Raw genomic sequence first — 222,129 nt, forward strand, 5'->3', positions numbered from 1 at the left:
GCATTCGGTGGACGAGGGCGTGCGTGCCGATTCCTCGCTGGAGAAGCTCGGCGCCCTCAAAACGCTGACAGAGGGCGGCGTGATCACGGCCGGCAATGCCAGCCAGATATGCGACGGCGCCTCGGCGGTTCTTGTTGTCAGCGAACGCGCGCTCAAGGCGCACGGCCTCGTTCCATTGGCGCGTATCCATGCCATGACGGTGACTGGGGGCGATCCCGTAATCATGCTGGAAGAACCCATCGCCGCGACACAGAAATTGCTGGAACGCGCGGGAATGGCGATAGGCGATATCGACCTTTATGAAGTGAATGAGGCCTTTGCGCCGGTGCCTCTGGCCTGGCTGGAGGTTTTGGGGGGAGATGCAGAGCGCCTCAACGTGCATGGTGGCTCTATCGCTCTGGGTCACCCTCTCGGCTCATCGGGAACGAAACTGATGGCGACGCTGGTTCACGCGCTACGGCGTCACGGCAAGCGATATGGTCTGCAGACGATGTGCGAGGCGGGCGGCATTGCCAATGCGATGATCGTCGAAGCCCTTTGACGAACCGTCAGGATCTACGCAGCCCGGCGCTGCGCTACTTCGGTGACCGGGGAGGGCCCTCTCACTCGATCGACGTGTCGAGCTCTACCCCGAGCAAGGCAATGGATGTCGTCCGGTCGATCTTGTCGGAAAACTGTGCGGCTTTCTTGCCCATTTCGGCCATGATCTGCTCGGGGCTGTCAGCCTCGATTTCGGTCACGCTGATATAGGGCTTGTCGATCCGGTTCTGCCAGACGGTCTTGAACCTGCGGACGGAGACCGTTCCGTCAACGCTTTCAAGGTCTGGCTTGTGTTCCTGATTGTACCAGCGGTTGTATTCGGCTTCGTCACCTTCGCCCGTGGTGGGGCCATTGAGTGCGATCAATAAATAACGTGGCATGTGATTCTCCCAATACAAGCTTAGGGTCTGGGCCCTCGACGTCTAGGGGGCTTTCGATGCCGATGCCTCATTTTACCAGTTTGAGCGCCCGGCAGCGTGCAGTTGGAGTTGACGCGCCATGTGATCTTGCCCAGTTTCCCGGAAGATCCGATCCGTGGAGCTGCATCTCGAATATGTTACAGATCATTCCCCTTTCGGGAATTGGTGAAATCGTTCCGGGTGACGATCTGGGGGCAGTCCTGACCGGGTCGCTCGTACAGATGGGCGTTTCGCTCAAGGCTGACGACATCATTGTGGTTACCCAGAAAATCGTGTCGAAGTCCGAAGGTCGGTTCGTCGATATGGCCGAAATCGAGCCGGGTAGCGCTGCGCTGAAACTTGCCGCGCTGGTGCGCAAGGATCCGCGGCTTGTGGAATTGGTCCTTCGCGAGTCCAGCGAGATCGTTCGTGCGGTTCCCAATGTACTGATCACGCGCCACAGGCTGGGGCTGGTAATGGCGAATGCAGGGATCGACCGTTCCAACCTGGGGGGAAATGCTCGTGAGCGCGTGCTTTTGCTGCCTGTCGATCCCGACGCTTCGGCGCAGCGCATTGCCGAAGCTCTGGAACAAGACGGGGTGCGCCCTGCCGTGGTGATATCGGACAGCTTCGGACGCCCCTGGCGGCTCGGTGTCGTCAGCGTGGGGATCGGTGCGGCCGGACTGCCTTCGCTGATCGACCGGCGCGGGGAAATGGACCGCGACGGACGCGCTCTGGAAGTCACGCAGGTCGCCTTGGCCGACATTGTCGCGACGGCTGCCAGCCTATGTACGGGTGAGGGTGCCGAGGGCATCCCGGCGGTGCTCGTGCGCGGTTATTCGATGAAGGACATCGCGCGTCCGGCAGCCGATCTGGTCCGGCCGGTCGCCGAGGATCTGTTCCGGTGAAAGTTGTCGCGCTTACAGGCGGCGTGGGAGGCGCCAAGCTTGTTCTGGGTCTGCAGCAAATCCTGCCCGCGCCCGACCTTACCGCTATCGTCAATACCGCCGATGATTTCCGCCACCTGGGCCTGCATGTCTCGCCTGACATCGATACGCTTCTCTATACCCTGTCGGGCAAGGCAAATCGGGAGCAAGGGTGGGGACGCGAGGGCGAAAGCTGGGCGTTCATGGAAGCGCTGCGCGAACTGGGCGGCGAGGACTGGTTCCAGATGGGCGACATGGACCTTGCGCTGCACGTGCTGCGAACCATGCGGTTGGCGCAGGGCGATACGCTGAGCGCGATTACCGCCGAATTCGCGCGGCGATGGGGCGTCGATGTTGCGCTTCTGCCGATGAGCGATGATCCCGTCGCTACGTGGCTGCACACCGAAGAAGGAAAGCTGGAGTTTCAGCGCTATTTCGTCGAACGACGCTGTGAGCCCGACGTGTCGCGGATTGAATTTCAGGGAGCAGCACGGGCATTGCCGGGGCCTGGCGTAATCGAAGCAATCGGGCGAGCAGATGTTATCCTCATCGCGCCCTCCAACCCCTATCTCAGCATCGATCCGATCCTTGCTGTGCCGGGCATCCGGCAGGCGCTGATCGATGGAACTGGCCCAGTCGTCTCCGTATCGCCCATCATCGGCGGCCAGGCCGTCAAGGGGCCGACATCGAAGCTGATGGCCGGGTTGGGTGTGCCTGTAAACAACGAGAGTATTGCTGCGCACTACGCTGGGTTGATTGATGCCCTGCTGGTGGACAGCGGCGACGACCTTCTTGCCTCGCTACCGAGCATGCGCACCCCGACGCTGATGCGTACGACGGAGGATCGCGCGCGGGTGGCCGAAGCTGCGCTGACATTGGCCAGAGGTGTTGCGGGCAAGTGAGCTGGACCGCGATTCTTCCTTTGAAACAGGGTGGCGACCGCAAGTCACGGCTGGCGCCCCGGCTGTCCATTGCCGCGCGGGCCGAGTTGAGTGATGCGATGGCTGCGCATGTGATCGCCTGTCTTCGGTCCGCACCATCGATCTCGCGCATTGTGATCCTTTCGCCCGAGCCGCCCGGCGATCCGGCGTTGGCCTGGTGCGAAGATCAGGGACGCGGCTTGAATGTCGAGCTTGCGGCCAGCAGAAGCGATCTTGGCGGGGTGCCTGTGCTGGTCATTCACGGCGATTTGCCGTTTCTGTGCGCTGACGATATCGAGGCGATGACGCACGTGAAGCGCGTCGCCATTGCACCGGACAGGCATGGCGCGGGCACGAATGCCCTCGCACTCCCCGGATCGTGCGGTGGCTTCGTCTTCGCTTTTGGCCGCGGCAGTCTCGAACGGCATGGCAAACAGGCGGGTGACTTCGTCCGGGTCGATCGAAGGGGGCTGGCCTTCGATGTCGACACGCCCGACGATCTCGAGCGGGCAATCGCAGCCGGACTGAAAGCACCCGCCTGATTTTGCGATACCGGGCGGGGGCAATAATCCATTGAACACAGCAGGAGGCAGCATGCGAACGATCCAACTTTCAAGCCCGGGCGGTCTCGATCGGCTTCACCTCGTCGAAGCGGAGCCGCGCGCACCGGGACCAGGCGAGATAATGGTGCGGGTTCGGGCGAGTAGTCTGAACTATCACGACTATATCGTGGTCAAGGGTGGTGTCCCGACCAAGGATGGCCGCATACCCATGTCGGATGGCGCCGGAGAGGTGGTCGAAGTGGGCGAGGGCGTGGATCGCTTCGCGGCCGGGGATTCGGTGATCTCGACCTTTTTTCCGCGATGGAAAGATGGAGAGCCCGACAGCTATGCGATCAGTGAAGTGCCCGGCGATCGTGGAATTGACGGTTTCGCGAGCGAGTTTGTTACCGCAAGCGCAGACGGGTTCAGCCACGCCCCCAAGGGCTATTCCCACATGGAGGCAGCTACCCTGACGTGCGCCGGGCTGACCGCGTGGCGAGCCCTGATGGTCAATGGTGGTCTCAAGCCTGGCGACACTGTGTTGACGATGGGCACGGGCGGCGTGTCGATCTTTGCATTGCAGTTCGCGAAGTTGGCCGGAGCAACCGTTATTTCAACATCTTCCTCAGACGACAAGCTGAAGCGCCTGCAGGAAATGGGTGCGGACCATATCATCAACTATCGCAAGTTCCCCGAATGGGGGCAGATGGCCAAGGAACTGACCGATGGGCGCGGTGTGGATCATGTCGTGGAAATCGGCGGTTCGGGCAGCCTGGCGCAATCCGTGGAGGCGTGCAGGCACGGCGGCCACATTGCGATGATCGGCGTGCTTGCGAGCCGGGACGAGAAGCCGACACCGGCAGGAATGCCGTCCCCCATGGTCAAGGTCATGATGAAGCAGATACGGCTGTGTGGCTTGACAGTCGGCGCCAGGCGCCATCAGGAAGACATGATCCGGGCGATCGAGGCGAACGGTCTGCGGCCCGTATTGGATCGCAGCTTTGCGCTGGAGGCGCTGGCCGATGCGTTCCGGTATCAGGAAACAGGCTCACACTTCGGCAAGATCGGAATCGAAATCTGAACGGCGTGTGCAGTGCGACTGCGGGAGGCGCCGGCTATGGCGCGACCCGCGGTCTGCTGGCTAGCGGATGTCCAGATCCGAAAAGTCGGGAACTCGCAGCAGGTTCCACATGTCAGGCCCGCTCAAGGGGTTCATCGTCGCGGATCGGCCGTGCTTCGACCAGTAGTAGCCCGGCACCCTGGGGTCGCTCCACACCCGCATCGCGTTTTCACGGTCAATCAGCCGGTTGTAATCCCAATAGGGCTCGCCCCGCACTTCGATTGATGCCTTGTCTTCCAGGATCAGCTTCTCGATGCATTGCAAGGCGTAGATCGTGACGAGTTCGTGGAAGGTGGCCGGTAGCAGAGCGCCATTCGTGTTCGGCCCGTAAATACACCAAAGGTTGGGGAAGTTCGGGATCATGCAGCCGCGATAGGCGCGGGCGCCGCCCTCAGCCCAGAAATCCTCGATCGTCACGCCGCCGCGTCCGGTGATCGTCATGGGGAATAGGTATTCTGTCGCGCGGAACCCGGTGGCATAAGCGATGACATCCACGTCGATCTGCTTTCCGGTTCGGGTGACCAGGCCTGTCTCGTTGATCTTCTCGATCCCGTCCGTGACGAGAGTGACATTATCGCGCTTGATCGCGTCCAGGACGCAATAGTCCGGGTCCACCGCAACCGGTCGCGCCGACCATACCGGATGTTCCGGGGTCATGGCGGCTATCAGGTCCGGATCGTTTAATTTGGAGCGCAGGAAGTTGAGAGAAACGTCCCGCGCTACCTTGTTGCTGGCGCTGCAGGCATGGGGATCGTCGAAGTCGGGATCGATGTGGGACACCGATTCGAACCCATCGGCGGATCCACTACCGAGGCGCATGAAGTTGGTATAGAATGGAAAATTCCGATTTAGCCATTCCACCTGCTTCTTGAAAGGTGAGCGATAGCCCCGCGTGGGGAAGAGATACTGCGGGGTGCGCTGGAACATGGTTACATGTTCGGCTTCGAGCGCCATTTCCGGCACGGTCTGATAGCCCGACGCACCGGTTCCGATCACAGCGACCCGTTTGCCCTTGATGCTGGCTTCGTCCGGCCAGGATACCGTGTGCCAGGCCGATCCCTTGAATGTCTCGCTTCCCTCTATATCAGGATATTTCGGACGGTTGAGGAAACCGACGGCGGTAATGACGGCATTGGCGCGCAGCGTTTTTTCGCCGTCCACTCCCGAGACCGCAATATCCCATTGCGCACGATCTTCATGCCAGGTCATCGAACGGACCTCGGTTTCGAAGACGATATCGTCACGCAGGCCGAAGTGATCGGCGACCCAGCTGAAGTATTTCTGGTTGTCCTCCCACGGATTGAATGGGCTGCTGTAGGGAAAATCGACGCCGTACAGGTGCGTATAAGTGCGGCTGGGTGAATCGAGCCGTGCCCCCGGATAGCGATTTTCGTACCACGTGCCGCCCACGCCGGCGTTCTTCTCGATGACAGTGAAGCGAATGCCTGCCCGCTTGAGCTGCAAGGCGGCGTTTAGACCGCCCATGCCCGCACCGATGACTATGACGTGGAAATTCTCCAACCGATCAACTGGCGGGGGAGACGTCCATTCCAGGGATCGCACCCAAGGATCCAGCGCCGTCTCCTCAAGATAGAGTCCCTGCGCCCGCTCGGGGATCGCCTCACCCCGCATCAAGCTGATGCTGGTGGCAAGGCGTTCAGCGGGGCCGATCTGCAAAGCGGGAGCGCCCGCATCGCGATAGGACTTCAGGAACGCAACCGCCTTGCGGCGAATCAGTGCGATATCTTCTTCCGTGGCTGGCACATTGCGTTCCAGATAACCGGCGAGAACCCGTTTCAGGCCGATGGCCTTCAACTCTTCGTCTCCGGTCAACTGATACAGCAGGCCGCGCAGCGCCATTGCGTCGGCATAAGTTACGATGTCTTCCAGTTCGTCGTCGCTGGTTTCGAGGACATGCGGCCGGGCCGGACTTTCGATCATAGTCATTGCATCATCTCTCAGAAATTCGCGGTTTTCTCGGTGCCGCGGCGGCATCGATGCGGGCCGACATTTCAAGTTTCAGGCAGCGGCCGCGCCCTCCCGGACTTGCGAAGGACTTAGCAACCCGGCGTTCTACGGCTGGCGTCGCTCAAACTTCTTTCCGGGTTCAGTCGATTCCCACGGACGTGTCGGTGAAGGCGGCGAATAAGGCATGCGCGGTATGGGCGGCACGGTGCCGCGCTTGGCGCCTTCCTTCTTCAAGAGTTCGACAAATGCCTCATCGTCTTCCTGATAGGCAAACGACCAGCCCGCACCGGCAATCACGCCCAAGGTCTCGCAACCTTCCGGGCCGGCGCGCCAAGGGCCGAAGACATCGCCATGCATGAGAAAGATATGCGTTCCGGCAGGACAATGCTTGTCACCCACCCATATCTCGCCGCTCAGGATGAAAACCATGTGGTGGCCGGTATGGCCATGCGTACGCTGGAGCATTCCGGGATCCCAGCGGTTGTAGAACGTGACGAAGTTCGGAAGCCTTTCCACGAAGCGTTCGTAGATCGACGCCGACCGCCCATCCTCATACTCGATCCGGCAGACCTCGAAGGCTTCCACATCGTCGACATGCTTGATTCTCGGTCCGCCCATCATAAGCTTTCTCCTCCAGGCGTTCGCCTATCAATTCACGGTGTTTCGTTCGTTCAGGATCGCCCGCACCGGTTGCCCCGATAGCCACATCCCGACAGCGCCCAGGGCCAACGAAATCGCCATGCAGATCAGCAGGGATTGCCCTACCATCGCAGGGCCGCCCAGCGCCTCGGTCACGACGGCGATCAGGACGGGGGCGCCACCCAGCGTCAGTACTCCGTTCATGACCAGCACAATTGACGCAGCTTTGCCGCGCAGATGCGGCGGCATGACAATTTGCAGAATAGCGAAGGGCAAGCTGAGGTAGCAGCATGCGAAGAAGAAATAGAATCCGACCAGAACCAGTGAGACCGTCGGTGATGGCACTGTGAAAATGCCGATCGTTACGGGCACCGCCAGCAGGGTCGAGATTGCCATGTACCGTACGTGGGCGTCTGCCATGCCGCGCGAATAGAGAAAGTCGACAATCTTGCCGTGCAGCGGCAGTCCGACAATGGTGCCGAGCGTAATGCCAAGACCCAAGGCCGGACCGACCTGTCCTGCAGACAGGCCATGGGTACGTTCGAAGAACGCCGGGCCCCAAGCCTGGATCGCGACTGCAGACAGGGCAACCAGCATCAGGCCCAGGTGATGGGGCACGATGAAGCGCCAATGGCGCCTGGCCGTTTTGAAATAGGTTGCGAAGGTCGTGTTTTCCCTGCGAACGGCTTTATTGCGCCGTGGATCGGGAACCAGGAATATCACGAAACCGATGAGGATCCCCGGCACCCCGAGAAGCAGGAAGATCAACTGCCAACCCCTTATGGTCATCACGCCTAACAGGTCGTGCGGCACGCTGGGGTCGATCAGCGCGGCAAGCGCGCCGCCGATCGCGAATGAAAGCCCCGCACCTATCTTCGTTCCCGTCGCATAGACCGAAAGTGCAAAGCCGAGCTTCCGGGGCGGAAAGAAGTCGGGCAGCAAGGATTGCGACCCCGGACCCATTGTCGCTTCACCGGCGCCGACCAACGAGCGACCGGCAAAGAATGCCCAGAAGCTGTTGGCAAGGCCGCAAGCCATTGTGCCGAGGCTCCAAACCGTAACCCCGAACCAGATCACTAGCGGCCTGCTGTAGCGATCCATTGCCCAGCCGATCGGCAAGGCGCCAATGAAGAAGAAGATGCCGAAGGCGAAGCCCATCAGCGTTCCCATCTGCGTCTCGCTCAGCTGCAGATCGGCCTGGATCGGATTGACCAGCAAAGACAGAATGTTTCGGTCGATGACCGAAAGAGTCGTCAGCAGGGCCAGAATGCCGACCGTCAGCCATCCCTGCCGTTCCGGAGGATAGGCTGGCTTATCGGACATGCTCGATGCCGGCGCAGTCTCTGGGTTCGTTTCGATGGCTATGTCGCCCATGTTCAATTTGACAGTCGCTCTTTCTTGAGAGGCCCGCTTCGGCAAGGATCTACCGGAATGGACTTTCAGCTCGCTGGTTTACTCATTCCCCGCCGATGCGGATCAAATCACGCCCGCCTCGCGCAGTTCTTCGATCTTCGTGGTCGAATAGCCGAGCCATTCACCATAGATGAATTCGTTGTCTTCGGCATAGTTGGGGCCGTGGCGCCGCGGCACGCCGCCGGTGCGCACCGGCGTTGTGTCTAGCTCCACGGGGAAACCCTTGGTCCGCCACGAGCCGATCTCGCTTTGCGGCAGTTCGACCATCCAGCCGGGTGACGCCTTCAGCTGCGGATCGGTGTCGCAGCGGTCCGCAGCCGTCTGGCAGACGCCTGCCGGAACGCCGGCCCTTTGCAGCTTCTCCATCAGGTCATAGGGGGCGAGCTTGCCGGTAACGCTGTTAACGAGCGCCTCGAGAGAGGCTTGGTTATGCAGGCGCGACTCCAGCGTTGCGAACCGACCCTCACTTGCCCACGCAGGTGAGCCAAGCACTTCGACAAACGCGCGCCATTGGTCTTCGGTGAAGCACGAGATGGCTACCCATCGATCGGTTCCGGCGGCGCGGAACGCTCCGCTGGGCGCAGCGGGCTTGTAGGGGGAACGGTTGCCATAGCGTTCCCATGCACGCCCATTGGCACTGTAATCGAGGATAGTGGTACCGTTCAGGTAGATGCCGACTTCGACCTGCGATGCGTCGATCCAGCATCCTTTGCCCGTCTCGTTCCGCCGATAGAGCGCGGCGAGAATCGCGTTGGCCTGGTTATAGGCGGCGAACCAGTCGAGATAGGAATAGCCGATACCGGCTGGCGGGAAAGGTTGCGGCAGACCCGACATTTCGCTGATGCCGGAAAATGCCTGTGCTACCGGGCCGTAGCTGCGCATCTCGCCATAAGTGCCGATCTGGCCCATGCCCGATTGCTGGACATAGACGATCTTCGGATTGATCTCCTTCAGGCGTTCATAGCCAAAGCCCATCCGTTCCATCGTTCCAGGCGAGAAGCCTTCGCCGACGACATCGCCGATGGCGATCAACTCGGCGAGGATCGCCTTGCCCCGCGGGTCTTTCAAATTGAGGCCGATCGACCTCTTGCCTGCATTGATATCCATGAACAGGCCGCTGCGATTGGGCGATCTGGTGCGGTTGTCCGGCAATGGTCCCGTCGCGGCGTCCCGCTTTTCGCGTCCATCCTCGCCCACGATGACCAGAGGATGGCGCATTCCGTCCCAGCGGGTGCTGTGCTCGATCTTGGCGACTTCCATGCCGAACGCTGACAGGAACCGGCCAGCGCCCGAAGAGGCGACCAGCCAGCCCAGGTCGATGAAGCGCAAGCCATCCAGCGCGAAAGGCTTTTCGCTTTCGCCTGTCGAAGCATTCTCCGGCTGCGGCGGTGCAGGGGTAGCCGGCAGCGCCTTTGTCGAAGCGTCCAGCGCGCCGAGTATCGCGTCGTTATGCTCGCCCAGCAAAGGGGAGCGGGGGCCCGTGCGCCAAGGCACTTCCGGGCACATCCAGCGCGCGCCGACATCGGTAAAGGAGCGGCCCAGCTCGGGCCGCTCGACCTCGAGGAAAGTCTCGCGCGTCTGCCAATGCTCGTCGGCGACATTCTCGTGCGGTAGCCGCACAGGTGCCCAGGTCAGACCGACAGCCTGAAAATCGCGCCATACGTCGCGATCGAACATGAAGCGTTGCACGAAGCGGCCGACGACGTCGGCGACATGCTGCTCGACATGCTTGTTCGCGGTATAGGCCGGGTCGGAATACTTGGGATCGAGCAGATCCTCTTCCATTCCGTATCCCGCCAGAACGTCGATCGTCTTCTTCAGCCCGTCGCCCGAATGCGCATAAGAGCGATAAGGGAACATGAACCGCCCGTCCTTGGTCGGTGCCAGGATAGGCGCGCTGCGGATCGGGCTGGAATGGCGGCAGGTCATGCGCATGTGGTCCTGCGCAAGGTAGATCCAGCTTGGAATATCGCGTTCGGTCGCTTGCGCTACGGCAGTGTGAACCGAGGTGGAAAGCGACTGGCCTTCGCCGCTTCGGGAGCGGTAATTGAGCGCGGCAAGAATTGCCATGGCCGCCATTTCGCCCGCTATGTGATAGCTTTGCCACATCTGCGGCGCGATTGGCGGCGTTTCATAAAATCCCGATGAATCAGGATCATAGCCGCAATTGTTCATAACCCCGCCAAGCGCCAGATGGACAAGGTCCGAGGCCTCGTAATCGGCCCAGGGTCCCGTGTCGCCAAATGGCGAGATGCGCGAATAGATCAGGCGAGGGTTGGCGCTGCGAAGCGCCTCGCCGCCGATCCCGCGAGCGTCGAGCCAGCCCCTTGGGCGGCTGTCGATCACGACATCAGCGGTGCGGGCGAGCTGCAGGAAACGGGACTGGTCGTCCGGCATGTCCAGATCCAGCGTGATGCCACGCTTGCCGAAATTGTAATGCCAGAAATAGAGGCTGCGCTCACGGCCGGGCTCGTCGTCCAGAAAAGGACCGTAATTGCGCGTTTCCTCGCCTTCCGGCGGCTCGACCCGGATGACATCCGCGCCTAGCCCGGCGAGCAGCTTGCCGCAATATTCTCCGAGCTCGTTACCGATCTCCAATACCCGAACGCCGGGCAGGAAGCCCCCGCTTGCATCCCCCTGGGCCTCATTCGTCATCCTGATTCTCCAAAATTGATCGCAGCGGAAACCTTCATCGTCCCGCCGTGAGAAGAAGGGACGAGGCGAACGTACCAACGCCGCTACTCACCACCGCCACCTCCGGCTTGTTCCTGATCTGTCGCTCGCCCGCGCCGCCGCTCAGCTGCAGGCAGGCCTGGTACATGTTGCCGTAGCCATGCAGCCGGCCGCCTGAAAGCTGCCCGCCGCCGGTGTTGAACGGCAATTCTCCGGTCAGCGCGATCCGTTCGCCCCCTTCGATGAAGCGTGCGGCGCCGAGTGGTTCGCACAGACCAAGCGCTTCAAGCCACAGGATCGAGATGATCGAAAAGCCGTCGTAAAGCTCCGCCATCTGCACGTCTGCCGGAGTAAGCGATGTTCGGGACCACATCATCTCCGCACAGTTTTCCATCCCGCCCGCCGATCCGAAGGCTGCGAAGCCAATTCCGCGCGAGCCAGATGGCTGACTGTCTGCGCGGGAAATGACGAAGGCGACAGAACCGTCCACCGGCACGTCGCAATCGAAAAGGCAGATCGGGTCGGAAATCATCTTGGCCGACAGATAGTCGTCCATGGTCAACGGGCTACGATATACAGCCTGCGGATTGAGAGCGGCATGCGCTCGGCAGGTCAGAGCAATCTGGGCCAATTGCTCGCGCGTGGCGCCGCTCTCATGCATGTATCGCTGCATCCACAAGGCGCCATAAGTCGGATAGCCGACGCCATAGGCCTTGGACCATTGATGAGATTCGCGCTCGCTGACTTGCGCCATGGTGGCTGAGCGGCTGCCGATGCGATCCTGGGCGGTCGATTCCCATACCGTGCGGAAACACAGGACATGGTTCACGATACCAGCGTTTACGGCGAGAATGGCCGCGATGATCGAACCTAGCTGTCCGGGCATCTCGCCGCCGCCATTGTGCCAGCGCGTTTTGATGCCGAGCAGGGCGCGTACATCGTCAACGCCCGCGCCGGTGATGCCCGGTGTGGACCAGGTGGCGCCCGGATAGGTCGAAAGGCCGTCGATATCGGAAGGGGTCAGTCCCGCATCTGCGATGGCCGCAAGGGCAGCGTCTGCGGTCAGCGTCCAGGGATCGATGTGCAGGCGCCGACCCACTTCGGACATGCCAATGCCGCTCACTACGGCGGATTGCTCAGTCATGGCCGTTTCTCCGGCACGAATACAGGGATCCAGCCATCTTCCACTTCGACGAAAGCCGCGGTCACCTTCATCCCGATGGCTACATCTTCGGGGGCGCAGCCTGTTACGGTCGTCAGCAGTCGAAGGCCTTCCTGGTCCTCAAGGTCGACTTCGGCGAGAACGTAGGGCGGCGGCATTTCCTTGGTCCATTGATAGCGGTTGATCGTGAAGCTGTGCACGGTTGCGCGTCCGCTCACGGGCGTGAAATTGATCGCCTTTCCGTAACAGCAGGGGCAGACGGGACGCGGCGGATGGATACGGTGCCCGCAATCGTCGCATTGCGCGATCATGAGCTTTCCGCTGGCGCCGCCCAGCCAGAATTCTCGTGCCCGGTCGCTGCTCGTCGGGATGATGCGCCCGACGCTCGATCGCGCGATGCCGACGGCTTCGGTCGGTCGGTCCTCGGACATGTGCCGGTCTCTCCTCTGCCCTGATGCCTGTCCCGTCATGTGTTTCGGGAATTTTGAGTTATCTCTTATCCTGTTTTTGTCGGTTGTAATCGCTTCACTGTCAAGCGCCTGACTGAATAGCGGTGGTTCTTTATGCGATCCGGCTGGCAAGGCTCACGCTTAATATCAGCGCGTCTCGGCAACACCTCCATAAAAAGTTAGTTCTTTTGTATGGCGATGAACTTGCCAGAGGTGTTCGGCCTGGCCTTTGCCGTTATTGCTGCATGGCCGCGTGCTGGTTCGCCGATGCGACGATAAGGGTACATGTCGCAGGTTTTGGCCTCATGCGTGACTGTCCCCTGGCTCTGACCCGGCGCTTTGTCGCTGCCCCTGTTGGTCAATCGATTTGAAATGTGGCATCGTTGCAGCTTGAGGGACGGTCCGCCTCTGAATGCGGTAAACAGGGGCACCTTGACTGACTTACCGTTGGGTCCGTGGTCAGCCAAGGTGAAGCTGGACAAGCCAAAGCGCAAGTCTGGATTCGCGCGTAGATCAGGGGGCAGGGCCTGGATTTCGACCAGGCGAGAAGGTGCGCGCTGGTTAGCCAGTCTTGCCGGATTCGCGCCGGCTACGGGTCTTCGGTGGCGAGGGAATGTAGCATGTGTATTCATGGCTTTCTCTCGCCAGTCCATCAACGGCATGGACCGCGGTGACAAAAAGAGATAACTGATAGCGGCAATACACGAAAGCGCGGTATTAGCTGCCTGGAGGAGAGGAAGGCATGTTCGATCTGAGTGGCAAGGTCGCCCTTGTCGCTGGCGCGGGTAGAGGCGTGGGGGCGGTCATAGCCGAAATGCTGGCTGCGCAAGGGGCGAGCGTGATGGTGAATGACTTGTTCACCGATCGGGCCCGGTCGGTGACAGCGAAGATTGCGGCCAGCGGTGCGCGTGCCATTTCGGTTCCTTTCGACATAACTGATCGTGAGGCAGTGCAAACCTGCATCAGGGAAGCAAGCGATGCGCTGGGCCCGGTCGACATCCTCGTCAACAATGCGGGCGTTCCGCCCGATTTTCGGCCCGCGGAGTTCAAGGACATGCAGCCGGCCGATTGGCATAAATTCGTCGATCTCAACCTGTTTGGATCCGTGCATTGCATCGAAGCCGTCTCTGCGGGAATGTGCGAACGCGGGTGGGGCCGGATCGTGCAGATATCTTCTGTCGCGGCCCGCGGGACGTTTCGTGCCGGAACAACGATGTATGCAGCTTCGAAGAGCGGGATCGAGGCATTCGTGCGGCATTACTCGCAGGAAGTCGGCGCGTGCGGAGTCACGGTCAACGCACTGGCGCTTGGCCGGGTCGAGCGCGATACGGGGGAACCCGATCGAAGGGACAGCAGCGGCATTCCGGTAGGACGCATGGGCACGGGCAAGGATGTGGGAGCGGCGGTCATCTATCTTGCATCGACCGAGGCTTCCTGGATTACCGGTCAGACCATCCAGTTGAACGGCGGTGCCTACGCGAGCTGACCGCCGGTATGGCGAGTAAACGGTTGAAGCTTTTTGTGCCGGGCGACATTCTGGACGAAAACGAGAAGCAAGGATGAGAGAGTTGACTATGCGGCGACTTCCACACCCCATCACCGGGATGATCTATACCGATCTGGGAGAAGGGCGCGTCCGCGTCGAAGACCAGAACACTGGCGAGTATGGTATTTTCCGCTGGGACGGATTGTGGCTCGAAGGCGATATGACCCAGGCGGACTTGCACTATCTGGTCCATGTCGGCGGTCAGAATCTGCCGGAAGGGCGCGACATCTACTGGGCGATGCTGCCGACGACGCAATCGCCCGACGAGGGGCAGGGCGGGCCGGATTATGCCAGCCGCTTCAGTACGGACAAGAAGGCGCCGCCACCGCCCCCCGTGATCGGAAAGTTCATTGGCGATCCCGGTCAGGAGACCGAGATGGGCGCGCGATCATCCAGTCATGTCGATCTGGAATATATCCTGAAAAATGATCGACATCCTGAGCGGGTGCCCGATGTGTACTGGCTGGAATCTCCCATGTCAGGTGGCCCCACGAGAATCCCGACGGCTCGCTTTCATGACAGGAAATATCACGATCTCGAAGTAGAGCGCCTGTGGAAGCGCACGTGGCAAATGGCTTGCCGTGAGGACGATATTCCCGAGGTAGGCGATTACCATATCTACGAGATAGCTTCCCTTTCCTTCATCATCGTGCGGACCGGCAAGAACGAATTCAAGGCGCATTACAATGCCTGCCTGCATCGCGGCCGCATCCTCAAGGAGATGGACGGCAAGGGCGCAAAGGAATTGCGCTGCCCGTTCCACGGCTGGACATGGGACCTCGACGGCGGCCTCAAGCATCTCACGTGCGAATGGGATCTGCCCGGCGTTGCCGGCGACGTTGGCCAGCTGCCTGGCGCCAAGGTGGGGACCTGGGGCGGGTTCATCTTCATCAATCCCGACATGGATGCCGAACCGCTGGAAGAATTCCTCGGCCCGGTGATGATGGCTCACTACGAAAAGTTCAAACTGGAGAACCGCTACAAGCACGCGCATGTGCGCAAGACAGTCAAGGCCAACTGGAAGGTCGCGCAGGAAGCGTTCATGGAGGCCTATCACATCGCGGCGACCCACCCGCAGCTGTTGCTGATCGGCGGCGATTCGGCGGATGTGCGCTACGATGTGTTCGGCAACTGGGGGCGTGCGCAGCATGTATCGCCGCCGGCGTCGAGCCCGCATCGCGGCATTCTCAAGACCAGGGAGGAAGTGCTGGCTCGCTGGCGCGCGAGCGCGGACGCCAATGCGAAATATCTACGCTCGCTGATCGGCGATGAGGTGGATCTTTATTCCGACGCGGAACTCAACGATTCCTGCTTCAACGATCTGTTTCCCAACATGCATCCTTGGGGCGGCTGGGCACGCATCGTGTTTCGCTTCCGCCCCTTGGGGGACGATCCCGATTACTGCCAGATGGAAGTGATGCTGCTGGCACCTTGGCCCGAGGGCAAGGAAAAGCCGGCTCCAGCCAAGGTGCATGAACTCAGGTCTGATCAGAAGTGGTGCGATGCCCCTGAAATCGGCACGCTGGCCAGGATCCTTGATCAGGATTCCATGAACATGGCCAATGTGCACAAGGGCATGAAGACCAAGCAGCCGCCTTACGTCTGGTACACCGCCTATCAGGAAGGCAAGATCCGGAATTTTCACGAGAATTATCGCAAGAAGCTCGAACTGGGCGAGGACGAATAGAGGGCGATCGCGGCCGCTGGCGTCAGCTCCGAGCGGGCTGCGCCAGCAGGTCAAGCAACAGGCGGTTCACCTCCTGCGGCCTTTCATACATGATCCAGTGGCCGCCATCCGGGACAACGTGAAAGCCGAAATCGGCAATGACCGATCGGATCGCTTCGGCCTGCAAGGCGGGGTCGGGATGGAGCCTGTCCTTCTCTCCCCAGATCCATGAGACCGGCACGGGGATTTCGGGCAGGATTCTCAAAAGGCGATCGGGCAGTACCAGCGGTGCAACATCCAGCTTGCATCGCGGTACGTTCAGCAATTGCAGGTCGACTGCCAGATCGTCGGCGCGGGCCGGATCGGCCAGCATCATCGACTGCAGGTTGGCGCGCACCGCCTCGCGACGCTCGTTCCCTTCGAGGCCCTTCATCCGCCGGATAGGGTAGTCGCCCCTCGGTGTGTCGAGACCGCCAGTGTCGAGCAGGATGAGCCGGCGTACAACGTCGGACTGACAGATCGCCAGAAAGGCCGCGATGACACCTCCGAAGGAAAAGCCGACAACATCGACGGGCAACCGTTCCGGAGAGATTTCCCTCAAGCCCTGCGCCAGCAGCGCAACGATCGTCTCGTTTTCTTCGCGCGGCGGTGGCGCAGATTCGCCGCAGCCGGGCAGGTCCGGCGCAATGACGGTGTAGTGCTGCGACAGCGCCTCTATGTTGCAGATCCAGTGCGACCACGCGCCATGCGCTCCATGCAGCAGCAGGAGGGGAGGGCCGTCGCCCCATAGTCGCCAGACAAGATCGCCATGATCGCTGGCGGTGGTTATCCGGCGTGCGCTGGCCTCCAGGCTGGCGAACGGCGCGCCCGGCAGCCCATGTCCTCCGTCTTGCGAAAGGCTCATCGGGCGGGTTTCGTCGGTGAGATCGGCAACATGCGATGGACCGCGTCAGGCGCGACTTCTGGGCATTCCCAGCCTGCGCTCCGCGACCATGCTGCGCAGCACCTCGGACGTGCCGCCGTAAACGCTGGTGGCCGCCGAATGGCGATAGCCTTGCTCGATCAGGCCGATGCCCGATTTTCCGCGAACGAGTGAATCGGGCGCGGTCAGATCCAGCAGGTCGGCCGAGTCGGATATGAACTTGCTGGTGGTGAACACTTTGGATGCCGGGCCCTGCGCCTTGTCGGCGCGGCCCTTGGCCTGCGACCATATGCTGCGAACCGCCATCAGTTCGATGATGCGGGCATGGCCCTGCGTTCGAGCCAGACGGGAAAGGACGTCGGGATGCTCGATCGCGGGCTTGCCGCCGCGCGTGTTCCTGCGCGCCCATTCGGCCGCGGCCTTCACCATCGTGCGTTCGGCCTGATGATAGCCGCTGGCGCCCTGTTCAAGCTGGAGCGCGGCGCTCATTACCTTCACGCCGCCATTGACTTCGCCCAGTCGATACCGATCGGGTATGCGGACATCGGAATAGAACGTCGCGTTGGTCCGCTCGTCCATATAGGTGAAGATCGGCTGCACCTCGATGCCTGGTGAGTCCATCGGCACCAGGAACAGGGTGATGCCCTTGTGCTTGGGCAGATCGGGATCGGTGCGCGTCAGCAGCAGCACATAGCTGGCCATGTTGGCGCCCGATGTGAACATCTTCTGCCCATTGATGACCCATTCGTCCCCGTCGCGCACGGCGCGGGTCTTGGCGGCGAACACGTCGGAACCGCCCGATGGTTCTGTATATCCCAGGCAGGTGAGAATCTCGCCCCCACCGATCCGGGGAAGCACTTCCTGCTGCAATTCCGGGGTGCCGAAGCGCATCACGATCTCACCGACCATGAAGGCCACCTGGCGTGGGGTGCCGGTATAGCCGAATTCGTTCCAGACGGCAGCGCTTTCGCGCGCCGCGGCACTGGTTACGCCGCGACCTCCCCATTGCTTCGGCCATGACGGCATGAGCAGGCCGGCCTTGCCCAGCGCTCGGCTGAATTCCCAATGATGCCCTTCGAACGAGTGATCGGGCACGCCGCGCAATTCCTGCGGCATATGCTCTTCGAAAAAGGCGCGGGTCTCTTCCACCAGCCCGAGTTCCTCGACGGCCGGCTTGAAGTCGAGCGGCATGTCGCCCGCGGGTGGCAGGGCAACCGTTTCATCGAGGAACAGTCGGCGGCCCGCAGCTTCCAGCGCTTCGGACGGATCGCCGCCAACCAGCGAAAACGCCTTCGCGCGGCGGTTGTAGAGCTGGACATCGTATTCGTTGGTCAGGCCATAGCCGCCCAGTGTGTGCACGGCATGGGCTACCGACCGGGTGGCGTTGCCAACCGCCCACCACCAGGCGAACGCCGACATGGCCGGCGCTTCGGGATCGTTCTCGCCGATGGCCTTGGCAATCCACCACAGCAGGAGTTCGCCGCCATCGGCATCGATCACATCGTCGGCAAGCGGGTGGGAGATGCTTTGATAGGTGCCGATCTGTACTCCGAAGGCTTGGCGTTCGCTGGCATAATCCGCAGCCATCTGGATTGCCTGCTGCGAAAGCCCGATCAGCATGGCGGCGTTGAGGAGGCGCCATTCCTCAACGGCCGAATCCCAAAGCCTGCGGGCCTCGTCGCCGGTGGCGAGCGTGTGCTTTTCGCACGCACCGGGATCGAGATGGGCGAGGGCGCATCCGGCCAGCGCGGTGACGGGTTCCGGCTTCCCTGTCGGGATCAGCAAGAGCAGCGCTTCGCCGTCATAGGCCATCACGCCCGCAGCGACTGCCCCGCCGCAGGTGAGAACCTTCTTTCCCGGCTCGATCGGTCGGAGCGCGATAGTCAGGACCGTTTCACCGTCGCCAGACCGCTCGATCCAGGTCTTGGCCAGTTCCGAGCCAATTTCGTCCAGTACGCGCAGGGTTACGATGGCTTCGGCCAGCGGTACGGAAACCAGCCGTCGTCCGGCCTGTTTCAGGATAAGCATCGTATCGAACAGGCTCATCTCGCCGCCCAGATCCGACTGGATGCGCATGGTCGGCGCCCCCATCTCGACCACTGCGCGCCAGAGTTCCGGATCGAAGCCGGTCGGCTCCGCTGCACGGACGCGGTCAATCGAGGATTCGGTTTCGAAGAAGCGTTCGAACGTATCGCTCAGCATGGATGACGATTCGGGAAGTTCCAGGTTCATTCTTGCTTCCGTTCAGGTGGTCTAGTGGTGGATGCAGCGGTGTACGTTTGGCGATGCCGGGATGGTCAGGCGTCGTCCTTTTGACCGCCGTTCCTGTTATGGCGCAGTTCATTGAAAGGCAGCTTGCGGCTGGGATCGGCTTCTCTCGGCAAACCCAGGAAGCGCTCGGCCACGCCGTTGAGCTGCATTTCCAGCGTGCCGCCGCCGATGCGATGGGTGGTGACGCGGGCCATGCCGATGGCGATATCTTCGCCCGGTCCCGCCACTACGCCCTCGGCGCCGGCGAGTTCGGACAGCAGCGCGGTGCGCCGGACATCGACCCGGGCCGCCATCAGGCTCGAAACCGAACCGGCGGATGGCGGCAGCGCGCCGCTGCGCACACCTGAACCCACCCGCCGCGTGGTCAGCTTGTGGATCGCATCGATGACATAGGCCTCGCCGATCAGCTGGCGGGCGTGGGGATCGTCGGCGACGCCCAGGCTTCGGGCCAGTTCGGCGTAGCGCGGATTGAGGTCTATTTCTGCCGCGTCGACGGCCGCGTCGACGCCTTCGTGCCAGCCGCGTGCCATGCCCGCCTTTTCAGCGGCAAGCTGGGTGCCGGCCGTGGTCCAGCCGCCATTGACCTCGCCGATGACATGATCGTCGGGCACTTCCAGGTCGTCCATGAACTCCTGGCAGAAATCGCTCTCGCCGTTGATGAGCTTCAAGGGCGTGATGGTCATGCCAGGCGCCCTCATGTTCACCGCGAACATGGTGAGGCCTGCATGTTTGGGCACGGTCCAGTCGGTACGCGCCAGGCACATGCCCATGTCGCAGTCGCTGCCCCCGGTGGTCCACACTTTCGATCCATTGAGGATCCATGTATCGCCGCGTTTCTCTGCCCGCGTGATGACCCCGGCGAGGTCCGATCCTCCCGAGGGCTCGGACAAGAGCTGGCACCAGATATGGTCGCCGCGCAGCATGGCGGGAATATAAGTCTTCTTCAGCGTTTCGTTGCCGTGCTTCAGCAGCACGGGCAGCACGATGTTGAAGGCATTGCCGAAATGCCAGGCGAGCCGATAGGGCTTGGCCTCTTCGTAGAAGATGTCTGAAAATCGGCGGTCCAGGCCCTGTCCGCCATAAGCTTTCGGCACTTCGATGCCGGCAAGCCCGCCGTCCCACAGCGCCTTCTGGATCGCGCGGTCCTTTTCGACCAGCGCCTTGTCCTCCCAGTCCATGAAGGGTTCGCCGGGAATGCGCGGGGGAAGGTGCGCCTTCATATATTCGCGCGCCTTCATGCGGAATGCGCGTTCGTCTTCGGTGCCCTGACTTTCGCTCGTCATCTCAAGTCCCTTACAATCCGGCCAGGCGGCACAGCCGCTCGTGATGGGCTGCTGGCGTGCCCAGAAGAGCTTCGTTGGAAACGGCGCGGCGGCCATAGAAATGAATATCGTGTTCCCACGTCATCCCGATCCCGCCATGCATATGCATGCAGTCGCGAACGATTTCCGTGCCCCATTTGCCGCATTGGCTCTTGGCGATGCTGGCGGCGATCGCGGCATCGGAAGCCTGGTCTTTCACCGCCTTCGCCGCATGCGCCACCGCGGCCTTCATACCCATGAGCTGGGTGGCGTGGTCGGCAAGGCGGTGCTTGATCGCCTGATAGGATGCGACCGGACGTCCGAAAACCAATCGTTCGTTCGTATATTCAAGGCAGATTTCAAGCGCCCGTTCGACCACGCCGATAGTCTCCGCGCATTGCAGGACGAGCGCGACCTGGAATTGTCGCTCGACAGCTTCCCCGGCAGCACCGATTTCACCGAGCAGCGCTTCCGTGCTCACGACAACGTCTGCAAAGTCGATATGTGCAATGCGGCGACCTACATCGAGCGTATCAAGCGGGGTGATCGTGATGCCAGGCGTGTCTGCCGTCAGGAGCACCTGCGTTGCGCCGTCGTCGCCGGCGACACTGACCAGGATCGCATCGGCAATCTGGGCGTCGAGCACATAAGCGGCGTGACCGCCAAGGCGCAGGTTTTCCCCCTCGCGCGCGGCACGAACGCCGCCGCCGGCAATGCGGCCGCCTCCGCCGCGGCGGGCCATCGCCCATGCGACGACCGCCTCGCCACTGGCGAGTTTTGGCAGCCAATGTGCCTTCTGTCCGGACGATCCTGCATCGTTTATCGCGTATGCGGCCACGGCACTTGAAAGGAACGGTCCCGGATAGATGACCCGCCCCAGTTCCTCGGCGACGATCGCTGCATCGACCAGGCCTTGCGCGGATTCCGAAAATCCGCCGAATTCCTCGGGTATCAGAAGCGCAGTCCAGCCCTGTTCCGCCGCCATCCTCCAGGCATCAAGCGGCATGTCCCGCTTTTCTTCCACAAGCTTGCGCAGCATGGCGATGGAGGCCCGGTCTTCGACGAACCGCCTCGTGCTGTCTTGCAGCATGACCTGATCTTCGCTCAGATCGATATCCATGCCTTTCCCTCTCCTCATCGTAATCCGAGAACTCTATTAATCTCGAAGACGATCTAGCTGGCTGTTGTCAGTTGTCGTCGCTCCAGTTAAAACAAATTGCGGTATAAGAAAACACCGCAAGATGCTTCATGGCATTGCATATCGATCTATCGTCGGCGATAGGGTTAGGTCAATGCACCCGATGGGCTGTCTTGCCGCATATGCGGAAGTGAAAAGATAGCTTTGTTCTGCGCCCGCTGTGGTGGCATGCCTTGCATGGCGAATAACCGGGAGGCCTTGGCGGGCGTCAAGACAGGAGAGGACCAGTGTTCGAGTTTATCCTTTACGATGTTGCTGATGGCATTGCGACCATCACACTCAATCGTCCCGGTGTCGCCAATGCGCAGCACCAGCCGCTGCTGGAGGAATTGAACCAGGCGTGGGAAGACGCGGCTGCCGATGACGATGTGCGCGTCATCCTCCTGCGCGCAGAAGGCAAGCATTTTTCCGCCGGTCACGATGTTACGCCCGAGTCGATTGCGGCAAATCCCGATCTCAAGAAGATGCGGTCGGAAATTCCCAATACCGGGCTGCTTGAACTCTACAAATGGGAAGCCAAGCATTATTTCGGCTTTAGCCGCCGTTGGCGCGATATCCCCAAGCCGTCGATCGCGGCGGTTCAGGGAGCCTGTATCGCGGGTGGTCTGCTGCTCGCGTGGCCGTGCGACATCATCATCGCGGCCGATAATGCGCGTTTTTCCGATCCCGTTGTCCTGATGGGCATCGGCGGCGTGGAATATCATGGTCACACCTGGGAACTCGGTCCGCGCAAGGCCAAGGAAATGCTCTTCACGGCCAAGCCCATCGGGGCGGAGGAAGCGGAGAAGCGCGGCATGGTCAACAAGGTCGTACCGCTTGCCGATCTTGAAACCGAGGCGCGCGAGATGGCGGCGCAGATCGCAAAAATGCATCCCCATGCACTGGCCATGGCGAAGCGTGCAGTGAACCAGACGATGGATATCATGGGGCAGTATGCCGCGCTCCAGTCGGTATTCGACATTCATCAGCTTGGCCATGCCTCGGCCTATGCGCAGGGCGGGCAGATGATCCTGACAGATCATCTCGGGATCAAGGCTGCGGGCAAGGACAAGAGCTGATGCTGCGGATAGAGGATGCCGCCGGCGTCCGCACGCTTACGCTCGACCGGCCAGACCGGCTCAACACCTTGACGCCCGGTCTGAACCGGAAACTGCACGAGGCCTTGATCGATTGCGCGCGCGATCCCGGTGTGAAGGCAGTAGTGCTCACTGGGGCTGGACGCGGATTTTGCGCGGGCTTCGACCTGTCAGGCGGGGGCGAGGAGCCTGACGAGATCAAGAAGCGTTGGGGCGACGATCCCATCTATCTTGAACCGGAGCAGGTTGCGGCGCGTCTCGATCAGGATGCGCAAATCGCCATCCTGTTGCATCGGATGTCGAAGCCTACCATCGCGTCCATCCGCGGGGCGGCGGCGGGCAGCGGGCTTGTGCTGGCAGCGGCGTGCGATCTGCGCATTGCTTCGGAAACGGCCCTGTTCAAGACCGCATTTGCGAGCGCCGGACGGTGCGGGGATCCCGGCGGTTCCTATTTGCTGACGAAGCTGGTCGGACCGGCCATGACCCGCGAGCTCTATTTGCTGGACGAGAAGGTTCCGGCTGAGCGCGCGCTTGCGATCGGCCTGGTCAACAAGGTGGTACCCGACGATCGGCTCGAAGAGGAAACCGCTATCCTCGCGTCACGCTTCGCCAACGGACCTTCGCTCGCCTATGCGGGGATAAAGCGCAATCTCAACGCTGCCGAAACGGGCACGCTTGAAGAGACGATCGCTATCGAGGGGCCTGCGAATGCGCGAGCCAGCCTCTCGCATGACGGAAAAGAGGCAGGACGAGCTTTCATGGAAAAGCGCGCTCCTCGTTTCAGGGGTTATTGATGGCCGCGCTCCAAGGCATTCGCGTTCTGGACTTCGGTCGTTACGTGGCCGGGCCATATTGTGCAATGATGCTGGCGGATTTCGGCGCGGACGTCATCCGCATCGAACGGCCCGGCGGCGGCGATGACCGGGCCATCACCCCGATTACGGAGAGCGGGGAAGGCGCCGTGTTCCTGCAAGGAAATCGGAACAAGCGCTCCCTGGCACTCGATCCGCGTGGAGAAGAAGGCCGCTCGGTGCTGGCAAGGCTGGTCGCGAGCGCAGATGTCGTCATCGCCAATGTGCCCGACAGCGTGCTTCCGAAAATGGGTCTTGATTACAAGAGCCTGAGTGCAATCAAGCCCGACATCATCCTGTGCAATCTGTCGTCTTTCGGTCCTCAAGGGCCATGGGCCGACCGTCCCGGTTTCGACAGCGTTGGCCAGGCATTGTGTGGCTCCAGCTATCTGACGGGCACGGGAGAGATCCCCTTCCGTTCACCCATCACCTGGGTCGATAACGGTACGGCGGTGTTCGCGGCCTTCGGTGTCATGGTGGCCTTGTTCGAGCGTGAACGCAGCGGCATGGGTCAGCAGGTGACGGGCAGCCTGCTTGCCACCGCGCTGGCCTTTTCCGGCTCCTATCTCGTCGAGGAGAACGCGACCGGTGTGGGCCGTGGGCCAATCGGCAATCGCGGCCATCTCAATGGGCCCACCGACACTTTCAGGACGAGCGATGGATGGATCGTCACGCAGATTGTCGGGCCGGGTATCTTCAAGCGCTGGACGCAGCTTATGGAGGAGCCCGAATGGCTGGAGGATCCGCGCTTCGCGACCGATCAACTGCGGGGCGAAAATGGGGCAATCCTCTCGGAACGCATGGCGCGCTGGTGTGCGGGGCGAACGACGCAGGATGCGCTGGCAACGCTGGCCGAACTGAGCATTCCCGCTGGCCCAGTCCTGTCTCCGCGTCAGGCGCTCGATCATCCGCAGGTCGCCGCATCGAACATGCTGGTGCCTATCCAGATGCACGACATGGCGGCTCCCGCCGCGCTGGTGGGGCCAGCGGTCGGGCTGAGTGAGACGCCGGGTTCGATTCGTACACCGCCCCCGAGGGCCGGTGAGCACAGCCGCGAAATCTTGCGTGAGGCAGGGCTGGGCGATGAAGAGATCGATCGTTTGATTGCCGAAGGTCTGGTCAGTGAAGCGGTCAGTTCCGGTGCCTGAGCTTTTTTGACGGCGCACATAGGGAAGAGGTCAGAAGGCGTGACAGCAGGTAGTCTGGCAGGAAAGACGCTATTCATCACAGGTGCGAGCCGCGGTATCGGGCTGGCTATCGCGATGCGTGCCGCTCGAGACGGCGCGAACATAGCTGTCGCGGCCAAGACCGCGGCCCCCCATCCCAGGCTTCCCGGAACCATCCATACAGCCGCTGAGGCGATCGAGAAGGCAGGGGGGCATGCGCTGCCGCTTGTCGTCGACGTGCGCGACGAGGCTGCCGTGCAGCGGGCTGTGGAACAGACAGCGGATCACTTCGGCGGGATCGACATCTGCGTGAACAATGCCTCCGCGCTTAATGTGGAGGGAACGCTCGACATATCGATGAAGGCGTTCGACCTCATGCATCAGGTCAATGTGCGAGCGACCTTCATGACATCCAAGTTCTGCCTGCCTTATCTGCTCAAGAGCAGCAATCCTCACATATTGGCCATCGCGCCCAAGCCTGAGATGAATCCCGCGTGGTACAGCGAACATCTTGGTTACTCGCTCGCCAAGCTGGGCATGGGCCTTGCGATCATGGGCCTCGCCGGGGAATTTCGCGAACAGGGCGTCGCTGCGAATGCCCTTTGGCCACGCACGATCATCGGAACAGCAGCAGTCGAGTTCGGAAGCGGCCTTAAGGGCGCGGACGAAGGCGAAAAGCGCCTGCGCCACGCCCGCAGGCCCGAGATCATGGCGGACGCTGCCCATGTGGTGCTGACTGCTCCGTCGCGTGAGCTTACGGGGCAGTTTCTGCTCGACGACGATGTACTTGCGCGCAGCGGCGTCTCCGATTTCTCGCCTTACCAGATCGATCCTTCGGTACCCTCGCAGATTGACGCCTTCATATGGGACGACGCACCGCCGGTTCCCAAGGGAGTTTCCTTGATCGGCCGCGAGCCCGGTGCGCTGGACGCCTATTGAGGTTTGTTCCGGGCTGAATTGATGGATCCGGCGCTTCCCTCATTCCTGACAGGCGCCAGCATAATCGAGCCCAATGAGAAGGCTGATAAAAAGTACGATAAAACAGGATTATAAGAGAGGATCTTCATGGAAGTCGCGGAAAAAGACACTGATGCCGGTGGTCTCAAGTCCACGCCAGTCAACCTTCGCGTTGGCTGGATGACGGTCGGGATCCTCTCGCTCCTGACAGTCCTTTCGGTTCTCGATCGCAGTCTTCTGACCTTGATGGTGGATCCGGTCATGGCCGACCTCGACCTGACCGAAACCCAAATGGGTGCCTTGCTGGGCTTCGCCTTCGGACTGTTCTTCTTTCTGGGAGCACTGCCGATCGGCTGGGCGCTCGACCGGTTCAGTCGTCCACTGGTTATCTGGATCGGCGTGACGGTGTGGAGTATCGGAACCATCGGATGCGGCGTGGCGCAGAGTTTCTCCACCTTCTTCGCATCGCGCGCGATGGTTGGAAGCGGCGAGGCGGTGATGGGACCGGGCGCGCAGTCGCTGCTACCGGAGTTCTTCCCGCCGGAAAAACTGGGTTTCGCATTTTCGGTGTTCTCGCTGAGCAGTTCGATCGGTGCGGGGGCCGCATTCGCCATAGGCGGACTCGCTGGCACACTGATCGATCCGAGAGGCATTCACGAGGTGTTCGGTCTTTTGGACCTGCGCGGCTGGCAGCTCATTTTCCTGATGGTCGGCGTGCCGGGCCTCCTGATGGCGTTCCTGATCTTCCTGGTGCCCGATCCGCGCAGGACGAAGACGACCAGGACCGAATCCACCAATTATTTCGACTATTTCCGCTTGGCGAAAAGGTACTGGCGGTTCCTTCTCCCGCATCATCTGGGTCTGCTTTTTACAGCCGGCATTGCCGTTGCGATGGTGACATGGAGTCCGGCGTTCTATCAACGCGTCCATGGCCTGTCGGTTGGTGAGGTCGGTGCCGCGATGGGTGTGGCCCTGACTCTGGGAACGGTCGTCGCATTGCCGATTCACGCGCGGATCGTCGATCGCCTTTACGCCAAGGGCAAGCTCGATATCCATTTGCGCTACATGGCGCTCAGCGTACTTGTCGCCGCACCGCTGGCCATTGCCACCTATGCGGTTTCCTCGGTTACCCTGTCGCTGATTCTGTTCTGTCTGAGCAAGGCTTTCATGTGTGTCTATCTCAGCCTGCCTTTTGTCATCCTGCAGATCGTCATGCCTTAAAATCTCAGGGCGAAGGCTGCATCGATTGTGCTCGTGCTCAATGGTATCCTTACGCTCGGCCTTGCTCCCGTTCTCGTCGCGGTCGTGACCGAGGCAATGGGCGGGCCTCAGATGGTCGGCTATTCTCTCATGATCTGCGCGGCAGTCTTGCTGCCACTGAGCGCCTTCACCTTGTGGTTCGCGCTCAAGCCCGTGCGCGCGATCCTGACCGGCAAGATGGAGGAGGGTGAGCTTCCCGATGCAAGTGCCTTGGCACTTGCCGCGCATTGAGGCGGAGCGGTGTTACCGGTCCACTTCGCGCGTTTTACACGCAGCCGTGAGTTTCCGCACCCTTACGACGGCCGGACGCTATGGCGATGCCAATTGACGAGGCCGACGTGAGGCGGTGGCAACGCTTCGAAGTGCTTACCGGGCGTTGCCGGGGGCGTGACTGTGGGAGGCCTCGATTGTCGCCCCGGGCGATAGCGGAGAAGATACGCCCGGTGCAGCAGCGAGCCGGCATGGGATGAGGCAGTCGCCGTCATCCACGTACCGGCGCACGTTTAGCAATGGGCACGATGAATGGGGGCTGGGGCTCTCCATTGCCCCGTCCCAGCTCGCCTCTCAAACGCTTTTCTGACGCCAAGCATGAACCCGCGCGCACCATATTCGGTGCCCGCGGGAAGATGGCTCTGTGTTCTCGTTAGTTCAACGTGGGGTTCACCACGATCTTGCAATGCATTTCTGGATTCGAGAGGTCGTCGAACGCCTTGGCGACGCCGTCCAGGCCGACTTCGCCGGTGATGACGGGCAAGACGTCGATGTGGCCCTCGGCGATGTTGTGCAGCGTATTGGCGAACTCGGTCTCGTCGTAGGCGAAAACGAACTTGAGTTCGATTTCCTTGCCGATGCAGTTCAATGGTTCGAACGTGTCGGTCTGCGCGCAGACGCCCGCGACGACGATCTGGGTGCCCAGCGGTACCGATGCGATCATGCTCTGGATCACGCCGGGCACGCCTACGCACTCGAAGGCGATGGCGCGCTTGCCGGGACTGCTGAACAGAGTGTCGATGGTTCTAGGCGTAAGGCCTGAGGCACCGAGCGGCCCCCAGTGGCTGTGAGGCGATTCCTCGGCCGGGTTTACCACGATGTCCGCACCCATCTTTTCAGCGATTGCGCGGCGGGCAGGGGAATAGTCAGATGCGATGATCGGCCCCCAACCGCGCGCCTTGAGCGCGGCAATGACCGCCAGCCCGACCGGTCCGCACCCAACCACGAGATTGATCGTGTCCGGTCCGGCAGCCGAACGGGCAACGGCATGTTCACCCACGGCGAACGGTTCGGTCATCGCGGCCTGTGCATCCGAGAGCCCGTTGGTCACCGGCAGCAGGAGCCTTTCGGTCAAAATCATCTGTTCGGCAAAGCCGCCCGGCACGATGGGTGAGAAGCCAGCGGATTGAAGGCCCATCGGCGTGTTGACGAAGCCGATTGCGACGACCTTCGTTCCGGCCTTGAGGCGCTTCTCAGTGTTTGGCCCGTGATCGAGAATTTCTCCGCAGAATTCGTGCCCGAAGATGATGTTCGGGATTTCCGGGGGAACCTGCGCACCGGGCTTTCCTGCGACTGTCATTTCTTCGAGTGAATGAAGTGCGTGCAGGTCTGATCCGCATATGCCGCAACTCAAGGTCCGCGTGATGACCTGCCCCTCTCCGGGAACGGGATCGGGCCGTTCGCGCAGATGGAGTTGATGGTTCTCTCGAACGACTGCTTTCACGGGTAAATTCCTTCCTGAACTGGGAGCGTGAACGGCTTGCGTATGCTGATTGGCTGCAGCTAGCCTTTGGCTCGCTCGGTCACGGATACAATCGCATCGATGATGGGCTCGATTGAAACGTCGGGAAAGTCGTGCCCTACGCCATCGAGAATGACCAACTCGGCGCCTGGAATGTTCTCAGCCGTGTCATGTGCAGCAATCACCGGGATCAGTGGGTCGTCGCCGCCGTGAATGACCAGCGCCGGTACATCGAGCTTTCGCAACTGTTCGCGCTTGTCGGTGGTGCCCACGGTGGCTGCTGCCATGTGCCGCATCACCCCATTGGGATTGTAGCCCCGTTCGGCTGCCCGGCGCATCCGTTCGCGAACTTTTTCCTCGTCCATCTGGTGACGACCGCCGATGGCCTTGTGATTGTTCACATAGTGCTGGAGATAGGCTTCCATGTCGACCGCGGGATCGGGCGCTACCGAGGCAAGAGCGGCCCCGGCTTCTGGCTTTGAGCGCGGAAGTTCCGGATTGCCGGATGTCGACATCATCGAGGTGAGCGACAAGGTCCGCTCGGGATAGTTGATGGCGATGAGTTGAGCGATAATGCCCCCCATCGAATCGCCTACGATATGGGCGCGATCGATATTGAGCGCATCCAGCAGGCCGATGGCATCGGCGGCCATGTCTTCTAGGGTGTAGAACGCCTTCGGTTTCTTGCCCTGCATCACCGCCTGGCCGATTTCGGCAAACGTCACGGTTCCCGCGTCGTCGAAACTGGTCGATTGGCCAACGTCGCGATTGTCGTAGCGGATGGCCCGAAGGCCCCGTTGGGCAAGGCCTTCGCACAACTCGTCAGGCCAGTAGAGCATTTGCACGCCCATGCCCATGATCAGGAGGACGACGGGCGCGCCTTCGTCGCCAAAGCTTTCGTAAGCAATTTCAATGCCGTTCGCGGCTACCTTGGGCATTCTCTGACTCCCATGAATTCTTGTCGTTCGGCGCGGGAAAGCAGCGATCAGGAGACCGCCAGGCCTTTCATGTCCCCGTCCTCGCGCCATGCTTCGATGATCTTGATGAACGGCACAGGGCCAGCGCCGTACGTGCTGTTCTGATGCGCAAGCGGGTTGGCCTTGCCTTCGTTGTTGTAATAGCCCGGAGTGCATTCGGCGAGGAACTTGTCGCGCATGCCGGCCTTCGACTTGATCTCGTCGACCCAGGCTTCCTCAGCTTCCTTTGTTACCTCCACGCGCGTCTTCTGGCGCTCCATGACTTGCGAGGCGATGTAGGCGATATGCTTGGCCTGCTCGTTCAGCATGTGCGGATAGTTGTTCGAGAAAGCTGACTGCAGCAGCCCCATGTTGAACATGTTGGGGAAGTTGTGAACGAGCATGCCATGAAGAGAGCGCATGCCGTTCACGAAATACTCGCTCAACTTCACGCCGCCGCGACCGGTGATGTCATAGCCATTGCGATCGGTCAGCTTGGCCAGAACCTCGAACCCTGTGGCGAATATCAGGCAATCGATCCGATAGGACTTGTCGCCCACCACGACCGAATCCTCGGTGAGTGCATCGACGCCCATGCCGTTCGTATCCACCAACGTGACGTTGGACCGGTTGAAGGTCGGCAGATATTCGTCATGGATGCAGGGCCGCTTGCAGAAGAAGTCGTAGTAGGGTTTCAGAGCTTCCGCCGTCGCGGGGTCCTTGACGATATCGGATACCCGCTGCCGGATCTCCTCCATCTTCTTCATGTCCTGCAATTCGACGATGCGCGCCATTTCCTCCGGCGAGCGAGGATTGCCGTTCTCGTCAACGGCAGCGCCGAAAACCGCGCGGAAAATGTCGGTCCAGTTGTCGTTGACCAGGTCTTCCTTGACCGGAACGCCGGTCGTCAACGCGTTGAAATTGTCCATGCGGCGCTGGTGCCAGCCCGGCTCGAGCGACTTGACCCATTCGGGATCGGTGTGCCGTTCATTGCGCGGGCCGACCGAGGAGGGCGTGCGCTGGAAGACGTAGAGATGTTCGGCGGCGGCGCCGACATGGGGCACGACCTGAACCGCCGTGGCGCCGGTTCCGATAATGCCCACGCGCTTGTCGCCCAGCTTGGTCAGGCCGCCGGTCGAGTCGCCGCCGGTATAGTCATAGTCCCAGCGGGCGGTGTGGAACATCTTGCCCTTGAATTTATCGATGCCGGGAATGCCCGGCAACTTGAGCATGCTCATCGGGCCGCTGCCCAGCACCAGGAACCGCGCGCGGATCGCGTCGTCCCGGTCGGTGCGGATGATCCAGCGGTTCGAGGCTTCGTCCCATTCCATCGATTTCACGACAGTCTGGAAAAGCGCGCCGTCATAAAGATCGAACTGGCGCGCGATGCGGCGGTGATGCTCCAGGATCTCGGGGCCGGTCGCGTAATTGCCTTCGGGAATGTAGCCGGTTTCTTCCAGCAGCGGCAAATAAGTGTAGCTCTCGATGTCGCAGGCGATGCCCGGATAGCGGTTCCAGTACCATGTCCCCCCGACGTCGCCCGCTTTTTCGATAATGCGGATGTCCTTCACGCCGGCCTGACGCAGCCGCGCACCGGCCAGCATGCCTCCGAAGCCGCCGCCGATGATGACGACGTCTGTTTCGTCGGTCACCGGTTCGCGTGTGAAGCCCGGATCGACATAGGGATCGTCCGCGAAGGACGCGTATTCCCCCTTGATGGGGACGTACTGCGCGTTGCCTTCTTCCCGCAAGCGCTTGTCCCGTTCGGCACGATATTTCGCGCGGAGTTCTTCCGGGTCGAAGCCCAGAGTGCTTGTGTCGGTCGCCATGACGTTCTTATCCGCTCCAGATTTGAATTTCTGTTCTGTCCCGTCCGCGCCATATCATGGCGCGGGGCTCGAACCTTTAGAGCTAATTTAATAGCTTTGACGCCTTGGCGGTCAAGGCAAAACGAGCTCTCTGAGATGCAGCAAGCTTTTTTTGGCTAAAAGAGATATCGCTTTTCTACCTCAAGCGTGCTGAATATAACCCTTGGCCAATGAGGGAGGGCAGCGACGGAGCGAGTTCTGCCCCTTGCTCACATATCGTGCACCAAGCACTGAATGACAGGAGATGGATGATGGGAAGGCTTGACGGCAAAGTTGCGATCGTAACCGGCGGAGCGTCCGGCATTGGCGAGGGCGCGGCGATCCGGCTGGCAGAGGACGGGGCTCAGGTGGTCGTCGCCGACCGGAATCTGGAAGGTGCGGAGGCGGTCGCCCGGCGGATCGGGGGAAAGGCGTTCGCTCTCGGCTTTGACGCCGAAGATATCGAATCTACGCAGGCACTGGTCGAGCAGGTCGTCGAAGAATGCGGGCGGATCGATGTCCTGAACAACAATGCAGCATGGACATCGGATAACATTGGCGGCCTAGATCGCGATCTCCTGAACACGACACCTGAAACTTTCGACAAGGCCTGGCACATCAACGTGCGCAGCATCTTCGTCGCCTGCAAGGCAGCGGTGCCCCATATGATCGCGCAGGGTGGGGGATCGATTGTCAACATGGCATCCGTCGCAGGCGTTCGCGGCGGTTCGGGCGCAATGTGCTATGGCGTCACGAAAGCGGCGGTGCTGCGCCTGACGACTGCAGTGGCAACGCAATACGGTCGCAAGAACGTGCGCAGCAATGCCATCCTGCCAGGGTTTATCGGCACGCCGGCAACGCTCGTGCATGTGCCGGACAGCAAGGCCCTGATGCCGTTTCTGCCATTCCATCGCGACGGCAAGCCCGCCGACACGGCGGCGCTCATCGCCTTTCTGGCATCGGATGAAGCCGAATATATCAATGGGCAGTGCATTGCCGTCGATGGCGGATACCTTGCGGGAGACGCGCGCCCGTCGCGTCTTGAAATGGACTAACGGTGCGCCGGGATCCGCAAGTACGCCAGGAGTACGGAATGTAGATGGCCGGATGATCGGGCGGTGCCTTGAGCCCGCCCGATCTGTGCGTCGTACGGCAATGTGCAATGTTTGGCTGTCGAGCAGTCTTGTCGTTGCTTTGGTTACTGAAGCAAGCAAAGGCGGCTGGGTCGACCATGCCGCCTTTACTGCATTTGATCGGCTCAGAAGCTGTATTTGACGCGGATACCGCCATATGTCGTGTAGTCGCGCGGGATACGGCTGATGATGCGACCGATCGTATTGTCGGCGGTGAAGCGGCTCGACGTATAGAACTTGTCGGTCAGGTTCTTGCCGTAGATCTGTACCAGCCAACGATCGTCGTCATCCGCCACAGTGATCGAGGCATCGAGCAGCCCACGCGAAGGTTCGACAAGATCGGGATTGCGCCCCAGGTCGAGGTTGGCTTCATCCAACCAGTTCCAGTTCACATCGAATGTCAGGTGGAACGGCATGGTCTCCAGCGGCAGCGTGTAGGTGGCACCCAGCTGGTAGCGCCAGTTGTAGGAGAGCTTGGCTTGCGTTCCTGAAAGCGGCTCGAATGCCTTGCCGCCCAAGGTGACCGTGCAGATCGAGCCCCTGATCGACGGGTCGCTGACGTTGCAGGGGATGATCGGTGCATCGCTGCCGTAGCGCGCGTCGTTGTAGGCGAATGAACCGGACAGGGTAAGGTTGTCGAACGGCAGCGCTCGCATGTTGAACTCGATGCCGTCGGACTTCAGCGTGCCTGCGTTGACGACCTGCTGCGCCGCTTCTCCTGCAGGGATGAAGTACTGCTGTACGTTGCTGACCCGCAGGCGATAGAGGTTCAATTCCAGTTGCACGCGGTTGTCGAACAACTGCTGTTTTGTGCCCAGTTCGAAGCTCTTGGCCTTTTCCGGATCGACAAATGCGATATCCGCAGTCGATCCGCGCGATACGTTCGCTGCCGCTCCCTTGTACCCTGTGTTGTATGAGAAATAATAGTTTTGCGACGGGGTCGGCTCGAACTGGATGCCGATGCGGCCCGAGACATTGTTCGTGATCCGGTTCTGCTGGAAGCCCTGCGGCACTTCGATCAAGCCGGTGACTTCGCCGGTATCGGTGTTGATCGTTCCGAAGTTGAAGGGGGCAGACCCCGCTGGCACCGTGTCCGCAAACACGATCGGCGTCGTTTCGAACCCGGGGAGGAGATTGTTGCCGATGGCGGTGTTGCGATTGTAGGTCAGCGCCTGCGTTTCATGCGTGTAGCGCAAGCCGCCGAACACGGAGAGCGTATCGGTTGCCTTGAACGAGACGTCGCCGAAGATGGCGAAGGTGTCGTCCTGGATGTCGAAGTCCACTTCCGGACGGTCATAGACGTAAGAGCCGCCGATCAGCGGGGCCACCGAAGGCAGGAAAGCCGGGGGAACTGCGGGCAGGACCGCAACATTGGTAGCGAAGAGGAACGGCTGGCGGTTGCCGCCCGTATCTTCCAGCGCCTGATAGAATATGCCGCCTACGATATCGAAACGCTCGGTCTTCGCATTCATGCGCAGCTCTTGCGTCAGATATTTCACGTCAGTGAACTGGGCGTCGGATACGGTGACCTGCTGCAGACCGACGTAATTGGGGTTGAGCGTGCCGCCATAGCCGGGAGCGATTCCCAGCGGCGTTCCGTCGATCTCGCCAGCGGTGCTCTGGCTGGTGAACCAGCGCATCGCGCTCAAGGACGTGATCGAGATGTCATCCGACACCTGCCACGACAGTTCAGCGCTAACGCCGTATGTTTCCGCCTTGTCGTCAGCAGGGTTATTGAAGTTGTAGGGGTTGATCCCGCGCTTCGGCGTGTAGCCGGCTACACTCTCGAATTGGCCGGGAACGGCAGAACTTTCCTTTTCTACGTAGAAGTTGAAGAAGGTCGAGGAATAGTTCTGGTAGTCGCCGCTGATCACCAGTTGGACGTCGGGGGAGAATTCGACCAGCGCCTTCAGGCGGCCGCCGTACACTTCCTGCCCAAGGATATCGCCTCCGCCGGGAAAGTTGTTCTTCAGCAGCGGATCGATATGATTGTAAAAGCCATTGGCCCTCAATGCGATGCCTTCGGACACCGGCAGATTGACCATGGCGCGAACCAGGGCTTCGTCGTCGGTCGTATAGTTGACCTCGGCCTCGCCTTCGAGGATATGGGTCGGGTTCTTCGTATAGATGCTGATCGCGCCGGATGTGGCGTTCTTGCCGATCAAGGTCCCTTGCGGACCGCGCAGGATTTCTACGCGATCGATATCGCCGAGCGACGTAACGAACTCGCCGGGGCGGGTCAGCGGTACACCATCGGCGATGAATGCTGCGCTCTGCTGAAATCCGCCGCCTCCCGGGGGCTGGGAGCTCAGGCCGCGAATGGCGAATGTGCCGCCCGTGAGGGTCGCACCTGCGAAATAGTTGACGTCCGGCGAAACCTTGACGATGTCGGTCGTGTCAACGAGCACACGGCTCTCGAGCTTGGCGCCGGAGACGGCAACGACTGAAACCGGCACATCTTGCAGCTTCTGTTCGCGCCGCTGCGCCGTGACGATGATCTCCTCGATCCCCTTCGCGGCTTCGGGCCGTGATGCGGATTCTTGCGTATCCTGCGCCAGGGCAGGAGTGCCGAGCATTCCTCCCACGGTCATGAGCGAGCATGCCCCGAGCAGGCGAGTGCGCGCAGATACCTTCAGATTGTTCATATTCTCTCCCTTCATTTCAGTTAGTTGTATTCTATAAAATTGTGAATCAAAACCCTTTTTTGATCTTGCCATTACAATTTCAATTATCTGAATGGTTCGATCGGCCTTGATCGGCAATACGGAGAATGCCGTGGGAAGGCGTGGCCGCCGGCAGGAAGACAATGGTTTCGACGCGAGTGAGGTGCATCGGCCGTCGCACATATGTCACGCGCACCGGCTTTGCGGTGTCTGGTCCTGGCCGGAGCATCGATTCGTTTTCAATTTCGGTTTCGAGCCCGCTTGAGGCGGCTGCGTCGGTGCAGATGGGATCGTCTTGATCCCGCAGGGCAGAATCATTGGCCGGCGGGATCCGGGGCGCTATGGCCGCGGCATGGTCCGGAAGAGACGAATTGCTCTTCGCGTCAGATCAGGATGCAATAGCCATGATGCTGTGCCGAGAAGCGGGCAGGCGGGCTTGTATGGATTGGCCGAACCTGAAGAACGCGCCGAAATTGGCCGCGTTCAACCGGTTTCAGGTCTCATCGCTCAGGTCCGCTGCTGGAGGGACAGGGCCCCTATGGTCGAACTGGCAACCCTGTCCATCGAGCGCGGAAGAAGCGGCTGGCTATGGCTTCGATATCAAAGCGTCGATAAACGCAAGGGCTTGAGACCAGGACAATTTGTCGAGAAGGGGGTCGTAGGCCAACCCGTCCATTTGCACCTTGCTGGGATCCGCCCGTTCCATGATGTCGCGTTCTGTGAATGCGTGTTTTCCGTTGCCGTAGACGGTCAGATGCCAATCTGCCTTGGCATCGATCATTTCCTGCTGGAAAATGGCGACGTCGCTGAGCGGAGCATAGGGGTCTAGCGCACCTGTAAGAACCAGAATGCCGGCCTTGACGGCTCCCGGCCTGGCAGGCAGCCCGGTCTTGAGCAGCCCATGGAAGCTGACTACGGCGCGCACGTCTGCGCCGCTACGGGCCAGTTCCAGAACGCACTGGCCACCGAAGCAATAGCCGATTGCCGCGATCCGGTTCTTGTCGACTTCTGACATGTGGCAGAGCACGTGGTAGCCCGCGAGCACGCGATCGCGAAGCAATTGCGGGTTGCCCTGGAGCGTGAAGAACGGATCGTCCTGATCGCCATATATGTCGGTCGCCAGCGCTACATAACCCATGTCTGCGAATTCGCGAGTTCGATTGCGCACCAGATCGTCCATGCCCAGTGCGGAGTACATGACCATGATCGCGGGGTGCGGCCCCGGTCCATCCGGCAGGGCCAGCAGGCCATGCATGGTAACTCCGTCATGCTGGTAATCGATGGGAGTCAATTCGCGCATTCTACTGTCCTCCTTGGTCATTCGATCTACGAAATTGGAAACCGGCGAACTCTCCATTTGCACGCCATTCCGCAAGCAAGGCGTTGAAGGCATTACAGCCCGGTGCGTAAAGCATCGAGGTATAGTTCGAGACGGTCTTGGAAGCCTGGCCTTCATTGTTGAAGTAGCCTGGAGTGCACTGTTCAAGCGGGCTAACGGCCGGCGTGCCCGCACGGATCGTCTCGATCCAGGCCTGCTCGGCCTCGGCGGTCACTTCCACTTCCTCGAGATCGCGCTTCTGTGCTTCTGCGATGATATGCGAAACCGTGTGGCACACGCCATCGATCATCGAGGTGAAGTTCGGACCTACCCCGATCTGCGACAGGCCTACGAAGAAGAAGTTGGGAAAACCGTGGATCGAGTGGCCATGCATCGTACGCATCCCTTCGCTCCAATGGTCGTAGAGCGATACGCCGCCGCGTCCTGCGACTTCAACTCCGATGCGCCGCTTGAAGCCGGTGCTCATCTCGAACCCGGTGGCTAGCACGATGCAATCGACTTCGTATTCCTTGCCATTGGCGACCAGGCCGTTCTTGGTGATCCGCTCAACGCCATGTGACCAGCTGGTGTCGACCAGTTCGACGTTGGGCCGGTTGAACGTGGCCAGGTATTGATCGTTGAAGGTCGGTCGCTTGCAGAAGCGCTGGTAGTAGGGTTTCAGCAGTTCCGCCGTTTCCGGGTTCTCAACCACCTCGTCGCAACGGCGGCGGATTTCCTCCATGTGCGCGAAGTCTTCGAGATCGGCTTCGCGCATGAGGGATTGCATGTCTGGGACCTTGCCCTGCGCCATCATTCTTTCGACAAGGCGGCGGCGGACGGTCCATCGGTCGTTCACCAGGTCTTCCTCGACTGGCACACCCATCAGTACGTTGTTGAAGTTTTCCCGTCGCTTGTCCTGCCAACCCGGTTCCAGCGTCTTGAAGAAATCGGGGTCGGTCGGTGCATTGCCGCGCAAGTCGACTGAAGAAGGCGTGCGCTGAAAAACGTAGAGCTTTTCAGCCGATTCCCCCACGAAGGGCACGCATTGGATCGCGGTGGCGCCTGTACCGATGATGGCGACCCGCTTGTCCGCCAGCTTGGCCATGCCGCCGTTCACATCGCCGCCGGTGTAGTCATAGTCCCAGCGGCAGGTATGAAAGACCTTGCCTTCGAAATCGTCGAAACCCGGGATGCCAGGCAACTTCGGCCGGCTGGCAAGCCCCGATCCCAATACGACGAAGCGTGAGCGCATTTCGTCGCCCCGATTCGTTCTGAGGATCCAGCGCTTCGCCTTGTCGTCCCAGCGGCATTCTATGACGCGAGTCTGGAAAACAACCTTGTCGTAAAGTCCGTAAAGCTCGCCGATGCGCCGCGCATGTTCCGCGATTTCGGAGCCGTAGGAATACTTCTCCTTGGGGATATAGCCCGTTTCCTCCAGCAGCGGCAGATAGCTGTAGCTTTCGATGTCGCACTGGATGCCCGGATAGCGGTTCCAGTACCATGTGCCGCCGAAATCGGCTGCATCGTCGATCAGGCGGATGCCGGTTGCGCCTGCTTCGACGAGGCGGGCAGCGGTGACCAGTCCGGACCAGCCGCCGCCGACGATGGCGATCTCCACCTCATCGTGGAGCGGTTCGCGCGGCGTGACTGGTGTGAAGGGATCGGTATCGACAAATTCCGCATATTTGCCGCTGACGGCCAGATATTGCTCTTCACCCTCGGGGCGAATCCGACGATCTCGTTCCTCTCGATATTTTTCGCGCAGGGCTTCGATGTAATCGTTGTCGAGAACGGAATTGCTGGTTTCGGCCATCAAGCGTTTATCCTCTGCACCAATCAAGGAATTTCCCGGAAATCCAAGCAGACGCGGCCGCGAAACTATGGATGTTGGGCGACGTCATTGCTCTCGCGCTCTGCGTCGATTATTTGCTCAAAACTACTAACTGAATTCGATGTAGGCAATGGTCGGTTGGCATTAGCCTGCGCCATTTTTGAATTGGGTTCGGGGGAAAGGATAAAACGGTAGATGGACCAAGCATTGCACGACGAATTGAGAGCGCGCTATGAGATTTATATCGACGCGTTCGGGGAGAGTGCGGTGCACTCATTGTCCCGTAGCGGACACGTGGATCTGAGCGGGCTGGATTTCTGGCAGTTTCCACTTTTCCTGATCGTCGGTCATCCCCAGTTGCCCGTGAAGTTCATCCCCGATCTGGTCACGTTTCAGGCTTTCGTCACCCCATCGTACAAGAAGCTCAGAGAAGACGGTTGGCTTGGAAAGGGGCGGATCAGTTCGTTCGAAGTTGCCGCTGCCGACGACCAGATGGCGATCATCTCGGTAAAGGGGGACAGGCTCAACGAGCAGGGAGCGGTTCTGAACAGCTGGGACTTGTCCTACCTCCTTGTTCGGCGGGGCGGGCAATGGATGCAGGCCTGCGTCATGGACAAGGGGCCGAACCTGCCCGAGCCTGAGGAGCTCTATCGCTGGGCCCATGGCCTGCTGTCGATCTGACGGCACCGGTGTTGCGGGCGCCCTCTCTTGGGCAATTCTATCGGATGGGAGGCTCGTACCCGTTGACGTGACCGAATGCGGTGCCCTTCACTTTATAGCCGAGCATCTTGAGCAAGGCTTGCGAGGGGTTGCGTTGCAGGATCGAGGGGTTGAGCGAAAGGAACCAGTTTTCCTGCGTGCGAAAGGCCGGCGCGGAATACCATGCAAACACGCCCGCGCGACTTTGGTCCAGGGTCGTGTTGGCGCCGGTCTGATGCCAGACCCGTCCATCCATTGCCACCATCGACCCAGCCTTTCCGACAAGCGGGACGAGGTGCTTTTCATCCTCGCCGTAATGGGGCCACCGGTTGAGTCGATTGCTTCCCGGTACGACTAGGGTCGCACCGTTTTCAGAGGTGAAATCGTCGAGCAGCCAAATGATGTTGATCCCCAGAGCGGCTTGGGGCCAGGGTAGGGGAAACGACATCTGGTCGGCATGCATCTTCATTCCTGCGTGGCCGGGCAATGTAATATTGGCCGTCATGTTCGAAAGCAGGAAACCCGGGCCGAGCGTATGCTCTACCAGATCGATTGCGGCCGGATCCTGCGCCATGTCGATGAAGGACTGTCCGCGATTGAGCAAGGCCCAGACCCGCAGGTTGGAACTGTCGTAATCCGCCGTAAGGATGCGATCGTTGTCTTGCTGCCCTGCAGTCTGCGCAGCGATGACGCTATCGTCTTGCGCCGCTTGGTAAAGATCGTCGCGGGCCCGTTTCAGCCGTTCGGGAGAGAGCGCGTCTTCGATGATGCAAAGACCCGTTCGGGCAAGATCCGCTTTGCATTGCTTCAGATTGCGCGCGGGTTGCGGCAGATCGGTCAATGCCTCCTCAACCGCAAGTGCGGGCGCCATCTGTGCGGCTGGGGCTTGCGTGGCTTGCATCGTCTTTCATCTCCCGCGTGTCATGGTCACCAGGTGCGAACTGCCGCTTCTCTTCGTGACCGCATGATAAGCCTTCGCCTTCATGATACTTGTTCCCCATCGCCTGCATCGACCTCAAACGCCTTGGGCTCAGGCGCAAGTGTCAGAACCTAGCGGTGCAAGGGCCGAACGTCCTGGGGCATGGACGCAGCATTTGCCTTGGCGAATGCTGCGTCCGGGTAACCTTCGCGCGCCCCTCTCAATCCACTGCGATCTCAGAAGAGTGCGCTTTGTCAGGTTGCCCTTTGCCATGCCTTTCAGTTCTCGGCGCCGCGTGCGCAGGGGCGACGGTTTCCTATTTCCTTCTGGCTTCGGGGAATTTCCTGTCCATCCATTCTTGAATGGTCTGCGTGACTTCCTCGGCCTTCTCCTGCTGGGTCCAATGGCCGCAGCCCTTGATGAAGTGACGATCGAGATCGTCGATGAAGCGTTCCATGCCTTCTGCTGCAGCAGGCGGCAGATAGGGGTCGAGTTCGGAGGTGATCATCAGCGAAGGGACGTCGATCCGGTTCGGCAGGTGTTCCGAATTTTCCCAGTTGCGCGTCGCGTTGCGATACCAGTTGAGACCGCCCGTAAAGCCTGTGCGCTCGAACGTCTCGACATAGAAATCCAGCTCTTCGGGCGGAAGGATATCCTCGCGCGGGTCGCTGGCCGCATCGTATGCAGCCAGGGCTGCCTTGAGATGCAAAGGAGAGGCCTTTCCTTCCTCAGGTGCCTTGCTGAACACTCCGAGCGCTTCTGGAGAGGATTCCACCGGGCGCTTGAACAGCATGCTCATCGTCTTGCGTACGTCTTCCGCCATGGCCTGGTCCGCCGGTCCGCGCTGCTGGAACCAGACGACGTACATGTCTTCGCCCAGATGCTCCTTCATCATGGTGATGGGCTCGACCGGCGGGCGAGGCGTGAAAGGGGTGTTCAGCGCAATGATTCCAGCAACGCGATCAGGATGGCGCAACGCCATGCCCCACACGACCACGCCGCCCCAATCGTGCCCGACGAAGACTGCCTTCTCGACACCCTTGGCATCGAGTAGTCCAGCAAGATCGGCGTTCAGATTGTCGAGATCATAAGCCTCTACCTCTTCCGGGCGATCCGTCAGACCATAGCCGCGCTGGTCCGGCACCAGAACGTGAAAGCCAGCCTTGGCAAGGTCGCGGGCCTGGTTGCGCCACGAAAATCCCAGCTCAGGAAAGCCGTGGCAGAATACCAGCGAAGGGCCGTCACCGGGCGTGCCTGCCTCGTGAACGGCCATGCGAATACCGTTGGTCTCGACGAATGAGGGATTCCAGCCTTCAAATTCCGACATAATTTGTTGTTTCCTTGTTAAGCAAGTCCTCTCCGTGGCCAATTCGGCCGCGGGGAGCGCGAACGCGTCCCTCAATTCGGCTTGCCATCAGCGTTTGTTGTTTAGTGCAATGGCTTTGCCGCTCGCAAGGCGTAATCGGTATCCCTCCTGGCGGTCTTGCTCCCTTTCTGAGGCAAGGGGTCCCGATTCGCTCCACATCCAAGATGTATTTGGCAAAAAGAACTATTTCAATCGGTCAAAGGAATGGCATACTGGATGCGCAAGACAAAGTGGGAGAGCTGATTTGGATCGCCTGAAGGGAAAGGTGGCGCTGATCACCGGAGCTGCCCGCGGGCTCGGTGCGGCAATGGCAAAGCGCTTTGCTTCCGAGGGTGCGTCGGTTGTCCTTGCGGACCGTGATGAGGCCGCGGTGCGGGAAACCTCCACGCGGCTGGCCATTGAAGATCTGCATGTCGCAGCCATTGCAGCCGATGTTACCGAGCCTGAAGGATGGTCGGCCATGTTCTCCTTTGCCCAGGAGAGATTCGGCGGTGCCGACATATTGGTGAACAATGCCGGTATTGCCATGTTGGCGTCGATCGAGGAGACCAGCCTCGAGGATTGGCGCAAGATCATGTCCGTCAATCTCGACGGCGTTTTTCTGGGGACGCAAGCGGGCATCGCCCACATGCGCGCGCGCGGCGGCGGCGCAATCATCAACATGTCCTCGATTCGTGCAATGGCCGGGGATCCGATGTCGGTGGCCTACGATGCATCCAAGGGTGGCGTCTTGTCGTTGACGCGGTCAGCTGCAGTGCATTGCGCGCGGCAGGGCTACAACATCCGCATCAACTCGCTGCACCCGGGCTATGTCATGACCCAGATGGTGAGCGATGCGATCAATTCCGTATCGAACAGCAATGAAATCAAGTCTGCGGTGATCGACCTCCATCCGATCGGGCGATTGGGCAGCGAGGAGGAAATCGCCAATGCCGCGCTTTTTTTGGCCAGTGACGAGGCGAGCTTCATGGTCGGCTCTGCCATGGTGGTCGATGGCGGCTTCACGGCCGTCTAGTGTCCGGGCAGGCGACAGAGAGCGGGGACGGACGGAATGGATCGCCTGACGGGTAAAGTGGCGCTGATTACGGGCGCGGGCCGTGGACTTGGCGCGGCCATCGCAGAACGCTTCGCGAGGGAAGGCGCCAGTGTCGTCCTGGTCGATCGCGACGAAGGCGCTGTCCGCGAAACAGCCGAGCGACTCGGTCTTCTGGGCTTGCGCGTCGATTGGCTGGCAGCAGACGTTACCGATCCTTCGGCATGGCGTGCGATGTTCACCCACGCGCAGGACAGCTTCGGGGCAGTAACTGTGCTGGTGAACAATGCCGGAATCAACATCCGAGCTTCGGTGGAGGATGTGAGCCTGGAGGATTGGCGCAAGATCATGTCGGTCAATCTCGATGGCGTGTTCCTGGGCACCAAGGCAGGCATTGCCCATATGCGTGAGAAGGGCGGAGCGATCGTCAACATGTCCTCGATCCGGGCAATGGCCGGCAATCCGATGACGGTCGCCTATGATACATCCAAGGGAGCCGTGCTTTCGCTGACGCGGTCGGCCGCGGTGCATTGTGCAAAGGTGGGATACGCCATTCGTATCAACTCCTTGCATCCCGGCTATGTCATGACCGACCTGTTCCGAGGCGCGACGCGCGGGATGGCGAATGTCGATGAGCTGATTTCCGAAATTACGGACCTGCATCCGATCGGGCGCCTCGGAACTGTCGAGGAAATTGCGAACGCGGCGCTGTTCCTGGCAAGCGACGAGGCGAGTTTCTCGATTGGATCGGCGCTCGTCGTCGATGGCGGACTGACCGCGCAGTAATGAGTTTGAGGCCGGAGCGCGGCCTCGGCGGTTGATCGAGGGGAGACGGAAATTGCGGGATGACAAGGCGAAGGGGCGCGCCAGCGAACTGCTCGCTCAAATGGATCTCGACCGGCCGGTCGCAATGCTCAATCTCATTCGTTTTCGCGAGCGAGCCGAGTATTCACCGGCCGACGGTGAGGAGCCCTGCACCGGTGCGCAGGCTTATGAACGATATCGGGAGCTCGTAACGCCGCTGGTCGAAGCGGTCGGCGGCAAACCAATGCTGTCGCGGATGCAGAGCATGATCGGAGAAGGCGATGAATGGGACTTGAGTTTCCTTGTTTTCTATCCGTCTGGCCGGGCGTTCCTGTCGATGGTGAACGACCCATCCTATCACGCCGTTTCGCACCATCGACAGGCTGCAGTCGCCGATAGCCGCGCTACGCTGATGCAATTCGACGATCCGGCGGTCGGCCAGATTGTGGCCGAAATCATGGCTTCGCAAAGTTGAGCTTTTCATTGCACTGGGCATAGAGTTATCTTATTAGTGTTTTCGCGAGATGATAATGTTGCGCCAGGGAGCGGAACATGGCCGGCGAGGCGGATGCTCCGCATCGTTGCGCGAATGCCAATAAAAGATAACGGAATCAGGAGCGTTCGACCTTAACGATCGGAACGGATTCCCCGGAATGAACGGAGAGATAGGCAAGATGTCGGTCGACACCAAGGAGAAGTCCAAGAGCATTGAGGCCCTGCGCGAGAGAATCGACGTTGAGGCCCTGCGCAGGAAGTATCGGGAAGAACGGGACAAGCGCACATCGCAGGACCGTGGCAATTATGTATATATGAATCCCGAACTTGCTGCTCGCTTCGATCACGATCCCTGGGCCAAAACCGATGGCAGCCGCGAGCCGGTGAGCCGCGACGTCGAAGTGCTCATTTGCGGCGGTGGCATCTCCGGCTTGGTTACGGGCGGAACCTTGCGCAAGAATGGTCTCGACCCTGAAGACATCTGCATTATCGATCGCGGCAGCGACTTCGGCGGAACCTGGTACTGGGCCCGCTATCCCGGCCTCTCGTGTGACACCGAAAGCTTCGTGTACCTGCCGTTTCTCGAGGAAACCGGCTACATTCCCAAGGAAAAGTACTCCAAGGGTTACGAAATCTTCGAACAGTGCCAGCGCGTGGGTCGACATTTCGACCTCTATAAAGGGGCCCTGTTCCAGACCCGCATCGAGGATGCCATCTGGGACGAGGACAAGGATCGCTGGATCGTCACTACCGATCGCGGCGACGAAATCCGCGCGCGATATATGTTTCGCGCCAACAGCTTGACTAGCGAGGCGAAGCTTCCGGGCGTTCCGGGATTGGACACGTTCAAGGGCCATGCCTTCCACGCGCTGCGCTGGGATTACGACTACACCGGCGGCAGCCCGACTGATGAACTCACCGGCCTGAAGGACAAGCGTGTGGCCATCGTCGGAACCGGGGCGACGGCGATCCAGGCCGTGCCGCCGCTGGGCGAAGCCGCAAAGGAGCTGCTTGTTTTCCAGCGCACACCGTCTTCGGTGAACATTCGCGCCAATCGGCCGACTGATCCGGAATGGGCGGCCAGCCTGAAGCCCGGCTGGCAGCGAGAGCGGATGGAGAACTTCCTGAACATCATCAGCGGCTTCCCGGAACAGGAAGACATGGTCGATGATGGCTGGACGTGGTCGGTGGGCAAGGCCTTTCGCCGGTTCGAGAAGGAAGGTTCCGAACCCTTCACTCCGGAAAAGCAGGAACTGCTCGACTTTGAAACCATGAACGGCATTCGCGACCGCGTCGATCAGGTGGTCGAGGATCCGCAGACGGCAGAGGCACTCAAGCCCTGGTACGGCATCATGTGCAAGCGTCCGTGCTTTCATGACGGCTATCTGGAAACGTTCAATCGCCCCAATGTAACGCTGGTTGACACCGACGGGCAGGGCATCGAGCGCATAACCGAAAACGGCATCGTCGCCGGCGGCAAGGAATATGAAGTCGATTGCATCATCTTTGCGACCGGCTTCGACGTATCTGGGACCCGATGGAAGGGGCCGGATCCGAAGGGCGCAAATGGAAAGCGGCTGTCCGAACGCTGGCGCGAAAACCTGGCAACACTTCATGGCCTGATCGTTCCGGGTTTCCCCAACATGTTCACCCTGACCGGACCGGGAAGCACGCTGGCGACCACCGTGACGTACGGATTCATGGTTCAGGCGGAACACTGTGCCCGGATTATCAACTATTGCCGTGAGCACGACATTGACCGGTTCGAGGTGAAGCCGGAGGCGGCCGAGGCATGGTGGGATATCATCCTGGAAAAATCGCTGGCACATAAGGATTATTACGAGGCCTGCACCCCTGGCTATTACAATGCCGAGGGCAAAGGCTCGGTCTTCGGTCGTCACTATGGTGAAGGGCCGGTCGCTTATGGTCGCAAGCTGCAGGAGTGGGCCGATACCAGGCTGACTGAGGATTTGATATTCGATTGATTGGCCTCCCCACGGGGCAAACCCCGGGGGAATGAAAGGTCCGGTTTCGGGAGAGGAGCGAGGATCGATGAAAGACCTGATAAACAAGGTCGCCGTCGTTACGGGCGCCGCGTCTGGTATTGGCGAGGGGATCGCAATCACCGCGGCGCGTCGCGGCGCGAATGTGGTACTTGCCGATATCGCTGCGGACCGCATGGGACGGGTGACGCAGCGCCTAAAGGACGAATGCGGCGTGCGGGCGCTTGAAGTGCCGACCGATGTCAGCGATCCAGAAGCGGTCGAGCATCTGGCGGAAGCTGCCTATGCTGAATTTGGCGCCGTCCACATGCTGTTCAACAATGCGGGCTTCAGCCGCTATGGCGCGTCTTGGGACATGCCGATGGAAGACTGGAAGGCGGTGATGGATACCGACTTCTATGGCTGCCTCTATGGCATTCGCGCGTTTGTGCCGCGGATGATTGCGGCAGGCGAGCCGGGCCACATCATCAACACGGCGTCCCTGGCAGGGTTGGTGCCGACGCCGCGCAGCGCGCCTTATGCCGCGGCCAAACACGCCTTGGTGGGCCTGTCCGCGTCGTTGCGCTACGAACTGGAGATGGAGCAGATACCCATCAAGGTGACGGTAGTGTGCCCGGGATACATCAAGACCGGTATTCTCCAGCGTCTCGGCGAGCGGATAAGTACCGCGACATCTGACCTGGATCGCAAGCTGATCGAAACCGTAACGGCTGGCTGCGAAAGCGGCATGGATATCGAGGAGGCGGGGCGAGTCATTCTCGACGGAGTGGCGAACGGTCAGTTCTGGATTTCTCCGAATGGTGCCCGGTTCGAACAGTCGATCCGTGATTTGCACCAGAACCTTTATGAAGAGGCATTTTGAACGAGGCGCTCGTTGAACGCCGTAACATCAACCAGTTGTTTGCCTTGGGAGGACCTCCGGCCAGGTAGTCAGGCTAGTCAGTTTGTACGTAGCGCCAGTTTACGAGGCTCCCGATCCGCACGCAAAACTGCGCTGCTGGTTGTATTCGGGTGTCATTTTTGGACTGGGGAATTGGCGCTGTAAACACAGACTGTGTTCCCAATGCATCGGTGGCAATTCTTTGTCTGGTAGGATCATCAATTGAGTTGCCAGTCTAGTATTGAGATATTAGAAACGATTTTTGATAGGTCAAAACGGCCACAACAACGGGGGGAAGCGATGCAAAGCGCAGTAAATTCCAATATCGGATTGATTGGTCGGTTGATGTCAAGCTGCTCGCTTGGGTTGATCGCGATCTGCGGTGCAGGTTCGGTACATGCTCAAGAACAGGTCAATGGGAAGGATGCGGCGTCCCAGCCCCCTTCCGTCAAGGTTCTTGACACTATTGTTGTGACTGCCCAGCGCCGCGAGCAACAGTTTCAGGATGTTCCGCTTTCGATAGCCGCCTATTCGGGTGAAGCCCTGAAGCGCGAGAATATCACCGATACGCGCCAGCTCGAACAGATTTCACCTTCGCTGAACTATGGCCAGGGGACCAGCCTGAAAGGCGGCGCCTTCAACTTGCGCGGCGTGTCGAGCCAGACGACCGGCGGCGGGGTGCAGCCCAGCACCGCCATGGTCCTGGATGGCGTCCCCCTATTGCGCCCGGGAGAATTCGTATCGGCGCTTGGTGACATTCAGCGCGTCGAAGTGCTGAACGGGCCGCAAGGAACCCTGTTCGGCAAGAATGCAACCGCAGGTGTGATCAGCATCATCACCAATCGTCCGACCGACCGTTTCGAGGGGGAGGTCAGCGCCTCTTATACGACCGATGACGAATTGCTGGTTCGCGGTGTGCTGAACGTGCCTCTTACAGAGGGCATTCGGACGCGTGTTGCCGCTTATTACAACAACCTCGAGCCATTGATCAAAAACCAGTTCGAGGGTGGCGATGACTGGGGGTCGCGAAAGAATTACGGCGTCCGTGCCAAGGTGGAATTCGATCTGGGACCCGATGTCGAGTTGTTGCTGACGGGCGAGTATCAGCGCCTCAACGATGGCTTCACGCTCTATTTTCCGATCAATTCGTCGACCGGACCCGGTCGCGCAGCGCTTGAAGATGCCGCGCGCGGATATACGGCGGCTTTCGGCAAGGTGATCAACAATACCGATGGCTACAATCGCGATCGGGGCACATACAAGAACGTCACTGCCGAACTGAACTGGGACATCAACGACAAGACCTCGTTGACCTCTATCAGCAGCTATCGTGATGCGAAGTTCTACGGCAGTTCCGGCGATCCCGACATGTCGCCTCTCGGCCTGACGCCGGGACGCAACACGCTTCCTCTAATCAGCCCCTTTGTCCAGGGTGTCACGCTGCTCAGCCGTAAGTTGTCTTATTCCACGGGGCCTCAATATTTCACGCAGGAAACCCGCATCAACTATGGGGATGAGCAGTTCGATGCCGTTGGTGGTCTGTTCTTCCAGACCATGACCGAGGATAGCACCAGCACTTTCCCGTTCCTGATCTATTCCGGAATTCCCGGATATTACATCTATGCGAATTCGACGCCGCAGGCCCGTACCGAGAACGATACCTGGGCGGCGTTCGGCGATCTGACCTGGCATGCCACGGACACGCTGTCTCTCTTCGGTGGCTTGCGTTATACGCATGAGACTATCCGTACGCGTTACAAGAACGATGTCTGGACCGCCAACTCCGCTTCGGGTGTAGCGTTCCTTCCCGGTTACGTGAACCCGGGAATTTCGGCACTGCCGCCTACTGGTTATTCGAATTTCGATCCGGTTACGGGCGATTTCTTCGGGCCGGGGACGTTCTATGACGAGGTGACCGGCGGCATCGTTCCGCTGCCGACTTCGACAAAGTCCTTCGATGAGAATCTGACGACCAACAATCTTTCCGGACGCATCGGCATCCAGTGGCAGCCGACGTCGGATCAGAACTATTATTTCTCCTACAATCGCGGATACAAGGGCGGCGCAATCGATATTGCACGAGGCGCACAGGCTCCCAATCCGGCCCTTGGTACGACGCCGGTCGTCGCGCCGGAAAAGGCTTACAGCTTTGAGCTGGGTACCAAGCTGTCCCTCTTCAAGAACCGCGTTGATGTGTCACTCAATCTTTATCATCAGCGCATTCAGAATGTTCAGCAGACCGTCCTGACGACGATCAGCAGCGGAACGCAGCTCTTGAACGCCGGCAAGTTGAAACTGGACGGCGGAGAGTTCGAGGTGCGGGCGCTGTTGTTCGAAGGGCTCGTGGTCAACGGCAGCGTCGCCTACAACGATGCGCGTTACGGTGGAACCTTGCCCAACGGGGAACTGCCGAGGGTGGGCTGTTACCCAGGGCAGACCGCAGATCAAGGCTGTACCGACCCCGATGGAGCCGGACCGCGTGGCTTCAGCACTCCTATCGCGGGCAATCGCGCACAGAATGCACCGGAATGGAAATTCAATGTCGGTGCGACGTACACGCTCGATACGCCATCCTTGCCGTTCAATATCGTGACGTCGGCCAATTATAACTGGGTCGATGCTATACAGTTCAATCTGAACAATGATCCAACGACGATACAGCCATCGCATGGCATTCTGAACGCTTCCATTACGCTGGTCGACCAGAACGATCGGTGGGAGTTCCAGATTTTCGCACGGAACCTGACCAACGAATTCTACTATAGCGGCGTTTCCGACGCCAATAACCAGCTTGCCCGCACTTTCGGGTTCCTGGGGCGCGATTACAAGCGCTATGGCGGAGCGCGTTTGACTGTGAAGTTCTGATCCTTTCAGCACGATTTCGCAGCATGTCGGCTCGCATCCTGGAAAGGGATGCGGGCCGGCTTGTTTCGTTTCAGTTGACCTGTCTTTCTGGCTGGCATCAATGTTCCTGCGCAGTCCCGTGGCATCAAGCGCAGATAACTCGAAGCCGGGGCCGGTCTCATGCAAGGCTTCCTGCTGGCCATTGCTTGCTGAATCGTTCAGCTTTATGGGCGAGGATGTTGGTGCTGCCGAGCCTGACGCCAGCCTGACGATCGGTTGTTCCGGCCGTGAAGTCAGGCTGTCGGTCGCCTGGAATTTGCCGATGCCGGCCTCTGCTCGGGTTCTTGCACCTGAAGCGCGCCGGCTGCACGATAGCTACTCCTGATGGACTTGCATGATGTCTGAATCCAAGATCCGGAAGCCCGCAAACGAAAGCAAGTCGCAATCCGATTATGGCATCCTGACCGATGAGGGTATCGCGAAGTTGCGCGAGCGGATCGGGATCCAGACCAACAAGCCCGCGCCGCCGCACAATTACGAGGTGACTTGGGATGGTACGCGCCATTTCGCCTATGGCTATGGTGACAGCAATCCGCTGTGGTGCGACAGGGATTACGGTGCGACGACGCGCTGGCGCGGCCTCATCGCTCCGCCCAATTTCATTTATACGATGGGAGAGCCAGGTGCCCCCAAACCTTCGCCGGAGATCAAGGCCAAGCTGAAGGGCGATCCGCTCGCGGGCTTGGGCTCATACCAGGCGCAGATGGAAATAGAGTGGTGGCGGCCGCTTCGGCCCGGTGACCGTCTGTTCAAGCGCAATGCTATCATCGGCGTGCAGGTCAAGGAAAAGTCCGAATTTTCCGGGCGCTCAGTGGCCGAGATCCAGGGGTGGCTCTATTACAATCAGGACGAGGAACTCGTCGCGATTCAGCGCGGCACCTGGATTCGTGCGGAACGCCATGCCTCGGCGGAGAAGAAAAAGACTTACGATCTGCCCGAGGCCTATTCAAAGGAATATCTGGAGAAGATCGAAGCGGCTTACGATGCCGAAACGATCCGCGGTGCCGACACGCTCTATTTCGAGGACGTGAGTGAGGGCGACGAACTGCCGACCATCGTGCGCGGCCCCTTGCGCATGTCGGACGTTATCGTCTGGCACCTTGGCTGGGGCATGCAGCTGACGCCGCCCGGCGCTTTCGGGCTCTCGCATCGGATCCGGAAGAAAACGCCCGGTCTGTTCACTCCCAACGAATTGAACGTTCCCGACACGGTGCAGCGTCTGCATTGGGAGAAGGCTTGGGCCAACAAGCTCGGTATCCCTATCCCCTATGATTATGGCGGCCTGCGCGAGACGTTCTTGACCAATGTCGTCACCAACTGGATGGGCGATGATGGCTGGCTGTGGCAGCTGTCGTGCCAGCATCGCAAGTTCGTCTATCACGGCGATACCTATTGGATTAAGGGCAAGGTCAGCAAGAAGGTCCAACAGGAAGGACGGAACGAGGTTCATCTCGATGTGAGGGTCGAGAACCAGCACGGCAATGTCGTGACGCCGGGTTCCGCCATCGTACTGTTGCCCTCACGCGATGCGCCTGTTTCGCTGCCTGAGCCGGCCCGATGCGGCATCGACGACATGTATGCCTATGAAGTGGAGCGGCTGCGCCAGGATTGAAAGGTCGCGCTTCTTCCCTTGTGTGAGCCTCTTTGCGATGGATTGTCGATGACCTTCACCACCTTGCGCTACGACGTTCAGGATCACGTTGCCGTCATCACTTATGACCGGCAGGAACGACGCAACGCCTGGGGACTGGCGATGTATCGCGAGGTGCACGCGGCAGTCGAACGCGCCAATGCAGATGATACGGTCGGGGCCATCGTGCTGACGCACGAGGGGCCGATCTTCTGCGCAGGGACCGACTTCAAGGACGGCCCGCATGAGAAAGACCCCGCCACTGGTATTCGGCCCAATATGGCTACCGAGTCGATGGCGCTGGATCGCAGTTGGCTGCATCTGCTGGCGGCAGCCAAGCCAGTGATCGCTGCCGTCAATGGCAAGGCTATTGGTGCGGGTGTCACGCAATTGTTGCCCACCGATATCAGGGTGAGCGGACAATCGTCGACTTACAGCTTTCCGTTCCTCGAACTGGGTTTCATGCCGGAGCTGGGCTGTACCGCCTTGCTGCCACGGTTGGTGGGCTATGGCCGTGCCGTGGATCTGTGCCTGACCGCGGCGACACTGACGGCTGCCGAGGCGTTGAATATCGGGCTGGTATCGCGCGTGGTACCAGATGACGATGTGCTCTCGACAGCGATGAAACTGGCGACGAAAATCGCTGGCTATCCGCGGCGGCAGGTCAGCTTCACCAGACGTCTCCTGCGCGAAAACTACCTCGAGGAGGATCTCAACCGGATTCTCGGCCGGGAGACCGAGGCGTTCCGCACTGTGCTGCGGGAGGCCAAGGCCAAGAAGGCGGCCAGGCAGGATCGGGAGGGCAAATGACCACGAGCCGACTGCCGGAAGATCTATGGACACGCATTTGTTTCCGCTTGCGGCCCGCTGGCGCGTCAGGCCGGCGGATCTGGAGAAGCCTCGCAGAATGTCGGTGAACCGATCTTCGACCCGATAGCCGGTGTGGCTGCCGTTTTCCTGTTCCGTGACAACGGGATCGATAGCCTGAATTTGCGTCGGGACTGCTGCGAGCGATCCTCCTGCATGTCTTGACAGAAGGGCTCAATGCCGCACTCTCGATGTATGTGATGTCATTCTCGCAAATCTCCAATGTCGAAGCGGACAAGCCCTGCGCGAGGTAGGCCAGCGCTGCGAAGAGATCGTGCTGGACACATCGCGAGACGACATCGACGCAATTGCTCGGGCGCAGGCTGCTTGGATGAAGTCTGCGCCGGTTTGACACTGCAAGGAACGGGGAGCCGGACATGTCACTACGGTCGGATTTGCGCTCGCAACTGAGCTTGCCAGCCATATGCGCCCCGATGTTCCTCGTCTCCGGCCCGGAGATGGTGGCCGAGGCCTGCAAGGCAGGGATAGTCGGGGCGTTGCCAAGGGCCAATGCACGTGAATTGGGACAGTTCGATGCCTGGCTGATGCAGATTGCCGATGCGCGTGCAAGGCATGCAGACCAGCACCCCGGCGCCAGGATCGGCCCAATTGCGGTAAATCTCGCAACAAATTTGTCCCGGGACGAACTGCGCGAAAACCTTGCGGTTTGTAAACGTCATGGGGTTCAAATCATCATCAGTGCAGTTGGAGACCCAACAGAACTGACGAAGGAAGTGCATGATTGGGGCGGCGTGATCTTTCACGATGTGACCGCCTTGCGTTTTGCTGAAAAGGCGATTGGCGCGGGCGTCGACGGTCTGACTTGTATCGGCGCAGGCGGCGGCGGGCATTCCGGTCTCATCAGTCACTTGGCGCTGGTGCCCAAGGTGCGCTCGATGTTCGATGGGGTTGTTCTTATGGCCGGCGCAATCGGCAATGGCGCCGCAATCCGCGCGGCCGAAGTGCTGGGCGCCGATCTTGCCTATATGGGAACGCGTTTCATCGCCACGCGCGAGGCGCCGGTGCATTCCAGCTACAAACAGATGCTGGTCGACGAAGCCTGTGCCGGGTTGATGTATACGCCCGCCATTTCAGGCATCCCCGCCAACTGGATGAAGGCCTCGATGGAGGCTAACGGTCTCGACCCGGCGGCATTGCCGGTTCCGGAGAAGGGCGCCAAGCCCTATGCGCACCTGCCTCAAGGCGTGAAGCCCTGGAAAACTTTGTGGAGCGCCGGACAGGGGATCGAGCTTATCCGGGATGTGCCCAATGTCTCCGAACTGGTGGCCCGGCTTCGGCGCGAATATGTCGCAGCCTGCGAAACGCCCAGCCTGATCGATGCGGCGCGCCTGGTGGATGAGGTTCAATCGCTGACCGAGTGACAACTCCTCATCTTCGACATTCCTTCAACTGGCTGGCATTCCAGAGTAAATTGGCGTGTTTCAACGCGTTGTCCAAGCCATGCCGCCATGGGCGCGTGCTGCAACGCTTACCATGAAGCTGCGAGTTTGCCGGTAATGTCCGGCCGCGCCGTATGCGTCGGGGTCGGCTGACAACCTGTGGTTACACGCTCCGACTCCCGAATCGGAGCTCTGGGCCTGCCACGCTTATAGATCAGTCGCTTGGATGAATGCTGGCTGGGGCGGCAGGATTCGAACCTGCGAATGCCGGTACCAAAAACCGGTGCCTTACCACTTGGCGACGCCCCAGCAGGGAATGCGCGCTTAGCGGCTAATGTTCGGGCTGAAAAGGGGCCAATCGCATGTTTAGCGCAATTGGCCCCCCGCCATGCGATCAGGCGGAAAGGACCGCGTCGATATCGGCAGCGCTGTGGCGTTCGCGTACGCAGCCTTCGCCCTCGCGGTTGACGATGCGGCCGCGCTGGACTCCCTTGCGGTTGCCCACTTCCTCGCCCCAGCGCACGACGTTCTTGTAGCCGGGAATGTCCAAGAAGGTTGCGCCGTCCTCATAGGCGTCACCGCGAAGGAATGCGCCGAACCAGCCGTAAGTGGCGATGTCCGCGATCGTGTACTCGTCCCCGGCGAGGTAGCGGTTCTCGGCAAGGCGCCGGTCCGCGACATCGAAGATCCGCTTCGTTTCCATTGCATAACGGTTGATCGGGTACTCGTACTTCTCGGGCGCATAAGCGTAGAAGTGCCCGAAGCCGCCGCCGATCACCGGGGCCGTGGACATCTGCCACATCAGCCATGACATGCACTCGGCGCGCGCGGCAGGTGCGGTGGGAAGGAACTTGCCGAATTTCTCGGCGAGGTGGACGAGGATCGCGCCCGATTCGAAGATGCGGATCGGCTCATCGCCCGAGCAGTCGAGCAGAGCAGGGATCTTCGAATTCGGATTGATCGAGACAAAGCCCGATCCGAACTGGTCGCCATCGCCGATCGAGATCAGCCAGGCATCGTACTCTGCATCGCTTATGCCTGCCGCGAGCAGTTCCTCGAACATGATCGTGACTTTCTGGCCATTGGGCGTGCCCAGCGAATAGAGCTGGAACGGATGATCCCCGCGCGGCAGTTCCTTGTCATGGGTGGGGCCGGAAATGGGGCGATTGGTCTTGGCCCATTGGCCGCCGTTTTCCGCATCCCATGTCCAGACTTTCGGCGGCGTGTAGGTGAGATCGGTCATGCGGGGGGCATCCTGTTTCGCTGTAAGGGATAGGGGCACAGGCCCGGTAGGTAGGATCGGCCCTGTCCGGGGACAAGGTCCGGGGCGGCAGGGCGTCGGTTCGGAGCGAACGAATGCTCGTCCAACGAGAAAAGGCCCGGCAGCGCCATGCGTTGCCGGGCCATTTTGCGAAATCCCGTGACCGAGAGGCGGCTCGATCAGCCGATCTTGCGGATCCAGCCGTGGGTATCGGCTTCCTGCCCGCGCTGGATGGCGACGAGGCGGCTCTTGAGTTTCTGGGTGAGCTGGCCGGGCCCGCCCGAGCCGATGTTGAACTCTCCGTCGCGGCCGGAAACCTTGCCGACTGGGGTGACCACGGCGGCGGTGCCGCAAGCGAAAGTCTCGACAAGGCGACCCGATTGCGCATCCTCGCGCCATTGGTCGATCGAATACCGGCCTTCGGTGACGGTGAGCCCTTCCTCGCGGGCGAGGGTGAGCAGGCTGTCGCGGGTAATGCCGGGCAGGATCGTACCTGTCAGTTCCGGGGTGAGCAGGGTGCCGTCGTCGAACACGAAGTAGAGGTTCATGCCGCCCAGTTCCTCGATCCACTTGTGCTCGGCGGCATCGAGGAAGACGACCTGGTCGTGGCCGCGGGCAATTGCCTCGCCCTGCGGTACGAGGCTGGCGGCGTAGTTGCCGCCGCACTTGGCCGCACCGGTGCCGCCGGGAGCGGCGCGCGTATAGTCGCTGACCCAGATCGAGACAGCCGGGGCGCCCGACTTGAAGTAGTTGCCCGCCGGGCTGGCGATGACGATGAACTTGTACTGCTTGGCCGGACGCACGCCGAGGAAGGCCTCGGTCGCGATCATGAACGGGCGCAGGTAGAGTGAAGCGCCTTCGGCCTCGGGGATCCAGTCGCGGTCGGCCTGGACCAGGCGCTCGATGGATTCGACGAAGAGCGCTTCGGGCAGTTCGGGCATGGCGAGGCGTTCGGCCGAGCGGTTGAAGCGCGCGGCGTTGGCTTCGGGGCGGAAGAGGGCAATGCTGCCGTCCGCCTGCTTGTAGGCCTTGAGGCCCTCGAAGATTTCCTGCGCGTAGTGGAGGACAGAAGCGGCCGGATCGAGCGCGATCGGCTGGCGCGGACCGATTACGGCATCGTGCCAGCCCTGGCCATCGGTCCACTCGATCACCACCATGTGATCCGAGAAGTTCGTGCCGAAGCCCGGATTGGCAAGAATCGCAGCCCGCTGATCCGCACCGGTCGGTGCGGGGTGGGGCAGGGAAGTGAAGGTCAGGCCGGCATCGGCGAGCGTCGCCATCGAACTAGGTCCTCATCATTGTACGTGCGGCGCGCTGTTGAACAAAAATTGCGCTCAGTGCAACCGAAAAGAAATTTTGATACTTGGCTGTAATGTATTAGCATGTCGCCGCAGTGAGGCAAATTGCTGCGCGCGCAGTGGCTGCCGCAGCGGCTGAAAACATGTGCTGCCAATGGGCGCCTTACCGGCGATTCTCCAGCCTCATTTTCTCAATTCCAGGAGCAGGGATGGATGCATCGGACTGCCCGAGTCCGGTGTTACCGGCAGGCATGGGCGCTCGGCTGCTTCAGGGCCGCGCTGCTTCAGGGCGCATGGCATGAAAAAGGCCGTGCCCGGGCTTCGGGACGACCTCGATTGTTTGCTGAATGAGAATTGTTTGCTCAATGAGAATGGCCGCACCGGAAAACCGGTGCGGCCATTCGCATGGTCAGCGGCCGGAAGTGCCGCCAGCGAAAGCCTTTATCGCCTGATCAGAATTCAGCGATAATGCCTCGCGACGGAAATTGCCGACCTCTCTGCTGAACCATGAGACATCGGATCACCTCCTTTCGCGCTGTTGAGCCAAAGAACACCGCTTTCGCGGCTGGGACTTCAGGTCGTCCTGGGCGCGTTTCCCGGGGCCTTCGGTCTTGAGTATTTTTGTGTCTGATTCCGCATCGCACAACAAGTCTTGCATTCGTTTTTTTTGCGGTCATTATGATGTCTTCGGCCAGTTTTCCCCAGCTTGGAGGTCGATTTCGACCCACCGCTCGGGGTACACCCGAGTGCGGCCTGAAGAGAGCCAAAAATCACCGAAATCAGCGTTTCTCACCCTGTTTTCAGGTCCGAATCGACGTCTGGCCGGCTTGCGATTCGCCTCCATGGAGACGCGTGGCAGGCCTCGGGCGGTATCTTGCCGGAGTCTGGTGCAGGGGATCGGCAAATCGAATCAGCCGCTTGCGGTCGAATCCGCTCTCTTCGGGGAAGCCGAAATGGCGTTGTGACTAATGGTCGATTCGGAATTGCAGCCGCGTGGCGATCCCGTGGAGGTCGGTACGAGGCCGCCTTGCCATGCCTCGCGCGCAAAATGGCGCGGCGAGGCTGCATGCGAAGATCGATTCGTGGCGGCGGCCGGTTTAGCGGCAGTCTTCGATGACGCGCGAAACTTCGGTCCAGCTCGGAATGTAGAGCGCTGCCATGCCCGGCACTTGCACTGCGAAGCGACCGCGGCTGAAGGCTATGTCATCGAGCAGCGGGTCGCGGGCAGCCAGGCTTGTCGAAACGCCGCCCTGCAGCGGATTGGCGACGAGCGTGCGTTCGCCTTCGGTGGTGCGGATCGCCATCGAAACGGGCCCCGCAGCTACGCCTGCGCGGGTCAGCGACACCTTCTGTTGCTGCCGCTCGCAGCGCAGGATGAACTGGGCGCCGGCGAAACTGGCGAAAGAGCCGGTCGAACCGGGGGCGTATTGCCAGTCGCCTGGCGTCGCCGGTGCGTCGCGCCAGTCGCTAGCCGGAGGTGGCAGGGGCGTCGGTGCCGGGGTGGGCGTGGGGCGCTGTGCCGGTTGGGGCGGGGGAGCCGCCACTTGCGGAATGCAGCCGGCAAGCGCCAGGGCCCCGGTCAGGACCGAAAGGAGACGAAGCGAAACGGAGGTGGAGCGCAGGCGCGGATTTGCCTTCATGCTCCCGGTATGGAATGACAATCGCTCCATCTCAAGTACCCAGGCCCGATGACTGACCCATCTGCGCAACTATCTGTCGGAAAACCAAAGCCCGCACCCAAGGCGCGCGTCGATCAGATGCTGGTCGACCGCGGACTGGCGGAGAGTCGGACCCGCGCGCAGGCGCTGGTACTGGCCGGGCTCGTCTTTTCCGGGGAAACCAAGATTGCCAAGCCGGGGCAGAGCCTGCGCGGCGACGTGCCGCTGGAAGTACGCGGCCGCGATCACCCCTGGGTTTCGCGCGGTGGCATCAAGCTTGCCCATGCCATCGAGCATTTCGGTTTAGATCCCGCCGATGCGGTGGCGATGGACATCGGCAGTTCGACCGGCGGCTTCACCGACGTCTTGCTGACGAATGGGGCGAGCCGGGTCTTTGCCGTCGATTCCGGGACCAACCAGCTCGCCTGGAAGCTGCGGCAAGACCCGCGGGTAACTGTTCTGGAGCAGACTTCGGCGCGCATTCTCACGCCTGAGCTTATCGATGCGCCCTGCAACTGGGTGGTTTGCGATGCCAGCTTCATCGGACTTGCCAAGGTTCTGGAAGTCCCCTTGCGCCTTGCAGCCCCCGATTGCCGGCTGGTCGCGCTGATCAAGCCGCAGTTCGAGGTCGGCCGCAACGAAGTGGGGAAGGGCGGCGTCGTGCGGGACCCAGCCCTGCATGAACGTGTCTGCGCCGAGGTGCGCCAATGGCTTGAGGGTGAAGGATGGCACGTAGAGGGTATTGTCGAGAGCCCGATCAAGGGGCCGGAAGGCAATGTGGAATTTCTCGTTTCGGCACGCAGGGACGTCTAACGATTGCACCTTTGCTCCAGCCGTTACACAAATTGCCTAATTTTCATGGTCTCTTGGTGATTCGGGGGTGAATGCGGGGATGAACCTGCTTGCTTCGTCAGGTCAATTGCGTGCCAGTTTTGCGCGATGGGCTTTGGTCTTCGTGCCGGCACTGGTGCTGCTCGGCTTTCTTTCCGGCAAAATGGCCCAGAGCGGGCCGGACAATCCGTGGTTCGCCGCCTTGGTGAAGCCCGAGGTCTATCCGCCACCGGCGGCCTTCGGCATCGTCTGGATCATACTGTACGTCCTGATGGGGCTTGCGCTGGCGATGGTGGCTGCGGCTCGCGGAGCGCGGGGACGCGGCATTGCCGTGCTAGTCTTCGCCGTGCAGTTCGCGCTGAACCTTGCGTGGTCGCCGGTTTTCTTCGGCGCGCATCAGATTACCGGCGGGCTGATCGTGATCGCATTGCTCGACGTGCTGGTCCTGCTTACGGCAGTACTGTTCTATCGGGTCCGGCCGATCGCGGCGGCACTGCTGGTGCCGTATCTCGCCTGGATTCTCTTCGCGACCTACCTCAATTACGCGTTTCTCGAAGCCAATCCCAAGCTGGACGGCGTCGACGTTGCGCCTGCTGTTGAGCGTTTCGAGATCTGATCCCCCTTGCGCCGCGTTTCGGTGCGCACCATCATAGGGCCATGCAAAGCGAAAATCCCTTCATCGCCGACTTCGTCAAGATGATGAACAGCGCCGCCGGCACGTTTGCGGGCATGACGCGTGAGGCCCGTGATACCGCCAAGGAGCGCTTCAAGGAGCTCATGGGCGACATGGACTTCGTTAGCCGCGAGGAATTCGACGCCGTCAAGGACATGGCCGCGACGGCGCGCGAGGAAACCGAGACGCTGAAGAAGCAGGTCGCGGCGCTCGAGGCCAAGCTCTCCGCCAAGGGGTGATCGGTCCATCGGACGCAGATCCGGTGTCCGCCCTTTACCTGACCTTTTACGGCATCGCGGCGCTGGTCCTTGGACTGGCGCTTGGCTGTCGTGCGCGCCTGCGCTGGCCGGACGCCATGCCGCGCTGGCTGCCGGCGGCCGTGCTCGTGCCCGGTCTCCTGCCGCTTTCCTGGCATTTCCGGCGAATTTCCGACTTCGTCGCTCCGGTGTCCGGCATCATGGACCGCAGCGGCGCGGCTGCCGAACTGGAAGCGCTGGCGTTCGGCCTGCCATTCGCAGTCCTTGGCCTCTGGGGTCTCGCTATCCTCATCGCGCGGCGCCTGCCTGCCTTCGCAGCGCTGTTTCCGGCGCTGGCGACCTTGCTCTATCTTCTCGGTACAGCGCAGGCAGCGCCTCTCGTGGGAGAGGTCATCGCCGCGCGCGGGGATTGGCATGACCTGCTGATTGCCGCGCAGGTTCCGGCAAGTCTGGCCATCTGCGGTTTCCTGTGGGGCGCGCTTGGCCGTGCGGGGCTCTTCGCGCCCTGGTCCTTGCGGCGAAGGTGATCGCGCTCGGCTTGCCCCGCCCGATCAACCGTAGCACAGGGAAGCCATGCAGCTTCGCGCTCCCGCCATAGTCTGTTCCACGAGGCCGCACGGCGAAACGGCGGTGATTGCGCGCCTGCTGACACAGGAGAGCGGCATCGTTGCGGCTTACGTGGCAGGAGGTAGGGGGCGCAACCTGCGGCCCGTGGTCATTCCGGGCAACGTGGTCGATGCCGAGATCCGAGCACGATCGGAAAGCCAGTTGCCTTACGCGCGGCTCGAACTTGTCGAGAGTCGCGGGCCTTGGCTGACCGAGCCCTTGCCTTCTGCCGCCATTTCCTGGGTCACCGCGCTCACCGCGATCGCCTTGCCCGAGCGGCATCCCTATCCCGCGCTATACGATGCGCTCGAGGCCTTGCTCGATGCGATTTGCGTGGCGCCGTCCGCGCGCGGCTGGGCCTTGCCGCTGCTGTCCTACGAAGTGCTGCTGCTGCGCGAACTGGGCTACGGGGTGCCCGTGCCCCGGCCGCAGGACGAGGATTGGGTCGCAGTTCTCGACACTTTCGACAGACTGGGGCGTGAACTGGCAAGGTATCCGCTTGCTGATCGGCGCAGAGACGTTATGGCGGCGCGCGACCTGCTGCGTGAGCGGCTGGCACGTATCTGAAGCTACAAGACGAGTCTGGAGACGCCATGCGCATCGCGGTTTTTGCAGGAGACGGAATCGGACCCGAGGTCACCGAACAGGCGGTGCGCGTGCTCGAGAAGCTGGACCTGCCGGGCCTCGAACTGGTCGAAGGCGATGTTGGCGGTGCAGCCTACTACAAGCATGGCCACCCGCTGCCGCAGCAGACGCTGGACATTGCCCGTTCGAGCGATGCGATCCTGTTCGGCTCCGTGGGCGACTTTTCCTGCGACAATCTTGAACGGCACCTGCGTCCGGAGCAGGCCATCCTCGGCCTGCGCAAGGAACTTGGCCTGTTCGCGAACCTGCGCCCGGCGCGCGTGTTCCCGGGCCTTGAGGACCTGACGACGCTGCGCCGCGAAGTCGCGCAGACCATCGACCTGCTCATCGTTCGCGAACTTAACGGCGACGTCTACTTCGGCGAGAAGGGCATGCGGACGCTGGAAGACGGCCGCCGCCAGGGCTGGGACCTGATGTCCTATGCCGAGGACGAAGTGCGCCGCATCGCCCATTCGGGATTCAAGGCCGCGATGACCCGCGGCAGGAAGCTGACTTCGGTCGACAAGGCCAACGTGCTGGAAACCTCGCAGCTGTGGCGCGACGTGGTGATCGAGGTTTCGGCCGAGTATCCCGAAGTCGAACTGAGCCACATGTATGTGGACAACGCGGCAATGCAGCTCGTCAAGAATCCGGGTCAGTTCGACGTCATCGTCACCGGCAATCTTTTCGGCGATATCCTGTCGGACCAGGCCAGCATGTGCGTCGGCTCGATCGGCCTGCTCGCCTCGGCATCGCTGGCTGAAGGCTCCTTCGGCCTTTATGAGCCGATCCACGGTTCCGCGCCGGACATCGCCGGCAAGGACCTTGCCAACCCGATGGCGACGATCCTTTCCGCGGCCATGCTGCTGCGGCATAGCCTTGGCCTCGAAGCCGAAGCGGCGCGGATCGAGGCCGCCGTGGCCAAGGCGCTTGCCGACGGCATCAAGGGCGGCGATCTTGGCGGCAGTGCCGGAACGCGGGAAATCGGTGACGCCGTCGTCGAACGGTTGTAACAGGCGCAGGACTTACCCAAGGTAGTCCATAAGAAACATGGGGCGCATGAACATTACTCGTTCCGATCTTGCTCAGGCCGTGGACGTTGCCGCGCAGCCGCTCGAGCTGGCTATCGTGCTGCCGACGTTCAATGAACGCGGCAACGTTGCCGGCATGGTCGAGCGGCTCGATGCCGCGCTCAAGGGCGTGGTCTGGGAAGCCATCTTCGTTGACGACAACAGCCCGGACGGGACTTCCGACGAGGCCCGTCGCCTTTCGTTGAAAGACCCGCGCGTGCGCTGCATCCAGCGCATCGGGCGTCGCGGTCTGGCGAGCGCGGCGATCGAGGGCATGTGTTCCACCGCAGCCCCGGTGGTGGCGGTGATGGATGCCGACCACCAGCACGATCCGGAACTGCTGCCCCAGATGCTCAAGGCCGTGCAGTCGGGCGATTACGATCTCGCCTATGCCTCGCGCTTTGCGGAAGGGGCGAGCACGGAGGCGTGGGGAAGGCCTGACCGCGTCAAGGCATCGGGCATTGCCAACAGGATTGCCAACAAGGTGACCGGCGTCGAACTGACCGACCCGATGAGCGGCTATTTCATGCTGCGCACGGAAACCTTGCGTGCAGACGCCCACCGTCTTTCGGGTGTGGGCTTCAAGATCCTTCTCGACATCCTTGCCACGGTCGATCGGCCGCTTCGGGTCAAGGAATTCCCCCTCCACTTCGCCGCCCGCGCGGAAGGCGAAAGCAAGCTGGATCAGACCGTCGTGTTCGAATTTCTCATTGGTCTTTACGACAAATGGCTCGGCCGCATCATTCCGACCCGCTTCGCGCTGTTCGGCACTGTCGGCGCAATGGGCGTGGTCGTCCAGCTAGCGGCGCTGTGGATGATGCTCCACGTCGTGTTCCGTGAGCGTTTCGTCTACGGCAACTGGTCGGAAAGCGCGACGTTCAACGTGGCGAACACCATCGCCGCCGTCGTTGCGATGACATTCAACTTCGTGCTCAACAACGAGCTGACCTATTCGGACAAGCGTCTGCGCGGCTTCGTGCCGCTGATGCGCGGCTGGGCGCAGTTCGGCGTGACCTGTTCGCTGGGTCTGCTGACCAATATCGGTTCGGCCGCCATGCTCAAGACGATGGGCTTCCACGATGTCGTCGCCGTCGTGACCGGCATCATCCTCGGCTCGGTCTGGAACTTCGCGCTGTCGTCCAAGTTCGTCTGGGGCAAGTACTGATCGCAGTACGGGGCTTCCCAAGCGCATACCGACCTTAGCGAAAGGTCGGGCAAACAAAGGCTCCGCGCGGCAATCGGCGGGGCCTTTTTTGTGACCCGCGATATCAGCGCCAGCCGGGCAGCCACATCCAGAAGTTGTAGACGTCCTTTGGCAGCGGCAGCCCCGAAAGGATCGGGAAGAACAGGACGAAAAAGCCGAGGGCAAGGACGAAAGTCCCTGTGCCCACGCGCTGCCAGCGTCCCTTGCTGGCCCACATGGCATCGAGGGCAAGCGCCAGAACCCCCATCAGGAAGGCACCGGGCAGCAGGTAGTGGTAATAGAACTGCACCGGCTTGGCGTTGTAGATCCACACGCCCAGCGTCGCGGCATAGAGCAAGACGAAGGCCAGCACGTCGTGGCGCTTCTGGTAGATCGCGGCGCCGATACCCCAGAGCAGCGCCAGCAGGCCGACCATCATCGAGAACGGATTGCCCAGCATGACGATGCCGCGCTGCGTATCCTTCATGGTCTCGAACAGGTACCAGATCACCCGCAGGTCGCCGACCCATTGGTACCACACGCTGCGGTAGGGATGGGGCTTCTTCACGCTTTCCTGCAGGCGCAGCATGTACTCGTGCTGCTTGAGAAAGCCGAAAGGCGAGACCGGACGGTCGGTGTAGAACATCGCCGGCGCGTAAGTGGCCCAGTAGACCGCGAGCGGGAACAGGCCGAGCCAGAAGGCCGCCTCGATCAGCGATATGCCCTTGACCGGTCCGCCCTTGGGGCGTCCGGCAAAGGTCAGGCCGTTTTCGCGAATCCACAGGATGAGGAAGCACAGGCCCGGCAGCATGACGGCCGGCGCGCTCGTCCACTTCGCTGCTATCGAGAGGCCCAGGGCGAGCCCTGAAAGCAGCAGCCTGAAGCGCCCGGCGGCTTTCGAACCGGACCGCAGGGCCGCCGCGAACTGCCACAGGCCGACCATGCACAGGCCCGCCTCGATCATGTCCAGCATGGCGATGCGGCTCTGGACGAACCACATGAAATTGGTCGCCAGCAGCATCATCGCCGCCAGCGTCGCTGCGCGGCGATGCGAGGCGTGCCACATCAGGCGGCCGAACCCGAGCAGGCCCAATGCGCCGAACAGCGCCGAGGGCAGTCTCCACCCGATCGGACGGTCGCCCAGGAAGTGGATAGAGGTGGCGATCACTTCCTTTGCGAACATCGGATGTTCGCGGTTCGCCGGGATCAGGTCCAGCAGCTTGAGCGAGGCCGGAACGTAGTGGATCTCGTCGAAATAGTATCGCCCCGGCAGGTCGACGCGCCAGAGCAGCAGGGCAAGGAATCCGAGCGTGATGAAGAGGCACCAGCCGAGCGGATCACGGTCTTTGCGGGGGGCGAGCGGCATCGGCTTTGCGGGATAGGGGGGAACTTCCCCTCCTTCAAGGGGACGCCGAACTTGTGCGGTGGACGAAGGCACGCTGCAGGAGCGCTGCATTCGCTTGCGCTGCGCCTTGCGCGAATCTAGAGGCAGGAGCCATGAAACGCACTACCGGAATGGACCGAGCCAAGACCTCTCAATGGCGTCCCGCCACCCGCGCGATTCGCGGCGGTACATGGCGCTCGGAAATGGGTGAGACGAGCGAGGCGCTCTTCCTCACCTCGGGCTACTGCTACGACGATGCCGCGACGGTTGCCGCGCGCTTCGCCGGTGAGCAGGACGGCATGACCTACTCGCGCCTGCAGAACCCGACGGTGGCGATGCTCGAGGAACGCATTGCGTTGCTCGAAGGGGCCGAGGCGTGCCGTACACAGGCATCGGGCATGGCGGCGATGACCGCTGCGCTGCTTTGCCAGCTCTCGGCGGGCGATCACATGGTCTCGGCCCGCGCGGCCTTCGGTTCGTGCCGCTGGCTGGGCGACAGCCTGCTGCCGCGCTTCGGCATCGACGTGACCGTGATCGACGCAACCGACAATGCCGCATGGGAAGCGGCAATCCGCCCGAACACCAAGGTCTTCTTCTTCGAGACGCCCGCGAATCCCACGATGGACGTCGCCGACCTCGAGTACATCTGCGGCCTCGCCCGTTCGCGCGGGATCACTACCGTGATCGACAATGCCTTCTGCACGCCTGCACTGCAACGTCCGCTGGAATGGGGCGCGGACGTCGTTGCCTATTCGGCCACCAAGCTGATGGACGGGCAGGGCCGCGTCCTGGCGGGCGCCGTTTGCGGCAGCGAGGAATTCATCAACGAGAAGCTGCTGCCCTTCCAGCGCAACACCGGGCCGAACCTTTCGCCGTTCAACGCCTGGGTCGTGCTTAAGGGTCTCGAGACGCTCGACATGCGCGCCAGGAAGCAGAGCGAGAATGCGCTCAAGGTCGGCGAGTTCGTTGCCGGACGCGTGCCGAAGATCCTGCATCCCTGGCTGGACGGCCATCCGGGCCAGGCTCTCGCGCACAAGCAGATGGATGCCTGCGGGCCGATCTTCAGCTTCGTGCTCGATGGCGGCCGAGAGCAGGCCCATGCCTTGCTCGATGCGTTGGAGCTCATCGATATTTCGAACAATATCGGCGATTCCCGGTCGCTCATGTGTCACCCGGCCTCGACCACCCATCACAACATGGGGCCGGAAGGCAGGGAGGCCATGGGCGTTTCGGAAGGAATGCTGCGCATCAATGTCGGGCTGGAAGATCCCGACGACCTGATCGAGGACCTCGACCAGGCCCTGGCCAAGGCAGGGCTCTGAGCCCGCTGTCCCTCGGCGCCGATCCGGCGGCACTGCTCGCCGCGATCGTGGAATCGACTGACGACGCGATTGTCGGCAAGTCGCTGGAGGGACGCATCCTGAGCTGGAATCACGCGGCCGAGCGTATCTTCGGATACAAAGCCGAGGAGATTGTCGGCCGCAACGTGCGCACGCTCATCCCGGCAGATCGGCAGGGTGAGGAAGACCGCATCATCGCGGCGATCACCCGGGGTGAGCGCATTCCCACCTTCGAGACGGTCCGCCTGCGCAAGGACGGCAGCGAGGTTCACGTCGCGGTGACGGTTTCGCCGGTGCACGATGCGGGCGGCAATGTCGTTGGTGCGAGCAAGATCGCGCGCGAGATTACCGAGCGCAAGATGATGATGGCGCAGTTGCAGGAAAGCGAAGAACGCTTCCGCCTGCTGGCTGACAACATCTCGCAGCTTGCCTGGATCGCTGACAGCGAAGGCTGGATCTTCTGGTACAACAAGCGCTGGTTCGATTACACCGGGACCACGCTGGAGGCCATGCAGGGCTGGGGCTGGAAGGCCGTTCACCACCCCGACCATGTCGATCGCGTGGTCGAGCGCGTGCAGCACAGCTGGGACACCGGAGAGGACTGGGAGGACACCTTCCCCTTGCGCGGGGCTGACGGCCAATACCGCTGGTTCCTGTCCCGCGCCGTGCCGATCCGCGACGAGCGCGGCGGGATCATCTGCTGGTTCGGCACGAACACCGACGTTACCGAAATGCGCGATGCCGAGCAGCGGATCGAACTGCTGCTGCAGGAAGTCAATCACCGCTCCAAGAACATGCTGGCGATCATCCAGTCCCTCGCTCGTCGCGGCGATGCCAATGGGCCGGATTTCGTCAGGAAGCTGGAACAGCGCATCCAGGGGCTGGCTGCGAACCAGGATGTCCTTGTCCGGCGTTCGTGGTCGGACGTTCCGGTGCTGGAAATGGTCGAGGGCCAGTTGCGATCACTGGGGGAGGCGCGCTCGCAGGTGATCTGTCAGGGAGAGACGGTCATGCTCTCTCCCGGCGCAGCCGAGGCGCTGGCCATGGCCACGCACGAGATGTGCACCAATGCCATGAAGTACGGTGCGCTCTCGGTGCCCAACGGGCAGGTCTTGATCGCGTGGCAGGTCGAAGGGGCAGGCGAGGACGCGCGTTTTCGCATTTCCTGGACGGAGAGCGGTGGGCCGCCCGTATCGCCTCCGATGCGCCACGGCTTCGGTTCGCGCATCATCGTCGATGTGCCGCGCGTCAAGCTCGATGCCGCGATCGAGACGACCTATCGACCGGAAGGGTTCCGCTGGTCGCTCGATTGTAGCCTTGCTTCGATTAGCTGATTTATGGGGCGGGGCACGATCCACGCGGGGCAGGCAGTGTATCGCAGGAAACGCCGGTCAGGCAGTTGTCTCCACGATCATTCGCCGTTAGGCTGGCAAGTGTCATGAAGGAACTGTTCCAACATACGGCAATAACCGATGGCGTCACCGTTCGCGTGGCCGTCAATTTCCTGCCCGAACAATCGCGTATCGAGGCGGGGAAATGGTTCTGGGTCTATCACATCCGGATCGAGAACCATTCGGACCAGCCCCTTCAGCTTCTCACCCGTCACTGGCGCATCACCGATGGCAAGGGTGAAGTGAATGTCGTGGACGGCGATGGCGTGGTTGGCGAACAGCCGGTCATCGCGCCGGGCGGCAGTCACGATTACGTCTCGGGTTGCCCGTTGGCGACGCCGCAAGGGAGCATGGAAGGGCATTATGTCTTCCAGGGCGCAGACGGGCGCGAGGTGAAGGCGCTGATCCCGTTCTTCCCGCTTGCGGCACCGGCGACTGCGGGCTGAGAGCAGCGGTTCGTTCCGTTTCGATCTGAGCGGACGCTTGAGGCAAAGTGCTGCCTTGGCCGGCCTTACGCAAACTTCATTGCCCCCGCCGCCTGCGAGGCATAGGTAGCATTCCATGAAGCGAACGCACTTGCCCCTCAATGCCTTGCGAGTCTTCGACGCTGCAGCTCGGCACTTGTCCTTCACGCGCGCGGCCGACGAACTGGCGGTCACACCCGCTGCCGTGGGCCAGCAGATCCGTGCGCTGGAAGACCTGCTTGGCGTCGTTCTGTTCCGCCGTACGAGCAAGGGCCTGGAACTGACTGAGGAGGCCGGTTCGGGCCTTGCCGCGCTCCGCACCGGGTTCCTGCATTTCGAGGATGCGGTGCAGACGATGCAGGCGGGCCAGTCGAGCCACGTCTATACGATTGCGGCCCCGCGCGAATTTTTCGCGGCCTGGCTGGCGCCGCGTCTCGCCGCGTTCCGCGCAGCAAACCCGCAAGTGCGCTATGTCATCGTCGATGGCGAAATGACCGACTTCACCGAAGCCAACCTCGACCTGGCCGTGCGCTGGACCGACGGGCCGGGCGATCTGGAAGGGATCGCGCTGGCGCCTGCGGAATGGGCCGAGATCGGCGCGGGTGACTGGATTGGCTGGCCGGGGGATCCTTTCCCCGGCACCGAGGGCGAGACGGCCGACAAAGACAGCGAAGAGGACAAGCCCCCGATCTCGGTAAGCGATGCCGGACAGGCGGTTGCTGCTGCCGTCGCCGGGCTGGGCCGGGCACGCGTTCCCGCGCTGCTGGCCGAAGGGCTCGTCGGGCAGGGCCGCAAGGATCTCGTCCACACCGTGACCCCGTGCCGAAGGGGCTATTGGCTCGTCGCGCCGCTGCCGCAGTGGCGGCAGAAGAAAGTGCGCGCTTTGGTCAGCGCGATTACCGGGACCGACTGAGCCTTACAGCAACCGCGGATCGGGACATGTCAGCCGCGCCGATTGGGATCGAGCGCGGACCGCGAGCTTCGCGTGGTCGCTGCGACGCGGGCAGGCGCCGGGCCGGAGCCTTCAAGCGCCATCAGCGCGGCAATGCGTTTTTCGGTGGCCGGGTGCGTCGAGAACAAGTCCGAGATTCCGGTGGGCACGATGTAGAGCTGAGCGGCGGCAGGGTTGCCTTGCGCCGCATGGCTGGGGATCGCGCGGGCGGGGCCGGCTATCTTGGAAAGCGCCGAGGCGAGCGCGCGCGGATCACCCGAGATTTCGGCGGAGGCGCGGTCTGCGCCATATTCCCGGGTGCGGCTGATCGCCATCTGCACGATCATCGCCGCGAAGGGCGCCATGAGCATCGCGGCGATGGCGGCAAAGGGGCTGACCCGGTCGTTTCCGCGCCCGCCGAAGAACAGGCCGAAATTGGCGATCATCGAAATCGCGCCGGCAATCGTGGCAACCATGGTCATGATCAGGGTGTCGCGGTTGCGGATATGGCCAAGCTCGTGCGCCATGACGGCGGCGACTTCATCTTGGTTCAGCATGTCGAGCAGGCCGGTCGTCGCCGCGACGGCCGCGTTCTCGGGATTGCGGCCGGTGGCGAAGGCATTCGGGTTGGCACTGTCGACGATATAGACGCGCGGCATCGGCAGGTCTGCCCGCTGCGAAAGATCGGCAATCATCCCGTAGAATTGCGGGGCCGACCGCGAATCGACCTCGCGTGCATTGTGCATGCGCAGGACGATCTTGTCGGCGTTCCAGAAGGTGAAAAGGTTCATGCCCGCCGCCGCCACCAGCGCTATCATCGCCCCGCTGCTGCCGCCGAACATGTAGCCCAGCCCCATGAACAGCGCCGTCAGCGCCGCCAGCAGCATGGCCGTTTTCATTCCGTTCACTTCACCTGTCTCCAGATCTCGAAACCGTGGCTGGAATCTAGGGACGACGGGGGCGAAATCAATGTCGTGAGCCCCTTGGAAACATCGTCTTGCAACGCCGAAACATGGCGCTTGCCGGCGATCCGCGCTTGCCTTGACCTGCCCTATCGCACAGTTGGCGATTAGCAGAATATTGCCAAGAGCCTGACAGCCACGCGCAGGCTGCAAGACTGGGAGTTGAAATGACCTACAAGCACATCCTTTTCAGCCTTGAAGATGGCGTTGCCCGGATTGCCCTGAACGACCCCAAGACGATGAACGGTATAACCGAGGCGATGGGCCATGAGATCGTCGATGCCCTCGATCGCGCAGCGCAAGATGCCCGGGCCGTCGTGATCACGGGTGAAGGCAAGGGCTTCTGCTCGGGCGCTAATCTGACGGCAGCGCAGGACATGCTGGCAGACCCGATGCGCGATGTCGGCGGTCAGCTCGACCGGGCGTTCAATCCGGTGATCCTGGCGATCAAGACGATGGAGCAGCCGGTCATCACTGCCATTCGTGGCCCGGCCGCAGGCTTTGGCGCAGGTCTTGCGGCGGCAGGCGACATCGTGATGATGTCCGAAAACGCCTATTTCTTCTGCGCTTTCTGCCATGTCGGCCTGGTGCCCGATGGCGGCGCAACCTATTTGCTCAGCCAGGCGGTGGGCAGGGTCAGAGCCACGCAGATGATGCTTCTGGGGGAAAAGGTCGATGCGAGGACCGCCCTCGACTGGGGCCTTGCCACGAAAGTCGTGCCCGACGAGGAACTGGACGAGGCGGCCATGTCGCTTGCCCGCCAGCTGGCCGCAGGTCCGCGCTCAATCGGCATGATCAAGAAAATGGCGTGGGACGCGCTCGATTCCGGCCTCGATTCAGCCCTCCAGACAGAGCGCAGGAACCAGCGCATCGCCGGGCGCACCGAGGACTTTCTCGAGGGCGTCAGTTCCTTCATCGAAAAGCGCAAGCCCGCCTTCAAGGGGCGCTGATCGACCGGCGCCTCAGGATGCTCCCGCTTGATCCTCGAGCGGGAGCACCGAGTTGCGAATGACCAGGTCCGCCTTGAGCTCCGGTGCATCCACTGCGTCTATAGCCGGGGCGCGAATGCGAGAGACCGCTTCCTGCGCCATGGCTGCCCAGGGGATGCGCATCGACGTCATCGCCGGCCAGATCTTCGTGGCCAGCGGCGTATCGTCAAAACCCACCACCGAAATCGCATCCGGTACCATGAGGCCGGAAAGCTGGGCAGTCTGGAGGACGCCGGCAGCCATCTCGTCATTGCAGGCAATGATGGCGGTGGGGCGCGGGCTGACCTCCAGCAGCAGGCGGCCTGCCTCCATCCCGGATTCAAAGGAATTGTCGCCCGCGGCGATGAGCGCGGGGCCGCGATCGAGGTCATGGTCGGCCATCGCGTCGAGATAGCCCAGTTCGCGCTGCTGCGCGGTCAGCGAGGTTTCCGGGCCGCTGATCAGGCCGATGCGCCTATGTCCCAGCCGGATGAGCCACGCGACCAGCCCGGACATGGCCGAACGGTCATCGCAGGCAAGGCCATGTTCCCCGCGCACGCGGCCGAGGCGCACGCAGCGCGTTTCGGTCTCGTCACACAGCTGGGCAAGGTCCTCGCTCTCGGACAGGGGCGGCAGCAGGACGATCCCGGTGGGGCGGTGCTGGTCGATGAAGCTGCGCAGGCGGGTGAGCGGATCGCCTTGGACCGGACGCAGCACCAGCGAGAACTCGCTGCCCTCCATGCCGCGCAGCATTCCGCGTTCGACCGCTTCGAGGATGCCGCGATCCGAGCCGTCGTGGACAAGGGCGATCAGCGGGTTGCGCCCCCGGGCCAGCGCCCGCGCCTGCGCGTTGGGCACGAAACCCGTCTCGGCGATGATTGCCTCGACCTTGGTGCGGGTTTCCTCGCTCACCAGCGGGGACTGGTTGATGACGCGGCTGATCGTCTTTTTCGAAACGCCTGAGAGACGGGCGATATCGTTGATCGTGATGCGGGAGGCCGGAATGTGCATGGCAAGAGTGTATAACCCATTGTTACCGGTTACCAAGTCGCCGGATCGCGGTTTCAACGGGGATCTGGCGCGGGGCCTGTTACAAGCGAAAGATTGCAGAAACCCGCCATCGCGCGTAAGGGGCCACGGTTTCTGCCATTGCATCGGACCGTGATGAAGCCTGCCTCGACGCAACGCCACTATGGAATGGACTGGCTGCGCATCGGCGCTTTCGTCCTGCTCATCTTCTACCATGTCGGCTACAACTTCACGCCTTGGGGTTACCAGACACCCACGCGCGGCGCGGTAAGCTGGGCTGAAATCCCGCTGCTCGGCCTGAGCGCATGGCGGCTCTCGCTGCTGTTCGCGATCTCCGGCTATGCCAGCGCGGCGCTGCTCGGCAAGGATGGCAGTACCGGCGCATTTTTCCGGAGCCGACTGGCGCGACTGGGCATTCCGCTGGTCTTTGGCCTAATCGTGGTTGTGCCGCCGCAGCCCTACATGGGGCTGGTCAATTCCGGCTACGAGCACGGCTATCTCTATTACCTGATCCACGATGCCTTTACCTTCCGCACCGTGCGCTACGAATATGTGCCCCGGGTGATGCACTTGTGGTTCGTGGTCTATCTGCTGGCCTATACCGTGCTGTTCTGCGGTTTACGGGCGATCCTGCCCGAAGCGCTGCGGGCGAAGATCCGTGTCGGTACGGAGAAGGCTCTTGCAGGCCCCATGCTGCTGCCGCTGGGCATCGTCTTCGTCTATCTGGTGCGTGAGTATTTGCCCTTCGGCTGGACCGACATGCACAGCATCCTCGTCGACCGGGCCGCGCACCTGCATTACCTGGCGATGTTCCTGTTCGGCTTCCTGCTGCGCCAGTCCGACCCGGTGAGGCAGGCAATCGCGCGGCAGTGGAAGGTCGCGGCTGTTCTTGCCACGGCCGGTTTCATCTGGGCGGCGGGCAACGCCTACCTCTATCCCGGCAATATCCCGACGCCGCGCGAATGGCAGGCGCCGCTATACTTTGCCAAGGCCGTGCAGAGCTGGAGCACGATCATCGCCCTGTTCGGGATCGCGGATCGCTTCTGGAACCATGATGCGCGCTGGCGGGCGACTTTGGCCGAGGCCGTCTTCCCGGTCTATATAGCGCACCAGACGATCATGGTCTTCGTCAGCTACTGGCTGCGTGACAAGGGGCTGACGGCTCTGCCCGAATTCCTGCTGCTGTGCAGCTCGGTGGCGGTAGGCTCGTGGCTCTTCTACCTGATCGGCCGGGAGATCGGACCGCTCCGCCCGCTGATCGGTCTCAAGCGGGAAAAGCCCGCGAAGCGCGCAAAGCAGGCCGAACCGGCTTTCGCTTCGGTCTAGTCTGACAGGAAGTCGGCGATGTCCCGGGCGATCCGGCCCGGAATTTCGAAGTTCAGCATGTGCCCGGCATCGGCATAGTCGATCCGGGTTGCGCCTGTGCCGCACGAGGCGATGGCATCGCCGATGCGCCTGAAATCCTCGGTGTCCAGTCCGCCGGTAAGTAGCAAGGTCGGCATCGCCAGCTTGTCGAGACGGTCGAGGTCGGGTGGTGCGTGGCGCTGGTTGTCCTGCACCCACTGCTGACCGTGGAAGGCTTCGATCGACGCCTTGAGGACAGGGGCGGCGGCGCTGGCGCGGGTGCTTTCGAAGAGGGGGTGCTGCCACCATAGCGCACGGGCGCCGGCCATGTCCCCGGATCGCGCGGCGCGGCCTATCTGCTTCCAGCGTTCGATCCATTCGCTCGACCATGACCAGCCGACCATCAACGGGCTGACCAGGATCAGGCGGCGTACCCGATCGGGATGATCCAACGCGAAGTTGAGCGCAGTGGCTCCGCCCAGCGACATGCCGCACAGGTCCACACGCTCGAGTTCCAGCGCATCGAGCAGGGCGAGGAGATCTTCACCGTGGGAATAGGCGGCGTCGGTCGGCGCAGGGGAATCTCCGAAGCCGCGCTGGTCGTAGGCGATCAGTGCAAGCTCAGGGGGCAGTTCGTCGATCAGGTCCTGCCAATCGCGGTGCGATGCGCCGAACCCGTGGATGAGGACCAGCGGCACTCCTTCGCCATCGCGCCTTACGCCGCGAAGCGCGGCGCCCCTGGCCTCGACGGTAAAGGGTTCGAACGGCATGGCCTGCCTGTCCGTTCCCGGAATCGTTACATGCGCTCCGCGAAACCGCCGTAGCGACCGCGGTGAAACAGCATCGGGTCGTCCTCGCGCACGGATTCCATGCGAAGAACCTCGCCCATGGCGAACCAATGGTCTCCGGCTTCGGTCACCGAATAGAGCTGGCATTCGATGCAGGCGATCGAATTGGCGATGATCGGCAGGTCGTGGTCCGAGATCGTGAATTCCACCCCGACGAACTTGTCATCGCCCTTGGCGCTGGCAGAACGACACACGTCCAGCTGGTCGCTGGCCATCACGTTGACGCAGAACCGACCCGCCTTCTCGATCACGGGCCAAGAGGTCGATTTCTTGTCGGGAAAGAAGCCGACCAGCGGCGGATCGAGCGAAACCGATGTGAACGAGCCCACGACCATCCCGGCGGGCTTGTCTCCATCCATGGCGGTAACAACGCAGACCCCGGTCGGATAACTGCCAAGGACCTTGCGGAAATCGGCCTGGTCGATCGTAGTCTCACTCACGCAGTGTCTTCCTTCCTCGCGGCAATTGCAGGGCCGCACCTTCCAAGTTCAAAAGCTTGCACTCGCCAGGACCGGCAGACTCTTCATCCTGCTAGCCCAAGTTCGAGAACTGACGGCGCCGTCCTGCCCGTTCGTGCACGAGGGGACAAGGGGGGAATATCGCCCGGACGGCCAAGTCTTGGCGTTCGGTAGAGCCCGCTCGACGAGAATCCGTCAGGAGACAAGTTTAATCGGACGATTAAAAAACTTGCCGTTGCCCCTCCAAAAGTGCAGGGGTTGAGGCTGCAGGACATGGCTTGACGAGGTTGTGCCAGACAGTCGGCGCGAGGTTTGCGCGCGGGAGAAACGATTGGTCCGAGGCTCGCATGATGACACTGATGAAGGTGCAATATGGCTACTGCAGAATGGATCTCCGAAACGCCTGTCGCTGCAGGGGTGGCCCAGTTCTTCATCGTGCCGCAAACCGGCGCTTGCCAGGACCATCCCTTCATGGGCGAGAACATGACCGTGACGATGGCGCTCTCCCGCGCCAAGGACATCATAGAGACGATCGGCTGACACTTTTGCGGCAACCGCATGGGATCGGGGCGCGTTCCCGGTCCTGTACGAACCGTCTGAGGAGCATACCGATGAACAAGACTTCCCTGATCTGCGCCGCGGCCCTTGCCATGGCACTGGCCGCCTGTTCCCAGGAGCAGCCGGCACCGACGCCGAGCGAGACGGCCACGCAGGCTGCGGTCGTGGAAGAGATGAAGATTCCCGAGGCGCTGCGCGGGCGCTGGGGCCTCGTTCCTGCCGATTGCACCAGCACGGCAGGGGATGCAAAGGGCCTGATGACCGTCGGCGAGGATAGCCTGAAGTTCTACGAATCGGCCGCGGAACTGGGGCCCATCAAGGAAGTCGGCGACGACAGCATCAGCGCTTCCTATCAATTCACCGGAGAGGGCCAGAGCTGGATCCGCGAAGTGGCCTTGTCGACCCCCGACGGTGGCAAGACGCTGGTTCGCGAAGATACCGGACCGGATGCCTCGCCCGAACCGCTAACCTACAGCAAATGCCCATAAGGGCAGCCCCGGGGAACCGGGGCCAGAAGAAGACGAGACCGAGGGACAAGCATGACTGACCAGTTTGGGTTGACGGAGGATCAACTCGCGATCCAGGAGACCGCGCGCAAGTTCACCGCCGACATGATCACGCCCTTCGCGGCGGAGTGGGACGAAAAACAGCACTACCCGGTCGACGTGTGGAAGGCGGCCGGTGCGCTTGGCTTCGGCGGGATCTATGTGTCCGAGGAAGGCGGCGGCATCGGTCTCGGCCGCCTTGACGCGGCCCTGATCATGGAAGCCATGGCCTATGGCTGCCCGGCGACTTCGGCCTACATCTCGATCCACAACATGTGTGCGTGGATGGTCGACGGTTTCGCCGACCAGCAGCTCAAGGACCGCTACCTGCCCGATCTGGTGGCGATGGAAAAGATCGCCTCCTATTGCCTTACCGAGCCCGGTTCGGGGTCTGATGCGGCAGCGCTGAAGACTTCGGCGCGGCGCGATGGCGATCACTACGTCCTCAACGGCACAAAGCAGTTCATCTCGGGCGGCGGCGTCAATGACGTCTATCTCGTCATGGCGCGCACGAGCGATCACAAGTCCCGCGGGATTTCGTGCTTCCTCGTCGAGAAGGATACCCCGGGCGTCAGCTTCGGCGCGCCGGAGAAGAAGCTGGGCTGGAACGCTTCGCCCACCGCGCAGGTGATCTTCGAGGATGCACGCATCCCGGCAGAGAACCGCGTGGGCGCTGAAGGCGACGGCTTCAAGTTCGCCATGGCCGGACTCGACGGCGGGCGCCTGAACATCGGCGCATGTTCGCTTGGCGGTGCGCAGCGTTGCCTAGACGAGGCGATCCAGTACGTTCAGGAACGCAAGCAGTTCGACCGGTCGATTGCGGAGTTCCAGAACACCCAGTTCACGCTTGCGCAGATGGCCGCCGATCTCGAGGCTGCCCGCGCGCTGCTCTACCTGGCGGCGGTGAAGGTCACGGCCAAGACTTCGGACAGGACGCGCTTTGCCGCCATGGCCAAGATGATTGCCAGCGATACCGGCTCCTCGGTCGTCGACCGCGCGCTGCAGCTGTTCGGCGGCTATGGTTATCTCAAGGACTATCCGATCGAGCGTTTCTGGCGCGATCTTCGCGTGCATCGCATCCTCGAAGGCACCAATGAAGTGATGCGCATGATCATCGGACGGGACCTGCTCAAGTGATGACGGACGAACTGATTATCCGGCACGATGGCGTCGCCGGTCACATCTCGCTCAATCGCCCGAAGGCGATCCATGCCCTGACGCTCAACATGTGCCGGGGCATGGCCTCTGCGCTGGCGGACTGGGGGAATGATGACAATATCGCCGCGATCATGATCGATCACAGCGAGGGCAGGGGATTCTGCTCGGGCGGCGACATCAACCTGCTGCGCAAGTCGGCCCTTAACGACGGCGGCATTTCGGGACGGCGGTTCTTCTACGAGGAATACCAGCTCAACAACCAGATCTTCAATTTCGCCAAGCCGATCGTCGCCTTCATGGATGGCATCACGATGGGCGGGGGCGTGGGCATCTCGCAGCCGGCGCGCTTCCGCGTCGCGACCGAGAACACTCGCTTCGCCATGCCCGAGACCGGCATCGGTCTGTTCCCCGACGTGGGCGGGGGCTGGTTCCTCTCGCGCCTGGAAGGGCGCATCGGCCAGTTCCTCGCGGTGACCGGCGCGCGCCTGAAGGGCGAGGACTGCCTCTGGGCTGGCCTTGCCACCCACTATCTGCCCAGCGATGCGCTGGAAGAAGCCAAGCGCCGCATCGCCGCCGGGCACGAGATCGCCAATGTGCTCAGCGCCTTGTCGGTATCCCCGCCGGCCTCGCAGCTTGCCGCGAACGAAGCCTTGATCCGCAAGCACTTCGCCTTCGATACCCTGGAAGAGATCCTGGCCTCGCTGGAAAGCGAAGACAGCGAATGGGCTGCCAAGGAACTGGCGGCGCTCAGGACCAAGAGCCCGCAAGCCTGCAAGGTCTCGCTGCGCCAGTTGGCCGAATCGCTCAAGCTTTCGACCTTCACCCAGAACATGGCGATGGAATACCGTATCGGTTCGCGGGTTCTGACGCTGCCCGATTTCGCCGAAGGCGTGCGTGCGGTGATTGTCGACAAGGATAACGAGCCTAAATGGAACCCGGCAACGCCTGCCGGCGTGACCGACGCGATGCTGGACGCGATCTTCGCGCCGCTCCCCAAAGAAGAGGAATGGAAGCCTTTATGAGCTACGAAACGATCCTGGTCGAACAGAAGGGTGCGGTCACCCTGATCACGCTGAACCGTCCGAAGGCGCTCAATGCGCTCAACTCGCAGGTCCTGTCCGAACTGATCGATGCCTTCGCCGCTTACGAAGCCGATGCCTCGCAGCTGTGCGCGGTCATCACCGGTTCGGGCGACAAGGCATTCGCGGCCGGCGCCGACATCAAGGAGATGTCCGACAAGCCGAGCGCGGAGTTCTATTCGGAGGATTTCTTCGCTGGCTGGACGGCGCAGATCGTCAAGACGACCCGCAAGCCCTGGATCGCGGCGGTCAATGGCTTCGCGCTGGGTGGCGGCTGCGAACTGGCAATGATGGCAGACTTCATCATCGCATCGGAAAACGCCAAGTTCGGCCAGCCAGAGATCAAGCTCGGCGTCGCTCCCGGCATGGGCGGATCGCAGCGCCTGACCCGCGCCGTGGGCAAGTCCAAGGCGATGGACATGTGCCTCACGGGCCGCATGATGGACGCCGCCGAAGCGGAGCGCTCGGGCCTTGTCAGCCAGGTGGTCCCCGCCGACCAACTACTCGACGTCGCTATGAAGTCGGCCCAGGCCATCGCCTCGATGCCGCCGCTCGCCGCGATGATGAACAAGGAAATGGTCAACATCGCCTTCGAGACGACGCTCGATACCGGCCTCGTCATGGAGCGACGCATGTTCCAGGTCCTCACCGCCACCGAGGACAAGGCCGAAGGCATGGCCGCATTCGTCGAGAAGCGGCCGGGCGTCTGGAAGGGCAAGTAAGTCCGACCGGCCATTGGGAAAGAGACGCGCGGACCAGCACTCTGGCTAACTGTCCGCGCGTCCTTGCGGCGCTGGATGCCGGGAAGGGCAATTTTGGGAGCATGACATGAAGATCGCGTTCATCGGACTTGGCAACATGGGCGGCGGCATGGCCGCCAACCTCGTCAAGGCGGGCCACGAAGTCCACGCCTTCGACTTGTCCGAGGAGGCGCTGGCCAAGGCGGCAGAGCATGGCTGCGCGACATATTCGGCGGTTCCCGAGGCCGTCGCCGGTGTCGATGCGGTCGTCACGATGCTTCCCAACGGCGCGATCGTGAAGGGCGTCTATACCAAGGACGTGATCGGCAAGGCCCCTGAGGGCGCACTGTTCCTCGACTGCTCGACGATCGATCTTGCCACTGCCCGCGAAGTCGCTGGCCTCGCCGAGGCGGCGGGCTACCAGATGGTCGATGCGCCGGTGTCGGGCGGTATCGCGGCGGCTAACGGCGGCACGCTCACGTTCATGGTCGGCGGCAGCGATGCGGCATTCGAGAAGGCGAAGACCGTTCTCGATCCGATGGCCAAGGCGGTGATCCATGCCGGTGCGATCGGCAGCGGGCAGGTTGCCAAGATGTGCAACAACATGCTGCTCGCGATCCACATGATCGGCACCTGCGAGGCGCTTGCCCTGGCCGAGAAGGCGGGGCTCGATCCGCAGAAGTTCTATGAGATCAGCTCGAAGTCGACGGGCTACAACTGGTCGCTCAATGACTATACCCCCGCGCCCGGCATCGGGGCGACGAGCCCGGCCGACAACGGCTATCAGGGCGGCTTCGCTTCGGCCCTGATGCTCAAGGACCTGCGCCTCGCGATGGAAGGCGCACAGACCGCGGGGGCCAGCGTCCCCATGGGTGAGCACGCCAAGGCGATCTACGAGGCTTTCGTGGAAGCCGGAAACGGCGGCAAGGACTTCGGCGCCATCTACACGACGCTTTGACCTGACCTATTTCGCCTGCCGCCGCTCGATCTCGAAACGTGGCAGGCGCATTCCCTTGGTGCGGCTGGTGAGGTGGAATTGCCGGCACAACTCGCAGCGATAGGGCCGCAGAGGGAAAGGCGCCTTTTCGGCCACGCGCAGCGCTTCCTCCTCGTTGGAGTAGCGGGCCTTGCGCCGGCAGATGCCCAGGCGAGTGCGCACCGCGATCAGCCCAGCAGTTGCGGGCCGAGCAGCGAGAGGATCTTCACGTCGATGGCATAGCCATCCTCGCGATAAGCGGCGATGGCCTGTTCGATGCCCGGCAGCGGCACGCGGTGGACGACGATGTCCTCGCTGTCGACGCCGCCGCCTTCACCGATCTTGACCAGATCGTGCGCGCGAAACAGCGTGAAGCTTTCGCTCACCATGCCGGGTGACGAGAAGAACTCGCCGATCTTCTCCATGCGGCCCGCACGATAGCCAGTTTCCTCTTCCAGTTCGCGGGCAGCGGCAACGGAAGGATCTTCGCCCTCGTGTTCGTCATGATCGCCGACGAGACCGGCGGGAAGCTCGATGCAACGCCGGCCGAGCGGAACGCGGTACTGGTCGACGAGGATGACGTGATCGTCTTCGTCGACGGCCAGGATCACGGCCGCATGGATGCCGCGGGCGCGTCCGACATATTCCCAGCGGCCGCGGCGCTTGGTGGTGATGAAGCGCCCCTCCCACATGATCTCTTCGGGGGCATCGGCATCTGCAGTCATACTTCGATCAGCCTGTCGGGGATTTCGTTTATGTCGCCATCGGCGCGGGGGAAGTGCGGGGCCACGATCGCGCCGACCTTCTCGACCGCCGCGCACATGCCCTCGGCAATGCGGCCCTCGCGCACATGGGCGAGCATCGCGCTCATCGCCTCGCCCCAGACTTCGGGATCGACCTTGGTGGCGATCGCTTCGTCGGCGACGATCTCGGCGCGGTGTTCGCGCATGGAGAGATAGATCAGCACGCCGGTACGACCCAATGTGCGGCGTTCCGCGCCGATCCGGAAAGCGCGGATTGCGCGTTCATGCACCCGCGCGGTCTTCACCGGCGGGGGGATCAGCCAGAACTTGAGCGGCTGCCAGAACTGGATGAGCAGGACCGCGGCGAACTTGAGCGTCGCAATCCCGGCCGCCAGCGTGAATAGCGCGCGCGGGCTCCATTGGTGGCCCCAGTCGGCGATGAGCCGGTCGTAGAGGCCGATGTAGAAATCGGGCGCGATCGCCAGCGCCGAAAGCGCGAGCAGGGCCGCGAGCGCAGCCCATGCCAGCGCGATGTCGGTATAGCCGTCGGAGCGGTCGGCCAGGATTGTCACGATCTCGCCGGCGCTCTGCAGTTCGGCCTGCGTCACGGCGGCGCTGATCTGGACGTGGTCCTGCTCGGAAAGGTAGGTGGGTGAGGGCATTTCTATCTCCGCTACCAGCTTCCGCTCGACCCGCCGCCGCCGAAGCTGCCGCCACCGCCGGAGAAACCTCCTCCGCCGCCGAAGCCGCCACCACCGAAGCCACCGCCGCCGCCCCAGTGATCGTCGTCTCCGCCGAAGCCGCCCGGTAGCCAGATGAACGGCCCCATGCCGCTGCGCCGACGCCGTCCGAAGCCGCGCGCCTCGTTCGCCATCGGCATGACGATGACTGCCGTGACGACGATGATGAATACGATGACGCCGAGTGGAGGCCCGCCGCTGCTTTCGCGTTGCTCATCGGCCTGTGCGGCAATTTTCTGGGCTTCCTCCGGTGGAAGCGTAAGCTGATTGATGATCGCGTCGGTGCCGGCCTCGATGCCGCCTGCCATGTCGCCGGCCTTGAACTTGGGCACGATCACCTTGTTGATGATGAGGAAGCTCATCCCGTCGGTCAGAACCGGCTCGAGCCCGTAGCCCACTTCGATGCGCAGCTTGCGTTCGTTGGGGGCAATGATGAGCAGGGCGCCGTTATCGTCGCCCTTCTGGCCGATGCCCCACTTGCGCCCGAGCTGGTAGCCATAATCGGCAATGTCGTATCCCTGCAGGCTAGGCAGGGTCACGACGACGAGTTGGCGCTGCGACTGCTTTTCCAGCGCGGCGAGCTTCTGCGTCAGCCGCGCTTCTTCGGCATCGGGAATGATCTGGGCGTCATCGACGACGCGGCCGGTCAGCTTGGGAAACTCCTGCGCCTCGCTCGCCTGTGGGACGAGCACGGTGCAGAAGGCCAGCATGAGCGCCAGGGCGAGTGTCCGGGCGGTGAGCCGCAAGCGATTCACCGGATCACATCTTGCCTTCGAGGCTCGGGGCGACTTCGGCGCCCGGGGTTGCCGCCTGATAAGGCACCAGCGGATCCGCGCCGCGCAGCTTGGCGCCGATCATCGTCGGGAAGGTGCGGACCTCGGTGTTATAGTCCTGCACGGCCGCATTGTAGTCGCGCACGGAAATGCGGATGCGGTTTTCCTGGCCTTCCAGCTGGCTCTGCAGCATCTGGTAGTTGGTGATCGACTTGAGGTCCGGATAGGCCTCGAAGCTGGCGAGCAGCCGGCCCAGGTTCGCGCCGAGATTGGCCTGCGCCTGCTGGAACTGCTGCATCTTGGCCGGATCGTTGAGGTCGTCGGCATTGACCTGGATCGAGGTGGCCTTGGCGCGAGCCTCGACGACGCCTGTGAGGATCGCCTTCTCCTGTTCCGCGGCGCCCTTGGCGACGGCGGCGAGGTTCGGCACGAGATTCGCGCGCTCCTGGAACGCGGCCTGCACGTCGGCCCACTTGGCCTTCGCGGCCTCCTGCTTGGTCGGGACAGAGTTGAAGCCGCAGGCGGCCAGGCTCATCGCGGCAAGCGTCACGAGCGCATAGCGGCCGATGCGCGAGAGCATCCCGGCCGGGGTATTCGAAGCTGACATGGTGTTCCCTACTCCTCGCCGACCGCTGCGGAAGCGGTCATCACCGGGGGAATGTAGCGGTGCACAGTGGCGGTTCAAGGACTTGACCGGCGTAATGACCGGTTGCGATGACAGGATCCTGCGAAAACCGCACCGAGGAGGTCTGGATGTTTCAGGAATTCAAGAAATTCATCGCCAAGGGCAATGTCATGGACCTGGCGGTCGGCGTCATCATCGGCGCGGCCTTCGGTGCGATCGTCAAGTCGTTGACCGACGAGGTGATCATGCCGGTGATCGGGGCCATCTTCGGCGGTGCGGACTTCTCCAACCACTTCATCCTGCTCAGCACGCCCGACGGCTATGCGGGCGCGATGGACGATTATGCCGCGCTCAAGGAAGCCGGGGCGGCGATGATCGGTTATGGCGCCTTTGTCACTGCGGTGATCAATTTCCTGATCCTTGCCTTCATCATCTTCCTGATGGTTCGCTATGTGAACCGTCTGATGGAAGCAGTTGAAAAGAAAGAGGAAGAGGTGGCCCCTGCGCCCTCGGGTCCGAGCGAGATCGAACTGCTCACCGAAATTCGCGACGAATTGAAGAAGCGCGGCTGAATGGTGGGGAACTTCGCGTTTCCCGCAGCTTGCTCACTTCACATTCACGTTTGATCGCCTATATGGGTCATTGCCGGCTTCGGTCGGCTATGACGATAAATTGCGGCGTGCAATAGGCACAGCGGACCCGGGGGCGGTACCCGGCGGCTCCACCACCAACCTCGCCAAGGCGGCGTTGATGACGGGGCCGAACTAGGATCGACGTGTGTTGAAAAGCGGTGTTTTCGTCCGGGCTGAGTAACCCGTTCAAGGCTCAAAACTCATAAGTGCCAACGACAACGAAGCACTTGCTCTCGCCGCGTAATTCTAGGGCCTAACGGCCTGAAGTTACAAAGCTAGAACGCGGTTGGACCCACCGGTCAACAGAAGCGGATTCCAGGGGTTCGGGGTGTACCTGGCAACAGAAACACCCCACTTCATGCAGATCGGATCAGGAAACTGCCCAGGGCAGCGAGGCTCGCGCGGTCAGGCCGCCTCGCGTTGGTCTTCGGGCAGGGCGAGCGGCGGCGCAGCCTGCGCGGCTTCGCCCTCTCGCTGTGCCTTTTCGTATTTCAGGCAGTCGAGGATTTTCGCGCCGGCCATGAACACCGAACCGGTGCAGGCGAGGAACAGGAGTTTACCGCCGAATCCGGGAAACCGGGTCAGGTATACGCTGCCGCGTTCGATCGCTCCCAGCGCAAGCGCATAGATGATCATGTACGCTTCCCAGCGTGTCTTGATCACGAAGAGGCGGGCGATTTTCCTGAACATTTCGATCCTCTTTTCTCGTTTACCTCTTAGCAACCTTTGTGCCAGTCCCCGGTTTCCGGTCCTTGCGATGGTTACCGGAATCTGAAGTGTAAGTGATTCCGACGCGATCCCCAAGGCTGGAAGCCGCTGGAGGCGCAGGGCTTTATACGATAGTCCCTGTTGCCAATCGCCGGCTCATGCGTCATAGGGCAGGGCATCCTTCCCCAGGACAGTCTTGGTAATCTACAATGATCGCACGGCGCATTGGTTTCGCGCGTGCGTCCAGGAAGTGTGAGGAAAGATGACGCAAAGGGTTGAACGTTCGGGCCTCCAGATCGACGCCGGATTGGCGGATTTCGTCGAGGAGAAGGTCCTTGCGCCCATCGGGCAGGATACGGTTGCGTTCTGGAGCGGCTTTGCGCAGCTGCTGGCGCGCTTTGCTCCACGCAATCGGGAACTGCTGGAAAAGCGCGATCAGCTTCAGGCGCAGATCGATGCCTGGCACATGTCGCGCGCGGGCAAGCCTGTCGCGCTGGGCGAATATCGGGCGTTCCTGCAGGACATCGGCTACCTCGTGCCCGAGCCGGAAGGCTTCTCGATCGGAACCCGGAACGTCGATCCCGAGATCGCGACGATGGCCGGGCCCCAGCTCGTCGTGCCCGTGCTCAACGCCCGCTTCCTGCTCAACGCCGCCAACGCGCGCTGGGGCAGCCTCTACGATGCGTTCTACGGCACCGATGCGCTCGACGCCGCGCCGGCGCAGGGCAAGGGATACGACCCGGTTCGCGGCGCCGCCGTCATCGCCGAGGGGCGCAAGTTCCTCGACAAGGCGCTGCCGCTGGCATCGGGAAGCTGGGCCGACGTCGACAGCCTGGAAGTCACCCTGGCCGATCCGGACCAGTGCGTCGGCGAGACCCTCAAGGGACGCCTGTTCAAGTCCAACGGCCTGCACATCGAGATCGTCGTCGATCCCTCGAGCCAGGTCGGCGCGACTGACAAGGCCGGTATTTCCGACATCGTTCTTGAAGCGGCGCTGACCACCATTGTCGACCTTGAAGATTCGGTCGCCGCCGTCGATGCCGAGGACAAGTTCCTTGCCTATTCGAACTGGCTCGGCGTGATCCGCGGCGACCTGACCGACACTTTCGAGAAAGGCGGCCAGACCCTGACGCGCGAGCTGGCGGGCAACAAGGTCGTGACCGTGCCCACCGGCGAGGCGCAGGAACTGCCCGGCCGCAGCCTGCTGTTCGTGCGCAATGTCGGCCATCTGATGACCAACCCAGCGATTCTCCTGCCCGATGGCAGCGAGATACCCGAGGGCATCATGGACGCGGTGATCACCAGCGCGATTTCGGCGCAGGACGTCAAGGGCATGACCCGCTACGGCAACAGCCGCAAGGGCAGCATCTATATCGTCAAGCCGAAGATGCACGGTCCTGAAGAGTGCTCCTTTACCAATGACTTGTTCGATGCAGTTGAGGATCTGCTCCAACTGCCGCGCAACACCGTCAAGGTGGGCGTCATGGACGAGGAGCGCCGCACTTCGGCCAACCTCGCCGCCTGCATCCACGCGGTGAAGGACCGCATCGTCTTCATCAACACCGGGTTCCTCGACCGCACCGGCGATGAGATCCACACCTCGATGCGGGCCGGTCCGATGATCCGCAAGAGCGCCATGAAGGGCTCGACCTGGATCGCCGCCTACGAGAAGCGCAACGTCGCCATCGGCCTCAAGCACGGACTTTCGGGCGTGGCGCAGATCGGCAAGGGCATGTGGGCCGCGCCCGACATGATGCGCGACATGATGGAGCAGAAGGTCGGCCATCCCAGGACCGGCGCGAACACCGCATGGGTCCCGTCGCCCACCGCCGCGACGCTCCATGCGATGCACTATCACGAAGTCGATGTGTTCGGCCTGCGCGAAGGCATGGCTGGCGAGGAAATCCCGGACCTCGACCTGCTGCTGCAGATTCCGCTGGCTGATGGCGCCAACTGGTCCGAGGACGAAGTGCGCGAAGAACTGGAGAACAACGCACAAGGGTTGCTCGGCTACGTCGTGCGCTGGATCGATCAGGGCGTCGGCTGCTCCAAGGTTCCCGACATCAATGACGTGGGCCTGATGGAGGACCGCGCCACCTTGCGCATTTCCAGCCAGCACATGGCCAACTGGCTGCTTCACGGCGTGTGCACCGAGGCGCAGGTCATGGACGCGCTGAAGCGGATGGCTGAAAAGGTCGATGCCCAGAACGCCGGCGATCCGCTCTATGAACCGATGGCGGGCAACTGGGACACCAGCCTTGCCTTCAAGGCAGCCTGCGATCTCGTCTTCAAGGGTGTCGAGCAGCCCAGCGGCTATACCGAACCGCTGCTGCATGCCTGGCGCCTGAAGAAGAAATCGGCTCTGGTGACTGCCTAGATCGCCTTAGCGAAATCCTAAGCGATTCCCCCCATCCTGCCTGATGGTGCAAGATGGGGGGAGGATCATGTTCTTCCGCAAGGAACGAGTGCAGGGAAGAGAGCCCGCCGCATTGATGGTGCACATCCGCGTCAACGATCGCGATTGCGATGCGATGGTGGGCAATGCCTCTTCGCGCGGCCTCATGGCGATGATGGCCGACCCGCCGGCCAAGGGCGGGCGGGTCAAGATCGAGATCGGCGATCATTTGCTGGCAGGCCGTGTCCGCTGGTCGCATGGCGACCGCTGCGGCATCGCACTCAAGGAAGAAATCCGGGTGCCCGACCTCGTGCAGGGCATGGCGGTTCCGGTATCGCGAATGACGGAGCGGGATGTCATCGGCATTTCTGGAGGGCCGCGCTGGAAGTCCTTCGGCAAGTCGCGCGCCGTCCGTCTGGTCCTGCTAGCAGCGCTGCTGGGCGGCAGCACCTTCGTGATCGCGCGGTTGGGCAGCGGCGAAGCGGCAAGCGACACCACCGACCTCGCACTCTCCACTCGCGACTGGGACTAGGCGGCTCTCGCCTGCCGGTTTCGATGCCCTTCCAATCGTGATCTCGGATCGAGTCCGGGATGACGGCCGACCGACAATGGCAAGTCTGGCGAGTTAAGGCGTCAATTCGCGGGCAATGGCCACGAATTCGGTCACGCTGAGCGTTTCGGCGCGGCGCTGCACATCGATCCCGAGCCTGTCCAGCGCCGCCAGTGCCCCGGGCAAGCCCTTGAGGCTCTGGCGCAGCATCTTGCGGCGCTGGCCGAAGGCCGCTTCGGTCACGCGCTCCAGCACGCGCATCGAAACACCTTCGGGAGCGGTGCCCGGCGTAACGTGGACGATGGCCGACATGACCTTGGGAGGCGGGGTGAAGGCGCTGCGGTGCACCTTCATTGCCAGCTTCGCCTTCGACCGCCACTGCGCCAGAACGGCGAGGCGGCCATAGGCGGAGGTATTGGCTTCGGCAACGATACGGCGCGCGACTTCTTCCTGAAACATCAGCGTCAGCGACTGCCACTGCGGCGGCCATTCCTCGCCGGAAAGCCAGCCGGTGAACAGCGCGGTGCCGACATTGTAAGGGAGGTTCGCGACTACGTGATAGGGACCGTCGAACAGGCTGGCGGGGGCGATCTTCATCGCATCGCCTTCGATGACCTTGAGCTTGTCCGGGAAGGCCTGCTCGACTTCGGCCAACGCCGGAAGGCAGCGGCGGTCCATCTCGATCGCGGTGACCTGCGCCCCGGCCCGCAGCAGCGCGCGGGTCAGGCCGCCCGGGCCGGGGCCGACTTCAAGGACGTTGTGGCCTTCAAGCGCGCCGGGAATGGCAGCGATGCGGTCGAGCAGCTGCTCGTCGAACAGGAAGTTCTGGCCCAATGCCTTGGAGGCGGAGAGGCCGTGTCTGGCGATGACTTCGCGCAAGGGAGGCAGGGTGGTCATGCCGCGCGCCTCGCCGCACATTCGCCGGCCATGCGGATCGCCGCGATCATCGCGCCCGCACTGGCGGTGTTGTTTCCGGCAATGGCAAAGGCCGTGCCGTGATCGGGCGAGGTGCGGATGATCGGCAGGCCGAGCGTGACGTTGACGCCCTGGTCGAAGTCGAGCGTCTTGATCGGGATCAGTGCCTGGTCGTGGTACATGCACAAGGCCACGTCATAGCCACCGCGTTCGTGTGCGGCGAAGAGCGCGTCGGCCGGGTGGGGGCCGGTTACGGCGAGCCCCTCGGCCTTGAGCGTCTCGATGGCGGGGCGGATGATCCGCTGTTCCTCGTCGCCCATGCGGCCGTCTTCCCCTGCGTGGGGATTGAGGCCGGTGATCGCCAGGCGGGGGCGGGCAAGGCCGAAATCGCGGGCCAGTGAGCGGGCCACGATCCGGGCGCGGTGTACGATCAGCTCCTGCGTCAGCAGGGCGGGAACTTGCGAGAGGGCGGTATGGACGGTAAGCGGCACCGTGCGCAGCGACGGACCGGCGAGCATCATTACCGCGTCCTCATGCGGCAGGCTGCAGGCATCGGCGAGAAATTCGGTCTGTCCGGGCTGTGTGAAGCCGACTTCGGCCAGCTTCGACTTGGCGATCGGGCCGGTCACGACGCCGCCTGCCTTGCCCGAACGGGCGAGCGCGGTCGCCGCCCCCAGCGAATGGAGGGCGAGGCGCGCGCCCGCCATGTCGGGCGAGCCGAAGGTCGGCTTGCTGTCTTCATCGCCCAGAACCGGCAGGCCGATGGCGAATGCCGCATCGGCCTGCGAAGGTTCTGCGATGCGTGACACGGGCAGGTCGATGCCGCGCGTGCGTGCGGCGGCCGCCAGCACATCGGCTCCGCCGACGACGAAGAACGGGGCGAGGCCCGCGGTTTCGCGCTTGATCCAGGCTTCGGCGATCAGCTCGGGGCCGATGCCGGCAGGGTCGCCCAGCGATATCGCGAGCGGGGCCGCAAGGGCCATGTCAGCCGCTCCGTCGCAGGTCAGTTGTACTCGATGATCGCGTCACGCCGAAGGTCGCGCAGGTACATCTGCGCACGCTTGTTGATGCGCTCGTCTTCCATTTGCGACATGAGCTGGTCGAAGCTTGGGCCGCTATCGACCTGCGGGTCATCACGGCCGCAGAGCATGAGGATACGCACGCCGTCATCGATCGAGCCGAATGGCGGAAGCGTTTCGCCGGGCGACAGCTGGAGAATGGCGTTCTGGATCGGTCCGGGCAGGTCGCGGGCGCGCACCTGGTCGTTGGCGACGACCTGAGCGCCGATCCCGGCGGCGACCTTTTCGACATCGCCGCAGCCCTTGGCCGCGCTGATCGCCTTGGCGAAAGCCTCTGCCTTCGCGCCGGCCTGCGCTTCGCTGATGCCCTTGGGGAAATCCAACGAGATCTGCTTGAGCGCGAGAACCGCGTCGCGCGGGTCCGCAGTCAGAACCTGGCGCTTGTCGATCAGGTAGATGATCGAGAAACCGCCTGGCACCTCGATCGGGCCGACCAGCTGGCCGGTCTGCATCTCGCGCGCAGCCGCGGCGAGTTCGCCGGGCAGCTGGGCCAGGCGAATCCAGCCCAGGTCCCCGCCGACGGCGGCGGTCGAGGCCTGCGAGTACTGGCGGGCGTAAGCGACGAAGCTGCCGCCTTCACGCAGCTGCTGCACGATCTGCATCGCGTTCTGGGCGACCTGGTCGTGCGATTCGGGCGTCGCGGCGAGGTAGATTTCGCCGAGCCGGTATTCTTCGGTGCCCTTCGAGGCCTTCAGCCGGTCGAGCACTTCGTTCACTTCGTCCTCGGAGATGTTGATGAACGGCGCGACGTTGCGCTGGAGCAGGCGCTGCCAGGACAACTCGCCGCGGATCTGGCGCTTGAGCGATTCCGGTGAAGAGCCGATGCGCTTGAGGTAGGCATCCATCGCATCGGTGTTCTGGTTGAAGTTCTGCGCAGCGACACGCGCATAGGACTGGTCGATCTCGGCCTGCGCGATGTCGATGTCCGAAGCCTTGGCTTCCTGGATCTGCAGGGTTTCGTCGATCAGGTTGCGCAGGACCTGCAGGCGCAGGCGTTTCTTTTCCTCGTCGCTCACCTTGCCCTGGTTGGCGGCGAGGACGAGCGCGAGGCGCTGATCGACGTCGGTCCCGGTGATCACCGAGCCGTTCACGACCGCAGTCGCGCGGCGCATGTTGGGATTGTCGTTTCCGAACATCTTCACGTCATCGGGAATGACGATCTGGCCTTGCGGTGCCGACTGCGCATTGGCTGCGGAGGCGGCGAGACTTCCCGAGATGACGATGGCAGCGCCGATCGAATGGAGCGCCTGCTTGATGAACTTGCTGCGATTGATTGCTTGCACCGTAATCTCAATCCCGTTTTCGACCGGACTTAACCGGGTGTGTTCCGGGGGCAGGGACAGGTGTCTCACGTGCCCGCCGCACCAGAATTTGCTCCTGCCGTGCTGCGGCTTAACCGAATATGAGCCAACCCGATAGCGGCTTTGCTCGGGCCTGCCAACGTCTGTACACCGGCAATTCAGAGGAATTCCCCGTAGTTCCACTCCGGGACGTCGTTACGGCGGGTCGAGGGCGGGCCGACTTCATCGAAAGCCGATGTTCTTGAGACTGAAGCGGAGCTGGAAGGAGTTGCCCTTCCGGGCGTCGCCCGTGGCCTCATAGTCGCGGCGCCAGGTGAAGGCGATCTGCATGCAGTCGTCCTCGTATGCCGCCCCCAGACGCGTACGCAGGGGCTGGAAGCCGTTGGAGCCGTAGATCGGGTCTTCCGAGCGATCGGTCAGGTTGACGACTGCAGAGCCGAACACCGACCAGTAGTTGGCAAAGGCTACGCGCCCGGCCGCGCGGACTTCCTCGCGATCCTGGAGATCCTCGATTTCGTTGGAAATGTCGCGGTTGAGCTTGGTGTAGCCCAGTTCGAGATAAGTCTCGTTGTTGCCGACCACGGCGTCGAACTCGTTTCGGCGAACGGCGAGGCTGTCCTTGTCGACGCGGAAGCGGTGGATCACCTTGAGGAAGTTGCGATAGCGCACTTCGGTGCGGCCGACGATGTCCGAAGTCTTGTTGGTCAGGCCGGTGCCATCGGGCAGCAGGGTCGGCTTGTTGCTCAGGCGGATCGACTGGCCGACCGTCGAACTGATCCGCCAGCGCGGCATTTCGAACTGCCAGTCGACGCCGTAGGTAAAGCGCACGCTGTCTTCGATCCGGTCGTAGCCGGGAAAACGGTTGAGCGAGAACAGGTTGCTGTCTTCCAGCTCGATCGCTCGCGCATCTTCGTTGGGGATCGCAAGGTTCTTCACCTTCGGTGTGGCGACGAGCTGCACGCGCGGGGTGAGGACCTGCGTTCCGCCGAAGACCTTGCCCACCAGTGGCCATTTCACGTCGAGCGCGGCGGTGGCGATGCCTCGGGTCTGCCAACCCGGATCGCCGCGATAGATTACGGTGCTCGTCTTGTCGTTCTCGTCCGAATGGTAGACGTCGCCGCGCGCGAGGCCGGTCAGCGTGACTTCCTGGCCCATCGAGGTCAGCTTGCGCAGCGACCACTGCGCGCTGGCGAAGGCACGCTGGGTGTCCTGGCCGTTGCTGCGGGAGATTCCCAAGGTGTTGATCTGGGTCTCGAACTTGCCGCCCAGTACGGGATCGTCGAAGCGCCGACGATAATCGAGGACGGGGAAGGCGACAGGGATCAGCCCCTGGTCGCGGCTCGACTGCATGGTCTGCGTCGCATATCCCGCGAAGGAGAGATAGCTGTCCTGGTCGATCCGTTCGATGTTGACGATGGAGCGCAGGCGGTCGTCCCGGCTGATGTCGTAGCGGCGCAGGAAAGTGCGGTCGCTGGCGCGCCGGATCGAGGCTGTGACGCTCCAGTTATCGTCGATCTGGAACTTGCCGTTGGCAAAGATGTAGCCGCGAAAGGCGCTTTCGCCCTCGGTGCCCACTGTCGTTCCGATGATAGGTATCCGGTTGCTGGACGTAGCATAACCGGTGATCTGGTAGGCGCCGCTCTCGGTAAGGGCGCGGTACTCGATCGACGCCATCGGCGCGGCCTTGGTATAGGCATAGGCCGTCGCGGTGAGGTCGCGGTTCTCGGAGATCTTCCAGTAGTACGATTCGCTGATCTCGACGCCGTTCGAGGGCGAAAGGCGGAAATCGGGGACAAGGAAGCCGGAGACGGCCTGGCCATTGGTGCTGACGGTCAGGCCAAGCAGGGGCAGCTGGACTGCGCCGAACAGTTCGAGACGCGCATCGTTGAAGCGGATGCGCTGGCGGTCCTCGGAGTAGATCACCTGCTTGGCGACGATGCGCCAGCTGGGCTTCCTGGGGCAGCCGTCGCTGCCCACGACGTCGCAGCCGGTATACGCGGCCTTGTTGAGAATGACGTCGCCGTTGGGCAAACGCTCGCCATCGGCCGCCGCGAGCCGGCCGCCTTCGCGCAGGGCCAGCAGCAGGTTCTGCATGGCGCCGGTCTTGAGCTCGTCGGTCAACTCGATGCGGTCGGTGTAGAGCTGGTTGCCGTCCTGATCGACGAGGCGGACATTGCCGCTCGCGACGATCTGGCCGGACTGGCGGTTCCAGGTTACCGTATCGGCGCGCACCGACTGCTTTTCGCGCCTCAGCACGACATTGCCGCTCGCGGTTACCGAATCCGCGTTCTGGTCGTACTCGACCGTGTCGGCCTCGAAGCCGATCGGTATTCTTTCCTCGGTGCTGACAGGCGCCGCTTCTTCGGCAACGGAGGCCGCATCCTGTGCATATGCCCCTGGGGCTAGCGTGAGCGTGGCAATTCCTGCGGCGAGGATGCCCAGCGAAACGGGACGCAAGCGGCGATGACTGGCTTGCTGCGGTATCTGCGCGGCGGGGAGCATCACTTGCCTATCGCATCGCCGGTGCCTAACTGCAATCCAGTGATGCGGTGAACCGCACAAGTTGTGAAATCAACGGCGCCATCGCATGAAAAAAATTCAGGAGAATCCATGAATATCCAGTTCCTCGATGCGGCTACCCCCAGTGCCGAACGCCTCGTGGCCCGCCTCGTCAACCAGGATGCGATGCCTGCCGATCTCGAACCGGTGCTTGCAGAGGGAGCGAAGCAGTCGCGCTTCACCGGAAAGGCCGGGCAGGTTTTCGAAGGTTTCGCGGAGCGTGACGGCAAGGTCGTACGGGTCGTTCTGGCCGGCATTGGCGCCGCGTCGGCCAAGGATCGCCGCGCTGCCATCGAAAAGGCGGGTGCGGCCATCGTTGCCAAGTACCTGACCTCGGGCGAGACCGCACTGGCGCTCGACGTTACCGGGGCAGGGCTCTCCGCCGAGGAAACTTCTGGCGCGCTGCTTGGCGCGGTGCTGCGTTCCTGGCGCCATGACGTCTATCGCACCAAGCTGTCCGACGAAGCGAAGCCCTCGCTGGCTGCGATCTCGGTGATCGGCGCACCCGATGGCACTGCTGCCAACTGGGACGTGGAAACCGCCGTGGCGGACGGCGTTGCCTTCACCCGCGAACTGGTGACCGAGCCTGCCAACACGATCTATCCGGAAAGCTTCGTTGCCCGCTGCGAAAAGCGCATGGCCGGCACCGGGATCAAGATCCGCGTCCTCGACGACAAGGAAATGGCCGAGCTTGGCATGGGCTCGCTGCTCGGTGTGGCGCAGGGCTCTGTTCGCCCCGCGCGCCTGCTGGTGATGGAATGGATGGGCGGCGCCAAGGGCGACAAGCCCGTCGCCTTCGTCGGCAAGGGCGTGACCTTCGATACCGGCGGTATCAGCATCAAGCCTGCGGCCGGCATGGAAGACATGAAGTGGGACATGGGCGGCGCCGGCGCGGTTGCGGGCACCATGCTCGCACTCGCGCTGCGCAAGGCCAGGGCCAATGTCGTGGGCATTTGCGGGCTGGTCGAGAACATGCCCGACGGCAATGCCCAGCGCCCCGGTGACGTGGTCACTTCGCTTTCGGGCCAGACCATCGAGGTCATCAACACCGACGCCGAAGGTCGCCTGGTGCTGTGCGATGCGCTGACCTGGGTGCAGCGTGAGTACAGCCCGGCCAGGATCGTCGATCTTGCCACGCTGACCGGCGCGATCATCCTCTCGCTGGCTCATGAGTATGCGGGCCTGTTCTCCAACAACGACGAGCTTGCCGCCGAGCTGACCGCAGCCGGCGATGCCTCGGGCGACCGCCTGTGGCGCATGCCGATGGGCCCCAGCTACGACAAGATGATCGACAGCCAGATCGCCGACATGAAGAACGTCGGCCCGCGCTTCGGCGGCTCGATCACTGCGGCGCAGTTCCTCAAGCGCTTCATCGAGAACGATACGCCCTGGGCACACCTCGACATTGCCGGCACCGTCTGGACCGACAAGCCCGGCGCGACCTGGGACAAGGGTGCGACCGGCTACGGCGTGCGCCTGCTCGACCGATTCGTTCGCGACACGCTCGAAGCCTGATAGGCAAGGGGAGGGACGCGGCCGATGCGGGTCGATTTCTACCAGCTCAGCCGCGATCCAGCCGAAGTCGCACTGCCGCTGATCGCGGGCAAGGTCATCGGGTCGGGCGAGCGCCTCCTGGTGGTCTCCGCTGACGGCGAGCAGCGCAAGCGGATCCGGCAGGCCCTGTGGTCGGCTGGGCCCGACACGTTCCTTGCCAATGGCGAGGTTGGCGATGGACAGGAGGAACGCCAGCCGATCCTCCTGTCCGATGCGCCGCAACCGGCCAACGGGGCGAAGTTCATGGCCATCGCCGACGGGCAGTGGCGTGAAGGCAGCGAACCGTTTGCGCGCACCTTCTATCTCTTCGACGAATCGACGGTTCAGCAGGCCCGCGGCGTCTGGCGCGAACTGCGCTCTCGCGAAGCCGTGGAGCACTATTACTGGAAGCAGGAAGGCGGCCGCTGGATCCAGGCCGGATAAAGGCGTGCTTGCGGCGCAACCGAAACCCCGCTAGGGGCGCGCGCAACTTTCCCAATTACCATACTTCGCAAGGAACCAGACATGGCGGTTACCCGCACCTTTTCGATCATCAAGCCCGATGCCACCCGTCGCAACCTGACCGGCGGCGTCACCAAGATGCTGGAAGAAGCGGGCCTGCGCGTCGTCGCTTCCAAGCGCATCCAGATGACCAAGGAACAGGCCGAGGGCTTCTACGCCGTCCACAAGGAACGCCCGTTCTTCAACGACCTCGTCTCGTTCATGATCTCGGGCCCGGTCGTGGTCCAGGTCCTCGAGGGTGAAGATGCCGTGAAGTGCAACCGCGACGTCATGGGCGCCACCAACCCGGCCGATGCCGCCGAAGGCACCATCCGCAAGACCTACGCCGAATCGATCGAAGCCAACTCGGTCCATGGCTCGGATTCGGACGAGAATGCCGCGATCGAGATCGCCTATTTCTTCAAGCCGGAAGAGATCGTCGGCTGATCGACGGTTAATTCTTCGCAAGATGGACGAAGGCCGCCCGTTTGGGCGGCCTTTTTCTTTGCGGCACGTCCTGTCGTTCGGTTAATCAAGTGTTAGCTAATGGAGTCTGAATTGAAGGAGATTTGCCTTGATCGGTAGGACATTCGTTATCGCGGCCGGTATATCCTTCATCGCTGCAGTGATTACCTCGGGTACCGCGCAGATCGGTGCGCGAAATGCGCCGGTGCAATTGCTTCACCTCCTTGCCATGCGCTAGAACTCGCTCCTGATTGGAGAGAGTGTATGCAGGACATGGGTGAAGCGGGCGAAGCCTGCCCCTTCGAATTCAATTTCGACGAAAAGACCTTCAAGGTCGGCGATACCGTCAGCTACCGGGTCAGTGGCAGTCTCGATGGCTTTCCTTTCGTGGGCACACTGGTCGAAGTGCACGAAGACTACGTGATGATCGCGGGCGATGCCAGTGAGCCGGATACGCTTTATCGCGGCACGCGCGAGAGCCGGCCACTCGTCGACGAATCGCAGATCTGAGGAGGTCTTGGTCGCCTGCGGCCGTTTGGCTGCGGGCGCAATGTCGCACCGGCTGCAGGTCCAACGGCGCCAGGATTGAAGCGTCCGATCAGAACTGGTCGGCGGCGTCCTGCAGGGCGCTCAGGCGCTTGGGGGCGATCGAACGCCAACTGCGCGCAATGCGCGCCGCGATCATGTCCCAGTCGTTGCTGCCTAGATCGAGGCGAATGCCGATCCAGCCATCGCCGAAATAGGCGGGACGGAAATAGCGTTCCTCGTCCTGTTCCAGCAGCATCGCCTGTTCGTCGACGCCGCTGATCTTGACGAGCAGGGCAATGCGCCCGTCGCCATGATGATCACTGGTGAAATAGGCGAACTTCTTGCCCTTGATCACGCCGAAGCAGGGCATGCCGTGGCTCGTGATCTCGTCGGCCTCCGGCATTGCCATGGCCTGTTCGCGCACGCGTTCGAGCAGCCATTCGGCACTTTTCTCCCGCGTCACAAGGCTCGCGAGGCAGCGCGAGTAGAGCTGGTGCTCGGCGATCAGGACGCGGGCGGCCAGACTGTCGGGCGTGTCGCCGGGAATGATCGCGACCGGGGTCTGGCCCAGGATCGGGCCGTCGTCGAGTTCGGCGGTGACAAGGTGCACGGTAACGCCGCCATGCGAATCGCCCGCCTCGATGGCGCGCTCATGGGTGTGCAGCCCGGTGTACTTGGGCAGCAGGGACGGGTGGATGTTGACCATGCGGCCTTCCCAACCCCCGACGAATTCCGGGGTGAGGATGCGCATGTAGCCGGCCAGGGCGACCCACTGCGCACCCGATTCGCGGATCGCGGCGTCCATTGCCTTGTCATGTTCCGCGCGCGCCATGCCCTTGTGCGAAAGGGCGAAGGTGGGCACGCCCTCTGCTTCGGCGAGGACGAGGCCCTTGGCTGCCGGGTCGTTGGAGGCGACCAGGACGATCTCGAAAGGACAGTCCTCGGCCCGGCTCGCGTAAAGCAGGGCGGCCATGTTGGTGCCGCTGCCGGAAATGAGGACGGCAACCTTTTCGCGGTTCATTCGAAACTTCCGTTCGCGTCAGGCCGGAGGGATAACAGCATCCGTGGTCTCAAGCGAAGTGCGTCGCTTCCCAGTTCTCGCGAGCGGACCAGACTTCGGCCTTGCCCTGCACGGTGCAACCCTTTTCGCCCGGCTCGATCGCGCCGATGACGTGGACGGTTTCGCCCGCCGCTTCGAGTTCGGCCTGCAGCGCGCCCACGTCGTCGGCGGCCACGGCAAGGACCATGCCGATGCCGCAGTTGAAGGTGCGGGCCATCTCGCCGGGCTCGATGTTGCCCTGGGCCTGGAGGAACGCCATCAGGCGCGGCTGCAGCCATGCGCCTGCGTCGATGCGCGCATGCAGGCCCTTGGGCAGGACACGCGGGATATTTTCCAGCAGACCGCCGCCGGTAATGTGGGCAAGGGCGTGGATGCGGCCCGAACGGATGAAGGGCAGCAGGCTCTTCACGTAGATGCGCGTCGGCGCGATCAGCGCGTCGATCAGCAGGGTTTCCGCATCGAACAGGGCCGGGCGGTCGAGCTTCCAGCCCTTGTCCTCGGCAAGGCGGCGGACCAGAGAATAGCCGTTCGAGTGCACGCCCGAGGACGCCAGACCCAGCAGGACGTCGCCGCTGGCCACCTTGTCGCCGGTCAGCTGCTCGCCGCGCTCGACGGCGCCGACGCAGAAGCCGGCAAGGTCGTAGTCGCCTGCAGCATACATGCCGGGCATTTCCGCCGTTTCGCCGCCGATGAGGGCGCAGCCCGACATCTTGCAGCCTTCGGCAATGCCGGCAACGACGCGTTCGGCGACGCCGTTCTCGAGTTTTCCGGTAGCGAAGTAGTCGAGGAAGAAGAGGGGCTCCGCGCCCTGCACGATAAGGTCGTTCACGCACATGGCGACAAGGTCGATGCCGATGTGGTCGTGACGGTCGTGATCGATGGCTAGCTTGACCTTGGTGCCCACGCCATCGTTCGCCGCGACAAGGAGCGGATCCTTGTAACCGGCCGCGCGTGGATCGAAGAACCCTCCGAACCCTCCGAGGTCGGCGTCCGCGCCGGGACGGGCGGTCGCTTTGGCCAGCGGGGCGATGGCTTTGACAAGGGCGTTGCCGGCCGCGATCGAAACGCCGGCCTGCTCATAGCTATAGCTCTTCGAGGAGTTATCTTCGGACATTGCGCGCGCATAGTGCGCAATCGGTTTCGAGTCACGCCCGACCCGCAAAAATGACGCACAAAAAGCGCCGGGGATGCCCAAGTTCGGGAGCAGTCGCTTTCCTGCTTGGATTTCGCTCGCCGTTTGGGCAAAAGGCCCGGGTTTTGACAATGGCCACGACAATCTCCCACAAATTCCGGCGGCTTGCCCGCACCGGTTCGCTCAAGGGCGCCGCTGGGCGCAAGGGCCTGATCCTCGGCGGCGTGGCGGCGGCGGCGCTCGCCCTGGCGGGCGGCTCGGCGCTGATCGCGCAGATCGATGGTGACCGGGGCATTGCCCCGCTCGTCAATTCCGAGGATATTCAGGTCAACGGCATAAAGGTCGACGTATCGGACAAGACCGGCGCCGATGCGCGCCTCAAGGCCTGGAAAGAGGCGGAAAAGGAAGCCTGGAAGAAGCTGGGCGGTCCGGACATGCCGGTCGAGTCGATCGATGCCATGGTCTCGTCCGTGGTGATCGAGCACGAACAGATCGGTCCGCACCGCTATATCGCCTCGCTGGGCGTCATCTTCGACAAGGCCAAGGCGGGCCAGTTCGTCGGCGGAGACGGTGCGACGGTCCGTTCGGCGCCGCTGCTGGTCATTCCCGTGCTCTACTCGGGCGGTGTGCGTCAGGTCTTCGAGGTGCGCGGGGCCTGGCAGCGCGCCTGGGCCGAGTTCCAGGCCGCGCAGAGCACCATCGATTACGTACGCCCCGCCGGTGCGGGCGGCGAATCGCTGATTCTCACGGCGGGACAGCCGGGCCGGCGCAGCCGCCTGTGGTGGCGAAACGTGCTCAACCAGTTCGATGCGGCTGACGTGATCGTGCCGGTGGCCCGGCTCGAGCGCCAGTGGCCGGGCGGCCCGGTGAAGGGTACGTTCACGGCGCGCTACGGCCCGGACAACAAGTTCCTCTCCAGCTTTGAGATGACGGCCGCAAGCGAAGAGCAGTTGCCTGAAATGCTCGACAAGGCAGTGCAGCGCGTCGATGGCATCTACCGCGGTGCGCTCGATCAGGGGCTGCTGCAGCCCGACCCGACGATCACCGCCGGTCGCCTCACGCTGGACCGCGCTTTCGCCGAATTGCGCGACAAGCTGATGCCCCAAGGCGCGCCGCCGCCAGAACTTCTCACGCCTCAGCCGATCCCGGGCGCCGCGTCCGAAAGCGTCGCTGCCGGTCAGGTCGAGACGGTGACCGTACAGTTCGCAACGCCCGATGCGGGAGCGGTCGACGCGGCGCTGGCTGCCGTTCGCGGCGTGCCGGGCGTGAGCGGGGCCGCTACGGTGAGCCTTGCCATCGGTGGCACCTCGGTCATGCGGGTGACGGCAGCGGGCGGGGTAGAACGGCTTGCCGCGGCGCTGAAGGCACAGGGCTGGAATGTCTCTGCCAGCGGTTCTACGCTGAGGATCAGCCGCTAGGACCGGGCCTTGGGCATGAGGCAGATCGCATTACCGCTTTCGTCCAAACGGGACAGGCCCCCGCGCATCGTCGTGGGCAATGCCAATGTGTCCGTGATCGACGCAATGTCGGAGCCGGGCAACTGGCCGTTCCGTACTGCGATCCTCACCGGGCCGCCACGCTCGGGCAAGTCGCTTCTCGCTGGCTGGTTCGCCGACGCGGGCGTGGGTGACGTGGTGGACGATGCCGAGACGGTCGACGAGGATGCGCTGTTCCACCGCTGGAACCGCGCGCAGGAGAGCGGGCGTCCGCTCCTCATCGTCACCAACCGGCCGCGCGGCAGCGGCGAGGGGGCGTGGAAAGTCAAGCTGCCGGATCTCAATTCTAGGCTGGGAGCTGCGCTCGACCTCGAAGTCGGCGTGCCGGACGACGAGATGCTGGCCGCCTTGATGGAAGTCCACGCCGAGATGCGCGGCCTCGTTCTTGACCATTCCGCAACCGATTATCTTGTACCAAGGTGCGAGCGTAGCCATCTGGGGGTCGAAAGGCTGGTCGAAGCGATCGATCGGCTCAGTCTGGAACGCAAGCAGGCCCCCACACTGGCCATCTGGCGCGAAGCCTTGATCGAGACTAAAGGCAGCGCTCCGGAAGGCCTCGGGAACTAGGTCTGCTCTACGATGCTTGCCTTGCAGGCGAATTGATGGGAGATTCGGGCAATGCTCGGTAATCTTGTCCGATATCTGGATTCTGTCGTGGCGCGCGATCCTGCGCCTCGTTCGCGTTGGGAAGTGCTGCTCTATCCCGGCGTGTGGGCGCTGTTCTGGCACAAGATCGCGCATCGCCTGTTCAATGCGCGCCTGTTCTTCCTCGCGCGTGCGGTCAACCACCTCTCCCGGTTCCTGACCGCCATCGACATTCATCCGGGCGCGACCATCGGCAAGAACTTCTTCATCGACCACGGTTTCACCGTGATCGGCGAGACGGCCGAGATCGGTGACAACGTCACTATCTACCAGTGCGTCACGCTTGGCGGTTCCAACCCGACGAACGGCAAGGGCGGCAAGCGCCATCCCACGCTGGAGGACAATGTCATCGTCGGCTCCGGGGCCCAGATCATCGGTCCGGTGACCATCGGCAAGCGTGCCCGCATCGGCGCCAGCGCCGTCGTGACGGAGAGCGTGCCCGATGGCGCGACCATGATCGGCGTCAAGGCGCGCTCGACCCTTGTCGCTGCAGAGACGTACGCCAAGGACTTCATGCCTTACGGCACGCCCTGCAAGGAACCGTGCGAACCGGCGCCCAACCAGCGCGTCGACCAGCTCGAAGAGCAGATCGATGCCCTGCGAGCGCAAGTCGAGGCGCTCATGGCCGAACGTGATGAGGCCGCTAAGTCCACCGAACCGGCATGCAAGGGCGTTTGAGCTGAATGTCGGTTGGGCCGGCCGGACTGAATTCCCATCACGGCAGTGTCGTTGCATTCCCCGGGCGCAAGCCTCTGCAGGTGGGGTTTGAGCGCGACGAGCTGATGCGCATTCTGGATCTTTACGGGCGCATGGTCGCGGCCGGACTGTGGCGCGACTACGCCATGGATTTCGGCAAGGACGCCGCGAACTTCAGCGCCTTTCGCCGCGCTGCCGAACGCCCGCAGGCGCGGGTGGAGAAGCGCCCTTCGCTGCGCGGAAAGCAGGGCATGTGGACGCTGTTCGGCGAGGCCGGGCAAGTGCTCAAGCGCGGGCACGAACTGGCCGGCATTCTCAGCCCGCTCGAACGCAAGCTCCTCAAGGTCGTCGAGGATTGAGGGCAGGGGGCTGTTTTGCTCCCGTTCTCAGCCGCGCTTGCCTGACAGCATCGCCATCGCATGATGCGACTGCTCCATGCCGTTGTCGAAGACACGGTCGCCGCGCCGGTCGCGGATACGTTCCCAGGCCGCTGCGAATCCTTCGACGGTCCGCTCTGCCTCGGGCAGCAGGACGCCGTCGTTCATGGTGATGAAGGCGCCCTGGTAGACGCCGCCACCCGCACCCACGATGGCATCGCTTGGCGCATCCTTCGATACGAGGAAGAGGGCGGCGGGCACCACGGCTTCCGGAACGAAAGCATTATAGGCTTCATCGGGAAAGATGTCGGCGGTCATGCGCGTGCCCGCCGTCGGGGCGATGGAGTTGACGCGGATGTCGTACTTGGCGCCTTCCATGCGCAAGGTACGGGCGAGGCCGAGAACGCCGGCCTTGGCCGCGCCGTAGTTGGCCTGGCCGAAGTTGCCGCCAAGACCGGAGGACGAAGTCGTCATCAGAACGCGGCCGTAGCGCTGCTCGCGCATGGTTTCCCAAACCGCCTTGGTCGCAAAGGCGCTGCCCAGCAGGTGGACGCGCACGACCAGCTCGAAATCGGCCGGGTCCATCTTGGCGAAAGTGCGGTCGCGCAGGATCCCGGCATTGTTGATCAGGACATGGACGCCGCCCCATGCTTCCCTGGTGCGCGCGACCATCGCTTCCATCTGGGCGAAGTCCGAAACGTCGCCGCCGTCGGCCATGGCCTCGCCGCCAGCTACGCGAATTTCCTCGACCACCGCCAGTGCGGCGTCGGAGTGGCCGCGCCCGTCGCGCTCGCCGCCGAGGTCGTTGACCACGACTTTCGCGCCGCGCCGCGCCAGTTCGAGGGCATAGGCGCGTCCCAGTCCATTGCCGGCACCGGTCACGATCGCGACCTGTCCTTCGAACGAAATGGGCATATTCTTGGCACTCCGGCTTGGCGCTTGAAGGGGCTTGCCGCGAGATGGCAGGTTGCGCGGCGCGGTTCAATTGCAAAGCTTGCCCATGAAGCGCGTGCTGCCGCTTGCTCCCGCGCGTTCTCGGGGCCATAGGCGGTCCGAACGAATCCGGCGATTCCGCGCGAAGCGGGATTGCATTTGACCAGACCGCCCAAGCGAAAGGCCCCCGCGATGAAAGTCCGCGTCCACGTCAGCCTCAAGCCCGGTGTCCTCGATCCGCAGGGTCGGGCGATTCATCACTCGCTCGAAGGCCTCGGCTTCTCGGGAGTGAACGACGTCCGCGCCGGCCGCCTGATCGAGCTCGACGTTGCCGACAACGTCAGCGACGAAGCGCTCGACGACATGTGCCGCAAGCTCCTCGCCAACATGGTGATCGAGAACTACCGCATCGAGAAGGTCGCCGCATGAGCTTCCGCTCCGCCGTCATCACCTTTCCCGGCTCCAATTGCGACCGCGACATGGCGGACGCGCTGGAGAAGGTTTCGGGCACCGCGCCGCATCGCGTCTGGCACGGTGACGCCGACCTGCCCGAGGGACTGGACTTCATCGCCTTGCCGGGCGGCTTTTCCTATGGCGACTACTTGCGCTGCGGTGCGATTGCCTCGCGCTCGCCGGTGATGCGCGCCGTCATCGAGGCTGCCGGTCGCGGCGTTCCGGTGCTCGGGGTCTGCAACGGTTTCCAGGTCCTGACCGAAAGCGGGCTGCTGCCCGGTGCGCTGCTGCGCAACTCGGTGATCCGCTTCGTCTGCCGCGACGTTCGCCTCAAGGTCGAAAACGCGCAGTCGCTGTTCACCAGCGGCTATGAAGCGGGCCAGGAAATCGTCATTCCGGTCGCCCACCACGACGGCAACTACTTCGCCGACGAAGCGACGCTCGACCGTCTCGAGGGCGAGGGCCGCGTGGCCTTCCGCTATGCCGAGGACGTCAACGGTTCGGCCCGGCAGATCGCCGGCGTGCTCAACGATGGCGGCAACGTGCTGGGCATGATGCCGCACCCCGAACGTGCCATCGAAGCTACCCACGGTGGCACGGATGGTCGCGCATTGTTCGAAAGCGCTATCAGGGGCTTGGTCGGCGCCTGATCGCCAGGCAGGCCGGCGTCCCGGGCGTGTTCCGGGGCAGTCAGCTTGGTCTTGGGCCATTTGGCTGCAAGCGCTGGCAGGACCTGAGCGCTATTCCGGTGCTGTTGCCGCTGCGCGCGGTTATCCGCTCAGGCCGCGCTCTGTCGTGGATTGGCCGGGCTGCCGAATAGTGCAATTGCATCTTCGGGGGCCATGGGGCGGCCGAAGAAATAGCCCTGGATCTTGCGGCAGCCGAGCTGCCGGATCATGTCGACCTCTTTCTGGGTCTCGGCGCCTTCGGCGGTCGTCGACATGCCGAGGCTGTCCGCCATGGCGACGACGGCGCGGATGATCGCCAGGCTCTCGGGATTGCCCGTGGCGGCGCCCTGCACGAACATGCGGTCGACCTTGATCGTGGAGAAGCGCAGCTTGCGCAGGTAACCCAGCGAGGAATAGCCGGTCCCGAAGTCGTCGAGCGCGATGCCGCAGCCCAGCGCCATGACTTCCTCCAGCGCGGCATTGGCCATGGTCGTGTCGCGCAGGAAGATGCTCTCGGTCACCTCGATCTCGAGCCGGTTCGGGCTGAGCCCGCTGTGCTGGAGCGCACCGACCACGCTGGCCACGAAGTTTTGGTCGAGGAGCTGTTCGCCCGAGACATTCACCGCAACGCGGATGTGTTCGGGCCAGTTCATCGCTTCCTTGCAGGCCTCCCGGAGCACCCATTCCCCGATCGGCACGATCAGGCGGGTATCCTCCGCCAGCGGGATGAACTTTGCCGGGCTGACGCTGCCGTGATCCTTGCTTTCCCAGCGCAGCAGCGCTTCGAAGCTGACGACGCCCTCGGTGTCCGCCGCAACGACGGGCTGGTACACAACCTTGAATTCGTCGCGTTCGAGGGCGCGGCGCAGGGAAAATTCCAGCTTGCGCCGCTCCTCGGCATGGGCGTGAAGGGCCGGTTCGTAAGTGAAGTGCTCGTTACCCCCGGTATCCTTGGCGCGGTAGAGCGCCAGGTCGGCATTGCGCATGAGGGTCTCGACAGTCGAGCCGTCGCGCGGGCCGATCGCAGAGCCGACCGAGGCGCCGACGTAGAGAGTGTGGTGATCGACTTCGTAGGGCTGCGAGAGGCGCTTGATGACGCGTTCGGCGACACGTTCGATATGGGCAAGGTCCGAAGCGTCGCGGATCACGATGGCGAACTCGTCACCGCCAAGGCGGCCGCACAGTTCGTTGTCGGTCATCTGCTCCTTGAGTCGCTCCGATACCCGGGCCAGCAACTGGTCGCCGACGAGATGGCCCAGCGAATCGTTGACCGCCTTGAAGCGATCGAGGTCGATCATCAGGAAGGCGCAGCGTGTGCGCCACTTGTCCGCGTAGTCCAGCGCGTCGCCCAGCGCTTCGGTGAGCATCAGGCGGTTGGGCAGGCCGGTAAGCGTGTCGTAACGCGCGAGCCAGGCAATCTTGTCGGAATTCTCGCGCGCCTCGGTGACGTCGGAGCCGACGCCGCGGAAGCCGTCGAAATTGCCCTTTTCGTCGAGCTTGGGCGTGCCGGAAAGCTCCCACCAGCGCGGTTGGCCGTGGATCGTCACGCGCACCAGCAGGTTGTTGAAGTTCTCGCGCCGCTTGATGCGCTCGGCAAGGTCGTGGAGGCTGGTCGAGAACTGGCCGCTTTCCCACGCCGATCCGGCGATGAGCTGGATCAGGGGCTGCCCCTCGATCTCCTTGGCATCCATGCCCAGGGCAAAGGCGAAGCGCGGGGAAACCGACCGCACGCGGCGTGCGGTATCGATCTGCCAGAGCCAGTCTGCCTCGCCTTCCTCGAACTCGCGCAGCAGCATCGAGACGACTTCGTCCTTCTCGACGATGCCGGCTTCGGCGATCTTGGTAATGACGTGGCGCCGCGCGCTCTCGATGGCGGCGGCAATCACGATTCCCGAGAAGGCGATGCTGACCGCGGCCATGTCGAACATGCCGCGGCTCAGGAAGAACACGATGGCGGTAGCGCCGGTGATTCCGGTGAACAGCAAGGTTCCCAGCGGTACAGCGGGCAGCAGCACGGCCGATGCGGTCATCAGCATGGCCAGCACGATCCACAGCTTCACTTGCGTCTGCGCGTCGACGAAGAAGCCGAGGCCGCCGATCGGGACGGACCAGGCCAGGCCGTTGAGAATGGAGCTGATCATCTGCGCGTGGACTTCGTCGCGCGAGATGCGGCGCTTGTCCGCGTCGATGAGCGTGCGGTCTATGCGGACCCCTCGCCAGAGCGTGCCGCAGGCCACTGCGATCCAGACCGCGACAGCCGCCATCGGCACTTGCCCGAAGACGAGCGCCGCCGTTGCGAGCATGGCGGAGATCTGCGTCGTGACCCGCGCGAAAGTGGAGTGGCCGAGGCAGGAATACTGTATTCCCCGCAGCCGACTCCAATCGCCGTCGTCCGGATCCGATAGCCCGAGCACCGCCAATACTGGCAGTTCCCGTGGCATGGCGCAGTAGGTGGACGTGTGCGTGTTCACTCCCCTGCAATAACCGACCAAGTGTTATTACAGGGTAAAAGTCGTCCGATCAGTCGGCAGGGCCTGAATTATTTCCACGAACGGCCGTTATTCGACGGTTACGCTCTTGGCGAGATTGCGGGGCTGGTCGACGTCGGTGCCCTTTACGCAGGCGACGTGGTACGCGAGCAACTGGACCGGCACGGCATAGACCAGCGGCGCGATCAGCGGGTGGACCTTGGGCATCTCTATGGTCGCGATGCAGCCTTCGCCGGCTTCCTCGATGCCTTCCCTGTCGGAAATCAGCACGACCTTGCCGCCGCGGGCGCGCACTTCCTGCATGTTGCTGACGGTCTTTTCGAAGAGCGGCCCGGAAGGGGCGAGGACAATGACCGGGACGGCATCGTCGATCAGCGCGATCGGACCGTGCTTCATCTCGCCCGAGGCATAGCCTTCGGCATGGATGTAGCTGATTTCCTTGAGCTTGAGCGCCCCTTCGAGGGCAAGCGGGAAGTCCGGTCCGCGCCCCAGGTAAAGCACGTCGCGCGCAGGGGCGATGAGGTGCGCCATCTCGGCGATTTCCTCGTCATGGGCCAGCGCAGCGTTGAGGCAGGCAGGCGTTTCGACGAGATGATTGACGACTTCCATCTCCTCCTCGCGTGCCATGCGCCCACGCTTGACCGCAAGATGTGCGGCGAGGGCGGCGAGCACGGCAAGCTGGCAGGTGAAGGCCTTGGTCGAGGCGACGCCGATTTCCGGACCGGCATGGGTGGGCAGAAGCAGGTCGGCCTCTCGCGCCATCGTGCTGGTCGGCACGTTGACGACGACCGCGATCTTCTGGCCCGCCTCCTTGCAGTGGCGCAGCGCGGCGAGCGTATCGGCGGTTTCGCCGGACTGCGAAATGAACAGGGCCAGCCCGCCCGGTTCCAGCACCGGTTCGCGGTAGCGGAACTCGCTGGCGACATCGATGTCCACCGGCAGGCGCGCGAAATGCTCTATCCAGTACTTCGCGACCATGCCGGCGTAATAGCTGGTGCCGCAGGCGACGATGGTGATGCGGTTGACGCTGGTGACGTCGAAATCGATCTGGGGCAAGGCGACGGAATGGTCGATCTGGCGGATATAGCTGCGCAGGGTCTGGGCAACGACGGTCGGCTGCTCGAAGATCTCCTTCTGCATGAAGTGGCGGTAGTTGCCCTTCTCGATCGCCACGGCCGAAGCGCCGGAGGTTACGATCTCGCGCTCCACCGCATGGCCTTCGACGTCGTAGATCTGTGCGCCCTCGCGGGTGATGACGACCCAGTCGCCCTCTTCGAGGTAGGAAATGCGCTGGGTGAGCGGGGCCAGCGCCAGCGCGTCGGAGCCCAGGTAGGTCTCACCCTCGCCATAGCCAACGACGAGGGGCGAGCCAAGGCGGGCGCCGATCAGCATGTCGGGGAAGCGGCGGAAGGCGATGGCAAGGGCGAAGGCGCCGCGCAGCTGCGGAAGGGCTGCCCTGACCGCTTCCTGCGGCGACTGGCCGGCCTCGACCAGTTCGGAGACGAGGTGCGCGACCACTTCGGTATCGGTCTGGCTCTCGAACTTGCGTCCGCGCGCGACGAGCGCTTCGCGCAAGGGCCGGAAGTTCTCGATGATGCCGTTGTGGACGAGCGCCAGTTCCCCGGTCGCATGGGGATGGGCATTGACCGCGGTCGGCGCGCCGTGGGTGGCCCAGCGGGTGTGGGCAATGCCGACGAGGCCCGGCGCAGGATCGACGGCCAGTTCCTTGACGAGATTGAGAAGCTTGCCCTCAGCCCTGCGGCGGATCAACTGGCCATCGTGGACGGTGCAGACACCGGCACTGTCATAGCCGCGGTATTCCATGCGCCTGAGGCCGTCCACCAGGCGCTCTGCAACTTCTTCCTTGCCGACGATACCGATGATTCCACACATGTGCCGCGCTTGCCGCCTTGTTCCGGATGAATGTTGTTGTCGCTGGACCCAGCCTTGCTGGTCCAGCAGATGGCGCTCCGTCCTGCAATGGACAAGCTTGAAAATCGGTTTAGCCGCCGACCTTCGCAAGCGAGCGGTGGAAAGTTCGCTCAGTCGCCGTCGAGCAGGTCGCCAAGGCCGCCCAGGATTGACCCTTCACCCCGGTTCTGTCCCCCGCGCGAACCGGCAGCCGCCAGCATCCGACCGGCGAGGCGCGAGAAAGGCAGGGACTGGACCCAGACCTTGCCGGGGCCGCGCAGGCGCGCAAAGAACACGCCTTCGCCGCCGAAGATCATCGACTTGACCGAGCCGGCGCGGATCACGTCGAAGTCGATGCCCGCAGTGAATGCGGCCACGCAGCCGGTGTCGATGTGAAGTTCTTCGCCCGCAGCCAGCTCGCGCTCGATCACTGTGCCGCCCATCTGCACGAAGACCCAGCCATCGCCTTCCAGCTTCTGCATGATGAAGCCTTCGCCGCCGAACAGGCCGGTCATGATCCGCTGCTGGAAGTGGACGCCGATGGAGACGCCGCGAGCCGCGGCGAGGAAGGCGTCCTTCTGGCAGATCAGGCGCCCGCCGACGTCGTCCAGCTTGATCGGGAGAATGGCGCCGGGCACGGGAGCGGCGAAGGCGACGCGCGCCTTGCCTTTGCCGTGATGGGTGAAGACGGTCGTGAACAGGCTTTCGCCGGTAACGAGGCGCTTGCCCGCGCCGAGCAGCTTGCCCATGAAGCCGCTGCCTTCGCCGCCCGAACCGTCTCCGAACACGGTCGACATCTCGATCGGGGCATCCTTCCAGACCATCGCACCCGCTTCGGCCACGGCGCTTTCGCCCGGATCCAGCTCGATCTCGACGAACTGGAGTTCCTGGCCCTTGATCTCGAAGTCGACGTCGTCGGAAATCGAAGAACTGCGCGAATGGCTCCAGGGACTGCCGGACATGATGCCTCCTTTTGGGGTGAATTGCTGGAACCCGGGTTTGGGGTGAGCGATTATCCTTGTCAAACCGCGTTCATCGGATACGCTTTGCAGTTCGTCGACCACTAACAAGGTGCGCGGCATTTCAGCGGATTCGCCGACCTCCAAAAGGTGCGCGGCGCATTTGGGTGAGGATGAAAGCATGAACCACTGGAAGGCCTTAATTCCCGGAATGTGCATGGCAATGGCGGTCGGTGCGGCTGCAGGGTCGGTCCCGGCGCGTGCCGAATCGGTTTCGCCGGGCCATCTGAGCGAAGTCAGCCAGCTGGTGGTTGCGCCCAATGTCATGGACAAGCAGCGCACTTCGGCAGGCTTCGGCTTCATACGCGCTGGCAAGCTGAAAAAGGCGATTGCAGAATTCGACGCGGTGATCTCGGCGGCGGACCGCAGGCACCTGGGCGATCCGCGTCCGCGCTTCTGCGCGCGCGATGAACGCGACGCCTCGAAGATCACGACCGCGACCGGTGCTTCGGGTACAAGCCCCGTGCTGATCGATGCGGCGGTGTGCGATGCGCACTTCGGCAAGGGCTATGCCCTGATCGACATGGGGCGCGGCGATCTGGCCGAAGCGGAACTGCGCCGCGCGACCGAACTGGCGCCCTTCGATGCGCATTACGCCAACGAATATGCCGAACTCTACAAGTCGCGCCGTGACTGGAAGACTTCGCTCGAACTGTTCCTGCGCGCCTGGGACGTGACCGACAAGAACCCGGCAGGGCCTGACGCCGACCTTGCCGCGCGGGCGCTGCGGGGGATCGGCTACAACCAGATGATGCTCGGCAACCTCGAAGCGGCCGAGAATTCTTTCAAGCAGTCGCTGGAATTCGAGCCTGGGAACAAGGCCGCCAGCATCGAACTGGGACATATCGCCCGGCAGAAGGCAATCGGTTCGTAATTCAGCTCCGGAGGCCGGGCGGAACTACTTTTTCTGCTCGGCCTTCTTCTTCTTCATCGTATCGTGAAAGCGGTCTGCCCAGCCGGGCTTGACCAGCTGTTCCCCGCGCACGAGGCGCAGTTCGCCCGGGGCGACGTTGCGCGTGACTGCGCTGCCAGCCGCGACGATAGCATCCGCGCCGATCTGGAGCGGGGCGACCAGGGCGCTGTTCGAGCCGATGAAGGCGCGTTCGCCGATCACCGTCTTGTGCTTGAAGTAGCCGTCGTAGTTGCAGGTGATCGTGCCCGCGCCGATGTTTGCTCCCGCGCCGATCTCTGCATCGCCCAGGTAGCTGAGGTGGTTGGCCTTGGCGCCTTCGCCCAGCACCGCCTTCTTCATCTCGACGAAGTTGCCGACCTTGGAGCCGGTCTTGAGCACCGCTCCGGGGCGCAGGCGGGCGTAGGGGCCGATCTCGACCCCGCTTTCCAGCGTTGCGCCTTCAAGGTGCGAGAAGGCGCGAATGGTGACATCGTCGGCGACCATCACGCCAGGGCCGAAGACCACGTTGGGCTCGATCGTGACGTCGCGGCCAAGCTGCGTATCCCAGGCGAAGAACACCGTTTCCGGCGCGGTAAGCGTCACGCCATCGGCCATGGCGTCCTTGCGGCGACGGGCCTGCCAGCGTGCTTCGGCCTCGGCCAGTTCGCCGCGGCTGTTGATGCCGCCCACTTCGTCCGGATCGTCCGTGGTGATGACCGCACAGGTGCGGCCCTCGAGCGTGGCGACATTGACGATGTCGACGAGGTAGTACTCGCCCTGCGCATTGTCGTTGCCCACGCGAGAGAGCAGGTCGAAAAGGTCCGCCGACCTCACCGCCATGAGGCCGGAGTTGCACAGGCGGCAGGCGCGCTGCTCATCGGTTGCGTCCTTGTACTCGACCATCATTGCGATGCGGCCATCGTCGTGGGCGAGCACCCGGCCGTACTGCAGCGGATCTTCCGGCTCGAAACCGAGCACCACGACCGCCGGGGAATCCTCTGCGTGAAGGCGCTCGATCATGGCGCGCATCGTTTCGGTGCGCACGAAAGGCACATCGCCGTAAAGGATCAGGACATCGCCGTCGAAGCCCTGCAGAGCGCCCTGTGCCTGCTGGACGGCATGGCCGGTGCCCAGCTGCGGCTCCTGCACTGCGAAAGTCACGCTTTCGCCCAAAGCCCTTTCAAGCTGCTCCAGCCCGTGCCCGGCCACGACGACCTGCCGCTGCGGGGAGAGTTCGGCCGCGCTGGCCATGAGATGCTCCAGCATCGGCCTGCCCGCAATGGGGTGCAGGACCTTGTGCAGGTTGCTCTTCATGCGGGTGCCCTTGCCGGCGGCAAGGACAACGACCGCGAGCGGGGCGAGGGGGGATGAGTCTTCGGCCATGGCGCTCATGTGCCAGCAAAATGTTGCGGTTTCCACATCAAGTCTTAACTGGGGACGCGATGAGCACATTTCCATTCGATATCGTCGGGTTCGACCTCGACGGAACCCTTCTCGACAGTCACGGCGACCTGGCAGCGGCAGTGAACCACGCGATCTCGAAGGAGGGCAGGCAGGCGATCCCGTCGTCCGAAGTGCGCGACCTGATCGGCGGCGGAGCGAAGAAGATGCTCGCCCGCGCGCTGGAGGTTACCGGGGAGCCGGTTTCCGATGCGCGTTTCGACGAATTGCACCGCATCCTGCTCGATTTCTACGAGGCCAATATCGCGGTCGAGACGCGCCTGTTTCCGGGCGGACTCGAAATGCTGGACGGTCTGGCTGCGCGCGGCGTGAAGATCGCGGTGGTGACCAACAAGCTTGAGCGCTTCGCCGTGCGGATCTTCGACGAGCTTGGCCTGTCGGATCGCTTCTTCACGGTCATTGGCGGCGATACGCTGGGGCCGGGCAAGGCCAAGCCCAACCCCGATCTCATCTACGAGATGCTCGATCGGGCCGGTGTCTCGCGGCAGAAGGCGCGCGCTGTCTATGTCGGCGATACGACTTACGATACCGGCGCGGCTGCCGCTGCGGGGCTACCCTGCGTCGCGGTGAGCTTCGGCTTCTGCGACAAGCCGCCCCGCGAACTGGGTGCCAATGCGGTGATCGATCACTTCGACCAGCTCATTCCTGCGCTCGACTATCTGGGAACCGCCTCCGTGCGCTGAGCCGACAGGCGCGGTTACGTTGCAGATCAGGGCTTGGGCGGATCGACGCCTTCCGGAAGGACCAGCACTTCCACGCCGGCATCCGGTTGGAGGTAGCGCTTGGCCGTCGCCTCGACATCGGCGGCGGTGAGCGCCATCAGTCGCTCGCGCGCCTTGACGAAGCGGTCGATCCGGTCGCTTTCCGACTGGGCGCGATCGACCAGCGAGAGCCACCCGGTGTTTGACTTCAGGGCGTTCTGGAAGGCTTCGTAGAGCGGTTGGCGTGCCCGGGTCAGGATGTCGTCGTGGACCGGGGCCATGCGCAGCGCGGAGAGCACCTTGTGGATCGCCTTGCGGGTTGCCGCGACGTCCGCCACGTCGACCGAGGCGTTGATCGAGAACGTGCCGTATCCCTTCCACTCGCGCGAGAGATTGCTGCTGGCCGAGGGCGAATAGGTCTTGCCCAGCGCTTCGCGCAATTCGTCGGTCAGCTCGATGCGCATGATCCGTTCGAGCAGTTCCAGCTCGAGCGTCTGCTGCGGGTCGCTGTCGTCGCGGGTGGGGAAGGTCAACCGCAGCAATGCCTGGTCGGATGCGCCGGTGTGTCGCAGGACGCGCGGTTCCCGATCTGGCGTGAAGGTGCGCGGCGGCTGGTTCGCATAGTCGCGGAATGCCGCTTCGCGCGGCGGCAGCGCCCCCAGCGTTTGGGCGACAAGAGCGATTGCCTTGTCCTCCTCGATGTCGCCGACGATGCCCAGTTCGATGGCGCCGTGGGCAAGTCTGTCGCCGATGTCGCGCTTGAGTTCGTCGAAAGTACGGTGGCGATAGGCGTCGACCGGCTGCAGGCTGAAGCGCGGATCCTTGTCCGAAAGGATCGCGCCGAGGTCCGCGCTCAGGGCCGAAGCCGGGGTGGCCCGCAGCTGGGCGAAATAGTTGTTCACCTGTTGGCGGTACTGCACCGCGCCTTCCGGGCGATAGCCGGGGTCGGTGATGAGCGCGGCGATGAGGTCAAGCTGCAGCTCGAGGTCACGCGGCGTGGTCTGGTAGCGTCCGTCGAAGCTTGCATCTGCGCTGGTGAGGCCGAAGCCGACAGTCCGTCCGGCGAAGATCGTGTCGAGATCGTCGCGGCTGTGCTTCCCGAGCCCGCCTTCGTCGAGATAGGAGACCATTTCCGTCGCCAGCGGGTCGCTCCTGGTATCGAGCTTGTCGCCGCCATCGATGCTGATGCTGACGCGCACCTTGTCCCTTTCGATGTCGGTGCGCTTGAGATTGAGCATTACGCCATTGGCGAAGCGGATCTCGCGGATGCCGAGTTCGGGCCCGATCCGGTCGCTGACCACTTCTCCCGGGGCGCCGAAGTCGGTGTAGCCGAAATCGCTGAGCGCGGTGATTTCGCTGCGCTCGACCGGGGCCTTCATCGCCTGTTTCCAGCTCTCCCGCAGCGCTTCGCCGCCGCCTTCGGGCCCGATCCGGCCTTCGAAACGCAAAAGCGGTTTCCTGAGCGGGATCGCTTCGCGCTCAAGCGCGGCGAGGACGGCTTCGGGGGTTATCTGCGGCGCAAAGGCCTCGAAGCGTTGCAGCACGGTTTCGGGCGTGGAGGGCACGGTCCGGTCGGTGACGAGCGCCAGCGCGGACTCGGCGAGCGCTGGGTTGCTGCGCGTGTCGGCCGAGCCCAGGGCATCGACCAGTGTGTTGCGGATCGAGGCCACCTGCTCGGCGACTTCGGAGGCGGCAAAACCGTAGGCGAGGGCGCGGCGATATTCAGCCACGGCGGCCTGAAGTCCCTCGCGCCACTTGCCGTCGACGGTATCGACGATGAGGCGCGTCGAGCGCGCGGTTTCAAAAACGTCGCCGGTGCCGAACCCCGCGCCTCGGAAAGGCGGGGACGCCTGGCGCGAGAGGCGCTGGAGGCGGCGATTGACGATGTCGTAGCCGATCGAGCGCAGCAGGTTTTCCTGCCGCTGCTTCACGCTGTCGGGTTCGTAGAGCCAGGGGCCGTTGCGCAGCGCGGTTATCCGCTCGGAAAGAGCAGGGTCGACGTAGATTTCCGTGCGGCTCTTGTCTTTCGCCCGAATCGGTCCGGCATCGGGCTGCGGTTCGGACGGTTCGGCCTGCCAGTCTCCGAAATGGCGCTGTATGCCGGCGACCATCTCGTCGATGTCGAAATCCCCTACGACGACAACGGTAACGTGCGCCGGCACATACTCGCGGTGGTAGAAGGCGCGCAGGCTTTGAGACGTGGCGGCATTGAGTGACTGTGTCGTGCCGATCGGCAGGCGATTGGCATAGAGCGAGCCGGGGTAGAAGAACTTCAGCCCGTCGACCGCATTGCGAAATCCGAAGGTGTTGCGATCGCGCATTTCGGACAGAACGACGCCGCGCTCGCGCTCTACTGCGCCCTGCGAGATGGTCAGTTCGCTGGCGGTCTGGCGCATGAGCATCAGCGCCGTGTCGAGCAGGGTGGAATCGCTGCGCGGCAGGTCCAGCTTGTAGATCGTGCGGTCGAAGCTGGTCGAGGCATTGGTGTCCGCGCCGAAGGCGAGGCCGTCGCGCTCGAGCAGGGGAATCATCTCGCCTTCGGGCACGCGCTTGCTGCCGTTGAAGGCCATGTGCTCCACGAAGTGGGCGTAGCCCTGTTCGCTGTAGCTTTCGTCGAGCGAGCCGGCTTCGACCAGCATGCGCACCACGCCGGTCCCGGCAGGGGTGGCATTGTGCCGGACGACGTAACGCATGCCGTTGGCGAGGCGCCCGAAGCGATAGTCCGGATCGAGCGGAATGTCGCTGGCCTCGAAGGCCCAGGAAGTGTCGTCGCGGGGGGGCGTGTTCTCCCGGGCTGCCAGCGGGGCCGGCAGGAGCAGGAGAAGCGCAATCAGGAGTCCTCTCATCGCGCCCAGACCTGCCCCAGCGGCGCGCATATAACAAGGGCCCGGATCGCGATTGCCACCGCGTTCCGGGCCCTGAAAGGCTTTGTCAGCGCCCCGATCGAGGCGCGTGGCCGGTTACTTGCCGCGCAGCTTGCGGTGCTTCGAGAGATCGAAGACTTCGCTCGGGCCGTTATCGTCCTGCAGCAGGCCGAGGCGGCGCGCGACTTCCTGGTAGGCTTCTTCCTCACCGCCGAGGTCGCGGCGGAAGCGGTCCTTGTCCAGCTTTTCGCCGGTTGCCATGTCCCACAGGCGGCAGCCGTCGGGGCTGATTTCGTCGGCGAGGATCACGCGGCTGTAGTCGCCGTCCCAGATGCGTCCGAACTCGAGCTTGAAGTCCACGAGGCGGATGTTGATCGCCGCGAACATGCCGCACATGAAATCGTTCACGCGGATGGCCATGGCGGAGATGTCCTGCATCTCCTCGTTGTTGGCCCAGCCGAAGCACGCGATGTGCTCTTCGGCGATCAGCGGATCGCCCAGCGCGTCGTCCTTGTAGTAGTACTCGATCAGCGTGTGGGGCAGCGGCTCGCCCTCGGGAATGCCGAGGCGCTTGGAAATCGAACCAGCGGCCACGTTGCGCACGACGACCTCGATCGGAATGATCTCGACCTGGCGCACGAGCTGCTCGCGCATGTTGAGGCGGCGGATGAAGTGGTTGGGAACGCCGATGTGGTTGAGGCGCGTGAAGACATACTCGCTGATGCGGTTGTTGATCACGCCCTTGCCCTGGATCGTGCCCTTCTTCTGCGCGTTGAACGCAGTGGCATCGTCCTTGAAGTACTGGATCAGCGTGCCGGGCTCGGGGCCCTCATAAAGGATCTTGGCCTTGCCTTCGTAGATCTGGCGGCGACGGGACATCGGATTCGTCCTTGATACGGTAAAAGTACAAACCCCGGCACGATGGAGTCGCTTTCACGACTGCGCGGGCCGGGGCGTTCGCTTCGCGCATATAATGCAACACCGATCAAAAGCAAACTGCGCGGCTTTAGGGCTGGTGACAGGCGGCCGAGCGGGCAAGTTGGCGGCGCAGGCTTGCGGGCGCAGGCTGAGTAGCGATGCGGTTGAACGCCGATGAAGCAGCCTTTGCATTCATGCGCGTTCCCAGGAGCGCGCTCGAAGTTCGGCTGGAAGTGCCAACATGATTCGCACGAAAGCGCGAGGGCGGCGCAGTCCCGGGCAGGCCGGTTAGTTAACTGAAAGCATCGTCCAGCATGGCGGACACAAGATGGCTCGCCGCCAGAGCGACTTCCTGCCAGGTCTCTTCGAAGCCTTCGGGGCCGCCGAAATAGGGATCGGCGACGTCGCTGCCCTCCATGCCTGGAACGTGATCGAGCAGCATCGACAATCGCGCGCTTGCCCCTTGAGGGGCGAGGCGTTGCAGATCGGCAAGATTGGAGTGGTCGAGCGCGATCACATGATTGAAGCGCTCGAAATCTTCGCTGCTGACCTGCCGCGCGCGGTAACGGGAGATGTCGATGCCGTGACGGCGCGCTTCGGCCTGCGCGCGCGGGTCGGGAGGGTTGCCGACATGCCAGGAGCCGGTGCCGGCCGAATCGATGTACAGCTCGAGCCCGGCTTGCTGCGCTTCATGGCGCAGCGCGGCCTCCGCCAGCGGCGATCGGCAGATATTGCCAAGGCAGACGAAGAGGACTGACGGCTGGGTCGGTTCGCGGCTCATATGCCCGCTTCTAGACGGAGCGGGATGCCGCGTCATCCATGCTTGCACGAAGGGATCGGCTGGGCACCGGGGGAGGGAGCGCCGTTTGCAAGGTTCGTTAACGATTGCACGGTATTGAACGCTGCTGATCCGATGGGGAACTGAGGCAAACCGGGAAACCAAATGCGCGATTTGAGGGCCTTGCTCGCACAATTCGTGCGCGAGAGGGAGGGAAACGTCCTGCCTCTGGCTGCGATCGGCATGCTCGTCGCCGCTGCGGTGGTGGGCTCGGGCATCGACCTCAGCCGCGCCTACAAGGTGGAGAACAGGCTTCAGTCCGCTTGCGATGCGGGCGTGCTTGCCGGTCGCCGCACGGTCACGACCAACGGCTTCGACGCGGCTTCGCAGAGCGCGGCCAAGGCGTTCTTCGCCGCGAACTTCGACGACGGTCGCCAGGAAACCCATTCGACGGCCTTCACGGTCACGGCGGACGAAAAGGCCAACACGGTGACCGGCAAGGCCACGACCGTGCTCGACACCCTGATCATGCGCATTTTCGGTTACAACGACTTCACGCTGTCGGTGACCTGCGGATCGTCGATGGGCGTGGGCAATGCCGACATCATGATGGTGCTCGATACCACCGGATCGATGAACAGCTCGCTGTCCTATTCGCAGACCCGCATCATGGCGCTGCGCGACGCGATGAAGAATTTCTACGACACGCTTGCCAATGCGACGTCCGGCACCAATGCCCGCATCCGCTATGGCTTCGTGCCCTATTCTTCCAGTGTGAACGTCGGTCGGCTGCTTTACGATGAGGACCCAAGCTATCTTGTCGATACGCGGGCCTACCAGTCGCGGCAGGCCTATTTCATAGACTACACTTCGGCAACGAAGAGCGCCGGTACGCCGAGTTATCAGAATTACTCTGGCGCAGGCTGGTATCTTCTCAGCAACACGAGCTACTCCAACAACAAGTGCGGATACCAGGTCCCTTCGAACGATGCGGGCTATTCGGATTATGGTTCGCCCAGTTCCAGCACGAGTAAATCGGGAAGCGGATCCAGCTTGACGATAACCAAGACGACGACACAGGGGCAGAGAAAGGCGAGTTACCAGTGCTCCAGGTCGAGTCATGGTTATAGCTACTATATATGGGTATATTATGACACCCGGGATAAAGTTACGTCTGACACGTATAGTAACGCCGAGGTGGTGACAAAGCCGACGGCAAACTCGGATTTTTACTATTGGGAATACAAGCCGGTTTCTTATTCCACCAGCCAGTACAAGGCATTCTCGCCTGTCACGACTTATACAGGTGAAAGTGGCGCGACTGTCTCCTCCACCTGGGCCGGCTGCATCGAGGAGCGCAGTACGACCGCTTCGTCGAGCTTCAGCTATTCCTCGTCGAACGGCTATTCGCCCTCGGGTGCGCTGGATATCGATATCGACACGGCACCGTCCTCGGCGGATTCGACCAAATGGGCTCCGATGTGGCCCGAAGTGGCCTACCGGCGCTTCAACCAATATGGCTATCGCACGACTGCTACTTCGGATTCAGGGCGTTCCGCGTCGTCCTATTGCCCGGCAAAGGCGCAACTGCTTACTGGAATGAGCGAAGGCACCTTCGATTCTTATGCTGATTCACTGTCGGCGGAAGGCAGCACCTACCTCGATATCGGCATGATCTGGGGCGGTCGAATGCTGTCCCCGGACGGCATTTTCGCGGACAACGTCAACACCGAGCCATCCAATGGTGGTGAGGTTTCACGCCACATCGTGTTCATGACAGACGGTGTGATGGAACCCAACTACGACATCCAGCAGGCCTGGGGCATGGAATACTGGGATCGCCGGGTCACGAGCGATGGCTACAGCGACGATACTGCCCGCCATACCTCCCGTTTCCTCGCGGTCTGTAACGCGATCAAGGACAAGGGCATCCGAATCTGGGTTGTCGCCTTCACTTCCGGGCTGTCGGACGACCTCAAGACCTGCGCGTCGGACAACAGTTCTTTTACGGCGAACAGTTCGGCCGAACTCAACACCGCCTTCCAGGAAATCGCCAAGCAGGTCGGCGAGTTGAGGATCGTGGAATGATCGTGCGCAGTCCCCTGGTTACCATGCTGCCCGCCATGCTGCGTCGCTGCCGCCGCGAGAGCGACGGCGTGACCGCGGTGGAATTCGCCCTGGCATCGCCGGTGCTGATCATGCTGCTGGTCGGGATCTGGGATATCGGTCACATGGCCTATCTGTCCGCCGTGATGCACGGGGCAGTGCAGCAAGTTGCGCGCAAGGGCACGATCGAAGGCGCGGACACCTCGGCGGACGACGACTACGTGAAGAAGGTGGTGTCCGGCGTCGCGCCCGGCGCAAGGATCACGACGAGCCGCACCAGCTATTACGACTTTGCCGATATCAGCCGCCCTGAATCGTGGAACGACAACAACGGCAACGGCGTGTGCGACAATTCCGAAAGCTATGTCGATGAAAACGGCAATGGCCAGTGGGACGCGGACATCGGGCAGGACGGAAACGGCGGTTCGGGCGATGTCGTGCTCTACACGGTGAAAGTCACGTACGAACCGGTGTTTCCCTTGCCGTTCCTCGATAGCATGGACAACACGCGCACGCTTTCGGCCACCGCAGTGAAAAAGAACCAGCCTTATGCCCTGCAGGAACGGTACGGTTCTTCGGCGAGGACCTGCACATGATTGCCCGCGCCGTTCTGGCGGATCGGATCGCTCGTCTCGGCCGGGATAGCCGCGGCGTCTCGATCCTCGAATTCGCGCTGATCCTGCCGATCCTGATCACGCTGGGGCTCTACGGCACTGAACTGGCCTACATGGCGACGATCAACATGCAGGTCTCTCAGATTGCGACCTCGGTGGCCGACAATGCCTCGCGCCTTGGCCAGACGGACAACAGCTCGGTCACGCCAACGGTGACGGAAGACCAGATCTCCTCGGTCATCAAGGGCGCGTTGGTCGAAGGCAATGCCTTCGACTTCGAGACGAATGGCCGGATCATCCTCTCCAGCCTGGAGAAGAACGGCGCGACCGGCGGTCAGTACATCCACTGGCAGCGGTGCAGCGGGAGCCTTGCGAAGAACTCCGCATACGGCAAGCAGGGGGACTCGGTTACGGCCATGGGGACTTCTGGGCACACGGTCACCGCACCCAGCGGATCGGCGGTGATGTATGCCGAGGTCTATTACCAGTATCAGCCGCTGTTCGGCACGATGTTCACCTCGAACACCCAGTTCCACCAGGAAGCGGCTTACGTGGTCAGGGACGATCGCAACCTGACGCCAGGCGTCACCGGAACCAGCGGCACCAACAGCTGCAGCTAGGTTCCCTGGCCGATCCGCAGCGCTCCGGCAGCGGCGACCAGCAGCGTGGCGGCGGCGAAGGCCATCGTCCAGATCGGCTCGCCCGGGAAGAAGGCTTTCATGATCGAGCCCATGACGGTGGCCACCAGCAACTGGGGCAGAACCACGAAGACGTTGAACAGACCCATGAATATGCCGAGCTTGGCCTGCGGCAGGCTGCTGGCGAGGATCGCGTAAGGCATTGCGAGGATCGAGGCCCAGGCAATGCCGATGCCGATTTCGCACAGGACCAGCGCATCGGGATCGCGCAGCAGCATGAAGCCGGCAAAACCGGCTGCACCAGCCGTCAGGCACAGGGCGTGGGTGCGCGCCTTGCCGATACGACCTGCAAGCCAAGGCAGGATGAGCAGGGCAGCCAGCGCCGCGACGCCGTTATAGACGGAGAACAGCACGCCGACCCAGTTGCCTGCCTCCTGATAGGCCGCGCTTGCAGGGTCTGCAGATCCGAAATGATACTGAGCCACCACCGGCGTCGTGTTGATCCACATGATGAACAGGGCCGACCAGCTGAAGAACTGCACTAGTGCGAGGCGCTTCATGATCGGAGGCATGCCCGAGAAGTCACCGACAATTCCCGCCAGCATGGAGGCGGAACGACCGGCACGCGCCAGTCGGATCGCGACGATGACCGCGGCTCCATAGGCTGCCAGCAGGGCCGCGAGCAGGTAGACTTCCTTTTCCAGGCCCCACCCGCTTACTGCGAGCGCGACAAGTACGCCTGCGGCAATCCAGACCAGTCCGCCGAGCGGGCTGCGCGCTGCCAGCGCCTGTGAGGTAGCCGTGGATTCGACATCCTGCGCTTCGGCAAAGGCGGTCTGTTCCTCCGGTGAATATTCGCGCGTGCTGAGCACGGTCCACAGCACGGCGGCCAGCAGCGCCGCCCCGCCAGCCCAGAAGCTGAAACGCACCGTATCGGGAATGCCGCCGTCTGCCGCCGTATTCGAAACGCCCAGATGGTCGAGGACGTAGGGAAACAAGGATCCCACCACCGCACCTGCGCCGATGAAGGCAGTCTGCACTGCGTAGCCGGCGGTGTGCTGGTCCTTGCGCAACATGTCTCCGACGAAGGCGCGGAACGGTTCCATCGAGATGTTGAGGCTGGCATCGAGCATCCAGAGCAGCATGGCCGCCATGAGCAGTCCGCCGCTTTCGGGCATGAGCAGGAGTGCGATCGTCGCGAGGATGGCTCCGGCAAGGAAGTAGGGACGGCGGCGGCCGAACCGGCCCAGCCAGGTGCGGTCGGACATGTGTCCGACGATCGGCTGAACCAGCAGGCCGGTAAGCGGTGCGGCCACCCACAGGGCGGGGAGGTCATCGATGCTGGAACCCAGAGACTGGAATACCCGGCTCATGTTTGCGTTCTGGAGAGCGAAGCCGATCTGGATGCCGAAGAAGCCGAAGCTGATGTTCCACAGTCCGGCAAACCCCAGCCGGGGTTTTTCGTTCACCGCAGGCATGTCTCCCTGCACGGGCATCTCCATGGCATCATCCCCAAAGGTCGGCGCGGAATGCATCGCCCCAAGGCGCGGCCGCGTCACAAGAGCAATCGCGTGGCATGCGGCGCAGCGCTCGGCAACATGCATACGAATGCCTAATATGCATGGCGTAACTGCCGGATGGGCATGGAGGGGGCGGGCGGCAGGCTCACCCCGCCGTGCTTTTGCGCGGGATCAGCCGGGTGCCGATCTGGCGGGGCGGAGGGGGGGAGTCCTCGATCTGGGCTACCAGCGTATCGACCAGCAGTTCCCCCGCGCTGCGCAGGTCCTGCATCACCGTAGTCAGCGGAGGATTGGTCATGCTGGCTGCCGGCAGGTCGTCGAAGCCCATAACTGCCACGTCTTCGGGAACGCAGAGGCCTGCCGCTGCAAGGGCCTTCATCGCGCCGATGGCGATGAGGTCGCTGGCGGCGAAGACGGCATCGAAGGGGGCGCCGCTTGCGATGATAGAGGCCATGGCTTCGCCGCCCAGTTCCTCGTGGCTGATGACATTGCGCTTGAGCGCCGGGTCAGGCGCTATTCCGGCCGCTTCGAGCGCCATGCACAGGCCGCGGTAGCGATCCGCGAATTCGGGATAGTGTTCGTCCGCCTGTCCCAGGAATGCGATCTTTTTCCGGCCCAGGCCAAGCAGGTGTTCGCCCGCAAGCTTGCCCGCGCCGAGATTGTCAGATCCCACGGTCGCGCCGATGTTGTCGTCGTCCACAGAACCCCAGCGCACGAAATGCGTGCCTTGTCCGACAAGTTGTTCCAGTCGGCTTTCATAGAGGGTGTAGTCGCCGTAGCCGAGCAGGATCAGGCCGTCGGCACGGTGGCTGTCCTGATAGCGCACGTGCCAGTCATCCTCCATCTTCTGGAACGAGATCAGCAGGTCGAGGCCGCGATGGGCGCATTGGCGCGTGATCGACCCCAGCATCGAGAGGAAGAAGGGGTTGATCTTGGAATCGTCGGGGGTCTGTTCCTCGAAGAAGAGCAGCGCGATCGTGTTCGAACGCTGGGTGCGCAGCGAGGATGCGTTCTTGTCGACCGAGTAGTTGAGTTCGCGGGCGATCTCCTCGATCCGGGCGCGTGTGGCGGCGCTCACGGACTTGCTGCCACGCAATGCGCGACTGACGGTGGGCTGGGATACACCGGCGCGATAGGCGATGTCGAAACTCGTCGGTCGGTTGCTCGGCTTGCGTCCCACTTTTTTCTTCTCCCACGCCAGGTAGCCTGGATTCCGGCAACCCCATCCTGACGATCACCAAGCTAATGCAATCGAATGAATTTCTCAGTTTTCCGACATAGTACGCTGGCACGATGCGGCGAGCCATGCCGTACCTTCGCATACGTATGCCATATTATGCGTAATGAAAACGTCCCTTATGCAAGGGTCATCGAGAGAGTCGCGGATGGAACTTCGGGCCTCATCGAAGCAGTTGTGGGTCACCAGTTTTCCGGGTCCCCGCAGGTAGGTTTAGGAGAGGACCAGAATGTCGCTTCGCAAAGAGTTTTCGGCTGCCCGGACTGCGTCCGGAATGGCCATTGCCATCGCGCTTGTTGCCGGCATTCCCGCCGCGGCGCAGGCGCAGGATACCGCCGCGGCCGATGATGCGGACACAGCCAATCAGGTGATCATCGTCACTGGTTTCCGTGCCAGTCTCGAGAATGCCATCAACGAGAAGAAGCAGGCCCAGCAGATCGTCGAATCGGTCTCGGCCGAAGATATCGGCAAGCTGCCCGATGCCTCGATCGCGGAATCGATCGCTCGCCTGCCGGGCCTGACCTCGCAGCGCGTTTCCGGCCGTTCGAATGCCATCGCCATTCGCGGCTTTGCGCCGGACTTCTCGACCACGCTGCTCAATGGACGCGAGCAGACCTCGACCGGCGACAACCGCGCCGTCGAGTATGACCAGTATCCGTCCGAGGTGATCAGCCAGGTCAACGTCTACAAGACGCCGATGGCGAGCCTTGTCGGGCAGGGTCTCTCCGGCACCGTCGACATGCGCACGATCCGTCCGCTCGAGGCGGGCAAGCGGGTCGTCTCCTTCGGTGCGCGCGGTTCCTATGCGGATCTCGGCAAGCTCAACACCGGCTCCGATGACATGGGCTACCGCGTCAACGGCATGTACGTGGACCAGTTCGCCAACAACACGATCGGCGTGGCACTGGGCGCCAGCTACACCGACGAGCCTTATCAGATCGAGGAATTCAACGCCTGGGGCTATGCCGACACGCCTGACGGCAACAAGGTGATCGGCGGCTCGAAGTCGTACAACACCTCGACCAAGCTCACGCGTCTGGGTCTCAACGGTACGCTGCAATGGCGGCCCGACCCGCGCTTTACCTCGACGATCGATGCGTTCTACTCGAACTTCAAGGACGACCAGATCAAGCGCGGCATCGAGCTTCCGCTCTACTGGGGTAATGCAACGCTCAATCCCGATTATACCGCCAGCGACGGCCTGATCACTTCGGGCAGCTTCGACGACGTCAAGGGCGTGCTGCGCAACGACGTGTTCCAGCGCCATGCCAAGCTCTACTCGTTCGGCTGGAACAACAAGTGGGAAGGCGACGACGGCTGGGATGCCATGTTCGACGCCAGCTACTCCAAGACCGACCGCAACGAGCTTTCTATCGAGAGCTATTCGGGCACGGGGCGCGGTGATCTGGGAGCGACCGATACCATCGGCTTCACCAGCAAGTCGAGCGGCACGGGCTTTACCCATGGCCTCGATTACGGCGACTACGACCTGATCCAGCTGACCTCGCCGCAGGGCTTGGGCGGTACCCAGATCGCGCAGGATGGCACCAGCATCGTCGGTGGTCAGGACGGCTACTACAACAACCGCATCGTCAAGGACGAACTCTGGCAGTTCCGCGTCGAGGTGCAGAAGCACATCGAAAACGGCTGGCTGGATTCGATCCGTGCAGGGTTGAACTACAACAACCGCTCCAAGTCGCTCGTTCCGGAAGAATACTTCCTCGGCCTTGCCGCCAATACCGACGGGCTCACCAGCGTTCCGGTGCCCGAGGAATACCGCCTCGGCACTACCGACCTGAAGTACCTCGGCCTCGGTCCGGTGATCAGCTACAACCCGATCGACCTGATCAACGACGGTATCTATAACCTCGTCGCGAACCCCTACGGCGATGTCGTGGTCAAGAGCTACTCGATCCGCGAGCGGATCATGACCGGCTATGTCCAGGCCAACTTCGATGCCGACATCGGTTCGGCCAACCTGACCGGTAACATCGGCGTGCAGGCGAACTGGACCGACCAGAACTCGAAGGGCGCAACGGCTGTCCTGCTTGGCACCAATCCCAACGGTTCGCCCAATGTGGGTTCGCTCGTGCGCAACGAAAGCACGGACTATCTCGACGTGCTGCCGAGCCTCAACCTCTCGCTGCGCCTGCCGAGCGACTTCGTGATCCGCTTCGCCGCATCGCGCGAGATCATTCGTCCGCGCCTTGACGACATGCGCGCTTCGCTCAGCACGAGCTACACGATTACCGGCAATGTGGCTCAGGTCACCGGCGAATCCGGCAATCCGGACCTGCGTCCGTGGCGCGCCAATGCTCTCGACCTGACCTTCGAGAAGTACTTCGGCGGCAAGGGCTATATCTCGGCCCAGTTCTTCTGGAAGGAACTCAAGAGCTACGTCTACAAGCAGGACATCACGATCCCGTCGAGCCTGCTGGCACTTGCCGATCCGGGCAATGGCGTGACCATCTCGCCGACGGCGCAGATCCAGGTTCCGATCAACGGGCAGGGCGGCAAGCTCTACGGCGTGGAGCTGGCGACAACGCTGCCGTTCGACACGTTCGTACCCGCGCTTGAAGGCTTCGGCGTGACCGGCAGCGTCGCTTACACGAAGACGAAGATCCAGCCCGAGCCGGGCGCGCCTTCCAGCGACCTTCCGGGCTATTCCAAGTGGGTCGCAAACGGCACCGCCTACTTCGAGAAGGCTGGCTTCAACTTGCGCGGTTCGGTTCGGTACCGCTCGACCTTCATTGGCGAGGTTTCCGGTTTCGCGGCCAATCGCGTACGTCGCCGGGCGGCTTCGGAGCTGATCGTCGACGGCCAGATCGGCTACGACTTCCAGGAAGGCAGCGCACTCGAAGGTCTCTCGCTTTACCTGCAGGGCCAGAACCTGACCGACGAACCTTTCATCACCACCAACCCCGGAGGCGATTCGCGCCAGATCATCGACTACCAGCGCTACGGTCGTCGTTTCCTGGCCGGCTTCTCCTACAAGTTCTGACGAATGCCCCGGCCCGGGCGCAACCCCGGGCCGGACCAGAGAATTCGGCGCCGGGAATCCCTCCTCCTCCAGCTCTCGGCGCCGGGCGGCGGAACCGCAATTTGGGACACAGTTTTGCGGTTCCGCCGCTCCCTGCGCAGGGGATATGAGGAGGCACTGCCGGTGAAGCGCGCCGGGCCGAACCAGACGGGAGAGCAACAGGCGTGACCCAGACCCGCTTCAGCATCGTCATTGTCGGCGGCGGAACGGCCGGCTGGATGAGCGCCGCGGCACTCGCCCGCTTTGCCCCTCCCGGATACGCGGTGACGCTCGTGGAAAGCGAGGCGATCGGTACCGTCGGCGTCGGTGAGGCGACGATCCCGGCCATCCGCCTGTTCAACAAGGCTCTCGGCATCGACGAGGCGCAGTTCCTGCGCGAGACATCGGCTTCCTACAAGCTGGGCATCGCCTTCGATGGCTGGCTAGGCGAAGGGCACAGCTACATGCACGCCTTCGGAACGGTGGGCCGTCCCCTCGGCCTGCTGCCCTTCCGCCATTATTGGGCGCGCGCGAAGGCGGCGGGCAATGCCAAGCCGCTGGCACATTACGCCGCCAATGAACTGGCCGCGCGCACCGGACGCATGGCAACCGGCGTGTCCGGTCCCGGCATTCCCGAATTGCCCTGGGCCTATCATTTCGACGCCGGTCTCTATGCCACCTTCCTGCGTCGCCTGGCGCAGAGCATGGGCGTCACCCGGCACGAGGGACGCATCGCCCGGGTCATCCGCAAGGATGAAGGCGATATCGCAGCGGTGCAGACCGAGGGCGGTCAGACGCTTGCGGCCGATTTCTTCATCGATTGCTCGGGCTTCAAGGGCCTGCTCATCGAAGAGGAACTGCAGACCGGCTATGAGGACTGGCGCCATTGGCTGCCTTGCGACCGGGCCGTTGCCGCGCCTTGCGAGGCGGCAGGGCCGTTCACGCCTTACACCCGCTCGATCGCGCGCAGCGCGGGATGGCAGTGGCGCATCCCCCTGCAGCATCGCATCGGCAACGGGCTCGTCTATTGCAGCGAATACCTGAGCGATGAAGCGGCTACCGAGTCACTTCTCGCATCTCTCGAGGCGCCGGCGCAGGCCGATCCGCGCCTGTTGCGCTTCACGACCGGTCGGCGCCGCAAGGCATGGAACCGCAATGTCCTGGCCGTAGGTCTGGCGAGCGGATTCATGGAGCCGCTGGAGTCGACCTCGATCCACCTGATCCAGTCCACGATCATGCGGTTCCTGACCGTATTGCCCTGCGGTCCTGCAAGCCCTGCCATCGTCAGCGCCTTCAATCGCCGGACCGCGGAAGAATTCGAGTGCATCCGCGACTTCCTGATTTTGCACTACAAGGCCAATGCCCGCGCAGGCGAACCGTTCTGGGATCGGTGCCGCGACATGGCCGTGCCTGATTCGCTGGCTGCCCGCATCGCCGAGTTCGAGGAAGCCTGCCAGATTCAGCCTGCCGGTGACGAACTGTTCCAGGAGGCGGCCTGGCTGCAGGTGATGGCCGGGCAGGGGATCGAGCCGAAAGGCTGGAACCCCATTGCCGATGCCCTGAGCGAGGAAGATCTCGCCGGCTTCCTCGGCGCCGTCGAACAGGCTTGCCTGCAGACGGTAGGCCCGATGCCGCGCCACATGGATTTCCTGGCGGCAACTTGCGCTTCGGCATTGTCCAGCTCCCCCGAATTGGAGACACTTCCTTGAGCAGATTTACCGCTTCGCTGGCCGCGATGGCCACATGCCTGCTTGCACAGACGGCCTCTGCCGCTCCGGCGGCACAGAGCGATTTTCGCGCGCGCAAGCCCGAGCAGGAAGTGATCTACTTCGTTCTGCCAGACCGCTTCGAGAACGGCGATCGGTCGAACGACAAGGGCGGGTTGAAGGGCGACAGGTTCTCGACCGGTTTCGATCCGGCGGACAAGGCCTTCTACCACGGCGGCGACCTCAAGGGCCTGATGCAGCGGCTCGACTATATCCAGCGCCTTGGCGCGACGGCGATATGGGTCGGCCCGATTTTCAAGAACAAGCCCGTGCAGGGCCCGGAAGGAAACAAGAGCGCAGGGTATCACGGCTACTGGATCACCGACTTCACGCAAGTCGATCCCCATTTCGGCACCAATGCCGATTTCAAGGCCCTCGTCGATGCGGCCCATGCGCGCGGGATGAAGGTCTACATGGACATCATCGCCAATCACACCGCCGACGTCATCCAGTACCGTGAAGGCAAGGAGGGAAACTACGCCTATCGCAGCAAGGCGGACTATCCCTATTCGACCCATGGCGATGCCAGCGGCAAGGCGATCAACCCGGGCTTTGCCGGTGACGACGTGGCGACGCCTCGGAACTGGGCGAAGCTGACCGATCCGTCGTTCGCCTACACGCCCTTCGTGCCCAAGGCCGAAAAGAACGTGAAGGTTCCCGCCTGGCTCAACGATCCGATCTACTACCACAATCGCGGCGACACGAACTGGAAGGGCGAATCCTCGCAATACGGCGATTTCGTCGGGCTGGACGACCTGGCGACCGAGAATCCGCGCGTCGTGGAAGGGATGATCGCGATCTACGGGGACTGGATCGACCGGTTCGGCATAGACGGCTTTCGCATCGACACGGCCAGACACGTCAATCCGGAATTCTGGCGCGCCTTCGTTCCCGCGATGCTTTCGCGCGCGCGACAGAAAGGCATCCCCAATTTTCATATCTTCGGGGAAGTCGCGACGGGTGAATACGACCCGGCACTGCTGGCGAGCTGGACGCGCAATGCCGGTCTGCCCGCCGTGCTCGACTTCGCTTTCATGCACGCCGTCATCGCTGCTGTGGACGGCAAGGCGGGGACGCAGGAACTGGCGCGGCTGGGAGAAGACGATGCACTCTACCAGGGCGGAGCGCAGGCGGCGTTGCAACTGCCCACGTTCCTCGGCAACCACGATGCCGGGCGCTTCACCTACTTCATCAGGAAGGCCAATCCCGGGATCGCGCCTGAAGACCTGCTGGCGCGCGTAGAGCTGGGCCACGCCATGCTGCTGACTTTGCGCGGCGTGCCGACGATCTACTATGGTGACGAGCAGGGTTTCGGGGGCGAGGGCGGCGACCAGCTATCGCGGCAGGACATGTTCCCCTCGCGCACCGCGATCTACAATGCGGACAGCCTGGTCGGCACAGACGACACGAGCGCAGCATCGAACTTCGACGAGAGCCATCCGCTCTACAGGTTCATCGCGAAACTCGCAGCGCTGCGGGTGAAGACGCCTGCCTTGACCTCCGGCACCACCAGGCTGCGCGCAACGTCGGAAGGCCCGGGGCTCTTCGCCGTCTCTCGCTTCGATCCCGACACCGGAAAGGAAGTGCTGCTGGCCTTCAATACCTCGGCCGAACCCATCTCCGCGCAAGTCTCTGTCGAGACCGGTTCGCTCAAGTTCAAGACGCTGGCCGGCGCAGGGTGTCCTTCCATGGCAACGGCCCCGGGCAGCGCCGCCGTTTCCCTTCCGCCGCTGGGTTTTGCCGTCTGCGCGGCTGACGACTGATCCCCCAGACCAGTGCAACTCCTCCCTCCTGGACAACGATGACAGACGATATCATTTCATCCCCCCCTGCTGCGACCGGGCAAGCGGAATGGTGGCGCGGAGCCGCCATTTACCAGATCTACCCGCGCAGCTTCGCCGATTCCAACGGCGATGGCGTAGGAGACCTGCCGGGGATTACCTCGCGGCTCGATTACGTGGCCTCGCTTGGCGTCGAGGCGATCTGGATCTCTCCGTTCTACGCCTCGCCGATGGCCGACTTCGGATACGACATCTCTGACTATCGGGCGGTCGATCCGATTTTCGGCACGCTGGAGGATTTCGATGAGCTGGTCGCCCGTGCGGACGCACTTGGCCTGAAGGTCATCGTCGACCAGGTCTATGCTCATACATCGGACAAGCATGTCTGGTTCGAACAGAGCCGCGCAAGCCGGGAAAATCCCTTCGCCGACTGGTACGTATGGGCCGATCCCAAGCCCGACGGCTCTCCGCCCAACAACTGGCAATCGGTGTTCGGCGGACCTTCGTGGTGCTGGGACGCGCGGCGCCGCCAGTATTACCTGCACAATTTCCTGCCGCAGCAACCGCAGCTCAACGTGCACAATCCCAGGGTTCAGGAGGCGCTGCTCGATGTCGCGCGGTTCTGGCTCGACCGGGGCGTTTCCGGCTTTCGCATCGACGCGCTCAACTTCACGATGCACGATCCCCTGCTGCGCGACAATCCGCCCGCACCGGAGGACGGCAAGCTGCGCACGCGCTCGTTCGATTACCAGCTGCAGACCTACAACCAGTCTCACGCTGATATCCCGCAGTTCATCGAAAAGCTGCAGGCGCTGATCGCCAGCTACCCAGGTACGTTCTCGCTCGCCGAAGTCGGCGGTCGAAACGCCGAACGCGAAATGCGCGAGTTCACGGCAGGGGCCAAGCGGCTCGACAGTGCTTACGGGTTCGACTTCCTCTACGCCGACGCGATCTCTCCCTCGCTCGTCGAAAGCGCTCTCGAAGGTTGGTCCGAGCAGCAATCCGCCGGGTGGCCGAGCTGGGCCTTCGAAAATCACGATGCCCCGCGCGCCCTCTCACGCTGGTGCAAGGCGCAGGATCGCGCGGCTTTCGCGCGGATGAAGGCGATGCTGCTGGCCTCGCTGAGGGGCAATCCGATCGTCTACCAGGGTGAGGAACTGGGCCTGCTGCAGGTCGATGTGCCTTTCGAAATGCTGCAGGACCCCGAGGCCATCGCGAACTGGCCGCTGACCCTCTCACGCGATGGCGCACGCACGCCGATGCCATGGCAGGGCGATGATGCCGCTGGCGGGTTCACCAGCGCACAGCCGTGGCTTCCGCTGGGTGAAGAGAACCTCGCGCGCGCAGTGGACCGGCAGCAGGACGACCCGCAATCGCTGCTTAGCCTGACCCGCCACCTGATTGCCGTGCGGCGCAGTAATGCGCCCTTGCGGCGGGGTTCATGCGAGGTTCTGTTGGCCGTCGAAACCCGCCTCGTGCTGCGCCGCGAATGCGAGGGGCAGGGCATCCTGGCCCTGTTCAACATGAGCGCCGAGCCGGCCGCATGGCCGGTCGAGGTGCCGACGCAGGCCAATGTTGTCGCCGCCGTCAATGGAGCAGAGCCCGGCACCTTGCCTGCCTGGGGCGCGCTCTGGATCAACTGAGGAATACCGATCATGAAACCGACACGTATTCTCGCTGTGGCGGGGTTTTGCCTCGCCGCGATTTGCGCCAATGGCGCCGCAGCGCAAGAGGAGCGGCCGAGCGTGACGGCGTCATCTCCGGATGGCTCGCTGGTGCTTTCGGTCACGACCGACAACGATGCGCGCCCGACATGGTCGCTATCGCGTAAGGGCAAGCTGCTGATTGCGCCCAGCAAATTGGGCTTCGTCCTGACCGATGGCCTCAACATGGTGCGCGGCTTTTCCATTTCCGGCAGCGAGAAAGCGTCTGCCGACGACACCTGGGAGCAGCCCTGGGGGGAGCGCCGCTTCGTGCGCGACCACTACAACGAGGTCGTTGTGCGTTTCCAGCAGTCGCAAGTGCAGGGCGCGCGGCGTATGAACGTGCGCTTCCGGCTTTTCGATAACGGCATCGGCTTTCGCTACGAACTGCCCGAGCAGCCCGCGCTCAAGACCATGCGCATTGCCGAGGAGACGACCGAGTTCGACATCGTCCCCAAGGGCAAGGCCTGGTGGATTCCGGGCGGCGAATGGAATCGCTACGAACAGGTCTATCAGGAGACGCCGATCGATGCGGTTTCCACCGCGCATACGCCGATCACCATGCGGCTGGATGACGGCACGCACCTCTCGTTCCATGAAGCGGCGCTGGTCGACTATGCCGGCTACTGGTTCAAGCGCGCGAGCGGGCAGCTCTTCCGCACCGAGCTGGCGCCGGGATCGGACAGCGCGAAAGTCGTGCGTGACCTGCCTTTTGCCACGCCATGGCGAACGGTCCGCATTGCGAATGACGCTGCCGGTCTGGTCGAGAACGACCTCGAGCTCAACCTCAACGAGCCCAACAAGCTGGGCGATGTGAGCTGGTTCAAGCCGGCGCGCTATATCGGCATCTGGTGGGGCATGATCCGCGGCGACTGGAGCTGGGCGGAAGGACCTCGCCATGGTGCCACGACGAAGCGGACGAAGCAGTACATCGATTATGCTGCGCAGCATGGCTTTCGCGGCGTACTCGTCGAAGGCTGGAACAAAGGCTGGAACGGCGACTGGTTCGGCCACGGCGATGATTTCAGTTTCACCCAGCCCACGCCCGATTTCGACCTCGAGGGGCTCAGCGCCTATGCAGCCAGAAAGGGTGTGCACCTGATCGGCCACCATGAGACCGGCGGCAACATCGCCAACTACGAACCGCAGCTCGACGACGCCATGGCGCTTTACGGAAAGCTGGGCGTCGACGTGGTCAAGACCGGCTACGTCGCCGATGCCGGCGGGATCATCGCCCCCGGAAACAAGCCGGGCGAAACGAAGATGGTCTGGCACGATGGCCAGCGCATGGTGAACCACTATCTCGATGTCGTGAAAGTCGCTGCGCAGCATCACGTCGCGGTCAATTCGCATGAACCGGTGAAGGATACCGGCCTGCGACGCACTTATCCCAACTGGGTCTCGCGCGAGGGTGCGCGCGGTATGGAGTACAATGCCTGGGGGACTTTCGCCAACGGGCCGGACCATGAACCCACGCTCGTCTATACGCGCATGCTGTCCGGGCCGATGGATTTCACTCCCGGCGTGCTCAGCCTGGAGGGGGCGGAACATGCCCCCTTGGCCTCGACTCTGGCCAAGCAGCTCGGGCTCTATCTCGCGCTCTATTCACCGATCCAGATGGCGGCCGATTTCGTTGAAAACCTCAAGGCCCATCCGCGCGAGATGGAATTCATCGAACATGTGCCGACCGACTGGGCCGAAAGTCACCTGATCGCAGGCCAGGTTGGCGATTATGCGATCTTCGCCCGCAAGGATCGCAACGGGCCGGAATGGTTCGTGGGCGGCGTGAACGATGCCACCGCGCGCAAGGTCACGCTCGACTTCGACTTCCTCGATGCTGGCAAGACCTACGAGGCCAGGATCTGGAAGGACGGCGAGGGCGCAACTTACCAGACCGAGGCCCGCCACCGAATTGCCTATGACACCCAAGCGGTGCGCAAGGGCGACAGGATCGAGATCTGGCTGGCCCCGGGCGGCGGTACGGCCATGCGCCTCATCCCGCAGGATTGACGGACCTGCGATAGCGCAAAAGCACAGACGGGGGCGCAGGGCACGGCTTTGCGCTCCCACTGGTACATGGGAGCTGCAAGAAAGGGCGAGCCGGGCTGATCGGAAGTCGAGTTGGTCGGGGAGACAGGATTCGAACCTGCGACATCCTGCTCCCAAAGCTGCATAGATACCAGCCGATTCAATGGCATAGGCGTAAACCAGTGTCCTTATCGGGACAATGGAATCAATGGCTTACTAAACGAGTGTAAACCGCTCGGGCCTCTTTGTCATGCGTGATTGGCAAGCCGACGCGCCGCGCATGATAGCCGCCATTCATGCTGATATGCCCGGCTGCACGCCGGACGAATTGCGCAAGGCGCTGCGCAAGAAGGCGTGGGAATTCCACTGCGGGACATCGTGGGGGAAGCGCGTCTGGTCGAAGCACTGTCGGATCTACCTGGCGAAGCTCACCGGCAACGGGGCCTATCGCGGCGACGGCCGGGCCACCCAATGGCCAGACGACATCATCTTCCCGTTCAGGGACGTCAATCCTGACAATTGAAACTGCGGCGCCGCAACGTGCGGCCCCGCCCGTGTGAAGGGTGTTAAGACATGGAAAACGGCGAAATTACGTCAGCCACTTCCGGAACAGATCATGATTCAAGCGAGAACGAAGCGCGATCTGCTGACCATTTGCTGACCACCGATCATTCTGTTGATGCCATCAAGATGATCGCCGACCAGTGGTCTCCTGACCTGATCATATACCACGACAAATGCGCCGATGGTATCGTCGCGGCCTGGGCATGCTGGCGCCGCTGGGGAAATCAGCCTGCCTATCTCGCGTGCAACTATGGCATGTCGCCGCCGGAGGTCGACGCCATCCTCGGCCGCAACATCCTGATCGTCGACTTCTCGTTTCCCGAGGAGGATTTGCGGGCGATGATCGCGCTAGGCGCGCAGTCGATCGTGATACTCGATCATCACAAAACAGCGCAGGCGGCGCTTGAGCCTTTCCAGGTATTTGCGGCGCGGCCCGAACGGTTCACGCCCGAAGTCGCCGCATCGATGTTCAACGACCTGCAGATCGGAGGATACCCTCCAATCCTTGCACTGTTCGACATGGAGCGCAGCGGCGCGCGCATGGCGTGGGATTTCGCCAGCCGGTTCACGTTCACGCCGCGACTCGTCGAACTCGCCGAGCAGTATGACCTCTGGCGCTTCCAGCCGGGCGAGCACTCCCCAGCCGAGGCGCTGCACGTCGAGATCCAGGCGGGCGAGATGACGGTCGAGCGCATGGAGGTGCTGGACGGACAACTCACACTCGATGATCGTCCAATCGAGCGCGGCCGGGCCATCTTGCGGTGGAAGGACCAGCTCGTGCAGGAGATCGCTGCACGTGCCCACCTGCGGACCGTGGCGGGCGTTCCGGACGTAATTGCCGTCGAGTGCCCTTACTCGCTCGTGTCGGCCGTCGGGCACTACCTCCTCGACCAGCATCCCGCCGCACCGTTCGCCGCGATGTCGGTGAGCGGAGAGAAGTCCGTCACCTGGTCTCTGCGCAGCCACGACGACCGCACCGACGTCAGCGAGGTGGCGAAGAGCATGGGCGGCGGAGGGCACCGCAACGCGGCAGGGTTCCGAGAGAACATGGTCGACGATGCTGCCGCATTGGCAGCCAAGGTCACGCAGCAGGGCGCCGATCTCGTCTATCAGGCGAAGATGCTCGAGCGCGTGCGCGACGGCCTGCTTTTCATGGACGAACTCGATGACGAAGGCGACCGCGTCTACTTCCGCAGCACCAACCACGCCGACCACTTCCGCGATCTCTACCGCGATCTACGCGATTGGGATATGGAGCGCGCTGTTTTCCCGGCCGAGGACCGTGACCTCTATGCTGAGATGCGGGCGCTGCGGGCTGAGAATGACCGGCTCTACGATCTAATCAAGAATCCGCCGAAGCACGATTACTGGAAGCCCGGCGATCCCGACTGCCCGCGCGAGATTAAGGCCGGCAACGGCGAACTTCACACGCTGCGCTGCAAGGTATGCGGGCAGGACAGTCCGCGCGATGTGATCTGCCGTGCTGGTTTGGGAGACGTGGCATGAAGAAGCCGAGCAAGCGCAAGGCCATACGTCAGCAGGAATCTGACAACGCCTATCGCCTGCATTCCAGCCGGGCGCGGCATGCGGCGCGGTATCGCTCAACATACGTGCGCGAGAACTGGCGGGATTACAGGCGCCCAGTGCAGCCGAGCGCAGGCGTGGGACTTGGTCTCGCATTGGAGACGGCGCCCACCGGGACTGATCCTCTTTGGATTAGTATAGTCAATCTGGTACCGACCTCTGATCCGGAGTCGCGGCCATGAGGGGGCGCCTGTGCAAAAGTTCAAGATCGCGGGAACTCTTGCCTCGTCATTACCAGCCGGCATTGGCTCTTACATCATTCAGCGCGCGCTCGCGACATCTAGGGTTTTTGACCCTCTTGCAGATGCAATCGGACGGAGGCTGGCTGTGACGTTTTCATCAGAAGCGGCCGCATGGGTTGTTGCTTTGGTCGTGTTCCTGGTCTTTTATGCTTTCTTGTGTTGGCTTATCTGGAGAAGGCCAAAGCCCGACGATCCGGAAAAGATAACGCAATCTGGGCCCACATTGGGGGGTGACCATTATGAGCAACATAATGTATTGGGACCCAACGAGATGAATATCGACCGGAAGGTGTGATGGGCGACACATTTAATCAAAGCAATGTGCATGGGGACAACATCATTAACTTGGGTCGCCAGCCTTTTCAGTTAACTCAGGGATTTCTTGAGCAAATTGCGGGCGAGCTGAATAAAGCGCAGCTGGTCAACCTGAAAACAGCCGGGAAAGACAAAGATAAAGTAGAAATGGGCAAATCCGTTGCCGGATATCTGGCGGCTCAGGGCTTCAAGGTAGCCCATAAACATGCCTATGATTTAATTAATATTCCACCTCTACCTAAACCCCTCTACATTGCCGGCAATAATGTGACATTCGATCCGACATGATCGATCCCAACAACTAAAGAGCTTGGGCAAGCCAGATACCCCTATTCCTCGCCGCGGCAGCCTGCATCGCCTACGTCCACGACGGCGACACGGTGCGCCTGTGTGATGGCGAGCGGATCCGGGTGGAGAACATCGACGCGCCGGAGCTCAGCGGGTCCTCTCGCTGCTCCGCGCAGTCACGCCAGCGCCTGGCCGGCTCGAACAATCCGCCATGGTGCGACTTCGCCCTGGGCGAGCGGTCGCGCGATGCACTGGCGGATTTCTTGTCGCGTGGTCCGGTGACCGTGTCGCGCAACGGCACCGATCGGTACGGCCGGACGCTCGCCACACTGTCAGTCAATGGCCGGGACGCTGGCCGCTATCTCGTGTCGCTGGGACTGGCGCGCGTCTGGCAATAAAAAGGGCCCGGAGTCACCCGGGCCCGAGTTGGGAGTCGGCAGTTGAAATTACGGAGTGGCCGAGCGCTGGCCCTCCGATCTACTGCGCCGCAACAGTAATCCTTTCGCAACTGCGAAGTAAGCCCCTTTTTGGTAACATTTTGATCTCAGGGGATGAATGGCCGATGCAGAGGCTTGGACAAGGGGGACCCGGTGCGGTCCGGGCCCCTAGTCTGAGTGCGAAACCGCCTTATTGAAGGAGGCCGGACGAGCTTGTCCTTCTGGCGACCGCCCTCTGATTTTACCCCGCCATACCCGCTTAGGCCACAGTCCGACTCCGCTATGTCTGGTCGCTCTTTCGGAACATAGTAGGAACATGTAGAGAGCGGGCATGACCTACCTCTCCCGATTCTCCACCATGTCCGACGACGAGATCGTCGACGAAGCTCAGCGCCGCTTTGATCGCGTGAAGGAATCGACCAGCGCCGACATGGGCCTGATCGAGCTGCGCAACATCATGCCCGAGATGATCGGACGGCTACGCAAGCATGCCGACACGATGCGCGACCTGGTCGAGATACCCGAGTACGATCTCAGCGATCCGGCGCACGTGCAGATGCTGCTTCAGCAGGCCGGGAAGATCCGGCAGCCTGACTAACCGCGGTTCACCAACGCAGGGCGGTCGCGATGAGAACGACGACGGCAACCACAATCAGCACCAGCGTCATGCCCAGCCGGATTTCGCGCGAGCTTTGATCGCGTCCTATGTCCATCTCAGTCTCGCTGGGATGTTTTATTTCCTCAATCACGTCGTCAAGGTCTGGCTTGTCCACCGTCCGCTCCTTCGCGCCCGATCCCTACGGACACGATTTAAGCATTACTTGCCGTGAGTTGAAGGCCACGCCTCGACGGTTCGATGATGGCGGCCGGCGCACTCGCCATAGAGCGAAATAAGCGCGTTCTCCCAGATCGATCGCTCAGGGTCGATCAGCGGAACCGGCGCCACCGGCAGTGGCGGACACGCCTGGCGCAGGTTCGCCTGCAGCTCGGGCGTTGGCGGAACGGACGGCGTCGTTGAGCACGCCGCGGACATCATCACCAACAGCGCAATCGGCAGGCACCGGCCGGTCGCGATAGATCTCGCGGATCGTGCTTTCGCGCACGTTGGTCTGCACTCGTGCATCTTCTCGCTCCTGCTCATAGGCCTGCGCCGCCGCGTCGATCGTTGCAAGCTGCTCGTTGACGAGCTCGGTCGCCTTCTCGATTCCGGCGAGGACTTCGCTGTCCCGCTTCCAGTCGCGGACCGTCCAGCCGCCCCAGGCGCCAACGAGGGCAGCTGCTGCAGCCCCGCCGAGGCACCAGCTGATGGGGATAGGGTTCATTCTCCATCGTCCTTGATAGAGGCGGGATCATCCTTGCCGAACTGCAACTCGCGGTCGCCCCACTTGGCGCGCAGCCAGTCGGCACCGAAGACGATCAGCCCCAAGATCACGGCGAACCATGCGACGAGCGCGGAGTTGAACCGCATTTGCTCCTGGATCAGATCGAAGAGCGGCCGGTAAGCCTCGCCCTGAGCAACAGCGCGGCGGGCGAAATAGGTGTAGATGAAGTTCTGCCCAGATAGGGAGATCATCCCGCCGATCATGGCGAGCGAGAACAGCGCGCGCATCTGCTGGCGCGTCAGGTTCACCAAGACAGTTAGGGCGGAGACGACAGCCCGCAGCGGATGGCCGAGCCAGTGCAGGAACTCGCGGACCGTCATCGCATCGCACTCGCCAGCTTCTTGTGATAGTCGAACCGCTCGTAGGCCGGGCCGTTGTAGCGACGGGCGAACGCGCGGCAGTCCTCGGGATCGGTGCTCAAGGCACGCAACTCGTCGGCAAGACCGAAGGCCTCGATGTACCGGCTGAGCAAATCATAGTGCGCGGCCTCGCTCTCCACCGTCGACACGGCCAGCGCGAACGGGCTTTCATAGCCGAGCTTTGACCAGTGCAGGCCGAGCACCTGGAACTTGCCCCACGAGCACGAGGAAAAAGCCGCGTCTGGGTCTTTGGCGCAGGCGAGCAGGAGTTTGCCCCAACTGTCCTCGGAATATCTGCCCCCCGTAGCCTGGCTAAAGGATGACGGCGACCATCGGCCTCCGGTCTGCCTGTGGAACAGGTGGCGCTCGAACAGGATCTTGGGCCGTCCGCGATCGTCGAATCCGCCGCCTGCGCTCTCAACCTTGGCGACGGCAGCGAGCTGCTTGCCGGAGCAGTGTAGCCGGGAAGCGAAGCTGATCAGATCCGCGCTGTTCACGGCCGGCGCGGCAGTGTTGGTAAAGCGTGCGATCAGCGCGGCGCGGCTCTTGGGACCGAACATGCCATCGGCCGCAACGCCAAGTCTCGACTGCAGGGCGCGAACGTCCATCACTTCGACCTTTCTCTAATCGACAGGACCTCAGCTGCTTGCTCGGTCGCGATGCGCTGCCGGGCATCACCGTATCCCTGCATCATCGCCTCAAGGTGCTTGTTGCGAGCCTCGGCGACAGCGTGCTGTTCCTTGCATTCGGAAAGCTCTTGCTCGACGTGGTCGAGCCGCTTCGTCAGTGCATCGATCCTATCTTCGAGGCCTTTGATCAGCTTGTCCGTACTCGCGTCGAGCCGGTCGGCCCTCTTGTCCATTCGTCCCCCGAAGTATTCGATGATCCACCGCGCGGCGCTGCCCAGAGCACGCATGATCCCGATGGCGAGCACGCCGCCTGCACCGAGCCCGACGCCCATCGGCAGCGTTGTCGACGCAAGAGAGGCAAGGTCAGGCACCGTTCACGCCCTTTGCCTGTAATATGCGGCAAACACTGGATTGCGCAGTTCTTCGGAGATCTGCGCCTCGCTCATCTGCCCCGAACGGATGCAGGCAATCAGGCGTTCGAAGTGGCTCATATCTCGCCCGTTCCCAGAGGACGCCCACCGAAGGCCGTGACAGGGCTCCCGCATGCGCAGGAGATGCGCCAGTGATGCTTGACCCGCCCGATGGCGTCAGATTGCACCTCCACGCAGTCGGGATCGTCGCTGGGCCAGGTCACGCGCTCGCCGCAGGACTTGCAGACCGTGTTGAAGGCGATGACCATGCCTTGCTCCTCACTCATGTCAGGCGCACCTTGACCGCGCCGGATGTGTGATAAAGCCCGCCAACAGGAACGCCCCCGGCGGCGGCGGCTGTGTCATCAGCAAAAGAGAATGACGGCAGGTCAATGATTTGAATGCCGCCGCCGATAGGAATTACAACACGATCAAAAGCAGACGCGCCAACGCCATATCCGAATGTGATTTGAGATGTCCCCCCGGATAGCCCACGAAACGACATCCACGGCGAGCTTGCTGCCGCGTCGGAACCATCCACGCTGCCGCGAAACCTGAGTTCCGTAGAGGTCCAATCCGAGCCTGCGGCATAGCGGTTGAACTCGACATGTCCGGCAAGGGCGTTGCCGCTTGCCGCTTCAAGAAGGTAGCACTCCTGACGCGCGTACTGCCCCGTTTCAAGGTCACCCGGATTGACGTAGACTCTCCCATCCCCATCGACCTGAAAGGCTGTCCGCCCTTCGAAAATAGCGGTGATGTGGTTGCCGAACTGCCCGCCGCTGACTTCGGTGATGAACAGCAGGCCATAATCGATCGTTCCGGTATTTGGCGTGGCATAGTAACCGAACGAGGTATTATTGACCGTATCGATGACGCCCATCTGGGTTCGGATATCGAGCAGCGTAGTGCCGCCGCCATCGATATGCTTCGTCGTCCCCTCGTGCTGTCCCCAGAAGCCGGTCCCACCGTTCCAACCGGCAACATCGGTCAGGATCGCGCACGCGTCCGACGCCGTACCGGCCTGACGGACAACGATATTGAGGCCGTCAATCTCACCGACATTTGTGCCGCCCTTGATGACGGAAATATTGAACCCGATATCGGCGTTGGCCGGTCCATTCGCCAGAGAACCGGTAGGGCGAAGACTAAGCCCAAGACCGGAGAATTGCTCGCCACTATGAGAACCCCTGTCCGCAGGTTCCATGAGGTGCCGCGCGGTGCGGCCCGATTCACCGCTTGTCTCGTACACACTCCACGAGGTCGGAGTTTGACCAGCTATCGTATAGGTGATGTTGTACGGCGTGAAGTTGACAAGGGTAGCCCCTTTGTCTGCCTCGGTCGAGGCGAGATCCTCGTTTTTGGCATATGTCGCTTCAGAGTATGCAGTTGTCGCAAGCGTCCGTTGGGCAACTGCAACACCAAGATTGTTCAAGTATACAGTTACAGTTCCGTCGCCATTATCGACAGCAAATGCCTCTCCATCGCTGGTTGAAGCGAGACCTGCAGCTGTGCTGCTGTAAGTTGGACCAGCTGCAGATTCCGCCGTTGCCGCCGAAATGGTCGCGGACGCTTCCGATGCGGCTGCTCTGGTCGCAGATCCAATTGCGAGGCGAGCGCCAGGGCCAACGAAATCAAGTTCAATGTCGGCCATCAGATAGACCCCTTGATTGGAAAGGCGCCGTACATGAGGGTTGTTTCGGCATCGCTTCCCGTCTCACCCGCGAGCGCAGAGACGCGAAATTCGTAGTAAAGGTTGAGGTTTGCGCCTTCGTCAGAAGGTGCCAGCACCGCCTTTGCCGCCTGCACAGCCGCTTTCGAAGCGTATGCCTGCAATATCGATGTCGGCACGCCATCGTCATCGTAGATGACCTCGATCAGCGTTACAGTTGCCGCTATAGCCGGTGACGCCTCTGGGGCCGTGGCAATGTTGAACACGCCGGTCTCGCCAGTCATATCAACGCCGACGAGCGAGAAAACGAACTTGAGATCGCTGCCCGTGAATGCCGAAAGGCCATCAACCCTGCGCGCGATAGCCATTAGGAAACCCCCACTGGTACGGATTCAATGAAAGTGATTGAGCTCTCGGAAAACCGTCCGAAGTTGATAGGACTCTCGAAATCCTGGGCGGGCTGCATGCGGCACCTTACGACCGGCCAATCGAAATTGACTGCGGCGCCGGCGGTTACAGCCTCGCGGAGCGGCGGGCGGATCGAGAAGATCCCCGCCGAGGTTTCGCGCACAATGCGATAGGCGTAGTCTCCAATGCTGAACTTCTCGCCACCGACAATCTCGCCCTGAGACGTCAGGTTGATCTGCAGTGAAGTCGCTCGAAGGGCAGCGTTTGCTCCAATTGATGCTGACATATGCGAAACCGAATAAGCTGCGCTGGTCGGAAACACGTCGTTATCGGTGACCAGTTTCGAGACGCGCACCGCCTTATCCCATGCGAAGGGCCTCGGGCCTGTCGGCAGTGAAAGGATCGGGACCAGACACTCGGTTGCCCCGCCATCGAGATAGCCGGCCCATGCACTCCAGGCACGCTGCTGTGCGGGCGTGGTCAAATTGATTCCGGAAAATTCAATGATCCAGCGACCGCCGCCATCTGTGGCAATCACGTCCTCGACGCCAGACAGAGACGCGCCTCCCGAGATCGTCTGTGAAACCGGGCGTGCGTTCACGATCTTCGGCTTGAAAAGATGAGCGGGCCAGATGAACATGGCCGCATCTTGGCCACGATGGAGCGTGTCGCTCTACGGACGGCTAGGTGACGGTTACCGGAATAGGGCCGGTCGTTGAGTAGGCGGTGCCGGCTGAATTGTAGGACACCGTCCACAGGTAGTAGTCATCGGCCGACAAGCTCTCTGTGAACACCTCTCCTTCGCCAGCGCCACCGGTATAGTCACCGCCGAGCTGCGTTGCGCTGCCGAATACCGACGTCGTCCCATACCAGAGTTCGGAGTGCCCGAAATTCGACGAAGTGCTGTTCGACCAGCTACCCGATACCTCGCCGGTGCCGCCGTTCGCGGTAAAGGCTGTGTTGGGCGAGGGGGCGAGATTTTCGGTCGTCGTGTCGACGGTTTCGGTGCTCGCCCAGTCCGAAGTGCGCCCGTCGCCCACTTGGTAGGCGACAGAGACATCGACGCTGGCGTTCGATGGCACGGAATCGGAAAGCAGTTGCACCGACGTCCCCGCATCGATGTCGGTATACTCAGCCTCATTCCAGACCGTGTTCGCCGAGAGTTTCCAGCGCAGGAACCAAGTGAGATCGGATCGGTCTTCGGCGTCGACGGTCACGCTGATTTGGGCGAAAGACCCATCCGATGACAACACGGCAGATGCTGTATCGATCGTCGGCGTTGTCAACGGCTCGAGTGCGACGCGGTTACCTACCGGGGCCGGGTCGCCTTCTTCGGTCGCTGGGTTCCATGCATCGATATTCGGGTCGACGGCCACCCATGAGAAGGTGACGCCGCCTGTGCTGAGATTGCGCGTGACCGCGGTGATCTCGACGGGACCGTCATAGAACGTGGTACCGGCCTCGGTGAGCGTCAGGTTGATAAAGCGCTCTCCGCGCACAACGCGTCCGGACGCATTGGTCGTAACAGTGCCGCGATAGAGGGCGTTCTTGCGAGCCATTTGCCGCTTGGCAAGGCGGCGCACCTGACCCCATGACGGCACCTGTGGCTCAAGCGAATCCGTGAGTATTTGACCGCGCTCAGCGATGTCGTCTTCGTCACGCCAGGCATTGGTCTCCACGGTGTTGTAATCGTGGTCAGCCGAAACATATGAGCAGATGATCTCGTTGATGGCTTCGTCGTCATCGACGCCGACACCGTTCCATTCAAAGGCAATGATTTCATCTGCGCCGATGCTTATTGTCGGGGTGTAGTATTTCCCCGCGTAGACGACATAAGCACCGTCAGAGCGGGTGGCGATCCACCCGTCGCAGCACTGCATGATGGCTGACTTAACCGAGGCATGCGTGTCGGTATGCTTGTGAGCGACACATGACCGCCAACGTTTTTCAGTGCCCCCAGCCTTGAGCGCGATATCCTCGTCGCATACGTCCGCAGCGGCCTTCCAGTAGTCCAGTGCCGGCGCGATCTTGGTCGCATAATCGATCTGCTCATGCACAAGCATGTAGTGCATCAGGTGCCGGATTGCGTTCTCGGTCCAGGTCCATGCGCTTTCGTCGGTTGGATCTGTGGCGTAGGGATCAGGGCACTTCTGCCATTTCGCCGCCATGGAAGCGACGGGCACGCCGTTAGGGTAGATGTCGAGGAAGTGTTTCGACTTCACCGCCTCACAGATGACAGCGAGTTGCACGACTCCATCGCCACGGTGAGCGGTGCCCCAGATCGATGAACCGAGTTTCGTCGTGACTGCCGAAATAGAAGCGCCAGGCGAGGCACCTGTCGTGCTGTAGATTTTGACCGTGCTGTCGGCGTAACGACCATCATCGCCTTCATTCACCACACTTCCAGTGAGCGTCACCGCGTCATCGGCGAGGTAATATTGGAGGATCTGGGTGAGCTCTCCGTCATGTACCGCGTAGACATCGACTGCGGCGCCATCAGGTGCGGTCTCGTAGAGGATATAGGCTCCGTAGAGACGGCTCGTGCCGTAAGCTGAGACACGCGGCGGGCGGGAATTCTTGATCGCCGTTTCTGCCTGATCTGGCTTCGGCGCCGATGGCCCGAGACCGAGGATGCCACCAACGGTCTGCAAGCCATTAATGGTGAGGCCCGTCGTGAGCGCGAACGCCGCCACCTGACTGAAAGTCAGGGCCGCAGATGCGGCCAAGCCCACCGTGCCGGTTACAGCACTCAGGCCGCCGAAGATGGCGCCGCTGATTGCCTGGCCGACACCGGGAATGACGTTGACCGCGACAGCCAGGCCGACCGAAATGATGGCGCCTACCGTCTTACCCATGGTCGCCAACCGCCCAAACGGTCACGATGCAGTCCTGATCGACCGACGAAAAGCCGATGCCGCGCTCGCCTACAAAAACCCAGCGGCGGCCAGTGTAGATCGAGCCGGCCTCCTGTTCTCCCACGCGCAGGACTGCTACATCGCCCTCGCGTGGCTCGTCGTAGCGCTCTTCGATGCCGATCGAGGCATATCCCGCCGCAAAAAGGCTTTCGAGGCTCCCGGCCTGCTCGATGATCTCGAGCGCACCTTCTTCGGTATCGTAGGTTCCGCGCCAAGCTGCCATCGGATCGGGAAGACCAAGCGCAACGGTCCAGTCCGCAGGCAGCGTGACACAATCGTGAACGCCGGGCTCGCGCCGCTTGGCGTTGAGGGTGAGAAGGTAGTCGCCGAGGGTCATTTGGGTCCAAACCTGCGCGAGGTGCCAAGCGTAATTCCGCCGACGTGACTGAATATCGCATCGTCCGAGGAGCGACGGCGTTGATCTGAATCGGTGAAGAAGGCGATCTTGGCGCGGCTCCGCGTTGTCGAACCCTGCACGATCGTCAGGGTTATGGAGCGCGTCAGGTTGCCCGAACTGTCGGATTGCGGACGGCTGACGGATAGCGAGCGTGCCTCGAATACCTGCTCCCATGTCACCGACGCCAACTGCCAGTCGTTGTCGAAGCGAATGGTTCCGATATCGACCCTGGCGCCGCGGACTGTTGCAGCATCATCGATGGCAAAGCGGACAGTCTCATCGGATACGCCTGAGACAGTGAAGTCTAGCCGCTCAGCAGTGCCGCCGATGAGTTGCTGGAAGTCAGGAACGCTGACGAGCTCACCGCCACCAAGCGCAATTGCGTCTGCTGGAATGACATCATCAGCCGGCATCAGAAGGTTGCCGATCCCGGACCAGAGAAGGGCTGGGGGATCGCAATCGATGCGAACCACGACGCTCTCGCGGTAGCTTGCCATCAGGTACCGTCTCTTTGGAAGCTGCTCAGGCGGCTAGGGATGCCACGCATGACGGCCTGTCCCATTGCTCCTGCCGCCTGCGCCGCTTTCGCGCTCGCCGTGTCGTTGACGTACTGCAGAAGCTCAGGCGTCGTGATGCCACCGCGCGCGTCGAGGACAAAAGTCTGGTTGATCTGGGCGGGTGCGCCTCCACCGCGTGAAAGGCTCGGATTGGTTACATGAAGAGTTTCGCCGTTCGAGACTTTAGCGATGGGCGAGCCATTGAGCGAAAGCACGTTCTTGTCGATGCCGCCGCGCCCGCCGATCGAGAGTGATCCTCCGCTTGCGAAACCGGGAATGGCTGAACTGATCGCAGACGTAAGCGCTCCGCCCAGGCTAAATTCGCCGCCTCCAATCTTGGCGATCGTGAAACGCGCGAGAACCTCGGCGATGACGCGCAGCCCGATTGCCTTGAAGTCAGCCCAAATCGCGCTTGTGCCGCCCCGAAAGGCATCTTCATAGATCGACGCGAGTGAACGGACCTGCTGCTCCTGCTGGTAATGCAGACGGGCATCGGTGCGTTCGCGCTCTTGCGCGCGGAATTCCTCCATTCGCCGAACTTGCTCGCGAAAATCGTCCCAGTCGGCATCGCTCTGCTTCTGAAATGCATCAGCGAATGCGACGAGCATGTCCTGCTGTGCCTGCGCAATTACATCGTCGAGAGATTCCTTCACAGGTGTCGTATCGACGCGGGAGGAGCGGGCGCCGCGACCGGATGAGCTGGAGGATCTGGGCGACGGCGTGCGCGTTGGTGTTTGGCTTTGCCGAGCCCGCGCCTCGGCTTGCATCTGGGCGACCTGCGCATCGCTAGCGATTTGCTTCAGATCCTTGCGAGACTGCTGGATATCAGCATTGATCCGCTCCTTCTCGCTATTCAATCGGACCAGCCGATTATTTAGGATCTCGAGCGAGTTGCCACCTCCGGCCGAGCGCGCGGCGTCCTCCAGAAGGTTCTGCGTCTGGGCAATATCGCGGTTGGTCTTCGCCAGCTCGCCGAGATTGCCGACCAGCTTCTTCGTTACTTCGTCTGCGGCATTTGAGGCGACCGAAGTCGTGTTGAGGGACGCACGCAGTTTGTCCATCGCGTCCTGCGCAGCGTCTCCTACGCGATCGAGCGCATCTTCGGTATCAATCAGGCGCTCCACCAGCGGGGCGAGGACGGCAACTGCTGTAGTTAGGGCGATGCCCCACGGCCCACCGAAGAACGTTGCGAGTTTGCCTGCCTCACTGCCGGTATTGCCGAGTAGATAGGCGATGTCGGGGAGCTGGATCGCGAGTGCCTGGAACGGGCTCGACCCCGCGGCGACCTGCTGGCCCATCTGACTGAATTGCGCGCCGAGCATGGAGGCATTGCGGCCTGTTCCCTGCATTGCCTGCCCGGAATTGCGAGCTGATTGCACGATGGCCCGCTCTGATCGCTCGACGGAGTTCGTGATTTTGGCTGCGTTCGCGTCGACGACACGGGTGGCGCCGGTCATTTCCTTTTCGAGTTGGTCCAGATCTGCACGAACCTCGACGGCGATCAGTTCAAGCGGATCCATCAATGCACTCCTTGCGATGCTGCCGTGATGAGAAGTTCGTCAAACTCTTCCGGGGTGAGAGCCTCGACCTCATCATCATCGCTACCCTGAGCCTTCGCCCAGTGATGAAGGGCGGCCTGGTAGTCATAGAGGGACATCGACAGCACCTCGGAGGGCGCGATGCCCATTACGAGGCCATTGCCGACGACTTGCCCTCGGTCGAAGCGGCCTTCGGCTTCCGACTGGTACGTTTCACGGTTTTTTTTTGAGCCTCGGCCTGCGCCGGCTCGTAGCCGTTCACGCATGCGCTCATGATGACCTCAGCGAGATCCCATGCTTTCGTAAGTGGGTTGCCGGAGTCCGGTTCGAGATATGTTCGGACAAGGTGCGTCGCCAGATGGTCGGTGACCTTGATGTCGCGGCCATCGACGAAGCCGGCACCGCCGCCGATCAGCCCTTGCCGACAGATCTCCATGACCTCGCGCAAACCGAAATTCGCCTGCAGGCCGTACCCGAAGCTGACGCCATCCTTCTGGTAGCGGCCATCCATGACATGCGCATAGATCGCGCCGATTCGGGCATTGCACTTTTCCTCGATGGCAATGATCTGTGCCATGCCGAGGCGGAAGGTGTAATCGCCATCACCGAACGGGATGTCGCGATGCGTCTGCATGGATCAACCCTTGGTAAGAACGCCGTTGCCGGAGAGGGTAATGGAGATCGAGCACTTGTCGCCATTGACGGCCCCAAGCGTCAGGTCGGTCATGATGGCGTTTCCGGTGTAGGAGCGGACGGTCGTGCCGGAACTGTCGACGAAGTTTAGTTTCCAGTTCGAGGCTGCGTCATACGCGGCCTCAAGATCATCCAGAACCGAAAGCACCGCTTGACCGGAGCCGTTCATCGTCCAGTCGCCAGCGAGAATCTCGCGCTCGGTAATAGGGCTGGCTTCCGGGTCGGTGCAGTCCCACAGAACCGTGTCCTGCGTCTGCCGCGTGCGCTGCAGACCCTTCGTAGTGATGCCGCAGACGGTCGTGAATGCCTCAGTAGGGGTTGCGCCGTCGCCGAGCTGGAGAAGGACGCGCTGGCCCTTGATTGTGGTCGGATAGGTCATCTGTCAGCGTCTCCGGTCATTTGCCGGAACGCTATGGCTATGCTGCCACGCGCTCTACGGACGCTTATGCGGCCTCGGCCCGGAAGGTGACGAAGGAATGCCAGGATGATGCATCGCCATCCTGCATGCACTGGACCTGCTGGACATAGACGTTGAGTTCGACACCGTCCTCGAGTGAGATCGAGGTCATGGCATCGAGAATGCGCGCGATGTGCGCGGCAATGGTCGTCGCCATCTGCCGGCCGTCAGGCGTGGCCGTCGTGGAATCGGTGAAGCAATGTACGGCCGCAGATACGTCAGCGCTGTCCCCGCCATCCACTTTGCGTGGGGTAATGATCGGAGCCCCGAACCTGACGAACGGGCGAACCGGCTCTGTCGGCGCCTGCTGAGGGTAGATGCGCGATGTTAGGGCGGCTAGTGCCACGTCATCCGCGAGAGCCTTCAGGATGGCTTCCTGCACTTCATTGGCTGGATTGAGGCGGGTGATCATGGCGCAGGCATGCGATGGCCGCGTGCGCGATGATACGGACGGCTATTCTTTGATGACGCGAATGCGCTTCCTCATGCGCTCCGCGCGCTGTTCCGATGAGGTTGTCCCGGCCGCCTCGATGGCCCACAGGCGCAGCGCCAGAGCAATACTCTCGTCGTGCCCATCACCATCGATCTGATCAGCCAGATTGAGGATTGTTTCTTCAGAGATACTGCCCGACCGGATAAGTGCCGGGATCAGCTTCTCAAGTAGCTTCTCGGCCCAGCAAGGTTGGTCATGGCTCACGATGCGGGAACATACGCCATACAGTCGCCAGCGGCAATCTAGCGCCGGTACATGGCCGCGCGGTTGCAGTCCATCGACGCAATCCCAGACCAGCGCGAGACGTTCTCGGTGTCGTGATCACGTACATATGCCTCGCGCGCCCGGGTCGCTGCGTCGCACATGTCCTGAATGTTCGTGGACGGGCTCGACTTCGCGAATTCGTAGTCCTCGGCCGCCTTATCACCTTCGCTTGCGCACGCCGTAAGCGCAAAGCCGACCAGAAGAATCGCTCGTCTCATGGGCTTATAGTTTACCGGTCTTGAGCACCCTAGCAACCGCGGCCTTCATCAGCGCCTTACCGCTCTTCTGGTTTTTGATGCCTGCAGGACGCATGAAGGGGCGCTCGGGCAGCGTGATCGTGTGCGGCTTCGTCTTAGGTAAATGATGGAACGCACCATACCCGCTGTTGCTCACGAAAACGGGCTTACCATCCTTCATGAAGTACGGAGTGCCACCGGGGTGATTGATGGTCCCGCCAAGCTCCTGAATCGCCGCGTACTCAGCTTTCGCAACGACGCGGGCGCGCAGAGGCCCCATTTCCTCGACCTCGATACTATCGGCAAGATGGCCGGTGTCGCTGTTCGGCGGTGTGCCTGGTGCGCTTGGGACGTGGCCAGCACCGGATACCGCTCCGGTAGATAGACTGATCTGCGCATCGGTCTTTACTTCGTCCGCTATCGCATAGACGACCGGCCGCAATGCCGCCTCGATCTCCGGCGTCAGCTTCTGGATCTTGATCGCGATGTTGCCTGTGCGCTTCACGGGCATCAGGTCGGCACCTTCCGTCCCCGACAGACCCAATGGCTTGCCGCCGCATCCAGCTCGACCGACTGCAGGCTGTACTTCACGCCCGCGACAGTGACCGAGTGATCCGAGGTGACCGCCACGCCGTTGGCAAGGATGATCAGCCGGACATCACCTTCTGCAAAGCCGTCCGCCTGGCGCATCGCCTGCGTCGCGGCGTCTACTTGCGCCTTCGCTGCCTGACTGCTTCCAGAATAGCCGGTGATGACACCGCCGGCGCCGTAGATCGGTTCGCCAGTGCCAGCATTGACCGTGGCGTCGAGATACATTCCCGAGAAGGCCGCCGAGAACAGCGCGGCAATATCGCCATCAAGCAACCCCATCAGTATAGCCCGCCATAGTTTACCGCGACGGGGAAGGTGCCCGTGCCGGTGACCGTGGGCCCACCGAGATAGTTGAGGATCAGGCCGTAAACCTCATCGCCGTAGCGCGAGCCGGTCGACTTGACCGACGAATCCCATGCCAGCTCGAGAGATCCGGATTTCACGCGCGAGGCCCCGGCGAAGTTGGCCCAGCGCTGGCTATCGGCCTGAGAGCCAAGGCCCTGCATCACTAGGTAATGTGCGGTGAGCAGCATCGTCGCGTGCTGCTGGTCGTCTCCGAATGCATCGGTGATGACGCGCTCCGCTCTGGCCTTCCAGTACGCGATCGCCTCGCGCGAGGCTGACGCGAAGGCCGGGAAGATCGCCTGAAACGAAGACGAGAACCCGGCATCGCTTGCAACGATGGCGATGAGGGCGGTCTCTTCGAACACGAGGCCCGCGTCCGTGGTCGCGCGCAAGGTGAGCGCCGCGGCTTCTCCCGAGGTGCCCCCAGAAAGAACGACGGTCACTGAGGTGTCGGTCTTGCTGTCGCTCTCGATAGCCACGGTGCCGGTTGCGACGGTCGCGGTATAGCTCGCGATTGCGTCACCGCTGTCGTTCCCCGGCTGCCAGGTGTAGTTCAGGACCTCGTCAGGGTCTTTCGATGGCCAAGTGATCATGCGGCTATCCTCTTACGCTTGAGGCCGTTCGCGATACGGACGGGGTTGCAATGTCGCGGGAAGGGCGGAGTTATGCTGCTGATCGGCTTGGCCGGTTGGATGAGGCTAGGCGCGTCGTCGTCGGGTTTGCATCGACCAGAACGGTCGTCGCGAAGGTGTCGGAGCCTACTTCGACCGCATAGAGGGCGCCGGTTACCCTGGCGGTGGCTGCGCCCGCCGCGAAGTCCTGTCCCGTCTCTGCAGCGACGAGCGATCCCGCGATGGAAACGCCCCCTGTCGCCGCAAGATTGTCGTTCGCAGCCTCTTGCGCGGCGAGGGCGCCGTTGATCGCCACAGAACCGGAAGCAGCGGCACTGTCTGCCCCCGATTCCTGAGCCGTGAGAGTGCCGGTGATGCTCGCGCCGTCAGTTACCGTGCCGCTCGCACCGAGATCATCGGTTCCGGTCTCCTGCGCGGCCAATGCACCCGATATTGCAACTGACCCGCTTACCGATGGGCTATCCTGCCCTGTCTCTTGCGCCGTGAGCGCCCCGGTGACAGCAACAGCGAGTGTTCCCGTTGCCGCGTCTGCACCTGCCTCGATACCGGCGAGCGATCCGACGATTGCCACACCGCCCGATGCGCTGGCCGTGTCGCTGCCCGTTTCCTGCGTAGATGCCGCTCCCGACACTTCGACCGTACCCGAAGCGCTGGCGGTGTCGGTTCCGCTTTCCTGCGCGATCAGGGTGCCGGTGACGCCCGATACGACGTCATAGACCAGGACGATGTAGCCTGCGCCCCCAGAGCCAGCCGTGACGCTTCCGGTATCACGGGCACCACCGCCACCGGCACCATAGGAGCCGTTGGCACCGTTCTGCGAAGATGGAGTGCCGCCCGAGCCCCCACCGCCGCCGCCGCCAGGGCCGATGGAAACGCCGTCATTTGCGCCGCCGCTATTGTCGGTCCAGAGCGCCTCGTAGGAACCAGCGCCGCCGTTGCCCGAAGGTGTCGCGGCATCGCCACCTGCACCGCCACCACCTGACGAGCCTGCACCAGATGGCGGACTACCGCCTCCTGTCGAAAAGCGGTTGTTGCCTCCGGCGCCGCCGGCTCCGGATTGGCCTTCGCTTGATCCGGTTGGGGTGGACCCGTTGCCGCCCGCGCTGCCCCCGTTCGCACCGCCGCCACCGCCAGCGCCGCTGCCATTGTAGCTTGCGTGCTGAGAAGATCGCCCGCCATCGGCACCGGCCCCATTCGGCCCTGCGGCACCGCCACCGCCTCCACCGCCGTAGCAGTTCGAGTTCGTGATGCGCCCGCCGGCACCGCCTGAGAACTTCGTGCTACCGAACGACGATGCTGCCGAGCCACCTGGCGCAGCCGACCCCAAGGAAGCATTCGCGCCCGCCTTCGCCATGACGGTCGAGGCCGACGAGAACCAGGTGTCCGTTCCGGAGCCACCGGCGCCGATCTGGATCGAGACTGGTACACCAGCGGTAACTGAGACGGTTCCGGACGCGAAGGCGCCGCCACCGCCACCATTGCGCGACCCGCCGCCACCCTTGACGCCATTACCGCCCGGCGCGCCGCAATGTGCGACGACGCTTGTGACACCGGCAGGCGGTGTCCATGAGCTGCCGGAAAGCAGGATCTCGGTGATTGTGGCCATGTCGGTCGCGCGGCGTCAGTGCGCTCAGGCGTGCTGGATCGCGGCGCTCGATAGAGTGACGTTTTGCCCGTCTGCGATGTTCACGTTATCGAGAACAATGTCTGTGCCTGAAATGCCGACGGTCAGGCCCGTCAGATGGGCATTTCCACCACTGTCCTTGATCTGTGCTTTGGTCGCATCTGTTCCGGCGCCCGCACCAGCCTCAGCCGCGACCGTGTTGGCATCAAATCCCAGCGTCCAGGTGTCAGCCGCGATCGAACCGCCGGAAGCCGACAGGTCGAAGATCGCGAGAACGGCGTCATTCGCTGCGAGCAGCTCAAGCGTGCCGTTTGCAAAATAGTCGCGCGTGGCGGTGATCCGGGCAGTCTTGACCGCGGTATTGTAAGTTACAGCCATTCTATCCTCCTACGAAAAAGGGCGGGCGCTGATCGCCCGCCCTTCCGGTGGTTCCCATGGAGGGGGAACTTATTTCGACGGCTTCGTCAGGTCCTCGACCTGCTTGGTCAGCGCGTCCTTGTCATGGGCGAGCTCGTCGCGTTCCTTCGTCAGGTCCTCGACCTGCTTGGTCAGGGCAGTTACCCTGGCCTTCAGTTCATCGATTGCGCCCGTATCGACTGCGGCTTCGCTAGCCTTGCCGAGATCCGGGAGCGGCTCGACGATGTCAGCCTGCTTGAGGTCAATGGACTGGCCGGGTTCCAGCCACTTGATGGTTCCGTCCTTGAGGCTGATGCCTCGCGGACCGCGCGCGTGATTGGTGAACTTAGCCATGGATCAGATCCCGTCCCGATAAGTGAGCGCCTTGGGCAGCCGAATTTCGGTGCCACCGACGTTCATGATGCCCGCCACTTCGTAGACCATGCTGCCCTTTTGGAAGGGCGGCAGGAACTCGTGGTCGCCGGGCAGGTGGAACTTCGACACCTCTTCCGAATTGTCGTAGGCCACCATGCGGTCGGTGCTGCCCGAGCCAGCGCCAGCCAATTCACGGATAGGCACGAAGTTGATGTTCTCGCCACCGTCGCGGTTGCCGCGAATGTAGGAGAGGATCGTGCTGCCGGTGTCCGTCATGCGGGTCTGCTCGATGTAGCGCAGCTTCTGGGTCGGAAGGCCAACCGTGGTCGCGGTGTGCGTTTCGCCAGTTTGCGTTTCCACTGCATTCACCGCAGCCCAGATATCGCGGCTGATCTGATCGGGCGTCTTGTTCGCCCACGGAGTGGTCGAGCCAGTACCATCTGCGGTGACGTTCGCGGCCGGTACCGATGCGTTGTTGACCAGTCCGGTCCAACCCTTCTCGCTGGTCGCGGCACCGGGAGCCTTCCCGGTCATTGCGATCGAGCGCTTGAACGCAGCGGCCGACTTGCGAGCGGCGCCCGCCTTGTCCGCAGAAAGCGCGCGTCCCAGCTTGGCGGCGCGCTGCATGTCTTGGATGTTCCACTCATAGCCGATGCCGGCCAGGTAGAATCCATGGACATGCTGGTCATTCAGCACATCGGCGTAAGGCACGTCGAAGGAGCCGCCAGCAAGGAACGCGGCCTTGCCGACCTGGTCCATACTGTAGAAGACGGTGCCGACATCCCACATGTCGCCGTCTTCGTTGACCGAGAGAATGCCAGTCAGGTCGAAGCTGGGATACTTGCGCATGTAGACCATGGTCTCGATGCGGTGCAGCTGCGGCGTCAGAAATGCCCGGCCGACCTGAGCGTCGACGAGGAATTCATGAACGCGATCAGCAAAAGCGAGTGCCTGCTGTGCGTCGTACACCGCCCAGAGATTGAAGATCCGGCTCTGGGTGGCGTCATCGGCCATCACGAACGCTTCAACGTCCGAGATCATGCCGTCCTTGAAGGTGATTGCGGTCATTTCAGCCCCCTTAGCGCTTCACGATGCGGCAAACGCCGTCCGTGACGGTTTCGTCAGCGATCCAGCCGGTCGCGATGTGAGTTGCGTCGGCGGTGGTTGCGCCGATGTCGTCAGCGGCGCCTGCGCCAGTACCGATGGTGATCGGATCGCCGTCGTTCACCGATCCAGTGACTTCAACGAAGATCGCCCCGCTAGTCTTGATTGAGACATTGTCGTACTGGGCGTAGGTGTCCGCAGATTGGCCCGCGAGGAGGCCGAGGCCAGAGGTTGCGCGGGTGAAGCCCAAGAAAGTTGCGAGTGTGCCGACGGTCCCGGTCAGACCGTGGTCTCCCGATCCGCGATACGCTGGGCGGCCGAAGGCAATACCGGCAGCGTCTTCACAAGAGCGAGTGATGCGGTTTTCGGTTTCGCCATCGGCGTCCATGCCAGCAAAGCCCGAAGCAAGCTGGTCGGTGTAGCTAATCTGAAGCTCAGCCATTGATCGGGCTCCTTAGCGGTTGCGCGCGGACTTAGCCGCGGCGTGAATCGAGGCGGAATCGTTCGCCACGAACTGCGGGTTGCGGATGCTGTCGAGCACCTTGGGCTTGTTCGGCGACGCGTCCTTGAGCGCATCGAAACGCGCCTCAACGTAATCGTCCGACTTGTCCTTGGTATCGATGCCCTTGGCGTCGAGAGCCATGCGGCGAACGTCAGCGACGGTCTTACCGGCGGTATCGCCAAGCTTGTCGCCCGCGATCTTCTTGGCATCGGCGACGACCGCAGCCTTCGCATCGGCGAGGGCGTCAATCTGCGCCTGGTCGACGACCTTGGACTTGAGATCGTCGATCTCGGCATCCTTGGCGGCCATAGCCTTGTCATGGGCGGACTGAGCGTCGGCGAGGGCCTTGTCGCTCGTGGCGATCTTGGTCTGCAGCTTGTCGATCGCGACGGCGACGGCATCCGCATCCGCCAGATCGACCTGCAGACCGTCGAGCACGATCTTCTTCATGTTGCTGTCCTTTGTCAGGGATGCCTGGAGCTTCGCCAGCTCATCGGCGGTGATGGCGTCGCAGATCGCATGATCCTTGATCGCGCATTCGGGACCGGCTCGGCCTGCGTCGACGAGCGCGACGTGGTTGCCGGTGATCTTGGTCTGACGAGCGACACAGACTGTGCCGTCCTTCGCCGTGAAGTTGCCGATCTCGATATCGGCGCTGTAGCCGTTCGAGAGTTCGCGCTTGCCGCCATCGACCTTACGGATCGCACTGGCGTCGGTCAGCAGGAGGTCGAAAGCGAGATAGTCGCCATCGCGCATCGCTCCCATGACGGTGCCGCGTGCATGATCGCGCCAATTCTCGGATGTGACTGCCTCGCGAGGGTGATTGTCGGTAATGGGCTTACCGATGAACGAGCGGGCCGCTGTCTCGTCGAACACGGTCGCATCGTCGCGCAGAACGTTGACGAGACCCTTGTCGCGCAGGCCGTGCTGGTTCTGCGGGTCGATCTCGCTGCCGAGGTACTGGTAGACGCCAGTGCGAGCGGCCCGCGCGCGAACAGCGAGAAAGCCGTCCTTGGTGCGGCGCGGGGCGTCTAGCGTCAGGGTGTCGCGGAACTGTGCCATTGCCCGTGTTTTGCGGGCAGGGCGGTGGCAACTCTACGGACGGTTAGGCGCGAATGACAGGCGCCGTGCTTTCACCCTTCACAATCATCACCTTGTCACCATCGGGCCCGACAACGGACCATCCTTTCGTCTCGGCCAGCGCTGCTTGCTCGGCAGAGACGATGACGCGGCCGGAGGTGATGAACCCGCGCCCGTCCAGATCTATCGAGCCATTCTCGAGGACGTCACCGGCGGCCATCAGGCGCCAATCTCGGCCATGATGGGGAGATATGCCTGCTCGCGGCAACCGCACCACGGCGGCATGCCTGCACGATCGTCGGCTTCAATCACATCTCCGCCTTTCATCGCGGTGCCGTCTGGGTTGACCTGCTTTCCGGTCGCGCTGTCGTAGATCTTGCCGTCGCGGGCCTTGTGCCAGGGGCGAGCGTGGACCTTTCCCGAATGCCGGTACTTGAACAGCGAGACGCCAGCCTCATCGCGGCGCTTACGGTCTAGTGCGGCACTGAGTTTGCTGTTCTGGTCTGCAGCGATGCGCAGCGATCGATCCCGGCCCATAGCTACGGCTTCGCGGATGTTTTTCGCCACATCTCGCGCCGGCAAGCGCTGTTCGTATCCACGATAGACCGCATCGGCGATCCTACCCTGCGCCTGGTCGGAGACGTTGCGCACGAGCGCGACGTTGCGAGCAATGAACGCTTCGACCGTTTCGGACACGTCACCCATGGTGAGCATCATGGACAAGTCGATGTCGATGGCGGCCTTGACGGCATCAGTCCATTTTCCGCGGTGCCAGCGTTCGGCGCGCACAACCCATTCGCGCAGGCCCGCTGTGAACTCGCCGATCAGGCGGGTTGCCTCGCGCTCGGCTTGCTCAATGTTCGCTGCCTGATCGGATGGCGCGTCCAGCACCATGGCATCGGCCACGCCCTTGGCGGGCTGTTCGTAGCCACGCATGAGGGAATCGACATCCCATGCCTTGAGGACGGGCAGGTAGATCGCTGCGAGGGCCTGCGCGTTCGCCTGTGTCGGTTCGATGGGGCGAAAAGTCAGGTTGCGCTTGATGCCGCGCTGGCGGGCCATGGCGGCTAGGTTGTAGGCCATCAGGACCAATGCCACCCGTCTGGAAGGGTATCGCGGTAAGCGCTCCGCCAAGCGGGTTTGCCTCCCACGAGCGGCATTCCATCCCCAGCCAGTAGCCACGGCCAGTCAAGCGGAGAATGCCCAGCCATTATGCGGATTGCGGCGCGCTGGCCTGATAGGGTGTTGATGGAATAAGCCCACGATCCGGCAGCTTTGCACCGGCGCCATGCGAACAGCGAGCGGACCCACCGGATCACGCCTCGGTGACCTTGCTTTTCCAATCGAGGTCGAGCGGCTCAAAAATCTCCGGTCCGAACTCCAGCGCGCCGCTGAACGGCTTGACCGCCTCAAGATCGAATTCAGCCGGGACCTCATACGACAGGGTGATGTGGGGCTGATACGTGTCAAAGTCGTGCGAACCGCCTGCCTCGACCATGGACCGATGGCGGCTCTCAATCTCCCACGACGAGAACAGCAGCACGACGGCGCTCTCGCCAAGCCGCTCGATCGCGCGCGGGCCACCCGGCTTGATCCGGATCCGGCCTTCATCGTCACCGGTCCAGCTGTCGCCCATCTTCATGGGATCGACCGGCGTGCGCGAAAACAGCACGGTCACGTGCATGTCGTCGGCTGCAAGCGTCGACTTGAAGCCGTTGGCCTTTGCCCAGGCAATCAGTTCGCCAGCGTTGAGCAGCTTGCGCTGGACATAGAGTGGTCGGGGCTGAGCGTCAGCGAAGAACGCATCCTGAGCAGGGCTGGGCGAGCCGCTTCCAATCGACCCGCCGACACCCCGAGACGATTGACCACCTCCTTTCGCTCTGGCCACGAGGGCGCTTGGATCAGGCAAATTCGGATCGGCCTCGGGAATCTCCGGCATCTTCGCCAGTTCATCGCCGAGCTCAGGCCAATTGCCACTGTCGACCATGCGGGCGGCCATGGACTTCGTGAGCGGACCTTCGGGGAATCCTGCGTTGACCAGTTTCGTGTAGGTGTCCGCTTCCTTGTTCTCGACTTCGGCGCGCTCCTTCTCAGTTGGCGTGTCGAGCGGGCAGAAGTCCCAATAGGTGTCCGAGGCGATACCGAGGCCTGGCAGGAGAAGACGGTCGAGCTTGTCGAGGGCAGGGCGCAGCGTCATGTCCTGCTTGGTCGCGATGCTGGCTCGGTAGTTCTTCTCGTCGCTCTCGCCTGTGCTGTTCATGCCGTCGGGTGACTTGCCGAGAAGGCGGGTGGCGGGAATGTCGGCGGCACCGGCAACGATCGCGAGATAGGTCTTGATCATGTCGGGCATGCCAGCCCAGTTGATCTGACGCTGCTCCCAGTCGTCGCCCGCATCCATGATAACAGCGCGGTGCGTTGACTTCGCCATGTTCATGGCCTCGACCCGCGCTCGAGCCTTGTCGAGGCCTCCGGGCTGTAAGAGCAAATTCGCTAGTTCGGCGAGCTTGTAGTAATCGATCTTGGCTTCATCGATCAGAGTGGCAAAGCCATCCGTCGCCGTGTCCGCGTTCTTCACCGCGCGATCAATGCGCTCGATCACGCTGTCGCCCCAGAATTGCTCCTCGCTGGTCAGGCCGGTGAGTCCGGGGACACGCTCGCCCTTGAACACGATGACGCGAGAGGGGTGGATTCGGTCAGATCCCCGCGCGCCGTTGATCGTGAACCACGCCGGTTCGCCGAAATTCTCACTGGTCACGTCCCAGTCGGTTTCGCCCAAGCCGATCACGCGGCGGGGTAGTGCCTTGACGTACAGCAGCTTGTCGCTGTCACGGGCGGGCGCGGCCATGTCGGTGCCGGATCCGAGGATGACGACTCCGCCGCCGAGCCTGCCGTAGATGAGGCCGGTCAGGATCGCCTGACGAACACCGAGGCGCTTCTCGGCCTCCTCGACCTTCTTGATCTCTTCGGCGTCGAGTTCCCATTCACGCCACTCGCGCACCATGTCCATTGCGGGCAAGTCGACGATCTTGCTCATCAGCCAGGACGAGCGATAGGCCGCCTCGATCTGCTCGGGCGGCATCGGAATGTGGTGCCAGAAGTTGTGCGACGTGCGGTCGACACTGGTCCCGCGCCCGGTGAGCAGATTGACGATGCTGTCGTGCGTCATGGACTGCGGGACAACCGCGCGCCCGTCGAAGACGAAGCCGGGTTTCGGTCGGACGTTGCGGATGCGGACTTCGGCCATGCGGCCGTGATGGCTTGGGCGTCCGTACTATTTCTACGGACGACTACATGCTGTCCCAGATACTCGCCTTGTTCAGCGAGACGATCTCGAAGGCCCGCGATGTAGCGTCTACCTCGTCGTCATGCTTCGCGACCGGGAAGCCCTCAAGGGCATTGAACCATCCGTCGTTCCATACCCCACGCAGAACATCCACGTTGCCCGCCTCTGCCTGAGCAGAAAACGGCCCGAAGCGCGTCGCCTTATCGCCTGTCTCGGTTGAATAGCGAACGGTGTACCCGCTCAGCATCTTCACGAGCTGGGCGACCTGGCTCTTACCTGCCTGACCCGGATCTTGCGGCAGTGAGATTTCGACGGAATGCCCGTCCTCGGACGCTGTGTTGAGGATAAAGCGCTCCATGCCAGCGGGACTGGTCCTCGTCGTGCGGCAATCTGTCACGATGTACCGGCCATCTGGCGTGCGGCCAATCCGAACCGATGCGAGGAAGTCAGGGTCTGGGTTGTCGGGAGTCGGTATCGTTGCCGCCAGGTCGTAGCCACGCCCCCATACTGTTCCGGCCGGCACCGCATCGACGACACGGCACCATGATCGCTGGAAGTACAAGCCAGCTGCGGGTCGGATCTTCCAGTTGCCGCCTAGCAGGCGCTCGCGCTCGACCAGCGGCAGGGCGAGCAGCGACGCCATGTAGCCCGGGTCGGCTGCCATTAGCGCCTTGTTGTCCGTCAGCTTGGCAGGGATGAAGGTCAGCGACTTCGGCGGGATCGGAACTTGCTCGCCCGCGTCGTTGATCATGGTGTAGCATGCGAGCTCGTCGGGGCTGTCTGCCCACTTGAGGTCTTCGCCAACGCGAACGAACCAGCGCAGCACGCCGGACCGTTCCGGAATCGGCAGACCAGTGTCCTGATCGATCCACCATGCGATGAGTTCGGCGACCCAACTGTCTGCGTCAGGGTTGCAGGTCGCGCGGATGTAGGGCCGCACGCCGCACATCGAGCGGTTGCGGCTGACCATGTACCAGAACTGGACCGCGCTGAAGTGCGTGAGCTCGTCGAAGCAGATCAGTGGGATCTGCGAGCCCTGCCAGTTGAAGCGGGTCTTATCGTGCTCCAGGTGGGCGAAGCTGACCGACGCGCCGGTCGGGAAGTCCCACGAGAGCACATGCTCTTTCGGGCTGCCTCCGATCTGCGGATACAGGACGGCGCTCTCGTCCCATAGGCCGCCCTCGTTGCGGATCTGGACCGTCGACCGGCGGAAGAAGACCGCACCGAAACCGGGATTGCCGATGTGCCGCAGGGGCTCCATGAGCAGGCCCCAGGTCTTCCCACCGCCAGCGCCGCCACCGTAGATGACGATATCGGCGGGAGAGGAAAGGAACTCGGTCTGGGGACCCGGCTGCGGCTTGATCGTGGTTTCGGTGATCGGCGGGCCGCCGTTGTGGCCTATGCCGGGAGTGATCGAGGTGTGGGCATTCACAGGTGGATGCGATCCTCACGCAGCGCTTCCGCGACACGGCGCAGGTAGGCGTAGTGCATCCCCGCCCGGCCGTCCTTCGGGAGCAGGCCTTCGATCATGCGGGCGGCCACCAAGTGCGGCGCGCTGTCGAAGCACCGACCGTCCATGGTGCATCGGCCTTGGTCCGAGCAGGATGGTGCGTATCCTTCGCACGCGAGGATAGCATTGCCGAAGCGTACCGAATCGGCGCCGTGGCGTAGGTCGCGCTCGGTGACTTTGACCTTCACCCATCATCTCCGTTGGCAACCGTGACGACTACCTCAAAGCGAACTCCATCCATCGTGAAGCCCCACTTGGCCTGCGTGCCGGGCAATACCTTGTGGCCTACCTTCACGCGGTCAGCCATCTCGGCGACCTTCATGCCGATTGCGCATGCGTCATCGAAACTCAGGATTCCATCATCCTCAGTCATGCATCCCTCCCATTGTCCGGTAGCGCGAAGATCGCCACAGCAGGTGCAGCGGCAGGCAGATCCTTCCCGTCCTTGCCGGTGTGTTCACGCCGGTTTGTAAATGAGTTGCCTTCCTCCATTGCTGCTTGCTTTGCGGCATCTAGTACGAGGGCAAGGTTCCCCATCTCCTCCGCCTTCTCACCAACGCGTTGGATGACGCGTAGCCGGGTGGATCGATGCGCCCAACCAATGTGAGCTGTGTTTGTGATGAAGCCGTCGCGGGTCGCTTCGAATATCGCCTTGAGCTTTTTCGATAGGCTTTGCCCTGCGCGCTTTGTTGGGTCGTATTTCTCGACCTGTTGGCGCGAAATCTTCAAGCCAAATTCCTGGTTGACGGCCTTCACTACTGTGCCTGGGCTGTCGAAACAGGCAACAGACTGAACGATAAAGATTTTCACGTTGTCAGGGAGTCTCGTTCCATTCATTTTTCAGTCAACCCAGCATCAACTTGCGCCATGATTTTACGAAACTGTTCGCCCGCCTTTCGCTCGGCGATACGATTGGACTTCATACTAGCCTCTACTTCTTTGTCCTTGGCGCACAGGAGAGATCGCGCGCTGCGTGCCAAGCTCTGGAACAGATCAGCCCGTTCTTCTTTCGTCATGTCATCCAACATATCCAAAGGAACTGATGGATCTGCATTCTCGAATACGGCGAGTGACCACTGCACCGAAGCATGGAACCGCTCGACATCGCCGAGCTGGCCCGGTCCGATATTAGTCAGGCGATGCTTGGCTGCCTGGATGATTCGCCGCTCGATCGAATACGCGTGGCCCTCACTCAGGCCATCCATCACGACAGCTACGATGAGCGGAGAGCCCGACGCAGCTATGGATCGCAGTCGTTCTGCCTTCGCAAGGTTCGGCTCTTTCCCTTTCAGGGCAAGCGGCATGTGACTGAGGGCACGTTTGCCTTTCCCCTTGCCGATATAGAACGGGAAACCGGTGCGAGGATCGGCAAGCACATAGACATAGAAGCCTCTTTCCGCTCCGAAACCGCGATATGGCAGACCAGCGAAATCGAACGCAGCCGCCAAGGTTTGACCATCCGCTAACGCGGCGGCGAAGCGATCTACAGCCTCCGTCATGCCGCGGCGCGCAGGCATGTGCCGCACGCTCCTGCGATTGATGCCCGGCCAATGGTGGGCCCGCGCTGCGCGGCGTCGACCATCGCCGTGACCTCTGCAGCCCCTGCGCCGTACCGCTCTACGACGCCTACGAACTGCTCGACGTCGTGGCCCCGGATCTGGAATTGCGGCCGTCCGTCGCGACCGAATGCGGGCATGCCGTATTTGTCGAGCTTTTGGGCGCAGTGATAAAGCTCATGCTCAATAAGGGCGCAGAAGGTCGGATCATCCATTCCGGACGCAGCCGGCGCGCTGAACGTCAGCAGGAAATCGGGCATCCCGTCGAACCATTCTTCGATCTGCTGAATTGCCCGGGCCTTCTGCCATTTGCCCATCGCCATGGGGGGCATGATCTCCGCCTGGCCGATTACTGAGCGCATGTTCCGGCTGTTGTTGCAGTTGGTCCAAAGGACGCCAAGGTGGGCTTCCTGTAGATGGGCGTGCTCGTGATTGTAGAGCGGGCTTGCCTCGTCGAGGAACGTGGTGCGGATCCAGCTGAGCAGGTCAGGCGCAGGCACGAACCGGTCAAGCATCTCGATGTCCGAGAAGGTGGCGAGCTCTTCGGGTGGGTGTGGCCTCACAGCATCTTCTCCGAACCAGTTCGCCGAGCGAGCAGGAAATCCGAGCTCACTGTCTCTCCCAGGTCGGGCCATGAAATCGACAGGCCGTCGCCTGCGATTTCGAATCCGTCCAATTGCCCGGCCTTGGCCGCGTTGAGGATTGGGAACCACTCGAGCGGGGCGCAGAGGAGCCGACCGTCGCCGAGCTCGACGCACAGGGACCGGCGCTCGAAGCGCACATCGCAAATCGTGTGATCAAGCGGCACAATCATTCTTCACCTCTCGAAGCCTTAGTCGGTACTCACGGCGGCGCTTGATCAGGTCGCAGCCTCCACATTCCTGCACCCAGCGCTTGTTGCAGTCGGTGCGCGATCCGAAGACCGTTTCCACCCCGCGCCATCCCCAGCGGATGAAGACTTCGGGAAAGCCTGCGGGCGGCGGTTTGCGACGAGTGGCGGCAGTGGCCATTTCAATTTCCCCCATTGCTGCAAAGGTGGCGGCGACGGCGGTTGAGGGTCCACATCCAGATGTCTTTCGGAAGGACCGTGACGACGGCGCCGTGATCGATGACGATGCGCTGTCCGGTACCGAGCTTCACGAAGGGCGCGCCGATTTCGGCTGCCTTCTCGACGGCTGCGGTGGAGAGGGCCGCGCGGGCTTCGTCCTCGGTTACCGGGCGAACTCGCTCCTGGAAGCGCTGAACGGCATGGCGCGTGATCCGGATCATGAGATCGGCTCCTCGGTTACCGGATGCTGCTGGCGCCAGTTGAAACGCCGGCGCTCGTCTTCGCGGATCTCATCTTCACGGGCGCGGCGGGCGGCGGACACCTGTTCGTCGTCTGTGAGCATAGGAATGCCCGCGCTACCGACGATCCAAATCAGGCCTTTACCTTGGGCGGCAAGCTCAGCATTGCGCCAGGCGCAGTAAGCGTGAGGATCCGAATATCCGTTGGGGCACTGGTCCATCACGCGGCGTCCCCTTCAGCCCATTCGAGGCGCCCGCCACGCTCCACGATCCATCCACGGTTCAGGCCCATGCGTCGCAGGCTCGGCATCAGTGTTTCAGGGTCCGGCAACGGCAGTTCCGAGAGGGGCGGCACCTCAGCGACGGGGGCTACAAGGCGAAGCGCTGGCGGCACCTTCGGGCGGTTATACCAGGCGAGCTCTTCGCGAGTTTCCTTCACGATCGCGGGCACGATCTGCGAGTGATGCGTGCAGGTTTGGCGGGCCGCACGGCAGCCTGCCTCGAAAATATGGAGCGGAATGTGTGCCACGGCTTCGAACGCAACTTCGAGCCAATCCGCCGTTTCCTGAGCAGTCATCCCTACTGGACGGACCAGAGCAAGGCTGGCTGACAGCATGGCGACCATCGTGACTTCAGCTTCATCTTCCACTGATTGCGATCCTCTTTTCTTGCTCCTGACGCGACGCTCGACGGCGGGCGGCGATCTCCGCGCCGATCTCGCTGACGGCTGCGCGCTGCGGACGCTGTTCCATGGGTTGCGGCGCCTGACCGGCCGCACGTTGCTGTTCGGCTTGCAGGGCCTTGGTGACCCACTCGACAGGGTTAGATGGCTGGGCGGTCTGACAGCGGGCCAGAACGGCGAGCACGGATCCGTCGGAATAGGTCTTCCGCCAACGGCCGATGATCGAACGGGCATTGCGGTCGTCGTGACCGGTGGCCTTGAGGATCGTCAGACCGGTGCGAAAAATGATCGCGCAGGCATCCAGAGCAAGAAGATCCGGCGCGCCGCGCCCGTCACCGTCAGGTGACGGAATATCTCTTGTTCCCTTGTTCCCTTGTTCTTTTATGTCCCGCTTCTGTCCCAACTCTGTCCCATTTTGCGGTTCAGATGCTGTCCCAGCTTCCGGGGAGAAGTCTTGATATTTTCTGTAATTACATACAGTTATGATAAGTCTATCTGTCCCAGAGCTTGTCCCGCGCGCTGTCCCGGTTTTTGCACGGGTCAAGTTCACCATGCCTTCAAGTTCAAGGCGCTTGAGAAAGCGATCCGCTGTAGACTTGGACCAACCCCACTGCTCCGCCAGTTCACGGATCGAATAGGAAAGCTGACCACGCTCCAGAGTGATCATCTTTCCGCCGACGTCGAACGGTGCGGACTTCCAGCAGGCCTTCGCCACGATCCAGAACCACGCACGGAACTTCTCCCCATCCTTAAGGAGGGGATGTTCCAGGGCTCCACGGTCCAAGGCGATAAAGCCGCTCACAGGCTGATCTCGACCTTTCCCGGAGCCTCAGGCTCGCAGAAGACGAAGGATGGCACGAAGCGGCGATCGTTGACCTTCAGGGCATCGGCGATGCCGTCGAAGATCGGCTTCATGCGGTTGGGAAAGTTGGTGCGGTCACTGCGCCTGTCAGGCGGATAGAAGCGCACGACGATCTTGATGTCGCCATCCGCCGGTACTTCGACCTTTGCCTCCAGCGCGGCTGCGAAGGCCCATGCGCGCCACTTGCGAGTGACGGTGGCCTTGCGGCGCCAATGACCATTACTGTGACCAGATAAGGAAGCAGGAGGGAAAGGCATGGTGATGAGCGTCACGAAGCTCTCCCATGATTAGGATGATAGCCATGTGCGGATTGAGCTGTTCGGCGGGCTGCAACAGCATCATCGAATGCATCAAAGTACCCGATATGCGTTTGAGGCCGAGTGCCTATATAAGCGCGCCACTTTCCCTTCGAACGAGAGAAGCACACGCCGATTACGCCGCTGCGATTGTGAGCGGGAATCGCAAGGTTCCGCTTGTTCTCGGCAGACGTTACGGCCCGCAAATTCAATGCGGCATTATTGGTTTTATCACCATCGATGTGGTCGATTTCACAATCAGGATCGTGGCCGGTGTAAAGAGCAAACGCAATCCGATGAGCGCGGTAGCGCTTGCTATTGATGATGCCGTGCAAATAGCCACGAATCAGTGTCGAAAACGCCGGAGTGCCAGAGAATTGGGTATTCCATGACGCTGCGGACGCCTCGCTACGGAAGTGGGATGCTGGTCGACGCCGCCATGTCATCAATCCTGTTCTGGGATCGATTGATATGGCTGCGCGCAGCACGTCGATGGATGGTAGCGGACATCTTCTCATCGCTGTGCTCATGTAAACAACGCCTCCCGAAGTGCTTCGGAGCCACGCATCATCATAAGTCGATAATCGATGTCAGCGCGCTCGATGTGATCGAGTTCTTCGGTGACGGGTTCGGCCTCGGCCGCCTTGATCTTGTCCTGCTCACGCCTGAGCCGCAGACGGGCGCGATTGCGTTCCTGAGCAGCGGCCTTCACGGCAGCGTAGTCGGACATGGCGAGGGGCGTCATGTCGATCCCGACAGAAGGCCGCCAGCCAGTATCGGCAAGGAATGGCTCGCAATGCTCGGCATAAGCTCGCATTGCGTCCATGAGGGGGGCTAGGTTCGGAAATATGCGCTCATATGTCGGGATCTGTCTCACGCCATTGATGACGCTGGAGTGGTCGCGACCGCCGACGAAAGCCCCGATCTCCGGGAAAGAGAAACCCTGGTCGCGAGAGACAGCGTAAACAGCGAAGCGGACCGCGATGTACTCGCGCTTGCGACTGGCGCCCCGGATGTGGTGCTCGCTGACGCCAGTCAGGCGCGAGGCGATCGTAATGATGTCAGCAACACGCGCCATCAGATCGCCTCCCAATCGATTGGAGGTAGGTCATGACCCTTGCCCCGCAGGTCAGCGCGGATCTTGTTCGTCATGTCTCGAACGAGCGCGCGGCTCTTGTCGTGGCGCACCTGCCCAAGAGCCCGGCCAGCTTCACTTGCACTGGCCCGAACAGGTTCACGCCTTCGGAAGATGCTGAACATTATGATGAAACTCCAAGCGGGAGGTCCAACTGCATTCCGAGAGCGCCACAGTAGGTATCCAGGAGTGCGTCCATCTCCCGGCGCGCATCATCCTGCATCTTGCGCAGTTTGATCACCTTTCGCACGATCTTCGGATCGTATCCGACCGCTTTCATCTCCGCGAAAACGTCTCGGATATCCTCTCCGATTCCCTTTCGCTCTTCTTCGAGTCGCTCCACCCGTTCGACGAGCAGCTTCAAGCGTTCATCGATGTTGCTCATGCCACCGCCCTGAGCCGTATGGCCCGGTTGCGTAGTTCCTCACGCTCGCATGGTGAAAGCTCACGACCAGCAGGGCTATCGACGTGATGCGCCTTGCCCTTCGCTTCAAGGAAGCTGCGAGCCTCGTCCTCGATGTCGTCGTAGTCGAGGCCATCGGGCTTGTGGAATGCGACCTGGCCGACCGGTGCAAGCCACTCCGAGGTGAACTCCGGCCCGAGGAACGACATGAGGGAAAGCATTGCGCCCATGTCGAGCGGTCGGTGGTCGGGGTGGCCGGAACGATAGGACCGGAAGCAGTCGATACGGCGATGCGAAATGCCGGTCGCTCGCTCTACCTGCTTGGAGGTGTAGCGGCGCCCGCGGCCGACGAACAGGTTCAACGCCGAGGCGAACGCGTTCTCAGATTGTTCGCGGGAGAAAAGCGGAGACAAATCCGCTGAGTGGTTCTCAGTCATGGGATACACCCCGATCATGGAAAGGAGAAAAAACACCCGCGACGGTCTGAAAAGCAGGGCGGTTCACATTGCCGTGCACCGTCGCGGGCAGGTTGGCCGCTGCGAGGGGATTGCAGCGGTTCGGAGAAGTGTGGCCGGCACGACTTGTGACGCTACCGGCCTGCGACCCGCTGGGCGGGATTGTCTCAGTGATTTCGGAAAGGCCCCCCATTGCCTGCATGGATCAGGACGCGCCTTTGAGCGCGAAGTATACTGCAGCCCCAGCGAGGCAGAGCATGATGACGCAGAAGGCGAAGGTGAGGTCGGACATCGGTCAGCCTCCCAAGCCTTCGTCGAGATCGATCGGACCACGAATGGCCTTGCCGATCAAAATCCCCAGCCCGAAGGCGAAGGTCAGCCAACTAAGGCCGATGCCGGTCGCGATGGCGATGCTCTGGGCGGCGGTCATGCTGCGGCCTTCGTGTCGCTGGCGTTGCGAACATGCGGCTCGATCTTGCGCAGGACATCCAACGTAGGATTCCAGTCGTCTCGGTCGCATCCAAGTAGGGTGTTGCGGTGAAGGCCAGTCAGCCGTGCGAGCTTCGCCTTGGAGTTTCCGGGTGCCCCCAGCCACTCGCGAATGTCGATGATGAGGTTCTCAACCATGGCCTCGACAAAAGCATATCAGAATATGCTTTGCAAGGACAGAATGCATACCGCAATATGCGATCGTATTGCTACTCGCGACGAATGGAAAAGACGCCGGACGAAAGACGCGCTATCCTGCGCAAATATATTTCGGACAACCGACTGAAGGTCGCGCCGTGGGCGAAGTCTGCAGGTGTCGATAAGAATTCGATCTACAATTTCCTGAATGGTCATAGCCAAGCGCTCGATCCAATGACCTACGCTAAGCTTGCCAGGGCATCTCGCGTGCCCTCATGGAAGCTTTCGGGCGAGACGCCGGAGCCGCCGTCGCCAACGGCAATTTGGGTTATTGGGAAGGTGCAGGCAGGGGTTTTCGTAGACGCCGTGGAATGGGATCAATCCGACTGGTACGCGATCGACGTCCCCGTGCCTCCGCGCTTTCGGTCGAAGGCAAAAGCGCTGCTGGTAGCAGGCTCATCCATGGACCTGGAGTACAAGGAAGGTTCGATCGTGATTTGGGTGGATATGCTCGACTTCCGTCCGCCCCAGCACGGCGATCACGTGATTGCGTTCGCCTATGACCATCATCGCGAGGTTGAAGCCACTGTGAAGGAGCTTCGCATCAGCGAAGATGGCAAGCGCTGGCTTTGGCCCCGCAGTTCAAAGCCTGAATTTCAGGCGCCGATCTGTGTCGATGATCTTCCGCCTGACATTATTGATGTCGAGGTGAAAGGGATTGTCATCGGTGATTACCGCCCCCGCGTGAACTGAATTTCGTGAAAAATTCGAATGACCCGAGTACCCTTTGGTGGATTCTCTGGTGAGCTGGTGAGAAACAGGCATAGGGCAAGATAGCCCTGCCGTAGCAGAAGCTATCCCGCACCTGTTTGAAGCTGTCGTACCCTTCGGAGCCATCCCCCGGAGCCGCTGTATGCTTCACAGGCCCGAACGTAGCTCGCCAGCTCGTCGGTCGGTCGTTTCTTCACGGAGGCAGCTTTCGCTGTGCGTTCCTCCGGCGTGGCTTGGGCATCGACCTTTCGGGCTACCCTTCTTGCGCATCCACGCGCCCCGGCATACAAGTCTCGCGTCGTAGCCGCCGGTCATCGCAACCCTAGCTACGCGCACGCCCCAGATCCGCAGCAACGGGTCTGGGGCAACTTGTTTCTGCACATCCCTACACCTCAGCACAAGTTGCGCGTCAGGTTTATGCACATCCTGATGTGCTGATCGTGATTCGGCCCAGCGCAAGAGCAAAAGCATATTGAGATGTGCTTTTTCTCTTGCGCGGCATATCAGGATATGCTTTTTAGAACTCCATCAGCCCGACGGTGAGCCGCAAGCGCAGACCCCGAAGGCTTCAGGCATCACGCCATGGAGGTTTCCTTGCAAATCACCACGATAACCGCAGAGAAGTCCGCAGACGCGCACCTTCCTGCCACCTTCTTCCCGCCCTATGCGGTCAATGCGCTCCGTGAAGCGCTGACCGAGGCGGAATACATCGTCGCCAAGGACAATGACCTGGCTGTCGAGCAGCGTGCCGGTTTCGTGATCGAGCGCTGCGAGTACGCGATCTGCCGTCTCCGTGACGCGCTGGATCGCGCTGACGGCAGGGCTTGGATTGCCGCGCAGTTGGCGGGGAGGGCGCAGTAATGCCCGGCACCCGTCAAACCGCGCGGCTGTTGAATGCCAGTGCATCCGATCTGCACTTCGCTCTCGGCAAGTCGCTGTCTCAAGGTCAGCACACGTTCCACGCAGGCGATCACAACTATGACGCCGATGTGCGGCGCTTCGACGGTCTGGCACTCGAATGCACGGTGCGTCGGATCAATGTGCCGGAGGTTCCCGCCAGCGCAGCCGCGATTGATGCTGACTGGCTCGAAACCGAGCGCCTTCTCGACGAAGTCTTCCGCGAGTTCCGGCCGCTTCTCGCCACTGGAAATCAGGCTCACAAGGCTGCTTACCGCGCAGCGTGCCGGAAGGTCATAGACCGATGAACCGCACGCTCTCCGGCAAGCCCGCCATGCGCGAGGCCCGTCGCCAGCACGTCCATGGGCCGCTGCAAGCGCTCAACGACGATAACCTCTGGCGTTCCATCTACTCCGGCTTGGTCTGGTCGAACGCTGCCATGTGGGGCGTTGCCGCTGTGATCGCCGCTTTCGTCATTTCTCACTGAGGGAGCCGGGAGCGGCCAACAACCGCCCCGGTCAGTTTCCATGAATGCTCAGACCCCAATCGAAGCTGCGACTGACGCTAACGTGCCGGCTGTCTACATGGCGATTTCGAACGTCATGGAGCAAATGTCCAAGGAAGGCATCGGCAAGGGCCGGCGCAACACGCAGCAGGGCTACAACTTCCGCGGCATCGACGACGTGTATAACACGCTCTGCGGCGTCCTGGCTTCGAACCGCCTGATGATGCTCCCGTTTATGGTCAATATGGTGCGGGAGGAACGTCCGACGCAGAAGGGCGGCGTCCTCAATTACACGATCCTGACTGTCGACTTCAAACTCGTGTCGGCTCTGGATGGATCGAGCGACACTGTGCGCATGGTCGGTGAGGCCATGGATAGCGCCGACAAGAGCAGCAACAAGGCTCAATCGGCAGCGATGAAGTACGCTGCACTTCAAGTATTCATGATCCCGACGGAGGGCGACAACGACGCAGACGCGACCACGCATGAGGTCGCTCCACGCAGGCAGCGCCAAGATGCGCCGGAGCGCATCAGCCCGGCTCAATGGTCGCGGGTTATCTCGTTGCTCGAAAGCACCAATTCGAGCGCCGACGCCATACTCAAGCACTTCAAGGTCAAAGACTTGAAGCACCTGACCGCCCCCCAGGCGATCAAGGCCATCAACCAGCTCGAAGACAAGCTCGCCGACATGGCGAAGGAAGAAACCAACCGCGCCGGTCAAACCGACGGCGGTGGCTTCGACGACATCAACGACAGCGACATCCCATTCTGAGGAGCCCCATCATGTTGACCCATTACAACTCAAGCAGCGGCCCGAAGGAAATCGCCAAAATGCCGCTGTCCTACGCCAAGAATGCGCGCAACAAGCTGCAGCGCAATGAACCGGAACGCGCCGACGAAATCGAGGCGCTGACCGCTCACGTCGACAAGCTCGAAGCCGAGGCCACTGAGAAGGCACTGGCCGGCGAGGCTCCTGTGCGCGACGGCCCGGCCCCCAAGGGTGACAACGGCGGCCCTGATCTGGATGAGCCAGCGCCTCTTCTCAAGGGCCGCGCTGCCATCGATGCACATGTCGATGACCTGCTGTCCGAGGCCTCGAACTGGGCCGACGGCTTTGTCATCGCCAATCAAGATCAAGCCGATGCTGTGGGGCGCCTCATGCGCCAGCTGCAGCAAGCCGCCAAGCTGGTGGACGATGCCGCCGCCGAGGAAAAGAAACCGCACAACGACGCTATTGCCGAAATTGCGACCTGGCAGAACGGCTATACGTCGAAGGGCAAGAAGACCATTGCCGATGGCAAGCTGACGAAGGCCATTCTCGCGACCGGCAACATGTCGACGGCATGGCTCAACAAGCTGGACGATGAACGCCGCCAGCGTGAACAGGAGGCCGCAGCCGCCGCTGCCAAAGCGGCACAAGAGGCAATCTCGGCCCGCGAAGAGGCGAAGACCTCCACCGATCTGGCCGAAATGGAAAAGGCCGACGACCTGCTCGCCGGTGCAGAAGCCCTGATCAAGCAGGCCAAGGGCGTCAGCAAGGAGCGAGTGTCGGCAGGAGGAGGGGAGGGCGTCCGCGCGCTCGGCCTGCGCTCCACATGGCATGCCGAGATCACCGACCAGAAGGCCGCTCTCCTGCACTACCTCAAGGCGCAGCCCGAGGCCTTCCAGTCGCTCATCCAGGAGCTGGCCGAGCGTGACGCCCGCAATGAGGCCACTCGCCGCACCATCCCCGGCGTGAAGTTCATCGAAACCAAGAGGGCCGCATAATGTCCGAGATCAAGTTCGCCCGTAATTATGGACTCGCCCCTGCCGCGCCGTTCTGGCTCGTCTGGAATGAAGACGGCTTCGCTCCTCGCTTCAAGCACCCGAACCTTGCGTCGGCGGAATGCGAGGCCGCGCGCCTGGCTTCCGAAAACCCCGGCACCGCGTTCCATGTGCTTGGCGTGCTCTCGACTATCACTACGAGCGCCGAGATCGTCGGAACCCGCTTCGACCCGATGCGCGATCCCCCCGTGGCCATCGAGGACATTGCGCCACCGCCGCCGGAGGAAGCCTCCCCGGTACCGGCGTTCCTCGCCGATGATTGTGAGCAGCCATTCTGATGGCAAGCCCTCATCATCATCCCGATTGCCCGCGCTGCAAAGGGCAGGGCTTCTACCTTCGCCGCGAGGGGCGCGGATACTACCGTGACGGTAGCTTCGGCCACAACGATTGGCAGGATTGCGACTGCTATCCGCACATGCCGGTCGATCGCCTTCCCGCCGCCGTCGATCCGACGCCACGCGTAGACCTTAAGATTTTTGGAAGGACGTCAGCATAATGGCCAGCGTCAACAAGGTAATCCTCGTCGGCAACCTCGGCGCTGACCCTGAGGTGAAGTCTTTCCAGAACGGTGGCCGCATCGCGTTGATGCGTATCGCGACCTCGGAAAGCTGGAAGGACCGCAACACTGGCGAGCGCCAGGAGCGGACCGAGTGGCACAGCATTTCGGTCCAGTCGGAAGGTCTGGTCGGAGTGGTCGAGCGGTACCTTCGCAAGGGATCGAAGATCTACGTCGAGGGCCAGCTCCGCACCCGCAAGTGGCAGGACCAGAACGGCAATGACCGCTACTCGACCGAAGTCGTGCTTGCCGGTCCGCGCGCGGTGCTGGTCATGCTGGACGGCGCGCAGGGCAACGGCGGCGGCCGTGACGACTGGGGCGGCAATCAGCAGCGCCGCGGGACATCACGGGGGCACGGGCAGCGCGAAGGCGACCGCGAACTCTACAATTCCGCAAAGGGTGGCTGGCAAGACGATCAGTCCCGTGGAGGCGGTGGCCGCAACGACTGGGGCAACGACGGCGGTTTTGGCGACGACCTCGACGACGATATTCCATTCATCACTGATCGGAGCATCTGGTAATGGCGCTCCCAGCCCGCATCGCGAAGCAGCGCAACCGGTCAGAGCGCTGGCGCTCACCGGCGCACTGTAACTTCGTCCGCTCACATCACTGCGTCGTCCCCGGCTGCGATAGCATGCCGATCGAGGTCGCCCACGTCCGTGGCGGTTCTGATGCGGGAATGGGACGCAAGCCGAGCGACTGGTTCACCGTAAGCCTCTGCAGGGATCATCATGCCGAGCAGCACCGCATCGGCGAAGGGCCCTTCGAGCGCCTCCACGGCATCGACTTTCACGCGCTGGCCGCCGAGTTCGCCACAGCGAGCCCGAAAGCAGCGGAAATCCGTATCGAACAGATGGAGCGCCGCAATGTCTGCTGATCGCCCGCCACTCATGTTTGAAACCCGCTTGGGCATGCTTCGTCCCGCGAACCGAGCTGCCGAAGAAGCGATGCGCGAGATCAAGGGCAAGGTGCGCGTCGAGATCAAGGGCGGCGTCGCCAACCAGCGCCGTCGCGGCCTGTATTGGTCCGTCGCAGCACTGGTTGCGCCGCTACTCAACGATATGCATGGCCTCACGCTCGACGAGCAGGATCTCCACGACATCACCCGGGACAAGCTCCGGGTTTACGATGAGCAAGTCCTACCATCCGGCGAGGTCTACCGCCGCCGTCGCTCGACCAGCAATCGCGCGATGAATGAGGCCGAGCGCGCCGAGTTCACCACGAAGGCCCTCCACCTGTGGAGCACATGGACCGGCGTCGCGGTGGAAACCCTGCACACGGAGGCCCGCGATGCAGCTTAATGAAGAATGGCGGGATATCCCTGGCTACCCCGGTTATCAGATTTCGAGCGTCGGACGCGCCCGCAGTAACCGCACCGGTTCTTGGCGTATCCTTAAGCCTAGGATGAGCAAAGGATATTTGCGAATCCATACGTCTATCAACGGGAAGGCCCAGAATCTCGGAATCCACCGGGCGATTTGCTTAGCCTTTCATGGCGAGCCCGGTCCCGACATGCTGGCGGCCCACAACGACGGCGACCGATTGCACAACGAGGTGTCTAACCTTCGTTGGGCCACTCAGGCTGAAAACGCCGAGGATCGCGGGAAGCATGGAAATCCTTACACAGGATCCAACAATCCCCATGCGAAGCTGTCTGTTGACGACGTAGCCGAAATCTTGAGCAGTTCCGAAAGCGGCCCTGTTTTGGCGCGCCGCTTCGGTGTCAGCCGCACTCAGATCTGCCGCATCCGAAATCGGAAGAGTTGGCAAGCCGTGGACGTCACGACACTCCGGCAGGAGGCAATGCAACATGCAGCGTGATGCCGGTGCGCTGCACCTCACTTACGACGAGGCCGAGAAGGTCGCAGCTTATGTCGTCCGGGTCTGGCCCGGCGCGACCGGCCTGTCTGAGGCCCCGAAGGTCGAGAAGGTGGCCGACCTGATCCAGCTTACGCTGCGCAAATCCCGCGAAGTGATCGCTGAACGAGAGGAGAGCGCCGCATGAGCTGGTCTCCGCAACAGGATGCCGCGATCCGCAATGTTCGTGGATGGCTCGCCGACAAGGCCAGTCCGCAGGTATTTCGCCTGTTCGGCTATGCGGGAACCGGCAAGACGACGCTCGCGAAAGAGCTCGCCGATTCCGTCAAGGGCAAGGTCCTCTATGCCACCTTCACCGGCAAGGCGGCGCTGGTCCTGCGGAAGAAGGGCTGCGAAGACGCTTCGACTATCCATTCCCTGATCTACCGCGTCGAGATCGACGAGCGAACTGGCGAGGCAGAGTTCAAGCTCAACGATGAGAGCGACCTCGCGGGAGCTGCTCTGCTGATCGTCGACGAGGTGTCGATGGTCGGCGAGGATTTGGCGCGCGATCTGCTCAGCTTCGGTACGCGGATCCTTGTCCTTGGCGATCCGGCCCAGCTTCCGCCGGTCAAGGACGAAGGCTTCTTCATCAACGCAGAGCCGGACGTCATGCTGACCGAGGTTCATCGGCAGGCGCAGGACAATCCAATCATCCGCATGTCTATGGACATACGAGATGGCAAGCGCCTGACGCCGGGCACTTACGGGAACAGCCTGATCGCGCGTTCGCGCGAACTTGGCCGGGAACGCTTGGGCGAGCTTGTGCTCGGCGCGGACCAGTTGCTGTGCGGCCTGAACCGGACGCGCACTTCGTACAATCAGCGCGTCAGGTCCATGAAGGGCCTCGCTGGCTCTCGCCGTCCATGGCACCCGACCGTCGGCGACCGGCTGATCTGCCTCCGCAACGACAAGACCAAGCACCTTTTCAACGGCGGCCTTTGGGATGCCGAGTCAATTGAGGACCTGGGCGGAAAGCTCGGGATCACTGTCAACTCGCTCGATGAAAAGCGCGATCCATTGAAGGTCGAGGTCTTCGAGGAGTTCTTCAACGGGACCGAGCAGACCATCCCTTGGCAGGAGAAGCGTGGCTCGCAGGAGTTCACCTTCGGATGGGCGATTACATGCCACAAGAGCCAAGGTTCTCAGTGGGATAACGTCATAATCTTCGACGAGTCCGGAGCTTTTCGCGATGCGAAGAAGAACTGGCTGTACACCGCGGTCACGCGCGCGGCCGAGCAAGTCACGGTGATCGTATGAACGAGCACCTTTCCCCCATCAACGATGCCCCGCGCGACGGCAGCTACGTCCGCATTGCGCGCCCTTCCGGCGGCTTCGTCCTCACTTACTGGGTCCGCGATGCCTGGCGTTACGCCAATGGCTGCGAGCTCAATTTCGAACCGACCCACTTTCTTCCGATGGAGAGCAACGCATGAACCTCCTCGAACAGGCCACCGACTGGACCAATCAGACTTGGCAGGAACGCCTCGAAATGTGTGCTTCCGCGCTCTACGTCCATGCCCTCATGCCTAGCGCTGACCATCAGCGCACGCTGAACCGCATTGCGGCCCGCGCTGAAATCCAGCGAGCAGAGAATGCCAAGACCTCCCCGGTCACCGAGGAAGGCCAGCCGCGCGGGGTGATGGCATGAGCGGGAAGCATCCAGAGACGTTCACCGTCAAGGCATGGGCTGTAAACGCGATCAAGTTCATCGACGATCGTGGGCTCACTCGCGAGTTCAGTGATTGGTGCGGCGGGTGGCCGTGCCCTGTGAAGCCGGAGATGGTGTCCGCCGCGCCTGAGCTGCTCAACCTCCTCGCTGAAGCTGATCGCCGCATTGCGTGGGAAAGCGTTGGCCTGGGCAACACCTTCTCCGATCGCGTCGAAGCCGCCATCGCCAAGGCGGAGGGCAGGGCATGAGCGGGCAGCATACAACCGGACCTTGGCGCAAGTCTGGCGCAGCCATGGACGGCTTTCGTCCCATCATGGCGCCGGGCGGCGTGATTGTGGCGCTGATCTCTACGTTTTTTGGGAGAAAAGCCGACGAGGATCTGATCGCCGCCGCGCCTGAGCTTTACGCTGAGCTTTTCCTTGCCCGCGACGAGGTCGCCGAGAAGCGCGACGTAATTTTCGATTGCCACACGATAGGTGGTGATCCTGACACGCTGGAAGACGAAGCAAGGCCGGATCTCGAACACCTCGACGCACAGTTAGCTCGCATCGATTCAGCGCTCGCCAAGGCGAGGGGGGAAGCATGACCGACCTGCGCAACGACCCGGAGTTCCTGCGCTATTATGCGCAAGTCCTGATCCGCGAGGCTGTTGCGCGCGAATGGCAGGGCGATCCCAGCTTTCGCGAATTCCTGATCGCTGGTGCCGAGCGCGCCAAGCGGGAAGCCGCTGCCATTGAGGCGGCCAAACCCGACCAGATGGACCTTTTCGGAGCAGCCGCATGAAGAACAAGCTCACCGACCTCAACGATCACCTGTTCATGCAGCTCGAGCGCCTGGGCGACGAGGACATGGACGCTGACAAGATCGAGCAGGAGGCCAAGCGCGCCGACGCGATGGTCCAGGTCGCAGACCAGATCATCCGCAACGCCGACCTTCAACTCAAGGCCGCAAATCTCATCGCCAGCCACGGCGACCGCTTCCGGCCCATGCTCCCCATGATCGGAAAGACCGATGCCGAAGGGTAAGTTCATCCCCTACAGCGCCGCCGAATTGGACTGGCTTGAGGAGCACCGCTCGATGGTCATCAGCGACTATCACCGCGCGTTCGTCGCCGAGTTTGCGCGCGATGATGTCACCGCCGGCCATCTGCACGCACTTCGCAAGCGGAAGGGCTGGAAGACTGGCCGCACCGGGCATTTCGCCAAGGGGCAGGAGCCGATGAACAAGGGCAAGAAGTGTGCGCCCGGCACTGGCGGGCTGCACCCGAACGCGCGCCGCACGCAGTTCAAGAAAGGCGAGCGTAAGGGTGTTGCGGTCAAGCTCTACAAGCCGGTGGGCGCAGAACGCCTGAGCAAGAACGGCTATCGCGAGCGCAAGATCCACGATGACATGCCGCTGCAATCGCGTTGGCGCGCGGTACACCTGATCGAATGGGAAGCCGCCAACGGACCTGTTCCGGAAGGCTATTGCCTCAAGTGCTTGGGCGACAAGCTCAACACCGATCCGAGCAATTGGGAGCTGATCTCGCGGGCGCTTCTGCCCCGTCTCGCTGGCGGCAATCGCTACCGGCATGTGCTGGCCTACGATGACGCTCCCGACGAACTCAAGCCAGCAGTCCTCGCGGTGGCAAAGGTCGAGCACGCGGCGCGGGAGGCTCGCAAGTCATGACCGGGCAGGAATCGAACCCGCCAGCGCATAATCGCTTTGGACACGACCTGGCTCCACACAGCCGCGCTCCACAAACCAGTGGCGGCGCGCCCGATAACACTGATTTCGTTTCGAATTCCAGTGGCAAGCGCAACACCTGGCCCTTCGGCACCATGCGCCCGTTCTCCTACGGCGCGCTCTTGGTCGATCCCCCGTGGCACTTCCGGAACTTCAGCGGGAAGGGCGAGGGCAAGAACCCGACGGCGCACTACCAGTGCATGTCGCTCGACGACATCGCCGCGCTTCCCGTTGCGCACCTCGCTGCACCGGACTGCGCCATGTTCATGTGGGCGACGGCGCCGCTTCTGCCTGAAGCGATCGAGGTCATGAATGCGTGGGGCTTTGTCTACAAGTCGGGCGCGGCCTGGGCGAAGCAGTCGACCACTGGCGCGAAGTGGGCCTTCGGGACGGGCTACGTGTTCCGCTCGGCAGCCGAGTTCCTGATCGTTGGAACGGTCGGCCAGCCGCGGGTGCAGTCGCGCAGCGTGCGCAACCTGATCGTCGCGCCAGTCCGCGAGCACAGCCGCAAGCCTGACAGCCAGTACGAGATGGTCGAGGCCCTCTACGCCGGGCCCTACGCCGAGATTTTCAGCCGCACGAACCGCCCGGGCTGGGACAGCTGGGGCGATGAGGCGGGCAAGTTTGATGAGGTGGCAGCATGAGCTACGCGACTATGGACCACGCCAGATGGGTGGAGTCCAACAACCACTATGCCAACCTCGCCGGGAAGAACCGGAAACGTTACAAGCCAGCTCCGGAGAAGCTCACCCAGTTCCAGGCTAAGGTGATCGAAATCTGCGGCATGGTCGGCGGCGGGATCTACAATGCCCCGATCAATTGGGAGCGCGTTAATTGGGGCGCGCCAGGCTCGAACGGTCACCATTCCGGAATGTTTGTGCCGTGGCGTGATGGCCGCATGGCGACGTTCGATAGCGGCGCCCTGACGATGCTCGTCCTGCTCGCACACGAGGCGCGCATCCGTGTCGAGATTCGCGCAAAGGCGTGGGGCCACATGGAGCTCTCGTTCTTTCAACGCGGCCATGACGGCGGAATTGCCGGCAGACATCCCAACATCGACGAGGCAGTTGCGAGCTTTCGCCGTTACCTGCCTGAGGATCATCGCATCCGATACCAGATGCCAGCCGATGAGGTGGCTTGTGGCTGATCGCGCATCTCTGGTTTTGCTCCGCATGGAAGAGCGCCTTGCCGCCATTTGTGCTGCCGTTCCTCCGATCAATCCCGGGCTTCAATACTGGCTCGATAGCGACGCTGGTCCTTCCTACTGTCGGAAGTGCGTGATCGCGGCACGGGGCAGGGAGTTTGAGCTTGGCCCACCGCTAGAAGACGCACCTTTCTACCGTCGAACCGATCTGGAAGACGCATTCCATGACGGCATCGACGGCGGCTTCGACACAACGAGCGACAGCACGAGCGCTTGTGAAACCTGCGGGACAACCCTCTCGTACATCCTGACGGATTACGGGGTGGAGCAGGAGATAAACTATTACCGCGAGGCGCCAATCTGCGCGCTTCGCGATGAGGACTCCTATGCCCTTGATCGGCTCGCCCTGAATATCTGGGAGGGGTCGCCCCGTCACATGATCCTTGGGGCGTTGGTGGCCGTCAATCAGGCTTGGCGGCTTCTCCAGCAGCGCCACATCGACGAGGTGGACCAATGACCGTCTACGTCGACGACACGCGCCTGCGCCTCGGCAACATGATCATGTCTCACATGTGGTCGGAGAGCCTCGACGAGCTGCTCGCGATGGCTGACCGCATCGGTGTCCAGCGCAAGTGGATTCAGGGCCACCCGACGCTCTCGCACGGGAAGCACCGCAATGTGGCCTGGGTCCACTTCGACATCTCCCTGAGCAAGAAGGAGAAGGCCCTGCGCTACGGCGCGGTGCTCACCGATCGCTACGGGCCGGTCGAGTACACCGCGCGCCTGGACGCGAACTCCGACGATCCGAAGCGCCGGCGCAAGGGAAAGAAGATGCTCGCAGCGGTCGAGCAGGCGCGGGAACGCCGCGCGAAGGAGGCAGCATGAGCGAAGCAGTTGAACCGATCATCCTCGTGGATGCAAACGATCCGGACAAGAAGCCGCTGCTCTACGCCTGCGGTAAGTGCGGCTCTGTCCACTCTCCGGAGATCTACCTAGCCCGCAAAGAGGTGCGGCACGCAACTGCCCTTGAGGCGGCGCGTGACTGCTACAATTGCAAGACCCATAGCAACTGCCGGCACTGCGGCGTCGAATGCGGCAAAGGCTGGACGGCTTGTGACAAATGCCGCCTTGAGCGCGAGATAGAGCGGGCCACTGAAGTTCCCAATGACGGTGGGCCGTACTTCGGCTTCGGCGATCAGCAGATGTATCATGAGATGGATGATGCGCGGGACGCTGGGCACGAGTGGGTTTGCCCCACAAATAAGCAATATCCGCGCATTGAAGCATGGAGGGTCTTCGAGAACTTAACCGAAGACATGTTTGAGGACGCATCCGAGGACGATCTCAATGGCACCGCCGAACTGACCGCTGCGATCGAAGCGTTCAACGAAGCGCAGACCACCTGCACCTATTGGGCCGACCTGACGCGCAAGATCAAGGTTCCGCCTTGTGACGGGGAGGCAGCATGAGCGACCTCGGCAACGATCTGTTCGGCGCGCCCGTCATGCAGCGCCGCGCCGACTTCGACGGAAAGAACCGCCTGCGCCTGATCAGGCAGTGGGGACCGGGGCCGCGCGCTTGCATAATCGGCCACAATCCATCCTCCGCAAATGGCACAGGGGATGACCCTACCTCGCGCTGGTGGAACGAGTGGTTCCAGCTATTCGGCTTCGGCGGCTATGTCGCGGTCAACCTCTACCCGTGGTGCAGCGCCAAGCCAGCTGATGTCTACGAGCGCGTCGATGGCATTGACCGTGGCGATTGGGGCGCGCGCGACGAGCTTCACTACGTCAACCTGCCAGCCGTGGTCGCGGAAGCGAAGAAGGCCGATCAGGTATTTGTGTGCTGGGGCGCGATAGCGCGGGACTGCATGTGGCTCGATCATGTCGTCGAGGAGATCCAGACCGGGGAGGAGCCATATCCTGACCTCTGGTGTTGGGGAAAGACGGCGAGCGGTGCCCCGAAGCACCCTATGGCGCGCGGCAAGCATCGCATCGCCAAGGACCAGAAGCCTATTCTTTGGAGGGCAGCATGATGCGCGGAACCGCCAAGGAGCGCATCCCATACGGCGCGCTCGTCCTGTGCCGCGGCTTCGAGGTGGTCCTTGCCGGGCCCGAGATTGCCAATGGCCGGGCGCGCAGGCCACCGCGTTGGGCGGGCCGAAGTGACGAAGCCTATCACGCTGGCGATTGGGTGAGCGTCGAGCCGATCGAAGGGCTGGGAGATCGCGACCTCAACGCCCTGGCAAATGGTCCGATCATGGATCCGCGCAGGATCTACCTGCCAGCCGGAAAGCTCACCGAGCGCGCCTATCAGGAACGCCTCGATCTGCAGTTTCGTGAGGCTGGAATCAGCCGTGGAGGTAATGGAACATGACCGCCGTCCCAAAACCCCGTGCGCGCCATTACGCCACCAAGGCGAAGGTGCGATCCTACATCGAAACGGCCCGCGAGCTTGGCGTGAAGGTCGGTGGATTTGAGGTGACACCCGACGGCACAATCCGCATTCTCGCCGAACAGGCGGCGCGCTCGGCGACGGGCGCATCGAACGCCTACGACGACTGGAAGCGCGAAGGGAACTGACGTGGCGCAAGGGCCGCACATCGTTGCCAAGAGGAAGCCGGGGCAGCCGGTGCGCTGGTATGTCTATGCCTGGCGCGGCGGACCGTGCGTCCACAAGCAGCAGGGCGGTGCGCGCCCGAAGCTGACCGGCGATATTATTGACGCGATCGGCACCGCCCGCAGCAGAAGCGATGCGTTCATTGCATCCGGCACCATGAAGTCTCTGGTCACTGCCTATCGAGGCAGCCCCGAATGGCAGAAATTATCTCCCACCACGCAACGCGGGTGGCGGCCATGGCTAGACAAGATCGAAGCCAAGTTCGGAAAGGCCCCGCTGGGCGTGTTCAACGATCGCCGCATCAGGGGCGATATCCTCGACTGGCGGGATGCGTACGCGGATCGGCCGCGCAGCGCCGACATGGCTATACAGGTTCTGTCTCGCGTCCTTTCGTGGGGCGTTAACCGAGGCCGGCTCGATAAGAACCACACGTCGGGAATCGATCAGCTTTACGACACAAATCGAGCCGACATCATCTGGACCGAAGAGGACTTCGCGGCCTTCAACGACAAAGCCAGCGCCGAGGTCCGCGAGGGCGTCGAGTTGGCAGCCTGCACGGGCTTGCGCCGCGGCGACCTGGTTAAGCTGCCGTGGTCTGCCGTCGGCGATCACGCGATCATCTGGCAGACCAGCAAAAGCCGTGGCAAGGCGCGCATCGTCATCCCGCTTCTGCCTGAGACGAGGGCGGTGCTGGAAAGGATCAAAGCGCGCCACGAAGCGGAGATGAAGGCGAAGCCCGAAGGCAAGCGCAAGGAACTGCCCGAGACGATCCTGAGCAACAGCATGTGGCGCCCATGGACGCCGATGGGATTTGGTAGCCGCTTCCACGATGCGAAGACCGAGAGCGGAATCAAGGTCAACCTTCACGATCTTCGCGGCACGTTCGCAACGCGCTGCATGATCGCCGGCCTCACCGATCAGGAGATCGCCGACATCCTCGGATGGAACACGAAAGACGTTGCGATGATCCGCGTTCGGTACGTCGATCAGGCCCGAGTCGTGGTGGCAATGGCCCAGAGAATCGCCTCTGGAACAAAGTGAGACTGTGTAAACCGGCTGTAAACCGGCCCAGACAGGTAGGTGCTAAGTGATTGAAGAAATGGTCGGGGAGACAGGATTCGAACCTGCGACATCCTGCTCCCAAAGCAGGCGCGCTACCGGACTGCGCCACTCCCCGACCTCTCGGGCGTCGATATCAGGCGATGGTGGGCCCGGCAGGATTCGAACCCGCGACCTAGCCGTTATGAGCGGCCAGCTCTAACCGCTGAGCTACAGGCCCCAAATCGCCGACCCGGCTTCAATCGACATAGCCGGGCTGAGGCGCGTTAGCTTGCATCATCGAACTACGCAAGCTCCACGCTCGACATGATTTGTGCAACATTGGTGGGCTTGACGCCGCGCCGCTCGAGATGGGCGAAAAGCGTGCGCCACCAGTCGTAAAGCGCGTCGAGATCCTCGTCCGTGCGCACATAGGGCGTGTGGCCCGGCGCGAGCGAAGGGCTGTGGAACGAGAAGACGAGGACGGGCAGGCCTTCGTCGATGGCGATGTCGACCCCGCGAAGCGCTTCGTCCGTCGTCACGCCCTCCGGCGTCATCGGAATTCGCTCCAGAAGTCCGGCACGGGCCAGCACGCCGCGTGCGGTGGGCGCGCGCCACAGCTGCGGGTAGATGACATTGCCGAGCTGGCGCAGCGGACCCCAGTAGACGGTCGTCAGAGGCAGTTCGAGCAGGCGGCGCTCCCGGTCGACCCAATAGGGCTTGAGAGGGTGGCTGCGATAGTTCGGGCCGCCATTCCCGCTGTAGTCGAAATGCGATCGAACCGATGTGTCGATGGCTATGCCGAACTCGGCGAGAATCTCGCTGGTACGTGGGCCCAGTCCGTAACGTCCGGCGCGATAGATCCGCGGCGGCGTTCCGAAGGCGGCTTCGATCGTGTCGCGCAGCTGCAGGAATTTCTGGCGTTCAAGCTCAAAGCCCAGATTTCCTGCGTAGCTGTTGAATTCGTTGACTTCCTCATCGAAGGGCGGATTGACCCAGGGATGAAGCTGGACGCCCACTTCGGCGCGGCCCGAACTGACGGCCTCCCCGAGGACTTCCCGGGTGAGCGCGGACTTGGCGACCGGATAATCGATCAGGTAGGTCGGCACGACGCCGAAGCCTTCGCAGAACTGCTGGAACTTGCGCAGGGCGGGAACCGTCGCGACGCCATGCCTGTCCCGGTTGAGCGGCGCGTCCCAGTCGAATTCCTCTTCGGTATCGACGGTGACAATGAATCGTTGTCCGAATTCGCGGGAAAATATCGCAAAGTCAGCCGCTTCTGGCGGATTCAGCAGGTTTGGCGCCGGCAAGAAAATAGTCCCCTTCGATCCGCCCGCACCTGCCAGAGGGCGCAAGTGTCAGCGCGAATGATTGACAGCGGTGCTATGGCTGGCGGCCGCAGCGGTCAACCCGGGCAGGGTTAAATGAAGATCATCGCCTTCGCGCCGGAGCGCGCCGCCTACCGCGGCTGCTTCGGCGGCGGCGAGCCGCAGGGTGAAGCCGAGGCCGAACATGCCGGCCGAGAGCGTCTGGCCCCGCTCACCGGGCAGTGTTTCGAACATGTCGCGATCGTCGCGCGCGGCGAGCGATGCTGGCAAGGCGATGCGCAGGCCGATGCAGTCGTCCGCTTCGCGCGAACAGGCCAGTTCGAGGATTTCGTCAGGCGCGGTCGATCCGGCGAGTGCGGCCAGGAGGCGCCATACGAGGCGTTCGGCCTCGATCCGGTCGACCTGGATGAAATAGGTGTTGAGGTCGATGTCGACCGGAAGCGCAAATCCGCTGCGCCGCGGATCGGTCCAGGTCCGCAGGCGGGCGACAGTCTGGATCAGGATGTCGCCAATGTCGCATTCGCCGTTTTCGACCTGCATGGCGCCTGATTCGAGCTTTACCAGCCGGTCGAGTTCCTCGAATCCCGCAAGGATATGGGCGCAGTCGCCCGCGATGGCGGCGGCAAGAGCGCGATATTCGTGCGGCGCGGGGCCATAGAGCTGCTGCTGGATGATTTCTGCAGCTACCTGGATGGCATTGGCCGGAGTGCGCAGTTCATGCAGGATCTGGCGCATCCGATCGGCTTCGCTGAGGTTGCCGCTCGACCGTTCGTCGCGGGGGCGGGGGCGGGCAGGGCGCCGCAGCCGTCCGAGGTAGCCGAGGAAGCGGCCTGTCTGTTCATCGAAGCTCGCGATGGCATCGACCTGCCATTCGCCGCTGACGCTTGGAGCACCTGCGATCCGCACGTGTGCGGCGCGCAAGGGCAGGCGGTGGCGGATCGTCGTGGCCATGTCCTGGTTGGGCTTGGCCTGCTGTTCCGCCACTTCGTGCGCGGAGAGGCTGAGGCCGACCAGCGACGGCGCATAGGCGCTGTCGGCCCAGGTAATGCGGCCTTCCTGGTCGGTTTCGAAATCGACCGTGACCGGAAGGCGCGGGGCGGTCGCGGCAAGGTCGCCCAGCGGCAGGCGCGGATCGTCGTTCGCCACTTCGAAAGTCGAGTGCGATTGGCGTGCCCTGCGGAATTCCTCGATGCGCCGGACGATTGCGCCGATCCCTGCCTCGGAATTGCGCGGCCGTTCGGCCTGGACAGCGGCAGCGGCCCGGGCCCATTCCGCTGCGTGATCGGTAGCGACTGGCTGGCTGGATGGCGTGAGTGCGGGCTGCTCGCGCGGAGACGGTGCGGCGGGTTCGGGTGCCGCAGGCTGGGGCGTGGCCTGCACCTCGAGCGCGGATTCGTCGGCCAGGTCGAGGATGTCCTCGAGACTGGGGACGCTCAGTTCGACGGTCGCGGGCGCCGGATTGGTAACGGGAGGCAAGCCGCGATCGCGAATGCCGAGCCTTTCGAGCAGGGCTTCGACCTTCGGTTCCAGGTCGCGGCGGTGGCGCAGGATGCCGCGCGCGCGGACCGGCAGCTCGGGAATGAGCTTGAGCCATTCGTCCTGGTGTAGCCGTGCACCAGTAATCGCCGCAGTGGCGACATCAGGCTCGTCGGCGGCGAGAATCGCCAGAAGGCGGGAATTGGTGATCGGCTGCAGGGGATGGCGCAGCAGTCGGGCGCGGTCGGCCGCGGGTATGTGGGCTGTCAGTTCCTCGATACGGGCCAGTCCGGCATCGAGCATCTCCGACTGTGCATCGCAGGAAAGGCGGCCGAGCAGATCGACGAGTTGCCTGTACTGGATACGCGCGAATGCATCGCCGGAGGCGGGCAGGCGCATAACCGTGGCAAGGCGATCGTCGAAATGCATTCAAACTCCAGGCGCGTCCTGTCCGCTTAGAGGGTGACAGGTTAACCACGTCCTTCCACTCGGGTGTCAAAATGACCCGGAAAATATCCTAGCAAAGTAGCGAAATAGCGAAAGCAGGCAGTTTCGGGGCGTTGCAAAGCGGGACGATTACGCTATGGGATAATAATATTACAGCGTGGCCGCATTTTCGATGTGGAAATTGCACTCAGGGGTGGCTGCAGGGGTGCGGCCGACAGGAAGGTCCAAATGTTCAATCTCGATGAAATCGACCGTCGCCTGCTTGCCGAACTGCAGGATGAGGGACGCATCACTAATGTCGAACTGGCTCAGCGCGTTGGCTTGACGGCGCCGCCGTGCCTGCGCCGCGTGCGCAGCCTTGAAGAAGCCGGCATCATCCAAGGCTATCATGCGGATCTCGACGCGTCCAAGCTGGGTTTCACGATCACCGTTTTCGCACTCGTCAGCCTGAAAAGTCAGGCGGAAGAAGCCTTGCGGGCATTCGAGGAGCACATGCAGGGTCTGCCCGAAGTGCGCGAGTGCCACATGCTCAACGGTGAGATCGACTTCATCCTGAAGATCGTCAGCCGCGACTTGCAGAGCTTCCAGGAATTTCTGACCTCCAAGCTCACGCCCGCGCCGAACGTCGACAGTGTGAAGACCTCGCTGACGATCCGCACTTCGAAGAGCCAGCCCGGCGTTCCGATTGGCGGCTGAAGGTTGCTGGGGCGCAAGCAGGCGCAAGAGTGCCTGCGCGGATGCGGATTGCCTATTTCAGAGTGCTGCGGCAGCTTCCAGGGCGATCACGTAGCTGTTCGCGCCGAAGCCTGCGATCGTGCCCTTGGCGGCCATGCCCACCCAGGACTTGTGTCGGAATTCCTCGCGCGTGTGCGGATTGGACAAGTGGACTTCGATGACCGGCGTCGTGATGGCGCGGATCGCATCGTGCAGGGCGACTGACGTATGCGTATAGGCGCCCGCGTTCAGCAGCACCGCGTGGGCTTCTTCAGCCTGCGCCTCGTGCAGCCAGTCGACGAGGTGGCCCTCATGGTTCGACTGGCGCATCTCGATCTCGCAATCGAGCATGCCGCCGCGTTCGATGAGCATCGCGGCAATGTCGTCCAGGGTCTGGGCGCCGTAAATTCCGGGTTCGCGCTGGCCTAGCAGGTTGAGGTTGGGGCCGTTGAGTACATAGACCAGCTTCGATGCCATCGTTCGCCATTCCTTTGGGTGCGGCCTTTTGCGCAGCTTGCGCGAGGCCCTGTCTTTCGGCGAACAGCCTTAGCGGCTGGGCATGGCCATGCAAGTCGGTGCGGCGATCGGATCGCTCAGGCGTCGATGGCGGGCAGGCTCGGATCGGGGGGAGGGGCGTCGTCGGCCGGTGCCGAATCGGAATCGGGCGCGTCATCGACATAGCCCTCGTCGCCGCTGGAACCGCCGTAAAAGTCGGAAAGGCCGGCCTGGCGGGCCTGCTCGCGCGCAGCCGCGGCCTCGCGCTCCGCAGACTCGCGGGCCTGTGCCTCCTCCTGCGCCTGGGCCTTGGCCTTGGCGAGTTCCTGTTCGAGTTCGGCTTCCCGGCCCGATCCGCATGCGGACAGGGCCAATACAGGCGCGATTGACAGGAATGTGCGCAAGATTGGGCGACCCACGATTCAGTTTTCCTTGCTGCGTACGCTGCGAAAAGGAGCAAGCTTTGACCTGCTCCTAGAACGGTAAAGCTTAGGAATGTTTTACCGCGAAAATCCGTACGGTCCTGATGTCATGCAGCGGTTAACGGTCGCTTCCTTTGGCTTTGCCCCATTGGCGCATGGCGGAATAGCCAAGGTAGCCGGTACCGAAGAGCGCGTAGAGCGGTTCGGGAATGCCGCGCAGGTAGGCGGTCATGCCCGTGGCAATGGCCTGCGCGGTCGAAGGGCTGAAGGCGCCGATCAGGCCCATCGGCAGGGCCCAGAGAATCATGGCGTACATGACGTAGAGAAAGCTGGGACGGGCGCGGCTCGTCCATGGATCGGTAGATCCGGCCTCGGCGACGACGGCGGAGAGGCTGGCCTGAAGTTTCTCGATTTCCTGCGAATTCTCGAGTCGAAGCAGTTCCAGCTTGGCCCGGTCGCGGGCGTCCGGATCGGGAACGACCTTGTCGATGATGTGTGAAATCGGGCTGATCAGCGAATCGAGCAGCGGCATGGGACACTCCTGCATTGCAATTGGCGATCGCAGGTAGGTAACCAAATCGGCGCGTGTAGGAAAACGCTGCGTTTGCCTTGCGGTACACGCGGGGCATCGCGACCGGCTGCGCCGCGATGCTTCCTTATTTTCCGAATGTCCTGGAAAATCTTGGTCGGGACGAGAGGATTCGAACCTCCGACCCCCACACCCCCAGTGTGATGCGCTACCAGGCTGCGCTACGTCCCGACCGAGGGGTGCGCCTATAGGCACCTCATTCGAGGAGCGCAAGCGCGAAGAACATACTTTTGCGCATGGGTTGAACGGTTTCCCGTCGCACCTATGTTTCGCCCCGTCCCGGTACCGTTCCGAGGCCGCGCGTTGCCAGTGCTTCGCTTTATTGCTAACCGCCCGCGCACTTGGAATTTCCGTGAAGTGAATTTCCCGGGCAGGAGCGCATCGGTCTGGATGACTGCAGGCGAGTCGCTCGAGGGACCACACAAGAAGGCGCATCTGTTTCATGCATAACTCGATTCTTCCCATGCTCGCTGCCGCTGCACCTGCCGGAGGGCCGCCCGCCTGGGTGCAGTACCTGCCGTTCGTGGCGATGGCCGTGATCTTCTGGTTCCTCATCCTGCGTCCGCAGATGAAGCAGCAGAAGGAGCACAAGGCCAAGCTTTCGGGCCTGAAGAAGGGCGACGAAGTGCTGACCGGCGGCGGTTTCATCGGCAAGGTCATCAAGGTCGATGAGAACTACGCCGAAGTCGAAATCGCGCAGGGCGTGCGTGCAAAGACGCTCAAGTCGACCATCGTCGACGTGATTCCGCCCGCAGGCAGCAAGCCCGCGAACGACTGAGTCGATTCTGCCCGGGCCACGTGAGGCCCGAAACACATCCGGGATGCGTCTATTCCGGCGCGCCCTCTCGGAGAGAAGCCCAAGGCAATGCTCGAATTTCCTACCTGGAAGAAGCTCTGGTACTGGGGCCTGACGCTTGTCATCGCCGCAGCCGCGCTGCCTTCACTGTTTTCCGTTTCCGGCCTTCCCTGGCCCAGCGTCCTTCCCGCCCCCGAAGTCAATCTGGGGCTCGACCTTGCCGGCGGCAGTCATATCCTGCTCGAGGCCGACAAGAGCCAGGTCGCGCAGCAGCGGCTGGAGAACATGGAGGAATCGGTTCGCGGACGCCTGCGTCTCGCCAATCCGCGCATTGCCATCGGCGATATCTCCAGCAGCAACGGTCGCCTGAGCTTCATGCTCAAGGATCCCGCGCAGGTCGATGCCGCGCGTGACGAAATCCTCGCGCTCACCTCGGGCGCCGGCCTTACCGGCCAGCGCGACTGGGACATCAAGGTCGAGGACGGCAACCGCTTCGTTCTGACGCCGACCCGCGAAGGCCTCGACCAGGCAGTGTCCGATGCAATGGACTCGGCCATCGAGGTCGTCCGCAAGCGTATCGACGCACTCGGCACGCGCGAGCCCACGATCATTCGCCAGGGTGAGGAACGCATCGTCGTCCAGGTTCCCGGTCTCGACGATCCCGAAGCGCTCAAGAGCCTGATCGGCCAGACCGCCAAGCTCGAATTCAAGCTCGTCGACGAGACGGCTGCGCCCAACGACATCCAGCAGGGCATTGTCCCGCCGGGCGACGAACTGGTGCCCTGGGCCGATCCCAATTCGCCCGGTTCGGGCGGCGTGCCGATGCTTGCGGTCAAGCGCCTCGGCGGCATCAAGGGCGACCAGCTCACCAATGCCAAGCAGGGCTTCGATCCCAAGACCAACGCTCCGGTGGTGTCGATCACCTTCGACCAGACCGGCGGCGCCAAGTTCGCCAAGCTGACCAGCGAGAACGTGAACAAGCGCTTCGCCATCATTCTTGACGGCAAGGCGCTCTCGGCCCCTAACATCAACGAACCCATCCTCGGCGGCAGCGCGCAGATCTCGGGCAGCTTTTCGGTCCAGTCGGCTACGCAGCTCGCCATCGCGCTGCGCTCCGGCGCGCTTCCGGTCGACCTGACCGTCGTTGAGGAACGCACGGTCGGGCCTGACCTGGGTGCCGACTCGATCAGGAAGGGCCTGATCGCGATGGGCGTGGGCTCGCTGCTCGTCGTCCTGCTGATGATCGTGACCTACGGCCGCTTCGGCATCTACGCGACGATCGCGCTGATCTTCAACGTGATGATGATCCTGGGCGTCATGGCGGTTATGGGCACCACCCTGACATTGCCGGGCATCGCCGGTTTCGTGCTGACCATCGGCGCGGCCGTTGACGCCAACGTGCTGATCTACGAACGCATGCGCGAAGAGCGCAAAAAGGGCCGCCGCGTCATTGCCGCGGTCGAGAACGGCTACAAGGAAGCGAGCCGCGCGATCTACGACGCCAACGTCACCAACGCGATCGCCGGTGCGCTGCTATTCGCCTTCGGCTCGGGTCCGGTTCGCGGCTTTGCCGTCGTTCTGATCATCGGCCTGTTCACCTCGGTGTTCACCGGCGTGACGCTGACCCGCATGTGGGTCGCCTCCTGGCTGCGCAAGGCGCGGCCGACCGAACTGCACGTGTAAGGGCCTGCTGCCATGCGCCTCCTGAAACTCGTTCCCGAGAACACCAACATCCACTTCCTGAAGTGGCGTGTTCCCTTCTATATCATGAGCGTCGTGCTCATCGCGGCAAGCTGGGGCCTGGTCATGACCCGGGGCCTCAATTACGGCGTCGACTTCGCCGGCGGCCTGGAAGTGCGCGCCACTTTCACGAAGGAGGCCGAAGCCCCGGTCGCGGACCTGCGCAAGCAGATCTCGGCGCTCGGCTTCGAGGACCCGATCATCCAGCGTTTCGGCGATCCGAACTCGGTCTCGATCCGCGTGCGCCTGCCCGATGAAGCCGAGGGCAACCCGGGCGCGGCCGAAGCGATTTCGAACCGGATCGTGGGTGCCATGCAGTCGAACCATCCCGACGTGCGCATCGACGGAAATGACACTGTCTCGGGCAAGGTCTCCGGAGAATTCCGCCAGATGGCGCTCTATGCGCTGCTGGCCGCGATGCTGGCGATTTCGATCTACATCTGGGTCCGTTTCGAGTGGCAATTCGGCGTCGGAGCGCTCTTCGCGCTGTTCCACGACGTGTCGCTGACACTCGGCATGTTCGCGCTGTTCCAGCTCGAATTCAGCCTGCAGATCATCGCCGCGATCCTGGCCATCATCGGTTACTCGCTGAACGACACCATCGTCGTCTACGACCGCATCCGCGAGGACCTGAAGAAGTATCGCAAGATGCCGCTTCCGGAACTTCTCGACATGTCGGTCAACGAGACGCTGGCGCGTACGGTGATGACTTCGGCCACACTGCTGGTCGCGCTGATCCCTCTGCTGCTGTTCGGGCCGGAAAGCCTCTTCGGCCTGACTGCGGCCATCGTGCTGGGCATATTCGTGGGTACCTACAGCTCGATCTACATGGCTGCGCCGATCCTGATCTGGCTTGGCGTGAGCGGCGACAGCTTCGTGCCGACCGAATCCGCGATCGAACGGCAGGAGCGCAAGGCGCGCGAGGGCGTCGGACGCCCCTGAGCCTGATGTGAAGCCCTGACGAAAAAGGGGCGGTCCGGAGGCCTTCAAACGCTCCGGACCGCCCCTTTTTTTGATTCCGCGTCCGGCGCCTTCAGGCCGGGATGCTGACGTTCCGGTCTTCCAGCACGCTTTTCCAGAAGCGCACGATGTTTTCGGCGTTCACGCCCCAGCTGAAGCGGCTGACATTGGCGGCGACGTCGGACTGGCTGGGCGGATCGGCGAGGATCTCCGCGACGGCCTCGGCGATCGATTCGGGATTGCGCTCGACCAGTCGCCCGGCGCTCGAATCCTTCACGACTTCGCCTGCTCCGCCGATGTCCGGAATGACGATGGGGGTTCCGCAGGCCAGCCCCTCGATCCAGACATTGGCCAGTCCTTCGCTGGAAGAGGGAAGGACAAGGACGTCGGCAGCGCACAGGAGGTTGGGCAGGACTTCGTGGTTGACGAGGCCGAGGAAGTGGACCCGGTCCTCGACGCCGAGGCGTCTGGCGAGCGCTTCGAGCTGAGCCATGTCCTCGCCGGACCCGGCCAGCGCCAGGCGCGCTTCGGGCAGGTGGGTCAGGGCCTCGATGACGAGGCGCTGTCCCTTGCGTTCGATCAGCGCTCCCGGGGTGACCAGAAGCGGGCCCTGGGACCATATGCCGAGGTTGGGCATGGCGGATACGAGCGCGCGGGCCGCGCCGCGCTCGACCGGATGGAACAGCTCACGGTCGAGTCCGGTATAATGCACGTCGATCCGTTCGCCCGGCATGCCCAGTTCGATCATGTCATCGCGCAGCGCCTGCGAGACCGCGAGCAGCCCGGAAGCCTGCCGTGCCGCCTCCTGCATCTGCTCCAGCGCGCGCGGGCGCTGCCCCCAATAGTGGATGTCGGCGCCGCGCGACTTGATCGTGAGCGGCAGGCCCAGTTCGCGCGCGACGATGGCCGCGGCAGGGCCGTCCGGAAAGAAGAACTGCGCGTCGACGAGGTCGAAAGGCTTTTCCTCGTGCAGGCGGCGAACCAGCGGCAGGATGGCCCCGGCGATCCGGCCAGGATTGCTGTCGCCGCCGATCTTGGGGATCGTGGTGAAGCGCGGGTAGTGGACTTTCAGGCCGACGGCATCGCTCGCTTCGGGAATGGTTTTCAGCCGGGCATAGGGCTCGCGCAGCGAAAGCGGCCAGGGTGGAACGCCGATCGGGCTGATCATCGTCAGCTCGGTTTCGCCGCGTGCGACGACCGCCCGCATCTGGTTGCCGACAAAGACGCCGAAGGAAGGCTTCACCGGGTTGGGGAAGAGCGTGGCGATGGAGAGGATTCGCATAACGGCGGCCTTAGGGTGCGCGGTTCAAAGCTTACGTACGAGCATTTCGGCAACGGCCAGCCATGCGGGATGTTCCACGATGATCTGCCTTTGTCCGCTGGCCGGGGGTAGCAGGGCGATGCGGTCGCCGTCGCGGTCTATCAGGCGGCCGAAAGCGAAACGGCCGCCGGGGCGGGGGGCAAGGACATCGCGGTTCATCAGGCGGGCGGCTTCCTCGGGTGGGTGCTGGCGCAGCCAGACCTGGTCGGCGGCGCGATATTCCCCGCAGGAGGCTTCCACTTCGAGCACGAGCCACGGGGTATCGCCGGCAAGGTCGCTGGGCGTGACCGCTTCGAGCCGCGCGCGCGCAGGTTCGGTGCCGTCCGGTCCGAGCACGGCAACGATACGCGCCGGTTCGCTGGCTTCGCTGCGCAGCAGGACTTCGGGTTCCACCTCGAGCGCAGCGGCGATTCGGTTCATCCATGCCAGCGATAGATTGCGCATGCCGGTTTCGAGCCGCCCGATCGTCTGTGCCGTCGTGGGCGGAGAACAGGCTGCCGCGACATCGGCGAGCGTAAGGCCCTTCTGCAGGCGGATGTCACGGATGCGATTGATCATGGCTGGTCCTGTGTAACCGATTTGGTTTTCACTTTCCTACAGACATGCCGATTCGGCAAGGTTCCTGCTCGACCCCCAAGCATCGGAGGCATGTATGAAGCAGGAACTCGTCGAGCGTGAATTGACCAGCGAAGGTCCCGTGCGCAGGCGCGGCGCCAGGGTCGCCCCAGCGCGTTCGCCGCGCACCGTGGCCGTCAATCTCGCCGAATCGCCCCTCAGTTGGCTTCACGCGCGCGGCCATCTGGATGACCGCCGCTTCGCTGCGGGCGAGCGGCTGCGGACCGATTGGGAACTGGCGCAGCTGGCACCGCGCATGACGATGCGTTGGGATCCGGTGCGGGCATCGGGAGGCCCCGACGCCGATTTGACTCCGGGAGAGCGGCAGGTTGCGGCCAAGGCGCGCTTCGACGGCGCCATCGAAGCGGCAGGAGCCGGACTGTCCGATGTCCTTTGGCGGGTTGTGTGCGCGGGGGAAGGGCTTCCCACTGCCGAAAAGGCACTGGGCTGGCCTGCCCGCAGCGGCAAGCTCGTGCTGGGACTGGCGCTGGACCGGGTTGCGGCATTCTACCGCATCCCTTGACCGGGCCCTTGCCGCGGTGCGTCAGCCTTCGACTTGTTCTGCCAGTTCCAGCCAGCGTTCCTCCGCCGCTTCCTTGTCGCCTCGCGCTTTCTCGATCGCGGCGGAGAGGGCGGCGAACTTCTTCGGGTCGCGGGTGTAGAGATCGGGATCGGCCATGGCCGCCTCGTCGCGGGCGATGGACGCTTCCAGTTCCTCGATCCGACCGGGCAGAAGATCGTAGTCGCGCTGGTCCTTGTAGGACAGCTTGGTCTTCTTGGGCGGTGCAGGTGGTGGCGGGGCGGCGCTTTCCGCCTTGGCTTTCGCCTTTGCCGGGGCCGAACGCTGCTTGCGCTTGGCTTCCCAGTCGGCGTAGCCGCCGGCGATCATGTCGATATGGCCGGTCCCGTCGAGGCCAAGCGTGAGGTTGACGGTGCGGTCGAGGAAGTCGCGGTCGTGGCTGACGATCAGGACCGTGCCGTCGTAGTCCGAGATGACTTCCTGCAGCAGGTCGAGGGTCTCGAGGTCGAGGTCGTTGGTCGGCTCGTCGAGCACGAGCAGGTTCGACGGTCGAGCGAATTCGCGGGCGAGCAGCAGGCGTGACTGTTCGCCGCCCGAGAGCGTGCCCACCCGGGCGTCGATCAGGCCGGGGGCGAACAGGAAGTCCTTGAGGTATCCCTGCACGTGCTTGCGTACGCCGCGCACATCGACCCAGTCGCTGCCTTCCGCGATCACGTCGCGCAGCTTCATGTCGGGCTTGAGCAGGCTGCGCTGCTGGTCGATGACGATGGTGGTCAGGGTATTGGCGAGGGTGACCGAGCCTTCGTCGGGCGTCAGTTCGCCGGTCAGGATCTTGAGCAGGGTCGACTTGCCAGATCCGTTGGCGCCGACGATGCCGATGCGGTCGCCGCGCTGGATGCGCAGCGAGAAATCCTTGATGACAGTGCGCTGGTTGTCTTCGGCGCCGAAGCGCTTGGTCACGTGCTCGGCTACGATGACCGACTTGGTCTTGCTGCCGTCGCCGGCGACCGCAAGTTTGGCGGTGCCGGTGGGGGAGAGCATCGCGGCACGTTCGGCGCGCATTTCCCAAAGCTTGGCAAGGCGGCCCTGGTTGCGCTTGCGCCGGGCGGTGACACCGCGTTCGAGCCAGTGCGCCTCGATCTTGAGCTTGGCGTCCAGCTTCTCGGCGGCGCGGGTCTCTTCCTTCTGGACTTCCTCTTCCCAGGCCTCGAACCCGCCGAAGCCCACTTCCTTGCGGCGCAGCGATCCGCGATCGAGCCAGATCGTCGCATTGGTCAGGCGGGTCAGGAAGGTGCGGTCGTGGCTGATGACCACGAAGGCGCCGTTGTAGCGCTGCAGCCAGGATTCCAGCCATTCGATCGCGGCAAGGTCGAGGTGGTTGGTCGGCTCGTCCAGCAGCAGCAGGTCGGGCTCGGAGGCCAGCGCCCGGCACAGCGCGGCGCGGCGGCGCTCGCCGCCCGATGCGCTGGCGGCTTCACGCGAAAGATCGATGCCGAGCTGGTCGGCAATGGCTTCCACCTCATGGCGCTGCGGCGCATCGTCGCCGCTGATCGCGAAATCCAGCAGGGTGTCGAAGCCGGTGAAGAACGGGTCCTGCTCGAGGGTGACGACGCGGGTGCCGGGCTGGATCGAGCGCTTGCCCTTGTCCGCCTCGACCTGGCCTGCAATCAGGCGCAGCAGCGTGGTCTTGCCGGCGCCGTTGCGCCCGATCAGCGCCAGCCGGTCGCGCGGGCCGATGTTGATGTCGAGGTCCTGGAAGAGCCAGCCGGAGCCCTGGATCAGGCCAAGGCCTTCCCAGCTGAGAATTGGTGCGATTGCCATGGCCGGCGCCCTACAGCGAGCAGCGGGGGGCTGGCAAGCATCGTGGGATCTGCGCAACAGTGAAACATTGCTGCCAGCTTTGAGCCGCATTCAGGACTTGTTCAATGCCGCAAGCTTAGGCACCCAGTCAGGATGACAAAACTTCTTGCCTCTTTTCTATCGGTTGCGGCCCTTGGCCTTGTTGCGACCGCCATGCCGGTCCATGCCGAGCCGGGCGCAGAGCAGGGGCAGGTTCGCAAGGAACGCAAGGCAGGCAATGTGCGTTCCCTTCGCGAGATCGAGCAGCAGGTGCTTCCGAAAATGTCGGGAATGCAGTACCTCGGACCGGAATATGATCCTGCGGCAATGGCTTATCGCCTGAAATTCATTCAGGACGGGAAGGTCTATTTCGTCGATGTCGATGCCCGCACGGGCCGCGTCATCGGCCGGTCGCGCTGAGGATACGAGCCTGTGCTTCGCTTGACGCTCGCGGGCTTACGCCCCATCTCGTCGGTGACTTCCAAGGGAGACCTGATTTGCGCATCCTGATCGTCGAGGATGAACCTACGCTCGGCAACCAGCTCAAGACCACGCTCGAGCAGAACGGCTATGCCGTCGACCTGTCGACAGATGGCGAAGACGGCCATTTCCTTGGATCGACCGAGGATTACGACGCCGTCATCCTCGATCTCGGCCTGCCCGAGATCGACGGCCTCACCGTGCTTGGCATGTGGCGCAGGGAAGGGCGCAATTTCCCCGTGCTTGTACTTACCGCCCGTGATTCCTGGTCGGACAAGGTCGCCGGGCTCGATGCCGGCGCGGACGACTATCTCGCCAAGCCCTTCCAGACCGAGGAACTGATCGCCCGACTTCGCGCGCTCATCCGCCGTGCCTCTGGCAATACCTCGAGCGAGTTGATGGCGGGCGACGTGCGCCTCGATACGCGTTCGGGCCGCGTCACGCTGGCCGGAGAACCGGTCAAGCTGACCGCGCAGGAATACAAGCTGCTGTCCTACCTGATGCACCACAAGGGCAAGGTGGTCAGCCGTACCGAACTGATCGAACATATCTACGATCAGGACTTCGACCGCGATTCCAACACAATCGAGGTCTTCGTCACGCGGATCCGCAAGAAGCTGGGCGCCGATGTCATCACCACGATCCGTGGTCTCGGGTACAGCCTCGACGATCCCGCGGACGCACCGCGAAACTGAGGAGCAGATGGACGCTCCGCGAGCAGACGGGGCAGGGAGCGAGGCAACTGTCGCCGAGACGGTGAAGGCCCGCCATACCGGTTCGCTCGCGCGGCGCATGATGCTGATTGCGGCCGGGTGGATCTCGATCCTCCTGCTGTTCGGTGGACTGGCGCTCGATCGCACGCTGACCTCGCTGGTCACCCGCAATTTCGACGAGCAACTCGGCTATATGCTCACCGGCATGATCGGGTCGGCCGAGATCGGTCCGGACGGGGAGGTGTTCTTCATCCGGCCGCTGGGCGACCAGCGTTTCCTCGAACCGAACAGCGGCCTTTACTGGCAGATCCGCGCGAAGGGCCATGAGGATTTTCCCTCGCGCTCGCTTTGGGACCGCAGCCTCGACGTTCCGGAAGATCATTTCGACGCCAAGCCGCACGTTTACGACAGCGACCAGTTCGCCGGCGAACCGCTTCGGATCATGGAGCGCTCTATCATCCTGCCGGGCAGCAATACCGAATGGATGTTCACGGTTGCCGCCAGCCGCGAGGACCTCGACGACCAGATCAAGATGATCCGCTCGATACTCCTCTACAGCTTCGTCGCGCTCGGCTTCGGCTTGCTGCTCATGGCGGGGATGCAGACCTGGTACGGCCTGTTCCCGCTGCGCCATGTGCGCCGCGCGATCCAGAAGCTGCGAACGACGGGCGCCAGCCGCGTGACCGACCCGCTGCCCCAGGAAGTCGAGCCGCTGGTCGACGAACTCAATGCCCTTCTGTCGCATACCGAACTGCAGGCGGAAGAAGCGCGTCGCCACGCCGGCAACCTGGCCCATGCGCTCAAGACGCCGCTGACGGTCATCATGAATGCGGCCACGGCCAAGTCGCCCGACCTGTCCGACACGGTGATCCGCGAAGCGGCGGTGATGCGGCGGCAGGTCGATCACCACTTGGCCCGGGCCCGGGCCGTCGGGCGCCGCGCGGCCGGGATGTCGCGTGCCAGCGTGTGGCCGAGCCTCGAGGCAGTGCTGCGCGCCGTCCAGCGCCTTTACGATGACACGCGCTTCGACCTCGATGGCAATCACGGCGTGACCGTCGCGGTGGAGAAACAGGACCTCGAGGAGATTCTCGGCAATCTGATCGAGAATGCCGCCAAGTATGGCGGAGGCAGCGTCTTCGTCACGGTCGATGCGGGGCACGACCCGCAGTTCTGCGAGATCTGGGTCGAGGACGACGGCATGGGGATCCCGGCTGCCGAGCGCACCCGCATTTTCGATCGCGGGGCCCGTCTCGATACCGGCAAGCCCGGCACCGGGCTTGGCCTTGCCATTGTCCGCGACGTGGTGGAAATCTATGGCGGAAGGGTCGAACTCGACGAGAGCGAGGACCTGGGCGGCCTGCTGGTCAAGTTGCAGCTGCCGCGCACCGCGACTTGAAGGAATGCGGGGTCGGAAGCTGGGGATGCGCGCCACGTGCGTGGTTGCAGCGCCGGCCCTGCCGCTTCATTGGCGGCGTTCGAAAATCAAGGAGTACCCATGAACGAGACCATCAAACTGTCGCTCACGCAGGACGAAGTCGAAATCCTCGTCGATGCCCTCGAAGCCGACATGGAAGGCTACGTCGAGGCAGCGAAGGAAGCGCGCGGCAACGGCAATCACGATGACGTGAAGACGTTCACCGATGCCGCCACGCGCATCCAGACCCTGATGAGCAAACTTCAGGACTATGTGGAAGAGTAATAGCCCGAAAGGCCGGCTCAGCCGGCCTTTGCCTGCTGGTGATGGCGGATCACTTCGTCGATGATGAAGCGCAGGAACTTCTCGCCGAAGTCGGGATCGAGATTCGCGTCCTCCGCCAATTTGCGCAGGCGCGCGATCTGCCGTTCCTCGCGGCCGGGATCGGAAGCGGGCAAGTCTTTCTCGGCCTTGTAGGCGCCGACGGCCTGGGTGATCCGAAAGCGCTCGGCCAGGATGAAGATCAGGGCGGCATCGATATTGTCGATGCTGGATCGGAAGCCGGCGAGCACCGGATCGGTGGCGGGAGTGTCCTGGGTCATGGTGGAGCCCCGCTAGCACGGCTCTTGTTACTGTGCCAGCCTGCGCAAATGGCGCTCCGGGCGGCATTGCCACTTGCGTTCAAGCCGCTGAAAGCGCAATGCGCGGGGCGATGACTGCACAAGTGATTAACCTGCGTTCACGTGAGACGCAGCCCTCCCTGGCTCCCATGCTCGCCCTGACTGCGGCAGGCATGAACAGCGTCAATTCCGTCATTCTCGACCGCATGCAAAGCGAGATCCCGCTGATACCGGCGCTTGCCGGACATCTGATCTCCGGCGGCGGCAAGCGCATGCGCCCGATGCTGACGGTCGCGGCGGCCGAGCTGTGCGGTTACCAGGGTACCCGTCACCACAAGCTGGCGGCGGCCGTCGAATTCATTCACACCGCGACCCTGCTGCACGACGACGTCGTCGATGGTTCCGACCTGCGGCGCGGCAAGGCGGCGGCCAATATCGTCTTCGGCAATCCGGCGACGGTCCTGGTGGGCGACTTCCTGTTTACCCGCGCTTTCGAACTCATGGTCGAGGACGGCAGCCTGCGCGTCCTCAAGATCCTGTCGAAGGCCAGTTCGATCATCGCCGAGGGCGAAGTCGACCAGCTGACCGCCCAGCGCAAGATCGAGACGAGCGAGGAGCACTACCTCCAGATCATCGGTTCGAAGACTGCGGCGCTGTTTGCGGCGGCGACCCGGATCGCCGCGGTCGTGGCCGAGAAGAGCGAAGCCGAAGAGCAGGCGCTCGATGCCTATGGACGCAATCTCGGGATCGCCTTCCAGCTTGTCGACGATGCGATCGACTACGATTCGGAAGCTGCCGAATCGGGCAAGGACAAGGGCGATGACTTCCGCGAGGGCAAGATGACCCTTCCGGTCATCCTCGCCTATGCCCGAGGCACTGAGGAAGAACGCAAGTTCTGGCAGGAAGCCATTGCCGGCTTCCGCACCGAGGACGAGGACCTTGCCCACGCGGTCGAACTGATCAATCGCCACAAGTGCGTCGAGGCGACCCGCGAGCGGGCCCGCCACTTCGCCCAGCGCGCCATCGATTCGATTGCGGGCTTCCCGTCCGGCGAAGCGCGCAATGCCATGGCTGAAGCGGTCGAATTCGCCGTCGCGCGCCGGTACTGACGCGGTTAAGCAACGGTTCGTCAGATTGCGGGCACCTGCAGCAAGGCCGTAATTGCGATGCGCAGTTTCGGTCCCTATTGAGGCCGCCCATGCGCTCCGAGCTCAATCGGGCTGTCACCGGCTACCAGCCCGGTTCGCCCCGCCAACGTATCGTCTCGTCCCTGCTGTCCGCGGGCGTGATCGCGCTCGTCCTGCTTCTGGCGATTTATCAGAGCGGGGTGGTCAGCATGCCGGAGAAGCGCAACAATCCGGTTACCTTCGATGTCACCGGCCAGGAAAAGGACAAGGGCGAGAAAGCCAAGGACAAGCCCAAGGCCGAGGAAAAGAAAGAGAAAAAGAAGAAGGTCGAGCCGGTCCAGAAGGAAGAGGTGAAGAAGCCTCCGGTCATCACGCCGCCGGTTGAAACGCCTGTCGTGAAGAAGCCCGCCTTCACCTTCCTGAAGCTCTCGCACGAGGATTTCGCGTCAGCGGACATCGGACAGATGAAGGCGCCGGCCCCTGCCGTCAGCAGCGAATCGGGGAGCGGCTCCGGTTCCGCATACGGGCCGGGCGAAGGGCCGGGCGGTGCAATTCTCTACCGTGCCCAGTGGTACCGTGAACCCAGCGGTGCCGAACTCGGTGGCTACATTCCCGCCAATGCCCCGCGCACCGGATGGGGCGAAATCGCCTGTCAGACGATTGAGAACTACAAGGTCGAAAACTGCCAGATCCTCGGCGAATCGCCGCGCGGTTCGGGGTATGGCCGCGCGGTGCAGAGTGCGGCGTGGCAGTTCCAGGTGGTTCCGCCGCGCATCAACGGCAAGCCGCAGCTTGGCACCTGGGTCCGCATCCGGATCGACTACGGCTCGAAGCTCGCCGGTTAGGCGCTTTGCGCTCGCCGGACGGTGGGCAGCGTGGTGTTGCAGGTCAGGCGGCGCGAATCGCCTGCGGCCGGACCCTGTCGATATGCTCGATCAGATCATCGAGCGGCATGGGCCTCGCGATGAAGAACCCCTGCGCCAGCGTGAAGCCGGCCACGCGGGCGCTCAGGAGCTGGTTCTCGGTTTCGATGCCCTCGATCACGCAGTCCAGCGACAAAGCGCGGGCCAGACTGCGGATCGCCTCGATCAGCCGTCGGCCCTTCGTTTCATCGAGCCTTGCTGCAAAGCTGCGGTCGATTTTGACCATGTCGAGGGGCAGTTGGTGAAGCGAGGAGAGGCTCGAGTAGCCGGTGCCGAAATCGTCCAGCGCTATGCGCACGCCGGTGCGGCGCAGGCGCTTCAGGGCGCTGCGGGCATTGTCGAGCTCGGCAATCAGGGAGCTTTCGGTGATCTCGAACAGCAGTCGGCGCGGCGAATGGACCATGGCCCTGATCCGCTCGAGCAGGGCATCGATGGTTTCCGCGTCGCCGACGTCCTTGCCCGACAGGTTGAACGTCAGGCCCATGTCCTCGGGAATGCGATCGAGCGAGGCCAGTGCCTTGTCGAACAGGGCCAGGGTCACCTGCCGCGCCCGGCCCACGCGCTCTGCCGCAGCGATCAGCATCTCGGGCGGGACCCGGCCGATGATCGGGGAATTCCACCGGGCGAGACATTCGACGCCCTTGGGGATCATCGTTTCGGTGTTGATGATCGGCTGGAACACGACCGAAAGTTCAGTCATGAGATCGGCCGCCTGAAGCGCTGAATCAAGCGCCTGTTCGGAACGGATGAGCTTCTCCAGCTCGGAAGTGAAGCGCACGCACTGCCCGCGCTTGTTCTTCTTCGCGTGATAAAGAGCGAAGTCGGCATGGTCGTACAGGACGCTCGCTGAACTTGCCGCCGCGGGGTATGGGGCAAGTCCGGCGGAGCACCCGACCGAAACGATGACATCGCCCAGTCTCGCGGGCTGCCGGATCGCAGAGAACAGGGTGTGCGTGACAGCCTCTGCCTGTTCGATCCCGCCAAAGGAGATGATGCCGAATTCGTCCCCGCCCAGCCGCGCGACGATGACGTCGGCCGGGCACAAAGTCATGATGCGCTCGCCCAGCAATTGTAGCAGCCGGTCGCCCTGTACGTGGCCGTGCGTGTCATTGATCGGCTTGAAACGGTCGAGGTCGATCAGCCCGACGCAGAAGCTGTCCTGCGGCTGTGCGCATTCCAGTAGCCGTTCGAGAGTTGCGAAGAAATAGCGTCGGTTCGGCAGGCCGGTGAGGGCGTCGGTCATGGCGAGACGGGCGTTCTCCTCGCCCAGTACCTGAGCCTGGCGCCGCTCGGCGGTCAGGTCCCTTTGCGTGTTCTCCAGATGAACGAAGGAAGCATAGGAATCGCGCAGGATCTTCAGAACGACGAGTGAGACCAGCGAGACATTGACGGCAATGGCGAGCATGACCGTGTTGCCGGAATACCAGGTATAGGCCAGGAAAATGCCCAGGACCGAGACATTCACCAATGTCGCGGCCACCGGCAGGAAGTTCAGGCAGAATGTGCAGCCCAGCACTGTGACGGCGATGAAGATCGCGAAGTGGCCGCGTTCATAAGGGCCGCCGTACTGGACGAGCACAGTGGCCCAGACGAGGCAGGCCATGGCCAGCAGCACGGAAAGATAGAGCGTCACGCGCAGGCGTCGCCTGGCGCGCTCGGGGTCCAGATCCCTCTTCGTCACCGGGCGTATCCACATGAGCATACGCATGATGCTGAATGCGATGAGGCCGGCTGGAATCGATAGCGTCAGGTATTCAGGCGCAAGATTGCGGTGGGTGAAGGCGAAGATGGCGGAATTGACCGCGACCAGCCCGTACAGCGGCGGTATCTGCTCGCGCAGGCGAAGGTACTGCGCCACCGCGAGCGGGAATTCACCTGGCCTGTAAAGCCGCGGCTGCCTGCGCATTTCGTCTGCCAAATCATTAGACTCCTGACGTGCTCAGTTATCCAACAATGATTGACGATTGGTACATGCCATGCGCGCACTAGGACGGATGCGTCTGCACGGGTTCTGGTGAGGCCTTCCTTCGGCTTGGCACACAATCTAAGGGACCGGGTGTGACGACTCTGCCGATCCACGCCGTCCTGCCGGACCTCCTTCAGGCCCTGAGAGACCGCACCGCCTGCGTGCTGATCGCGCCGCCCGGTGCGGGCAAGACGACGGCTGTGGCGCCCGCCTTGCTGGGCGAGCCCTGGTGCGACGGCACGGTCATCCTGCTGTCCCCGCGCCGCGTGGCGGCGCGCGCCGCTGCAGAGCGCATGGCCGAAATGCTTGGCGAGAAGGCGGGTGAGACGATCGGCTACGTGACGCGTCTCGATACGAAGCGCTCCGGGAGGACGCGAGTGCTGGTGATGACCGAGGCGATCTTCGTTTCCTCGATCCTCTCCGACCCGGAGTTGCCGGGGGTCAGCGCGGTCCTCTTCGACGAGGCGCATGAGCGTCATCTCGACAGCGATCTCGGCCTCGCGCTCGCTCTCGAAACGCGCGAAGTCTTGCGCGACGACCTGCGCGTGGTGGTCATGTCGGCAACGATAGACGGTACGCGGTTCGCGCGCCTGCTCGGAAGCGATGCGCCCGTGATCGAAAGCGAGGGCAAGTCCTGGCCACTGGCGATCCGCTGGCGCGGCGCTTTGCCCGATCAGCGGATTGAAGATGCGGTGACATCTGCGATCCTTGCTGCATGGCGCGAAGAAGACGGCGATATCCTCGCGTTCCTGCCGGGTGTGCGCGAGATCGACCGAGCGGCCGAGCGTCTGGCGGAGAAGCTGCCAACCGCACTTGTGCTGCCGCTGCATGGCCAGTGCGAGCCGGCCGCGCAGCGCACTGCCATTCGCCGCGATCCGCAGGGGCGTCGCCGTGTCGTACTGTCGACCGCGATTGCCGAGACCTCGCTCACGCTCGACGGCGTTTCGGTAGTGGTGGACTGCGGTCTTTCGCGCCGCGCGGAATTCGACAAGGCAGCGGGCGTGACCCGGCTCGTGACGCATCGGGCGAGCCGGGCTTCGGCGGCCCAGCGCGCAGGGCGCGCCGCGCGTCAGCAGCCCGGAACGGCCTATCGCCTGTGGGAAGAGGCGGGCCACGCGGGCCGTCCTGAATTCGATCCTCCCGAAATGCTGACCAGCGATCTGGCGCCGCTGACGCTATCGCTGGCGCAGTGGGGGGCGGGCGATCCGGCAGCCATGCCCTGGCTCGATCCTCCTCCGCCGCCCGCGCTCGATGCCGCGCGCAGCCAGCTTGCAGCCCTCGGAGCGCTTGACGCGGAAGGGCGGATCACACCTTTCGGCCGCGAGATGGCAAGCCTGCCGCTCGATCCGGCGCAGGCGGCCATGGTGCTGCGCGCAGCGGATTTCGGGGCAGAGAACGTGGCTGCCCGGTTGGCCCTGCTGCTGCAGGAACGCGGTCTGGGTGGTCGCAGCGAGGATCTGGCGCAGCGCCTCGCGCGCTGGGAGAGCGACCGCTCTGCGCGCGCGCAAGCCTCTCGCAGGCTGGCAGATGGCTGGTCCCGCCGCGCTTCGGCGCTGGTTAAGGCGAGGCGCGATGACGGGGCACAGGACGTCGCGAGGGACGTGGCGAAAGACACGGCTGGCGGCGATGTACCGGTTGGCGTGCTTCTTGCGTTGGGGCGGCCCGACATGGTCGCGCGTCGCCGCGATGCTTCGGGTGAGACCTGGCTCTCCGCAGGGGGCAGGGGCTACATTCTCGACCCGACATCGCCGCTCGCCTCGCGCGACTGGATGGTGATCGGCGATGCGCAGGGGCAGGCGAAAGGCGCGCGCATCCTTTCCGGCGCTTCGCTGGAGCCTTCCGAGGTCGAGACCTGGCTGGCAGAGCGGATCGAGCGGCGCTCGATCCTGCGCTGGAACGAGGCCGAAGGCCGGGTCGAGGCCCGCCAGCAGCGGCGGCTTGGCGCGATTACCCTGGCGAGCGGGCCCGATCCGTCTCCCGATCCCGACGCCATTGCGGCATTCCTGCTCGACCGGGTGCGCGAGAAGGGGCTGGCTCTGGTGCCGTTCGGCAAGAGCAGCCTGTCGCTGCTGCGCCGCGCCCGATTCGCCGGGCTGTCGGCGCTGGGCGAGGAGGCGATGCTGGCCGATCTCGATACATGGCTGGGGCCTCTCGTCGGTCGTCGCCTCGACGCCATCGACAAGGGCGCCTTGCACGCGGCCTTGCTGGGGCGCCTGACCTGGGACGACCTGCAGGTGCTCGAACGGCTGGCCCCGGCGGAGTTTCGCAGCCCGGCCGGATCGAGCCATGCGATCGACTACGAAGACGAGGGCGGGCCCAGCGTGGAAGTGCGCGTGCAGGGGCTTTTCGGCCTCGATAGCCATCCGACGTTCGGTCAGCCGCCGCAACCTCTGTTGCTCAAGCTGACGTCGCCTGCGGGGCGGCCGATCCAGACGACGCGCGATCTGCCCGGCTTCTGGCGTGGATCGTGGCGCGACGTGCAGCGCGACATGAAGGGGCGCTATCCCAGGCATCGCTGGCCGGACGAACCCTGGGCCGAAGACCCCAGCCTCAAGACCCGCAATGCCTTCGAAGCCTCGCGCAGGCGCTGAGATCCGTACCCGCAAACGGCAGGATCGGGAAGACAATCGGGGGAAGTGTGATTCCGGCTTGATTTCCGGCGCGATTCGGAGGCAAAGCGACCGCCATGAGTGCACGTATCTATCAGCGCCCGAAAAATGCCATGCAGTCCGGCAAGGCACTGCTGGATCAGTGGGTCCTCGATTTCGTTCCCGCAGAAGCGAAGCAGCCCGATCCCCTGATGGGTTGGGCCGGTTCCGGCGACATGAAACAGCAGGTCCAGCTGAGGTTCCCCACTTGTGAGGAAGCGCGGGCATACGCCGAACGCTACGGCATCGACGCGGTGATTCATTCCACGCCGCCGCGCCGCCTGAAGATTCAGGCCTACGCCGACAATTTCCGCTGATCTGAAATAGTTGCACCCGGTTCGTGAACCGGGTCTTGCAATCCGGGCGAACGCCAGCCATATGGCGGCCCGGGAGTCGGGTGGACGTTTGCGTTCGCGAACCTGGTCAGGTCCGGAAGGAAGCAGCCACAACGGATTGCGACGGGTCGCTCGGCTCCTTTACCCCACATCGTTACGGCTCGGTCGAGGCGTCTTGCCGCAGGGCCACGTGCCTTCGCGCTCTGCCAGCAACTTGGCCGGGGACAGACTGTGGAGCATTCGCCTTTCCCCCTGACAACCGGCTCGCCAGCGCCTAGTTTGGATGGTGATGGACGATTCACGCGACATGTTCGGCGATGCGCCCCCCTGGCAGGATGAGGAAGAGGAGGAGACTCCCGCCTCGGCAGCCGAGTTGGAAGCGGCCGGGCAAGCCTCCATGTTCGGTGATCCCGAACCGGCACCGCCCACAGCGCCGCCAGCGACCGACGCTGCAGACCCGGGCCCCCAAGCCGAATCGCCGGCGTTGTTCGAGGCGGTTGCGGAACCCGAAGCTGCACCAGAACTTGCGCCTGCACCGGAACCCGCCGCCCCCGAGCCGAAAGCTGAAGCACCCATAGCGGCTCCCAAGCCAGCTTCGGCGAACCCTCCTGCCGGGACTTCGGCCCAGCCCTATCGCGTGCTCGCCCGCAAGTACCGTCCGCAGACTTTCGACGAACTGATCGGGCAGGAGGCGATGGTGCAGACCCTCGCCAATGCGATCAAGCGCGACCGGCTGGCCCATGCCTTCCTGATGACCGGCGTGCGCGGTGTCGGCAAGACGTCGACCGCGCGCCTCATCGCCAAGGCGCTGAACTGCATAGGTCCCGACGGGCAGGGCGGCCCGACGATCAATCCTTGCGGCCGGTGCGAACCGTGCGTTGCCATTGCCGAAGGGCGCCATATCGACGTGATCGAGATGGACGCGGCTTCGCATACCGGCGTCGACGACGTGCGCGAGATCATCGAGGCAGTGCGCTACGCCGCCGTTTCCGCGCGCTACAAGATCTACATCATCGACGAAGTCCACATGTTGTCGCGCAATGCATTCAATGCCTTGCTCAAGACGCTTGAGGAGCCGCCGGCCCACGTGAAGTTCCTCTTCGCGACCACCGAAGTGGACAAGCTGCCGGTCACGGTTCTCTCGCGCTGCCAGCGGTTCGACTTGCGGCGCATCCCGACGCCGATGCTTGCAGAGCATTTCGCCAATGTCTGCGGCAAGGAAGGCGTGGAGGCCGAGGAGGAAGCGCTCTCGATGGTGGCCGCGGCCGCCGAAGGGTCGGTGCGCGACGGCTTGTCCATTCTCGACCAGGCCATCGCCCATGCCGATCTCGACGGCGAGGGGCAGGTGCGGGCCGAGAAAGTCCGCGACATGCTGGGCCTTTCCGACAAGTCGGTTCAGCGCAAGTTGCTGAGCGCGATCCTCGACGGTGACGGCGCGGCCCTCCTGGAACTGATCGCGAGGCAATTCTCGCTCGGGATCGAGCCGATTGCGATGATGCGCGGCCTCATGGACCTCACGCATCGCGTCGCCGTCGCGCAAGTGGCCGGCGAAGTGGTCGATGCGCATGCGGCGGAGGAACGAGAAGCGATCGAGGGCTGGGCCAAGGCGCTCAAGGCCGGACAGGTTCATCGCCTCTGGCAGCTCATGCTCAAGGGGCATGACGAAGTGAAGTCCGCCCCCGATCCGCTGGTGGCTGCGCAGATGGCGCTGCTGCGGATCATGCATGCTTCTGATATGCCCGATCCGGGCGCGCTGGTGCGCAAGCTGGAAGAGATCGCGGCGCGGGCGCCCGCGGCGGCGCCTGCTGGTGAAGGCGGACCGAGCGCAGGCGGACCGGCCGCGCATGCAACGGCTCCTGCCGCCATCGCGCCGCGCTGGGAAGCGTTGGTCGACGATGTCGAGCACATGGGCGAGCTCTCGGTTGCAAACACCATGCGCATGCAGGTCCGCGTTGTCGAACTGGGTGCAGGGCTCCTGCGCTATTCGCAGCCGCCCGGCTTCAGCGAGGACATCGCCGGTCTCATGCGCGGCGCACTCTCGAAGGCGACCGGCGAGCGCTGGCAGGTCGAGAAAGTGGATGGGCAGGGCGCGCCGACGATCGTCGAGATAGCCGAGACGCAGCAGGCAGCCGAAGGCGAGGCCGTGCGCAATGCGCCGCTCGTGGCCGCTACGATGGCAGCCTTTCCCGGAGCCGAATTGATACAGGATGACCGCCCGGCCGCAATTGGCGGCGGCGGTCGACAGTGGAGACGTTGAAATGAAATCCATGGAAGAGATGATCCAGGCTGCCCAGCAGGCTGCCGAGACCATCCAGAAGCAGATGAACGAGACCCAGGCGAAGCTGGATTCGATGGAAGTCGAAGGCCTTTCGGGCGGCGGTCTCGTCAAGATCCGCTGCTCGGCCAAGGGCCGCGTCATCGGCGTTTCGATCGACGACAGCCTGATGCAGCCGACCGAAAAGCAGATGCTCGAGGACCTGATCGCCGCCGCCTACAACGACGCGCGCGTAAAGGCGGATTCGGTTGCGAACGAGGAACTGGCCAAGGCGCAGCAGGGCATGGGCCTGCCGCCGGGTTTCAAGATGCCGTTCTGAGGTCCCTGAGATTCCAGCTACGAAATGGCCTTCTTCGGGAGGCGCTTTGCCATGCATTGCAAAACCCCGGTGCCTATCGCGCCGGGGTTTTGTTTATAAGTATAATTGCCTGTGGGAATGCCACCGGTTCCACAGTCTTTGGCAATCTATGCATTGCGTAGTGGGCAGAACTCCCCATATCGTCCCGGATTGACGGGAGATCTGACCGAGATCGTCCCGCTCGCGATGAAATGGATATGACTGTGAACCTGCTTCCACTCCTTCCCCTGCGTGACATCGTCGTCTTCCCCGGCATGGTCGTGCCGCTCTTCGTCGGTCGCGAGAAATCCGTGGCTGCGCTCGAAGCCGCCATGGCCGGCGAGAAGGATATCTTCCTGCTCGCGCAGCTCGACCCCGGCTGCGACGATCCCGATCGCGACGACCTTTATGATACCGGCGTGATCGCCAGCGTGCTGCAGTTGCTCAAGCTGCCCGACGGAACCGTGCGCGTGCTGGTCGAAGGCCAGGAGCGCGCCCGCATCGAATCGCTGCGCGGCGAGGAAACTGCCGAAGGCGAAATGCTCATAGCGCAGGTGGAGAAGATCGAGGCCAGCGAGTCCGAGGGCACCGAAGTCGAAGCGATGATGCGCTCGGTGGTCGAACAGTTCAACGAGTACGCCAAGCTCAACAAGAAGCTCTCGCAGGATGCGGGCGACCAGTTCGGCGAGATCGACGACGCGGGCAAGCTGGCCGACACGGTCGCAGCCCAGCTGTCGGCTAAGGTTTCGGACAAGCAGGCTGTCCTCTCCGAGGCCGATCCGCTCAAGCGCCTCGAGATGGTCTATTCCTTCATGGAAGGCGAACTTGGCGTCCTGCAGGTGGAGCGCAAGATCCGCGGCCGTGTGAAGCGGCAGATGGAGAAGACGCAGCGCGAGTACTACCTCAACGAACAGCTCAAGGCGATCCAGTCGGAGCTGGGCGGCGGCGACGGCGAGGAAGCGAACGAACTGCAGGAACTGCAGGAGAAGATCGAGAAGACCAAGCTTTCGAAGGAAGCCCGCGAAAAGGCAATGGGCGAGCTGAAAAAGCTCAGGTCCATGCAGCCGATGAGCGCCGAGGCGACGGTCATCCGCAATTACCTCGATGTCCTGCTCGGCCTGCCCTGGGGCAAGAAGTCGAAGCTCAAGCGCGACATTTCCGAGGCGCAGACGATCCTCGATGCCGATCATTACGCGCTCGACAAGGTCAAGGACCGCATCATCGAGTATCTCGCCGTTCAGGCGCGCACCAACAAGCTCAAGGGGCCGATCCTGTGCCTCGTGGGTCCTCCGGGCGTGGGCAAGACCTCGCTCGGCAAGTCGATCGCCAGGGCGACCGGGCGCGAGTTCATCCGCCAGTCGCTGGGCGGTGTGCGCGACGAGGCCGAGATCCGCGGCCACCGCCGCACCTACATCGGCTCGCTGCCGGGCAAGATCATTACCAACCTCAAGAAGGCCGGTAAGTCGAACCCGCTGTTCCTGCTCGACGAGATCGACAAGCTGGGTCAGGACTTCCGCGGCGACCCTGCCTCGGCTCTGCTCGAAGTGCTCGATCCCGAACAGAACGCGAAGTTCCAGGACCACTACCTGGAGCTGGACTTCGACCTGTCCGACGTGATGTTCGTGTGCACTGCGAACAGCCTCAACCTGCCGCAGGCATTGCTCGACCGCATGGAGATCATCCGCCTCGAGGGGTACACCGAGGACGAGAAGGTCGAGATCGCCGAGCGTCACCTGATCCGCAAGCAGGTGGAAGTGCATGGCCTCAAGGACGAGGAATTCACGCTGACCGAGGAAGGCCTGCGTGACCTGATCCGCTACTACACCCGCGAAGCCGGTGTGCGTACGCTGGAGCGCGAGATTGCGCGCCTGGCCCGCAAGTCGCTGCGCCAGATCCTTGAAGGCAAGGCGACGAGCGTGACGATCACGCCTGAAAACCTTTCCGACTTTGCCGGCGTGCGCAAGTTCCGCCACGGCGTGGGCGAGGAAGAGAACCAGGTCGGCGCCGTCACCGGGCTTGCCTGGACCGAAGTTGGCGGCGAACTGCTGACGATCGAAAGCGTCACCGTCCCGGGCAAGGGCGCCATCAAGGCGACCGGCAAGCTGGGTGAAGTGATGAACGAATCGATCCAGACCGCCTTCAGCTTCGTGAAGGCGCGTTCGCCGGCCTATGGCATCAAGCCTTCGGTATTCCAGAAGAAGGACATCCACATCCACCTTCCCGAAGGTGCGGTGCCCAAGGACGGTCCTTCGGCCGGTATCGGGATGGTCACCTCGATCGTCTCGACCCTGACCGGGGTTCCGGTGCGCAAGGATATCGCCATGACCGGCGAAGTTACGCTGCGCGGCCGCGTCCTGCCGATCGGCGGCCTCAAGGAAAAGCTCCTGGCGGCACTGCGCGGCGGAATTACCACCGTTCTCATTCCGGAGGAGAACCGCAAGGATCTTGCCGAAATCCCCGAGAACGTGAAGGAAGACCTGGAAATCATCCCGGTCTCCCATGTCGATGAAGTGCTCTCGCGAGCGCTTACGGAGGCGCTGGAAGAAATCGAGTGGACCGAGGCCGACGAATTGGCCGCGGCCCCCGCGCACAGCTCCTCTCCCTCGGCAACCGCACACTGAAGGCAAATCGGGAGCCTGCAATTCCATTAGGATAAGCCGGCGCCCCGAAGCAACTTTCAGTCTCGTTTGCCTATCTGAAAGAAAGGCCAGTGCGCTGCGGCCTTGTGTCGTACGCGGACTGGCGCTAACGCGCCGCCTTCGTGCACGCACGAATGCCGGGCGCGAATTGAAACTGGAAAGGTCTTGAAATGGGTTACCGGGTAGCCGTTGTCGGTGCGACCGGAAATGTCGGCCGCGAAATGCTCAACATCCTCGCCGAGCGCGAGTTTCCCTGCGATGAAATCGCAGCGGTTGCTTCGCCGCGCTCCACCGGCATGGAGATTGATTTCGGCGAGACCGGCAAGAAACTCAAAGTAAAGAACATCGAGCACTTCGATTTCACCGGCTGGGACATTGCGCTCTTCGCAGCGGGATCGGGTCCGACCAAGATCTATGCGCCCAAGGCTGCCAGCCAGGGCTGCGTCGTGATCGACAACTCGTCGCTCTACCGCATGGAGCCGGACGTTCCGCTGATCGTGCCCGAGGTGAACCCGGACGCCATCGACGGCTATACCAAGCGCAACATCATCGCGAACCCGAATTGCTCGACCGCGCAGATGGTCGTCGCGCTCAAGCCGCTTCACGATGCCGCCAAGATCAAGCGCGTCGTCGTGTCGACCTACCAGTCGGTTTCCGGCGCGGGCAAGGCGGGCATGGACGAACTGTTCGAGCAGAGCCGCGCGATCTTCGTGGGCGATCAGGTCGAGCCCAAGAAGTTCACCAAGCAGATCGCCTTCAACGTGATCCCGCACATCGACGTCTTCCTCGACGACGGTTCCACCAAGGAAGAGTGGAAGATGGTCGTCGAGACCAAGAAGATCCTCGATCCGGCGGTCAAGGTCCAGGCGACCTGCGTGCGCGTGCCGGTCTTCGTCGGGCACGCCGAATCGATCACGCTCGAGTTCGAGAACGAGATCTCGGCCGAGCAGGCCCAGAACATCCTGCGCGAAGCGCCGGGCATCATGCTCGTCGACAAGCGTGAGGACGGTGGATACGTCTCGCCGATCGAATGTGTCGGCGACAGCGAGACTTACATCAGCCGCGTGCGTGACGACTCCACGGTCGAAAACGGTCTCGCCCTGTGGTGCGTCTCGGACAACCTGCGCAAGGGCGCGGCTCTGAACGCCGTGCAGATTGCCGAACTGCTTGGCCGTCGTCACCTCAAGAAGGGTTGACGCGGACAGCGCCTGCGCGGCGTGACGCATGAAAAGAAAAGGCCTCCGGGACGAGAGTTCCGGAGGCCTTTTTCGTTCACCTCGAAGTGCGTGGCGGTGATGGGAAGCTGCCCCTTTTGCCCGGCAGGCGAGTGTTATAGCCTCGCGCCATGACCAGAACCATGACCGGCGGCTGCCAGTGCGGTCGCATTCGCTATCGCGCGCAGATCGAGAACGACGAGGCCTACCTGTGCCATTGCCGCATGTGCCAGAAGGCCACCGGCGGGTTCGCCGCTGCCTTCGTGCAACTGGCGACGGCAGGCGTCGTCTGGGAGCATGAGCCGGAGTGGTACGCCAGTTCCCCGGTAGCCCGGCGGCCGTTCTGTTCGCATTGCGGCACGCCGCTGGGCTTCGACTTCATCCAGTCGAGCGGCAATATGGACCTGACGCTTGGGAGCTTCGACGAGCCGGGATATTTCCGTCCGGTGGCCCATTCCGGCTGCGAAAGCTTGCATGAAAGCTGGCTCGATACCAAGGACCTGCCAAGGCACTACAGCGCGACGACCGAAAGCGTCGCTTCGCGCTGGAAGGCGGCTGGTCTGGAGGTTCCGTAAGTGAGCGAATTGCGCAAGGATTACATCGAAGGTTTCGGCGGTACGCGTCTGGCGGTGCATACCTTGGGTCAGGGGCGGCCATTGGTGCTGGTCCACGGGTTGTTCTCCAGCGCCGAGGTCAACTGGATCAAGTACGGCAATGCGCAAATCCTCGCCGATGCCGGCTTCGAGGTGATCATGCCCGATCTGCGCGCGCACGGCGAAAGCGAAGCCCCCCACGATCCCGATGCCTACCCCGAGGACGTGCTGGTCGAGGACCTGACGCTGCTGATCGCCGAACTGGGCCTTTCGGACTTTGACCTTGGCGGCTTCTCGCTCGGCGCGCGCACTTCGGTGCGCGGCGTGCTGGCAGGCCTTTCGCCGCGCAAGCTGATCCTTGGCGGCATGGGTCTTTCCGGCCTATCCGGGTGGGCACGGCGCAGCGCCCACTTCGTCGATGCCATCGACCGCTTCGGTTCGATCGAGCGGGGCGACCCGGCGTTCGTCGCACAGGCCTTCATGAAGTCCATGAAGATCGACCGCGTTGCCGCGCGCCTGCTGCTGGAATCCGTCGACGATACTTCTGCCGATGCGATCGCCCGGGTGACGATGCCCGCGCTATGCGTTTGCGGCAAGGACGACGCGGACAACGGCTCTGCGCAGGAACTGGCCGAGGCGCTGCCGCAGGGCCGCTATGTCGAGACCCCGGGCAACCACATGTCCTCGGTGACGTTCAAGGACATGGGCCGCGCCATGGCCGAATTCCTTGATGAGTGAGCGCGCTCCGCTTCATTGAATGATGCATTTCCGGGGGTGATTTTCCTGCTCGGTTGAACTTGCCCCGGGTGCGGCTAATCTTGCCCTATCCAGAAATACCGAGAGGCAAAATCCCCCCATGAAATTTGCATCTACCGCATTGGCGGCGCTGGCCGTCAGCCTGGCCGTACCGGCCGTGGCAAAAGACGCTGCAGCCGACTATCCGATGACCCCCGAAGGCGCGGCACAGTTCGTCGCATCGGCCGAGAAGGACCTGTTCGACGCTTCAGTCGACAATGCCCGGATCAACTGGGTGAACTACACCTACATCACCGAGGATACCGACGCGCTCGTTGCCCAGTCGAACGCGGCGATCACCGAGAAGCAGGTAGACTATGCGGTGGAGGCCGCGAAGTACGCCAGAGTGCAGGGGCTCGACGCCGATGTCGCCCGCAAGCTGGGCATCTTGCGTCAGGGCATAGTCTTGCCTGCTCCGACCACGCCGGGCGCTGCCGATGAACTGAGCGCGATCACCACGCGCCTGTCCTCCACTTACGGCAAGGGCAAGGGCACGCTAGACGGCAAGCCGATCAACGGCTCGGACATCGAGGCGGAGATGGGCAACCTCGACCATACCCCGGCCGAATATGCCGAGATGTGGGAGAGCTGGCACGACAATGTCGGCAAGCCGATGAAGGACGACTACGCCAAGATGGTGACGATCGCCAACGAAGGCGCGAAGGAGCTTGGCTATTCCGACGTCGGCGCGATGTGGCGGTCGGGCTACGACATGACGCCGCAGCAGTTTTCGGCAGAAACCGAGCGACTGTGGCAGGAAGTGAAGCCGCTCTATCTGGCGCTGCACACTTACGTGCGCCGCAAGCTGAACGAGAAGTACGGCGATCAGGTCCAGCCCGAAACCGGGCCGATCCGCGCCGACCTGCTGGGCAACATGTGGGCGCAGGAGTGGGGCAACATCTATCCGCTCGTGGCGCCGCAGGGTGCAGGCGATCTGGGCTACGACATCGGCGATCTGCTCAAGGCCAAGGGCAAGACCCCGCTCGACATGGTGAAGACGGGCGAGGGCTTCTACTCTTCGCTCGGCTTCGCGCCGCTGCCGGACACGTTCTGGACCCGTTCGATGATCACCAAGCCGCGCGACCGCGAGGTGATTTGCCATGCCTCGGCCTGGGACGTCGACAACAAGGACGACATCCGCATCAAGATGTGCACCAAGGTGAACTCGGACGATTTCGTCACGATTCACCATGAACTGGGGCACAACTACTACCAGCGCGCCTACAACAAGCAGCCCTATCTCTACCTCAACGGCGCCAATGACGGCTTCCACGAGGCAATCGGAGACTTCATCGCGCTTTCGATCACGCCGCAGTACCTCGTCGACATCGGCCTGCTCGACAAGAGCAAGGTCCCCAGTGCCGACAAGGATATCGGTCTTCTGCTGCGACAGGCGATGGACAAGGTGGCGTTCCTGCCCTTCGGCCTGCTCATCGATCGCTGGCGCTGGGGCGTCTTCGACGGTTCGATCAAGCCGGCGGACTACAACAAGGCCTGGACCGACATGCGGCTGGAGTACCAGGGCATCAGGCCGCCGGTGGACCGTCCGGCCAATGCTTTCGATCCGGGCGCGAAGTACCATATCCCGGGCAACACGCCCTACACGCGCTACTTCCTGGCCCGCATCCTCCAGTTCCAGTTCTACCAGGCCGCGTGCGAGCAGGCTGGCTGGAAGGGGCCGCTGCATCGCTGCAGCTTCTACGGAAACAGGAAGGTGGGCGAGAACCTCGACCGCATGCTGGAGATGGGCATGTCCAAGCCCTGGCCGGAAGCGCTCAAGGCCTTCACCGGCTCGAGCAAGATGAGCGCGAAGCCGATGCTCGAGTATTTCGCTCCGCTCAAGAAGTGGCTCGACGAGCAGAACAAGGGCCAGAAGCAAGGCCGGTAACCGGATAACCGCCCCGACAGCAGTGCTGCCGGGGCGGCTTGTCGTCTCGGCCCCGATCAGCGGAACGGTGGTTCGTTGAAGGCGCGCAGCTTGCGGCTGTGCAGGCGGTCGCCTTCCGAACGCAGCAGGTCGCAGGCTTCGAGGCCGATCTTGAGATGCCCGGCGATGGCTTCCTCGTAAAAGCGGTTGGCCTGTCCCGGCAGTTTAAGTTCCCCGTGCAGCGGCTTGTCGGAAACGCACAGAAGCGTCCCGTAGGGAACGCGGAACCGGTAACCTTGCGCGCTGATCGTTGCACTTTCCATGTCGATGCCGATGGCGCGCGAGAGGCTGAAGCGATGGGCCGATGCGGTGTAGCGCAGTTCCCAGTTGCGATCGTCGGTCGTGACGACGGTGCCGGTGCGCATGCGCTTCTTGAGGTTGGTCCCGCCTTCACCGCTGACGGTCTCGGCCGCCGTAGCCAGTGCCTGCTGGACTTCGGCGATGGCCGGGAGTGGAATTTCGGGTGGCAGAACCGGGTCGAGCACATGGTCGTCGCGCAAGTAGGCATGGGCAAGCACATAATCGCCGATGCGCTGGCTTTCGCGCAAGCCGCCGCAATGGCCGATCATCAGCCAGGCTTCGGGTCGCAGGACGGCAAGGTGATCGGTGATCGTCTTGGCGTTGGAGGGGCCGACGCCGATATTGACGAGCGTGATGCCCGAACGGTCCTCGCGGATCAGGTGATAGGCCGGCATCTGGTGACGCCGCCATGCCGTGTCGGACAGGCGCTGGCGCGCATTGTCCACCGGCGCGTCGAGATAGAGCCCGCCAGCCCCCGACAGGGCGACGTAGTCGTCGCTCCCGATCATTCGGCCGGCCCAGTCAACGAATTCATCGACATAGCGGTGATAGTTGGTGAACAGGATGAAACGCTGGCAGTGGTCCGGGCTGGTGCCGGTGTAGTGCGCCAGGCGTGCAAGGCTGAAGTCGGTCCGCAGCCCATCGAACAGAGCGAGCGGCAGCGGATCTTCGGGCGCGAAGAAGTCGATCCCGTCGGCGATCTCGTCGCCGATCATGGCAAGTTCGGTGCTTGGGAAATGGCAGGCAAGTTCCTGCGGCGTCACGCTTCCCACCGCCACACCGTCGAGGACGTAGGGAAAGGGAATTTCCTGCGCCGAACGCGAGACCTCGACTTCGATCTCGTACTCGTCGTCCAGCAGCGAGAGCTGTGTCGAGAGATAGTCGGAGAACAGGTGCGGCCGGGTGATCGTGGTCACGTAAGTGCCGGGCTGGGCGAGACGGCCGAACGCCCGCGAATAGACGGCTCCGCGTTCCTTGCCGTGATAGGTGATCCGCAGTTCCGGGTAGCACCATTGACGGTCGGCGCGGCGCTCCGGCGGGGGCAGGGCGCCGGTCTTCACGAAGGCTTCGATGTCGGATTTGAGGCAGGCGACGGCAGCCTCGTAAGTGCGGTTCAGGTGTTCAAGGGTCTGTTTTATCTTGTCCATCGCCCAAAATTACGCCCTTCATATTGCAGCGCAAGGGCACTTGCGCTGCCGCTGGGGCGTCCGGGCGGTGCGCAAAAGGAAAGGCCCCCGCTTCGTTGCCGAAGCGAGGGCCTTCAAACCTTGTGACGCGTAGTCGTCGAAGGTCAGGCTCAGGCCTGCTCTTCGCCTTCTGCCGCAGCAGCCTCTTCGGCTTCCTCGGTCACGATCTCGCCGGGCTCGGCGTTGGGATCGTAAGCCTCGGTGAAGCCTGCGGTGTCCTGTTCGAACATCGCTGCCATGACGTCGACGCCCTGCGACTGAAGTTCGGCTTCGTCCGGCGAACGGGCGACGTTCACCTTGACGTTGACCGAGACTTCCGGGTGCAGGCTGACGCGAACGTCGAAGATGCCGAGCGTCTTGATCGGGCGTTCGAGCACGATCATCTGCTTGGCAACGTCGGCGCCGTCGGCGTTGAGTGCTTCGACGATGTCACGCACCGAAACCGAACCGTAGAGCTGGCCCGAGTTCGACGAGGCGCGGATCAGGACGACCTGCTTGCCTTCGACGCTCGACGAGTGCTGCTCGGCGGCCGAACGCTTTTCGGCGTTCTCGGCTTCGATCTTCGCGCGATTGGCTTCGAAGACTTTCTTGTTGGCGTCGTTGGCGCGCAGCGCCTTCTTGTTCGGCAGCAGGTAGTTGCGCGCGAAACCGTCCTTGACGGAAACGACGTCGCCGATGTTGCCGAGCTTTTCGACGCGTTCGAGGAGGATGATGTCCATGGGGCTAACCTCCCTTACTTGACGATGAAGGGCAGCAGGCCGATGTGCCGGGCGCGCTTGATCGCCTGGCTCAGTTCACGCTGCTTCTTGGCGGAAACCGCAGTGATGCGGCTCGGAACGATCTTGCCACGCTCGGACATGAAGCCCTGGAGCAGACGCACGTCCTTGTAGTCGATCTGCGGCGCGTTCTTGCCCGAGAACGGGCAGGACTTGCGGCGACGGAAAAATGCACGTGCCATGGATCAGTTCCCCTCGCGTTCGCGGCGGCGACGGTTGTCGCGGTCCGACTTGCGCATCATGACCGACGGACCAGCTTCATGCTCGTCGACGCGGATGGTCATGTAGCGGATGACGTCTTCGTTGATGGCGGTCTGACGCTCGAGCTCGGCGACGGTGTCGCCGTTGGCTTCGATGTTCAGCATCACGAAGTGAGCCTTGCGGTTACGCTTGATCTTGTACGCGAGGTTCTTGAGGCCCCAGGTCTCGGTCTTGGTGACCTTGCCCTGGTTCGACTCGACGATCTCGGTAGCGGCGGCGGCCAGCGCATCAACCTGCGACTGGCTGAGATCCTGGCGCGCCAGGAAAATGTGCTCGTAAAGCGGCACAGCAGCGTCCTTTATCTGTCCTAACCGATCGCTGGCTTGTCCGCGGGATTGCGGGGCCCCTCCGGCTTTCTTCAACCTTCCGCGCGATCCTTGCGGAAGCACGCGGAAGCGGGGCCCTTAGCCGATCTGCAGGCATTTGCAAGCGCAATAGGCGAAACGCGCAGTCTTTTGCTGCCTCAACATCGCTTCGATGCGGCCCGGATCAGCTCATGGCCAGTACGAGGTTCCGGACCTGCGGATAGACCTGACGTTCCCAGCGTGAACCGGAGAAGATGCCGTAGTGACCGACCCCCGGCTGCAGGTGATGGCGCTTGAGGTGCGGGCGCAGGCTGGAGCACAGGAAATGCGCCGCGGCGGTCTGGCCCACCGCACAGATGTCGTCGCGTTCGCCCTCCACGGTCAGCAGTGCGGTCTTGCGGATCGCGGAACAGTCGACGCGGCGACCGCGGTGTTCCAGCTCACCTTTTGCGAGCAGGGCGCGCTGGAACACCTTGTCGATGGTCTCGAGATAGAACTCGGCGGTGAGGTCCAGCACCGCGAGATATTCGTCGTAGAACTCGACGATCTTTTCGGCTTCGAGTTGCTCGAGGTCGGCGATGTGCTGGTAGAGTTTGCGGAACTGCCCGAAGTGGCGCTCCTGGTTCATGGACATGAAAGCCGTGAGCTGCACGAAGCCGGGATAGACCTTGCGCCCGGCGCCCTTGTAGCGCCACGGGACCGGGTAGATCAGGTTGTCCTCGAACCAGGAATAGGGCTGGCTGGTCGCCAGTTCGTTGACGATTGTCGGCGATTCGCGGGTGTCGATCGGGCCGCCCATCAGCGACATAGAGCGGGGCTGGCAGGGATCGTCGTTCTGGGCCATCACCGCCACGGCAGCGAGGACCGGGACGCAGGGCTGGCAGACGGCAAGGACATGCGCGCCCTGGCCCAGTTCCTGCAGGAAGCGGATCACGTAGTCGACATATTCGTCGAAACCGAACCGGCCATCGCTCATGGGAATGTCGCGGGCATTCTTCCAATCGGTTATGTAAACGTCGTGATCGCGCAGGAGGGTTGCAATCGTGCTGCGCAGGAGCGTGGCAAAGTGGCCCGACAGCGGCGCGACGACGAGGATCTTGGGTTGCGGTGCGACGACTTCGTCCTTGGCGAAGTGCAGCAGGTTGCCGAAAGGCATGTCCAGCGTCACTTCCTCCCGCACCGAAACCTCGCGGTTCCCGGAGAGGACCCGGCCGATGCCGTAAGGCGGCCGCTTATGGGTGATCGCGGTCGTATTGAACACTTCCGCAAGTGCGAAAAACCGCCGCGTCATCGGTGCCGACGAAGCATGACCGAGAAACTTGTTCCGGAAGCTGGTCGCCAGCAGCGATCCCATGCGCGCAGGTGCAAGCATGTCGCAATACGCCTGGTATGCGTGGTAAAGCATTGCTTGCGTCTACCCCTCGTTGTTTCGCCCGGCGCCTTTCTGATAACAGAATCGCATTCGAGCTGGATTCATGCTGCGCTGCATCATAAACATATGCAAGCGAAAGCAGGCATTGGAGGCGGCGACCATGAATGAGACAGCCCCGACGACAGCGAAACTCACGATTTCCAGCAAGACCTATTCGGCATGGTCGTTGCGCGGTTGGCTCCTTTGCCGACTGGCCGGTCTGGAAGTGGAGGAGCGCAAGGTCGCCAACGATGCGGCGAACCGCGCCGAACTGCTGCTCCTGTCACCATCCGTGCTGGTGCCCCGGCTCAACTACAATGGCGCAAGTGTCTGGGATACCCTGGCAATTGCCGAATTCCTGAACGAGCAGTTCCCCGAAGCCGGGCTGCTGCCCGCAGATCCGATCGCGCGGGCCCTGTGCCGCTCGATCTCGGGTGAAATCCATTCGGGCTTCAGCAACCTTCGCTCCGCCCTGCCGATGAACCTCAAGGTCAGGCATGAGAGCTTTCCCGTGTTCTCGGGCGCCAGGCCTGACATCGAGCGAATCGAGTCGATCTGGCAGGATTGCCTTGAACGCTTTGGCGGCCCGTTCCTGTTCGGCGGGCATCCGACCATGGCCGATGCGATGTACGCTCCCGTTGCGACGCGCTTCATCACTTACGCCGTCCCGCTCGCACCCGAGTGCGCAGCCTACTGCGACACGATCTTCGAGTGGGCACCGATGCAGGAATGGATCGCGGCTGCGAAGGCCGAGCCGGAGGAAATGGAAGAACTCGAAGTCGAGTTCTGAGGTGGGAAGTCCCAGCGGGTTCAGGCGGCTTGCAAAGCCCCGAAAGCAAAAGACCCGGCGAACATGAAGTCCGCCGGGCCCCTTGGGGACCGTGAAACTGGTCGGATAGATTAGCCGCGCAGCAGCGACATGACGTTCTGCTGGGCCTGGTTGGCCTGGGCGATCATCGCGGTCGATGCCTGCGACAGGATCTGGGCCTTGGCCATCGCGGTCGTTTCCGACGAGTAGTCGGCGTCTTCGATCCGCGAACGGGCGTCGGAAAGGTTGGTCACATTGGCGGTCATCGTGTTGACGGCCGAGTCGAGGCGGTTCTGCGAGGCACCGAGGTTGGCGCGCAGCGTCGAGACTTCGTCCATGGCGGTGTCGAGGCTGTCGAGCTCGGTGCCGGCCAGGGCCTGGACATCGACTGCGAGAGCCGCTGTCATGCCGGCTCCGGCGCTGACGTCGGTGAAGGTAAGGTCAATGGTGTCCGCAGCGTTCGCGCCGACCTGGATGGTGACGACGCCTGCGGTGCCGGCTGTGCCGTCGAACAGCTTGTTGCCGTTGAATTCGCTGTTGTCGAGAACGTCGGTGATCTGGTCCTGAAGCTGCGTGACTTCGGTCTGGATACGGGTGCGGTCATCAGCCGAATATGTGTCGTTCGAAGCCTGGACGGTCAGTTCGCGAACACGCTGCAGCATGTTGGTGACTTCCGACAGGGCGCCGTCAGCGGTCTGTGCCATCGAGATGCCGTCGTTCGCGTTGCGGATGCCCTGGCTCATGCCCTTGATCTGCGACGTCATTGAGGTGGCGATCGCGAGGCCGGCGGCGTCGTCCTTGGCGGAGTTGATGCGCTTGCCGGTCGACAGGCGTTCCATGGCGGTGCCGAGCATCTTGCTGGCGGAATTCGAAGCGTTGGTAGCGACAATGGCGCTGATATTCGTGTTGATGACAGACATGACTTTTTCCCCAGTTTAAAGCGTTTCGGGTCCGCGTCATTTGGCGTTCCCTGGACATGGGGAAGAACGGTCGCCGGATGACGGGGTTAAGGGGGTGGATGAATTTTCCGCATCCCGGGGGCTGAAATTGGCAGGAACGCGCCGCAAAATCGCCGGTATTCCGGTGTCTTGCGCGCCTTTTTCTTGATCCTTGCGGCTTCTGCGGACATGCACGCGTTCTCAAGCTGGAAACAGCGACACGAAGGAAATCGGCTTAGATGGCTACCGGCCTAGTTGCCCTGCTCGACGACGTATCGGTTATTGCCCGCGCCGCCGCGGCCTCGCTCGACGATGTCGGGGCAGGGGTGGCCAAGGCCGGTAGCAAGGCGGCGGGCGTCGTCATCGACGATGCGGCCGTGACGCCCGGCTACGTCACCGAGTTTACGCCCGACCGCGAATTGCCGATCATCTGGCAGATCACCAAGGGCAGCCTGCGCAACAAGCTGTTGATCCTGCTGCCGATCGCGCTGCTGCTCAGCGCCTTCCTGCCTTGGGCGATCACGCCGATCCTGATGCTGGGCGGCCTCTACCTCGCCTTCGAGGGCGCGGAGAAGGTCATCGAGAAGCTGGGCGGTGCGCAGCACGGGGAAACGCTGGAGACCCCGGTCGAAGACATCGCGGCATTCGAGAAGACCCGCGTATCGGGAGCGATCCGCACCGACCTGATCCTCTCGGCCGAGATCATGGCGATCGCGCTGTCGGAAGTGGCCGACAGTTCGTTCCTCTCCCGTGCGGCAGCGCTGGCCGTGGTCGGCGTGCTGATCACTGCAGTCGTCTATGGCGCCGTAGCGCTGATCGTGAAGATGGACGACATCGGGCTGCATCTCGCGCAAAAGGAAAGCCGCGCGGCGCAAAGCGTCGGGCGTGTGTTGCTCAGGGCGATGCCCAAGGTGTTGGCGCTGCTGAGCACGGTCGGCACGCTGGCGATGCTCTGGGTTGGCGGCGGGATCATTCTCCATGGCCTCGAGGAGCTTGGCCTGGGCTATCCGGCGCACCTTGCGCATGATCTTCAGCACACTGTCGAAGCCGCGACGGGTGCGCTTGGCGGTGCACTCGGCTGGGTCAGCTATGCCCTGGCATCGGCACTCGTCGGCATTGTCCTTGGAACGGTAATTGCCCTGGTCGTCCATCTGATTGCGAAGGTCCGCGGCACCGCGCACTGACTGGCGGCGCCACTCGCCCCTGTCAGGGCAGGCGGTTGAGGATGCCGCGCGCGAAGGTGGTCAGGGTATCGTCACGCGCGCCCATCACGACGATGCGGTCCCCGGGGCGGGCCATCTCGACGATGCGATCCGCGCAATCGCTGCGGGCGGGAACGTGCTCGGCTTTCCCGCCCGCCTCGCGGATCAGGCGCACGATGCGTTCGCTGCCCTGGGAACGGTCGACCGTTCCGCCGAAATAGACCGGATCGCACAGGATCGTGATGTCCTCGGGCCCCAGCCTGGCCGCAAGCACTTCGGCCAGTTCCGCGCCCATCTGGCGCAAGGGGCCGTAGCCATGGGGCTGGAAGAAGGCGATGACACGCCCCTCATGCGCCTTGAGCGTCGCCAGCGTGGCCGAAACCTTGTCCGGATTGTGCCCGAAATCGTCGATCACGGTCACGCCGGAGGGCGAAGTGCCGACGATGTCGAA

The 222,129-nt window shown here is 62.5% G+C and carries 241 protein-coding genes, 4 tRNA genes and 2 other RNA genes (2 of these 247 running past the window's edge); 127 read left to right on the plus strand and 120 right to left on the minus strand.

The annotated features are described in order from the left end of the window. Positions 1-541: the end of an acetyl-CoA C-acetyltransferase gene (locus tag JI59_RS17140; protein WP_007011398.1), read on the plus strand. It extends 617 nt beyond the left edge of the window; the window shows 541 of its 1,158 coding nt (coding positions 618-1,158); its start codon lies off the left edge, out of view; its stop codon occupies positions 539-541. Positions 542-602: 61 nt separating this feature from the next. On the opposite strand, the gene JI59_RS25710 is transcribed toward JI59_RS17140, so the two are convergent. Then, complete coding sequence (locus JI59_RS25710; RefSeq protein WP_138921250.1) at positions 603-920, minus strand: hypothetical protein; 318 nt, start codon at positions 918-920, stop codon at positions 603-605. 173 nt (positions 921-1,093) lie between these two features. Between JI59_RS25710 and cofE the strand changes: the two genes are divergently transcribed. The 4 genes from cofE to JI59_RS17165 are packed head-to-tail and all read left to right on the plus strand — an operon-like array spanning position 1,094 to position 4,407. Then, a complete protein-coding gene (gene cofE, locus JI59_RS17150) occupies positions 1,094-1,846 on the plus strand; it encodes a coenzyme F420-0:L-glutamate ligase (protein ID WP_007011396.1) in 753 nt (250 codons plus the stop codon). Then, complete coding sequence (cofD, locus tag JI59_RS17155) at positions 1,843-2,766, plus strand: 2-phospho-L-lactate transferase (RefSeq protein WP_007011395.1); 924 nt, start codon at positions 1,843-1,845, stop codon at positions 2,764-2,766. The genes cofE and cofD overlap by 4 nt, the downstream gene beginning before the upstream one ends. Further along, positions 2,763-3,326: a 2-phospho-L-lactate guanylyltransferase gene (gene cofC, locus JI59_RS17160; RefSeq protein WP_007011394.1), complete on the plus strand. Its 564-nt coding sequence runs from the start codon at positions 2,763-2,765 to the stop codon at positions 3,324-3,326. Before cofD ends, cofC begins: the two co-directional genes overlap by 4 nt. A gap of 52 nt (positions 3,327-3,378) precedes the next feature. Beyond that, positions 3,379-4,407 (plus strand): zinc-dependent alcohol dehydrogenase family protein, encoded by a 1,029-nt coding sequence (locus JI59_RS17165; protein WP_007011393.1) that lies wholly within the window; start codon positions 3,379-3,381, stop codon positions 4,405-4,407. A gap of 60 nt (positions 4,408-4,467) precedes the next feature. Here JI59_RS17165 and JI59_RS17170 read toward each other — a convergent pair whose 3' ends face one another. The 6 genes from JI59_RS17170 to JI59_RS27420 form a co-directional block, all read right to left on the minus strand. Beyond that, positions 4,468-6,393: a flavin-containing monooxygenase gene (locus JI59_RS17170; RefSeq protein ID WP_238532453.1), complete on the minus strand. Its 1,926-nt coding sequence runs from the start codon at positions 6,391-6,393 to the stop codon at positions 4,468-4,470. 126 nt (positions 6,394-6,519) lie between these two features. After that, positions 6,520-7,032 (minus strand): hypothetical protein, encoded by a 513-nt coding sequence (locus JI59_RS17175; RefSeq protein ID WP_138921249.1) that lies wholly within the window; start codon positions 7,030-7,032, stop codon positions 6,520-6,522. Positions 7,033-7,062: 30 nt separating this feature from the next. After that, positions 7,063-8,376: an MFS transporter gene (locus tag JI59_RS17180; RefSeq protein WP_138921248.1), complete on the minus strand. Its 1,314-nt coding sequence runs from the start codon at positions 8,374-8,376 to the stop codon at positions 7,063-7,065. A gap of 153 nt (positions 8,377-8,529) precedes the next feature. Next, positions 8,530-11,121: a CaiB/BaiF CoA-transferase family protein gene (locus JI59_RS17185; RefSeq protein ID WP_081473907.1), complete on the minus strand. Its 2,592-nt coding sequence runs from the start codon at positions 11,119-11,121 to the stop codon at positions 8,530-8,532. 34 nt (positions 11,122-11,155) lie between these two features. Then, complete coding sequence (locus JI59_RS17190; protein ID WP_038576455.1) at positions 11,156-12,283, minus strand: thiolase family protein; 1,128 nt, start codon at positions 12,281-12,283, stop codon at positions 11,156-11,158. Continuing rightward, positions 12,280-12,732 carry a Zn-ribbon domain-containing OB-fold protein gene (locus JI59_RS27420; protein WP_007011387.1) on the minus strand — a complete coding sequence of 151 codons (453 nt, stop codon included), beginning with the start codon at positions 12,730-12,732 and terminating at the stop codon, positions 12,280-12,282. The genes JI59_RS17190 and JI59_RS27420 overlap by 4 nt, the downstream gene beginning before the upstream one ends. Before the next feature lie 760 nt (positions 12,733-13,492). Between JI59_RS27420 and JI59_RS17200 the strand changes: the two genes are divergently transcribed. Both JI59_RS17200 and JI59_RS17205 read left to right on the plus strand, forming a co-directional pair. Beyond that, the gene (locus JI59_RS17200) at positions 13,493-14,236 is read left to right on the plus strand and encodes an SDR family NAD(P)-dependent oxidoreductase (protein WP_007011386.1); all 744 of its coding nucleotides are present in this window, start codon (positions 13,493-13,495) and stop codon (positions 14,234-14,236) included. A gap of 118 nt (positions 14,237-14,354) precedes the next feature. Continuing rightward, complete coding sequence (locus tag JI59_RS17205) at positions 14,355-15,983, plus strand: aromatic ring-hydroxylating oxygenase subunit alpha (RefSeq protein WP_007011385.1); 1,629 nt, start codon at positions 14,355-14,357, stop codon at positions 15,981-15,983. 22 nt (positions 15,984-16,005) lie between these two features. Here the strand turns inward: JI59_RS17205 and JI59_RS17210 are convergent, their stop codons facing one another. The 4 genes from JI59_RS17210 to JI59_RS17225 all read right to left on the minus strand — a co-directional run bounded on the left by JI59_RS17210 (position 16,006) and on the right by JI59_RS17225 (position 21,576). Further along, positions 16,006-16,866 (minus strand): alpha/beta fold hydrolase, encoded by an 861-nt coding sequence (locus JI59_RS17210; protein ID WP_007011384.1) that lies wholly within the window; start codon positions 16,864-16,866, stop codon positions 16,006-16,008. Positions 16,867-16,911: 45 nt separating this feature from the next. Next, positions 16,912-19,116, minus strand: a complete 2,205-nt coding sequence (locus JI59_RS17215) for an acyl-CoA dehydrogenase family protein (RefSeq protein ID WP_007011383.1) — start codon at positions 19,114-19,116, stop codon at positions 16,912-16,914. 65 nt (positions 19,117-19,181) lie between these two features. After that, on the minus strand, positions 19,182-20,438 hold the full coding sequence (locus JI59_RS17220) for an acyl-CoA dehydrogenase family protein (protein WP_007011382.1): 1,257 nt from the start codon (positions 20,436-20,438) through the stop codon (positions 19,182-19,184). 10 nt (positions 20,439-20,448) lie between these two features. Then, the gene (locus JI59_RS17225) at positions 20,449-21,576 is read right to left on the minus strand and encodes an acyl-CoA dehydrogenase family protein (protein ID WP_007011381.1); all 1,128 of its coding nucleotides are present in this window, start codon (positions 21,574-21,576) and stop codon (positions 20,449-20,451) included. A 305-nt stretch (positions 21,577-21,881) separates the two neighbouring features. Between JI59_RS17225 and JI59_RS17230 the strand changes: the two genes are divergently transcribed. From JI59_RS17230 to JI59_RS27705, 6 genes are all read left to right on the plus strand, one after another. Then, a complete protein-coding gene (locus JI59_RS17230) occupies positions 21,882-22,712 on the plus strand; it encodes an enoyl-CoA hydratase (protein WP_007011380.1) in 831 nt (276 codons plus the stop codon). Then, positions 22,712-23,524, plus strand: a complete 813-nt coding sequence (locus tag JI59_RS17235) for an enoyl-CoA hydratase-related protein (RefSeq protein ID WP_007011379.1) — start codon at positions 22,712-22,714, stop codon at positions 23,522-23,524. Before JI59_RS17230 ends, JI59_RS17235 begins: the two co-directional genes overlap by 1 nt. Further along, positions 23,524-24,729, plus strand: a complete 1,206-nt coding sequence (locus JI59_RS17240; RefSeq protein WP_007011378.1) for a CaiB/BaiF CoA transferase family protein — start codon at positions 23,524-23,526, stop codon at positions 24,727-24,729. The genes JI59_RS17235 and JI59_RS17240 overlap by 1 nt, the downstream gene beginning before the upstream one ends. A gap of 39 nt (positions 24,730-24,768) precedes the next feature. Then, positions 24,769-25,686 carry an SDR family oxidoreductase gene (locus JI59_RS17245; RefSeq protein WP_007011377.1) on the plus strand — a complete coding sequence of 306 codons (918 nt, stop codon included), beginning with the start codon at positions 24,769-24,771 and terminating at the stop codon, positions 25,684-25,686. Between the two features lie 126 nt (positions 25,687-25,812). Next, positions 25,813-26,925, plus strand: coding sequence for an MFS transporter (locus JI59_RS17250; RefSeq protein ID WP_038576459.1), 1,113 nt, complete (start codon positions 25,813-25,815; stop codon positions 26,923-26,925). Between the two features lie 27 nt (positions 26,926-26,952). Further along, a complete protein-coding gene (locus JI59_RS27705; protein ID WP_038576462.1) occupies positions 26,953-27,195 on the plus strand; it encodes a hypothetical protein in 243 nt (80 codons plus the stop codon). 412 nt (positions 27,196-27,607) lie between these two features. On the opposite strand, the gene JI59_RS17260 is transcribed toward JI59_RS27705, so the two are convergent. From JI59_RS17260 to JI59_RS17270, 3 genes are read right to left on the minus strand one after another with little or no spacing between them, the layout of a single operon-like run. Next, positions 27,608-28,678 carry a zinc-binding dehydrogenase gene (locus JI59_RS17260; protein ID WP_007011375.1) on the minus strand — a complete coding sequence of 357 codons (1,071 nt, stop codon included), beginning with the start codon at positions 28,676-28,678 and terminating at the stop codon, positions 27,608-27,610. Between the two features lie 59 nt (positions 28,679-28,737). Then, positions 28,738-29,634, minus strand: a complete 897-nt coding sequence (locus tag JI59_RS17265) for an alpha/beta fold hydrolase (RefSeq protein ID WP_007011374.1) — start codon at positions 29,632-29,634, stop codon at positions 28,738-28,740. Between the two features lie 47 nt (positions 29,635-29,681). Continuing rightward, on the minus strand, positions 29,682-31,481 hold the full coding sequence (locus tag JI59_RS17270; protein ID WP_007011373.1) for a flavin-containing monooxygenase: 1,800 nt from the start codon (positions 31,479-31,481) through the stop codon (positions 29,682-29,684). Between the two features lie 290 nt (positions 31,482-31,771). On the opposite strand from JI59_RS17270, the gene JI59_RS17275 reads away from it, so the two are divergent. Further along, the gene (locus JI59_RS17275) at positions 31,772-32,554 is read left to right on the plus strand and encodes an SDR family NAD(P)-dependent oxidoreductase (protein ID WP_202946076.1); all 783 of its coding nucleotides are present in this window, start codon (positions 31,772-31,774) and stop codon (positions 32,552-32,554) included. A 203-nt stretch (positions 32,555-32,757) separates the two neighbouring features. Here the strand turns inward: JI59_RS17275 and JI59_RS17280 are convergent, their stop codons facing one another. The 3 genes from JI59_RS17280 to JI59_RS17290 form a co-directional block, all read right to left on the minus strand. Then, positions 32,758-35,277 carry a TonB-dependent receptor gene (locus JI59_RS17280; RefSeq protein WP_038576465.1) on the minus strand — a complete coding sequence of 840 codons (2,520 nt, stop codon included), beginning with the start codon at positions 35,275-35,277 and terminating at the stop codon, positions 32,758-32,760. A 604-nt stretch (positions 35,278-35,881) separates the two neighbouring features. Next, positions 35,882-36,595 (minus strand): dienelactone hydrolase family protein, encoded by a 714-nt coding sequence (locus tag JI59_RS17285; protein WP_007011369.1) that lies wholly within the window; start codon positions 36,593-36,595, stop codon positions 35,882-35,884. Between the two features lies 1 nt (position 36,596). Next, positions 36,597-38,426, minus strand: a complete 1,830-nt coding sequence (locus JI59_RS17290; protein ID WP_007011368.1) for a flavin-containing monooxygenase — start codon at positions 38,424-38,426, stop codon at positions 36,597-36,599. Positions 38,427-38,639: 213 nt separating this feature from the next. Here JI59_RS17290 and JI59_RS17295 point away from each other — a divergent pair, with 213 nt between their 5' ends. Beyond that, the gene (locus tag JI59_RS17295; protein WP_038576467.1) at positions 38,640-39,125 is read left to right on the plus strand and encodes a hypothetical protein; all 486 of its coding nucleotides are present in this window, start codon (positions 38,640-38,642) and stop codon (positions 39,123-39,125) included. Positions 39,126-39,162: 37 nt separating this feature from the next. Here JI59_RS17295 and JI59_RS17300 read toward each other — a convergent pair whose 3' ends face one another. Together JI59_RS17300 and JI59_RS17305 are read right to left on the minus strand one after the other, a co-directional pair. Next, on the minus strand, positions 39,163-40,044 hold the full coding sequence (locus JI59_RS17300) for a phytanoyl-CoA dioxygenase family protein (RefSeq protein WP_138921246.1): 882 nt from the start codon (positions 40,042-40,044) through the stop codon (positions 39,163-39,165). Between the two features lie 334 nt (positions 40,045-40,378). Continuing rightward, positions 40,379-41,464, minus strand: coding sequence for an alpha/beta fold hydrolase (locus JI59_RS17305; protein ID WP_203226069.1), 1,086 nt, complete (start codon positions 41,462-41,464; stop codon positions 40,379-40,381). 34 nt (positions 41,465-41,498) lie between these two features. Between JI59_RS17305 and JI59_RS17310 the strand changes: the two genes are divergently transcribed. From JI59_RS17310 to JI59_RS17350, 10 genes are all read left to right on the plus strand, one after another. Next, a complete protein-coding gene (locus JI59_RS17310; protein WP_239000571.1) occupies positions 41,499-42,443 on the plus strand; it encodes a glucose 1-dehydrogenase in 945 nt (314 codons plus the stop codon). A 36-nt stretch (positions 42,444-42,479) separates the two neighbouring features. Continuing rightward, the gene (locus JI59_RS17315) at positions 42,480-43,247 is read left to right on the plus strand and encodes an SDR family NAD(P)-dependent oxidoreductase (protein ID WP_007011363.1); all 768 of its coding nucleotides are present in this window, start codon (positions 42,480-42,482) and stop codon (positions 43,245-43,247) included. Positions 43,248-43,347: 100 nt separating this feature from the next. Then, on the plus strand, positions 43,348-43,740 hold the full coding sequence (locus JI59_RS17320; RefSeq protein WP_052117986.1) for a DUF1330 domain-containing protein: 393 nt from the start codon (positions 43,348-43,350) through the stop codon (positions 43,738-43,740). 178 nt (positions 43,741-43,918) lie between these two features. Beyond that, positions 43,919-45,745: a flavin-containing monooxygenase gene (locus JI59_RS17325; RefSeq protein ID WP_007011361.1), complete on the plus strand. Its 1,827-nt coding sequence runs from the start codon at positions 43,919-43,921 to the stop codon at positions 45,743-45,745. A gap of 67 nt (positions 45,746-45,812) precedes the next feature. Next, a complete protein-coding gene (locus tag JI59_RS17330) occupies positions 45,813-46,625 on the plus strand; it encodes an SDR family NAD(P)-dependent oxidoreductase (protein WP_038576470.1) in 813 nt (270 codons plus the stop codon). Between the two features lie 240 nt (positions 46,626-46,865). Next, positions 46,866-49,508, plus strand: a complete 2,643-nt coding sequence (locus JI59_RS17335; protein ID WP_138921245.1) for a TonB-dependent receptor — start codon at positions 46,866-46,868, stop codon at positions 49,506-49,508. 100 nt (positions 49,509-49,608) lie between these two features. After that, positions 49,609-49,872, plus strand: a complete 264-nt coding sequence (locus JI59_RS26815) for a hypothetical protein (protein ID WP_138921244.1) — start codon at positions 49,609-49,611, stop codon at positions 49,870-49,872. A 12-nt stretch (positions 49,873-49,884) separates the two neighbouring features. Then, positions 49,885-51,159 (plus strand): FAS1-like dehydratase domain-containing protein, encoded by a 1,275-nt coding sequence (locus JI59_RS17340; protein WP_138921243.1) that lies wholly within the window; start codon positions 49,885-49,887, stop codon positions 51,157-51,159. Between the two features lie 48 nt (positions 51,160-51,207). Continuing rightward, positions 51,208-51,987: an enoyl-CoA hydratase/isomerase family protein gene (locus JI59_RS17345; protein ID WP_007011356.1), complete on the plus strand. Its 780-nt coding sequence runs from the start codon at positions 51,208-51,210 to the stop codon at positions 51,985-51,987. Between the two features lie 491 nt (positions 51,988-52,478). After that, positions 52,479-53,426 (plus strand): NAD(P)H-dependent flavin oxidoreductase, encoded by a 948-nt coding sequence (locus JI59_RS17350; protein ID WP_007011355.1) that lies wholly within the window; start codon positions 52,479-52,481, stop codon positions 53,424-53,426. A 252-nt stretch (positions 53,427-53,678) separates the two neighbouring features. Here the strand turns inward: JI59_RS17350 and JI59_RS17355 are convergent. The 4 genes from JI59_RS17355 to JI59_RS17370 all read right to left on the minus strand — a co-directional run bounded on the left by JI59_RS17355 (position 53,679) and on the right by JI59_RS17370 (position 57,643). Next, positions 53,679-53,753 (minus strand) — tRNA-Gln (locus JI59_RS17355). Between the two features lie 85 nt (positions 53,754-53,838). Next, positions 53,839-54,687, minus strand: coding sequence for a glutathione-dependent disulfide-bond oxidoreductase (gene yghU, locus JI59_RS17360; protein ID WP_007011354.1), 849 nt, complete (start codon positions 54,685-54,687; stop codon positions 53,839-53,841). Between the two features lie 197 nt (positions 54,688-54,884). Continuing rightward, positions 54,885-55,985 (minus strand): branched-chain amino acid aminotransferase, encoded by a 1,101-nt coding sequence (locus tag JI59_RS17365; RefSeq protein WP_007011353.1) that lies wholly within the window; start codon positions 55,983-55,985, stop codon positions 54,885-54,887. A 1,115-nt stretch (positions 55,986-57,100) separates the two neighbouring features. Beyond that, positions 57,101-57,643: a hypothetical protein gene (locus JI59_RS17370; protein ID WP_038576479.1), complete on the minus strand. Its 543-nt coding sequence runs from the start codon at positions 57,641-57,643 to the stop codon at positions 57,101-57,103. A gap of 48 nt (positions 57,644-57,691) precedes the next feature. Here JI59_RS17370 and JI59_RS17375 point away from each other — a divergent pair, with 48 nt between their 5' ends. From JI59_RS17375 to JI59_RS17405, 7 genes are all read left to right on the plus strand, one after another. Continuing rightward, positions 57,692-58,474 carry a TlyA family RNA methyltransferase gene (locus JI59_RS17375; protein WP_038576482.1) on the plus strand — a complete coding sequence of 261 codons (783 nt, stop codon included), beginning with the start codon at positions 57,692-57,694 and terminating at the stop codon, positions 58,472-58,474. A gap of 79 nt (positions 58,475-58,553) precedes the next feature. Next, positions 58,554-59,108 (plus strand): TspO/MBR family protein, encoded by a 555-nt coding sequence (locus tag JI59_RS17380; RefSeq protein WP_038576486.1) that lies wholly within the window; start codon positions 58,554-58,556, stop codon positions 59,106-59,108. Between the two features lie 41 nt (positions 59,109-59,149). After that, a complete protein-coding gene (locus JI59_RS17385) occupies positions 59,150-59,404 on the plus strand; it encodes an accessory factor UbiK family protein (protein WP_007011348.1) in 255 nt (84 codons plus the stop codon). A 23-nt stretch (positions 59,405-59,427) separates the two neighbouring features. Then, positions 59,428-59,949, plus strand: a complete 522-nt coding sequence (locus tag JI59_RS17390) for a hypothetical protein (RefSeq protein WP_238532451.1) — start codon at positions 59,428-59,430, stop codon at positions 59,947-59,949. Positions 59,950-59,995: 46 nt separating this feature from the next. Continuing rightward, positions 59,996-60,595, plus strand: coding sequence for a DNA repair protein RecO (gene recO, locus JI59_RS17395; protein WP_038576489.1), 600 nt, complete (start codon positions 59,996-59,998; stop codon positions 60,593-60,595). A 26-nt stretch (positions 60,596-60,621) separates the two neighbouring features. Then, on the plus strand, positions 60,622-61,665 hold the full coding sequence (gene leuB / locus JI59_RS17400; RefSeq protein ID WP_007011345.1) for a 3-isopropylmalate dehydrogenase: 1,044 nt from the start codon (positions 60,622-60,624) through the stop codon (positions 61,663-61,665). Between the two features lie 46 nt (positions 61,666-61,711). Continuing rightward, a complete protein-coding gene (locus JI59_RS17405) occupies positions 61,712-62,887 on the plus strand; it encodes a glycosyltransferase (protein ID WP_038576492.1) in 1,176 nt (391 codons plus the stop codon). 103 nt (positions 62,888-62,990) lie between these two features. Here the strand turns inward: JI59_RS17405 and JI59_RS17410 are convergent, their stop codons facing one another. Beyond that, entirely contained in the window at positions 62,991-64,271 is a 1,281-nt protein-coding gene (locus tag JI59_RS17410) for a phospholipid carrier-dependent glycosyltransferase (RefSeq protein WP_007011343.1), read from the minus strand. A gap of 131 nt (positions 64,272-64,402) precedes the next feature. On the opposite strand from JI59_RS17410, the gene JI59_RS17415 reads away from it, so the two are divergent. The 4 genes from JI59_RS17415 (at position 64,403) to JI59_RS17430 (ending at position 68,397) form a co-directional block, all read left to right on the plus strand. Further along, on the plus strand, positions 64,403-65,611 hold the full coding sequence (locus JI59_RS17415) for a trans-sulfuration enzyme family protein (protein ID WP_038576495.1): 1,209 nt from the start codon (positions 64,403-64,405) through the stop codon (positions 65,609-65,611). 32 nt (positions 65,612-65,643) lie between these two features. After that, complete coding sequence (locus tag JI59_RS17420) at positions 65,644-66,963, plus strand: PAS domain S-box protein (RefSeq protein ID WP_275042269.1); 1,320 nt, start codon at positions 65,644-65,646, stop codon at positions 66,961-66,963. A gap of 104 nt (positions 66,964-67,067) precedes the next feature. Beyond that, positions 67,068-67,466, plus strand: a complete 399-nt coding sequence (gene apaG, locus JI59_RS17425) for a Co2+/Mg2+ efflux protein ApaG (RefSeq protein ID WP_007011340.1) — start codon at positions 67,068-67,070, stop codon at positions 67,464-67,466. A gap of 115 nt (positions 67,467-67,581) precedes the next feature. After that, a complete protein-coding gene (locus JI59_RS17430) occupies positions 67,582-68,397 on the plus strand; it encodes a LysR family transcriptional regulator (RefSeq protein WP_007011339.1) in 816 nt (271 codons plus the stop codon). A 29-nt stretch (positions 68,398-68,426) separates the two neighbouring features. Here JI59_RS17430 and htpX read toward each other — a convergent pair whose 3' ends face one another. Further along, positions 68,427-69,323, minus strand: coding sequence for a zinc metalloprotease HtpX (gene htpX, locus JI59_RS17435; RefSeq protein ID WP_007011338.1), 897 nt, complete (start codon positions 69,321-69,323; stop codon positions 68,427-68,429). A 221-nt stretch (positions 69,324-69,544) separates the two neighbouring features. Here htpX and JI59_RS17440 point away from each other — a divergent pair, with 221 nt between their 5' ends. Beyond that, complete coding sequence (locus tag JI59_RS17440) at positions 69,545-70,327, plus strand: enoyl-CoA hydratase-related protein (RefSeq protein WP_007011337.1); 783 nt, start codon at positions 69,545-69,547, stop codon at positions 70,325-70,327. A 12-nt stretch (positions 70,328-70,339) separates the two neighbouring features. On the opposite strand, the gene JI59_RS17445 is transcribed toward JI59_RS17440, so the two are convergent. Then, the gene (locus JI59_RS17445) at positions 70,340-71,356 is read right to left on the minus strand and encodes a LacI family DNA-binding transcriptional regulator (protein ID WP_007011336.1); all 1,017 of its coding nucleotides are present in this window, start codon (positions 71,354-71,356) and stop codon (positions 70,340-70,342) included. A gap of 153 nt (positions 71,357-71,509) precedes the next feature. Here JI59_RS17445 and JI59_RS17450 point away from each other — a divergent pair, with 153 nt between their 5' ends. Continuing rightward, entirely contained in the window at positions 71,510-72,700 is a 1,191-nt protein-coding gene (locus JI59_RS17450; protein ID WP_038576501.1) for an acyltransferase family protein, read from the plus strand. On the opposite strand, the gene JI59_RS17455 is transcribed toward JI59_RS17450, so the two are convergent. Together JI59_RS17455 and JI59_RS17460 are read right to left on the minus strand one after the other, a co-directional pair. Then, positions 72,697-73,488, minus strand: a complete 792-nt coding sequence (locus tag JI59_RS17455) for an alpha/beta fold hydrolase (RefSeq protein ID WP_007011334.1) — start codon at positions 73,486-73,488, stop codon at positions 72,697-72,699. The two genes, JI59_RS17450 and JI59_RS17455, sit on opposite strands and share 4 nt — an antisense overlap. Positions 73,489-73,514: 26 nt before the next feature. After that, positions 73,515-74,006: a flavin reductase family protein gene (locus JI59_RS17460; RefSeq protein ID WP_007011333.1), complete on the minus strand. Its 492-nt coding sequence runs from the start codon at positions 74,004-74,006 to the stop codon at positions 73,515-73,517. Positions 74,007-74,396: 390 nt separating this feature from the next. On the opposite strand from JI59_RS17460, the gene JI59_RS27125 reads away from it, so the two are divergent. The 6 genes from JI59_RS27125 (at position 74,397) to mmsB (ending at position 79,062) form a co-directional block, all read left to right on the plus strand. Further along, a complete protein-coding gene (locus tag JI59_RS27125) occupies positions 74,397-74,564 on the plus strand; it encodes a hypothetical protein (protein WP_007011331.1) in 168 nt (55 codons plus the stop codon). Between the two features lie 71 nt (positions 74,565-74,635). Beyond that, on the plus strand, positions 74,636-75,070 hold the full coding sequence (locus tag JI59_RS17465) for a hypothetical protein (RefSeq protein WP_007011332.1): 435 nt from the start codon (positions 74,636-74,638) through the stop codon (positions 75,068-75,070). A 51-nt stretch (positions 75,071-75,121) separates the two neighbouring features. Next, positions 75,122-76,264 carry an acyl-CoA dehydrogenase family protein gene (locus JI59_RS17470; RefSeq protein WP_007011330.1) on the plus strand — a complete coding sequence of 381 codons (1,143 nt, stop codon included), beginning with the start codon at positions 75,122-75,124 and terminating at the stop codon, positions 76,262-76,264. Beyond that, complete coding sequence (locus JI59_RS17475) at positions 76,264-77,307, plus strand: enoyl-CoA hydratase/isomerase family protein (RefSeq protein WP_038576505.1); 1,044 nt, start codon at positions 76,264-76,266, stop codon at positions 77,305-77,307. The genes JI59_RS17470 and JI59_RS17475 overlap by 1 nt, the downstream gene beginning before the upstream one ends. Next, on the plus strand, positions 77,304-78,086 hold the full coding sequence (locus JI59_RS17480) for an enoyl-CoA hydratase-related protein (protein WP_007011328.1): 783 nt from the start codon (positions 77,304-77,306) through the stop codon (positions 78,084-78,086). Before JI59_RS17475 ends, JI59_RS17480 begins: the two co-directional genes overlap by 4 nt. A 106-nt stretch (positions 78,087-78,192) precedes the next feature. After that, entirely contained in the window at positions 78,193-79,062 is an 870-nt protein-coding gene (gene mmsB, locus JI59_RS17485) for a 3-hydroxyisobutyrate dehydrogenase (protein WP_007011327.1), read from the plus strand. A 6-nt stretch (positions 79,063-79,068) separates the two neighbouring features. Here mmsB and JI59_RS17490 read toward each other — a convergent pair whose 3' ends face one another. From JI59_RS17490 to JI59_RS17510, 5 genes are read right to left on the minus strand one after another with little or no spacing between them, the layout of a single operon-like run. Continuing rightward, entirely contained in the window at positions 79,069-79,263 is a 195-nt protein-coding gene (locus tag JI59_RS17490) for a hypothetical protein (RefSeq protein WP_007011326.1), read from the minus strand. Between the two features lie 5 nt (positions 79,264-79,268). Then, complete coding sequence (locus JI59_RS17495; protein ID WP_007011325.1) at positions 79,269-79,805, minus strand: NUDIX hydrolase; 537 nt, start codon at positions 79,803-79,805, stop codon at positions 79,269-79,271. Next, positions 79,802-80,485, minus strand: a complete 684-nt coding sequence (locus JI59_RS17500; RefSeq protein ID WP_007011324.1) for a TPM domain-containing protein — start codon at positions 80,483-80,485, stop codon at positions 79,802-79,804. The genes JI59_RS17495 and JI59_RS17500 overlap by 4 nt, the downstream gene beginning before the upstream one ends. Before the next feature lie 11 nt (positions 80,486-80,496). Beyond that, entirely contained in the window at positions 80,497-81,273 is a 777-nt protein-coding gene (locus tag JI59_RS17505; protein ID WP_038576508.1) for a TPM domain-containing protein, read from the minus strand. A 49-nt stretch (positions 81,274-81,322) separates the two neighbouring features. Next, positions 81,323-81,943, minus strand: coding sequence for a LemA family protein (locus JI59_RS17510; RefSeq protein WP_007011322.1), 621 nt, complete (start codon positions 81,941-81,943; stop codon positions 81,323-81,325). A gap of 146 nt (positions 81,944-82,089) precedes the next feature. On the opposite strand from JI59_RS17510, the gene mscL reads away from it, so the two are divergent. Beyond that, positions 82,090-82,533 (plus strand): large conductance mechanosensitive channel protein MscL, encoded by a 444-nt coding sequence (mscL, locus tag JI59_RS17515; protein ID WP_007011321.1) that lies wholly within the window; start codon positions 82,090-82,092, stop codon positions 82,531-82,533. A 33-nt stretch (positions 82,534-82,566) separates the two neighbouring features. After that, positions 82,567-82,910: a transfer-messenger RNA gene (gene ssrA / locus JI59_RS26240) on the plus strand. An 88-nt stretch (positions 82,911-82,998) separates the two neighbouring features. Here the strand turns inward: ssrA and JI59_RS17520 are convergent. Then, positions 82,999-83,283, minus strand: a complete 285-nt coding sequence (locus JI59_RS17520) for a hypothetical protein (protein ID WP_007011319.1) — start codon at positions 83,281-83,283, stop codon at positions 82,999-83,001. Positions 83,284-83,563: 280 nt separating this feature from the next. Here JI59_RS17520 and JI59_RS17525 point away from each other — a divergent pair, with 280 nt between their 5' ends. After that, complete coding sequence (locus JI59_RS17525; RefSeq protein ID WP_007011318.1) at positions 83,564-85,678, plus strand: malate synthase G; 2,115 nt, start codon at positions 83,564-83,566, stop codon at positions 85,676-85,678. 67 nt (positions 85,679-85,745) lie between these two features. Further along, the gene (locus JI59_RS17530) at positions 85,746-86,228 is read left to right on the plus strand and encodes a hypothetical protein (RefSeq protein ID WP_007011317.1); all 483 of its coding nucleotides are present in this window, start codon (positions 85,746-85,748) and stop codon (positions 86,226-86,228) included. 93 nt (positions 86,229-86,321) lie between these two features. Here JI59_RS17530 and rsmA read toward each other — a convergent pair whose 3' ends face one another. The 4 genes from rsmA to JI59_RS17550 all read right to left on the minus strand — a co-directional run bounded on the left by rsmA (position 86,322) and on the right by JI59_RS17550 (position 92,043). Next, entirely contained in the window at positions 86,322-87,143 is an 822-nt protein-coding gene (rsmA, locus tag JI59_RS17535) for a 16S rRNA (adenine(1518)-N(6)/adenine(1519)-N(6))-dimethyltransferase RsmA (protein WP_038577847.1), read from the minus strand. After that, the gene (pdxA, locus tag JI59_RS17540) at positions 87,140-88,144 is read right to left on the minus strand and encodes a 4-hydroxythreonine-4-phosphate dehydrogenase PdxA (RefSeq protein WP_007011315.1); all 1,005 of its coding nucleotides are present in this window, start codon (positions 88,142-88,144) and stop codon (positions 87,140-87,142) included. The genes rsmA and pdxA overlap by 4 nt, the downstream gene beginning before the upstream one ends. A 20-nt stretch (positions 88,145-88,164) precedes the next feature. Next, positions 88,165-89,523, minus strand: a complete 1,359-nt coding sequence (locus JI59_RS17545; RefSeq protein WP_007011314.1) for a peptidylprolyl isomerase — start codon at positions 89,521-89,523, stop codon at positions 88,165-88,167. A 240-nt stretch (positions 89,524-89,763) separates the two neighbouring features. Then, positions 89,764-92,043, minus strand: a complete 2,280-nt coding sequence (locus tag JI59_RS17550; protein ID WP_038576512.1) for an LPS-assembly protein LptD — start codon at positions 92,041-92,043, stop codon at positions 89,764-89,766. Positions 92,044-92,151: 108 nt separating this feature from the next. On the opposite strand from JI59_RS17550, the gene JI59_RS17555 reads away from it, so the two are divergent. The 5 genes from JI59_RS17555 to JI59_RS17570 all read left to right on the plus strand — a co-directional run bounded on the left by JI59_RS17555 (position 92,152) and on the right by JI59_RS17570 (position 95,109). Further along, the gene (locus JI59_RS17555; RefSeq protein WP_007011312.1) at positions 92,152-93,615 is read left to right on the plus strand and encodes a leucyl aminopeptidase; all 1,464 of its coding nucleotides are present in this window, start codon (positions 92,152-92,154) and stop codon (positions 93,613-93,615) included. Positions 93,616-93,639: 24 nt separating this feature from the next. After that, positions 93,640-94,077, plus strand: a complete 438-nt coding sequence (locus JI59_RS17560) for a DNA polymerase III subunit chi (protein ID WP_007011311.1) — start codon at positions 93,640-93,642, stop codon at positions 94,075-94,077. Between the two features lie 81 nt (positions 94,078-94,158). Beyond that, positions 94,159-94,581 carry a nucleoside-diphosphate kinase gene (gene ndk, locus JI59_RS17565; RefSeq protein ID WP_007011310.1) on the plus strand — a complete coding sequence of 141 codons (423 nt, stop codon included), beginning with the start codon at positions 94,159-94,161 and terminating at the stop codon, positions 94,579-94,581. A 127-nt stretch (positions 94,582-94,708) separates the two neighbouring features. Then, complete coding sequence (locus JI59_RS28020; RefSeq protein WP_007011309.1) at positions 94,709-94,837, plus strand: hypothetical protein; 129 nt, start codon at positions 94,709-94,711, stop codon at positions 94,835-94,837. A 26-nt stretch (positions 94,838-94,863) separates the two neighbouring features. Then, positions 94,864-95,109, plus strand: coding sequence for a hypothetical protein (locus JI59_RS17570; RefSeq protein WP_007011308.1), 246 nt, complete (start codon positions 94,864-94,866; stop codon positions 95,107-95,109). A gap of 88 nt (positions 95,110-95,197) precedes the next feature. On the opposite strand, the gene purN is transcribed toward JI59_RS17570, so the two are convergent. Both purN and purM read right to left on the minus strand, forming a co-directional pair. Continuing rightward, positions 95,198-96,148, minus strand: a complete 951-nt coding sequence (gene purN / locus JI59_RS17575) for a phosphoribosylglycinamide formyltransferase (protein ID WP_007011307.1) — start codon at positions 96,146-96,148, stop codon at positions 95,198-95,200. Between the two features lie 49 nt (positions 96,149-96,197). After that, the gene (gene purM, locus JI59_RS17580) at positions 96,198-97,301 is read right to left on the minus strand and encodes a phosphoribosylformylglycinamidine cyclo-ligase (protein WP_007011306.1); all 1,104 of its coding nucleotides are present in this window, start codon (positions 97,299-97,301) and stop codon (positions 96,198-96,200) included. A 149-nt stretch (positions 97,302-97,450) separates the two neighbouring features. Between purM and JI59_RS17585 the strand changes: the two genes are divergently transcribed. The 4 genes from JI59_RS17585 to JI59_RS17600 are packed head-to-tail and all read left to right on the plus strand — an operon-like array spanning position 97,451 to position 100,515. Continuing rightward, a complete protein-coding gene (locus JI59_RS17585; protein ID WP_007011305.1) occupies positions 97,451-98,737 on the plus strand; it encodes a hypothetical protein in 1,287 nt (428 codons plus the stop codon). Positions 98,738-98,752: 15 nt separating this feature from the next. Then, positions 98,753-99,382: an HdaA/DnaA family protein gene (locus JI59_RS17590; protein ID WP_007011304.1), complete on the plus strand. Its 630-nt coding sequence runs from the start codon at positions 98,753-98,755 to the stop codon at positions 99,380-99,382. Positions 99,383-99,433: 51 nt separating this feature from the next. Then, positions 99,434-100,138, plus strand: coding sequence for a serine O-acetyltransferase EpsC (epsC, locus tag JI59_RS17595; RefSeq protein WP_007011303.1), 705 nt, complete (start codon positions 99,434-99,436; stop codon positions 100,136-100,138). 5 nt (positions 100,139-100,143) lie between these two features. Then, positions 100,144-100,515 (plus strand): DUF2794 domain-containing protein, encoded by a 372-nt coding sequence (locus JI59_RS17600; RefSeq protein ID WP_038576515.1) that lies wholly within the window; start codon positions 100,144-100,146, stop codon positions 100,513-100,515. Positions 100,516-100,542: 27 nt separating this feature from the next. On the opposite strand, the gene JI59_RS17605 is transcribed toward JI59_RS17600, so the two are convergent. After that, complete coding sequence (locus JI59_RS17605; RefSeq protein ID WP_007011301.1) at positions 100,543-101,448, minus strand: SDR family NAD(P)-dependent oxidoreductase; 906 nt, start codon at positions 101,446-101,448, stop codon at positions 100,543-100,545. 210 nt (positions 101,449-101,658) lie between these two features. On the opposite strand from JI59_RS17605, the gene purS reads away from it, so the two are divergent. Together purS and purQ are read left to right on the plus strand one after the other, a co-directional pair. Then, on the plus strand, positions 101,659-101,895 hold the full coding sequence (purS, locus tag JI59_RS17610; protein ID WP_007011299.1) for a phosphoribosylformylglycinamidine synthase subunit PurS: 237 nt from the start codon (positions 101,659-101,661) through the stop codon (positions 101,893-101,895). After that, the gene (gene purQ / locus JI59_RS17615) at positions 101,892-102,569 is read left to right on the plus strand and encodes a phosphoribosylformylglycinamidine synthase subunit PurQ (RefSeq protein WP_007011300.1); all 678 of its coding nucleotides are present in this window, start codon (positions 101,892-101,894) and stop codon (positions 102,567-102,569) included. The genes purS and purQ overlap by 4 nt, the downstream gene beginning before the upstream one ends. A gap of 128 nt (positions 102,570-102,697) precedes the next feature. Here the strand turns inward: purQ and JI59_RS17620 are convergent, their stop codons facing one another. The 3 genes from JI59_RS17620 to JI59_RS17630 form a co-directional block, all read right to left on the minus strand. Next, a complete protein-coding gene (locus JI59_RS17620) occupies positions 102,698-105,028 on the minus strand; it encodes a putative bifunctional diguanylate cyclase/phosphodiesterase (protein ID WP_052117987.1) in 2,331 nt (776 codons plus the stop codon). Positions 105,029-105,145: 117 nt separating this feature from the next. After that, the gene (gene glmS / locus JI59_RS17625; protein ID WP_007011296.1) at positions 105,146-106,969 is read right to left on the minus strand and encodes a glutamine--fructose-6-phosphate transaminase (isomerizing); all 1,824 of its coding nucleotides are present in this window, start codon (positions 106,967-106,969) and stop codon (positions 105,146-105,148) included. 149 nt (positions 106,970-107,118) lie between these two features. After that, complete coding sequence (locus JI59_RS17630; protein WP_038577850.1) at positions 107,119-107,949, minus strand: TIGR00266 family protein; 831 nt, start codon at positions 107,947-107,949, stop codon at positions 107,119-107,121. Positions 107,950-108,127: 178 nt separating this feature from the next. On the opposite strand from JI59_RS17630, the gene JI59_RS17635 reads away from it, so the two are divergent. Then, positions 108,128-108,880 (plus strand): tetratricopeptide repeat protein, encoded by a 753-nt coding sequence (locus tag JI59_RS17635; protein ID WP_238532450.1) that lies wholly within the window; start codon positions 108,128-108,130, stop codon positions 108,878-108,880. Between the two features lie 24 nt (positions 108,881-108,904). Here the strand turns inward: JI59_RS17635 and glmU are convergent, their stop codons facing one another. Beyond that, a complete protein-coding gene (gene glmU / locus JI59_RS17640; RefSeq protein WP_007011293.1) occupies positions 108,905-110,290 on the minus strand; it encodes a bifunctional UDP-N-acetylglucosamine diphosphorylase/glucosamine-1-phosphate N-acetyltransferase GlmU in 1,386 nt (461 codons plus the stop codon). A gap of 50 nt (positions 110,291-110,340) precedes the next feature. Between glmU and JI59_RS17645 the strand changes: the two genes are divergently transcribed. Further along, complete coding sequence (locus tag JI59_RS17645; protein WP_007011292.1) at positions 110,341-111,042, plus strand: HAD-IA family hydrolase; 702 nt, start codon at positions 110,341-110,343, stop codon at positions 111,040-111,042. A gap of 26 nt (positions 111,043-111,068) precedes the next feature. On the opposite strand, the gene JI59_RS17650 is transcribed toward JI59_RS17645, so the two are convergent. From JI59_RS17650 to JI59_RS17660, 3 genes are all read right to left on the minus strand, one after another. Next, the gene (locus tag JI59_RS17650) at positions 111,069-113,906 is read right to left on the minus strand and encodes a M16 family metallopeptidase (protein ID WP_038576519.1); all 2,838 of its coding nucleotides are present in this window, start codon (positions 113,904-113,906) and stop codon (positions 111,069-111,071) included. Positions 113,907-114,020: 114 nt separating this feature from the next. After that, entirely contained in the window at positions 114,021-114,803 is a 783-nt protein-coding gene (purC, locus tag JI59_RS17655) for a phosphoribosylaminoimidazolesuccinocarboxamide synthase (protein ID WP_007011290.1), read from the minus strand. A 331-nt stretch (positions 114,804-115,134) separates the two neighbouring features. Beyond that, positions 115,135-115,623, minus strand: a complete 489-nt coding sequence (locus tag JI59_RS17660) for a low molecular weight protein-tyrosine-phosphatase (RefSeq protein ID WP_007011289.1) — start codon at positions 115,621-115,623, stop codon at positions 115,135-115,137. Positions 115,624-115,785: 162 nt separating this feature from the next. Between JI59_RS17660 and JI59_RS17665 the strand changes: the two genes are divergently transcribed. Genes JI59_RS17665 through JI59_RS17675 form a run of 3 tightly spaced genes read left to right on the plus strand, consistent with a single transcriptional unit; the run spans position 115,786 to position 118,960 of the window. Next, positions 115,786-117,708, plus strand: coding sequence for a TadE/TadG family type IV pilus assembly protein (locus tag JI59_RS17665; RefSeq protein WP_007011288.1), 1,923 nt, complete (start codon positions 115,786-115,788; stop codon positions 117,706-117,708). Beyond that, entirely contained in the window at positions 117,705-118,322 is a 618-nt protein-coding gene (locus JI59_RS17670; protein WP_007011287.1) for a TadE/TadG family type IV pilus assembly protein, read from the plus strand. Before JI59_RS17665 ends, JI59_RS17670 begins: the two co-directional genes overlap by 4 nt. Continuing rightward, on the plus strand, positions 118,319-118,960 hold the full coding sequence (locus JI59_RS17675; protein ID WP_007011286.1) for a TadE/TadG family type IV pilus assembly protein: 642 nt from the start codon (positions 118,319-118,321) through the stop codon (positions 118,958-118,960). Before JI59_RS17670 ends, JI59_RS17675 begins: the two co-directional genes overlap by 4 nt. Here JI59_RS17675 and JI59_RS17680 read toward each other — a convergent pair. Together JI59_RS17680 and JI59_RS17685 are read right to left on the minus strand one after the other, a co-directional pair. Continuing rightward, on the minus strand, positions 118,957-120,480 hold the full coding sequence (locus tag JI59_RS17680; protein ID WP_420845477.1) for an MFS transporter: 1,524 nt from the start codon (positions 120,478-120,480) through the stop codon (positions 118,957-118,959). The genes JI59_RS17675 and JI59_RS17680 overlap by 4 nt on opposite strands. 163 nt (positions 120,481-120,643) lie before the next feature. Then, on the minus strand, positions 120,644-121,678 hold the full coding sequence (locus tag JI59_RS17685) for a LacI family DNA-binding transcriptional regulator (protein ID WP_007011284.1): 1,035 nt from the start codon (positions 121,676-121,678) through the stop codon (positions 120,644-120,646). A gap of 331 nt (positions 121,679-122,009) precedes the next feature. Between JI59_RS17685 and JI59_RS17690 the strand changes: the two genes are divergently transcribed. The 11 genes from JI59_RS17690 (at position 122,010) to JI59_RS17735 (ending at position 136,060) form a co-directional block, all read left to right on the plus strand. Further along, positions 122,010-124,736: a TonB-dependent receptor gene (locus tag JI59_RS17690; protein WP_038576522.1), complete on the plus strand. Its 2,727-nt coding sequence runs from the start codon at positions 122,010-122,012 to the stop codon at positions 124,734-124,736. Positions 124,737-124,939: 203 nt separating this feature from the next. Further along, a complete protein-coding gene (locus tag JI59_RS17700) occupies positions 124,940-126,463 on the plus strand; it encodes a tryptophan halogenase family protein (protein ID WP_007011282.1) in 1,524 nt (507 codons plus the stop codon). A gap of 26 nt (positions 126,464-126,489) precedes the next feature. Further along, a complete protein-coding gene (locus tag JI59_RS17705; protein WP_052117920.1) occupies positions 126,490-128,283 on the plus strand; it encodes an alpha-amylase family glycosyl hydrolase in 1,794 nt (597 codons plus the stop codon). Positions 128,284-128,321: 38 nt separating this feature from the next. Next, complete coding sequence (locus tag JI59_RS17710; protein WP_007011280.1) at positions 128,322-129,944, plus strand: alpha-amylase family glycosyl hydrolase; 1,623 nt, start codon at positions 128,322-128,324, stop codon at positions 129,942-129,944. A gap of 12 nt (positions 129,945-129,956) precedes the next feature. Continuing rightward, complete coding sequence (locus tag JI59_RS17715) at positions 129,957-132,014, plus strand: glycoside hydrolase family 97 protein (protein WP_038576528.1); 2,058 nt, start codon at positions 129,957-129,959, stop codon at positions 132,012-132,014. A 268-nt stretch (positions 132,015-132,282) separates the two neighbouring features. Then, positions 132,283-132,555, plus strand: coding sequence for a hypothetical protein (locus JI59_RS17720; protein ID WP_007011278.1), 273 nt, complete (start codon positions 132,283-132,285; stop codon positions 132,553-132,555). A 167-nt stretch (positions 132,556-132,722) separates the two neighbouring features. Continuing rightward, positions 132,723-134,102, plus strand: coding sequence for a DHHA1 domain-containing protein (locus JI59_RS25715; protein ID WP_239000572.1), 1,380 nt, complete (start codon positions 132,723-132,725; stop codon positions 134,100-134,102). Positions 134,103-134,372: 270 nt separating this feature from the next. Further along, a complete protein-coding gene (locus tag JI59_RS26820) occupies positions 134,373-134,717 on the plus strand; it encodes a hypothetical protein (protein WP_138921237.1) in 345 nt (114 codons plus the stop codon). Then, the gene (locus JI59_RS26825; protein ID WP_138921236.1) at positions 134,717-135,025 is read left to right on the plus strand and encodes a hypothetical protein; all 309 of its coding nucleotides are present in this window, start codon (positions 134,717-134,719) and stop codon (positions 135,023-135,025) included. Before JI59_RS26820 ends, JI59_RS26825 begins: the two co-directional genes overlap by 1 nt. 92 nt (positions 135,026-135,117) lie before the next feature. After that, positions 135,118-135,423: a thermonuclease family protein gene (locus JI59_RS17730; RefSeq protein ID WP_337999234.1), complete on the plus strand. Its 306-nt coding sequence runs from the start codon at positions 135,118-135,120 to the stop codon at positions 135,421-135,423. 370 nt (positions 135,424-135,793) lie between these two features. Beyond that, complete coding sequence (locus JI59_RS17735) at positions 135,794-136,060, plus strand: hypothetical protein (RefSeq protein WP_038576534.1); 267 nt, start codon at positions 135,794-135,796, stop codon at positions 136,058-136,060. 7 nt (positions 136,061-136,067) lie between these two features. Here the strand turns inward: JI59_RS17735 and JI59_RS27425 are convergent, their stop codons facing one another. The 50 genes from JI59_RS27425 to JI59_RS27140 form a co-directional block, all read right to left on the minus strand. Continuing rightward, entirely contained in the window at positions 136,068-136,235 is a 168-nt protein-coding gene (locus JI59_RS27425) for a hypothetical protein (RefSeq protein ID WP_007011273.1), read from the minus strand. A gap of 144 nt (positions 136,236-136,379) precedes the next feature. Beyond that, positions 136,380-136,784, minus strand: a complete 405-nt coding sequence (locus JI59_RS17740; protein ID WP_007011271.1) for a hypothetical protein — start codon at positions 136,782-136,784, stop codon at positions 136,380-136,382. After that, positions 136,781-137,164, minus strand: a complete 384-nt coding sequence (locus JI59_RS17745) for a hypothetical protein (RefSeq protein ID WP_007011270.1) — start codon at positions 137,162-137,164, stop codon at positions 136,781-136,783. Before JI59_RS17745 ends, JI59_RS17740 begins: the two co-directional genes overlap by 4 nt. Further along, a complete protein-coding gene (locus tag JI59_RS17750; protein WP_007011269.1) occupies positions 137,161-137,811 on the minus strand; it encodes an N-acetylmuramidase domain-containing protein in 651 nt (216 codons plus the stop codon). Before JI59_RS17750 ends, JI59_RS17745 begins: the two co-directional genes overlap by 4 nt. Beyond that, positions 137,811-138,203: a hypothetical protein gene (locus JI59_RS17755; protein ID WP_007011268.1), complete on the minus strand. Its 393-nt coding sequence runs from the start codon at positions 138,201-138,203 to the stop codon at positions 137,811-137,813. The genes JI59_RS17750 and JI59_RS17755 overlap by 1 nt, the downstream gene beginning before the upstream one ends. A 116-nt stretch (positions 138,204-138,319) precedes the next feature. Continuing rightward, the gene (locus tag JI59_RS17760; RefSeq protein ID WP_007011266.1) at positions 138,320-138,529 is read right to left on the minus strand and encodes a hypothetical protein; all 210 of its coding nucleotides are present in this window, start codon (positions 138,527-138,529) and stop codon (positions 138,320-138,322) included. After that, on the minus strand, positions 138,526-139,893 hold the full coding sequence (locus JI59_RS17765; RefSeq protein WP_038576540.1) for a hypothetical protein: 1,368 nt from the start codon (positions 139,891-139,893) through the stop codon (positions 138,526-138,528). Before JI59_RS17765 ends, JI59_RS17760 begins: the two co-directional genes overlap by 4 nt. Then, the gene (locus JI59_RS17770) at positions 139,893-140,279 is read right to left on the minus strand and encodes a hypothetical protein (RefSeq protein ID WP_007011264.1); all 387 of its coding nucleotides are present in this window, start codon (positions 140,277-140,279) and stop codon (positions 139,893-139,895) included. The genes JI59_RS17765 and JI59_RS17770 overlap by 1 nt, the downstream gene beginning before the upstream one ends. Continuing rightward, a complete protein-coding gene (locus JI59_RS17775; protein WP_007011263.1) occupies positions 140,279-140,959 on the minus strand; it encodes a hypothetical protein in 681 nt (226 codons plus the stop codon). Before JI59_RS17775 ends, JI59_RS17770 begins: the two co-directional genes overlap by 1 nt. Positions 140,960-141,002: 43 nt before the next feature. Then, positions 141,003-143,174, minus strand: a complete 2,172-nt coding sequence (locus tag JI59_RS17780) for a phage tail protein (protein ID WP_007011262.1) — start codon at positions 143,172-143,174, stop codon at positions 141,003-141,005. Beyond that, positions 143,167-143,571: a DUF6950 family protein gene (locus tag JI59_RS25720; RefSeq protein ID WP_007011261.1), complete on the minus strand. Its 405-nt coding sequence runs from the start codon at positions 143,569-143,571 to the stop codon at positions 143,167-143,169. Before JI59_RS25720 ends, JI59_RS17780 begins: the two co-directional genes overlap by 8 nt. Next, positions 143,568-144,128, minus strand: a complete 561-nt coding sequence (locus tag JI59_RS17790; protein ID WP_007011260.1) for a hypothetical protein — start codon at positions 144,126-144,128, stop codon at positions 143,568-143,570. The genes JI59_RS25720 and JI59_RS17790 overlap by 4 nt, the downstream gene beginning before the upstream one ends. Then, positions 144,128-145,708, minus strand: coding sequence for a hypothetical protein (locus JI59_RS17795; RefSeq protein ID WP_007011259.1), 1,581 nt, complete (start codon positions 145,706-145,708; stop codon positions 144,128-144,130). Before JI59_RS17795 ends, JI59_RS17790 begins: the two co-directional genes overlap by 1 nt. Beyond that, positions 145,708-145,875, minus strand: a complete 168-nt coding sequence (locus tag JI59_RS27130; RefSeq protein ID WP_007011258.1) for a hypothetical protein — start codon at positions 145,873-145,875, stop codon at positions 145,708-145,710. Before JI59_RS27130 ends, JI59_RS17795 begins: the two co-directional genes overlap by 1 nt. Then, entirely contained in the window at positions 145,875-146,360 is a 486-nt protein-coding gene (locus tag JI59_RS17800) for a gene transfer agent family protein (RefSeq protein ID WP_038576543.1), read from the minus strand. Before JI59_RS17800 ends, JI59_RS27130 begins: the two co-directional genes overlap by 1 nt. Before the next feature lie 3 nt (positions 146,361-146,363). Beyond that, entirely contained in the window at positions 146,364-146,798 is a 435-nt protein-coding gene (locus tag JI59_RS17805; RefSeq protein ID WP_007011256.1) for a phage tail tube protein, read from the minus strand. Positions 146,799-146,862: 64 nt separating this feature from the next. Then, a complete protein-coding gene (gene gp17 / locus JI59_RS17810; protein ID WP_007011255.1) occupies positions 146,863-147,288 on the minus strand; it encodes a tail completion protein gp17 in 426 nt (141 codons plus the stop codon). A gap of 42 nt (positions 147,289-147,330) precedes the next feature. Then, the gene (locus JI59_RS17815; RefSeq protein WP_007011254.1) at positions 147,331-147,573 is read right to left on the minus strand and encodes a hypothetical protein; all 243 of its coding nucleotides are present in this window, start codon (positions 147,571-147,573) and stop codon (positions 147,331-147,333) included. Positions 147,574-147,611: 38 nt separating this feature from the next. After that, positions 147,612-147,851: a hypothetical protein gene (locus JI59_RS17820; protein WP_007011253.1), complete on the minus strand. Its 240-nt coding sequence runs from the start codon at positions 147,849-147,851 to the stop codon at positions 147,612-147,614. A gap of 4 nt (positions 147,852-147,855) precedes the next feature. Then, a complete protein-coding gene (locus JI59_RS25725) occupies positions 147,856-148,380 on the minus strand; it encodes an HK97 gp10 family phage protein (protein WP_052117922.1) in 525 nt (174 codons plus the stop codon). Then, a complete protein-coding gene (locus JI59_RS17835; protein ID WP_007011251.1) occupies positions 148,380-148,739 on the minus strand; it encodes a hypothetical protein in 360 nt (119 codons plus the stop codon). Before JI59_RS17835 ends, JI59_RS25725 begins: the two co-directional genes overlap by 1 nt. Beyond that, entirely contained in the window at positions 148,739-149,398 is a 660-nt protein-coding gene (locus tag JI59_RS25730; protein ID WP_007011250.1) for a DUF4054 domain-containing protein, read from the minus strand. Before JI59_RS25730 ends, JI59_RS17835 begins: the two co-directional genes overlap by 1 nt. Positions 149,399-149,468: 70 nt before the next feature. Then, entirely contained in the window at positions 149,469-151,043 is a 1,575-nt protein-coding gene (locus JI59_RS27135) for a hypothetical protein (RefSeq protein WP_007011249.1), read from the minus strand. 24 nt (positions 151,044-151,067) lie between these two features. Then, positions 151,068-151,439, minus strand: coding sequence for a hypothetical protein (locus tag JI59_RS17855; RefSeq protein WP_007011248.1), 372 nt, complete (start codon positions 151,437-151,439; stop codon positions 151,068-151,070). A 69-nt stretch (positions 151,440-151,508) separates the two neighbouring features. Next, the gene (locus JI59_RS17860; protein WP_007011247.1) at positions 151,509-151,811 is read right to left on the minus strand and encodes a hypothetical protein; all 303 of its coding nucleotides are present in this window, start codon (positions 151,809-151,811) and stop codon (positions 151,509-151,511) included. Between the two features lie 3 nt (positions 151,812-151,814). Continuing rightward, a complete protein-coding gene (locus JI59_RS17865; protein ID WP_007011246.1) occupies positions 151,815-152,900 on the minus strand; it encodes a DUF2184 domain-containing protein in 1,086 nt (361 codons plus the stop codon). 10 nt (positions 152,901-152,910) lie between these two features. Further along, the gene (locus JI59_RS17870; RefSeq protein WP_007011245.1) at positions 152,911-153,378 is read right to left on the minus strand and encodes a structural cement protein Gp24; all 468 of its coding nucleotides are present in this window, start codon (positions 153,376-153,378) and stop codon (positions 152,911-152,913) included. A 12-nt stretch (positions 153,379-153,390) separates the two neighbouring features. Further along, the gene (locus JI59_RS17875; protein ID WP_007011244.1) at positions 153,391-154,500 is read right to left on the minus strand and encodes a DUF2213 domain-containing protein; all 1,110 of its coding nucleotides are present in this window, start codon (positions 154,498-154,500) and stop codon (positions 153,391-153,393) included. A gap of 43 nt (positions 154,501-154,543) precedes the next feature. Next, positions 154,544-154,738: a hypothetical protein gene (locus tag JI59_RS17880; protein WP_007011243.1), complete on the minus strand. Its 195-nt coding sequence runs from the start codon at positions 154,736-154,738 to the stop codon at positions 154,544-154,546. After that, entirely contained in the window at positions 154,738-155,601 is an 864-nt protein-coding gene (locus JI59_RS17885; protein ID WP_038576547.1) for a hypothetical protein, read from the minus strand. The genes JI59_RS17880 and JI59_RS17885 overlap by 1 nt, the downstream gene beginning before the upstream one ends. A 232-nt stretch (positions 155,602-155,833) precedes the next feature. Beyond that, positions 155,834-157,762: a phage portal protein gene (locus JI59_RS17890; RefSeq protein WP_007011241.1), complete on the minus strand. Its 1,929-nt coding sequence runs from the start codon at positions 157,760-157,762 to the stop codon at positions 155,834-155,836. A 43-nt stretch (positions 157,763-157,805) separates the two neighbouring features. Next, positions 157,806-159,233 (minus strand): phage terminase large subunit, encoded by a 1,428-nt coding sequence (gene terL / locus JI59_RS17895; RefSeq protein ID WP_007011240.1) that lies wholly within the window; start codon positions 159,231-159,233, stop codon positions 157,806-157,808. Beyond that, the gene (locus JI59_RS17900; RefSeq protein WP_038576550.1) at positions 159,230-159,499 is read right to left on the minus strand and encodes a hypothetical protein; all 270 of its coding nucleotides are present in this window, start codon (positions 159,497-159,499) and stop codon (positions 159,230-159,232) included. Before JI59_RS17900 ends, terL begins: the two co-directional genes overlap by 4 nt. Further along, complete coding sequence (locus JI59_RS17905; RefSeq protein WP_007011238.1) at positions 159,496-159,684, minus strand: hypothetical protein; 189 nt, start codon at positions 159,682-159,684, stop codon at positions 159,496-159,498. Before JI59_RS17905 ends, JI59_RS17900 begins: the two co-directional genes overlap by 4 nt. After that, complete coding sequence (locus JI59_RS17910; protein WP_038576552.1) at positions 159,681-160,148, minus strand: DUF2280 domain-containing protein; 468 nt, start codon at positions 160,146-160,148, stop codon at positions 159,681-159,683. The genes JI59_RS17905 and JI59_RS17910 overlap by 4 nt, the downstream gene beginning before the upstream one ends. Continuing rightward, positions 160,145-160,828, minus strand: coding sequence for a GIY-YIG nuclease family protein (locus tag JI59_RS26835; RefSeq protein ID WP_138921234.1), 684 nt, complete (start codon positions 160,826-160,828; stop codon positions 160,145-160,147). The genes JI59_RS17910 and JI59_RS26835 overlap by 4 nt, the downstream gene beginning before the upstream one ends. Next, positions 160,807-161,430 carry a putative metallopeptidase gene (locus JI59_RS17925; RefSeq protein ID WP_007011235.1) on the minus strand — a complete coding sequence of 208 codons (624 nt, stop codon included), beginning with the start codon at positions 161,428-161,430 and terminating at the stop codon, positions 160,807-160,809. The genes JI59_RS26835 and JI59_RS17925 overlap by 22 nt, the downstream gene beginning before the upstream one ends. Beyond that, a complete protein-coding gene (locus tag JI59_RS17930; protein ID WP_007011234.1) occupies positions 161,427-161,681 on the minus strand; it encodes a DUF2442 domain-containing protein in 255 nt (84 codons plus the stop codon). The genes JI59_RS17925 and JI59_RS17930 overlap by 4 nt, the downstream gene beginning before the upstream one ends. Beyond that, the gene (locus JI59_RS17935) at positions 161,665-161,877 is read right to left on the minus strand and encodes a hypothetical protein (RefSeq protein ID WP_007011233.1); all 213 of its coding nucleotides are present in this window, start codon (positions 161,875-161,877) and stop codon (positions 161,665-161,667) included. Before JI59_RS17935 ends, JI59_RS17930 begins: the two co-directional genes overlap by 17 nt. A 1-nt stretch (position 161,878) precedes the next feature. Further along, entirely contained in the window at positions 161,879-162,136 is a 258-nt protein-coding gene (locus JI59_RS17940) for a hypothetical protein (RefSeq protein ID WP_007011232.1), read from the minus strand. Further along, positions 162,133-162,375 (minus strand): hypothetical protein, encoded by a 243-nt coding sequence (locus JI59_RS17945; protein ID WP_038576561.1) that lies wholly within the window; start codon positions 162,373-162,375, stop codon positions 162,133-162,135. Before JI59_RS17945 ends, JI59_RS17940 begins: the two co-directional genes overlap by 4 nt. After that, positions 162,375-162,803 (minus strand): hypothetical protein, encoded by a 429-nt coding sequence (locus tag JI59_RS17950; RefSeq protein WP_007011230.1) that lies wholly within the window; start codon positions 162,801-162,803, stop codon positions 162,375-162,377. The genes JI59_RS17945 and JI59_RS17950 overlap by 1 nt, the downstream gene beginning before the upstream one ends. After that, a complete protein-coding gene (locus tag JI59_RS17955) occupies positions 162,793-163,638 on the minus strand; it encodes a helix-turn-helix domain-containing protein (RefSeq protein WP_038576566.1) in 846 nt (281 codons plus the stop codon). The genes JI59_RS17950 and JI59_RS17955 overlap by 11 nt, the downstream gene beginning before the upstream one ends. After that, entirely contained in the window at positions 163,635-163,970 is a 336-nt protein-coding gene (locus tag JI59_RS17960; protein ID WP_238532449.1) for a RusA family crossover junction endodeoxyribonuclease, read from the minus strand. The genes JI59_RS17955 and JI59_RS17960 overlap by 4 nt, the downstream gene beginning before the upstream one ends. After that, positions 163,967-164,524: an HNH endonuclease gene (locus tag JI59_RS28210; RefSeq protein ID WP_081473899.1), complete on the minus strand. Its 558-nt coding sequence runs from the start codon at positions 164,522-164,524 to the stop codon at positions 163,967-163,969. The genes JI59_RS17960 and JI59_RS28210 overlap by 4 nt, the downstream gene beginning before the upstream one ends. After that, positions 164,521-165,072: a helix-turn-helix domain-containing protein gene (locus tag JI59_RS17970; protein ID WP_007011226.1), complete on the minus strand. Its 552-nt coding sequence runs from the start codon at positions 165,070-165,072 to the stop codon at positions 164,521-164,523. The genes JI59_RS28210 and JI59_RS17970 overlap by 4 nt, the downstream gene beginning before the upstream one ends. A gap of 181 nt (positions 165,073-165,253) precedes the next feature. Continuing rightward, positions 165,254-165,514, minus strand: a complete 261-nt coding sequence (locus tag JI59_RS17980; protein WP_007011224.1) for a DUF2312 domain-containing protein — start codon at positions 165,512-165,514, stop codon at positions 165,254-165,256. Continuing rightward, a complete protein-coding gene (locus JI59_RS17985) occupies positions 165,511-165,969 on the minus strand; it encodes a hypothetical protein (protein ID WP_138921233.1) in 459 nt (152 codons plus the stop codon). Before JI59_RS17985 ends, JI59_RS17980 begins: the two co-directional genes overlap by 4 nt. A 313-nt stretch (positions 165,970-166,282) precedes the next feature. Then, positions 166,283-166,417 carry a hypothetical protein gene (locus JI59_RS28025; protein ID WP_007011222.1) on the minus strand — a complete coding sequence of 45 codons (135 nt, stop codon included), beginning with the start codon at positions 166,415-166,417 and terminating at the stop codon, positions 166,283-166,285. Then, positions 166,414-166,614, minus strand: coding sequence for a helix-turn-helix domain-containing protein (locus tag JI59_RS27140; RefSeq protein ID WP_007011221.1), 201 nt, complete (start codon positions 166,612-166,614; stop codon positions 166,414-166,416). Before JI59_RS27140 ends, JI59_RS28025 begins: the two co-directional genes overlap by 4 nt. 84 nt (positions 166,615-166,698) lie before the next feature. Between JI59_RS27140 and JI59_RS17995 the strand changes: the two genes are divergently transcribed. The 29 genes from JI59_RS17995 to JI59_RS18140 all read left to right on the plus strand — a co-directional run bounded on the left by JI59_RS17995 (position 166,699) and on the right by JI59_RS18140 (position 181,225). Beyond that, the gene (locus JI59_RS17995) at positions 166,699-167,367 is read left to right on the plus strand and encodes a LexA family protein (protein WP_007011220.1); all 669 of its coding nucleotides are present in this window, start codon (positions 166,699-166,701) and stop codon (positions 167,365-167,367) included. A 612-nt stretch (positions 167,368-167,979) separates the two neighbouring features. Beyond that, the gene (locus JI59_RS18000; protein ID WP_138921231.1) at positions 167,980-168,246 is read left to right on the plus strand and encodes a hypothetical protein; all 267 of its coding nucleotides are present in this window, start codon (positions 167,980-167,982) and stop codon (positions 168,244-168,246) included. Beyond that, a complete protein-coding gene (locus tag JI59_RS18005; RefSeq protein WP_038576573.1) occupies positions 168,246-168,590 on the plus strand; it encodes a hypothetical protein in 345 nt (114 codons plus the stop codon). Before JI59_RS18000 ends, JI59_RS18005 begins: the two co-directional genes overlap by 1 nt. Further along, a complete protein-coding gene (locus tag JI59_RS18010; protein ID WP_007011218.1) occupies positions 168,587-168,769 on the plus strand; it encodes a hypothetical protein in 183 nt (60 codons plus the stop codon). The genes JI59_RS18005 and JI59_RS18010 overlap by 4 nt, the downstream gene beginning before the upstream one ends. A 97-nt stretch (positions 168,770-168,866) precedes the next feature. Continuing rightward, positions 168,867-169,559, plus strand: coding sequence for an ERF family protein (locus JI59_RS25740; protein ID WP_007011217.1), 693 nt, complete (start codon positions 168,867-168,869; stop codon positions 169,557-169,559). A gap of 11 nt (positions 169,560-169,570) precedes the next feature. After that, positions 169,571-170,554, plus strand: a complete 984-nt coding sequence (locus tag JI59_RS18020) for a hypothetical protein (protein WP_007011216.1) — start codon at positions 169,571-169,573, stop codon at positions 170,552-170,554. Further along, positions 170,554-170,889: a hypothetical protein gene (locus JI59_RS18025; protein ID WP_007011215.1), complete on the plus strand. Its 336-nt coding sequence runs from the start codon at positions 170,554-170,556 to the stop codon at positions 170,887-170,889. The genes JI59_RS18020 and JI59_RS18025 overlap by 1 nt, the downstream gene beginning before the upstream one ends. 217 nt (positions 170,890-171,106) lie before the next feature. Beyond that, positions 171,107-171,688 (plus strand): single-stranded DNA-binding protein, encoded by a 582-nt coding sequence (ssb, locus tag JI59_RS18035; protein ID WP_007011213.1) that lies wholly within the window; start codon positions 171,107-171,109, stop codon positions 171,686-171,688. Beyond that, complete coding sequence (locus JI59_RS26250) at positions 171,688-172,044, plus strand: DUF968 domain-containing protein (protein ID WP_081473897.1); 357 nt, start codon at positions 171,688-171,690, stop codon at positions 172,042-172,044. The genes ssb and JI59_RS26250 overlap by 1 nt, the downstream gene beginning before the upstream one ends. Before the next feature lie 34 nt (positions 172,045-172,078). Then, positions 172,079-172,468: a hypothetical protein gene (locus JI59_RS18045; protein ID WP_007011211.1), complete on the plus strand. Its 390-nt coding sequence runs from the start codon at positions 172,079-172,081 to the stop codon at positions 172,466-172,468. Beyond that, on the plus strand, positions 172,458-172,988 hold the full coding sequence (locus JI59_RS26255; RefSeq protein ID WP_160289742.1) for an NUMOD4 domain-containing protein: 531 nt from the start codon (positions 172,458-172,460) through the stop codon (positions 172,986-172,988). The genes JI59_RS18045 and JI59_RS26255 overlap by 11 nt, the downstream gene beginning before the upstream one ends. Beyond that, positions 172,978-173,172 carry a hypothetical protein gene (locus tag JI59_RS18055; RefSeq protein WP_007011209.1) on the plus strand — a complete coding sequence of 65 codons (195 nt, stop codon included), beginning with the start codon at positions 172,978-172,980 and terminating at the stop codon, positions 173,170-173,172. Before JI59_RS26255 ends, JI59_RS18055 begins: the two co-directional genes overlap by 11 nt. After that, entirely contained in the window at positions 173,169-174,284 is a 1,116-nt protein-coding gene (locus JI59_RS18060; RefSeq protein WP_007011208.1) for an ATP-dependent DNA helicase, read from the plus strand. Before JI59_RS18055 ends, JI59_RS18060 begins: the two co-directional genes overlap by 4 nt. Then, complete coding sequence (locus JI59_RS18065; RefSeq protein ID WP_007011207.1) at positions 174,281-174,460, plus strand: hypothetical protein; 180 nt, start codon at positions 174,281-174,283, stop codon at positions 174,458-174,460. The genes JI59_RS18060 and JI59_RS18065 overlap by 4 nt, the downstream gene beginning before the upstream one ends. Beyond that, positions 174,457-174,675 carry a hypothetical protein gene (locus tag JI59_RS18070; RefSeq protein WP_007011206.1) on the plus strand — a complete coding sequence of 73 codons (219 nt, stop codon included), beginning with the start codon at positions 174,457-174,459 and terminating at the stop codon, positions 174,673-174,675. Before JI59_RS18065 ends, JI59_RS18070 begins: the two co-directional genes overlap by 4 nt. Continuing rightward, complete coding sequence (locus JI59_RS18075) at positions 174,672-174,944, plus strand: hypothetical protein (RefSeq protein ID WP_038576584.1); 273 nt, start codon at positions 174,672-174,674, stop codon at positions 174,942-174,944. The genes JI59_RS18070 and JI59_RS18075 overlap by 4 nt, the downstream gene beginning before the upstream one ends. Continuing rightward, positions 174,941-175,282, plus strand: coding sequence for a hypothetical protein (locus tag JI59_RS18080; RefSeq protein WP_138921229.1), 342 nt, complete (start codon positions 174,941-174,943; stop codon positions 175,280-175,282). Before JI59_RS18075 ends, JI59_RS18080 begins: the two co-directional genes overlap by 4 nt. Then, positions 175,279-175,479, plus strand: coding sequence for a hypothetical protein (locus JI59_RS18085; protein WP_007011203.1), 201 nt, complete (start codon positions 175,279-175,281; stop codon positions 175,477-175,479). The genes JI59_RS18080 and JI59_RS18085 overlap by 4 nt, the downstream gene beginning before the upstream one ends. Then, entirely contained in the window at positions 175,476-175,721 is a 246-nt protein-coding gene (locus JI59_RS18090; protein WP_007011202.1) for a hypothetical protein, read from the plus strand. Before JI59_RS18085 ends, JI59_RS18090 begins: the two co-directional genes overlap by 4 nt. Beyond that, a complete protein-coding gene (locus JI59_RS18095; protein ID WP_007011201.1) occupies positions 175,708-176,364 on the plus strand; it encodes an HNH endonuclease family protein in 657 nt (218 codons plus the stop codon). The genes JI59_RS18090 and JI59_RS18095 overlap by 14 nt, the downstream gene beginning before the upstream one ends. Then, positions 176,361-177,065 carry an MT-A70 family methyltransferase gene (locus JI59_RS18100; protein WP_007011200.1) on the plus strand — a complete coding sequence of 235 codons (705 nt, stop codon included), beginning with the start codon at positions 176,361-176,363 and terminating at the stop codon, positions 177,063-177,065. Before JI59_RS18095 ends, JI59_RS18100 begins: the two co-directional genes overlap by 4 nt. Further along, a complete protein-coding gene (locus JI59_RS18105) occupies positions 177,062-177,568 on the plus strand; it encodes a hypothetical protein (RefSeq protein ID WP_038576587.1) in 507 nt (168 codons plus the stop codon). Before JI59_RS18100 ends, JI59_RS18105 begins: the two co-directional genes overlap by 4 nt. A 25-nt stretch (positions 177,569-177,593) precedes the next feature. Further along, a complete protein-coding gene (locus JI59_RS18110) occupies positions 177,594-178,082 on the plus strand; it encodes a hypothetical protein (protein ID WP_007011198.1) in 489 nt (162 codons plus the stop codon). Then, positions 178,079-178,450, plus strand: a complete 372-nt coding sequence (locus JI59_RS18115; RefSeq protein WP_007011197.1) for a DUF4031 domain-containing protein — start codon at positions 178,079-178,081, stop codon at positions 178,448-178,450. Before JI59_RS18110 ends, JI59_RS18115 begins: the two co-directional genes overlap by 4 nt. After that, positions 178,447-179,034, plus strand: coding sequence for a hypothetical protein (locus tag JI59_RS18120; protein WP_007011196.1), 588 nt, complete (start codon positions 178,447-178,449; stop codon positions 179,032-179,034). The genes JI59_RS18115 and JI59_RS18120 overlap by 4 nt, the downstream gene beginning before the upstream one ends. Continuing rightward, complete coding sequence (locus JI59_RS18125) at positions 179,031-179,600, plus strand: DUF1643 domain-containing protein (protein ID WP_007011195.1); 570 nt, start codon at positions 179,031-179,033, stop codon at positions 179,598-179,600. The genes JI59_RS18120 and JI59_RS18125 overlap by 4 nt, the downstream gene beginning before the upstream one ends. Next, positions 179,597-179,941, plus strand: coding sequence for a hypothetical protein (locus tag JI59_RS18130; RefSeq protein ID WP_007011194.1), 345 nt, complete (start codon positions 179,597-179,599; stop codon positions 179,939-179,941). The genes JI59_RS18125 and JI59_RS18130 overlap by 4 nt, the downstream gene beginning before the upstream one ends. After that, positions 179,938-180,147 carry a hypothetical protein gene (locus JI59_RS18135; RefSeq protein WP_007011193.1) on the plus strand — a complete coding sequence of 70 codons (210 nt, stop codon included), beginning with the start codon at positions 179,938-179,940 and terminating at the stop codon, positions 180,145-180,147. Before JI59_RS18130 ends, JI59_RS18135 begins: the two co-directional genes overlap by 4 nt. Position 180,148: 1 nt before the next feature. Continuing rightward, a complete protein-coding gene (locus JI59_RS18140) occupies positions 180,149-181,225 on the plus strand; it encodes a tyrosine-type recombinase/integrase (RefSeq protein WP_007011192.1) in 1,077 nt (358 codons plus the stop codon). A gap of 59 nt (positions 181,226-181,284) precedes the next feature. On the opposite strand, the gene JI59_RS18145 is transcribed toward JI59_RS18140, so the two are convergent. The 4 genes from JI59_RS18145 to JI59_RS18160 all read right to left on the minus strand — a co-directional run bounded on the left by JI59_RS18145 (position 181,285) and on the right by JI59_RS18160 (position 184,455). Beyond that, positions 181,285-181,361: transfer RNA gene (locus tag JI59_RS18145), tRNA-Pro, on the minus strand. 26 nt (positions 181,362-181,387) lie between these two features. Further along, positions 181,388-181,463 (minus strand) — tRNA-Ile (locus JI59_RS18150). A 64-nt stretch (positions 181,464-181,527) separates the two neighbouring features. Further along, complete coding sequence (locus JI59_RS18155; protein ID WP_007011191.1) at positions 181,528-182,532, minus strand: polysaccharide deacetylase family protein; 1,005 nt, start codon at positions 182,530-182,532, stop codon at positions 181,528-181,530. A 48-nt stretch (positions 182,533-182,580) separates the two neighbouring features. Beyond that, positions 182,581-184,455 (minus strand): histidine kinase, encoded by a 1,875-nt coding sequence (locus tag JI59_RS18160; RefSeq protein ID WP_007011190.1) that lies wholly within the window; start codon positions 184,453-184,455, stop codon positions 182,581-182,583. Between the two features lie 246 nt (positions 184,456-184,701). Between JI59_RS18160 and JI59_RS18165 the strand changes: the two genes are divergently transcribed. After that, entirely contained in the window at positions 184,702-185,169 is a 468-nt protein-coding gene (locus JI59_RS18165) for an Lrp/AsnC family transcriptional regulator (RefSeq protein ID WP_007011189.1), read from the plus strand. A 57-nt stretch (positions 185,170-185,226) separates the two neighbouring features. Here JI59_RS18165 and aroQ read toward each other — a convergent pair whose 3' ends face one another. From aroQ to JI59_RS18185, 4 genes are all read right to left on the minus strand, one after another. Then, positions 185,227-185,664 carry a type II 3-dehydroquinate dehydratase gene (gene aroQ, locus JI59_RS18170; protein WP_007011188.1) on the minus strand — a complete coding sequence of 146 codons (438 nt, stop codon included), beginning with the start codon at positions 185,662-185,664 and terminating at the stop codon, positions 185,227-185,229. 116 nt (positions 185,665-185,780) lie between these two features. Next, on the minus strand, positions 185,781-186,101 hold the full coding sequence (locus tag JI59_RS18175) for a hypothetical protein (protein WP_138921227.1): 321 nt from the start codon (positions 186,099-186,101) through the stop codon (positions 185,781-185,783). Between the two features lie 121 nt (positions 186,102-186,222). Continuing rightward, on the minus strand, positions 186,223-186,636 hold the full coding sequence (locus JI59_RS18180; protein ID WP_007011186.1) for a holin family protein: 414 nt from the start codon (positions 186,634-186,636) through the stop codon (positions 186,223-186,225). A 151-nt stretch (positions 186,637-186,787) separates the two neighbouring features. Then, a tRNA-Pro gene (locus JI59_RS18185) sits at positions 186,788-186,864 on the minus strand. A 271-nt stretch (positions 186,865-187,135) separates the two neighbouring features. Between JI59_RS18185 and yajC the strand changes: the two genes are divergently transcribed. From yajC to secF, 3 genes are all read left to right on the plus strand, one after another. After that, positions 187,136-187,471, plus strand: a complete 336-nt coding sequence (yajC, locus tag JI59_RS18190) for a preprotein translocase subunit YajC (protein ID WP_038576590.1) — start codon at positions 187,136-187,138, stop codon at positions 187,469-187,471. Between the two features lie 87 nt (positions 187,472-187,558). After that, on the plus strand, positions 187,559-189,172 hold the full coding sequence (gene secD / locus JI59_RS18195) for a protein translocase subunit SecD (RefSeq protein ID WP_007011184.1): 1,614 nt from the start codon (positions 187,559-187,561) through the stop codon (positions 189,170-189,172). 12 nt (positions 189,173-189,184) lie between these two features. After that, complete coding sequence (secF, locus tag JI59_RS18200) at positions 189,185-190,171, plus strand: protein translocase subunit SecF (RefSeq protein WP_007011183.1); 987 nt, start codon at positions 189,185-189,187, stop codon at positions 190,169-190,171. A 91-nt stretch (positions 190,172-190,262) separates the two neighbouring features. Here the strand turns inward: secF and JI59_RS18205 are convergent, their stop codons facing one another. After that, on the minus strand, positions 190,263-191,471 hold the full coding sequence (locus JI59_RS18205; RefSeq protein WP_007011182.1) for a glycosyltransferase: 1,209 nt from the start codon (positions 191,469-191,471) through the stop codon (positions 190,263-190,265). A gap of 24 nt (positions 191,472-191,495) precedes the next feature. Beyond that, on the minus strand, positions 191,496-192,068 hold the full coding sequence (locus tag JI59_RS18210) for a helix-turn-helix domain-containing protein (protein WP_007011181.1): 573 nt from the start codon (positions 192,066-192,068) through the stop codon (positions 191,496-191,498). Between the two features lie 94 nt (positions 192,069-192,162). Between JI59_RS18210 and JI59_RS18215 the strand changes: the two genes are divergently transcribed. Next, complete coding sequence (locus tag JI59_RS18215; RefSeq protein WP_007011180.1) at positions 192,163-192,648, plus strand: DUF6456 domain-containing protein; 486 nt, start codon at positions 192,163-192,165, stop codon at positions 192,646-192,648. A 21-nt stretch (positions 192,649-192,669) separates the two neighbouring features. Here JI59_RS18215 and JI59_RS18220 read toward each other — a convergent pair whose 3' ends face one another. Continuing rightward, a complete protein-coding gene (locus JI59_RS18220; RefSeq protein ID WP_007011179.1) occupies positions 192,670-194,466 on the minus strand; it encodes an ABC-F family ATP-binding cassette domain-containing protein in 1,797 nt (598 codons plus the stop codon). A gap of 132 nt (positions 194,467-194,598) precedes the next feature. On the opposite strand from JI59_RS18220, the gene JI59_RS18225 reads away from it, so the two are divergent. The 4 genes from JI59_RS18225 (at position 194,599) to JI59_RS18240 (ending at position 197,376) form a co-directional block, all read left to right on the plus strand. Continuing rightward, on the plus strand, positions 194,599-194,904 hold the full coding sequence (locus JI59_RS18225) for a PepSY domain-containing protein (protein WP_007011178.1): 306 nt from the start codon (positions 194,599-194,601) through the stop codon (positions 194,902-194,904). Between the two features lie 77 nt (positions 194,905-194,981). Then, on the plus strand, positions 194,982-195,659 hold the full coding sequence (locus JI59_RS18230) for a response regulator transcription factor (RefSeq protein WP_007011177.1): 678 nt from the start codon (positions 194,982-194,984) through the stop codon (positions 195,657-195,659). Positions 195,660-195,666: 7 nt separating this feature from the next. Then, positions 195,667-197,073 carry a sensor histidine kinase gene (locus tag JI59_RS18235; protein ID WP_007011176.1) on the plus strand — a complete coding sequence of 469 codons (1,407 nt, stop codon included), beginning with the start codon at positions 195,667-195,669 and terminating at the stop codon, positions 197,071-197,073. 99 nt (positions 197,074-197,172) lie between these two features. Continuing rightward, positions 197,173-197,376 carry a hypothetical protein gene (locus tag JI59_RS18240; RefSeq protein WP_007011175.1) on the plus strand — a complete coding sequence of 68 codons (204 nt, stop codon included), beginning with the start codon at positions 197,173-197,175 and terminating at the stop codon, positions 197,374-197,376. A 17-nt stretch (positions 197,377-197,393) separates the two neighbouring features. Here JI59_RS18240 and JI59_RS18245 read toward each other — a convergent pair whose 3' ends face one another. Continuing rightward, positions 197,394-197,693, minus strand: a complete 300-nt coding sequence (locus tag JI59_RS18245; protein WP_007011174.1) for a chorismate mutase — start codon at positions 197,691-197,693, stop codon at positions 197,394-197,396. A gap of 110 nt (positions 197,694-197,803) precedes the next feature. On the opposite strand from JI59_RS18245, the gene JI59_RS18250 reads away from it, so the two are divergent. Together JI59_RS18250 and JI59_RS18255 are read left to right on the plus strand one after the other, a co-directional pair. Then, positions 197,804-198,820 (plus strand): polyprenyl synthetase family protein, encoded by a 1,017-nt coding sequence (locus JI59_RS18250; RefSeq protein WP_013833279.1) that lies wholly within the window; start codon positions 197,804-197,806, stop codon positions 198,818-198,820. A gap of 89 nt (positions 198,821-198,909) precedes the next feature. Then, positions 198,910-199,683, plus strand: coding sequence for a hypothetical protein (locus JI59_RS18255; RefSeq protein ID WP_007011172.1), 774 nt, complete (start codon positions 198,910-198,912; stop codon positions 199,681-199,683). A 43-nt stretch (positions 199,684-199,726) separates the two neighbouring features. Here JI59_RS18255 and JI59_RS18260 read toward each other — a convergent pair whose 3' ends face one another. After that, positions 199,727-201,679 carry a putative bifunctional diguanylate cyclase/phosphodiesterase gene (locus JI59_RS18260; RefSeq protein WP_238532447.1) on the minus strand — a complete coding sequence of 651 codons (1,953 nt, stop codon included), beginning with the start codon at positions 201,677-201,679 and terminating at the stop codon, positions 199,727-199,729. Between the two features lie 140 nt (positions 201,680-201,819). Between JI59_RS18260 and hrpB the strand changes: the two genes are divergently transcribed. The 10 genes from hrpB (at position 201,820) to JI59_RS18305 (ending at position 214,451) form a co-directional block, all read left to right on the plus strand. Beyond that, positions 201,820-204,318 (plus strand): ATP-dependent helicase HrpB, encoded by a 2,499-nt coding sequence (gene hrpB / locus JI59_RS18265; protein ID WP_007011170.1) that lies wholly within the window; start codon positions 201,820-201,822, stop codon positions 204,316-204,318. A 95-nt stretch (positions 204,319-204,413) separates the two neighbouring features. Next, positions 204,414-204,692 (plus strand): ETC complex I subunit, encoded by a 279-nt coding sequence (locus tag JI59_RS18270; RefSeq protein WP_038576594.1) that lies wholly within the window; start codon positions 204,414-204,416, stop codon positions 204,690-204,692. A 69-nt stretch (positions 204,693-204,761) separates the two neighbouring features. Next, positions 204,762-204,856, plus strand: an RNA gene (gene ffs, locus JI59_RS26260) — signal recognition particle sRNA small type. Positions 204,857-204,999: 143 nt separating this feature from the next. Further along, a complete protein-coding gene (locus tag JI59_RS18275; RefSeq protein WP_038577900.1) occupies positions 205,000-206,967 on the plus strand; it encodes a DNA polymerase III subunit gamma/tau in 1,968 nt (655 codons plus the stop codon). A 1-nt stretch (position 206,968) separates the two neighbouring features. Next, the gene (locus JI59_RS18280) at positions 206,969-207,304 is read left to right on the plus strand and encodes a YbaB/EbfC family nucleoid-associated protein (protein ID WP_038576597.1); all 336 of its coding nucleotides are present in this window, start codon (positions 206,969-206,971) and stop codon (positions 207,302-207,304) included. Between the two features lie 230 nt (positions 207,305-207,534). Further along, positions 207,535-209,943, plus strand: a complete 2,409-nt coding sequence (gene lon, locus JI59_RS18285; RefSeq protein ID WP_007011166.1) for an endopeptidase La — start codon at positions 207,535-207,537, stop codon at positions 209,941-209,943. A 188-nt stretch (positions 209,944-210,131) separates the two neighbouring features. Further along, positions 210,132-211,157 carry an aspartate-semialdehyde dehydrogenase gene (locus JI59_RS18290; protein WP_007011165.1) on the plus strand — a complete coding sequence of 342 codons (1,026 nt, stop codon included), beginning with the start codon at positions 210,132-210,134 and terminating at the stop codon, positions 211,155-211,157. 149 nt (positions 211,158-211,306) lie between these two features. Next, positions 211,307-211,750, plus strand: coding sequence for a GFA family protein (locus JI59_RS18295; protein WP_007011164.1), 444 nt, complete (start codon positions 211,307-211,309; stop codon positions 211,748-211,750). Continuing rightward, entirely contained in the window at positions 211,751-212,506 is a 756-nt protein-coding gene (locus tag JI59_RS18300; RefSeq protein WP_007011163.1) for an alpha/beta fold hydrolase, read from the plus strand. A 118-nt stretch (positions 212,507-212,624) separates the two neighbouring features. After that, positions 212,625-214,451 carry a M2 family metallopeptidase gene (locus JI59_RS18305; protein WP_007011162.1) on the plus strand — a complete coding sequence of 609 codons (1,827 nt, stop codon included), beginning with the start codon at positions 212,625-212,627 and terminating at the stop codon, positions 214,449-214,451. A gap of 56 nt (positions 214,452-214,507) precedes the next feature. Here the strand turns inward: JI59_RS18305 and JI59_RS18310 are convergent, their stop codons facing one another. From JI59_RS18310 to JI59_RS18330, 5 genes are all read right to left on the minus strand, one after another. After that, positions 214,508-215,938: an AMP nucleosidase gene (locus JI59_RS18310; RefSeq protein WP_007011160.1), complete on the minus strand. Its 1,431-nt coding sequence runs from the start codon at positions 215,936-215,938 to the stop codon at positions 214,508-214,510. 149 nt (positions 215,939-216,087) lie between these two features. Then, positions 216,088-216,696, minus strand: a complete 609-nt coding sequence (rplI, locus tag JI59_RS18315) for a 50S ribosomal protein L9 (RefSeq protein WP_007011159.1) — start codon at positions 216,694-216,696, stop codon at positions 216,088-216,090. 14 nt (positions 216,697-216,710) lie between these two features. Beyond that, positions 216,711-216,935 carry a 30S ribosomal protein S18 gene (gene rpsR, locus JI59_RS18320; protein WP_007011158.1) on the minus strand — a complete coding sequence of 75 codons (225 nt, stop codon included), beginning with the start codon at positions 216,933-216,935 and terminating at the stop codon, positions 216,711-216,713. Positions 216,936-216,938: 3 nt separating this feature from the next. Further along, a complete protein-coding gene (gene rpsF / locus JI59_RS18325) occupies positions 216,939-217,301 on the minus strand; it encodes a 30S ribosomal protein S6 (protein WP_007011157.1) in 363 nt (120 codons plus the stop codon). A gap of 202 nt (positions 217,302-217,503) precedes the next feature. Then, on the minus strand, positions 217,504-218,724 hold the full coding sequence (locus JI59_RS18330) for a polyhydroxyalkanoate depolymerase (RefSeq protein ID WP_007011156.1): 1,221 nt from the start codon (positions 218,722-218,724) through the stop codon (positions 217,504-217,506). A 127-nt stretch (positions 218,725-218,851) separates the two neighbouring features. Between JI59_RS18330 and JI59_RS18335 the strand changes: the two genes are divergently transcribed. Beyond that, positions 218,852-219,520 carry a glutathione S-transferase gene (locus tag JI59_RS18335; RefSeq protein ID WP_038577902.1) on the plus strand — a complete coding sequence of 223 codons (669 nt, stop codon included), beginning with the start codon at positions 218,852-218,854 and terminating at the stop codon, positions 219,518-219,520. A gap of 110 nt (positions 219,521-219,630) precedes the next feature. Here the strand turns inward: JI59_RS18335 and JI59_RS18340 are convergent, their stop codons facing one another. Continuing rightward, complete coding sequence (locus tag JI59_RS18340) at positions 219,631-220,458, minus strand: flagellin N-terminal helical domain-containing protein (RefSeq protein WP_007011154.1); 828 nt, start codon at positions 220,456-220,458, stop codon at positions 219,631-219,633. A gap of 257 nt (positions 220,459-220,715) precedes the next feature. On the opposite strand from JI59_RS18340, the gene JI59_RS18345 reads away from it, so the two are divergent. Continuing rightward, positions 220,716-221,660 carry a DUF808 domain-containing protein gene (locus tag JI59_RS18345; protein WP_007011153.1) on the plus strand — a complete coding sequence of 315 codons (945 nt, stop codon included), beginning with the start codon at positions 220,716-220,718 and terminating at the stop codon, positions 221,658-221,660. Between the two features lie 22 nt (positions 221,661-221,682). On the opposite strand, the gene JI59_RS18350 is transcribed toward JI59_RS18345, so the two are convergent. Then, positions 221,683-222,129, minus strand: the 3' portion of a protein-coding gene (locus JI59_RS18350; protein WP_007011152.1) for a glutamate ligase domain-containing protein. The gene runs 966 nt beyond the window's last position; 447 of the gene's 1,413 nt are visible here — the last part of the coding sequence; its start codon lies off the right edge, out of view — the gene reads right to left on this strand; its stop codon occupies positions 221,683-221,685.

This window comes from Novosphingobium pentaromativorans US6-1 (assembly GCF_000767465.1).
GTDB lineage: Bacteria > Pseudomonadota > Alphaproteobacteria > Sphingomonadales > Sphingomonadaceae > Novosphingobium > Novosphingobium pentaromativorans.

Excerpts from the sequence above, each read along its gene's own strand:
- JI59_RS25710 (WP_138921250.1), bottom strand. The coding sequence starts at position 920 with ATGCCACGTTATTTATTGATCGCACTCAATGGCCCCACCACGGGCGAA.
- cofE (WP_007011396.1), top strand. The coding sequence starts at position 1,094 with ATGTTACAGATCATTCCCCTTTCGGGAATTGGTGAAATCGTTCCGGGT.
- JI59_RS17165 (WP_007011393.1), top strand. The coding sequence starts at position 3,379 with ATGCGAACGATCCAACTTTCAAGCCCGGGCGGTCTCGATCGGCTTCAC.
- JI59_RS17170 (WP_238532453.1), bottom strand. The coding sequence starts at position 6,393 with ATGACTATGATCGAAAGTCCGGCCCGGCCGCATGTCCTCGAAACCAGC.
- JI59_RS17175 (WP_138921249.1), bottom strand. The coding sequence starts at position 7,032 with ATGGGCGGACCGAGAATCAAGCATGTCGACGATGTGGAAGCCTTCGAG.
- JI59_RS17180 (WP_138921248.1), bottom strand. The coding sequence starts at position 8,376 with ATGTCCGATAAGCCAGCCTATCCTCCGGAACGGCAGGGATGGCTGACG.
- JI59_RS17185 (WP_081473907.1), bottom strand. The coding sequence starts at position 11,121 with ATGACGAATGAGGCCCAGGGGGATGCAAGCGGGGGCTTCCTGCCCGGC.
- JI59_RS17190 (WP_038576455.1), bottom strand. The coding sequence starts at position 12,283 with ATGACTGAGCAATCCGCCGTAGTGAGCGGCATTGGCATGTCCGAAGTG.
- JI59_RS27420 (WP_007011387.1), bottom strand. The coding sequence starts at position 12,732 with ATGTCCGAGGACCGACCGACCGAAGCCGTCGGCATCGCGCGATCGAGC.
- JI59_RS17200 (WP_007011386.1), top strand. The coding sequence starts at position 13,493 with ATGTTCGATCTGAGTGGCAAGGTCGCCCTTGTCGCTGGCGCGGGTAGA.
- JI59_RS17205 (WP_007011385.1), top strand. The coding sequence starts at position 14,355 with ATGATCTATACCGATCTGGGAGAAGGGCGCGTCCGCGTCGAAGACCAG.
- JI59_RS17210 (WP_007011384.1), bottom strand. The coding sequence starts at position 16,866 with ATGAGCCTTTCGCAAGACGGAGGACATGGGCTGCCGGGCGCGCCGTTC.
- JI59_RS17215 (WP_007011383.1), bottom strand. The coding sequence starts at position 19,116 with ATGAACCTGGAACTTCCCGAATCGTCATCCATGCTGAGCGATACGTTC.
- JI59_RS17220 (WP_007011382.1), bottom strand. The coding sequence starts at position 20,438 with ATGACGAGCGAAAGTCAGGGCACCGAAGACGAACGCGCATTCCGCATG.
- JI59_RS17225 (WP_007011381.1), bottom strand. The coding sequence starts at position 21,576 with ATGGATATCGATCTGAGCGAAGATCAGGTCATGCTGCAAGACAGCACG.
- JI59_RS17235 (WP_007011379.1), top strand. The coding sequence starts at position 22,712 with ATGCTGCGGATAGAGGATGCCGCCGGCGTCCGCACGCTTACGCTCGAC.
- JI59_RS17240 (WP_007011378.1), top strand. The coding sequence starts at position 23,524 with ATGGCCGCGCTCCAAGGCATTCGCGTTCTGGACTTCGGTCGTTACGTG.
- JI59_RS17250 (WP_038576459.1), top strand. The coding sequence starts at position 25,813 with ATGGAAGTCGCGGAAAAAGACACTGATGCCGGTGGTCTCAAGTCCACG.
- JI59_RS17265 (WP_007011374.1), bottom strand. The coding sequence starts at position 29,634 with ATGCCCAAGGTAGCCGCGAACGGCATTGAAATTGCTTACGAAAGCTTT.
- JI59_RS17270 (WP_007011373.1), bottom strand. The coding sequence starts at position 31,481 with ATGGCGACCGACACAAGCACTCTGGGCTTCGACCCGGAAGAACTCCGC.
- JI59_RS17275 (WP_202946076.1), top strand. The coding sequence starts at position 31,772 with ATGGGAAGGCTTGACGGCAAAGTTGCGATCGTAACCGGCGGAGCGTCC.
- JI59_RS17280 (WP_038576465.1), bottom strand. The coding sequence starts at position 35,277 with ATGAACAATCTGAAGGTATCTGCGCGCACTCGCCTGCTCGGGGCATGC.
- JI59_RS17285 (WP_007011369.1), bottom strand. The coding sequence starts at position 36,595 with ATGCGCGAATTGACTCCCATCGATTACCAGCATGACGGAGTTACCATG.
- JI59_RS17290 (WP_007011368.1), bottom strand. The coding sequence starts at position 38,426 with ATGGCCGAAACCAGCAATTCCGTTCTCGACAACGATTACATCGAAGCC.
- JI59_RS17295 (WP_038576467.1), top strand. The coding sequence starts at position 38,640 with ATGGACCAAGCATTGCACGACGAATTGAGAGCGCGCTATGAGATTTAT.
- JI59_RS17300 (WP_138921246.1), bottom strand. The coding sequence starts at position 40,044 with ATGCAAGCCACGCAAGCCCCAGCCGCACAGATGGCGCCCGCACTTGCG.
- JI59_RS17310 (WP_239000571.1), top strand. The coding sequence starts at position 41,499 with ATGGCTTTGCCGCTCGCAAGGCGTAATCGGTATCCCTCCTGGCGGTCT.
- JI59_RS17315 (WP_007011363.1), top strand. The coding sequence starts at position 42,480 with ATGGATCGCCTGACGGGTAAAGTGGCGCTGATTACGGGCGCGGGCCGT.
- JI59_RS17320 (WP_052117986.1), top strand. The coding sequence starts at position 43,348 with ATGGATCTCGACCGGCCGGTCGCAATGCTCAATCTCATTCGTTTTCGC.
- JI59_RS17325 (WP_007011361.1), top strand. The coding sequence starts at position 43,919 with ATGAACGGAGAGATAGGCAAGATGTCGGTCGACACCAAGGAGAAGTCC.
- JI59_RS17330 (WP_038576470.1), top strand. The coding sequence starts at position 45,813 with ATGAAAGACCTGATAAACAAGGTCGCCGTCGTTACGGGCGCCGCGTCT.
- JI59_RS26815 (WP_138921244.1), top strand. The coding sequence starts at position 49,609 with ATGTTCCTGCGCAGTCCCGTGGCATCAAGCGCAGATAACTCGAAGCCG.
- JI59_RS17340 (WP_138921243.1), top strand. The coding sequence starts at position 49,885 with ATGTCTGAATCCAAGATCCGGAAGCCCGCAAACGAAAGCAAGTCGCAA.
- JI59_RS17345 (WP_007011356.1), top strand. The coding sequence starts at position 51,208 with ATGACCTTCACCACCTTGCGCTACGACGTTCAGGATCACGTTGCCGTC.
- JI59_RS17350 (WP_007011355.1), top strand. The coding sequence starts at position 52,479 with ATGTTCCTCGTCTCCGGCCCGGAGATGGTGGCCGAGGCCTGCAAGGCA.
- yghU (WP_007011354.1), bottom strand. The coding sequence starts at position 54,687 with ATGACCGATCTCACCTACACGCCGCCGAAAGTCTGGACATGGGATGCG.
- JI59_RS17365 (WP_007011353.1), bottom strand. The coding sequence starts at position 55,985 with ATGGCGACGCTCGCCGATGCCGGCCTGACCTTCACTTCCCTGCCCCAC.
- JI59_RS17370 (WP_038576479.1), bottom strand. The coding sequence starts at position 57,643 with ATGAAGGCAAATCCGCGCCTGCGCTCCACCTCCGTTTCGCTTCGTCTC.
- JI59_RS17375 (WP_038576482.1), top strand. The coding sequence starts at position 57,692 with ATGACTGACCCATCTGCGCAACTATCTGTCGGAAAACCAAAGCCCGCA.
- JI59_RS17380 (WP_038576486.1), top strand. The coding sequence starts at position 58,554 with ATGAACCTGCTTGCTTCGTCAGGTCAATTGCGTGCCAGTTTTGCGCGA.
- JI59_RS17385 (WP_007011348.1), top strand. The coding sequence starts at position 59,150 with ATGCAAAGCGAAAATCCCTTCATCGCCGACTTCGTCAAGATGATGAAC.
- recO (WP_038576489.1), top strand. The coding sequence starts at position 59,996 with ATGCAGCTTCGCGCTCCCGCCATAGTCTGTTCCACGAGGCCGCACGGC.
- leuB (WP_007011345.1), top strand. The coding sequence starts at position 60,622 with ATGCGCATCGCGGTTTTTGCAGGAGACGGAATCGGACCCGAGGTCACC.
- JI59_RS17405 (WP_038576492.1), top strand. The coding sequence starts at position 61,712 with ATGAACATTACTCGTTCCGATCTTGCTCAGGCCGTGGACGTTGCCGCG.
- JI59_RS17410 (WP_007011343.1), bottom strand. The coding sequence starts at position 64,271 with ATGCCGCTCGCCCCCCGCAAAGACCGTGATCCGCTCGGCTGGTGCCTC.
- JI59_RS17415 (WP_038576495.1), top strand. The coding sequence starts at position 64,403 with ATGAAACGCACTACCGGAATGGACCGAGCCAAGACCTCTCAATGGCGT.
- apaG (WP_007011340.1), top strand. The coding sequence starts at position 67,068 with ATGAAGGAACTGTTCCAACATACGGCAATAACCGATGGCGTCACCGTT.
- JI59_RS17430 (WP_007011339.1), top strand. The coding sequence starts at position 67,582 with ATGAAGCGAACGCACTTGCCCCTCAATGCCTTGCGAGTCTTCGACGCT.
- JI59_RS17440 (WP_007011337.1), top strand. The coding sequence starts at position 69,545 with ATGACCTACAAGCACATCCTTTTCAGCCTTGAAGATGGCGTTGCCCGG.
- JI59_RS17445 (WP_007011336.1), bottom strand. The coding sequence starts at position 71,356 with ATGCACATTCCGGCCTCCCGCATCACGATCAACGATATCGCCCGTCTC.
- JI59_RS17450 (WP_038576501.1), top strand. The coding sequence starts at position 71,510 with ATGAAGCCTGCCTCGACGCAACGCCACTATGGAATGGACTGGCTGCGC.
- JI59_RS17455 (WP_007011334.1), bottom strand. The coding sequence starts at position 73,488 with ATGCCGTTCGAACCCTTTACCGTCGAGGCCAGGGGCGCCGCGCTTCGC.
- JI59_RS27125 (WP_007011331.1), top strand. The coding sequence starts at position 74,397 with ATGGCTACTGCAGAATGGATCTCCGAAACGCCTGTCGCTGCAGGGGTG.
- JI59_RS17465 (WP_007011332.1), top strand. The coding sequence starts at position 74,636 with ATGAACAAGACTTCCCTGATCTGCGCCGCGGCCCTTGCCATGGCACTG.
- JI59_RS17470 (WP_007011330.1), top strand. The coding sequence starts at position 75,122 with ATGACTGACCAGTTTGGGTTGACGGAGGATCAACTCGCGATCCAGGAG.
- JI59_RS17475 (WP_038576505.1), top strand. The coding sequence starts at position 76,264 with ATGACGGACGAACTGATTATCCGGCACGATGGCGTCGCCGGTCACATC.
- JI59_RS17480 (WP_007011328.1), top strand. The coding sequence starts at position 77,304 with ATGAGCTACGAAACGATCCTGGTCGAACAGAAGGGTGCGGTCACCCTG.
- mmsB (WP_007011327.1), top strand. The coding sequence starts at position 78,193 with ATGAAGATCGCGTTCATCGGACTTGGCAACATGGGCGGCGGCATGGCC.
- JI59_RS17495 (WP_007011325.1), bottom strand. The coding sequence starts at position 79,805 with ATGACTGCAGATGCCGATGCCCCCGAAGAGATCATGTGGGAGGGGCGC.
- JI59_RS17500 (WP_007011324.1), bottom strand. The coding sequence starts at position 80,485 with ATGCCCTCACCCACCTACCTTTCCGAGCAGGACCACGTCCAGATCAGC.
- JI59_RS17505 (WP_038576508.1), bottom strand. The coding sequence starts at position 81,273 with ATGCTGGCCTTCTGCACCGTGCTCGTCCCACAGGCGAGCGAGGCGCAG.
- JI59_RS17510 (WP_007011322.1), bottom strand. The coding sequence starts at position 81,943 with ATGTCAGCTTCGAATACCCCGGCCGGGATGCTCTCGCGCATCGGCCGC.
- mscL (WP_007011321.1), top strand. The coding sequence starts at position 82,090 with ATGTTTCAGGAATTCAAGAAATTCATCGCCAAGGGCAATGTCATGGAC.
- JI59_RS17520 (WP_007011319.1), bottom strand. The coding sequence starts at position 83,283 with ATGTTCAGGAAAATCGCCCGCCTCTTCGTGATCAAGACACGCTGGGAA.
- JI59_RS17525 (WP_007011318.1), top strand. The coding sequence starts at position 83,564 with ATGACGCAAAGGGTTGAACGTTCGGGCCTCCAGATCGACGCCGGATTG.
- JI59_RS17530 (WP_007011317.1), top strand. The coding sequence starts at position 85,746 with ATGTTCTTCCGCAAGGAACGAGTGCAGGGAAGAGAGCCCGCCGCATTG.
- rsmA (WP_038577847.1), bottom strand. The coding sequence starts at position 87,143 with ATGACCACCCTGCCTCCCTTGCGCGAAGTCATCGCCAGACACGGCCTC.
- pdxA (WP_007011315.1), bottom strand. The coding sequence starts at position 88,144 with ATGGCCCTTGCGGCCCCGCTCGCGATATCGCTGGGCGACCCTGCCGGC.
- JI59_RS17550 (WP_038576512.1), bottom strand. The coding sequence starts at position 92,043 with ATGCTCCCCGCCGCGCAGATACCGCAGCAAGCCAGTCATCGCCGCTTG.
- JI59_RS17555 (WP_007011312.1), top strand. The coding sequence starts at position 92,152 with ATGAATATCCAGTTCCTCGATGCGGCTACCCCCAGTGCCGAACGCCTC.
- JI59_RS17560 (WP_007011311.1), top strand. The coding sequence starts at position 93,640 with ATGCGGGTCGATTTCTACCAGCTCAGCCGCGATCCAGCCGAAGTCGCA.
- ndk (WP_007011310.1), top strand. The coding sequence starts at position 94,159 with ATGGCGGTTACCCGCACCTTTTCGATCATCAAGCCCGATGCCACCCGT.
- JI59_RS17570 (WP_007011308.1), top strand. The coding sequence starts at position 94,864 with ATGCAGGACATGGGTGAAGCGGGCGAAGCCTGCCCCTTCGAATTCAAT.
- purN (WP_007011307.1), bottom strand. The coding sequence starts at position 96,148 with ATGAACCGCGAAAAGGTTGCCGTCCTCATTTCCGGCAGCGGCACCAAC.
- purM (WP_007011306.1), bottom strand. The coding sequence starts at position 97,301 with ATGTCCGAAGATAACTCCTCGAAGAGCTATAGCTATGAGCAGGCCGGC.
- JI59_RS17585 (WP_007011305.1), top strand. The coding sequence starts at position 97,451 with ATGGCCACGACAATCTCCCACAAATTCCGGCGGCTTGCCCGCACCGGT.
- JI59_RS17590 (WP_007011304.1), top strand. The coding sequence starts at position 98,753 with ATGAGGCAGATCGCATTACCGCTTTCGTCCAAACGGGACAGGCCCCCG.
- epsC (WP_007011303.1), top strand. The coding sequence starts at position 99,434 with ATGCTCGGTAATCTTGTCCGATATCTGGATTCTGTCGTGGCGCGCGAT.
- JI59_RS17600 (WP_038576515.1), top strand. The coding sequence starts at position 100,144 with ATGTCGGTTGGGCCGGCCGGACTGAATTCCCATCACGGCAGTGTCGTT.
- JI59_RS17605 (WP_007011301.1), bottom strand. The coding sequence starts at position 101,448 with ATGCCCATTTCGTTCGAAGGACAGGTCGCGATCGTGACCGGTGCCGGC.
- purS (WP_007011299.1), top strand. The coding sequence starts at position 101,659 with ATGAAAGTCCGCGTCCACGTCAGCCTCAAGCCCGGTGTCCTCGATCCG.
- purQ (WP_007011300.1), top strand. The coding sequence starts at position 101,892 with ATGAGCTTCCGCTCCGCCGTCATCACCTTTCCCGGCTCCAATTGCGAC.
- JI59_RS17620 (WP_052117987.1), bottom strand. The coding sequence starts at position 105,028 with ATGCCACGGGAACTGCCAGTATTGGCGGTGCTCGGGCTATCGGATCCG.
- glmS (WP_007011296.1), bottom strand. The coding sequence starts at position 106,969 with ATGTGTGGAATCATCGGTATCGTCGGCAAGGAAGAAGTTGCAGAGCGC.
- JI59_RS17630 (WP_038577850.1), bottom strand. The coding sequence starts at position 107,949 with ATGTCCGGCAGTCCCTGGAGCCATTCGCGCAGTTCTTCGATTTCCGAC.
- JI59_RS17635 (WP_238532450.1), top strand. The coding sequence starts at position 108,128 with ATGAACCACTGGAAGGCCTTAATTCCCGGAATGTGCATGGCAATGGCG.
- glmU (WP_007011293.1), bottom strand. The coding sequence starts at position 110,290 with ATGAGCGCCATGGCCGAAGACTCATCCCCCCTCGCCCCGCTCGCGGTC.
- JI59_RS17645 (WP_007011292.1), top strand. The coding sequence starts at position 110,341 with ATGAGCACATTTCCATTCGATATCGTCGGGTTCGACCTCGACGGAACC.
- JI59_RS17650 (WP_038576519.1), bottom strand. The coding sequence starts at position 113,906 with ATGAGAGGACTCCTGATTGCGCTTCTCCTGCTCCTGCCGGCCCCGCTG.
- purC (WP_007011290.1), bottom strand. The coding sequence starts at position 114,803 with ATGTCCCGTCGCCGCCAGATCTACGAAGGCAAGGCCAAGATCCTTTAT.
- JI59_RS17660 (WP_007011289.1), bottom strand. The coding sequence starts at position 115,623 with ATGAGCCGCGAACCGACCCAGCCGTCAGTCCTCTTCGTCTGCCTTGGC.
- JI59_RS17665 (WP_007011288.1), top strand. The coding sequence starts at position 115,786 with ATGCGCGATTTGAGGGCCTTGCTCGCACAATTCGTGCGCGAGAGGGAG.
- JI59_RS17670 (WP_007011287.1), top strand. The coding sequence starts at position 117,705 with ATGATCGTGCGCAGTCCCCTGGTTACCATGCTGCCCGCCATGCTGCGT.
- JI59_RS17675 (WP_007011286.1), top strand. The coding sequence starts at position 118,319 with ATGATTGCCCGCGCCGTTCTGGCGGATCGGATCGCTCGTCTCGGCCGG.
- JI59_RS17680 (WP_420845477.1), bottom strand. The coding sequence starts at position 120,480 with ATGGAGATGCCCGTGCAGGGAGACATGCCTGCGGTGAACGAAAAACCC.
- JI59_RS17690 (WP_038576522.1), top strand. The coding sequence starts at position 122,010 with ATGGCCATTGCCATCGCGCTTGTTGCCGGCATTCCCGCCGCGGCGCAG.
- JI59_RS17705 (WP_052117920.1), top strand. The coding sequence starts at position 126,490 with ATGGCCACATGCCTGCTTGCACAGACGGCCTCTGCCGCTCCGGCGGCA.
- JI59_RS17710 (WP_007011280.1), top strand. The coding sequence starts at position 128,322 with ATGACAGACGATATCATTTCATCCCCCCCTGCTGCGACCGGGCAAGCG.
- JI59_RS17715 (WP_038576528.1), top strand. The coding sequence starts at position 129,957 with ATGAAACCGACACGTATTCTCGCTGTGGCGGGGTTTTGCCTCGCCGCG.
- JI59_RS17720 (WP_007011278.1), top strand. The coding sequence starts at position 132,283 with ATGCGTGATTGGCAAGCCGACGCGCCGCGCATGATAGCCGCCATTCAT.
- JI59_RS25715 (WP_239000572.1), top strand. The coding sequence starts at position 132,723 with ATGATCGCCGACCAGTGGTCTCCTGACCTGATCATATACCACGACAAA.
- JI59_RS26825 (WP_138921236.1), top strand. The coding sequence starts at position 134,717 with ATGGGCGACACATTTAATCAAAGCAATGTGCATGGGGACAACATCATT.
- JI59_RS17735 (WP_038576534.1), top strand. The coding sequence starts at position 135,794 with ATGACCTACCTCTCCCGATTCTCCACCATGTCCGACGACGAGATCGTC.
- JI59_RS17740 (WP_007011271.1), bottom strand. The coding sequence starts at position 136,784 with ATGAACCCTATCCCCATCAGCTGGTGCCTCGGCGGGGCTGCAGCAGCT.
- JI59_RS17745 (WP_007011270.1), bottom strand. The coding sequence starts at position 137,164 with ATGACGGTCCGCGAGTTCCTGCACTGGCTCGGCCATCCGCTGCGGGCT.
- JI59_RS17750 (WP_007011269.1), bottom strand. The coding sequence starts at position 137,811 with ATGGACGTTCGCGCCCTGCAGTCGAGACTTGGCGTTGCGGCCGATGGC.
- JI59_RS17760 (WP_007011266.1), bottom strand. The coding sequence starts at position 138,529 with ATGAGTGAGGAGCAAGGCATGGTCATCGCCTTCAACACGGTCTGCAAG.
- JI59_RS17765 (WP_038576540.1), bottom strand. The coding sequence starts at position 139,893 with ATGGCCGACATTGAACTTGATTTCGTTGGCCCTGGCGCTCGCCTCGCA.
- JI59_RS17770 (WP_007011264.1), bottom strand. The coding sequence starts at position 140,279 with ATGGCTATCGCGCGCAGGGTTGATGGCCTTTCGGCATTCACGGGCAGC.
- JI59_RS17775 (WP_007011263.1), bottom strand. The coding sequence starts at position 140,959 with ATGTTCATCTGGCCCGCTCATCTTTTCAAGCCGAAGATCGTGAACGCA.
- JI59_RS17780 (WP_007011262.1), bottom strand. The coding sequence starts at position 143,174 with ATGGGTAAGACGGTAGGCGCCATCATTTCGGTCGGCCTGGCTGTCGCG.
- JI59_RS25720 (WP_007011261.1), bottom strand. The coding sequence starts at position 143,571 with ATGACCCTCGGCGACTACCTTCTCACCCTCAACGCCAAGCGGCGCGAG.
- JI59_RS17790 (WP_007011260.1), bottom strand. The coding sequence starts at position 144,128 with ATGGCAAGCTACCGCGAGAGCGTCGTGGTTCGCATCGATTGCGATCCC.
- JI59_RS17795 (WP_007011259.1), bottom strand. The coding sequence starts at position 145,708 with ATGGATCCGCTTGAACTGATCGCCGTCGAGGTTCGTGCAGATCTGGAC.
- JI59_RS27130 (WP_007011258.1), bottom strand. The coding sequence starts at position 145,875 with ATGGGCATCGCGCCCTCCGAGGTGCTGTCGATGTCCCTCTATGACTAC.
- JI59_RS17800 (WP_038576543.1), bottom strand. The coding sequence starts at position 146,360 with ATGCAGACGCATCGCGACATCCCGTTCGGTGATGGCGATTACACCTTC.
- JI59_RS17805 (WP_007011256.1), bottom strand. The coding sequence starts at position 146,798 with ATGACCTATCCGACCACAATCAAGGGCCAGCGCGTCCTTCTCCAGCTC.
- gp17 (WP_007011255.1), bottom strand. The coding sequence starts at position 147,288 with ATGATCACCCGCCTCAATCCAGCCAATGAAGTGCAGGAAGCCATCCTG.
- JI59_RS17820 (WP_007011253.1), bottom strand. The coding sequence starts at position 147,851 with ATGAGACGAGCGATTCTTCTGGTCGGCTTTGCGCTTACGGCGTGCGCA.
- JI59_RS25725 (WP_052117922.1), bottom strand. The coding sequence starts at position 148,380 with ATGCCCGTGAAGCGCACAGGCAACATCGCGATCAAGATCCAGAAGCTG.
- JI59_RS17835 (WP_007011251.1), bottom strand. The coding sequence starts at position 148,739 with ATGGGGTTGCTTGATGGCGATATTGCCGCGCTGTTCTCGGCGGCCTTC.
- JI59_RS25730 (WP_007011250.1), bottom strand. The coding sequence starts at position 149,398 with ATGATCACTTGGCCATCGAAAGACCCTGACGAGGTCCTGAACTACACC.
- JI59_RS27135 (WP_007011249.1), bottom strand. The coding sequence starts at position 151,043 with ATGGCCACAATCACCGAGATCCTGCTTTCCGGCAGCTCATGGACACCG.
- JI59_RS17855 (WP_007011248.1), bottom strand. The coding sequence starts at position 151,439 with ATGGCTGTAACTTACAATACCGCGGTCAAGACTGCCCGGATCACCGCC.
- JI59_RS17860 (WP_007011247.1), bottom strand. The coding sequence starts at position 151,811 with ATGGCTAAGTTCACCAATCACGCGCGCGGTCCGCGAGGCATCAGCCTC.
- JI59_RS17865 (WP_007011246.1), bottom strand. The coding sequence starts at position 152,900 with ATGACCGCAATCACCTTCAAGGACGGCATGATCTCGGACGTTGAAGCG.
- JI59_RS17870 (WP_007011245.1), bottom strand. The coding sequence starts at position 153,378 with ATGGCTGAGCTTCAGATTAGCTACACCGACCAGCTTGCTTCGGGCTTT.
- JI59_RS17875 (WP_007011244.1), bottom strand. The coding sequence starts at position 154,500 with ATGGCACAGTTCCGCGACACCCTGACGCTAGACGCCCCGCGCCGCACC.
- JI59_RS17880 (WP_007011243.1), bottom strand. The coding sequence starts at position 154,738 with ATGGCCGCCGGTGACGTCCTCGAGAATGGCTCGATAGATCTGGACGGG.
- JI59_RS17885 (WP_038576547.1), bottom strand. The coding sequence starts at position 155,601 with ATGGCCTACAACCTAGCCGCCATGGCCCGCCAGCGCGGCATCAAGCGC.
- JI59_RS17890 (WP_007011241.1), bottom strand. The coding sequence starts at position 157,762 with ATGGCCGAAGTCCGCATCCGCAACGTCCGACCGAAACCCGGCTTCGTC.
- JI59_RS17905 (WP_007011238.1), bottom strand. The coding sequence starts at position 159,684 with ATGACTGAGGATGATGGAATCCTGAGTTTCGATGACGCATGCGCAATC.
- JI59_RS17910 (WP_038576552.1), bottom strand. The coding sequence starts at position 160,148 with ATGAATGGAACGAGACTCCCTGACAACGTGAAAATCTTTATCGTTCAG.
- JI59_RS26835 (WP_138921234.1), bottom strand. The coding sequence starts at position 160,828 with ATGCCTGCGCGCCGCGGCATGACGGAGGCTGTAGATCGCTTCGCCGCC.
- JI59_RS17930 (WP_007011234.1), bottom strand. The coding sequence starts at position 161,681 with ATGATTGTGCCGCTTGATCACACGATTTGCGATGTGCGCTTCGAGCGC.
- JI59_RS17935 (WP_007011233.1), bottom strand. The coding sequence starts at position 161,877 with ATGGCCACTGCCGCCACTCGTCGCAAACCGCCGCCCGCAGGCTTTCCC.
- JI59_RS17940 (WP_007011232.1), bottom strand. The coding sequence starts at position 162,136 with ATGATCCGGATCACGCGCCATGCCGTTCAGCGCTTCCAGGAGCGAGTT.
- JI59_RS17945 (WP_038576561.1), bottom strand. The coding sequence starts at position 162,375 with ATGGACCAGTGCCCCAACGGATATTCGGATCCTCACGCTTACTGCGCC.
- JI59_RS28210 (WP_081473899.1), bottom strand. The coding sequence starts at position 164,524 with ATGAGCACAGCGATGAGAAGATGTCCGCTACCATCCATCGACGTGCTG.
- JI59_RS17970 (WP_007011226.1), bottom strand. The coding sequence starts at position 165,072 with ATGGCGCGTGTTGCTGACATCATTACGATCGCCTCGCGCCTGACTGGC.
- JI59_RS17980 (WP_007011224.1), bottom strand. The coding sequence starts at position 165,514 with ATGAGCAACATCGATGAACGCTTGAAGCTGCTCGTCGAACGGGTGGAG.
- JI59_RS17985 (WP_138921233.1), bottom strand. The coding sequence starts at position 165,969 with ATGACTGAGAACCACTCAGCGGATTTGTCTCCGCTTTTCTCCCGCGAA.
- JI59_RS28025 (WP_007011222.1), bottom strand. The coding sequence starts at position 166,417 with ATGACCGCCGCCCAGAGCATCGCCATCGCGACCGGCATCGGCCTTAGT.
- JI59_RS27140 (WP_007011221.1), bottom strand. The coding sequence starts at position 166,614 with ATGGTTGAGAACCTCATCATCGACATTCGCGAGTGGCTGGGGGCACCC.
- JI59_RS17995 (WP_007011220.1), top strand. The coding sequence starts at position 166,699 with ATGGAAAAGACGCCGGACGAAAGACGCGCTATCCTGCGCAAATATATT.
- JI59_RS18005 (WP_038576573.1), top strand. The coding sequence starts at position 168,246 with ATGCCCGGCACCCGTCAAACCGCGCGGCTGTTGAATGCCAGTGCATCC.
- JI59_RS18010 (WP_007011218.1), top strand. The coding sequence starts at position 168,587 with ATGAACCGCACGCTCTCCGGCAAGCCCGCCATGCGCGAGGCCCGTCGC.
- JI59_RS25740 (WP_007011217.1), top strand. The coding sequence starts at position 168,867 with ATGGCGATTTCGAACGTCATGGAGCAAATGTCCAAGGAAGGCATCGGC.
- JI59_RS18020 (WP_007011216.1), top strand. The coding sequence starts at position 169,571 with ATGTTGACCCATTACAACTCAAGCAGCGGCCCGAAGGAAATCGCCAAA.
- JI59_RS18025 (WP_007011215.1), top strand. The coding sequence starts at position 170,554 with ATGTCCGAGATCAAGTTCGCCCGTAATTATGGACTCGCCCCTGCCGCG.
- ssb (WP_007011213.1), top strand. The coding sequence starts at position 171,107 with ATGGCCAGCGTCAACAAGGTAATCCTCGTCGGCAACCTCGGCGCTGAC.
- JI59_RS26250 (WP_081473897.1), top strand. The coding sequence starts at position 171,688 with ATGGCGCTCCCAGCCCGCATCGCGAAGCAGCGCAACCGGTCAGAGCGC.
- JI59_RS18045 (WP_007011211.1), top strand. The coding sequence starts at position 172,079 with ATGCTTCGTCCCGCGAACCGAGCTGCCGAAGAAGCGATGCGCGAGATC.
- JI59_RS26255 (WP_160289742.1), top strand. The coding sequence starts at position 172,458 with ATGCAGCTTAATGAAGAATGGCGGGATATCCCTGGCTACCCCGGTTAT.
- JI59_RS18055 (WP_007011209.1), top strand. The coding sequence starts at position 172,978 with ATGCAGCGTGATGCCGGTGCGCTGCACCTCACTTACGACGAGGCCGAG.
- JI59_RS18060 (WP_007011208.1), top strand. The coding sequence starts at position 173,169 with ATGAGCTGGTCTCCGCAACAGGATGCCGCGATCCGCAATGTTCGTGGA.
- JI59_RS18065 (WP_007011207.1), top strand. The coding sequence starts at position 174,281 with ATGAACGAGCACCTTTCCCCCATCAACGATGCCCCGCGCGACGGCAGC.
- JI59_RS18070 (WP_007011206.1), top strand. The coding sequence starts at position 174,457 with ATGAACCTCCTCGAACAGGCCACCGACTGGACCAATCAGACTTGGCAG.
- JI59_RS18075 (WP_038576584.1), top strand. The coding sequence starts at position 174,672 with ATGAGCGGGAAGCATCCAGAGACGTTCACCGTCAAGGCATGGGCTGTA.
- JI59_RS18080 (WP_138921229.1), top strand. The coding sequence starts at position 174,941 with ATGAGCGGGCAGCATACAACCGGACCTTGGCGCAAGTCTGGCGCAGCC.
- JI59_RS18085 (WP_007011203.1), top strand. The coding sequence starts at position 175,279 with ATGACCGACCTGCGCAACGACCCGGAGTTCCTGCGCTATTATGCGCAA.
- JI59_RS18090 (WP_007011202.1), top strand. The coding sequence starts at position 175,476 with ATGAAGAACAAGCTCACCGACCTCAACGATCACCTGTTCATGCAGCTC.
- JI59_RS18095 (WP_007011201.1), top strand. The coding sequence starts at position 175,708 with ATGCCGAAGGGTAAGTTCATCCCCTACAGCGCCGCCGAATTGGACTGG.
- JI59_RS18100 (WP_007011200.1), top strand. The coding sequence starts at position 176,361 with ATGACCGGGCAGGAATCGAACCCGCCAGCGCATAATCGCTTTGGACAC.
- JI59_RS18105 (WP_038576587.1), top strand. The coding sequence starts at position 177,062 with ATGAGCTACGCGACTATGGACCACGCCAGATGGGTGGAGTCCAACAAC.
- JI59_RS18110 (WP_007011198.1), top strand. The coding sequence starts at position 177,594 with ATGGAAGAGCGCCTTGCCGCCATTTGTGCTGCCGTTCCTCCGATCAAT.
- JI59_RS18115 (WP_007011197.1), top strand. The coding sequence starts at position 178,079 with ATGACCGTCTACGTCGACGACACGCGCCTGCGCCTCGGCAACATGATC.
- JI59_RS18120 (WP_007011196.1), top strand. The coding sequence starts at position 178,447 with ATGAGCGAAGCAGTTGAACCGATCATCCTCGTGGATGCAAACGATCCG.
- JI59_RS18125 (WP_007011195.1), top strand. The coding sequence starts at position 179,031 with ATGAGCGACCTCGGCAACGATCTGTTCGGCGCGCCCGTCATGCAGCGC.
- JI59_RS18130 (WP_007011194.1), top strand. The coding sequence starts at position 179,597 with ATGATGCGCGGAACCGCCAAGGAGCGCATCCCATACGGCGCGCTCGTC.
- JI59_RS18135 (WP_007011193.1), top strand. The coding sequence starts at position 179,938 with ATGACCGCCGTCCCAAAACCCCGTGCGCGCCATTACGCCACCAAGGCG.
- JI59_RS18160 (WP_007011190.1), bottom strand. The coding sequence starts at position 184,455 with ATGCATTTCGACGATCGCCTTGCCACGGTTATGCGCCTGCCCGCCTCC.
- JI59_RS18165 (WP_007011189.1), top strand. The coding sequence starts at position 184,702 with ATGTTCAATCTCGATGAAATCGACCGTCGCCTGCTTGCCGAACTGCAG.
- aroQ (WP_007011188.1), bottom strand. The coding sequence starts at position 185,664 with ATGGCATCGAAGCTGGTCTATGTACTCAACGGCCCCAACCTCAACCTG.
- JI59_RS18180 (WP_007011186.1), bottom strand. The coding sequence starts at position 186,636 with ATGCCGCTGCTCGATTCGCTGATCAGCCCGATTTCACACATCATCGAC.
- yajC (WP_038576590.1), top strand. The coding sequence starts at position 187,136 with ATGCATAACTCGATTCTTCCCATGCTCGCTGCCGCTGCACCTGCCGGA.
- secD (WP_007011184.1), top strand. The coding sequence starts at position 187,559 with ATGCTCGAATTTCCTACCTGGAAGAAGCTCTGGTACTGGGGCCTGACG.
- secF (WP_007011183.1), top strand. The coding sequence starts at position 189,185 with ATGCGCCTCCTGAAACTCGTTCCCGAGAACACCAACATCCACTTCCTG.
- JI59_RS18205 (WP_007011182.1), bottom strand. The coding sequence starts at position 191,471 with ATGCGAATCCTCTCCATCGCCACGCTCTTCCCCAACCCGGTGAAGCCT.
- JI59_RS18210 (WP_007011181.1), bottom strand. The coding sequence starts at position 192,068 with ATGATCAATCGCATCCGTGACATCCGCCTGCAGAAGGGCCTTACGCTC.
- JI59_RS18215 (WP_007011180.1), top strand. The coding sequence starts at position 192,163 with ATGAAGCAGGAACTCGTCGAGCGTGAATTGACCAGCGAAGGTCCCGTG.
- JI59_RS18220 (WP_007011179.1), bottom strand. The coding sequence starts at position 194,466 with ATGGCAATCGCACCAATTCTCAGCTGGGAAGGCCTTGGCCTGATCCAG.
- JI59_RS18225 (WP_007011178.1), top strand. The coding sequence starts at position 194,599 with ATGACAAAACTTCTTGCCTCTTTTCTATCGGTTGCGGCCCTTGGCCTT.
- JI59_RS18235 (WP_007011176.1), top strand. The coding sequence starts at position 195,667 with ATGGACGCTCCGCGAGCAGACGGGGCAGGGAGCGAGGCAACTGTCGCC.
- JI59_RS18240 (WP_007011175.1), top strand. The coding sequence starts at position 197,173 with ATGAACGAGACCATCAAACTGTCGCTCACGCAGGACGAAGTCGAAATC.
- JI59_RS18245 (WP_007011174.1), bottom strand. The coding sequence starts at position 197,693 with ATGACCCAGGACACTCCCGCCACCGATCCGGTGCTCGCCGGCTTCCGA.
- JI59_RS18250 (WP_013833279.1), top strand. The coding sequence starts at position 197,804 with ATGACTGCACAAGTGATTAACCTGCGTTCACGTGAGACGCAGCCCTCC.
- JI59_RS18255 (WP_007011172.1), top strand. The coding sequence starts at position 198,910 with ATGCGCTCCGAGCTCAATCGGGCTGTCACCGGCTACCAGCCCGGTTCG.
- JI59_RS18270 (WP_038576594.1), top strand. The coding sequence starts at position 204,414 with ATGAGTGCACGTATCTATCAGCGCCCGAAAAATGCCATGCAGTCCGGC.
- JI59_RS18275 (WP_038577900.1), top strand. The coding sequence starts at position 205,000 with ATGGACGATTCACGCGACATGTTCGGCGATGCGCCCCCCTGGCAGGAT.
- JI59_RS18280 (WP_038576597.1), top strand. The coding sequence starts at position 206,969 with ATGAAATCCATGGAAGAGATGATCCAGGCTGCCCAGCAGGCTGCCGAG.
- lon (WP_007011166.1), top strand. The coding sequence starts at position 207,535 with ATGGATATGACTGTGAACCTGCTTCCACTCCTTCCCCTGCGTGACATC.
- JI59_RS18290 (WP_007011165.1), top strand. The coding sequence starts at position 210,132 with ATGGGTTACCGGGTAGCCGTTGTCGGTGCGACCGGAAATGTCGGCCGC.
- JI59_RS18295 (WP_007011164.1), top strand. The coding sequence starts at position 211,307 with ATGACCAGAACCATGACCGGCGGCTGCCAGTGCGGTCGCATTCGCTAT.
- JI59_RS18305 (WP_007011162.1), top strand. The coding sequence starts at position 212,625 with ATGAAATTTGCATCTACCGCATTGGCGGCGCTGGCCGTCAGCCTGGCC.
- JI59_RS18310 (WP_007011160.1), bottom strand. The coding sequence starts at position 215,938 with ATGGACAAGATAAAACAGACCCTTGAACACCTGAACCGCACTTACGAG.
- rplI (WP_007011159.1), bottom strand. The coding sequence starts at position 216,696 with ATGGACATCATCCTCCTCGAACGCGTCGAAAAGCTCGGCAACATCGGC.
- rpsR (WP_007011158.1), bottom strand. The coding sequence starts at position 216,935 with ATGGCACGTGCATTTTTCCGTCGCCGCAAGTCCTGCCCGTTCTCGGGC.
- JI59_RS18330 (WP_007011156.1), bottom strand. The coding sequence starts at position 218,724 with ATGCTTTACCACGCATACCAGGCGTATTGCGACATGCTTGCACCTGCG.
- JI59_RS18335 (WP_038577902.1), top strand. The coding sequence starts at position 218,852 with ATGAATGAGACAGCCCCGACGACAGCGAAACTCACGATTTCCAGCAAG.
- JI59_RS18340 (WP_007011154.1), bottom strand. The coding sequence starts at position 220,458 with ATGTCTGTCATCAACACGAATATCAGCGCCATTGTCGCTACCAACGCT.
- JI59_RS18345 (WP_007011153.1), top strand. The coding sequence starts at position 220,716 with ATGGCTACCGGCCTAGTTGCCCTGCTCGACGACGTATCGGTTATTGCC.